We start from the raw sequence: 228457 nt of genomic DNA on the forward strand, positions 1-228457 counted from the left end.
ACTTGATGTCGAAGTGCAGCGTGTAGCGGTTGTTCGCGCCGCAGAAGTGACCGCTGTCGATCGAGCCGCTGATCTCCTTCTTGTTCACGACCTGGACGCGGGTGCCGTCCACCTGAGTGGCTCCACCGCTGAGCTTGAACAGCAGATTGGCCTGCTTGCCCGCAGGGAACGTGAAGGTGCCCAGACCGGCACGGGTGGTGTCGGTGAGCCGGGTCGTGACCCCGGCCGCGTCGGTGACCTTGTAGTACCCGATGCCGGTCTGCTCGTCGTCGTGGCTGAATCCCGCGGACGTGTTGCCGAGGTCGCCCGACAGCGTGCCGGTCACCGGCAGGACGGGCAGGTCGCCCGCGACGCCGCAGCCGGGTCCCGAGACGTGGGTGAGACTGAAGCCGGAGATCTTGTCGTCGTTGTACTCGTAGCCGCCGCCGGAGGGGCGGTCGGGCGTCGTGTCGGGACCCCACTGCACCATGCCGGCCGGCATGTCGGGGCCGGGGAAGGTGTCCACCTCTCCCGACGTGCCGATGAGCGGGTTCACGAGGGACGCGGGGTCTTTCACCAACGCCGGTGTTGCGGCACTCGCGCCATAGGCGTCCCCGATCGCCGGGAGCGGGAGCGCGGCGATTCCCAGGACGCAGATCACGGCCAAGCGTTGACGGAGTCTTTTTCGGTTACGTGGCGCGGCTGAACGTCGGGGTCGGACCATCGGTTGCCTCCGCAGCGGTTCGTGCTTCGCACAGGTGCTGACGTGCCGAGGGACGGGGACGTCAGTGCATGGCAACGTTGTCTGACCGCCGACGGGCGGCCTGACAACGTTGCCATGCACGAGTGTCGAGTGAAACGCGTGGGCTTACGGTGTGTCAACGAGGTCAACGCAGCTTTCTGACTGCGAAGTTCACCATCGGGCGCGCTTCACACCTCGCCGCCACGGTCCCCGGGCGTTCCCGGCCCCCGGTCCTTGACGGAGGGCGTCCCGAGAACTTCCTTGATTTCACCCGCGGTTACGCACGGCTCAGCACGAGAGGTGGCTTCCTCGCAGGTAACTGCCTTGCGTTGCAAAAGTGACAGGCAACTCGCAGGGTTGCGTTCCTCGTCCGGACTCATCGATGGTGCGGGCGTGTTTGGCGTGGGGGGAGCTGGGGGAGGTGTCGCTGACTTCGCAGGTCGGGGATCGGTCGCGGATCAAGCGCGGCCGAAAGGGCGGGGCACCGTAGCGGACGGCGTTGGCGACGAGTTCGGCGGTGAAGGCGGTTTCCTCGTCGACGGACCACGCCCGCAGCCGGCGGCGTACCGCTGCGCGCGCGAGCGGTCCGGCTTCGGGCCCGGCCGGCAAGGGCAGCGTGAGGACCTGGTCCGCGGGCAGTGCCTCGGTGCGCGCGAGCAGCATCAGTGCCTCGCCCGGCCGGTTGTCGTCGGTGAGTGCGTACGCGATCGTGTCGCACAGGTCGGCCGGCGGCCGGTTCGCGCCTTCGCTCAGGAGGGCATGCAGCGGCGCGGACGGCGCGAGGACCTTCTCGGCCAGCGGGGAGGTGACTTATCGCCAGGGTGCTGCCTGCGGGAAGGTCGACCGTGGTCGCGGGGAACGGGGCATTGCCGGTGCCGGCGAGCAGGGGTCCTGCGGGCACGGACAGCGTGGCCGAGCTGCCGTCGGCGGACACCACGACAGGTTCGCAGAGCACGGAGCCGGCGTCATCGACCCGCGCCCGACGCCACTGCTCATCGGCCGCGGCCTCCCTCGCAAGAGCAGCGACGCCCTGACTGACGCCTTCTTCCGCGGCCCACCCGAACATCTCCTGCGCAGGACGGCTCCACTCCGTCACCCGGCCGCCCTCGTCCACGCGCATGATCAGGTCACCACTGGCCATCGGCACCACACCTCCCGCCCATCCATGCCCGTCCGGACCGACCGTGGTGCCGTTCGGCCGTGAGTAGCCGCCGATCGGCGCAAGCGGTGCGGCGGGGTCGCTCGAGCCCGGTGGCTGCCGCCGGAGGAGGGGGACCTGGTCCAGCTGTCGCACGCGTGTCGTCCAGGCTGGGGTGAGGTCATCTCCCAACGGCCGCTGCCGCCTGCTCTCGAAGGGACTGGATCAGCGTCGGCACCGCGGGGTGGTCGCGACGGCGCAGCACGGCAACGCCGATGTGCCGGGTCGGGGCCGGCGGAGTGATGGGAACGGACCGCAGCCCCGGCAGCTGTGGGGCCAGCGCGATGGAGGGGATCAGTGAGACGCCCACGCCCGCGGCGACGAGGGAGCGGGCGAAGAAGTAGTCGGTCGTGGTGCCGCGTACCTCGGGGGCGAAACCGGCGTGCTCGGCATAACGGCGCAGGTACGCCTCGGTCTTGAGGCAGCCGAGCACCCAGGGCTCGTCCGCCAGCTCGGCGATGCCGAGTGCCTGGCGGTCGGCCAGGGGGTGCGCCTCGGGAAGGACGGCGTGCAGGGGGTCCTCCATCAGCGCGGTCCACTCCACGTCGGAGCTCCGGCCCGGCCGGACGGGCAGCGGCCCGTCGAAGTGGTAGGCGAGCGCGACATCCACGGCACCCTGCCGGACCAGGGGCAGGCTGTCCTCGGGCTCGGCCTCCCTGACGTGGGCCACGAGGTCGGGATGGGCGGCCGTCATGCGGGCGAGGGCGCCGGGCAGCAGGAGCCGGCCGCCGCTGGTGAACGTGGCGAGGGTCAACTGGGTACGGCCGGTGCCCAACCGCTCGACCTGCTGCTTGGCGTTCGCGAGCTCCGCGGCGACCGACTCCGCCGCGCCCACCATGATCCGGCCCGCCTGAGTGAGGGTCACCCCTCGGGTACTGCGTTCCACGACCCGTGCGCCGAGGCTGCGTTCCAGGGCCGCGACGTGCTGGGAGACGGCGGAGGGGGTGAGGCGCAGGGCGGCCGCCGCCCGGTTGAAACTGCCATGCTCCGCCACAGTCCGCAGGACGCGGAGCCGCTGCACATCGATCAACAGTTTTCCTTAATACGCATCCACCAACTCGGCACTTCTGCTGGTGACTTTAGGCATCAAGGATGAGTGCATGCAAAGCATCTGCGTCATCGGCGGAAACCGGTACTTCGGAAAGCTCCTGGTCCAGCGCCTTCAGGCAGCCGGACACCAGGTCACTGTCATCAACCGCGGCTCGACCGTGCCGCCCGACGGGGTCGAGCACCTCGTCGTCGACCGGGACGACGAGGCCTCCCTCACCGCCGCCCTCGCCTCCCGGACCTTCGATGTCGTCGTCGACCAGGTCTGCTACACACCGGTGCAGGCCGCCATCGCCGCCCGCGCCTTCCAGGGCCGCACCCGCCGGTACGTCATGACGTCCACCATCGAGGTCTACGACCCGTCAACCGCCGCGCTGCCCTTGATCCCGCTCGGCACACCGGTGCCGGAAGAGACCGTGGACCCCGCCACGTGGCGAGTGAGCACGGATCTGCCCTGGCACCACGACGCCTACCTGGAAACGCACTACGCCGAGGGCAAGCGACAGGCGGAGGCCGCCCTCACCCGGCACGGCGGGTTCGCGTTCGCCGCCGTACGCAGCGCGCACGTACTCGGTGGCGGTGCGCAGGAGTTCACCGGCCGGCTGGCGCACTACGTCGAGCGCATCAGCCAGGGCACGCCGCTCATCGTGCACCCCTCGGTGCTGCCCACCGTCTTCATCCACTACGAGGAGCTGGCCGACCTGCTGCACTGGGCGGCCACGGACACCGACTTCACCGGCCCGGTGAACGCCTGCTCGGACGGCCTGCTCGACGTACGCGATCTGAGTGACGTGATCGCCGACCGGACCGGCCGAGAGCCGGTGTACCGGGTCGCCGCCCCGGGCGAGGCGGCTTCCCCCTTCTCCTTCGACCGCCACTACGCCATGAGCAACGCCCGCGCGAAGGATCTCGGCTTCACCTTCTCCCGCACCGCCGACTGGCTGCCGGGCGCCGTGGCCGAAGCCCTCGCCGTGTCCGCCACCCCGGCACTCTGACCGCCACCGACACCGGAGAATTGACGCATATGAAGTACCGCCCCCTGGGGAGCACCACGGTCAGCGCGATCGGCCTGGGGGCCATGCCCCTGTCCATCGAGCACCGCCCGGACGAGGAACGAGCCGTCGCAACCATCCACGCCGCCCTCGACGCCGGTGTCACCCTCATCGACACCGCCGACAGCTACCACTGGCACGCCGACGAGCGCGGGCACAACGAACTGCTCATCGCCCGCGCCCTGGCCCGCTACGGCGGCGACACCTCCCACGTCCTCGTCGCCACCAAGGGGGGCCGGGGCCGTACCGGCGACGGCGGCTGGACCGTCACCGGTACCCCCGCCCATCTCAAGCGCGCCGCCGAGGCCTCCCTCCAGCGCCTGGGTGTGGACACCATCGGCCTGTACCAGCTGCACAAGCCCGACCCGGACGTGCCCTGGGCCGAATCGGTCGGCGCGCTGCGCGAACTCGTCGACGCCGGCACCATCCGGGCCGCAGGTATCTCGAATGTGACCACCGGTCAGATTCTTGAGGCCCATGCCATCCTCGGTGGCGCGCTGGTCTCCGTGCAGAACCAGTACTCCCCCGCCGTGCACGACACCGGGCCCGAGCTGGCGCTGTGCACCCGACTCGGCCTGGCCTTCCTGCCCTGGAGCCCGTTGGGCGGCATCTCCCGCAGTTCCCTGGACGGCCCGTCCGGCCCGACCTCCGCAGGCACCGCCTTTCACCGCATCGCTGCCCAACGCGGCGTCAGCCCGCAGCAGATCGCCCTGGTCTGGCTGCTGACCCGCTCCCCCAGGGTCATCCCGGTACCGGGAGCCAGCCGTCCGGCCTCGATCCAGGACTCCGCCAAGGCCACGGAGATCGAGCTCCAGCCGGCGGAGCTGGCGGAACTGGATGCCGCACTGCCCGGCCCGGCGTGACACGGTGTCAGTGCTGCGGGCACCATTCGAAGAGCAGGATGGTCACGTCGTCGCGCAACTGGTTGCGCTAGTAGCCGAGGATGGCGTGGATGAGCAGCCGCAGCGCCTCGGCCGGGCGCTGTCCGGCGGCGGAGGAGCGGATGATGAAGTCGGTGAACCGGTCGAGACCGAACTCCGCACCGTCCGCGTCGCGAGCCTCCACGACGCCGTCGGTGTAGAGAAGGACGCAGTCCCCCGGTTCCAGTGTCGTCTCGTGCACCTGCCTGGCTCCCGGGGTGAGCTGGACGGCCAGGCCGATCGGCGGCTGCGGAGGGCTGTCCAGCGCCCCCTCCAGCACGCGCTCGGCACGGATCAGCAGTGGCGCCGGATGACCGCAATTGACCCAGTGCAGCACCCCGGTTTCCGCGTCGAGCCGGCACAGCACACCTGTGCAGAAATGGTCGGGCAGCCACAGGGCGAGCGCCTGGTCGACGGCGCCGACGACGTCAGCGAGGCTGCCACCGCCGCGGCGTGCGTTGCGCGCGGCCGCCATGGCGACCGACGTGGTCAGACCTGAGGTCAGATCGTGCCCCATGGAGTCGAGGATCATGGTGTGCAGCACATTCTTGACCACCGAGTGGTCGAAGGCGTCGCCGGCGATGTCGTACGCCGGTTCCAGCACCGCGGTCGAGACGCACCTTCTGCTGCCGATGGTGCGGGGCGGGAGGAAGGCGCGCAGCATCTCGGCGGGCAGCCCCATGACCGCGGTGCGGGTGCGGGCGGCGAGCCAGTCGCTGTAGGCACGCTTGGAGGTGATCAGCATGGCCAGCATATGGGCCAGCATCCGACTGCGGCGCAGCCACACCTCGTCGAGGGAGCCGGTCCGCACCCCCAGCACGCCCAGCCGCTCCGCGCCGTCGATCAGAGGCACCCAGACGGTCGGGCCGTCGTCGGCCTCGGCCACCCGCGGGCAGACCGTGCGGTATGCCCAGCCGGCCTGCGAGCCCTCCACCGGCAGCGGCTCCAGGGCCTCGTCGAGCGGGATGAGCAGCCATTGCTGCAGGTCGACGAGGTAGATCAGCGCCGTCTCCAGGCCGAGGGCCGCGGCACACCGGTTCGCCAGGCCGGGCAGTTCGACGGGCAGGGCCGTCTGTGCCTCGACGATCAGCTCCGCCAGCCGATTCTCGTCGATGGCGGTGTCGGCACCGGCGGACGCGTGCGGTGGGTCCGGCACGGGATCACCCCTTCCGTGCCCAGTCTCACACCGATCCCGGCCTCTCTCACGTCAGGCATGATCGCGCGGGTGCGGTCGCGGCGAGGGCGGTGTCGCCCCGCGGGAGCGCTCGACATACCTGCCGGACCGGGCGCCACGGCCCATGTGCCCGGCGTGAACCTGGCCCTGAAACGCGGCGGATGAGCGGTCCCGGAGTGTTCCCGTCGCGCGCAAGTCCGTGGTGTGCGACAGCTTCGGTGGCCGTCCTGTCGGGCGGCTTCGGTGGCGGTCCCGTGCGGCGGCTACGATCGCGGTCCCGTGCGGCGGTCAGGAGAGGGACGACCTCCTGCGCCTGCCGACCAGCAGCACTGCGGCCACGGCGCCCAGAGCGATGGCTCCGATGCCCGAACCCAGCCACACGGTGGTGGGCAGCCCCTTGGGACGGTCATCGCGAGTGGGGCCCTGGCTGACGGTGAGGTAGCTGGTCTTCTTCACGCGTCCGCGGTGGCTGACGACGGTGACGGGGTACGCGCCGGGGGCCAGGCCGGGCTTGATCCGCGCCGGGCCCCAGAAGATCGGGTCATCGCCCTCGTGGCCCTTGACCAGGTCGAACTCCAGCTTGGCCGGGGAACGGAACGCCGGGGAGGTCGCGGTCATGTACCCCTCCTCCCCGGGGTCCGGATGCGCGTCCTGCCACCTGACATACACCGTCCGTCCCGCCGCGGTCCTGAAGCCCTTGTCCCGGGCACTGAGCACATACCCCTCCTTCCCGAAGAACGCCGGGCCCCTGGCCTGGCCCAGATAGTCGTCGTCGCCCGGGCGGGCCGAGCGGACGTTCAGCCGGGTCCGGGCCTTCCGCCTCCCGTCCGCGTCGGTCACCCACACGAGGTACGACCCGTCGCGGAGGTTCGGCCGCACCGGCACGCCAAGGGCCTTGAACGTACGGGTGTTGTTCCAGGAATGCTTGTCGTATGCGAGGCGCACGGGGGACGCGAACGCCGTGGAATGGGCCGTGAAGGACGTGCCGGTCTCTCCGGGGAACAGGTCGTCGAAGAACAGACTCACCTTGGTACCCGGGCGTCCCGCGCCGCCCTCCACTTCGATGGACGGACGCCTCGGCGGCATGACGACGATCGTGTCACGGGCGACGACCTTGCCTCCGGCCCTGACGACGAGCGGATACGATCCGGGCTTGGCCGACATGGGAATCTGCGCCTTCACGCCCTCCCCGACGGTGTCCTTCGCCGGGTCGTCCAACCGGACCGGGGCCGCGAGGACCGGGGATTCGGCCACCAGACGCACGCCCGGCTTCCGTTCGTAGTTGAGCAGATTGATCCCGATGGCCTCACCGGGACGCGGGCCCGCAAACGCCTGACTGATCCTCGGAGGGTCTTCGCCGGCCGCGGCCGACCCCGTCAGGCCCCCACAACTCAGCACCCCGCCACATACACCGACGGCCACCACCCGCTGCCAGCTCGCCCTCATGGCGCCCCCTCTCACTCGAAGAGGAAGAGGGAAAGACCGGCCCGACGGTTGGTCAAGCGGCCCAGGCTGGTGTCACGAGGTCTCATGAAGCGGTATCAGATCGGATCCCCGCGTGAAAGGCCCGGGCGGCCTGGCGCCATGCGGCACCGGAGGAGCGGTTCTCCCGCTCTTCCCTTGGGCGTGTGCCCGTTCCGTACCCTGGCGGCATGCGTATGCGCCCCACTCTGAGCTGGACACCTACCGAGGACCTGCCGCCGGGCACCACGGATCTGGCGCCGGTCGCCGATGCGCTGCGCACCGGCGGTGCGCTGGTACTCAGCGGGGCGGGCATCTCCACGGATTCGGGCATCCCCGACTACCGGGGCGTGGGCGGGAGCCTGAGCCGGCACACTCCGATGACCTACCAGGACTTCACCGCGAGCGCGCAGGCCCGGCGCCGGTACTGGGCGCGCAGTCACCTCGGCTGGCGCACCTTCCACCGCGCCGTCCCCAACGCCGGGCACCGCGCCGTGGCCGCGTTCGGGCGGCACGGCCTGCTGTCGGGTGTGATCACCCAGAACGTCGACGGCCTGCATCAAGCCGCGGGCAGCGAGGGCGTCGTGGAGCTCCACGGAAGCCTCGACCGGGTCGTCTGCCTCACCTGCGGTGCCTTCAGCCCGCGCCGCGCACTCGCCCGGCGGCTGGCGGAGGCCAATCCGGGCTTCGCCCCGGTGGCCGCAGGCATCAATCCGGACGGTGACGCCGACCTCACCGACGAACAGGTCGGGGACTTCCACGTGGTGTCCTGCGCGATCTGCGGCGGCATCCTCAAACCGGACGTGGTGTTCTTCGGCGAAGCCGTTCCGCCGCGGCGGGTGGAGCACTGCCGCCGGCTGGTCCGTGAGGCGGCCTCGCTGCTGGTCCTGGGCTCCTCGTTGACGGTGATGTCCGGTCTCCGGTTCGTCCGCCAGGCGGCTCAGGCCGGGAAGCCGGTGTTGATCGTCAATCGGGACCCGACCCGCGGCGACCGGCACGCCGTCACCCGGGTCGCGCTCCCTCTGGGACCAGCGCTCACGAGCGTGGCCGACCAGTTGGGCATCACTGTTGAGGGCGAGGCAGCGCCCAGGTGATGAGGCAGCGCCCAGGTGATGTGGTGAGGCATTGTTCCTGACCGCACTCCAGGGGCTTCTCGATCACCGGCGCTTTCCCTACCGTTCCGGGGAACACCGGCGAACGGGCGCCGGTGCTCGTGAGGGGGTGGGGAGTAGTGGCGGGGAAGAGAGCGTGGCGGCAGGGACCGATCCATGAGCGTCTGTGGCGGTTCAGGCGCAGCCCGCTTCGGCGGACCAGCGATCTCGTCGAGGCATGGCTGTTGCTCGTCGCATGGGTCGTGGGGGTGCTGGGTGGCGCGGTCGCGGGGGTGTTGGCGGCGATGGTGGCGGACCAGGATTTCGAGGAGGAGCGTTCCGGCCGCCGTCAGGTAGTGGCGGTTCTTCTGGACAACGCCAGGGACGCGGTGCCCGGGCACGCGGACGTGAGCAGGGCCAGTGCGACGGTCCGGTGGACGACACCCGATGGCCGCACGCGCACCGGCCGGACGACGGTGACCGCACATACCCGTGCGGGCACGCGGGTGCCGGTGTGGACGAGTGCGCGAGGCGACCTGGTCTCGCAGCCCCCCGCAGGGTCCGCTGCGGTGGTGAGGTCTGCCCTGGTCGGCGCGGGTGCCGTCATTGCCACGGGATGCGCGGTCTGGGCCTCCGCGCGAGCCGCGCGTGCCCTGCTGGACCGAAGTCGCATGAGGCAGTGGGCGCTGGACTGGGAGCGCGCCGACACCCGGCGGGGCGGCAGGACCGCTTGACCGGGCACCCTGGGGAAACGGCTCCTCGTTCGGGCGGCTTCCGCTGGGCCGGCCCTGGGGTCAGGACAGGTTGCTGATCTTGCTGCGTACCTGGTTCACGATGGCGGCCGGCAGCGTCGCGTAGCCCTGGAAGGTCAGGTCCTGTTGGCCCTGCGCGTCGGCGATGTAGGTCAGGAACGCCTTGGTGGCGGGCCAGGTGGCCGGCTTGTTGCCCTTGTCGCAGACGATCTCGTACGTGACCATGTCGATGGGGTAGGCCCCCGGGGTCTGGGTCGTGTTGTCGAGTTGCAGCACGAGGTCGGCACCGGTGCCGGCGACCTTGGCGTCGGCGATGGCCCTGGACGCCGCGAGAACACTGGGGGCGACCGGGGTGGAGGCGCCGGTGGCGATCGACACCGTGGGAATGGTGCGGGTGATCGCATGCGTCAGCTCGACATAGCCGATGGCACCCACCGTCTTTTTCACCTGTTCCGCGAGGCCCGAGGAGCCCTTGGCGGACAGGCCGCCCTTGGCCGCCCAGTCCTTGCCGTGCCCGTACGGCCAGGCGCCGGGGGCGGCGGTGCTCAGGTAGGAGGTGAAGTTGTCCGTCGTGCCGGAGGAATCCACGCGGTGCAGGGCATGGATCGGCGTCGACGGCAACGTGGTACCGGGGTTGAGCTTCGCGATCGCCGGATCGTTCCACTTCGTGATCCGCGAGTCGAAGATCCTGGCGAGGGTGGGGGCGTCCAGGACCAGCTTGCCGACCCCTGGCAGGTTGTAGGCGATGGCGATGGGTGCGCCGAGCATCGGAAGGTGGACGGCGTGCCCCCTGTGGGAGCAGACGCTCTCGGACTGGGCGATCTGGGCTGCGCTCAGTGCGGAGTCCGAACCGGCGAAGGCCGTTCTGCCGCTGAGGAAGTCCTTCTGGCCGGCGCCGGAGCCGTTGCCGTCGTAGCTGATCCGGGTGCCGGCGCAGACCCGCGTGTAGTTCTTGATCCAGAACCGCATCGCGAACTCCTGCGCGGTCGAGCCGGAGCCCGACACGGTGGACGCCTTGCCGCACTTGACACCGATGGCAGCGGTGGCGGCGGGTGAGGCAGCCGGCGGCGGACTCGTGGAGGGCCGGGAGCTGCCGCTCGATCCGCAGGCCGTCAGGAGCAGGACGCCGGAGACGAGCGTCGAGCCGACAGCCGTGGCGAACGACCGGCTCTTCCGCTGAAGCTTCACTCTCCGGGCTCCTTCCAGCAGACCGCCTGGGCGGCGCAGCAGAGGCATGAGCCAGACGGCCGCGGGCGGATGACGTCCCGGTCATCTTGACTATATGCATCCATCCAATCACTTTTCGTAACGACTCGTCCGTCGTGCGCCCCTGAATGAGCTGACGCGGCGGCCATCGGACGGCCCCCGCGCGAAGGCGCACAATGAGTGCATGACTGGTCGCTGGCAGTTCTGGATCGACCGTGGTGGCACGTTCACCGATGTCGTGGCCGTGACCCCCGATTCCGAGGTGATCAGCCGCAAGCTGCTGTCGGAGCAGCCGGAGGCATACCGGGATGCGGCGGTCGCCGGGATCCGTCGGATGCTGGGCCTGGAGGCGGACGAGCCGATTCCGGGCCACCGGATCGAGGTGGTGAAGATGGGCACCACCGTCGCCACCAACGCGCTGCTGACACACACCGGCGAGCCGACCGTCCTGGTCGTCACCCGGGGCTTCAGGGACGCCCTGCGCATCGCCTACCAGAACCGGCCGCGCATCTTCGACCGGCGCATCCTGCTTCCGGAGGCCCTGTACGACCGGGTGATCGAGGTGGACGAACGGGTGGGCGCACACGGCGAACTCGTCCGCCCGCTCGACCTGGACGCCGTGCGCGAGGCGCTGACGGCGGCGTACGCGGACGGCTTCCGCAGCGCCGCGGTGGTCTTCCTGCACGGCTACCGCCATGCGGCGCACGAGGCCGCCGTCGCCGAGGCGGCCCGGGTCATCGGCTTCTCGCAGGTCAGCTGCTCGCACGAGGTCAGTCCGCTGATCAAGCTGGTACCGCGGGGCGACACGACCGTGGTCGACGCCTACCTCTCCCCCATCCTGCGCCGCTACGTGGACCAGGTGGCCTCCGAGCTGAACGGTGTGCGACTGATGTTCATGCAGTCCGGGGGCGGCCTGCGCGAGGCGGGCCGCTTCCGGGGCAAGGACGCCGTGCTGTCCGGCCCGGCGGGCGGCGTCGTGGGCATGGTGCGCGCCGCGACCGGCGCGGGTCATGTCCGGGCGATCGGCTTCGACATGGGCGGCACCTCGACCGACGTGTCCCACTACGCGGGAGAGATCGAACGGGTCCTGGGCACCCAGGTGGCCGGGGTGCGGATGCGGGCGCCGATGACCGACATCCACACCGTCGCCGCGGGCGGTGGCTCGATCCTGCACTTCGACGGGATGCGCTACCGGGTGGGCCCGGACTCGGCCGGCGCCGACCCCGGCCCGGTCTGCTACCGGCGCTGCGGGCCGCTGACCGTCACCGACGCCAACGTCATGGTCGGCCGCATCCAACCCGCATACTTCCCCCGGGTGTTCGGCAAGGACGGCGACCAGCCGCTGGATGCGGCAGCGGTGCGTGCCCGCTTCACCGAGCTCGCCGAGCAGACCGCCGCCGCGACCGGAAAGCGCCGCAGTCCGGAGGAGGTCGCGGCGGGATTCCTCGACATCGCCGTGCTCAACATCGCCAACGCGGTGAAGAGGATCTCGGTCCAGCGCGGCCGCGACATCACCCGCTACGCGCTGGTCGCCTTCGGCGGCGCGGGCGGCCAGCACGCCTGCGCGGTCGCCGACCGGCTCGGCATCGACACCGTCCTGGTCCCGCCGCTCGCCGGGGTGCTGTCCGCGTACGGCATCGGGGTGGCGGACGCCGTCGCGCTGCGTGAACGCTCGGTCGAGGCCGCCCTCGACCGGCCGGAGACGGCGGCCCGGGTCGAGGCCGTCCGGGTGGAACTGGAGGAGCAGGCACGCACCCAGCTGCGCGAGGACGGGGTGCCGGACCCCACCGTCCGTACGGCCGCCCGCGCCCTGCTGCGCTACGAGGGCACCGACTTCTCGCTGCCCGTGCCGCTGGGCCCGGCGGAGGAGATGCGGGCCCACTTCGCCCACGACCACCACGACCGCTACGGCTTCACCATGGACAAGCCGCTGGTCGTCGAGGCCATCGCTGTCGAGGCAACCGGTTCCTCCGGTCCGCGCACCGCCCCGGTGACGGCCCTGCCGCCGCGGACCGGCGCACTGCAACCGGCTGACACCGTACGGACGTTCACCGAGGACCGCTGGCAGCCCACGCGGTTGTACCGGCGCCAGGACCTGCGCCTCGGTGACGGCGTCGAGGGTCCGGCGATCATCGCCGAGGCGGATGCGACCACGGTCGTCGACCCCGGCTGGCGGGCCGCGGCCGACGAGCACGGCGACCTCGTCCTCACCCGCTCCCGTCCCCGCCCGTCCCGTACGGCGGTCGGCACCACCGTCGACCCGGTGCTGCTGGAAGTCTTCAACAACCTGTTCATGTCCATCGCCGAACAGATGGGGGTGCGGCTGGAGAGCACCGCGCACTCGGTCAACATCAAGGAACGCCTCGACTTCTCCTGCGCGCTGTTCGACCCCGACGGCAACCTCATCGCCAACGCACCCCACATCCCCGTGCATCTGGGCTCGATGGGCGAGTCCATCAAGGAGGTCCTGCGCCGCAACCAGGGTTCGATCCGGCCCGGCGACGTCTACGCCATCAACGACCCGTACCACGGCGGCACCCACCTGCCCGACATCACCGTCGTCACCCCGGTCTTCGACGATGCGGGCGAGCGGCTTCTCTTCCTGGTCGCCTCGCGCGGCCACCACGCCGAGATCGGCGGCATCAGCCCCGGATCCATGCCCGCGTTCAGCACGACCATCGACGAGGAGGGCGTGCTCTTCGACAACTGGCTGCTGATGCGTGACGGACACTTCCGCGAGGACGAGACCCGCCATCTGCTCACCAGCGCCCGTCATCCCTCACGAGACCCGGGCACCAACCTCGCCGACCTGCGCGCGCAGATCGCCGCCAACGAGAAGGGCATCCACGAACTGCGCCGTGTCATCGACCAGTTCGGCCTCGACGTCGTCCACGCCTACATGCGCCACGTCCAGGACAACGCCGAGGAATGCGTACGCCGCATCGTCGCCACCCTGGACGACGGCGAGCACCGCTACGAGACCGACAACGGCGCCGTCATCCAGGTCGCCCTGCGCATCGACCGCGAAGCACGCAGCGCCGTACTGGACTTCACCGGCACCTCCCCCCAGCAGCCCGGCAACCTGAACGCACCCACCTCCGTCGTGATGGCAGCCGTGCTGTACGTCTTCCGTACCCTCGTCGCCGATGACATCCCGCTCAACAGCGGCTGTCTGAAGCCCCTCGACGTGCGCGTCCCCGCCGGCTCCATGCTCTCCCCCGCCTATCCGGCCGCCACCGTCGCCGGAAACGTCGAGACCTCCCAGGCCGTCACCGGCGCCCTGTACGCCGTCCTGGGCGCCCAGGCCGAGGGCTCCGGCACGATGAACAACGTCTCCTTCGGCAACGATCGCCTCCAGTACTACGAGACCGTCGCCTCCGGCGCCGGCGCGGGTGAGGGCTTCGACGGCGCGGACGCCGTGCAGACCCACATGACCAACTCCCGCCTGACGGATCCCGAGATCCTGGAGTGGCGCTACCCGGTGCGGGTGGAGGAGTTCCGCATCCGTGAGGGGAGCGGCGGCCACGGCCGCTGGCAGGGCGGGTGCGGAGTGGAGCGCCGGATCCGGTTCGCCGAGCCGATGACGGTCGCGGTCGTCTCCGGTCACCGCCGCGTCCCGCCGTACGGCATGGCCGGCGGCGAACCCGGCGCCCTCGGCGAGAACCTGATCGAACGCGCCGACGGCCGCATCGACGGGCTGAGGGGCTGCGACACCGCGACCGTGACGGACGGCGACGTCCTGGTCGTCCGCACCCCCGGCGGGGGCGGATACGGAGCCGCCGACGCCCCTCCGCCCGGAGGAGTTTCCGGTCGTCATAGCCGGTGACGGACCATGGAGGGGAGGGAGCTGGAGTCGAAAGGGCAGCCCGTCGGCGGTGATGGCGATGCGGGGTTCGATCTTGCTCGGTACTGTCCGTGGGATGGCGGTGCGGGCGCACTGGAGTGTTCCGCTGATCATGCTGCTCTTCGCGTACGGCCTGGCCACCCGCACGCTCCCCGGGTACGCGCCGGGCCAGGCACCGATGGTGTACGCGGTCGGCGGAGTCGTCGGCGCCGCGCTGCTGCTGATGAGCCTGGTGGTGCACGAGATGGCCCATGCGCTGGTGGCCCGCAGGGCCGGGCTCTCCGTGCGGGACGTGACGCTGTGGGCGCTCGGCGGACTGACCCGGATGGACCGGCCCACGACGGCACGGGCCGCGTTCACCGTCGCGGTCAGCGGACCGCTCGCCAGCCTCTTCCTCGGCGGTCTCGGACTGGGCGCGGCCTACGGGGTACGAGCCGCACTGGGCTGGCGGATCGCGGTTGCCGTGCTGGGCTGGCTGGGTGGCACGAATCTGCTGCTGGGCGTCTTCAATCTGCTGCCGGCCGCGCCTCTGGACGGCGGCCGGCTGCTGCTGGCCGTGCTGTGGTGGCGCACCGGGGACCGCGATCGAGCCCAGCGGGCGGCGGGGCGTGCGGGACAGGTCCTGGGCACGGCGCTGGGCGTGTTGGGCTGGCTGGCGTTTTTGAGGGGGACGACCGGCGGGCTGTGGCTGATGGTCGTCGGCATGTTCGTGGCGGCCGCCGCCGCGGCCGAGCGGCGGTGGGCCGAGCTGGTCACGGCCCTGCGCGGGGTTCGGGTGAGCCAGGCCATGACCACTCCGGTGGTCACCGGTCCCGACTGGCTGACCGTGGACCGCTTCCTGTCCGAGGTGGCCGCGCAGGCGCACCACTCGATGCTGCCGCTGGTGGACTTCGGCGGCCGTCCCAGTGGTGTCGTCCGGCTGAGCCTGCTGACCGCCCTGCCGGCCGACCGGCAGGAGTCACTGCGGGTACGGGATCTCGCGGCGCCTCTGTCCCGGTGCACGCTCGCCGCACCCGAGGAGCCGCTGAACTCCGTCCTGGAGCGCCTCGCCAGCGGGGGCGGACTGCCCATCCTCGTCATGGACGACGGCCGGCTCTGCGGGATCGTCACCGCCCACGACATCGACCGCTCCCGCCGGCGCCCCGGACATGCGCCACTCGCGCGTTCCCCTGGGACGCCGCTCCAGGCGCTCCGGGGTCTCCGCGGCCCCCGCGGCCCCCGCGCAGGCCCGCGCCAGTCCCGGCGCCCGCGCGACGCGGGTGAACCGGAGCACCTGGTGTGACCTGCGGGGATCCCGCTGCGGTGGTGGGGGAATCATGTTCACGCGCACAATGTTTCCCATGTAGGGCAAATGGGGGTTACCCGAAGAAGGTGAACGGCCACGGCTATTCCTTTCGGACCCCATCTGTCGGTGCCGGGGATGTCACCGGTACGCGGCGTGGGTATCGAGGCCAGCAGGGCCGCGGGGCGGCTGGTGCGGCTCCCGCTCGACATCGCCGCGGGAGGCGTGGGGCAGCTCGCCGGATACTTCGTTCATGCCGTGTCCGACCGGGGCACGAACGGAGCCGAACCGCCGACGCCCGAGGGGGACATCCCTGTGCTGCTGGTCCATGGGCTCGGCGACGGAGAATCGATCGTCGCTCCGCTGCGCCGCGGGCTGGACGGCCTCAGTGCGGGGCCTTTCGTCACGGTGAGCTACCACGCCTTCAGTCCGGACATCCGCGCCGCCGCCCGGGTCCTGGGCGAGCAGGTGGAGCTGGCGAGCGCCCGCAGCCCGGGGCGGAACGCCGTCGTGATCGGGTACAGCCTCGGCGGGCTGGTCGCCCGCTACTACGTGCAGGCGCTGGGCGGAGACGCGCATGTGCCGCTGGTGATCACGCTGGCGACACCGCACGGCGGAACGGCGGCGGCCCTGCTGGCACCGCCGCATCCGCTCCTGCGCCAGCTGCGCCCCGGCAGCAGGCTGCTGGCCGAGCTCGCCGAGCCGGCCGCGGGGTGCCGTACCCGGTTCGTGGCCTTCTACAGCGACTTCGACGAGGTCGTGATCCCGGCTTCCCGGGGCCGCATCGACCATCCCGACCTCGAGGCCCGCAATGTGCTCGTGCCCGGCGTCGGCCATCTGACGCTGCCGCTGCACCAGCCGGTCATCGACCAGGTGCGCTCACTGCTGACCGCGGCGGGGCAGGCCTCTACCGCCGCACGCCCCCCGCGCAGCCGCGCGCCGAGGAGAAACGGGCAGTCCCGGGGCACGGCGGACGTTCCCGTGACAGGCGGCCCGAAACGGAGGACGCTGAAAGGGCGCCGGTAGGAACGTCAGCACGCGCGCGGACGGACAGCATGACCTCCTCGCCCAGCCCCGAGAGCGGCACGACGGTACGCCCCTTTTGCCCCGAGGACGAACCGGGGGTGCGGGAACTCATCGACGCCGACCGGCTTCCCGGGCAGCCGCTCTGCACCTCCGAGAGGCTGGCCGCGCACTGGTGCGGGCCCGTTCCGCTGGTCGGCGGGGCGGTGGTACCGGCCAAGCCCCGGATCAGCGTGCTCACCGATGCGCGGGACCACCTCTGCGGGACCGTCGCGTACCTGTCCTGGTCGGATGTGCGGACCGGTCTCATCTGCTGGATCCACGCGCACGAGGACCGATCCGCCCTGCGCGCCCTGATCTGCCACGCTCTCGCCGCTCTGGCGCCCTGCCCGCGGATCGAGGCGTTCGTGTGTGCTCCGCCCGGTGCCCTGGAGCCGGGCGGCCTGCCCCGCACGCGTCGCGGCGCCACGCACGACGCCTTGGTGCAGACCGGTTTCACCGGCCGCTGCCAGGGCTGCTACATGCACCTCGTGCTTTCCGCCGAACCGCCGCCGGGCAAACTGTCCGCCGACGTCTTCCCGTGCGACTTTCCCCCGGGCCACCGAGTGGTCATCCGCGAGGGCACCGAACCCGTCGCCGAGGCAGTGGTCAGCACGGGGCCCGACCGGACCGCGACGCTCTACTGGCTCGAGACCATGCCCGGCCGCCGGCACCGCGGCCTGGGCCGCAGACTGCTCGGTCAGGCCCTGGCCCTGCTGGCCGAGCAGGGCGCCACCGAGGTGGCGCTCGTCCTGGACGACGCCCAGCGGCCCACCTCCGAGGTGCAGGCCGCCGCCCGGCTCTTCCGCTCCTTCGGCTTCGCCGTCGTCGACGAGCTGTGGACCTACCAGCACCGACGCTCCGGGCCACCGTGACCTGACGCGTGAGCCCGGGACCGGACGGGTCCCGGCCGGCACCGACCCGGTTCAGGCGTGTACTCGTTCGGCGGCCGCGAGGATCGTGGAACGGGCCTGGTGGCGACGCTCGTACTCCAGCACCCGGCGGGTGAGGCCCTCTCCGGCGTCGGCGAGGCGCTTGCGGATGTCGCCCGCGTTCATGCCGTCGTAGCCGGGCCAGGGCTCGGGCCCGAGCAGATCCGCGATCCTGCCCAGGACCGCGGGACGGGCGGCGTGGGAACGCTCGTACGCGCCGACCGTGGCGAGTTCCGTCTGCGACAGCTGCGGGAGCCGGTCGAGGATCATCCTGGCGCTGAGCCTGCGGTAGTCGGGGATCGGCAGCGCGTCCTCGGCGATGAGAGCCCCGTCCGGCACGCCCTGGAGCCGGTCCACGCCGGGCATGCGCACGGCGGTCTCCCGCAGCCAGGTGCTCCAGTCGCGGACCGTCTGGGTGGCGCCGCCGACGCCCACACCCTCGGAGGCCACCGCCGCTTCGGCGGCCATCACCGCCGCCTCGGCCTGCTGCTCCAGGCACCCGGCGAGTTCCTCCAGCGTCTCCTCGCCCTCACGGCGGATGGAGCTCAGCAATTCCTCGGTGGCGGGATCCTCCGCCTCCTGGGCGATACGCTCGGCGGCCCGGCAGATGGCCACCGCGAAGGCAGTGGCCGCATACTCCTCCTCGACGTTCTTCAGCAGCCGCTGCTCCGTCGCCTTGCCCTGCTGGCTCCGCAACAGGGCGCCGGGCGCGAACATCGCCGCGTCCAAGGGGAGCCGGACCGCCTGCCTGGTGATGTCCCAGGCATTGCCGAGAACGTTCTGCATCAACCGACGTGGCTTCAACGCCGCCAGACGTTCGTCGATCACGTACACGTGCCCCCGGGCGTCGCCGACACGGCGCTCCAGGATCTCCCGGTACTCCCCGGAGGGCGTCACTGCGAGGTCGGCTTTGAATCGGTCGGCCAGCGCGGCTTGGGACTCACGGACCTCGCGCAGCGCAGGAACGAGCATGTCTGTGGCTACGGCCATCACGTTTCCTTCGGCTAGGGGCGATGCTCGTACGACATCGGGCCAGAACGGCCCCGCCCCCCTCGTCCCCTACCGTGCCCCGAAACGGCCTCCCCCGCATCTTCCCGACGGCCACTCGGGCGGAGACGGACGGAAAGGGGTTTCCCCCGGCGGGTCGAGGGCAGGCGAGGTGCAGGACCTCGATTCAGGTTGGACACTGGAGTCGCAGTGGTGGTCGGCGGCGTAGGGAACCAGGGCGCGATGGCCATGAAGGACGGCATGACACATTCCTCCGACGCGACGGATGTCGTCTTCACCCATTCCGTGTTCGGCGCTCCGTGCTGGGTGAGTCTCACCAGCCGTGACCTCGACGCCACCCAGGACTTCTACGGTGCCGTGCTCGGCTGGCAGTGCCGCAAGGCCAGACTGGGCGAGCATTTCCGCACCGCCCTGGCGGACGGAGTGCCCGTCGCGGGGATCGCAGCGGTGGCCACCATGTGGCAGATGGCCGTGGCCTGGACGCCGTACTTCGCCGTGACGAACGCGGACGACACCGTGGCCCGCACCCAGGAGCGATGCGGCACCCTGGCGGTCGGGCCCATCTCGTTCCCTCCCGGAAGAGCGGCCCTGCTCGCCGACCGTGACGGCGCCACCTTCGGCATCTGGCAGGGGAAGCTCGTCACCGAGTGGGAGGCGTGGCGGCGGGTCGCCCCGACCTTCATCACCCTTCACACCCGCGACGCCTTCGACGCCGCCATCTTCTACGGCCAGATCCTCGACTGGGCCTCGGACCTCCCCGGCTGCTGCGAGGTCGAGTACGCGGGCGACGAAGTGCTGCTGCGCAGCCAGGGCGACATCGTGGCCCGCATCGAGTCGGGCTCGGTGGAGGCGCCACCGGACCCCTCGGTCCGACCGCACTGGCAGGTGCACTTCGCCGTGGCCGACGTGGGACCCTGCGCCAGGGCCGCGGAGAAGCACGGCGGCAGCGTCCTGCAGGAGAGCGAGCACGAGGCCGTGCTGCGGGACCCCGACGGTGCCAAGTTCACGGTGACCGCGCGTCGGCGGCGCTGACATCCGCGAACCGTCAGTGCACCGATCCGATCAGCAACCGGATGACGTCGTCGGGCGTCCGACGGTGGATCTCCTGGTGGTCGGGCACGCCCCAGGGGGTCGCGTGGTCAGTGCGCCAGGTCCGCCAGCTCGCGCCGGGCGGCGACGCGGAACTCCGCATCGTTGCGAATGATCTCGGTACGGCTGCCCGAGCGCACGATGCGGCCTTCCTCGTCGGCGAGCACCTGTACACGCCGGAGCTGCGCAGGTGTGAAGGCGGCGGAGCCGAGGGCGGCGAGGGTCGGGCCCCTGGGCGGGTTCGGGGGATCATGCGAGAGTAGGCCCATGGCGGCACCAGAAAGCGTGGTCGTGGTGGTCGAGGAGGTCGAGGAACTCGCGCTGGACGGGCTGCGGTGGCTGACCGCGGCCGCGCGGGAGACCGCCGGTGGAGGCCTGTCCTGGACGACGAGGCCCTCGGGCGACGAACTCAGCCCGATGCTCTACAGCGGCACGGCCGGGATCATCCCGGTGCTCCTGGAGGCGTGGCGGCACTTCGGCGACGACTCCTGCGCCGACACCGCCCTGCGCGCGACCCGCGCCCTGGCGGGCTCCGTCGACGGAATCGACGACGACTCCCTCTACTTCGGCCGCACCGGAACGGCCCTCGTTCTGCGCGCCGTTCACGACGAACTCGGTGACCCGGCCGCCGGTGCGGCCGCGGATCGTGCGCTGGAACTCGTGCGGTCACGCTTCGACGGAACGCGCTGGGGCGAGCTGTTCGAGCTGATGGGCGGCAACGCGGGCATCGGCCTCGGTGCGTTCCTGGCAGGTGACGCCGAGTTGGCGGTACTCGCCCTGGAGCCGTATCTGCGGACGGCGGAGCAGACCTCGGCGGGCGTGCAGTGGGCCCTGCGCACGGGCGTCGACTCCCGTCTGCACCACCTCTCGCACGGCACGCTCGGCATCGTCCTGGCGCTGGCCCGGGTCGGCCGGGGCACCGGCCGTGCGGACCTGGTCGAGCTGGCGCTGGCCGGTGCCGCGGACGTCGTGGCGCGTGACGAAGCGGGACCGGAGGGCTTCCTGGTGCGGCACTCCACCCCGCAGCACCGCCCCGACGTGACCGAGCCGATCAGCTACGGCTGGTGCCACGGCCCGGCCGGCGACGCCCAGGTCTTCCGGCTGCTGCGGGACATCACGGCCGACCCGGTCTGGCCCGTCCTCGCGGACCGCTGCTGGCACACGATTACCCACTCCGGTCTGCCCCGTCGGCTGCGCCCCGGCTTCTGGGACAACAACGGCCGCTGCTGCGGCACGGCGGGCGTTCTCGCCCTGGCCTGCGACCGGATCGCCGAGCAGCACGACGGGTACGATTTCGCGCACGTCCTCGTCGCGGATCTCGCCGCCCGCGCGATCCGGGACGGCGACGGCGCCCGCTGGTCCAACTTCGACTACCGGGCCACCCCCGGCGACCTCGAACCGTGCACCGGCTGGGCGATGGGCAACGCGGGCATCGTCCGCGAGCTGCTGCGCTTCGTACGGCTGAGCCGCGGTGGCGATCCCCGGTACGCGTTCGCCTGGCCGGACCAGCCTGCGGTCCCCGCTCCGGCCACGATCCGCGCCTCCGTCACCGGCGCCACACCGTGATGTCCGGGGCCGCGGCGGGGCCCCGTACGCCGTTAGCGGCCATGGCGTCACTTCGGCACCGGCCCATGGCCCACGGTGCCGTCACTGCTTGGCGCCGAAGTCCTGCGTCCACCACGGGCCGCCCGTGCCGTTGTGCACGCCCACGCCGATGTCCTTGAACGAGCAGTTGAGGATGTTCGCCCTGTGACCGGGGCTGTGCATCCAGGAGTCCATGACCGCTGCGGCGGTCTGCTGGCCCTGGGCGATGTTCTCGCCATACGTGGACCAGAGATAGCCGGCGGCCGTGATGCGCTGCCCGGGGTCGGCACCGTCCGGGTTGGTGTGGTCGAAGAAGTGGCGAGCGGCCATGTCGTCGGAGTGTCCCTGGGCCGCCTTCTGCAGCTGCGCGTCCTCGGTGAGGGGACCGCAACCGGCGCCTGCCCGCTCCTTGTTCACCAGTGCAACCACCTGACCGACGACGTCGGTCGGTGCCGGCCCGGACGACGCCGTGCTCGCCGGGGTCGCGGCCGGTCGGACGGGCGGCCGGCTGCTGGGTGCGCTCTGCCTGCCGCGGGTCACCGTCTTCGTCGGTCGTGGCCTCTTCGGCTTCGACGGTGCCGGCGAGGGCGAGGCCGACGCCGACACACCGCCGGCACCGGGTGTGGCGCGGTCCGGGACGGGCGCGGCCGCTGTTCGCTCCGCGCTCGCGGTGTCGCGGCCGGTTCCGGAGTCCGTACGGATGTACCACAGACCACCACCGACGACGCAGGCGGCGACGACGGCCCCGCCGACGGCCCGGCGCCGCATGCGCCGACGCCGACGGGACTGGCGGCGCGAGCCGGACCCGCCCCGTGTGCCGCGTCGTGCGGTGCCCGGGGCCGGTCCGGTGCCGCCCCCGATGACGCCGGGCGGTGTGGCAGCGCCTGCCGGTACGGCGCTCGCGGCAAAGGCAGACATCCTGTCCAGCAGCGCGGGCGACGCTGCCACCAGCGCCAGACCGGCCAGCAGTCCTTCCGCGGGCATCAGACCGCTCCACAGTCCGCTGCAGCGGGTACAGCCGCGCGCGTGCCGGGCTATTCGCTTACGCCACAGGGCCGAGGGCCTGCCGTCCCAGGAGGCCAGCACGATGCGGAGTTCCTCGCAGCGCGGCCGTGCGTCGAGCGCTCGTACGACCACGCGGGCCGCCTCCAGCTGCGCCTTCATCCGCTGCACTCGGACCGCTGTGTGCTGGGGCGAGAGATCCAGAGCCGCGGCCACCTCCGCCCGGTTCAGCTCGCCTGCGCACTCGAGCCACCACAGTGACAGCAGTCCCCGGTCATCGGGCTCCAGCCAGCGCGTCGCCCGCGCTGTCTCCTGGCGCTGGCCGGCGAGCTGGAGCTGGACCACCGTCAGGTCGACGAAGTCCGCGCCCGGGTCGGCCAGATCCTCGGCTTCCTCCATCGTGCCCAGGGCGGAGCGCCGGTTCTGCCAGTGGGCCCGGACCTGGTTCATCGCGATCGCGACGAGCCAGGAGCGAAAGCGCTCAGGGGTACGCAGTTCGCCCAGCCCGTCCAGGGCACGCAGCATCGTTTCCTGTACGACGTCGTCGACATCGACCGAGCCGTTCAGCGCCCGGCCCACAATGTTGTAGACCAGCGGGAGGTAGGCGTTGACCAGCGCGTCCTGAGCCTGCGTGTCGCCCTCTCGGGCGGCCGTGACCAGTATCGCCGTCTCCGCCGCGTCCTGCGTACTCATATGAATGCTTCCTGTCATCGAGGCCGAACGATTGTGTCCGATACCTGGGAGATCGCTCGACGCGCCCCGGATAACAGTTCTTGGGCAGTGAGATCCAGGTCTCTCCTGCGGCTACGCCACGCTCCTCCAGAAGTCGCGCATCAGCGGGGTCGGTGTCGGGTTCGTCATCGCCACCTGCGTCAGGAGGATCGCCACCGTGCCCATGGACGGGACGACGTGGGCCGTCGTACCCGTGCCGCCCACCCAGCCGTAGCGTCCGGGGACGTTCCAGGGGTCGGCCGGGGTGACGTCGACCTGGCCGCCGTAGCCCCAGCCCTGTCCCTCCAGGAACAGCGGGACGCGGGCGCGCTGTTCGGCCGTGAGGTGGTTGGTGGTCATGCGGCTGACGGAGGCGGGGGTGAGGAGGTGGTGGCCGTTGCCCTCTCCGCCGTTCAGCAGCATGCGGGCGAAGGCCAGCCAGTCGTCGGCCGTGGAGACGAGGCCCCCGCCGCCCGAGTGGAAGCGCGGCAGGCGGCTCCACTGGCCGTCGGGAGTGTCCGTCAGTGCCAGGGATCCGTCCGGGGCCGGGGTGTAGGAGGAGGTGAAGCGGTGCCGCTTCGCCTCGGGGACCTCGAAGCCCGTGTCCTTCATGCCCAGCGGCTCGAAGATCCGTTCCGCGAGGAAGTCGGGGAACGTGCGGCCCGACGCCCGGGCGACCAGGATGCCCTGGAGGTCGGAGGAGGTGCCGTACAGCCAGGCTTCTCCGGGCTGGTGCAGCATCGGCACCTGCGTGAGCAGGCCCAGCCAGGTGTCCGCGTCCGGCCAGTCCTGCAGGACCCGGCCGTCCTTCTGCACGGTGAACAGGGCCTGCACCGCCGGGAGGGAGAAGTCGGCGGGGAAACCCCAGCCGGTGCGGGAGCTGAGCAGGTCCTCCACCGTGATCGGGCGGGCCGCCGGGACGACGTCCGCGACCGGGGCGTCAGGGGTGCGCACCACGCTCGGCTTCGCCAGCTCCGGCAGCCACTCCTCGACCGGAGCGTCCAGGCGCAGTCGCCCTTCCTCCACCAGCATCAGGACGGCCGCCGCTGTGATGGGCTTGGTGATCGACGCGATACGGAAGATCGTGTCCCGTGCCATCGGGGCGGTGCCGTCGGTGTCCACCGAGCCGGTGGTCACCACCTCGACGGCGTCGCCGCGGGCGACGAGGCCGACGGCGCCCGGGACCCTCCCGTCGTCGACGTACCGGTGCAGGATGTCGTGCAGAGCGTTCATCGGTGGCCTTCCGGTCGGCGGGTCTGTCCAGCGAGTACGACTGCCGGGGCGGCGCGAAGTCATCGGCCCGCTGCTTCTCCTCGGATCATCCGGCCCGGACCTGGCCGGCGATCGCGGCGGCTTGCCCGGGTGTGCCGGCGGTGCGCCGGCAGGCCGGGAATGCGCTGCCTGCCGCGCGGGACGTTCGACCGGTCGTGCCGGGCACCGTCAGGTGCCGTCGTCCCGCGCCGCGGCGGACCCGTTGCCGGGCGCCGACGCGAGGCCGACGAACAACGGCATCCGGTGCAGCGGCGGGGGTTCGCCCGGCAGGCCGAGCCGCTGCCAGGCCAACCGGACCGACACCTTCAGCACCCGCCGGGCCCGCACTATGAGCAGGACGGCGAGGGGCAGCTCCACCAGTGCGGCCGAGGCGGCACTCACCCACACATCCGCTCGCCCCCAGTCCAAGGAGACGTCGAACCAGGCATCGCAGATCAGGAGGGTGGCCGCCACGTACGACAGCGGGACCATGGCCTGCCGTCTCAGCCACACCGCCAGTCCCGCAGCGACCAATGACACCAGCAGCATCACATCGAAGCCCACCCACACCATGGGCCAGTAGCGGGCCTCGAATCGATCCGGCAAGGACACCGCCAGGTAGACGGTCCAGGGCACGAGCAAGAGCACGCACATGCCGAGCTGCCGCAGGACCCGTCGGTGGCGGCGGCGCATCGCGGCACCGTCCGGTGAGAAGACGTTGGCCGCTATACCGGCGCGGGAATCGGGGTCCCTCTGCTCGCTCATCCTCGCCCGTTCCTTCCGGCAGCTGATGGCCCGGCGAACCGCCGTTGTCGGCGCACTGCTCCCATGGTCGCATCCGCGCGAAGATACATGTACACGCCAGGAACATTCTCCTGCTGTGGGTGCCGTCGATGCCGATGAATTCGACGGCGAGGCGGGGTCTACACCTGAGCACCGCAAGCCGCGCCCACGAAAGTGAGGAACCATGACCGCCCACGCACTACCGCGCGTCGTCGACGCCGAGACCTGGCAACGAGAGCTCGAGGCCCTGCGCGTCCGGGAGAAGGCCGCAACCCGAGAACTGGACGCGATCGCCGCCCAGCGGCGCCGGCTGCCCATGGTCCGGATGCCCGAGTACACCCTTGAGGGGGAGAAGGGACCGATCCGGCTGGCGGACATCTTCGAGGGCAGGAGGCAGCTGATCGTCTACAACCACATGTGGTTCCCCGGCAAGCAGTGGCAGTGCCCGGGCTGCACCGGCTTCACGTCGCAGTTCACCCGACTGGAGTTCCTGGACGCGTATGACGCCCGCTTCGTCATCGTCACCCAGGGGCCGATCGACGAAGCACTCGCCTACAAGCGGCGAGTCGGAAACCGAATGACCTGGTACTCCACGGCGAACAGCCCGTTCGGCGGCGACGTCGGCGCACCGCCCGGCGGGGGATTCGCCGTCAACGTCTTCCTGCGTGACGGCGACACCGTCTACAGGACCTGGCACACCAACGGTCGTGGCACCGAACAGCTCAGTCACACCTTCGCGCTGATCGACCTGTTGCCGTACGGGCGACAGGAGGAATGGCAGGACTCGCCCGAAGGCTGGCCGCAGGATCCGACCTACAGCCGGTGGAGCTCCTCCGAAGACATCGCGGCCCTCTACGGACCGGGACAGCACGCTTAGGAGCTGACGACTCGCTCCCCCTGCTGGGCGGCCCCGGTCCCGGTGGCATCAGGACGCGGGGCGGCGGATCGAGTCGAGTGTCCGGAGATCTTCCTCCGTCAGTCGGAGCGCGCCCGCTGCCACATTGTCGACGAGGTGCTCCGGATTGCCCGTCCCGGGGATGGCCAGCACATGAGGGCCTTGCTGCAGAATCCATGCCAGGCGGACCTGCGCGGCCGAGACGCCGTGCGCGCGGGCCACGGAGCGGACCTGTTCGTGCTCGGCCCGGGCGGTTCCCGCCTCACGTCCCGCCCCGGCGATGGAGAAGAAGGGCACGAACGCGATGCCCTGCGCCGCGCACACCCGGAGCATCTCGTCACCGCCGGGCGTATCGACGCTGTAGCGGTTCTGGACGCAGACCACCGGTGCGATCTCCTGAGCCTCGGCCAGGTGCTCCGGTCGCGCGCCGGAGATGCCGAGGTGCCGGACGAGTCCGGCATCGCGCAGCTCGGCAAGAGCCCCGAAGTGCTCACTGATGGAGTCCTGGCCCATGAGACGCAGGTTGACCAAGTCGAGGTGATCGCGGCCGAGTTGACGAAGGTTCTCCTCGACCTGGCCGCGCAGCTGGTCCGGTCGCGCCGGTGTGACCCACTCACCGCCGGCGTCCCTCGCCGGGCCGGCCTTGGCGACGATGACGAGATCGTCCGGGTACGGTGCCAGCGCCGAGTTGATGAGTTCGTTGGCGGAGCGCAGCCGGGAGAAGTAGAACGCCGCGGTGTCGATGTGGTTGACGCCGAGTTCGACTGCCCGGCGCAGCACGTCGATCGACTGGCTGCGCTCGCGGGAGGTGCCCTGGTCGAACGCGGCACTGCCGCACAAGCGCATGGCGCCGAAACCGATCCGGTTGACCTCGAGATCACCGAGTGTCCATGTGCCGGCGGCCGCGGCGGAGACCGTGTGCGACGTCATCGTTCCCACCAACTCCATTCGGTCGGTCATCGCGCGTCAACGGTTCAGGACGCGAAGGACCAGGAGTATGCGCAGGTGACGAGCATGACGTGAAGTCACGGAGAGGGAGGGGAATGTCACCGCGCGACCGGGAATCCTGACACCACATCGTGAGTTGTTATTGGTGACGTCATTCGCTGAATGAGCCTTCCTCCTCCAGGGGCCCCGGCCCGATTCCGGCGGGCCGGGGCTCCAGATCATGTTGCCGGCGCCGGACTAGTCCCAGTCGCCGCCCCCGTGGTGCCGGACCACGCGGAAGCTCGCCACCACCCCGTGCTTGACATGGATGCCATCGGTGGGGCACGGGCGCACGCCTTCCGAGGAGCTGTGGGGCCCCACGGTGGCGATGGGGGCGCCGTTGTCGCAGACCGCCCCGCGGAAGACCTCGACGGTCTTGCGGGTCTCGTTGCGAATGTTGAAGCTCTTGGCGCCCAGGCCGCTGACCACGGTGATGCAGTCGCCCGGGTGGGCGGAGTAGGACCGCTCGTTGATCAGGATCCGGCCCCAGTCACCCTCGCGGCCCTCGCGGCCCTCCCGGCCCTCGTTGCCCTTGCCCTGCCCGCTGTCGCCGCCGAGGGGGGCGGCGGCCACGGCGGCCGGGGCCGACTGGAGCGTCGGGGCCGGGGCTGCCGACGCATAGGTGATGCCGGTCGCGGCCAGGGCTGCGGCGGCCGCGAGACCAGCGGTGACCACGGTGGAACGGGGGACCTTCATGTCGTTTCTCCTGTCTGCTGTCTCAGAGATACCGGCCCGTCAGCCGGTCGTGATCAAAAGTACCTACAGCAGACATACCGGTCATATTGAATGACTACCGGAAGGCGCCAATCGGGGTATTTCCGGCGTGTCGCGCCGCCTCCTCGGAGGCGCCCAGGGACATCAAATACCGCGAAAGCAAGGCGGATTGATGCGACATTAGCCCTTTTGAATGATCTTCTGATGCCCGCTCACCTCGCGCACCGCGGCGTGTCGCCGCACCGGGCGAGGTTGAGACGTGTTAATGGGCGCCGGTCCGAGTGCGGCCAGACCTCACATCGACCCGGTTGACGCAACCATTCGGTTGCTATAGTGTCGCAACCAGATGGTTGCTATAGACCTGGAGGCAGTGATGGCGTTCCCTGATCGGATCGAGCGGACCATCGAGATCGCTCACCCGCCGGCCAAGGTGTGGGCGGCGCTCACGACGGCCGAGGGACTGAGCGCCTGGTTCGGCGACGAGGCCGCGATCGATCTACGCCCGGGCGGCTCGGCCTGGATGAAATGGGAGGGCGGCCACTCCGCCGACATGCGGGTGGAACGGGTGGAGGAACCGACGGTGTTCGGCTTCACCTGGCGCATGGCCGAACTGCCCGAGGACGATCCGCGCCGCACCTATGTGGAGTTCACGCTGGAACCGGTCGGCACCGGCACCCGGCTGACCGTGGTCGAGACCGGCTTCGCCCAGCTCCCGGACGAGGTCTACGGCAAGGAGTACGACGGCCACACCGAGGGCTGGACGCGCGAACTGGGCGAACTGGTCGACTACCTCGATGCCGCAGCCTGACATCGAGGCGATCGCCGAGCAGGTCTTCACCGCTCTGGCCGACCCGAGCCGGCGCGCCATCCTCGCCGCGCTGGCTTCAGGGGGGCCGGCCACCGCGACGGACCTGGCCGGCCGGCTGCCGATCACACGGCAGGCGATCGCCAAACACCTGGCCCTGCTGACCGACGCCGGCCTGGTGACGACCGAACCGGGCGAGCGACGCCGGGTGCGATACCGGCTGCGATCGGCGCCGATGCAGGTGGCGCAGCAGTTCCTGGCCGCGCTGGCACGCGACTGGGACAGCCCGCTCGGCGCACTGAAAGATCACCTCGATGAGCAGGCGCGCGGATCCGCGTGACGAGATCGCCGCCCGGCCGACTCCAGAGGGAGAACCGACGGTGAACGTGGCATTCCGGCGCCCGACCGCGCCGGCGACCGCACTGGGAGTGACCCTCGGGCTCGCCGCGGCGTGCTGGGTGGCCGCGATCCGGCTGATGCGGGGCATGGACATGGGGATCGCGACCAGACCCGGGCCGTTCGGGTTCTTCGCCGCGACGTGGATGACGATGATGGCGGCGATGATGCTGCCGGGCGCGGCCCCTGCGATCGCCAGGCACGTCCGCCTGGCCGGTGGGCCGCGGGACGCGCCGCGGTTCGCCGGGGCCTACCTCGCCGTCTGGGCACTCGCGGGCGTCGTGGCGTACGCGCTGGACCGGCCGCACGGGTCGCAGGTCGCCGCCGCAGTGGTGATCACCGCGGGTGTCTACGAGCTCACGCCGGTCAAGCGGTACTTCCGACGGCGCTGTAGCGAGGCTGCCGGGTCCGGGCTGAGGTTCGGACTGTACTGCGCCGGGTCGAGCATCTGGCTGATGGCGATGCTCGTGGCGCTGGGCGTGATGAGCGTGTGGTGGATGTCGCTGGTCGCCGTTCTCGCCTCCGCGCAGAAGCTGCTGCCCGCGCGGCGCGCGATCGATGTTCCGCCGGCGCTGGCGATCGTCGGGCTCGGACTCGTGATCGTCGTCGCGCCCTCACTGGTTCCGGGGCTCACGCCGCACACGATGTAGCGACGAGAGGCGGGACAAGGCAGGAAGAGGCAGGAAGAGGAGACAGGCGATGACCGGTCACAAGACGGGGACACGCGAGGAGTGGCTTGCCGCGAGGCTGGAGCTGCTCGAGGCGGAGAAGGAGCTCACGCGGCGCGGCGACGAACTGGCCCGGCGACGGCGGGAGCTGCCCTGGGTCCGGGTGGACAAGGACTACCGCTTCGAGACCGACGAGGGAACGGCGTCGCTCGCCGACCTGTTCAGGGGACGGTCCCAACTGCTCGTGTACCACTTCATGTTCGGGCCCGACTACACCGCCGGATGCCCGTCCTGTTCGGCGATCGCCGACGGTTTCAACGGGTCCGTCGTCCATCTCGCCCACCACGACGTCATGTTCTGGGCGGTGTCCCGAGCGCCACTGGCCAAGCTCCAGGCGTACCGGCAGCGGATGGGCTGGACGTTCCCGTGGGCGTCCTCCTACGGCAGTGACTTCAACTTCGACTTCGGGGTGGCGCACACCAGGGAGGAGTGGGAAGCGGGACTCGTCGCCTACAACTTCGGTGAGGAGGACCTGCGGCCGGCGACGGCCGACGAGAAGCGTTCCCACGACGCCTTCAGCCGGTCGATCGTCGGCACGGACTGGGAGACGTACCGGCGAGAGGGACCCGGTGTGAGCGCGTTCGCGCTGCAGGACGGCGCCGTCCACCACACCTACTCGGCCTACGCGCGCGGGCTGGACGCCCTCTGGGGCATGTACCAGTGGCTCGACCGCGCGCCTCTCGGCCGCAACGAGACCGGCTTCTGGTGGCGCCGCCACGACGAGTATGACCACCGGTGAGCGCGTCGAATCACCGTTGACCGCTCGACCGCAATACCGAGCGCCATCGGCGCAGCGGCGCCGGCGTCCCTCGACTCCGCCGCACCGCCCGCGGTCTCGGCAGGTACCGCCATGACCACCGAGTTCCCGTACACGCAACCGCTGCCGGCACCGACCTCGTCCACTCCCACACCGCCCCCGCGGGCGAACCCCGGCTCACTGCCCCGGCCCGGCACGTACGCGGCCACCGCCGGCCGTCGCATCGCCGAACTCACCCATTGCATCGGCCCGTTGGCCACGCTGCGCCGACGTGCCGATGTCCAGGAGGCCACACCGGCCGTCGCCGCGCGCCCCGAGGACTGCGTCCTCAGCCTCGTCCTGGGCGGGGACGCGCTCGGCGGCGAGCTGCCCACCTTCAGCGGTACCGCGATCGAACCGGTGGCGGGCGGCACCCGGCTGCGTGTCCCCGGGGGCCTCGGCACCGGCGACACCTCGCTGGAGCCCCGTCCCACCACGCGCCTGCTGCGCGTCGTCGAACACGGTGACGACCGGCCCCTCGTCGTCGGCACCGCCCGCGTCCCCTGCGGTCCGCTGCGCCGCACGACGGGCTTCGCCCTGTCCCGCACACGTCCCGCACGCCACCTCGGCCTGCTCCTCGCCGTCGACCCGCTGCTCCTCCTCGCCGGGGTCGTCGCCGGAATCGCCGTGCTCTGCCTGCCCCCGGTCGGATCCCGCTCAGCCGGCGCCGACACCCGCGACACCGGCACACCCTCGTCCGGCTGACCTCCACACCCGGGCCCGCACCGCGGGTCAGTGCGCGGCCCGGCCCCCCAACAGGCCGGTGACCTGGGCGCGTACGACGTCCCACGCGGCGGTCGGCAGATCGCCGAAGCCCGTCGCGCCCAGCGCGTGCAGGGTCTCCTCGGTGTCGGTGGCGCACGGGGCGCTGCCGCTGAGCACGTCGTAGCCGTCGCGTACGGCGACCCGCAGCCGCTCGCCGGCGTCGTCGGCGTGCACCGCCGAGGCGACGACGAGGGGTGGCGGTCCACCTGCCTCGCCGGCCAGTTTCCGGTACGCGCAGGCGATCGGTGCACGCCAGCGCAGGCTGAGCAGCACGGGGCGCTTGGCCACCAGCTCGGCCAGGTCCGTCTCCTGGACGCCATCGGATTCCAGCACCGTCGCCCGGGCGTCCAGGACGATCGCCGCGGGCAGCAGACAGCGCAGTGTGCTGCCGACGAGGTTGCCGCCGACCGTCGCCGTCCGCCGCACGGCCCCGGTGCCCACTTGCGCGGCGGCCAGGCGCAGCACGTCCGGCACCCGCTCGTCGATCCGGTGCAGGACCACAGCGCCTCCCACGGTGTCCCGCCCCAGCACGTTGGCCTCGGGCAAGTCCCGTAGCGACACGGCGATTTCGGGGAAGCCGTCCCGCTGCCATGTGGCCCACAGGAGCGTGGCCCCTCCGATCGGCACGGCGCCCTCGGCCAGATACTCCTGCGCTTCGGACACCGACGTGGGGAGACGCAACAACACAGCGACCGGCCTGCCTTCCTCGGGAGTCGACCGACGGCGGTGAGTCGTGCTGTGGCCAACCGCCCTCGCCGAGGCAGTCTTCACGCCGGGGCGGGGGCGCGTACAGGGCTCACACGAGCACGCCGTGCGGTCTGCCGTCGGGCAGCGCCCGGGCCCCGCCGGACCGGCGGCCGGGCGTGGACTTTTGGACCCCTCCACCGGTGGCGTTGTGGACCTGTCCCTGAGGTCCGGGGTGAGGGCAGCGTGGGCGGTATGGAGATACCTTCCGCTTCCTTGGCCCGGCTCGTCCCCGGCATGGTCGGGATGGCGCTGGTCGGCAGCAGCGTCAGCGTCTCGCGCACGCTCGTCGGCGCCCCGCTGTTCGGCACTCAGGCGGTCCGGTACGCGGCCGCGACCGTGATCCTCCTGGTCCTGGCGCGGCTCGCCGGTGTTCGCCCGGTGTGGCCGAGGGGCCGGGAGTGGCTGTGGCTGGCCGGGATCTCGGTCACCGGTCTGGTGCTGTTCAACGTGGCTGTGGTCCGGGGCGTCGGGCATGCAGAGCCCGCGGTGATCGCTGTGGCGGTCGCGTGCGTACCGGTGGTGCTCGGTGTGATCGGTCCGGTGCTGGAGCGGCGCAGGCCGAGCCGGCAGGTGCTGGGGGCGGCGCCTGTCGTCATGGCGGGCGCGGTGCTGGTGGAGGGTACGGGCCGCACCGATGCCGTAGGGGTGGCCTGGGCGGCACTGGCCCTGGGCTGCGAGGCCGCGTTCACGCTGCTCGCGGTGCCGGTACTGCGGCGGCACTCGCCGTGGGGAGTGTCCCTGCACGCGATGTGGATGGCGGCCGTGCTGCTGGCCGTGCTCGGCGGGGCGACCGAAGGGCCGTCGGCCGTACGGGAGTTGTCCGCGTCCCAGTGGGCGGCCGTCGGTTATCTGGCGCTGATGGTGACGGCGGTCGCCTTCGTGTTGTGGTACTCGACGGTTCGCGCTGCGGGAGCGGGGCGAGCGGGCCTGCTGACCGGTGTCGCGCCGCTTGCCGCGGCGGTCGTCGGCGCGGTCTCGGGCAGCGGCGCGCCGGGGCCGTCGGTGTGGCTGGGCATCACCGTGCTGATCCTCGGCCTGGTCGGTGGCCTGCGTCCAGGCGGCGTACGTGGCGGAGAGGCCGCGAGATCCACCCGTGCGGAATCCCCCCGTCAGCAAGTCCGGCATAAGTAGGGTGATATGCATGAAGGCACTTTTGTTGTCTGGTGGCTCAGGTACCCGTTTGCGCCCCATCACGCATACATCGGCGAAGCAACTTGTACCGGTCGCGAACAAACCGGTGCTGTTCTATGGCCTGGAAGCGATCGCCGAGGCGGGCATCACCCAGGTGGGGATCATCGTCGGGGACACCGCCGAGGAGATCCGGGAGGCGGTCGGCGACGGTTCCGCGTGGGAACTGGACGTCACGTACATCCCGCAGGCGGCGCCGCTGGGACTGGCGCACGCGGTGCTGATCGCCCATGAGTTCCTGGGCGACGACGACTTCGTGATGTACCTCGGTGACAACTTCGTCGTCGGGGGCATCACGGATCTGGTGGCCGCCTTCCGCCGCGAGCGCCCGGAGGCGCAGATCCTGTTGACGAAGGTGCCCGATCCGACCGCGTTCGGTGTGGCCGAGCTGGACGCGGCGGGCCAGGTGATCGGCCTGGAGGAGAAGCCCAGGCATCCCAAGAGCGAGCTCGCGCTGGTGGGCGTCTATCTGTTCTCCCCGGCGATCCACGAGGCCGTGCGCTCCATCCAGCCGTCCTGGCGCGGCGAGCTGGAGATCACGCATGCCATCCAGTGGCTGATCGACGCCGGCCGTGATGTGCGTTCCACGATCATCTCCGGGTACTGGAAGGACACCGGGAACGTCACCGACATGCTCGAGGTCAACCGCTCGGTCCTGGAGACCCTCGAACGCCGTATCGACGGCACGGTCGACGACGACAGCGAGATCATCGGCCGGGTGCGGATCGATGCCGGGGCGAAGGTCACCGGCAGCCGGATCGTGGGCCCGGTGGTCGTCGGCCCGAACACCGTGATCACCGACTCGTACGTCGGCCCCTTCACCTCGATCGCCGGGGACTGCCGGATCGACGACAGCGAGATCGAGTACTCGATCGTGCTGCGCGACTCCTCGATGAGCGGGGTGCGGCGGGTGGAGGCCTCCCTCATCGGGCGCAACGTCGAGGTGACGCCCGCACCCCGCAAGCCCGCCGCCCACCGTTTCGTCCTCGGAGACCACAGCAAGGTACAGATTTCGTCATGACGGCCCCTTCGTCGCCGGCTCGGCCGACCCGGATCCTGGTGACCGGCGGTGCCGGTTTCATCGGCTCGCACTACGTCCGTACGCTGCTCGGCCCGGCCGGCCCGGGTGAGGTGGCGGTCACGGTGCTGGACAAGCTCACCTACGCGGGCAATCCGGCCAATCTCGACGAGGTGCGGGATCACCCGGGATTCGCCTTCGTCCAGGGGGACATCTGTGACGCCGCGCTGGTCGACGAGCTGCTCGCCGGCCACGACCAGGTGGTCCACTTCGCCGCCGAGTCGCATGTGGACCGCTCGATTCTTGGCGCCGACGAGTTCGTCCGGACCAACGTCCTGGGCACCCAGACCCTGCTGGACGCGGCGCTGCGCCACGGAGGCGCGAAGACCTTCGTGCACATCTCCACCGACGAGGTGTACGGATCGATCGACTTCGGCTCCTGGCCGGAGACGGACCCGCTGCGCCCCAACTCCCCGTACGCCGCCTCCAAGGCATCGAGCGACCTGATCGCCCTCGCGCACCACCGTACCCATGGGCTCGACGTGCGGGTGACCCGCTGCTCCAACAACTACGGGCACCATCACTTCCCGGAGAAGGTCATCCCGCTGTTCATCACGAACCTGCTGGACGGCAAGAAGGTCCCGCTGTACGGCGACGGTGGCAACGTCCGGGACTGGCTGCACATCGACGACCATGTCCAGGGCATCGAGCTGGTGCGCACCAAGGGGCGAGCCGGTGAGGTCTACAACATCGGCGGCGGAACCGAGTTGACCAACAAGGAGCTGACCACTCTGCTGCTGGAGGCCTGCGGTGCGGACTGGGACGACAGCGTCGAGTACGTCGCCGATCGCAAGGGCCACGACCGCCGTTACTCCGTGGACTGCGCGAAGATCCGCGCCGAGCTCGGCTACGAGCCCCGCAAGGACTTCGCCACCGGCCTCGCGGAGACGGTCACTTGGTACCGGGAGAACCGTGCCTGGTGGGAGCCGCTGAAGGAGCGAGCGGCGCTCTGGTGCCGGATCCGCACTCCTTCGACCACGAGCAGGAAACCATGACCATCCCTTGGCTGATCACCGGCGCCGGCGGAGTGCTGGGACGGGATCTCCTCGCGCGGCTTCGGCAGGACGGCGAGCAGGCGGTCGGGCCGGCCCATGGCGTCAGTGACCTCACGGACGCCGACACGGTGGACGACATGATCGATGCGAACCGGTCCCGGAACGTGGCCGACCGCGCCGCCCGGTCGGCCGTCCACGACGCCGAGGCACGGGAGGCGGACGCCCTGCGGGTCGGCGGCGGACCCCGGCACCTCGCCGAGGCCCGCGCGGGCACCGGCGCCAGGCTGATCCAGGTCCCGACGGCACAGCGCAGCGCGTGCGGGCCCATCGAGCCGACCGGGGAACAGGCGCTACTGGCACGGCGCTCCCGGACGCGGGGTACGTCGTACGCACGGCCTGGCTGTGCCTCGCGGACCGGTTCGTACGGCTCAGGCAGCCCGTCCTCGCCGATGGGGCGCCCGCCGGGCTCCGGAACGACGCGAGCGGCGGGGAGACGACCTGGTTGGGCTGCGTTTCCGGCTCTCCTCAACGAGAAGAAAGGTTCCGCCTGGTGAACTTCAGGATCCAGCCGACCGCCCAGGTCGACGAGACGGCCACGATAGGTGACGGGACGACCGTATGGGACCTGGCCCAGATACGGGAGGATGCCCGGCTGGGCAGCGGGTGCATCGTGGGCCGGGGCGCGTACGTCGGCCCAGGGGTGCGGATCGGCGACAACGTGAAGCTCCAGAACTACGCGTTGGTCTACGAACCCGCCCAGCTCGGTGACGGGGTGTTCGTCGGTCCGGCGGCGGTGCTCACCAACGACTACTTCCCCCGTTCGGTGGACCCGCAGGGCCGCCTGAAGCGTGGCGGCGACTGGGAGGCCGTGGCGGTCGTGGTGGGCGAGGGAGCGTCCCTGGGGGCCCGTTCGGTGTGTGTGGCCCCGGTGCGCGTCGGTCGTTGGGCGCTGGTCGCGGCGGGTGCCGTGGTGACCCGGGACGTGCCGGACTTCGCGCTGGTGGCGGGAGTTCCGGCGCGCCGGATCGGCTGGGTCGGCCGGGCCGGCGTCCGGCTGGTCGAGCGGAAAGGGGAAACGGGCGTCTGGGAGTGCCCGGACACGGGGGCGCTGTACGACGAGAAGGACGGCGAACTCGCCGAGCGCGCATGACCGTTCGTCGTGCGCTCATGACTGCCGATTCTCCCAAAACGCCAATCCTCGAACACGTGCAGGCATAACATGTGTGCGAACTGTGCAGAGTGGGCACAGTGAGCGCACAAGCCAGTGCCCAGGGGGGGTTACCGGGTGAGCACAACCGTGTCCAAAACGGGGAGTGACGACGGCTTCGACGCCTGACGTCTGACGTTCCGACATCTGCCTTACGCCGCACGGCCATCCGCGACGCGGCGATCACGAGCCTGCGCAAAACGACCCACAGGGGGGTTGGTGTGCCCAAAAGATGACGACCACACGTCTGGCGGCGCTCGGTCGTGAGGAGCCGCCGCTGCTCGCGCTCGCCCGGCGACTGCTCACGGTCGCCGAGTCGGGGCTTCCGTCGATGCTGCTCCCCGGAGGTGAGGCCTTCGCCTTCACCATGGCCGGGCGGCAGACCCCCGATGGTTCCTGGACCCTGGAGCGGCGCGGGACCAGCACCCGCTACGCGGCCATCACGGCGCTGGGGGCCCAGTTCCTGCCCGAGGACCGCCAGCGCGCGGTGCTCGGCGGGCGCACCGCCGAGGAGTTCACGGGACTGCTGGTCGAGTCACTGCCCGGGGTCGCCAACCTCGGTGACGCGGCGCTCATCGCCTGGGCCGCCGCCGAGACGGGACATCCCAAGCTGTCCGACGCTCTCGCGCGGGTCGAAGCCCTGGACGAGCAGGACCGGCCGCAGTACACCGTCGAGGCCGCCTGGGTGCTGTCCGCCCTCGCTGCGGCCCGCGACACGGTCGACGTGGAGAGACGTTTCGCCGCGGCCCGCGACCGTCTGCTGCGGGCCCGGATCGGCGACAGCCCGCTGTTCCCGCACGCCACCGCACCCGGCCTGGTGCCCTGGTACCGGGCGCACGTGAGCTGCTTCGCCGACCAGACGTATCCGCTGCAGGCGCTGGCCCGCGCCCACGCGAGCAGCGAGGGGGACGGCGATCCCGAGGCGCTGGCCGCGGCCGAGGCGTGCGCGGCGCGCATCTGCCGGCTGCAGGGCGACGGCGGGCAGTGGTGGTGGCACTACGACGCGCGCACCGGCGGTGTCGTGGAGGGCTACCCCGTCTACAGCGTCCACCAGCACGCGATGGCGCCGACCGCACTGTTCGATCTCGCCGACGCCGGCGGCACCGACTTCGGCGCGTCGGTCCGCAAGGGCCTGCGCTGGATGACGGACGTACCCGAACTGGCCGAACACCCGGAACACCGCGAGTCGTTGATCCTGGACGAGCTCGGCACCACCTGGCGCAAGGTCTACCGGGGCGACCCGAAGAAGGCCGTACGCGCCGCCCGGGGACTCGGCACCCGAGTGGCGCCGAACCTGCGCCTGAAGTCCCTGGACCGGATGTACCGGCCCCTCGCCGTGGACCGCGAATGCCGGCCGTACGAGTTCGGCTGGATGCTCCACGCCTGGCAGGGGGGCGGCATATGAGCGGGCGTCGGTCCCTCTTCGGCGTCGAGCTGGACCCGCTGACGATGGACGAGACCGTGCGGCGCTGCCTCGAGGCGGTCCGGGACGGCAGGCAGCTCGAGATCGGGGTGGTCAACGCCGCGAAGCTGGTGAACATGCGGCGGGACCCCCGGCTCGCCCGGGCCGTGGCCGGCTGCGATCTCGTCCTCGCCGACGGACAGGCCGTGGTCTGGGCCGGCCGGATCTTGCGCGCACCGCTGCCCGAACGGGTGGCCGGCATCGACCTGTTCCTACGGCTGCTGGCCGAGGCGGAGTCGGCGGGCATGTCGGTGTACTTCCTCGGCGCCAGACAGGAAGTCCTTCAGGAGATGCTGCGCCGGGTGGCCGACCGCTTCCCCCGCCTGAAAGTGGCCGGCAGCCGGCACGGCTATTTCGACGACTCCCAGCAGGAGCCGATAGCGGACGGGATCGCCCGAAGCGGCGCCCACATGCTGTTCCTCGGCATGACCTCGCCCAAGAAGGAGATCTTCACCGCCGCCTACGGCGCGCGCACCGGCGCCCGGGTCGTCCACGGAGTCGGCGGCTCCTTCGACATCCTGGCCGGGGTCACCAGACGCGCCCCCGGGTCCTGGCAGCGGTGGGGACTGGAGTGGCTCTACCGCGCACTGCAGGAGCCGCGCCGTCTGGGCCGGCGCTATCTCACCACCAATGCTGCCTTCGTCCTCATGACGGCGCGAGAGTTCATCCGGCTCAACCCGTCGACCGCTCCCGCGAACAGGAGTCACTGATGCGCGTCGTCGTGGTTGGACAGGGATACGTCGGCCTGCCACTGGCCATCCGTGCCGCCGAGGTCGGCCACGAGGTGATCGGCTACGACGTCGACTCCCGCCGGGTGAAGAGCCTTTCCGCCGGTGAGTCCTTCGTCGAGGACGTCTCCTCCGAGCGGATCCGCGCGGCACTGGACAGCGGTGCCTACCGCGCGAGCGAGTCGGCGCGCGACTGCGGCGGTTTCGACGTCGCCGTCGTGACCGTACCGACGCCGCTGCACGAGGGCACCCCCGACCTGCGCTACATCAAGGAGTCGGCGGTCACCCTCGCCCGCTACCTGCGTCCCGGAGCCACCGTCGTCCTGGAGTCGACCACGTATCCCGGCACCACCCAGGAGCTGTTCGCCCCGATCCTGGAGGACGGCTCGGGCCTCACCGCCGGCAGCGACTTCCACCTCGGCTACAGCCCCGAACGGATCGACCCCGGCAACGATGTCTGGGGCTTCAAGGAGACCCCGAAAGTCGTGTCCGGCGTCGACGCTGCATCGCTCAAGGCCGTTCAGGACTTCTACGCAGGGCTCGTCGACACCACCGTGCCGGTGAGCTCGCCGAAGGAGGCCGAACTCGCCAAACTGCTGGAGAACACCTTCCGTCATGTGAACATCGCGCTGGTCAACGAGATCGCGATGTTCGCCCACCACCTGGACATCGACGTCTGGCAGGCCATCGACGCGGCCTCCACCAAGCCCTTCGGCTTCATGAGGTTCACCCCCGGACCGGGCGTCGGCGGCCACTGCCTGCCGATCGACCCCTCGTACCTGTCCTGGCGGGTGCAGCGCGAACTCGGCCAGAGCTTCCGCTTCGTGGAGCTGGCCAACGACATCAACAACCACATGCCCGAGTACGTGGCACGCCGTATCGGCGACCTGTTCAACGCAAGACGCCGCTCCGTGAACGGCTCGAGCATCCTGCTGCTCGGCCTGGCGTACAAGAAGAACACCGGCGACGCCCGCGAGTCGCCCGCCCTGCGCATATCGCAACTCCTGCTGGACATGGGGGCCCAGGTCAAGGCTGCGGACCCGCACGTCGTGGAGGGCCTGCCGGTGGACACCCGCCTGGTGCGGGTCGAACCGACGGCGCAGGAGCTGGCGGCCGCCGACGTGGTGGTGCTGCTCGCCGACCACGACAGCTTCGACTACGAACTCGTCGCCGCGCACGCCCCGTTCGTCCTCGACTGCCGTCGACGGCTGCCGGCCGGACCCACGATCGAGGTGCTCTGAGCCATGCCACGAGTCGTCTGCGTCGCCGGGGCGCGCCCCAACTACATGAAGATCAAACCGGTGATGGACGCCCTGGAACGCCGGGGTGCGGACGTGGTCCTCGTCCACACCGGTCAGCACTACGACCCGGCCATGAACGACGTGTTCTTCGCCGACCTCGGCATCCGGCCGCCCGACCGCTTCCTCGGGGTCGGGTCCGGCACCCACGCCGAGCAGACCGGACGCGTGATGACCGCGTTCGAGCCCCTGCTCGGCGAGGTCCGCCCGGACATCGTCGTGGTGGTCGGCGACATCAACTCGACCCTGGCCTGCGCCGTGGTCACCGCCAAGGCCGGACCGCTGCTGGCCCATGTCGAGGCGGGCCTGCGCAGCCGCGACTGGGGCATGCCGGAGGAGGTCAACCGCGTCGTCACCGACCGCGTCAGCGACTTCCTGCTGGCCCCTTCACCCGACGCCGCCGACAACCTGCGCGCGGAAGGGTACCGGGAGGACCAGATCCACCTCGTCGGCAATGTCATGATCGATACGCTGCTGGCCAACCTGGCACGGGCCAGGACCTCGGACGTCGTCAGCCGGTACGGCCTGACCGCGGGCGAGTACGGCCTGGTCACCCTGCACCGCCCCGCCAACGTGGACGACCCCGAGGTCCTCGGCGGGCTCCTGAAGGCCTTGGGCGAGATCGCCGGCCGCTGCCCGCTGCTGCTGCCCGTGCACCCGCGCGCAGCGCGGCGGCTGGCCGACATCGGCGTCCCCGGAGGCGTCCAACTCGTGCCGCCGGCCGGGTACCTGGACTTCATCGCCCTGCAGGACTCCGCCCGGCTCGTGCTGACCGACTCGGGCGGCGTGCAGGAGGAGACCACCGCGCTGGGCGTGCCGTGCGTGACGCTGCGGGACAACACCGAGCGGCCCGTCACCGTCGAGCAGGGCACCAATGTGCTGGCCGGCCGGGATCCGGCACGCATCGTGACCACTGTGCACCGGGTGCTGGACGATCCGCCCGCGCCGCGTCGGCCCGAGCTGTGGGACGGGCGCGCGAGCGACCGCATCGCCGACGTGCTGCTGGCAGGAGGCACCGCGAGCACGCGGCCCAGGCCCACCGGCCAAACGCTCCCCATATGATCCGCTTGCAACATATGCTCGTCGAACGTCGGTTCGCGAGGGGGAACCATGGACCTGGCTGAGATCTTCCGTGTCATGCGCAGGCGCTGGTACGTTCTGCTGCCCGGACTGCTGCTGACCGCCGGTCTGATCGTCGGCGTGGCCCTGATGGTTCCGGTCACCTACCAGTCGCAGAGCACGGTGGTGCTGCTGAACTCCCAGAAGGCCACCGTCGCCTACGACGGCAACCCCTTCCTGAGCTCCCAGACCTCGCTCACCGGGATGGCCGACAGCCTGGCCCGTAACCTCAACTCCGACGGCTCCGTCCGGGACCTCAAGTCCCGTGGCGCCTCGGGCACGTTCGCGGCCAAGCTCGCCGACAATGCGCAGGGACCGCTCCTCTGGCTCACCGTCACCGGCACCGACAAGGCCGCCGTCCTCGCCTCGGACAAGATCCTGACCGCGTACGCCAGGGAACGGCTGGACCTGTTCCAGAAGCAGCAGTCGGTCGCACCGAAGGCCATGATCCGCATGACGACCATCGTGCCCCCGCAGAACCCGGTGGCGCAGACGAAGACCCGGATCGAGTACCTGGTCATGGCCGGGTGCCTGGGGCTGGTGCTGAGCCTGGTCGCCGTCTTCTACGTGGAGGCGCGCAAGAGGCCGCACAAGCCCGGACCGGAGCAGGAGACGACCGCCCCGGCCCCCTCGGCCGGGGAACCCGTGGTGGACGAGACGCTCGCCATCCGGCGGCCGCCGAGTTGGTCACGGCCCGCCGAGGACCGGGCGGCCGCCGCAGAGCCCACAGCGCCACGGCCCGTCATGGCCGGGGCGTCCGCCGCAGAGCCGCTCGACGAGGAGCCGACTCATGGACACCGCCCGCGCTCCGGAGAGCGAGACCGGTGAGACGAGCGACACCCCCGCTCCTCCCCCATCCCCGGTCGCCAACTCCCTTGAACGAAAGGTCCGTTCGGCTGCCCGGTGGAGCCTGATCAACACCGTCTTCCTGCGCCTGGGCACCTTCGCGACCGGCATCGTGCTGGCCCGCTTCGCCCTGGGCCCCGCTCAGTGGGGCGTGTACGGCATCGCCCAGACCGTGCTGCTGGTCCTGCTCTCCGCGAACGAACTGGGTGTGGGCCTGGCCATCGTGCGCTGGGAGGGGGACGCACGGCGGTTCGCTCCGACCGTGCTCACCCTCAGCACCCTCTCCAGCGGCCTGCTGTACGTGGCGCTGTTCGCGGCGGCACCGACGGTGGCCGACCTGCTCGGCTCACCGGACGCCACCGCCGTACTGCGTGTGATGTGCCTGTGCGTGGTGATCGACGGGGTGGCCCAGGTGCCCGGCGGATTCCTCACCCGGGAGTTCGCCCAGGGCAGGCGGATGATCATCGACGGCCTCAACTTCGTGCTCGGCACCGCGGTGACGCTGCTGCTCGCCTTCGCGGGCTGGGGTGCGATGAGCTTCGCCTGGGGAGCCGTGGTGGGCAACGTCGTGACGCTGATCGGCTGCCGGCTGGCCGCACCGGGCACCCTGAGATACGGCTGGGACGCCGGGCAGGCCAGGGCGCTGCTGCGGTTCGGGCTTCCGCTGGCGGGGGCGAGCCTGCTGGCCCTGGCGGTGGTCAACGTCGACACCATGGTGGTGGGCGCGACGCTGGGCAATGTGTCCCTGGGCTTCTACGTCCTCGCCTTCAACATCTCCGGCTGGCCGGTGCGGATCATCTCCGAGGCCGCCCGCCGGGTCTCCTTCGCCGGGTTCTCCCGTCTGGCGGAGTCGCCGCAGGCGCTCGCCCAGGGCTTCAGCCGTGCCCTGGGCGTGGTGATCACCGGCACCGTCCCGCTGTGCGTCCTGCTGGCCGGCCTCGCGGAGCCGGTCATCCAGCTGGTCTACGGCAGCCGGTGGACCCCTGCCGCCGCGGCGCTGCCCTGGCTGATGGCCCTCGGCCTGATCCGCATCGGCAGTGAACTCGCCTACGACTGTCTGGTGGCGACCGGACAGCGCCGTTCGCTCTTCCTGGTGCAGGGACTGTGGCTGGTGGCCCTGATCCCGGTGCTGCTCGTCGCCGCCCGTCTGAACGGCATCGTCGGAGTCTCCCAGGGCCATGTCCTGGTCGCAGGCGGCCTGGTGGTGCCCGTGTTCCTGATCGCCCTCGGCCGTGGCGGCATCGGCGTCGGCCGGATCGCCAGGGCCTGCGCCTGGCCCTTCCTCGGCGGGGCCGTGATGGGCGCGATCGTCCTCGGCCTGGAGCGCCCGCTCGGCGACGGACGGCTCGCGCTCCTCGCCATCGGCACGGCGGCGCTGGCCGCCTACACGGTGTGCGTCCTGCCCAGCCGCGACTTCCTGCGCGGTGCCGACCGCGGCGCCCGGTCCCACCGCGCCCGGCACCGGGCGACCGTACCGGTTCCGTCCAACCAACAGGACATGGGGTGAGCCGGATGTCACGGCGTATCAGCCGGAGCTCGCTCGCGGGGCCGCTGCTCGCGGCCTTACTCGCGGTCGGGGGCGCGGGCTGCTCGGGCTCGGCCCGGTCCGCGTCGCCGGGCTGCCCCGACGACGCACCGACATGTCCGGCGAGGGTGTCGTCGACGTCGCCGAGCGCCACGCGGCAGTCCGCGGTCGGCGGGACGTCAGAAGAGCCCGCCGGCACACCGACCCCGACCGGCAAGGCCGACGTGAGCAGTTCCCCGGGCCGATCCCCGGCCACGACCGCGTGCGCCTCCCCCGGCGCCTGCGGCTTCCCCGACGCCCGCAGCACCGGCCCCCGCGTCTCCCTCGAGCCCCACAAGACCGGCTACCTGGCCGTCCGTACCAATGGGCTCGTCATCCGCGGCTGGGACATCACCGGCTCGCTCGACATCTACGCGAACGACGTCACCGTCATCGACACGAAGATCACCTCGGACAACTGGTGGGGCATCAACCTGCGCCCCGGTTACCACGGTCTGCGGGTCCTGCACTCCACCATCACGGCCGTGCCCGGAAAGGGGCCCGACAACGGCGGCGTGGACTACGCGGTGTCGAACATGGGCGGCAGTTCCATCGAGGTCGGCTGGTGCGACGTCTCCGTGTTCGGTGACGCCCTGTCGATGGGGCAGGGCGATCTGCACGACAACTACGTCCACGACATCGTCCCGTTCGTCAACCAGGGCGGCGAGTGGCAGCACACCGACGCGGTCATCAGCGGCGGCGGCAACACCGGGCAGCTGATCGTCCGCCACAACACGCTGCTGAACCCGACCGGCCTCCAGCAGGGGGCCTCGGGAAGCGTCGGCCTGTTCGCCGACACCGGAGTGGTCCGCAATGTCACCGTCGACCACAACTGGATCGCCGGCGGTGCGTACGCCCTGTACGGCGGCGACAAGGGCGCCACCGGGATCAAGGTCACCGACAACATCTTCTCGACCCAGTACCACCCCGCCTCCGGCGGCTACGGCACGGTCGCCCACTGGAACGCCGGCGGCACCGGCAACGTGTGGCGGAACAACCGGATGTCCGACGGCCGCCCGATCCAGCCCGAGCCGTCCCCGTGAGCCGGCCGCACCGCCAGGAGGGAACCACATGATGCGTCGTGTCGCGCGGGCGCCCTGGACGCTGCTCAAGGCCGCGTTCGGCTGGCTGGTGCTCTTCGAGGCCAGGAACAAGATCCTGCTGGCTCCCACCGCGGTGCGGCTGCGCCGGGTGGAGGACGCCGAGACCCGACGGCTGGCCGCCCGCCTGCCTTCCCCGCCCTCGGCACTGGTCGCGACCGTGATCGCCACCCACCGGCGCCCCGAGGCGCTGCGTGCCGCGGTGCGCTCGGCCCTGGAGCAGACCGTCCGCGACCAGGTCGTCATCGTGGTCGACGACGGCGCCGGGCTGCCCGAACTCCCCGAGGACCCACGGCTGTTCGCCGTATCGCTGGCACGCAACACCGGCGTGGCGGGCGTCGTGCGCAACGTGGGCATCCGCCTCACCCGCTCGCGGTACGTGGCGTTCCTGGACGACGACAACCTGTGGGAACCCGACCATCTGGAGCGGACCTTGGCGGTCCTGGAGTCCCCCGACGGGCCCGACGGCGTCTACACGGCGCTGCGGCGCGTCCTGCCGGACGGCAGTGAGAAGGACGTGCTGTCGGTGCCCTACGACCGGCGCCGGGCCGCTCGCGAGTCCTTCCTGGACACCAACGCCTTCGTCGCCCGCCGCACCCGCTCCCTGCGCTTCAGCCGCCTGCGCCGGACCCCGGAGGTGCTGCCCCGCGAGGACTGGGAGCTGATCCGCCGGTACGGCCGCAGGCACCGGGTGCGCCATGTGCCGCACCCCACCGTCCGGTACCTGGTGAACCCGGCCAGCTTCTACACCCAGTGGCAACGGCCCAGTTGAAGCGGCCGCCGACTCCGCAGGCCTCAGCTCCCCTTCCGCTCCGATGACAGGTGGTTGATCCCGTGCCCCGCTCCCGCGCCCTCAGAAACAGGTTCGTCGACGCGCCCGGCTCGCTGGGCGAACGACTCCGCGTCGCCCGCTGGGAACGGTTCCGGCGCTGCTTCCCCGGCATCGAGAACATGAGTGTGGTGGACCTGGGCGGGACGGCCGAGATGTGGCTGCGCGCACCGGTGCGCGCCAAGCACGTCCACCTGATCAACCTGGAGGAACACCCGGCCGAGCTGCCCGACTGGATCACCGCGGAGAACGCCGACGTCACCGACCCGGCGGTCGCCGCCGCACTGAGCGGCCACGGCGGCTACGACCTGGTCTTCTCCAACTCGACCATCGAGCATGTGGGCGGCCACAGCCAGCGCCGCAGGTTCGTTGCCGCCGTCGAGCAACTGGCGCCGCTGCACTGGATCCAGACGCCCTACCGCTACTTCCCCGTCGAACCGCACTTCGTTGCACCCGGTTTCCAGTTCCTGCCGCTGGCCGCCCGGGCACGCCTGGTACGGCACTGGCCGCTCGTCCACAGCCGCCCCGACAGCCCGGAGTCGGCGATGAACGCCGTGATCAACATCGAGCTGCTGACCCGCGCCGAGATGCGCTACCTGTTCCCCCGGTCGGCGCTGCTCAGCGAGCGGGTGCTCGGTGCCCCGAAGTCGCTCATCGCCGTACGGACGGAGCCCGCATGCTGAACAACCTCGTCAACAGACACGACGCGGACCGGCTGCTGCGCAAGGTGCGCAAGCTGGACCTGGAGCCGGTGCTGGCCAAGCTGCGGGTGCGCGGTGGCGCGCGGGTGGTCCAGCACTGGTCCCGGGTCGACCCGTCCCTGACCGAGTGGTGGGCGATACCGGCGGTCATCAAGCGGTGGAACCTGCTGATGACCGGCGACGCGGACACGTCCTTTCCCGAGTACGTGGCCGCCAAGCACTTCGCGCCGCGCACCGATCTGCGCGGCCTGTCCCTGGGGTGCGGCACCGGCGGGAACGAGCTGCTGTGGGCGAAGACGGGCGCGTTCTCGCTCCTGGCGGGCGTGGATGTGGCGCCGGAGCGGATCGGCTTCGCCACCCGCGCCGCCGCCGAGCACGGTCTCGCCGACGTCCTGCGCTTCCGAGTCACCGACGTCAATCAAATGACCAGCGACGGGGAACGCTTCGACGTACTGCTGGGCCTGCAGTCGCTGCACCACTTCGACAAGCTGGACGAGACCCTGCCTCGGCTGTCCCAGCTGATCGAACCCGACGGGATGTTCGTGATCGACGAGTTCGTCGGCCCCACCCGGTTCCAGTGGACCGACGCCCAACTGGATGCGGCGAACGCGCTGCTGGCACAGCTGCCCGAGGAACGCCGGCGCATGGCCGACGGCCGGATCAAGCGCCGTGTCGTGCGGCCCAGCAGGCTGTCGATGGTGCTGGACGACCCCTCGGAGGCGGTCGACGCGGCAGCGCTGCTGCCGGGACTGCGGCGCGAGTTCGACGTTGTCGAGGAGCGGCCGTACGGGGGCACGGTGCTGCACATCGCGTTCTCCGGGATCGCGCACAACTTCCGTGACGGCGAGCCGGAGACGCGGGAGTTGCTGGAGCGGTGTTTCGCGGCTGAGGACGCCGCGTTGCCGGAGGTGGGGCATGACTTCGTCGCCATGGTGTGCCGGCCGAGGAGCGTTGGCTGACGGCGGCGCGGGAAGTGCCACGGTTTCCCGTCGGCCGTCTGCGGCGCCGTCCGGGTTTGTCGCGCCCACGCGGCGGAGCCGCACATCGATACAGCCCCGCGCCCCTTCGGGGCGCGTCCGCATCGGGTTCGCAGTCACGCCCCCGGCGTCGTACGCAGGGCGCCCGGTCGAGAGAGCGCGGCCGCTGCCGCCCGGCTCGCCGGGCGGCCGAGCACTGCGCGTGAGGTCTCCCTGAGCAGGACGGCGGCGCGGAAGGCAGCTGTGGCGAGGGGGCCGTGCCTACGCCGGTACAGGCGGACTCGGTTGAGGGTCAGGAGCGTCCAGAGGCGGGGCGACACCTGGGAGTCGCCCCCCAGGTGAACGGCCTCGGCCGTCGGGTCCAGCTGTGTGGCGTAGCCCAGGTCCCGCGCCCGCAGGCAGTACTCGGTCTCCTCCGAGTAGAGGAAGAAGGACTCGTCCCACGGACCGCAAGCGGTCAGGCACTCCCCCGAGAGGGCCATGAGCGCGCCGGTCGCCCAGTCCGCGCGCGTGGGCCGCCGGTACACGGCGGGGTCGGTGACGAGCTCGCTCAGGCGCGGGAAGCGCCCGGCCCGGCGGTTGCCGATCACGGCCTCGCCGAGGGCGCGGAGCACGCTCGACTCGCGGCGCAGTGAGTAGTGGGGCGTGTCATGGCCGTCCTCGTACAGAAGGGGTACGGCGATGCCCACGCCGTCGCCGAGCGAGTCGACGAGCCGTTTGGCGCAGCCCTGCCGCATCCGGATGTCGGGGTTGCAGACGAGAGCGGCCCCGAAGTCACCGGCGGCACGCAGCGCCGCGTTGATGCCCGCGGCGTACCCGGCGTTGCGGCCGGTCTGGACGACGGTGGCATCGGGGGCCAGCGTGCGCAGGACCTCGACGGTGTCGTCGGCGGAGTCGTTGTCGGCCACGACCAGCCGCCAGTCGAGGCCGGCCATGCCGTCCGGGAGCGCGGCGAGGAACCCGGGGAGCACCGAGGCGCTGTTCCAGGTGACGACGATGACGGCGACGGTGCTCATCGGGACTCCACGAGTTGGGGGAGTTGGGCTTCGGATGCCTTGCGAGGGGACGGGACGGCGGGCACAGCCGCCTCGCGGCGGATGAAGCCGAGGTAGCTGCCGCCGGCACCCAGGCTCAGGAAGAACATCCCGGCGTACATGGGGAAGCTGAGTGCGTCGAAGGTGGCGCTGATGACCAGGGCGACCAGAGCCGAGGCGAGGAAGGCCTGACCGAGCTCGCGGTCCGATTCGGTGCGGGCGAGCCGGCGGATGGCACCGCCCTGGTGGATCCCGGTGACGAACAGCACGAGCAGCGCGGCCAGCCCCACGACGCCCATCTCGGCCAGGGTCAGCATGTACTGGTTGTCGGTGAAGAAGTACAGGTCGGGGGTGAAGGTGCCGAACCCGCGTCCGAACCAGGGGCGTTCGCCGAGATAGGGGACGATCGCGCCGTACTTCACGGTGCGTGCCTGGGTGCTGCTGTCGGAGTTGGACAGGAAAGTGGCGAACAGGTTGGTGATGGTGCCGATCAGCCCCGGGATGATCACCTTGAAGCCGGCCACCGAACCCAGGATCAGCCCGATCGCGGCCCAGCGCCGCCGCGGCTTCCAGCGGGGCACCATCACCAGGATCACGATGAAGGCGCCGATGATGGACGTCCTGGACACGGTCAGCGGCAGTGCGCCGGCCATGATCGCCACCGGGGCCCAGCGGCGCAGCGCGCCTGCGTGCCGGCGCACCGGATCGAAGGCCTGGTGGACGGCGAAGGGAACCAGGATGGCCAGCATGCCGCCGAATTCCAGCGGGTGGGCCGTGGTGGAGCGCGGACGGGTGAACGAGCCGCGGTCCATGGCGCTGATCCCGGCGGTGCTCGAGTGCAGGCCGGGGACGTGGATGGAGTCGGCGATGTTGGTCCCGGCGAAGAAGTCGTAGTAGCCGATCAGGGCGACCACCGTGCCCAGGACGACCAGCCGCCGCATCAGGGTCTCCAGCCGGCTGCGCTCCTGGATGCCGGCCGAGGCCAGCACCACCAGCGCCACCCACACCGCGAGCCCGATGAGTCCCCGGTCGGCCCCCAGGACCTCCTCGTGCGCGCTGTCGCGTGTCGCGTCCGCGAGATACGACAGCAGCACCGCGGCGGCGAGCACACACATCACCACGCGGGGCAGCCTGGTGCCCGGCGCCGGAAGGATGCGGCCGCCGAGCCAGGTGGCGAGGTACCACAGAAGTCCCAGCAGGGCGAAGACGTTGGCCGGGGTGCCGACGCCGCCGAGGGCGGGCAGGGTGAGGTTCGAGGGGACGAAGAAGGCCAGCACCAGATAGCCGGTGAGGATCGTCGTGGCGTCCAGCCTCCGCACCAGCAGCCCCCTGGGCGCCCGCTCGGGGGGACGGGCGCGATGGCGCCGGGGTACGTATCCGGCCCGGGCACGGCCCCGGCGGCGGACCACCGCGACGCCTTCGGCCAGGATGGACAGCAGGAACGCGCTGACGAACCCGACGATGACGACGGCCGCGACGTCCTGGTAGCGGCTCTTCGACTGCGAGACCGGTGTCTGCGGCAGGACGACCGGCGCGGTCTGCACCACGTACGTCGCCGGCACCTTGGACGCGGCCTGCAGGGCCTTCAGCTGTTCCCCCGCGAAACCGGTGAGGGTGGTGGTCTCCCGGAGCACCTTCGCCCGGTCGGTTCCGCTGACGCTCAGGGTGAGCAGCGGGCTGTCGGCGTCCGGTGCGAAACCGACCGTGTACCGGTCCGTGACGCCGCGGGAGTGCAGTTCCTTGGCCGAGTCGCCGGACTGGAGCGTCCTGATCAGCACGTCGGCCGTGACGACCAGCGAACCGCCCGCGTTCGACAGGGGGTTGCCGAAGGTCGGCGCCAGCTCGGCGACCGCCCTGGAGTCGAGCAGCGTGACGGAGCTCTGCGACTCGTAGGACACCGGGATGGTCCGGTACAGATACCCGCCCGCGAGCAGACTGAGCAGGGTGAGGGGCACCATGAAGTACCAGCGCCTGCGCATGATCGACAAAAGGTCGCCGAGGCTCATGAGCACCTCCCCGGCACACGTGATCCGGTGGCACCTTGCCCCGGTTCCTGCGAGTATCGGGGCCGACGGAAGGAATCCCCGTGTCGCCTCGTGATGTCGCCGAAGCGCTTCTCCGCCGCTGGTACGTGCTGGTGCTCGCGCTGCTGCTGACGGCCGCCGGAGCCTACAAGGTGCTGCACCCGGCCCCGCAGTACCTCAGTTCGGCGGTGGTGGTCCTCAAGCCGCCGGTGACAGGGAACCAGCCGAACCAGCTGACGAACCTTCAACCACCGCTCGCCACCCTCTCGTACGGGGTCATCCAGCAGCTCGAGTCTCCCGCCGGGCGCAAGGAGCTGAACGCCGCTGGCGTGCACGGGACGTACCAGCTGATCCCGCGCAACAGCGGCACCAGCGCGACGCCGCGCTATCTCATCCCCTCGGTGCAGGTGCAGGCACAGCGGAGCGAGGCCGTCGAGGCCGACACGGCGGTCCGACGGGTCATCGACGCCTACACCCGGCATGTGACGGGGCTGCAGGACGCGCAGGGAGTCGCGCCCGCGGCGCGGATCAGCGCATCCGTCCTGGTCGCCCCGAGCGCCGCCCCGGTGCAGGGCACCCGGACCCGTGCCCTGGCGGGTACGGCGCTGCTCGGCGCAATCACCGGGATCCTGGGCGCCCTGTGGTCCGACCAGTACGCGCTGCGCCGCAGGGGCAGGAAGGGGACCTCCCCGGACCCCCGCCGCCAGGCCGACAAGCTTCCAGTGGCGGGCTGAGTCTCGCCTGGACATCAGATACCGCGGCGCTTCCACGACTCCCACCACAGCCACTCCCGCCCGCGCTCGGCCACCGCCGACCACACCAGCGGCTGCAGATACGGCATGGCCTTCGGGCCGATGCGTCTGCGCAGCCGCAGTGCGCGGTACTCGGGCAGCGCCGCGTATCCCGGCAGGCACTCCTCGGCGAACGCCACGCATGCGTCGACCGGTACGACTCCGGTACGGCCCCGGTCGTAGGCCCGGTAGGCGCGGCGCAGGGCGTGGCGCGCGAGGCGGGTGCGGACCTGCTCGGCCAGGCGGTCGGCCTGGGGCAGCCGGTCGGCGCATTTGGCGAGCACCGAGTCGAAGGCCACCAGGCGCTGGCGCAGGTCGTCGAGCTGACCGCCGAAGTCGGTGGTGGACATGTTCTTGCCGTGCACGCGGTAGAAGGCCTGGTCGGCGCCGCGGATGTAGCCGACGTCGGCGTGTGCGGCGAGCCGCATCCACATCTCGATGTCGCCGGCGTGGGGAAGCTTCGGGTCATAGCCGCCGACCGTGCGCTGGAGGCCGGTACGGACGACGACCTCCGGCGAGGTGATGCACCCGGTGCCCTCGCGGAAGCGCCGCTCCAGCCACCACTGCCCGGGGTAGACGACCGATCCGGTGCTCCGCGTACGGGCCCGTGGCAGCGGTCCGCCGTGCTGGAAGCGCAGCGGGCGCCCGTAGGCGAACCCCGCCTCGGGGTGGGCGTCCAGGAGTGCGGCGGCCCGGACCAGCGCGCCGGGGACCAGCCGGTCGTCGGCGGAGAGCAGGGCGACGTAGTCGCCGTCGGCCCATTCCAGGAGGCCCTCGTTGTAGGTGGCGATGTGGCCCTTGTTGGTCTCGTGGACGCGGACCTCGATACGCGGGTCGGCGGCGGCCAGTTTGTGCGCGACCTCGGCCGAGTCGTCGGGTGAGGCGTCGTCGATGATGAGCACCCGGACGTCGACGCCGCTTTGCTCGTCCAGGACACTGCTGACGCAGTCGGCGAGGAAGTGGCCGTACTTGTAGCAGGGGATGACAACACTGACGGTGCTCATCGATGGGCAAGCCAATCCCCGGGGCGGCCTCCGAGTGGCAGGAGACCGCCCGCGGTGCGTTCGGGTCGGTCAGTTCTTCTTCTTGTGGACGGTCTTGCTGGTCAGGGTCCAGCTGCGGGACGTCACCGTGTGGCGGTGCTTGTCCCGGGCCGTGACCGCGATGGTGAATCGTGTGCCGTCGGGCAGCGGGGCGGACAGGTGGACGGACACCTCGTGGGTCTTCCGGTCGTAGGAGACGACGGCCGTGACGTGGAGCTTCCTCGCAGCCCCGGAACCGCGCAGGATCGTCACCGTCGCCTGGACGGAGGACACCGCGGCCTTGTCGGGCACGGTCATGACGAGGGCGCTCGCCGCGTCGGCGGTGTGCGTCACCGAGGACGTGGTCGCCTCCGAGGCGGTGGCGGTCGACAGGGACGCGCTCGGGTTGTCGGCGGTGAAGACGGGGCCCACCCAGTAGTTCGCGGATCCGTAGGAACCGGTGGGGAAGGCCGAGTCGGTGCCGTACTTGTAGAGCCCGTTGTGGTGCGTGGTGGAGTCGGCGGTCGCCGTGAGCGGATAGGACTGGTGGGCCGCCGCGAAGTAGCCGCCGTCCACCGCGTAGTTGCCCTTCGGCGCATGGTAGGAGACGACGTACGGGGTGCCGGCGGTGATCGCCACCGGAGTGGCGAAGGTCAGGGTCTGCCAGCCGGAGGCCGTCTCGCCCGTGAAGGTGCCGCTGGCGAGCAGCGTGCCGCCGTCGGACCACAGGCTGCCGGTGTGGGTGCCCGTGTTGCCGGTGCCCTTGTAGAAGGTGACGCCGGTGACCCAGCCGTCCGCCGAGGAGGTGAACCGGGTGCCCAGCTCCACGGAGTTGGGGTCGCCGGTCATGTCGGTGGTGGCCGGTACGGTGCCGGAGTTCCAGAGCGTGCAGGGGCAGGTCACCGCGGGCGGGGTGGAGCTGGTGGTGAAGGACCACGTCACCGGGTCCGCCATGGCGTTGCCCCACAGGTCGGAGGCCTGTACGGAGGCGGTGTACGTGGTGTTCAGCGCCAGCTGCGTCGACGGGGTGAAGGTGGCCTTGTTCGACGCGGGGAGTGTTGTGCTCCCCGGCACGGTGCTGCCGTCCGGGCCCTTCAGGGTGAACGTGAGGCTGTCGGCGTCGACGGCCGAGCTGAAGGTGGCCGACACCGGTGCCGTGATCGACACGCCGGTCGCACCGGACGTCGGGGAGGTCGAGCTGACGGTGGGCGGGGTGGTACTGGCCGTCGAGGTGTCCAGCACCACGTCGACCCAGTAGTTGCTGCCGGAGGACTGCGAGGACGGGAAGGCGCTCGTCGAGCCGTAGTGGTAGACGCCGTTGCCGCCGTCGGCGCCGGATTTCAGTGCCGTGAGCGGGGCGAGGCCGGCGTCGCTGTCGTTGAAGTAGCCGCCGTCGTAGGAGTATCCGCCGTTGGGGGCGAAGTACGAGGCGACGTAGGTGGTGTTGGCCTTGACGGGCACCGGGGTGGCGAAGTTCAGCTGCTGCCAGCCGGAGGCCGTCTCGCCCGTGAAGGTGCCGGTGGCCAGGCGGGTGCCGGAGGCGGTCCACAGGCTGCCAGTGTGGGTTCCGGTGTTGACGGGGGACTTGTAGAAACGGACGCCGGTGACCGAACCGGTCACCGTGGTACGGAACTTGACACCGAGTTCCACGGAGCCGCCGTCGCCCCCGTTGACGGTGCCGGGCACGGCCGAGGCCGGCCAGATGGTGCACGGGCAGCTCTGGGGGCCGACGGTCAGCGGAACGGTGGTGACGGCGCCGATGTTCACGCTGTCGTCGACCGCGCGCACCTTGACCGATGCCGGGCCCGGGGTCGTCGGGGTCCAGCTGTAGCTCCAGGACGCGAGGCCACTGGCGGCCTTCCAGGTCGTTCCGCCGTCCGTGGAGACCTCCACGCGGGCCACCACGCCGCCGGAGTCGGTGGCGGTGCCCTTGATGGTGACCGGTTTCAGCGCCGGGACGGTCACCCCGGAGGCCGGGTTCGTCACCGTGACGGCCGGTCCTGTGGTGTCGGTGGAGGCCGTCGCGGCGACGAGGTTGCTCTGCCGGGTCGCCGGCTGAACGCCCATGTCGGCGAGGATGTTCACCGTCGCCTGCTGCATCCGGGAGTCCTCGGTGACCACCGTGTCCGCCGGGTTGCTCGCCGGGACGTTGGTCAGGCCCCACGACCACTGCACGGTCCCCGCCCCGAACACCAGGGCCCCGGAGTCCTGGTCACGGAACTCGACGAGATTGTGCGTCGCCGTTCCGTTGCCGTAGATGTTGCCCCAGTCCATGCGGAGCTTGCCGTCGTTGACGTCCACCGTGGTGGACGACACGTCGATCGCCCCGGCGGGCCGGGTGCTGTTGTCGATGTCGCTGTCCCACTCGTAGCCGAGGGTGCCCGTCGGAAACGTCGCGGTCTGACCGGAGCCGAGGCCCGCGACGGAGGTGTTGCGCCAGATCCGGTTCCTGCCGTACGAGCCGGGGACGGTGATGGCGTCGCTGCGGTAACCGTTCACCTGGAACATCGAGCCGGTGAGGATGTTCGGCGGCTGGTAGGTCTGGCCGTACTGGGTGCTGGTCGGGTCCATCCAGGTGCCGGTCCAGACGCCGCTGGGGTCGGCGACGCCGTTGTTCTGCGCCATCTTGGTCATCTTGTAGCAGACCAGGGTCCGGTCCGCCGTGCTCGTACCGTCGATGCTCGGCGCCAGACGGGTCTTCCAGAAGACCTCGTTGCCGCTGAAGAAGGCCTCCCGGACGCCCGCCTTCCGGGCCGCCAGCACGTTGGAGTACTGGCTCTGCGTCCAGTACTCGTCATGGCCGGACGACATGTACACCTTGTGCTTCTTCAGCAGAGTGGCACCATTGGCGGAGGAAACGTCCACGCCGGACAGGTAGCTGACGTCGTAGCCGTTGCGCTCCAGCCAGGCCAGCATCATGTACTCGGAGCCGTAGATGCCGTTGTCGCCGCCGATGTCCAGGGGCCGGTTGTAACTGACCTCGTAGGCGCGGCCGTCCGGCGCAGGCCCCGCGCCGCCGTACAGATCCTGGCCGCCGTAGTCGTTGTAGGCCTGCCAGGTCTGGTCGCTGGTCTGCACGACCATGTCGGAGGTACTGGAGTCGTTGCGGACCACGAACGGGTACGGCATCAGGCCGTTGCCATCGGTCTGGTCCAGGTTCGCGACGTACAAGCCGGACACGGCGCCACTGGGCACCGTCCAGCTCGCGGTCACGGGCCAGTTGCCGCAGTCGACCAGCCCGGTGCTGTTCTTGGTGGTGCAACTGGCGGGCTTGGTGGCGTAGTTGGCCGGGTAGGTCACCGCCGCCTGGGCCGCGGTCGACATCTCGCGGGCGCCGTCGCCGCCGTACCAGCCCAGCCGGTAGATCTCGATGTGGTACGGGACCGGCGACTGGACCTTGAACTGGACGGTGTCCCCGGCCTGGACGCTCTCCTTGGTGGTGAAGCCCTTGATGCCGCCGTAGGCGTTGGGCGCGAACCAGTCGGACATCGGGGTGCCCGGCTTGGAGTTCTCGCAGACGATCGGGTTCGAGCCCGTGCCGCAGGGGTCGGAGGCCGCCTGCGCGGTCACGGCCTGCGGGAGCACCGCTCCTGTCAATGCCACCACGACGGCGAGGCGGACGCCCCGGATCCGTCTGCTCCATCTGTTCATGTGTACCTCTCAGCGGTGCTGTGCAGGACCGACCGGTGCGGTCGGGTGGAGCGCGTGAAGCCGGTGACCGGTCAGCCGCGGAGAGCGTGGGCGAGCGTGTCCACGACGCGCTGCTGCTGGTCGGGAGTGATCTGCGGGTAGAGCGGGAGCGACAGGATCCGGTCCGCCGCCTTCTCGGCGTGGGGGAAGTCGCCCCGTGTGTGACCGAGATGGCGGTACGCCGGCGTGAGGTGGACGGGGGCCGGATAGTGCACTCCCGCGCCGATGCCCTCGGCGTTCAGCTTGCCCACGACGTCGTCGCGGTCCGCACCGGCGACCTGGACGACGTAGAGGTGCCATACGTGGACGTTGCCGGCTGCCGTCGTGGGGAGCACGACGCGTCCGGCGTCCGCGAGGTCGCCGAGCAGCGCGTCGTAGCGGGCCGCTGCCGCGCGCCGGGCCGCGTTGCCGTCCGCCAGTCGCGCCAGCTTCGCGCGCAGGACGACGGCCTGCAGCCCGTCCAGGCGGCTGTTGAACCCCGGCACGTCGTGGCGGTACTTGGCGACGCCACCGTGGTTCGCGATCGCGCGCACCAGACCGGCCAGTTCCTCGTCGTCCGTCAGCACCGCGCCGGCGTCGCCGTACGCACCCAGGTTCTTGCCCGGGTAGAAGCTGGTGGCCGCGATGCCGGCGCTGCCGGGCGTCCGGCCGTCGCGGGTGGCGCCCTGGCACTGAGCGGCGTCCTCGACGACCCGTACCCGATCGGGCAGTTGGCCGGTCAGCGTCGTCACGTCCGCCATCTGCCCGTACAGGTGCACGGGTACGACCGCGCGGGTGGCCGGGCCGACCGCGTCCAGCGCGGCCTGGGGGTCGAGGAGGTGGCTGTCGGGCAGGCAGTCCGCGAGGACCGGCCGGGCGCCGATCCTGGCCACCGCGCCGACCGTGGCGATGAAGGTGTTGGCGGGCACCACGACCTCGTCGCCGGGGCGGACCCCGCTCGCGCGCAGGGCGAGTTCGACCGCGTCGGTGCCGTTGGCGACGCCCACGCAGTGCGGGATGCCGCCGAACTCGGCGTATGCACGCTCGAATCGACGGACCTCGTCGCCGCCGACGAACGCGGTGTTGGCCAGGACCCGGTCGAAACCGGCCCGTACCTCGTCGGCGACCTCCTCGTGGGCCGCCTTGAGGTCCACGAGCGGAATCTGGTTCATGTCAGCGGTCCCCCCACTGTCGTCGCTCTGCAAGTTCGTCGAGCGCGGGCGCCTCCGCCGCGCGAAGCCGCCGGGCGGGGCTGCCCACCCAGACCTCGCCGGGCGGAACGTCGCCGAGCACGGTGCTCCCCATCCCGATCAGCGACCAGGCGCCGACCGTCGTGCCCTCCTTCACCAGCGCCCCTGAGCCGACATAGGCGCCCCGTTCCAGCCGCACTCCCCCGCCCAGACGGACACCGGACGCGAGCGTGACGTGGTCCTCGACCCGGTCGTCGTGGGTGAGGACGACGTGCGGCATCACCGCGACATGCGCGCCCACCCGCACGGCGGCGGTCAGGACGCAGTGCGCGAGCAGAACGGAGCCCGGGCCCACCTCGGACGTCTCCGACACCGACGCCGTGGGGTGGATCACGGTGGCACAGCGGTCGGCGGCGAGATCGAGCCTGCGCACCAGGCGGGCGCGGGCCGCGTAGTCCCTGGGGTTGCCGACGCAGATCACCACCCGGGCGTCAGGCAGCTCGTGGACCAGGTCGCAGCCGCCGAGGACGGGCACGCCGTCCACCTCGGTGCCGTGCAGGGCGGGGTTGTCGTCCAGGTGCCCGAGCAGCTTGAACCCGGCCGCGTCCGTGACGGCCTGTGCGGTCTCCCGGGCGAAGCCGCCCGCGCCGATGATCAAAAGTTCGTTCATCTTCGGGCCTGTTCGCGCAGTACGGCCACGACCCGGTCCTGCTGGGCCTCGGTCATGGTGTGGAACAGCGGCAGGATCAGCGAGTCACGGGTGATGCGCTCGGTGACCGGCAGCGGCGGGCGCGGATGGTCCGCGTAGGCGGGTTCGAGGTGCGCGGCCATGATGCCGCGCCGGGCGGAGACACCGGCCTCGGCGAGCGCGGCGAGCAGGTCGTCCCGGCCGACGGGGAAGTCCTCTCCCAGCAGCACCCAGTACGACTGGAAGTTGCTCTGCCCGTGCGCGGGGTCGCGGACGGGGGTGAGCCCGGGAACGTCGTGCAGCAACGCGTCGTAGCGCGCGGCGAGTTCGCGGCGGCGGTGGATCATCGTGTCGAGCTTGCCGAGCTGAACCAGGCCGACGGCGGCCTGGATGTCGGTCATCCGGTAGTTGAAGCCGACCTCGAGGTAGCTCTCCAGGACGGGCCTGTCGCTCGCGTGACGCTGCGCCGCCGAGGCGTTCATCCCGTGCTCGCGCAGCCGGCGCAGGCGTGCCGCCCACTCGGCGTCATCGGTGGTGATCATGCCGCCCTCGCCCGTGGTGACGAGCTTGCGCGGATGGAAGGACCAGGCGGCCAGCAGCGCGCCGTGGCCGACGGGCTTGCCGCCGACGGTCGAGCCGATGGCGCAGGCCGCGTCCTCGACCAGGGCCAGGTCCCAGTCGCCGCAGGCGGCGCGCAGGGCGTGCACATCGGCCGGCACGCCGCCCTGGTGGACAGCCAGGACGGCCCTGGTGCGGGGGGTGCGGACCGCGTCCACGGTGGCCGGCGTCAGGTTGCCGGTGGTGAGGTCGACGTCGGCGAACACCGGCTCGGCGCCGACGTACCGCACGGCGTTGGCGGTGGCGATGAACGACAGCGAGGGCACCACGACCTCGTCGCCGGGGCCGAGGCCGAGCGCGACGAGTGAGAGGTGCAGGGCGGTCGTGCACGAGCTGACCGCGATGCCGTGCTCGGCGCCCACCCGCTCGGCGAAGGCCCGCTCGAACCCGGCGACGCGGGGGCCCTGGGCGACCCACCCGGACAGCACGGCGTCGGAGGCGGCCCGGGCCTCCTCCTCGCCGAGCCAGGGGATCATCACCGGGATGCGGTCGGTGGTCACCTGGCCGCCTCCCGCTCCGCGCGCCACCACTCCACCAGGTCCTTCAGCCCGGTGCGCAGGTCGATCCGCGCGGTGAAGCCGAGCCGCTCGGCGGCCTTCGAGGTGTCCGCGAGCCGCCGCCTCACGCCGTTCACCGCGCGGGCGGGCCCGTGCACCGGCTCCAGGCCCGTCGCGCCCATCGCCTCCAGCAGGCCCTCGGCGAGCTCCTTCAGTGAGGTCTCGGTCCCGCTGGCGATGTTGAACACCTCGTCGGTGAGGTCCGACTCCGCGGCCAGCACATTGGCCCGGGCGATGTCGCGGACGTCGACGAAGTCCATGGTCTGGGTGCCGTCGCCGAGGATCAGCGGCGGTTCGCCCGCCTCGATGCGTTCCATCCAGCGGATGAGCACCTCGGTGTAGAGGCCGTGGATGTCCATGCGGGGGCCGTAGACGTTGAAGTAGCGCAGCGCCACGTAGTCCAGGCCGTACATGGCGTGGAAGCTGCGCAGCATGCCCTCGTTGAAGGCCTTCGCGGCGCCGTAGAAGGTGTCGTTGTTGTACGGATGGTGGCGCTCGGTCGTCGGGAAGGTCTCGGCCATGCCGTAGACGGACGCCGAGGAGGAGGCGATCACCTTGGCGACCCCGGCCTCGGCCGCGGCCTCCAGGACGTTGAAGGTGCCGTCGACCAGGACCTCGTTGGCGAGCCGGGGCTCCTCCGCGCACTGGGTGATGCGAATGGCGGCGAGGTGGAAGACGAGGTCGGCGCCCTCGGTGACCTTCCGTACGGTGGCGGCGTCCCGGACGTCGCCCTCGACGATCTCCACGACGCCGCTGGGCAGGGCCTGCGCGAGGTTGGCCCGCCGTCCGCGCACGAAATTGTCGAGCACGACGATCTCGCGGGCGCCGCCCTCGGCCAGGAGGTCGACGAGGTTGGAGCCGATGGTGCCGGCTCCCCCGGTGACCAGGATCTTCTTGCCTCGTACGCTGCTCAACTGCACTTACCTCTCCGCCGATCGGATCTGTCAACGCCCGGCGCGCAGGCCGACGACCGCGCCCTTGAACTCGAGGCTCCGGGACGCCGCCTCGAGAATGTCCAGCACCCTGAGACCCGCCCGGCCGTCGGTCAGCGGTGCCCGCCGCTGCCGGATCGCGTCGCCGAACTCGTCGACCATGCTGCGCAGCGCCTCCTTCTCGCCGATGGCGGGCGCGATCATGTCTCCGGAGCGGTAGGAGACGAGCATGTCCCGGCGCTCGTCGGCACCGATCTCCTGGGGCGAGGACAGGTCCACGCCCCGGTCGTAAACAGCCACCCGCTGCAGAGGGTTGAGGTCGTCCCAGATCAAGGTGCGTTTGGCGCCGCCCACCATGGTGGTGCGCACCTTGGTCGGCGACAGCCAGTTGACGTGCACGTGGGCGATGGCCCCGGTGTTGAGCTGAAGCGTCAGATAGGCCACGCAGGCCTGCCCGGCGCCGATCGGGTCGGCTCCGTGGGCGGCGACCGCGACCGGCTCGACGGCGTCGGGGAGGATGAAGTCCAGGATCGAGAGGTCGTGCGGGGCGAGGTCCCACATCACGTCGATGTCCTTCTGGACGAGCCCGAGGTTGATCCGGACCGAGTCCACGAAGTGGATCTCACCGAGTTCGCCGGAGCGGACCAGGTCCCGGATGCGGCCCACGGCGGGCGTGTAGCAGTAGGTGTGGTCGCACATCAGGGTGAGTCCGCGCTGCTCCGCCTCGGTGACCAGGCGCAGCCCGTCGGCGTAGGTCGCCGCGAGCGGCTTCTCCACCAGGACGTGCTTGCCGGCGCGCAGGGCGGCCAGGGCGATGTCGAGGTGGGTTCCGGCGGGCGTGGCCACGGCGACGGCGTCCACTTCGGGGTCGGCGAGGACAGCCGCATAGTCCGCGGTGGCCTCGACCGTCGAGTAGCCGCCGAGGACCCGCCGGGCCCGCTCCACGTCGAGGTCGCACAGCAGGCGCAACCGGAACCGCTCGCTGGCCTGGAAGTTGCGGACGAGGTTGGGTCCCCAGTACCCGGCCCCGACGACCGCGACCCCCAACGGCTCGGTGGTCTGCGTCACTTGGTTCCTCTCCCCTTGGTCCTTCGGTAGGCGGTCGGTCTGCAGACGGACCATCAGTAGGCCCCCGTTCCCCGCACCACGGCGGACCCGGTGCGCAGCAGGATCGACACGTCGAGGCTCATCGACCAGTTGTCCACGTATCCGAGGTCGAGCCGGACCGCCTCCTCCCAGGGCAGGTCGGAGCGTCCGCTGACCTGCCAGAGTCCGGTGAGGCCGGGCTTGACGAGCAGCCGGCGTTTGATGTCCGGGGTGTACGCCTCCACCTCCTCGGGCAGCGGCGGACGGGGGCCGACGAGGGACATGTGGCCCTTGACGACGTTGAGCAGTTGCGGCAGTTCGTCGAGGGAGCTGCGGCGCAGGAACGAGCCGACCCGGGTGATCCGCGGGTCCTCCTTCACCTTGAACAGCAGGCCGTCGCTGTTCTCGTTGAGGTGCTCCAGTTCCGCCCGCAGGGCCTCCGAGTCCGGCCGCATCGTGCGGAACTTCAGCATGGTGAAGTGGTCGCCGTACCGGCCCACCCGCTGCTGCCGGAACAGGGCGGGCCCGGAGCTGTCCAGCCGGACGATCAGGGCGATCAGCAGCATGGGCAGGGCAAGGAGCAGCAGGAGTGCCGCCGCGAGCGTACGGTCCAGCAGTTCCTTGGGCAGCCGGGAGATCCGGGAGAGGTTCGGGGCCTGGATCCGCACGAGCGGCACCCCGCCCGCGTGCCGTACCGCCAGCCGGGATGCGGAGACGTCGGTCAGCACGGGGGCCAGGAGGAAGTCGACGCCCTGCGCGGCCGCCGTCCAGGACATCCGCCGCAGCACGGAGGCGTCGGCCCCGGGTACCGGCAGCGCCACGACGGTGCTCACGCCCAGGGCCCGGACGACGTCGTCCATGTCGCCGATGCCGCCGAGGACGGGCAGTCCCAACTTGCGTATGTCCGCGGCGTTCTGCGGGTCGCTCAGGCACGCTCCGGCGGCCTGCAGTTCCTGTACGCCGCCGCGCCGCAGCACGGCGACCAGCTCCACGATGCCGTGTGACGGTCCGACCAGCAGCGTCGCACTCCGGTCCCGGCCCCGGGACCACCGCCGGTGCAGCCGGCGGCGCAGCGTGTACCGGACCGGCAGGGCGATCACGGCGGCCGGCACCGCGGACATGATCATGTCATGAAGGAGGCCTGCATCGCGCGTGCCCAGCCAGTACGCGAGGGCGGCCAGCGCCGGCAGGGCGACGGCTCCGCGCAGCACCCGCCGGTACTCCTCGGTTCCCAGGCCGAGGGCACTGCGATCGTAGGAGCGATGGGCCAGCATCGCCACGATCCAGGTCGGGGGCAGTACCAGGGCCACCGTCCAGCGGCCGTACGCCCCGTGGATCAGTAAGGCCGCGGCAACGGCTGCGAAGCCGTCCGCGACCAGCAGGGCAGTGCGGTATTTGCGTTCCCAGCGTCTTCGGCGAGCTTCTGGACGTCTGTGTTCCACGACCAGTTGCTCATGCGTGACCTCAATGGTCATGTCCCCCCACCACATGCGCGGCTCCCCCTGGCCGGACGCAACCGGACCTACGGTCGCACGTGCGCAAGCCAGGGCTGGATCAGCACCGCATGTGTCTCCTCCACACCGCGGCACCGAAAAAGACGAGGAAGCCGTCAGCGGTTCCCCAACCGCCCCGTGCTTCCTGCATGTTGGTTACTGCCTGTTTCGCATCCGGTTCACCGCGCCGCACCTTGACGTGCCGTCAAGGCCAAGTAGCCCTCCCAAACCGGCTCGGCGGAGCTCAATCTAGACCACTGGACGCAGTCACGGGAACAGTTGGACGAAACACGCAGCGCAATGGCGACTTCGGCGCCATACTGCCGGACGTGACGAGCATCGTGATCCCGGCCCACAACGAGGCGCGCGTCATCGGCCGGCTCCTCGATTCACTGCTGGCCGAGTCCTCCGATCCTTCCGAGTCCTCCAAGTCCTCCAAGTCCTCCGAAGACGAGACCGACATCGTGGTCGTGTGCAACGGCTGCACGGACGACACCGCGCGGATCGCTGCCGCTCGCGGCCCGCGCGTGCGGGTGGTCGAGATCCCCGCGCCCTCCAAGCACGCCGCCCTTCGGACCGGGGACGACCACGCGCGCGGCTTCCCCCGTGTCTACGTGGACGCCGACGTCGTGATCACGCGTGCCGACGTACGGGCGCTGACCGAGCCCCTGAACGACGACACCTCGGGCATCCTCGCCACCGCCCCCGAACGGCGGATCCCGCTGGCCGCCCGCCCCTGGCGGGTGCGCGCCTACTACCAGGTGTGGCAGCGGCTGCCCGCCGTACGCGAGGGGCTGTTCGGCAGGGGTGTGATCGCGGTCTCCAAGGCCGGTCAGGCCCGGATCGCCGCGCTGCCGCCGCTGATGGCCGACGACCTGGCCGCGTCCCTGGCGTTCGCCCCTGAGGAGCGGCTCGTGGTCGACGCGGCCCATGTCGTGATCCAACCGCCGCGCACCTGGCCGGACTTGATGAGACGGCGGGTCCGTGCCGCGGTGTCCACCGCCCAGGTCGAACAGCATCGCCGGCCGGAAGAGGCCTCGGCGCGCACCAGCACGGCGGATCTGAAGGCACTGCTCCGCAGGGAGCCGAGGCTCTTCGCGGCTGTCGTGGTCTTCGTCGCGGCGGCGGTCGGCGCCCGGCGGGGGGCCAGAAGGGCCATCCGGGCACAGGACTTCGGCACCTGGCTACGGGACGACAGCAGCCGGCAGAACTGATCGCACCGCACCTGGAGCCCTGTCTTGTATCTCACCGACCGCTCCGCGCCCGTCGAGGCGGGCATCGACCGACGCCGAAGACGCGGCCCGGGACGGGGGGTCGCCCCGGTCGTGCTCGTGCTGGGCACGGTCAGCCTGATCACGGACATCTCCTCGGAGATGGTCACCGCCGTCCTGCCGCTCTACCTCGTCACCACGCTCGGCTTCAGCCCGCTGGGATTCGGCACCCTCGACGGTGTCTACAACGGCGTCAGCGCGCTGGTCCAGCTCACCGGCGGCCATCTCGCCGACCGGGTGCGGGGCCACAAGCTGCTGGCCGGGATCGGCTACGGCCTGTCCGCGCTGTGCAAGCCGCTGCTCCTGATCGCCGGCGGCCTCGGCACCCTCGGCACGGTCCTGGCGCTGGAACGGACCGGCAAGGGTCTGCGCACCGCCCCGCGCGACGCGATGATCTCCCTGTCCACCCCGGCCGGGAACCAGGGCCGGGCGTTCGGTGTCCACCGGGCGATGGACACCACCGGCGCGATGCTCGGCCCGCTGGCGGCGTTCCTCATCCTGCGTGCCGCGGCCGACGGTTACGACGCCGTGTTCGGCGTGAGCGCGTGCGTCGCCGCGCTGGGCGTGGTCGTACTGGTGCTGTTCGTGCCCGGAGGGCCGCACGGTCCGGGGAGACGGCAGGACGGGCGGACGCATGACGCGGAGAGGACCTACGACGCCGATGTGACGGACGGTGCCGATGTCGGGGGCGGCGAGCCGCCCGTCCGGGTTCGCGAGGCGCTGGGGCTGCTGCGGCTGCCGCGGCTGCGGGCACTCGCCGGCTGTGCCGCGCTGCTCGGCCTGACCACCGTCAGTGACGCCTTCGTGTATCTGCTCCTCCAGCGGCGGGTCGGGGTGGGCGAGGAGTGGTTCACGCTGCTGCCGCTGGGCACGGCCGTCGTGTTCCTGCTGCTGGCCGTGCCCGTCGGCGCGCTGGCCGACCGGGCCGGGCGACGCACCGTGTTCCTCGCCGGGCACACGGGTCTGCTGACCGCCTACGCCCTCCTGCTGTGGGCCCCGGACACACCGCTCCTCGCCCCCCTCGTCCTCGCCCTGCACGGCACGTTCTACGCGGCGACCGACGGGGTGCTCCCGGCCGCCCTCGCGAGCCTCGTGCCGGAGCATCTGCGCGCCAGCGGCCTGGCCATCGTCGGCACCAGCCAGGCGCTGGCCCGGTTCTGCTGCTCGCTGGCCTTCGGCGCGGCCTGGACGGCGTGGGGCGACGGCCCGGCGCTGACCGGCTCGGCGGTCGGCCTGCTGTGCTGCGCGGCCGTCGCGGGCGTGGTGCTGCGGCCGGCCGGCGGAACCCGATGACCACCACAGCCACAAGGATCCGGATGACATCGCTGCGCCGCCGTCTGCTCGTACTCGTCGGAGCGGTCCTGCTGCTCGCGGGCCTGGGCGCCGGCGTGGTCCTGCACGCCGCGGCACGAGCGGACCGGGCGAACCAGCCGCACTCGGGTGAACCGGCCGTCACCGCAGGCAGGTTGACCCTCAACGAGAAGGGCCGGCTGGCGTTCCTCAACGCGGCCGCCGGTCCGCACCGCACCGCGGTCGCCTCGGTACCGTCCACGGACCCGGGGGGCGGGCGGACCGCCTCGAACCTGCGCTGCGCACGCTTCTACGCGGCCGCCGGCACGGGCATCTGCCTCCAGTCCAACCCGGGCGTGCTCAGGCAGAGCAACCGGGCCCTGCTGCTGGACGCGGACCTCCGCACCCGGCGCACCTTCCCGCTCGCGGGCACGCCCAGCCGGGCCCGGGTCTCACCCAGCGGCCACTTCGCCGCCTGGACCGTCTTCGTGTCCGGTGAGTCCTATGCGTCCGCCTTCTTCTCCACCCGGACCTCGATCCTCGACACCCGGACCATGCGGCTGACACCCAGTCTGGAGACGTTCTCCATCATCAAGGACGGCAGGCCCTACCACGCCTCGGACATCAACTTCTGGGGCGTCACCTTCTCCGCCGACGACGACACGTTCTACGCCACCCTCAACACCGCCGGCAAGACGTACCTGGTCCGGGGTTCGCTCTCCCGGCGCACGGTCACCACCCTGGTCGAGAACGTGGAGTGCCCGTCCCTCTCCCCCGACGGGACCCGAGTCGCCTTCAAGAAGCGGGTGCTGTCCCGTACCGACCTGTGGCACGAGTACGTCCTCGACCTGCGCACCCTGCACGAGACGCCGCTGGCCGAGCGCCACAGCGTCGACGACCAGGCCACCTGGCTCGACAACCGCACCGTCGCCTATGCCCTGCCCGCGAACGGCAAGGTCGGCGGCAGCGATCTGTGGAGCGTGCCCGCGGACGGCACGGGGACCCCTCGCCTGCTGATCGCCGACGCCTCCTCCCCTGCCCCGCTGGAGGCGAAGATCACCGGAAGTGGATGAGGATGCGTCCGGTGTTGCCCGTGTCGACCTCGCGCCGGACGTAGAGCTTCCTGATGTGCTTCTGGTCCAGGAACGCGAGCACCCGAGTCCTGAGCCGCCCGGATCCCTTGCCCGGGATGATCTCCGCAACGGGCTCGCCCGAGTGGTTGGCCTTGAAGAGGAACTGACGCAGCGCGAGTTCGATGTCGCGGTTGTTGCGGAAGATCGGGTGGAGATCGAGCGACAGCATACGGAACCTCCCGGTGATGCGACGACTCGATCAGGTCGGTCACGTCGGTGTCAATCGCCGACTCGCTTCTGACCACCTTCGACGTACCACAATGTCGTAATGCGGAAATATAATGCCGCCAAGCGGAAAAGACGAGGGTGGGGTTGAGTATGCGGCGCCATGTCAGGACGAAGGTGCTCAGACGCGGTCCGCGGTTCGCGAGCCGCGTGCTGCGGGGGCCGGCGCAGGTCATGTTCCTCGACAGCGCATGGGCAGGCGCCGTCTTCGCCCTCGCGCTGTGGACGGCGGACTGGCGCTACGGCGTCTACGCCCTGGGCGGCGCAGCCCTCGGAACCGGCGCCGCACGCCTGCTGGGCGCTCCTCATGACCGGGTACGGGCGGGGCTGGAGGGCCTCAACTCCTGCCTGACCGCGCTCTGCGTCGCCGTGTTCCTCGGCGCGGGCCGGCCGGCCACGGTGGTGCTGGCGGCCGGGGCCTGCCTCGTGGTCACCGTCGTCACCGCGGCCGTGATCCGGCTGCTGCACGTGTGGGATCTGCCGGCCCTGACCCTGCCCTACTGCCTGCTGGTGGGCGCGGTCACCGTGGCCGCGCCCGCCTTCCGGCGGATCTGCCCCCACGGCCGGAGCATCGCCGCGCTGCCCGGCGCCGCCTCCGGATCCACCGTCCTGCACTGGAAGGACGTGGCGGGAGCGTTCTTCCGCAACGTCTCCCAGGTCTTCTTCCTGGAGCAGTGGCAAGCGGGGGTCCTGCTGCTGGCCGGCCTCTTCCTGGCCAGCCGGGCCGCGGGATGGATGGCCTGCGCCGGCAGCGCGACGGGCATCTTGACGGCGTGGGCGCTCGGCACGCCGGCCGCCCGGATCGCGGACGGCACGATGGGCTACAACGCGGTACTGGTCGCGCCGGCGCTCTGCGGGGTGTTCCTGGCCGCCACCCGGACGACGCTGCCGTACGCCCTGCTCGGCGCGGCGACCGCGACCGCCCTGACCCCGGCCGTCGCCGCACTCCTCGCCCCGTCCGGCGGCCACCCGTTCACCTGGCCGTTCGTGCTGACGACCCTCGGCTTCCTGGCGGCCGCCCGGTCCTTCCCGCGCGTCACCGACCCGACCGGGCGCCGCACCTCGAGCCGGTCCGCCCCGTCACTCCACCGCGACCAGGCCACCGCCGGCTGACGGGCCGGATCCGCCCGAAGCAGACCGCTGTCCCGGAGGAGCGCGCCGACAACGGCGCCTGCGGGACCGCTGAGACCAGTCCGCGCTCCGCAGGGCGGCGCTCGTCCGCGTCAGTCGCCGCGGCCGCTCTGCCAGTCGAGCAGCCTGGCCCTGCCCCCCCCAGTGTCGATGTCCGTGTGCCTGGCGCGCGCCGCCTCCCCGGCGCCGCCCGAGCAGTGTGCTGTGCCCGGCCACCGTGACCGCCGCGTGGAAGCGCTGGTCCTCGTCCACACCGAGCTGGTCACGCGGCCAGTGCCGCGTCGGTTTCGGCGAGATCTTGCCCGTGCGGCGCAGCGCGGCGAGGGCGGCGAGCTTGGTCTCCAGGGGGTCGCGGGCGTCCAGGACGTCTGGCAGCCGCCGGCGCCGGTCGATCATCGTCTCGGCCGGCCCATGGTCACGCCGGCCGGCAGCCGCGCAGCGCGGGCTTCGCGGTATCGGTAGCCCCGGCGCGGCCGGCGCGCCCCCTGTCGAACGCCGGTTGGTGCCATCCGGTGCGGGTACCCGGGCGCGCATGGAATGGCGGCGGGTGCAGGGCTCGCCGGGCGCGGTCCTCGTCACGTGCCGACCGCCCGACCGCACGGTCCGGCCCGCGCCGGAGGTCGTCGACCTGCCACAGGGAGCACCACCCGGGAGCGCATCATGACGTCCACCGAATTCCTCGCCACCGTGCGGGAGCACGGGGAGTACACCGATCGCGACGAGGCGGCCCGCGTCACCGAAGCCGTCCTCAGCACCCTCGGCGACCGGCTGCAGCCCACCGCGGCGGATCACCTCGCGGATCAACTGCCTCTGGAGATCGGCGCCTTCGTCTCCGGCGTGGGCAACACAGGACGGACCTGGGGCGTGCAGGAGTTCGTCCGCCAGGTGGCCCGGGCCGCCGCCGAGGACGAGACCGCCGCCCGCAGGGACGCGGAAGTGGTCCTCACCGCCGTGGGCAACACCGTGTCGGGCGGTGAGCTGCACAAGCTGCTCAGCGTGCTCCCGAGCGGATACGCCGCGCTGTTCGGCCACCCCGAACTGACCTGACACGGCATCGCCCGGCGGTCGTGATCGCGGCGGCGTCACACACCCGCGGGCCAGGTCTGCTCCTCCCGGCTCCCCTCGGACCAGGGGTGCAGCGGGGTGAGCGCGTGGGTGCGGTCGAGGTAGCAGAAGGCGTCGTAGCGCTGGGCCAGAACCGTGGGGACGTAGTTGCCGACGCGGTCGTACTGCGGCCGGTACACCACGCCGATCGCGCGGTGACCATGCTCTTCGTGGAACCATTCGCCCCGCCCGGAGGAGGGCGGATGCTGGAACTGCACATGCGGGAAGACGAACAGCGCCCGCTCGCCCGGCAGCGCCCGGTGCAGCAGATCCTCCACACTCCCCCGGCGGGCGGCCGGCACGCCCATGATCCTCGGTGCGTCGCCCCAGGCGTCCGCGGCGATCACGGTGCCGGAGTGCGAGCTGAACCCGACAAGCACCACACCCCTCCCCATGTGCCGCTCGCGCACCAGCTGGCCGACGTTTATCTCGCCGACGTCGGCCATGTCCGTGGCACGCGCGTCGCCGATGTGGGTGTTGTGCGCCCAGACCACGGCCTTGGCCTCGGGGCCGTAATGCTCCATCAACCGGTCCAGCGTGTCGGCCATGTGGCGGTCCCGGATGTTCCACGACTCGGGGCCGCTGTCGAGCATGACCCGGTAGTAGGCCTCGGCCCCGGCCAGCACCTCGGCGTTCTGCCGGGCGGCGAATTCCGCGAGCGAACCGTCCATGGCCGCCGCCTGCGCCGCCCGCCGCCGCAGCTCGGTGAGCAGGGACACCACCTGGGGCTCACAGCCCTCCGGCACATAGCGGGTGGCCACCGCGTAGGACTGCGGATCCCGGGCGTACGGCTCGAAGCAACGGCACGCCTCCAGGGCGTGCTCCACCTTGTCGGGATCGTGCTCGCGCAGGTGGGCCAGCACCACGTCCAGCGACTCCCACAGGCTGTAGACGTCCAGCCCGAAGAAGCCCACGCGCCGCTCGGGCGGCAGAGCCTCGTTGTGCCGGCGCAGCCACCGGGTGAAGGCGGCCACGTCGGTGTTGCCCCACATCCACGTCGGCCAGCGCCTGAAGCCCGCCAGCACCTCGCCGGGATCCTCGGGCGCGCCCGGCGCGGCGACCACGGCGCAGTGCACGGCCTGGCAGTCCGGCCAGTCGCCCTCCACCGCGACGAAGGAGAAACCCTTCTCCTCGATCAGCCGGCGCGTCAGCAGATCGCGCACCCGGTAGTAGTCCGCGGTGCCGTGGGACGCCTCGCCGAGCAGCACATGGCGGGCGTCGCCGATGCGTTCCATCAACGGGTCCAGCGACGCCGGATCGGTCAGCGGCAGGGCCTGCCTGCGGATGCGGTCCTGGTCGGTTTCGGGCACGGACGCTCCCCTTTCCGCGGACGCCGCACCGGGTTCCCGCACCGCCGCGGGCCGAAACGGCGGGCATCCTCGCGCCCGCACCGGGAGCGCCCGCACCGGGAGCCGTCCCCGCGCACGGAACGCACGTGTCCCAACGCCGCGGCCGGGTACCCGCCACCATGGTCGACCCCCTCCGGAGCCACCGGGTCGACCTCCCGGCAAGCACAGAGTCGAAGCGACAGGAGTCGGAGGCCGGAACGATGCCTGCCCCGGCACGATCCGCACTCGCGGATCCCCAAGAGCGCCGCCGTGCCGCCGCCCGAGCGGCCCGCCCGCGCAGCCGGGTCCCGGAGACCACCGGCGACGAGCCGGACCTGCTCGGACAGTACCTGGTCCAGATCGCCGCGACCCCCCTGCTCGACGCCGCGGACGAGGTGCGGCTGGCCCGGCACATCGAGGCCGGAGTGCACGCCACCGAGGAACTGGAGCGGGCCGGCACCGGCGAGCACGCTCTCTCCCCGTCGCGGCGCCATGAGCTGGAGGCGGCCGCGCGGGAGGGCATGCAGGCCAAGGACCACATGATCCGGGCCAACCTGCGGCTCGTGGTGTCGATCGCCAAACGGCACGCCCACCGGGGCGCGCCCCTGCTCGACCTGATCCAGGAAGGCAACCTCGGGCTGATGCGGGCGGTGGAGAAGTTCGACCACACCAAGGGCTTCAAATTCTCCACGTACGCCACCTGGTGGATCCGGCAAGCCATCGAGCGGGGCCTGGCCCAGCACGCCCGCACCGTACGGCTGCCGATGCACGTCGTGGAGCAACTGCAGAAGCTCGCGAAGGTCGAACGGCAACTCCAGTTGCGCCTCGACCGCGAGCCGACGGACGACGAGGTGGCCCGGGAGAGCGGGTTCGCCGAGGACCGGGTCGTCTGGCTGCGCCGGGTGGGCCGGCAGGCGCTGAGCCTGGACACGCCTGTGGACGAGACGGGCGAGACCGTGGTCGGGGACCTCATTCCCGCCACCGACGTACTCCAGGCCCCGCAGGTCGCCGAGTACCGGGCGCTCGCGGAGGACCTCAGGGACGCCCTGGGCGTGCTGGCACCCCGCGAAGCCATGATCCTCAGTCTGCGCTACGGGCTGCACGACGGGCATCCGCGCACGCTGCAACAGGTGGCCGACCAGGTCGGGCTGACCCGGGAACGCGTGCGCCAGCTGGAGAAGGAGTCCCTCACCCGGCTGCGGGCACCCGAGACGGGCGAGCGCCTGCTGGACTGGGCGGGCTGAGACGACACCGCTCGGCCGGCCCGGGCTGCCCTCTGTCCGCGCTGTCCGCGCTGTTCGCGCCCCGGAGCCTGGCGCCGGGGCCCGGCCGCGCTCAGGCCCGGGCACGGACCCCCGGGCATCGGGTTCAGGCCCGGGCGTCAGGACCCCGGCGTCCCACCGAGCGTCGTGTTCCGTGTCCGGCGCGACCGGGAGCCGCGGTGGCGGCCGTTGTGTGCCGCGCCGCTCACCATGATCACCAGGCCCACGCAGAAGATGAGCGCCAGCGCGAGTCCGGAGCTGAACAGGGCGAGCCCGCTCATGGTGGCGATGTCGTGATCGAGGACGGACACCGTGTACTCGGGCCCGCCGGACAGGTTGCCCGCGATCGCGAGGGCCGTGAAGGCGGCCGCGCCCGCGAAGAGGAGCAGTCCGATGAACCGCATCCCAGTCATCTCCTCGCACGGGGGTGTGTCAGTCGTGCGGGTACCCCGTGCCTCTCCGGTCATCCCGTGCGGTGGGGCCGTATGCCCCCGCCCGCGCCGGGTACTCCGGTCGCATGGCCGGTATCGAACTCAGAAGCGCAGCCTTCAGTGACCACAGCATGATCCCGCGCCACTACGCACATGACGCGGACAACGTGTCTCCCCCGCTCACCTGGTCCGGAGTACCGGATGACGCGGCGGAGCTGGCCCTGCTGTGCGAGGACCCGGACGCACCGTCCGGAACCTTCGTGCACTGGCTCGTCACCGGTATCGACCCCCACGCCGGGGGCCTGGACGCCGGCGAGACACCCCAGGGCAGCCAGACCCATCGCAACGGATTCGGGGAACGGGGCTGGGGCGGCCCACAGCCCCCGGTCGGCGACAACGCCCACCGGTACTTCTTCCGGCTCTACGCCCTCCCCGCCCCGGTCTCGCTCCCGGACCGGGTCAGCGCCGACGAGGCCCACGCCGTCCTGGACCGGCAGCAGCTGGCCAGCGGCACCATCGTCGGGCTGTACCAGCGCTGACCGCGGCGGCCCGCATGCGCGGGCATGGGACGGGGCTCCGGCATGGCGTGGCCTCGCGGCCCGCCGTGTCGGGAGCACGGATCTGGTGCACGGCATCGGCGACCGTACCCGCCTCGAGGGCTTCGGCCCCGGCCGGCCCGATCGGTCCGCGCCGGCCGAGCCGGTGGAGTGACCCGGCCGGATGGCGCCGCCCGGGGCGTGATGGGCCGTGACGCCGCAGGACGCGGCCGGCCCGCCCTTTCCCCAGGACACCGGCATCGCCTTCCACGACGGCGTGTGGGGCCGCATGCGCAGCCGTACGCAGCCGTGCCGTGGGTCGGCCGCGGCCGGCGATGCCCGAGGTCGTCCTCGTACAGGGCACGGGTGTGGCCGACCACCTGCTTCCCGGGCTGGCGACGCTCGGCATGTGGACCCGTGCGCACCTGCTGGAGCTGCCCGGCTTCGCGGGCAGCGGGGATCCGCCGCACGAACTCGACGTACCGGAGTTCGGCCGCTCGGTCGCGGACTGGCTGCGGTCACGGGGCCCCGCCCGCACGCTGCTGATGGGGCACTCCAGCGGCACCGGGTCACCGCACGCGCGGCGGTGGGCGCGCCGAACGTCGTCGCGCCGGCCCTGGCGAGTCCCACGGTCGATCCGGTCGCGCGCACCCTGCCCCGACTGCTGCTGCGCCGGCGGCTGGACTCCCGGCGCGAGCCCTCCGGTCTGTCGGAGTCGCACCGCCCGGAGTGGAAGCGGGCCGGGCTCAGGCGCATGGTGCACACCGCGCGGGTCCATGTCGCCGACGACCTGGAGGAAGCCGTCGCCCGGCTGCGGATGCCGCTGCTGGTGAATCCGCGGCCGGGACGACCGGATCAGCACCCCCGAGTGGGGCCGGTGGCTCGTCACCCTGGTGCCGGACAGCACGTATCGCCAGGTACCGGGGGCGCACACCCTCCCCTGGCCGGTCCCCGATGCCTGGTCGCAGCCGGTGCGGGAGCCGGCCGCAAGAGCCCCGTGAACCCCGCCCGTGCCTGGTACTCGGCCCGCGTCAGCAGCAGGTGAGCGTGGCCGGGGTCTGGGCGACGCGGGTGAACGGCTAGGAGAGCGGATCGGGTTCCGTGAACAGCGTGCCGAACTCGTCCGGCAGGGCGTCTCGCAGGTCGGCGGCCAGAGACGTGTCCTCCGCGGAGATCCGGCAGACCACCGTCCGGGCCAGGAACAGGGCCTGGTCCGGAGTCGCACCCACGGGCCGGGCCACATCGGCCAGCAGTTCGTCGAGCCGCATGCCGGAGCCCTCCGCCACGTCGGCGCCGTACTGCAGCGCGGGACGTTCGTGGGCCGGTACGGCCTGGCGCAGATGCTCCCGGTGCGGTGGGTCCAGGCGACTGCTCAGCGCCGCGAGGACCAGATGCACGGCGGCGTCCGCCGCCTCCGGGTCGTCGAGCCGAGCGCGCGACGCCACCTCTTCCACCAGATGCCGATGGCTGATCATGCTGCCTCCCGCTGGTGAGGACGGGGTCATGCCCGAGGGGTCCGAGCGGCGACCCTGGGGGCCGCGTTCCACGGGTGCCCGTGGGGCCGACGCGTACACGGGACGACGCCACGGGCGGACGTCGGCGTGGCCCTGGCGGCGTACCAGCGGGTCCGTCACGGCCGGCCGGAGACGGCCTTCGCCCAGCCCTGGGTGACCGTCTTCCTCGCCTTCTCCAGTTGCTCGTCCGTCGGGAACTGGGGTGTTCCCTCAACCGTCGGCAGTCGTGCGGCGGCGGCCTTGTCGAGGGTGCCGTCCTGCTTCATGACGTCCATGAGCACCGGGCGGGCGTAGCCGCGCAGCCGGAGGTTCTGGCCCTCTGTGCTGAAGAGGTACTCCTGCCACAGGCGGGCGGCCGCCGGGTGCGGGGCGTGCTTGTTGACCGCGAGGGCGAAGTACTGGGCGAAGCTGCCGTCGAAGGGGATCGCGACCTGCCAGTCGACGCCCTTGTCGCGGAGCTGGTCGGCGTAATGGAGGTTGACGTAGTCCCAGTTGATGCTGATGGGGGTCCGGCCGTCCTCGACGGTTGCCGTGGTGGAACTGACGGGATTGAAGTTGCCGATCTTCTCGAGCTGGGCGAAGAAGTCGAGGCCGGGCTGGATGTTGTCGAAGGACCCGTTGTTCGCCAGCGCGGCGGCGTAGACGCTGTCGAAGGCGGTGGCCGACCGGGTCGGGTCGCCTTCCAGCGCGACCTTGCCCTTGTAAGCGGGCTTCAGCAGATCGGCGAAGGTCTCGGGACAGGTCCTCACCCGGTGGGCGTCGCAGCCGATGGAGATGTAGCCCCCGTAGTTGTTGGACCAGCGGGCGTTCGCGTCCTTCTGGTTCATGGGGATCGAGTCGAAGGCGGCGACCTTGTACGGCGCGAGCAGGTTCTGCTGCGCAGCGGTCCGCGCGAACGTGTCGCCCACGTCGATCACGTCGGGGGCCGTCGGACTGTTCCCCCGCTTCCGCAGGGCGTCGATCTCGTCCTCGCTGTGGCCGTGCGGGTTGTCGACCCTGACCTTGATCCCGTACTTCTTCTCGAAGCCGTCGATCAGCCCGCCGTAGTCGGCCCAGTCACGCGGCAGCGCGATCGCAGTGAGCGCGCCCTCCCGTTTGGCTGCGGCGATCAGTGCGGGCATGCCGCCCGCGTTCTCGGCGGACGTGGCCACCGACGGCTTCTGGGGCCTGGCGGTCGGTGGTGGGTTGCCGCAGGCGCTCAGGCCCAGTGCCACGAGAGCGAAGCAGCCGGCGACGGCCGCTGCTCGGGCACGGGGTGTGGTCACGACGGCTCCTGGGTGGGGAATGCGGTTGTCGCCGAAGGATGCGGCTTGTCACAGGGTGTGTCGTACCACCGCCAGGATGCGCGGTTCCGCCGTGGCGCGCGCGGTCGTGGACGTCCGAAGGCTGTCGCGGGCCGGGCCCCGGCGTACTCCGGTCCGCCGGCACATGGCCCACAGCGTCGGCGAAGTCGTCATGGGTCAGCGTACCCGGCCGCCCCGTCGGCCCAATCCCGCCCGGAAAGCCTGCGATCAGCGTGTTCTCCCTGCGGAACGCGCTCTTCTCACACCGCCGTGTCGTCTCACAGCGCCGTGTCGTCCCACTGGTCAAGCAGGATGTCGCCGAGTCCCGCCGCCTCCGGAGCGGCGCCGCCGTGGAGGGACTGTTCGGCCCAGATGACCTTTCCGGTGGGCGTGTAGCGGGTCCCCCAGCGTTCGGCCAACCGGGCGACCAGGAAGAGGCCGCGGCCGCCCTCGTCGGTCTCCTTGGCGCGGCGCAGCCGCGGCGAGGTGCTGCTGCCGTCGGAGACCTCGAAGATCAGGCTGCCCGCGCCGGGACCGCTGAGTGGCACCGTACGCAGCAGCCGGACGGCGATGGGCTCGCCGCCGTAGCGGACGGCGTTGGTGATCAGCTCGCTGAGGACGAGTTCGGCGGTGAAGGCGACCTCCTCCAGGCCCCACTCCGTCAGCCGCCGGGCGCAGGCGGCGCGCACCGGGCCCACCGCCGCCGGGTCACGGGGCACGTCCCACTCGGCGACCTGATCCGGTCCGAGCCGGCAGGTGCGGGCCACCAGGAGGGCGATGTCGTCCCTCGGCCGGTCGGACAGCATGGCCTTCATCACCGCCGTGCACGTGGCCTCCGGCGTGCGCGGGGGCCCGGACAGGGCATGGCGCAGGGCTTCCAGACCGACGTCCAGGTCTCGGGTGCGGTCCTCGATCAGCCCGTCGGTGAAGAGCACCAGCCGGGAGCCCTCGGGAACGGTGAGTTCGGCGGTCTCGACCGGCAGGCCGGCGCCGAGCCCCAGGGGTGGGGAGACGGGCAGCTGGAGGAGGTCGACGGTGCCGTCGGGCCGGACCACCGCCGGGCCCGGATGGCCGGCGGTGCCGAGGGCCAGCCGCCCGGAGGTGGGGTCGTAGACGGCGTACTGACAGGTCGCCCCGGTGATCATCGCCTGCCCGTCCTCGGCGGCGGCGATCTCCTCGGCGTCGATCTGGGCCACCAGCTCGTCCAGCCGGACCAGCAGCTCCTCCACCGGCAGGTCGAGGCCGGCGAAGTTGTGCACGGCGGTGCGCAGCCGGCCCATGGTCGCCGCGGCATGGAGACCATGGCCGACGACGTCGCCCACGACGAGGGCCACCCGGGTGCCGGACAGCGGGATGACGTCGAACCAGTCACCGCCCACCCCGGCCTGGGCCGGCAGGTAGCGGTAGGCCACGTCGAGGGCGGACTGTTCGGGGAGCCCGCGGGGCAGCAGGCTGTGCTGCAGGGTGACGGCCATGGTGTGTTCGCGGGTGTAGCGGCGGGCGTTGTCGACGCACAGCGCCGCCCGGGCGGCGAGCTCCTCGCCGAAGGACACGTCCTCGTCCTCGAACGGCGGGGAGTCCTTCGCACGCCAGAAATCCACCGCTCCCAGCACCACGCCGCGCGCTCGCAAGGGAACCACGAGCAGGGAGTGGATGCCGTGGTCGAGGATCCGCCGGGCTCGTTCGGGGTCCTGGGCCAGCCAGCCGCCGGAGGCGTTCAGGGCTCCGACCAGGAACGGGCGGCCGTCGGCCAGCGCCATGGAGACGGGGTGCTCGGGGACGAACCGGATCAGCTCGCCGACGGGGTGGAGGAGACGGTCCGTGTCCAGGCCGGCGACCGCGCTGCGGCGCAGCTCGATGATCCCGTCGGCCGTACGGGAGCCCTCCTCGCCGCGCAGGACCGGGTCCAGCAGGTCGACGGTGACGATGTCGGCGAACCGGGGTACCGCCACCTCGGCCAGTTCCTCGGCCGTGCGCTTCACATCGAGGGTGGTGCCGATCCGCAGCCCGGCGTCGTAGAGCAGTCTCAGCCGCTCGCGCGCCAACTCCGCCCGTCCGGCGACGATCCGCAGCTCGGTGGTGTCGCGGAGCGTGACCACGCTGCCGGCCGGTCCGTGTGGTGCGGTGAGCCGCTTGTTGACCGCGAGCAGCCGGTCGCCCGCCAGGTACACCTCGTCCGTGGCGGGGCGGTCGGAGGCCAGCAGCGCGGTGAGCTCCTCGGCGAGCCCCAGATCGGTGACGTGGCGCTGCTCCGCGTCCGTCGGCAGGTCCAGCAGCCGCCGTGCCTCGTCGTTGGCCAGCAGCAGCCGGCGGCCGTCGCCGCCGACGATCAGCACGCCCTCCCGGACCGCGTGCAGCACCGCGTCGTGGTGCTCGTACATCCGGGTCATCTCGGTGGGCCCCAGGCCATGGGTCTGCCGCCGCAAACGGCGGCTCACCAGGGCCGACCCGCCCGCGGCGACGACGAGGGCGGTGGCGGCGCCACCGAAGAGGACCGGCAGCTGCCGGTTCACCCGGTGCTGCACGGCCTCCACGGTGACGGGCACGGAGACGATGGCGATGACCGAGCCGTCGGGGGCCCTGACGGGGACCGCCGAGACCACGGAAAGGCCCAGGGAGCCCTGGAAGGTGCTGGTGAACGGCTTGCCGGACGCCGCCCGTGCGTAGGGTCCGATGACGCGTTTCCCGATCTGGTGCGGGTCGCTGTGGGTGAGGGTGATCCCGTTCAAGCCGTACACGATGATGGCGTCGACGCCGGCGGCCTTGCGGGCCGCCTGGGCATGCGGCTGCAGCGCCGCGCTCGGGTGCGCGCTCTTCAGTGCCGACACGATCCCGGGGGAGTTCGCGAATGCCTGCGCCGTGGTGAGAGTCCGGTGGCGGGCGTCCGCCATGGTGTCGCGTCGCGCCTGCACCACGAGCGCCACCAGGGTGGCGGCGACGATCAGCACCACGACCGCCAGCTGCAGAAGGAAGACCTGGCCGGCGAGGCTGTGCACGCTCAGCAGCGACCGCCACGCCTCTCCCCTGCGACGGGGGCGATCCGGCTCGGGGGTGCTCATGGAGACATCAGGAGCACCACGCCCGGATTGACCCGAATCTTCGCTCACATCACCTTTCTATCGTTTCTGGGGCGCCACAACGAGGCGACCGGGACCGGCCACGTCAGGAATCCCCGAGCGGCGGGGCCGTCGTGCCCCTCACCTCCAGGAAGGGAGTGGCGAGATCGACCTCGCCCGGGCGGTCCGGTTCCTCGATCCGGTCGAGCAGCCGCTGCGCGGCGCGGCGGCCCACGTCATGGCCGGCGTTGTCCACGGTGGTCAGCCACAGATGGCGCAGGCGGGAGAGATAGGTGTTGTCGTAGCCCACCAGAGAGAGGTCGCGGGGCACCTGCAGACCGGTCTCCTCGGCGGCGGAGAGAGCGCCGACGCAGGTCATGTCGTTGACCGCGAAGACCGCGGTCGGGCGGTGCGGGCGGCTCAGGAGCCGGACGGCCGCACGGTATCCGCCCTCCTCGGTGAGGTCGCCCTGTTCCACCACCGCGGTGCCGGCGAGGCCGTGCTCGCGCATGATGGCCTCGAAGCTGCGCCGGCGCAGGTCACCGACCGCGCCATGACCGGCGATATGGGCGATGTGCCGGTGGCCGAGGCCGATGAGGTGCTCGGTGGCGAGGCGGGCTCCGTGCTCGTCGTCGCCTGCGACGAGGTCCACCCCGGGCAGCACCGGTTCCCGGGTGCCGGCGACGACCGTGGGCACCAGTCCGGCGGCCATGCGCAGGGCCTGGGGGTCCTGGAGCGTGCCGACGGCGATCAGGCCGTCCACGCGGAGTTCGGTGAAGGTCCGGGTGAGGTCCTCGCCGAGGCGCCGGTTGAGGTGGCCGTCGGCCAGCAGCATGTGCAGGCCGTTGTCGTACAGCCGCGCGTTCAGGCCGTCGAGCAGCTCCACGAACCAGGGATTGCGCAGGTCGTTGAGCAGCACACCCACCGTGCGGGTACGCCGCTCGCTCAGGCTGCGCGCCGCCGCGTTGGGCCGGTAACCGAGCGATTCGACCGCCGCGAGGACGGCCTCGCGCTTCTCCGGCCTGACCCCTTCCGAGCCGCGCAGCACGAGCGAGACCAGGGACTTGGAGACACCGGCCCGCTCGGCGACGTCACGGATGGTCGGGTTGCCCATGGCATGGACCGTTCCACAAGCCATCCGCCGCTGTAAAGACCCTTGACACCCGGGAGAGACGGGATCCACGCTGGGCGCCCAACCTCTGGAACGGTCCAAAGAAGGGCGCTCATGGTGAACACGCTCGGTGTCGCCGTCGTCGGATTCGGCTGGATGGGGCGGGTGCACACCCAGGCGTACGCCCGTGTGCCGCACCACTTCCCCCAGCTGTCCGTGCGGCCGCACCTGCTCACCGTCGCGGACGAGGTACCGGGCCGGGCCGAGGAGGCCGCCGGGCTGTACGGCTTCGCCGCCGCGACCCGGGACTGGCGGGAGGTGGCCGCCGATCCGCGCATCCAGGCGGTCAGCATCACCGCCCCGAACTTCCTGCACCGCGAGATCGGCGTGGCGATGGCCGAGGCCGGCAAACACATCTGGATCGAGAAGCCGGTCGGGCTCACCGCCGACGACGCCCGGGCGGTCGCCGACGCGGTCACCAAGGCCGGCGTGCAGGGCACCGTCGGCTTCAACTACCGCAACGCGCCCGCCGTCGAGGCCGCCCGCGAGCTGATCGCCGCCGGTGAGATCGGCACGGTCACCCATGCCCGCATCCGCCTCCTCAGCGACTACGCCGCCCACCCGGACGGCGCCCTGACCTGGCGCTACGAGCGCGCACGCGGCGGCAGCGGCGTCCTCGGCGACCTCGCCTCGCACGGCGTCGACCTGGCCCGCTTCCTGCTCGGCGACATCGCCTCGCTCATCGCCGACACCGCGATCTTCCTCCCCGAACGCGCCCGGCCGGCCGGCGCCACCGCCGGCCACACCCTCGCCACCGGCGGCGAGCCCGGTCCGGTCGAGAACGAGGACTACGTCAACTGCCTGCTGCGCTTCGCCTCCGGTGCCCGCGGCGTCCTGGAGGCCTGCCGCGTGTCGGTCGGCGAGCAGAACAACTACGGCTTCGAGGTGCACGGCACCAAGGGCGCCGTCTTCTGGGACTTCCGCCGCATGGGCGAACTCGCCGTCAGCCGCGGCACGACCTACCAGGACCAGCCGGTCAGCACGGTGTACGTCCGCCCCGGCCACGGCGAATACGCCGCGTTCCAGCCGGGCGCGGCGACCAGCATGGGCTACGACGACCTCAAGGTCATCGAGGCGTACCGGTTCCTGCGCTCCATCACCGAGGGAACCCCGGTCGGCGCCACGCTCAGTGATGCCGTGGCCGGGGCGGCGGCGCTGGATGCCATGGAGCGCTCGGCCGAGCGGGGGACGTGGGTGAGCCTGGCCTGAGCACCGTACGCATCGGGGTCATCGGCGTGGGCACCCTGGGCGCCGACCACGTGCACACACCGCACCCCTGGGTGACCGGTGCGGAGGTCGTGAGCGTCGCCGACGTCGACGCGGAGCGGGCCGCGCGCGTCGCCACGGCGGCCGGAGCCCGGGCCACCGGCGACGGCCACGCGCTGATCGCCGACCCTGATGTCGGCGCCGACGTCATCGCCTCGCACGACACGACCCACGCGGAGCTCGCCGTGGCCGCCCTACGGGCGGGGAAACCGGTGATGTGCGACAAGCCGCTCGCCCCGGCGACTCGGGAATGAGTCCGGGTCGTCCGCGAGGAACGGCAAGCGAGGGCCCGGCGCTCTCGCTGGGCGTCGTCCGCCCGGTCCTCGATTCCGGCGTGCTCGGCGACATCCACACCGTCCTGGCCGACCACGGCGGGCACTTCGCCGTCGGCCACCGCATCCTGCGCCCCGAGCTCGCCGGCGCCCCCCTCGACCTCGGCACCTACCCGCTGTCCCTGGCCACCTGGCTCCTGGGCGCCCGACCGGGATCCAGGCCGTCGGCCGGCCGGCCTCACCCCGCCGGTGTCGACGGCCTGCCGCCGGCACCCACGCTTCAAGACCCCCGAAACCGCCCGCTGCATCGTCTCGGGCCGGCTGCAGACCCCGTACCGGACGCTGTCCGACTCTTTCGCGCCACGCGGGGCGGGAAGCCGGGCAAGTACGTCAGCCGCCCGGCGCCACACTTCTCGGCGCGATCGTCACCGCCGTACTGAGCGCCCTGCTCCTCGGCCGGCGGATCACCCTGCGGTAAGCGTTGCCGACGGCTTCCGCCGCCGGAACCGGTCGATGGCCCGGGGCGTCCTCGTCCGCATGACCGGTACATCGATCACATCGAGCAGCATCCGCCCTGCTCGTACCGAGGAGGCCCGGACCCTGGCCGTGCTCCACACCCGCACGCGGACGGCGTACTACACGGCGGGCGGCCTGCCGGCGACGGAACTGGACGGCGCGGAGCGGATCCTCCCCTACTGGGAGCGTGGGGTCGCCGAAGGCCGCGCGCTGGTCGCCGCCACCCCCGGGGGCCGTGTGGTCGGCTTCCTGATGGACGGCCCGCCGAAGTTCGACGACGTCGATGCCGCGTCGGTACGGGAGCTGCAGCAGATCGGCGTCGAGCCGGGCGGCTGGGGACGCGGTGTCGGCACCCTGCTGCACGAGGCGTTCGTGCGGCGGCTGCACGCGGACGGGCTCACCGACGGAGTGCTGGAGTGCTGGGAGGCCAACGCGCGGGCGCAGGCGTTCTACGCCCGGCACAGCTGGCGTCCGGACGGCTCCCGCCGCCCCGGCCCGCTCGGGCGCGACTACATCCGGCTGCGGGTCACCGTTGCTCTCTGACCGACCTGGCGCCCCTGGCCCCACTCCATCGGGTGCCCGGCGAGAGGGTGGAAGCGGTGGATTCGCCATAGGATCCAAACCGTGGCAGATGTTCCCGATCGGTTGATCAAGCTGGAACGAACCGCCGAGGAGGAGCGCGCGAAACTCGCGGGCCTCACCGGTGACGAGTACGACGCTCAGCTGCGCCGCTGGCGCGAGGCGTCCGAGGCCGTGCAGGCCGCCATCGCCGCGCACGCCGCGGCGACCGGGTCCAGCCCGCAAGAGGTTGAGCAGGCGGTGAAGAAGGCTGTGCGGTGCAGCCAGGAGGACCCGGCTGTCGAGTAGGGCTGCGGGACCGCGTGGGGCGGGCAGGGGAACGTTCCCGACCGAGACCGAGCAGACAACGCGGGCTCGTTCAGCGATGCTGGACAAGGGTGGCACCCCTCCATGCGACAAGGAGCACGGCATGCCCACAGATCCGGTCGTACGATTCCTGGCAGCCCTGGACCCCGATCACCGGGACTCTGTCGGTGCCAAACCGCGCCAGGAGCAGGAACGGCTCGCAGCGGCCTGGGAACGGGAACTGGAATCCGACGACGAGCTCGACACCCTCGACGAGCTGTCCCCGCCCGCCGCGGAGGCCGAGGCCGCCCGCCGCGTCCTGGCCCGCGGAAGCGGCTAGAAACCGGTGCGTGGCCTTCGTTGTCTCACCGAGCCGGCAACGGCGCAGATGATGGCGGTCGTGGCGAAGCTGCCGATCATGACCAGGCCCACGCCGATGATGAAGAGTCCGCTGGAGTCGTCCGACCAGTCGTCATAGGCGGCAAGGGTGAGGCCGACCGTGGGGCCCAGCACGGTGCCGAGGACATGGCGCCGGGATGCCGCCCAGCACACCGGCACGAGCAGCGTGACCACCAGCCCGATCACCTGCCACGCCTCGTACGGGCCGGTCGTCGAGCCGTCGGGGTGCACGTCGCGGTGCTGGTCCCAGCCCAGCCATGCCGCCCACGCTGCCGTTGACACCCCCGCGAGCAGGAGGAACGGCAGCAGACGGGCAACGGGTCTCATCAGTCCTTGGCGCATGGCCCGAGCGTGACAGCCGACGCCGTCTGCCGGGCAGAGCGCAGGTACTCAGTTCCGGCTGAGTACCTGCGGACGGCGCATGGCGGTGGACAAGGGACGGCCGGGCGACGACTCCCGGTCAGGGACCGGTGCGCTGCCGGCCCCGGCCTCGGTTGCCCGCTACGAACGCGAGTATGAGCCGAACCGTTCGTCCCGGTCGGAGGCTGCCGCAGCAGGCGGACCGTGCGGGGCACGCCGATGCCGATCAAGGTGGCGCCGACGGGGGCCGCAACGTCGAAGGGTTCCTCGGCGACATGCCCTGCGGCGTCGCCGTGGACGGACCTGATCCGGATCCCGCCCGAGCCGCAGGCCAGGTCGAGCACGCGTGCCCCGGGCGGCGGCCCGAGCACCCGGCCGAGGAGGTCAGGCGTAGAACCGGGACAGACTCTGCAGAACCGCGGCGGGCTTGGTGCCGCCTTCCACCTCGATCGTGCCGTCGACGGTGATCTGGACGCCGCCGGGCACCTCTTCGACCGAGGTGAGCCGGGCGGCCAGCCGGATGCGGGATCCGACCTTCACCGGCGCGGGGAAACGCACCTTGTTCAGACCGTAGTTGACCTTGGTGGTCACGCCCTGCACATCCAGCAGTTCGGTGAAGAGCGGAATGAACAGGGACAGGGTGAGGCAGCCGTGCGCGATCGGCGCGCCGAAGGGGCCCTGGGCCGCGCGCTCGGGGTCGGTGTGGATCCACTGGTGGTCGCCGGTGGCGTCGGCGAAGGTGTCGATGCGTTCCTGGGTGACCTCGATCCACTCGCTGGTGCCGAGGTCGCTGCCGGCGAGCTTCTTCAGTTCGTCCAGGCCGTTGACGGTGATGCTCATAACTCGCCTTTCGTGTCAGGGCGTTGGGGTGCCGTAGCGGTTGCGCACCCGGGATTTGAGGAGCTTTCCGGAGGCGGTGCGCGGGAGTTCGTCCGTGACCACCACCGACTTGGGGATCTTGTACTTGGCGAGCCGTCCGGACAGTGCGGCCAGCACCTCGTCCGGGTCGAGTTCGGCTCCCGGGGCGGGGACGACGACCGCGCGGGGCACCTCACCCCACTTGTCGTCCGGGACACCGATCACCGCGCACTCGGCTATGCCGGGGTGGGCGAGGAGGATGTCCTCGATCTCGGCGGGGTAGATGTTCTCCCCACCGGAGATGATCATGTCCTTGATCCGGTCGACGACGTACACGTAACCGTCCTCGTCGACCCGGGCCGCGTCACCGCTGCGGAACCAGCCGTCCGCGAAGGCGGCCTCGGTCTCCTCGGGCAGTCCCCAGTAGCCGGGCATGACATGCGGTCCGCGCACCACGATCTCGCCGGTCTCGCCGACGCCGACCGGGGTGAGGTCGGGCCGTACGACCCGTACGTCGCTGAAGAAGTGCGGTACGCCCGCCGAGCCCGCCTTCCCGACCGCGTGCTCGGCGTCCAGGAAGAGCGTGCCGGGCGCGGCCTCCGTCATGCCGTATCCCTGGAGGAAGGTGAGCCCGCGCTGCTGGTAGGCGGCGATGAGCGGGGTCGGCACCGGTGATCCGCCGCAGGTCAGGATGCGCAGGGACGACAGGTCGGCGTCCGCCCAGCGGGGGTGCCGGGCGACCTGGTCGAACATCGTCGGCACCCCGAACATGAACGTGATCCGGTGCCGTTCGACCAGGTCGAGGGTGGTCCCCGGGTCGAAGGCCTCCTCCAGGACGCAGGTGCCGCCCTTGAGCAGCACCGGCAGGGCCAGCATGTTGAGGCCCGCGGTGTGGAACAGGGGTGCGGAGACCAGGGCGCGCTCGTCGGCGATCAGGTCGTGGTCGACCAGGACGTTGACGGCGTTCCAGGTGAGGTTGCCGTGGGTGAGCATCGCGCCCTTGGGGCGGCCGGTCGTCCCCGAGGTGTACATGATGATGCAGGTGTCGTCGGGGGTGACCGGTTCGTCGATCGGCTCCTGCGACGCCGACGCCAGGGCCTCTTCGTATGCGTCGCCGATCTCGAGGAAGGTCCGTACGTCCGTCTCGTCCGCCAGTCCCGCGACGAGCCCGGCGTGCGCGGGGCCGTGGATCAGGGCCTTGGCGCCGGAGTCGGCGAGCTGGAAGGCGATCTCGGGGCCGGCGAGGCGGGTGTTGAGGGGGACGAAGACGGCTCCCAGGGTGCCGGCGGCGAACAGGGTCTCCAGGTAGGCGGGGTGGTTGGGGCCGAGGTGGGCGATGCGGTCGCCGCGCCTGACGCCCCGGGCGCGCAGGGCGTGGGCGAGGCGGGTGACGCGTGCGTGCAGGGTGCGGTAGTCGGTCGACCGCTCGCCGTGGATCAGGGCCGTGCGGTGCGGGGTCTTGCGGGCCCGGCGTGCGGGCCACGACCCCAGTCCCTCGTTGCGCATCTGACACCCCTTACGGTTTCGTCAGCCCGAGCAACCGGACCGCGTTCTCCTTGAGGATCTTCGGCCTGACCTCGTCCTTGATGGACAGCTTCGCGAAGTCGGCCAGCCATCGGTCCGGGGTGAGCACCGGGAAGTCGGAACCGAACAGGACCTTGTCCTGCAGCAGCGTGTTGGCGTACTGCACCAGTTGCGGCGGGAAGTACTTCGGCGACCAGCCGGAGAGGTCGATGTGCACGCCGGGCTTGTGGGTCGCCACCGCCAGGGCCTCGTCCTGCCAGGGGAACGACGGGTGCGCCAGGATGATCTTCAGGTGCGGGAAGTCGGCGGCCACGTCGTCCACGTGCAGCGGGTTGGAGTACTTCAGGCGGATGCCGCCTCCTCCGGGAACCCCGGCGCCGATGCCGGTCTGGCCGGTGTGGAAGAGCGCGATGGTGCCGGTCTCCTCGATCACCTCGTACAGGCCGTACGCCACCGAGCGGTCGTCGGGGAAGAAGCCCTGGATGCTGGGGTGGAACTTGAAGCCCCGCACCCCGTACTCCTCGACCAGCCGCCGGGCCTGTCGCACGCCCGCCTTGCCGCGGAAGGGGTCGATGGAGGCGAACGGGATCAGCACGTCCGCGTTCGCGGCCGCGGCCTCGGCGACCTCCTCGTTGGGGACGGGCTCGGTGCCGGTCGCGGACTGGGCGTCCACCGTGAAGACGACGGCGGCCATCCGCCGCTCGCGGTAGTACGCGGCGGTCTCCTGAAGGGTGGGCCTGCGCTTGCCCTCGACCTTGAAGTAGGCGGAGGAGGCCTCATGCAGGTCGTCGTCCAGGGAGGAGTGGCCCTTGGAGGAGACCTCCGCGTGGGTGTGGACGTCGATCGCGACCAGGTCGTCGAGCCTCAGTGCGGGTGCCATCACGCCTCCGGGAACTTCGGCGCGGGGATGCCCACGGTCTGCGGCTCGGCGCCGACCGAGGTGGGCCAGGCGTCGGCCAGGGCGTCGGGGGTCCAGCCGCCGTCGGCGTACGCGGTCCTGATCTCCTGTGGATGCGACCACAGCGCCACCTTGTCGCCGCCGATGCCGATGCACTGGCCGGTGATGCCGCGGGCGGCCTCGGAGGCCAGGAAGGGGACGAGGGCCGCGCAGTCCTCGGGGGTGCCGAAGCCCTCCCCCTTGCGCAGGAACGCCGGCAGCGGTGCGCCGTTCCGCATGGCCTCGATGTACGGGGCGAAGGCGGGGATGGTCTCGGTCATCGCGGTCGCGGCGACCGGCACGATGGCGTTGACGGTGATGTGCGCGCGGGCCAGTTCCATGGACCAGGTGCGGGCCATGGCGGCGATGCCGGCCTTGGCGGCGGCGTAGTTGGTCTGGCCGAAGTTGCCGCGCTGCCCGGCCGGGGAGCCGACGAGCACGAGGGTGCCGCCCTCGCCCTGCTCCCGCATGCGTACGGCGGCGGCGCGGGCGCAGGTGAAGGTGCCCCTCAGATGGGTGGTGAGCACCGCGTCGAAGTCGTCGTCGGTCATCTTCCACAGCACCTTGTCGCGCAGGATGCCCGCGTTGGTGACCAGGACGTCCAGCCGGCCGAACTCCTCGACGGCACGGTTGACCAGCCGGTCGGCGGCCTCGGCCGTGCCGACCGGGACGACTTCGGCCACGGCGGTGCCACCGGCCTCGGTGAGGGACTTGACGGCCTGCTCGGCCACGGCTTCGTCGATGTCGTTGACGACCACGGACGCGCCGTGGGCGGCGAGGGCGTGCGCATAGGCGAGGCCGAGGCCCCGGCCGCTTCCGGTGACGACGGCGGCCTTGCCGGTCAGATCGATGGTGGACACGAGCGGTCCCTTCGCATGGGGTGGGGTCGTGGAGGCAGGAGGCCTGCGCGGATCGGGCGCAGAGGTGCGGCTGCGAGATCGAAGCTAAGAGCAATAATTGTTGTCGTCAATAGTTGTTGTCGACGTTCCGAGTGCGTCATGCTGGAGTCCCCACCACCGAGACCCAGGGAGCCCGCCATCGCCCGCCAGCACACCGAGAAGCCGGCCCCGATCGACGCGGACGAGCCGTGGATGCGAGCGCTGCACGCGGACACGGGCTACCTGCTGTACCGCCTGGGCCTGCGCTCCGGTCAGTTGTTCAACACATTCCTGCAGGAGTCGGGGCTGCGACTGCGGCACTATGCCGTGCTGCGCCTGCTCGCCACGTGCGAGGGCGCACTCCAGCGCGAACTCAGCGCCCGGCTCGGTTACGACCCCAGCGCGATCGTCGGGCTGGTGGACGATCTGGAGAAACTGGGGTTCGCCGAGCGCCGCCCCGCTCCCGACGACCGGCGCAGCCGAATCGTCGTCCTCACCGAGGAGGGCCAGGCGTTCCTGCGCGATACGGACCAGGCGGGCCGGCGGGTGACCGACGAGCTGCTCACCCCGCTCGCCCCCGCCGAGCGGGAGACACTGCACACCCTTCTGCTCCGCGCCGCCGGCAACGGGCTCACCTGAGGGGGACGCGGCCTCGTAATGTATCCACGTGACCGGTCCTGTCCCCCGCCCCCAGTCCCTCCTGCTCAGCTTCCTGGGTGACGAGGTGCTGGGCCGCGGGGTGTGCGTGTACACGGGGAGCGTCATCGAGGTGTTCCGGCGCGCCGGTGTCGGAGAGCAGGCCACCCGGTCCACCCTCACCCGCATGGTCGGCCGCGGTCTGCTGAGCCGTCGGCGCGAGGGCCGGCGGACCTATGTCGGTCTCACCGACCGCTCGGAGGCGATCCTGCGCGACGGCGAGCGGCGCATCTGGAAGGCGGGCGCGGTCAACCGGGACTGGGACGGCACCTGGACCCTGCTCGGCTTCTCGCTCCCGGAGTCGTGGCAGCGCCAGCGGCACGATCTGCGCTCCCAGTTGACCTGGGCGGGCTTCGGTGCGCTGTTCAGCGGGCTGTGGATCGCGCCGGGCGAGACCGACGTCTCCGGGATCGTCGCCGAGCTGGGACTGGCAGCGCATGTGAAGGTCTTCCGGGCGCACGCGGACGCCGGCATGGACATCGCCGAGATGATCGACGACACCTGGGATCTGGCTGAACTGGCCACTCGTCACCGGGATTTCGAGAATTCATGGCAGCCGTACGCGTCGGGTCGCGCGGACCTGGCCGCCGAGGACGCGCTCGCACTGCGGCTCCGGCTGACCGCCGAGTGGCTCCAGGTCATCCGCGCAGACCCCCGGTTGCCCGTACGGCACCTGCCCGCGGACTGGCCGGCGGCCGCGGCGGAGAAGACGTTCCGCACGGTCCACGCCCTGCTGGAAGCGCCCGCCCGGGATGCGGCGCGCCGGGTGATCGAGACGATTCCGGCGGCGTAGCGCCGTTCACGCGTGCCGCACCTCGACGCGCTCCTGCCCGAAGCGATGTTGTGCATTCTCTTGACCCCCGCAAGAAATCAGCCCTACATTCCTCCACACCTTCGCTCAGCGCCCCTCACCTTCGTTCAGTGCACTGAGCATCTTCCAGGTCTCCGCTCCGCAGCCGCCCACAAGGAGCCACCTCCATGCCTGCCAGCACCCGCCCCCGAACTCCCCGCACCCGCCTGCGCGTCGCCCTGGCCACCCTGGCCACGCTGGCGTCCGCGGCCCTCGCCACCGTCCCCGCGCCCGCCGCCCAGGCGGACACGCCGGCCACCGGCCACCTCACCGGCACCCTCTCCGACGGTGCCACCTGGATCGCGGACGTCCCCGCCCACTGGAACGGCACCCTGCTGCTGTTCAGCCACGGCTTCGGCCCCACCGTCGCCAAGGACGCCCCGTCCGACGCCGTGCGCACCGAGCTGCTCGCCGAGGGCTACGCGATGGCCGGGTCCTCGTACGACCCCCACGGCTCGATGTGGGCCCTGAACAGCGCCGAACGCGACCAGTTCGCGACCCTCGACGCCGTCACCGCGAAGATCGGTGCCCCGCGCCGCACCCTGGCCGTCGGCCAGTCCATGGGCGGGCTCGTCAACGCGCAGATCGCCCGCGACGGCGCCGGCCGCGTCGACGGCGCGCTCGGCCTGTGCGGCCTGGTCGCGGGCGGCACCGACCTGGACAACTACCAGCTCGACGCCGAGTACACCATCGCCCGGCTGCTCCTGCCCGGGCAGGACGTCGGCCTGGTGCGCTTCGGCTCCGCCGACGCCGCGGCCGCCACCGCCGGGAAGCTCACCGACGCCGTCACCGCCGCCCAGACCAACCCGCAGGGCCGCGCCCGGATCGCACTCGCCGCGGCCTTCCTCAACCTGCCCGCCTGGGCGCCCGGCCAGGACCGGCCCGCACCGACGGACTGGGCGGGCCAGCAGGAGCAGCAGTACGCCTGGTTCGCCCAGGGCATCCTGTCGTTCGTCGAGGGCGGCCGGTACGCCGTCGAGCAGTCGGCCGGCGGCAACAACTCCTGGAACCAGGGCGTGGACTACGCCCGTCTGCTCGCCGGATCCGTCCATGCCCCGCAGGTCCGCGCCCTGTACCGGACGGCCGGACTCGACCTGCGCGCCGACCTGGCGTCCCTGACCCGGGGCGCCTCGATCACCGCCGACCCCGCCGCAGTCGACGCCGCGCAGCGAACCTCCTCCGCCGGGCAGGGCCTCGGCGTACCGCTGCTGGACGTGCACACCATCGCCGACAACCTGGTCCCGGTCGAACAGGAGCGGGAGTTCGGCGACCGGGTGCGCGCCGCCGGGGACGGGGCGCTGCTGCGGCAGGCCTACGTCGAGCGGCAGGGCCACTGCACGTTCACCACCGCCGAGACCGTGGCCGCCCTGCACGCACTGGAACACCGCGTCTCGTCCGGCCACTGGGACGACGCCGCGACCCCGGCCGCGCTCCAGCGGTCCGCCACCGCGCTCGGGCTGGACGGGGCGGCGTACGTCCCCTACCGCCCGGCACGCCTGACGGTCGGCCGCGACCGCACGGCGCACCCCACCCACCACTGACACCGGGACCGTTCATGTCCGACGCATCCGCCACCCCGCGCAGTTCCCTCCCGCTCGGCACGCTCGTCGCCGGCTGTCTCGCCGTCTGCCTGGCGCAGATCGGCCTGGCCATACCCGCCACCCTCAACGGCCTGTTCCAGGAGCACCTGCACCCTGTCGGCTCCCAACTCACCTGGATCTCCGACGCGTTCCTGCTGCCCGTCGCCGTGCTCGAACTCTCCTTCGGCGTGCTCGGCGACCTCTTCGGCCGCAAACAACTCCTCGTCGGCGGCGCCGCGCTGCTGTGCGCGGGCGAGGTCGTCGCCGCGAGTTCCTCCGGCATCCATCAGCTGTGGGTGGGGCAGGCGCTGGCCGGGCTCGGCGCCGCCGCGCTGTTCCCCACCTCGCTCGCGATGATCGCGGCCGGTACGCACACCGGCCCGCAGCGGGCCCGCGCCATCGCCGTATGGGCCTCCAGCCTGTCCGCGGGCGGCTTCCTCGCCCCGCTGCTCGGCGGTATCACCGGCACCTACGGCTCATGGCGCTCGGCGTTCGTGGTGGTCGCCGTGCTGGCCGCGGTGAGCGCCCTGGTGAGCCTGTGGATGGCGACCAACTCCCGCTCCCCGGAGGGCCGTTCACTCGACGTCGGCGGCCAGATCACCATCGGTGTCGGTCTGTTCGCCCTGCTGTACGCCGTCATCCAGGGGCCGACGGACGGCTGGGCGTCGACTCCGGTGGTGGTGGCGTTCGTGATCGCCGCGGTGTTCGTGGGCCTGTTCGTGGCAGCCGAGAGCCGGGCCCGCTCCCCGCTCCTGCGCCTGGACCTGTTCCGCAACCGTTCCTTCGCGATCGCCTCGGTCGTCGCCGTCGTGGGCATGTTCAGCTTCCTGGGCACGGCGTACGCGGCGAGCATCCGGCTCGGCCCCATCCAGCACCAGAGCCCGATGCGCACCGCCTTCGCGTTCCTGCTTCTCAACGGCATCACCCCGGTCCTCACCCCGCTGACCTCCCGGCTGCTGCACCGGCTGCCCGCGCGGGCGCTGCTCACGACCGGTCTCGCGCTGATCGCCGCGGGCGACTTCCTGGCCGCCGGGCTCGACGTGGGCGACCGGAACCTGACCTCGCTGATCCTGCCGCTCGGGCTGGTCGGCATCGGCTTCGCCTTCACGGTGTCGTCCATCACCGCGACCGCCGTCAACACGGTGCCGCTGCCGCTGGCCGGCATGGCGAGCGCGGCGACCAACCTGCTGCGCGACTTCGGTTTCACCCTCGGCCCCGCGGTCATCGGCGCGGTCGCGCTGAGCCAGGCGGCCTCCCGGGTGACCTCCTCGCTGGCCGGCTCGTCGGCCCTGAACGCCGGGACGAAGGCCGCCGCGCACGCGGTGCTGAAGGAAGGCGGCCCGCTCGCCCTGAACTCCGTCCCCGCCAGCTCCCCGCCGGGCGCGGCCCGCGCCTACGCACTGGACGCCCTCGGCCACGGCTACGCGATCGGATTCGTGGTGTGCGGCTCGGCCGCCCTGTTCTCGGCCCTGCTGGTGGTCACCGCACTGCGCGGCCGTACGCCGGAGGAGAGCGCGTCGCCGGCGGAGGACGGCACGGAGCGGACCGCGCTGACCACGGGATGACACCTCAGCGCGCCCCGGGGCCACTCGGCGCCCCCGGGGCGCGCTGAGCCGATCCGGCATGCGCGACCGACCTTCCCCACCTGGCAGTGCGGCGGCGGTCCACCGGGCGGCGGGCCGGGCCCTGCACGCCGAGCGACTCATGCACGAACCGTGCCTTCGCACGGACCCCACGTCCGGCGTGCGCGCACCCAGCCGAAGAGCATCACCGAGGACAGCGCGGCGACAGCGCACCAGGTCGAGACGAACTCCAGCCGCCACAACGCCCAGCAGACCGCCGCGCCCGCGGCGACCAGCATGCCCAGCAGGAACAGCCGCCGGTCACCGGACAGCAGCAGAGAGCCGACCGTGGCCAGCAAGTAGCCCACGACGAGCAGGGGTACCGGGGAGACGTGCAGGACGTACCCGACGGTGTGACCGCGGATCTCGGCCGTCACGGGTCGGTCGGCAAGGCCGTCGGCGAGCCGGGCGGCAGTCACCGCTCCCGCGGCCAGCGGGAGGAGCAGCCGGTACCGGGCGTGGGGCGGGGCCACCGACATCGCTGCGGCCGGCACCCATACGGCCAGCAGCGGCAGGGCGATGACGGCCCAGAGGAAGGTCGCGGGTCCGCCGCCCCCGCCCGAGCGCCACACCACCGACTCCACGATCTGGTGGGCCCCCAGCAGCAACGGCACCGCAGCGAGCGGGAGATCCCGGCCGCTGCGCACGAGCGCCACACAGGCCGCCCCCACCGCCGCGACACCGCTGCCTGCCGCGAGGTCCGCCGTCGCACTCCAGCACATCGCGCCACCAAGGGCTCACCGTCGAGCGGTCCCCAGGGGCCCCGCTTCTGCCGCGGACCACGCTACGTCCTTCAGCTGCGAGGCCCGATGATGATTAGCTTGCCCAGGCTTTCGCGCCACCACCCGCCCCGGCAATCAGGAGGACCCCGCACCATGAGCAGTGGCTACGCGTACGAGTACAAGGTCGTCACCTTCCGGGAGTCGCTGATCGGCGACGCCCTGGACAGCGACAAGCTGGAGAAGGTCCTGAACAAGCACGCCGAGGACGGCTGGGGTCTGAAGGCCATCACCTCCGCCGACGTCAAGGGCCGCATCGGGCCCGGAGCCGTGGAGGGACTCCTGCTGACCTTCGAGCGCCCCCGGCAGTAACGCGCGGAGCCGGTCCGGCACGGCGCGGACGGGAGCGGGGCGGAAAGCCACCGCCGCTCCTGTCCGCATCGGCGCCGACGCGCTGCCGGCGGACCCATCGGCGCCCTCGCGCAGGACCGCTGAGCGGTACGGCGACCTGATCGCCTGTGCGCTTGCCCCGGCGGCCCGGTCCTGAGACACACCCGGGTCCATGTGAGACCGTGGTGTCAGTAACCCCGCCCGCGGATGCGGCCGACACGATGGATCTCAGGGATCTGGCCGACAAGCACGGGGGCGACCCGTTCGGCATCACCTCCGCCGCCGTCGCCCTCGTGGACGTGCACGGCCTGATCCGCTACTGGAGCCACCGGGCGGAAGACCTCCTCGGGTACCCGGCGCCCCGTGTGCTGGGGCGGCCGGCGACCTCCCTTCTCCTCAGTGACCGCTCACCGGCCTCGCTGCTCACCGAGGCACAGCGGGTCGGGGAGGGCTGGGAGGGGATGATCACCGCGCGGCACCGGGCGGGCCACCCGGTCGAACTGGCCCTGCGGGTCTGTCCGCTGCACGCGGAGCAGGGCTCCGTATGGCTCGCCGTCGCCTGTGCGGCGTCCGACGCGCGGCGATGGGACCTCGATCAGGCCGTGGTGCGCGGCCTCCTGGAGGAGTCACCGATCGGCATCGCCGTCCTCGACAGTCAGCTGCGCTTCCAGTGGGTGAACCAGGTGCTGGCCGCCATGGAGGGCCTGCCGGCCGACCTCTCCGCCCCGCGCACGGATGCGTCCGCCGGACTGGGACAGGTGCCCTCGGCCGTGGACTGGCAGGCGCGTCAGGCGTTGACATCGGGCCGCGTCACGCCCGCCGTGGAGCATGTGGCGCCCCCGCACGGCATTTCCCGCCGGAACCCCCAGGGCCAGCTCAGGCTCCGCTCGTCGTTCCCGCTGAGGGACGTCGACGGCAAGACGCTCGGGGTGTGTCACACCGCCGTCGACTTCACCGCCCAGGACCGGGCGCGCGAGCGGCTCGCCCTGGTCAACGAGGCGGCGCAGCGCATAGGCACCACCCTGGACCTCGACCGCACGGTGCAGGAACTGGCCGAGGTCCTCGTGCCGCAGCTCGCCGACTTCGCGGCGATCGACCTCTTCCAGGGCGTCCTCGCGGCCAGGAACCTCGCCCCCGGGCCGGTCACCGGCGGCACGCTCCAGCGGGCGGTGCACCTGTCGATCCACGAGGAGCTGCCGGAGGCGATCGTCGCCGTCGGGGAGCCCACCGGGTACCCGTCGAAGTCCCCGCAACGGCGGTGCCTGACCACAGGCCGGCCGATCCTCGATCCGGTGCTGGATCCGACGACGTGGTGGCTGGCCGGGGATGAGCGGCGCCTGTCCAAGCTGCTCAGTCTCGGGGTGCACACCCACCTGGTGGTGCCGCTCCGGGCGCGGGGCGCGACCATGGGAGTGGTCACGCTGCTGCGGTGGGAGAACCCCAGCCCGTTCGACGAGGACGACCTGCTGCTCGTGGAGGAACTGGTGGCGCGGGCCGCGGTGTGCGTGGACAACGCCCGGCGGTTCGTCCGCGAGCACAACGCGGCCCTCGCCCTCCAGACCAGTCTGCTGCCGCCGGATCTGCCCGATCACTGCGCCGTCGAGGTCGCCTACCGCTATCTCCCGACCGACGCCGAGGCCGGGGTGGGCGGTGACTGGTTCGACGTCATCCCGCTCTCCGGCGCCCGCATCGCCCTGGTCGTGGGCGACGTGGTGGGCCATGGCATCCACGCGGCCGCCAGCATGGGCCGGCTGCGTGCGGCGGTACAGACACTGGCCGACATGGACCTGCCCCCCGACGAGCTTCTCGCCCATGTCGACGACCTCGTCCTGCGCCTGGCCGAAGAGGCGGAAGCGGCCGAGAACGGGCCCGTGGTGGTCGGTGCGACCTGCGTCTACGCGGTCTACGACCCGATCTCCCGGAAGCTCAACGTGGCGCGCGCCGGACACCCCACGCCCGCCATCGCCCACCTCAGTGAGCCGGTCGAACTGCCCGACATCCCCGCCGGCCCTCCACTGGGACTGGGCGGTCTGCCCTTCGAGTCGGCCGAGATCGAGCTGGAGGAGGGCAGCGTCGTCGCCCTGTACACCGACGGGCTGATCGAGGCCTCGGACCGCGACGTCGACGTCGGCTTCGAGCGACTGTGCTTCGCCCTGGCCCACCCCGACCGGCCGCTGGAGGAGATCTGCGACACGATGGTCCGCATCCTTCTGCCGGACCATCCGCACGACGACGTCGCCTTCCTCATCGCCCGCACCCGCGCCCTCGCCCCCGACCGGGTGGCCTCCTGGGACGTGCCCGCCGATCCCCAGGCGGTGCACGAGGCGCGCGACCACGCCGTCCGCTGCCTGGCGGCGTGGGGTCTGGAGGACCTCGCCTTCACCACCGAGCTGATCGTGAGCGAACTGATCACCAACGCCATCAAGCACGCCTGCGGACCGATCAGCCTGCGCCTGATCCACGAGCGGACTCTCATCTGCGAAGTGTCGGACGCCAGCAACACCTCCCCGCACATGCGCCGTGCGCACACCACCGACGAGGGAGGGCGAGGCCTCTTCCTGGTCGCGCAGGTCGCCCAGCGCTGGGGCACGCGGTACACCGCCACGGGCAAGACCATCTGGGCGGAACAGCAGCTGCCGAGCGAGGTCCCTGCTGAGGTGCCCGGCTGAGGTGCCCGGCTGGAGGTTTCCGGCTGCGGGTTTACGAGATCGAACGGCGCGCTCCGCCCGCGCCGACCGGTGTCCCGCCGCTACCGTGTCCGTTGCGCCTGCGCGTAGCACAGCCATGGCCGCAGGTCGCCGCGTCCGAGCAGCTCGAAGCCGGCGCCGGTGACGAGGGTGTCCAGCAGATCGGCCCGGTGGTGCGCCATCGCGTGGCCGACCCCGCCGTGCACGAGGAGCCGGCCGATCCGGGTCTTCGGCGGCCGGAACTCCACGACGAGCAGCCGTCCGCCGGGCCGCAGGACGCGGTGCATCTCGCGCAGGACCGTGGGCCGCAGCTCGTCCGGCAGATGGTGCAGCATCAGACTCGTGACGCCGGTGTCGAAGGAGCCGTCCGGGAGGTCGAGGGCCTCGGCGACGCCCTCGCGGTAGTCGCAGGGAGCGCTGCCCGGGCGCCGGGTACGGGTGCGGGCGTGGTCGAGCACCGGCGAGGAGGGATCCACGCCGGTCACCGCGCCGTCGGGGCCGACCCGCGCGGCCATGTGCCGGGTGAGGCAGCCGGTGCCGCAGCCCACGTCCAGCACGCGATCGCCTGATGCGGCGCCGCTCACCTCCGCCAGGCGGGAGAAGACGCGGCCACGGCGCCCGGCGAAGCAGAGGGCGCCGAAGACCTCGTACGCCCGCGGAGTCGCGATGGTCACGCCGGGCGTGTCCGCGTGTGGCCTGCCCTGCATGAGACGTCCGAGAGGCAGGACCCTCCTCCATAACTTAGTCATGACTAAGCACCGCTTCCAACTTAGTTCCGACTAAGAAAAACGGCAAGGGCGCATACGATGATCGGTGTGCCCGAGCCTCGATCCCGCACACGCACCCGGCTGAGCGCCACAGAGCGCCGGGCCTCGATCCTCGCCGCGGCCACCCAGGTCTTCTCCGAGTGCGGCTACCAGCGCGGCAAGGTCTCCGACATCGCCCGGCGGGTCGGGGTCACCGAGCCCGTCGTCTTCCAGAACTTCGGCTCCAAGTCCGCGCTGTACCGGGCAGTCCTCGACCGTGCGACCGACGCGGTCTCCGCGCTCCTGCACCAGACGGCCGACGCGGGCAGGCCGGTGCCCGAGGTGCTGGCGGTGTTCCTGGACCCGGCCCCCATGGACCGCTTCCACCGGCCCGGGTCGCACGGTTTCCTCTTCGCCGACGCCACCGCCCTGGCCCACGACGCGGACCTCGGCGAGGCACTCCGCCAGGTGCACCAGCACCTCGCCGACACGCTCGCCGAACTGCTCCGCCGCGGCCAGGCGGCCGGCGACGTCCGCGACGACATCGAGCCGCACACGGCTGCCTGGTGGCTCGTCTCGCTCCTCGCAGGCCGGTCCTTCCGCGCCGCAGTCGTTCCTGACCGCGAGACCGTCGAGGCGGAACTGACCCGCATGGCGTTGAAATCACTGCTACCACAGCCACCCGAAGTCCCGGCCGGGCCCTGACGGACGGCAGGCGTGTGGGAGACCTCGCCAAGTGCCGGTCTCCACACGCCTGTTCAAGTGGTGCGCTGTCGCATCCCAGAGATCCCAGAGAGGGATCCTGCCTTATTCATTGACAGCGGAAAAGAACGTCTCTAAGTTTCCGGCCATGACGCCGGCCGCTTGCCAGGTCTTCACCACGCTGCTCTCCCACGGTCCGCTCACCCGGGCCGAGGTGGGACGACGGACCCAGCTCTCCCCGGCCGCGGTCACCAAGGCGGTCCGTCCGCTGATGGAACTCGGCTACCTGGTCGAGGGCGTGGACAAAGAGTCACGTCCCGCCGTGGGGCGGCCGGCCAGCCTGGTGTGGGTGGACGGGGGGAGGGCACTGTTCATCGGGATCAAGGTGACAGGCGACGAGATCATCGCCGTACTGGCCGACCTGTGCTGCCGTGTCCGGCTGTCCCGGCACGTACGGCTCACGGGCCGCGACCCGGAGGCGGTGCTCCCCGTCATCACCGCGCTGGTACAGGAGTTGCTGACGGAGGCCGACGGATTCGGTGTGCGGGTCCGGGGCCTGGGCATCGCGATCTCGGGGGACGTGGACCGCGCGGAGGGCGTGGTCCGTTACTCGCCCTTCCTGGAGTGGCGGGACGTGCCGCTGGCCGGGATCGCCGGGTCCGCGACCGGACTGCCGGTCACGGTGGACAACGATGTCCGGGCGCTCACGGTCGCCGAGCACTGGTTCGGGGCCGGAGTCGGACTCTCGGACTTCGCCCTGGTGACCGTGGGTGCCGGCATCGGTTGTGGCCTGGTGGTCCATGGGCGCGTGGTGGCGGGCGCGCACGGCGTGGCCGGCGAGATCGGGCACCTGTCACTCGACCCGCAGGGCCCGCTGTGCCACTGCGGCAACCGCGGGTGTGTCGAGGCGATCGCGGCTGATCCGGCGATAGTCCGGGCGGTGCGCGCGGCCACGGGCAAGCAGGTGAGCGACGCCGCCGGGGCGCTCGAACTGGCCCACGCCGGAGAGCCCGGTGTCAGAGAGGTCTACGCCCGGGCCGGCGAAGCCATCGGCAAGGCCATCGGCTTCCTGGTGAACATCCTCGGTCCCCAGCGGGTGGTCATCTCCGGCGAGGGCCTGGCCGCCTACGACCTGGTCGCCGAGGGCATCAGGGACGCGTTCGGCGTGTCCAGCTTCGGCACCGCTTCGCAGTGCGATGTGGTGACACGTCCCCTGCCCTTCACGCAGTGGGCGCGCGGGGCCGCGGCCACCGCCATCCAGTCCTTCATGGGATCGGGCATGTGAGAGGAGTAGCGATGACGTTGCGGAGCCGCAGCCCCCACGATCCGGCCTCGTCGCGGCAGGGCTTTTCCTGACCGCGATCCCCATGCCCCTGATGTGCTTCACGGCGCACCGCCGGTTCATCAGCGGGCTCCCCATCGGACCAGGCAGGCGCCGGGCCGCCGGACCGACGTGTCCCCGGGGCGGCCTGGCCTGTTCGGCCCTGCCTCGGGCATCGGACGAGCCCCCCACCCGGGAACGACGCCCGTCCCCCACCGGGTACCACCGCACGTTCCCCCTCACCTCACCTCAGGAGGCGACCCATGCGGTCATCGCCGTACAGAGCCCTGCGCGGAGCCCTCCCCGGCTTCCCGCGCCGTACCCTTCGAGCGATAGCGGTTCTGGCCGTCACGGCCGGAGTCGGCGCAGCGGTCCCTGCCGCCGCCGGCGCGGACCGCTCGTCCAACTCCACGAGGGCGGACGTCACTTCGGCCGTCGTCGCGCAGGACACCTCCTCCGGCCTCGCGGCCAAGCCGTACATGGGCTGGTCCAGCTGGAGCATGCAGTCCTCCCAGTACCCGGGCCTGAACCCGGACGGCAACTACAGCTACCTCACCGAGGCGAACGTCCTGAAGCAGACCGACGCCCTCGCCGCCACGCTGAAGAACTACGGCTACGACCATGTCAACATCGACGCCGGCTGGTGGATGGACAAGAACTGGACCTCGGAGTTCGACCAGTACGGCCGGCAGACACCGGACCCGGTCCGGTTTCCCCACGGGATGAAGTCGGTCGCCGACCACATCCACGCCAAGGGCCTGAAAGCCGGCATCTATCTGCCCGTCGGCCTGGAGAAAGGAGCGTACGGCGACGGCAAGGTGCCGATCTGGAACGCCCCCGGCTGCACCACGGCGGACGTCGTCTATCCCGATCTCCGCACGACCAACGGCTGGGACAGCGCCTACAAGCTGGACTTCGACAGCCCCTGCGCGCAGAAGTACATCGACTCGCAGGCGCAGATGCTCGCGGGATGGGGCTATGACTTCCTGAAGCTGGACGGAGTGGGTCCGGGCTCGTTCAAGTCCGGTGACAACTACGACAACGTCGCGGACGTGGCCGCCTGGCACCAGGCCATCGCCGGTACCGGGCGCCCGATCCATCTGGAGCTGTCCTGGTCCCTCGACATCGGTCACGCCGCCGACTGGAAGAAGTACTCCAACGGCTGGCGCATCGACACCGACGTCGAGTGCTACTGCAGCACCCTCGTCACCTGGGAGAACTCGGTCGACGACCGCTGGAACGACGCCCCCGCCTGGAGCCACGAGGCAGGCCCGGGCGGCTGGAACGACCTCGACGCGATCGACGTCGGCAACGGCGCGATGGACGGTCTCACCAACGCCGAGCGGCAGAGCTACATGACCCTGTGGGCCATCAACAAGTCGCCTCTGTTCACCGGTGACGACCTCACCCGGCTGGACGGCTACGGCCTCTCCCTGCTGACCAACCAGGAAGTCATCGCCGTCGACCAGAACACCTCGCCCGTCGCCCGTCCCGTCACGCCGATGGGCGACCAGCAGGTCTGGGGCACGAAGAACGCCAACGGGACATATACCGTCGCGCTGTTCAACCTCGGCGGCTCGCCGGCCTCCGTCACCGCCGACTGGGCGTCCTTCGGTTTCACGGGAGCCGCCTCCGTACGCGACCTGTGGAACCACCGGGACCTCGGCACGTACAAGAACAGGATCACCGCGACGCTGCCCGTGCACGGCTCACGGCTGTTCACCGTCAGGCCCGGCGGCGGCACCCCGCCGGCGAGCACCCGCTACGAGGCCGAGTCAGCGGACAACACGCTCACCGGCAACGCCTCCGTCGCCGCCTGCGGCTCCTGCTCCGGCGGCGAGAAGGTCGGCAACCTCTACCTCGACAGCAGGCTGCAGTTCAACGACATCACGGTGAAGAAGGCCGGTATCTACACCGTCAACGTCTCCTACATCAGCGGCGACCCCCGCTCGGTGACCGTCTACTCCAACAGCGGCAAGGGAACCAGCCTGAAGTTCCCCTCCACGGGTGACTGGAGCACGGTCGACACCGTCAGCGTGCAGCTGGCGCTGAAGGCGGGCGCCAACACCATCACGTTCGACAGCGGCTGGGACTACTCCCCCGACATCGACAGGATCGACGTACCCAGGTCGCCCTGACACCTCGGGCGCGGGGCCCCGGTTGGACAAGCTCCGGGCCCCGGCCGCCATCCGGTTCCGCAGCGCCCGGGCGTGCGCACGCCCGACGGCCGAACCTCCCGTATGCGCCGTTCCCCCCGACCTGGAGTGCACAAGGTGGACACCGAGCACACCGAACACGCCGAACTCACCGAATCGCGAGAGAACCAGCCGAGCCGCAGGAGCCTTCTCGCTCTCGCCGCCACCGCCGGCGCGGCCGCCGCCCTCGGCGGTCTGCCCGCCTTCACCGCATCGGCCGCCCCCCTCCGCCCCACCTCCTCGCCCCTGCTGTCCGCGACCGCCGCGGCGAAGAACCAGCTGTGGTGGCAGGCTCCGGGCTCCCCCGGCTCGATGATCCGACAGGGCCTGCCGGTAGGCAACGGGCGCCTCGGAGCGCTCGCGAGCAACGACCCCGCCGGCGAACTGCTGACGATCACCGACGCCACCCTGTGGACCGGCGGCCGCAACGACACCCTGCAGAGCGACGGCCAATTCCCCTACGGCCGCGACGACTTCGGGTCCCTGACCCTGCTCGCGAAGCTGACGGTCGACATCCCCGCGCACGACCTGGGCTCCATCGACAACTACCGCCGCTCCCTCGACCTGTCCCAGGGCCTCGTCGGTGCCTCCTACGACCTGTCCGGCGTCACCTACCGGCGGCAGATCTTCGCCAGCCGCCCCGACGACGTCATCGTCCTGTACTTCTCCCAGCAGGGCGGCGGCACCTACACCGGTACCGTCACCCTCGCGGGGACCCACGGCGAGCACACAACCGCCGACAGCCCGGGGCGCTGTGCCTCGTTCGGCGGCTCGTTCGCCAACGGGCTGAAGTACGGTGCTGCCGTCACCGCATACAGCAGCAGCGGCACGGTCTCCGTGACGGCCGCTTCGATCTCCTTCAAGGGGTGCAAGGACCTCACCGTCGTGGTCAGCGGCGGCACCAACTACGCACCCGACGCGGCCGCCGGGTTCCGCGACCCGTCCCTGGACCCGGAGCGCCTGGCGCGGACCAAGGTCCTGGGCGCGGCCGGCCACTCCGCGAGCACCCTGCTGCACACACATGTCGCCGACTTCCGGCCGGTGTTCGAGCAGCTGGACATCGACCTCGGCACGTCGTCCGCCGCACAGCGCAGGCTCGACACCTGGCAACGGGTGCAGGCCCGCTACCGGGACGACGTCCCGGACCCCGAACTCGAGGCCGCCTACCTGCAGTTCGGGCGCTACCTGATGATCTCCGGGTCACGGGGCGCCCTGCCGATGGGCCTGCAGGGTCCATGGCTGGACGGCAACGACCCGGACTGGATGGGCGACTACCACACCGACATCAACATCCAGATGAACTACTGGATGGCCGACCGCGCCGGCCTGGCCGACTGCTTCGACACCTTCGCGGACTACTGCCTCGCCCAGCTGCCCTCCTGGACGGACATCACCCAGCGGCTGTTCAACACACCGACCAACAGATACCGCAACTCCAGCGGAAAGATCGCCGGCTGGACCATCGCCATCTCCACCAACCCCTACGGCGGGGGCGGCTGGTGGTGGCACCCCGCCGGCAACGCCTGGCTCTGCCAGAGCCTGTTCGAGCACTACGAGTACACCCAGGACCGCGCCTACCTCCAGAAGATCTACCCCCTCCTCGAGGGCGCCGTTCAGTTCTGGGAGGCACGCCTCATCACCACGACCGTCAGCGACGCCTCCGGAGCCTCACGCGAAGTCCTCATCGCCGACAGCGACTGGTCCCCCGAACAGGGTCCGCTGGACGCCAAGGGCATCAGCTACGCCCAGGAACTGGTCTGGAACCTCTTCGGCAACTACCACACCGCGGCCCAGCTGCTCGGCAGGGACAGCTCCTACAGCGCGACCATCGACGGCCTGCGCCGGCGCCTGTATCTGCCCGTCGTCAGCCCCAAGACCGGCTGGCTGGAGGAGTGGATGTCGCCCGACAACCTCGGCGAGACCACACACCGGCACCTGTCCCCGCTCATCGGTCTCTTCCCCGGCGACCGTATCCGCCCGGACGACTCCACCCCGAAGGACATCCTCACCGGCGCCACGGCCCTCCTGACCGCCCGCGGCATGAACAGCTACGGCTGGTCCAACGCCTGGCGCAGCCTGTGCTGGTCCCGGCTGAAGAACGCGGAGAACGCCTACCAGCTCGTCGTCAACAACCTCAAGCCCTCGGTGAACGGCGGCAACGGCACCGCGCCGAACCTCTTCGACATCATGGACATGGGGCAAGGCCGCGGCATCTTCCAGATCGACGCCAACTTCGGCACACCCTCCGCGATCATCGAGATGCTCGTCTACTCACGTCCGGGGCACGTCGAACTGCTGCCCGCGCTGCCGGCCGCGTGGGCGGCATCCGGCTCGGTGTCCGGCATCGGGGTCCGCGGCGGCTTCGTCGCCGACCTGAAGTGGAAGAACGGCAAGGTCACCCAGGTGACGCTGAAGAGCGTCGGCGGCCGGGACACGACCGTCCTCTCGGGCGGTACCTCACGGAAGATCAGCCTCAAGCCCGGAGAGTCCGTCACGCTGCGCGATGTCGGCTGAGGATGCGGACCCTGAGAAGAGCGGAGAGACCGACGATGTCCCCGGAAGAGAGAACCACGGCGACGGGTCGCCGACCGCGCCGTACGACCCTGCTGTCCGTGTGCGGCGCCCTGACCGGCTTGGCCCTGACGGTCGTGCCGTTGAGCACCGCGCAGTCGGCAAGCGCCGCCACCACCTCGTCACAGGGCAAGGGCACCCGGGTCAGTGCCTGGTCACCCAGCATGACGACCGGTGGCCCGTCCTTCACCGACCGGACCATCCGGATGGTGGTGCACAGCAGCGTCGCGGGCTCGGTTGCCCGCATCACCCTGTCCAACCGGTACAGCACCACCCCGCTCGAGGTCGGCACCGCGGACGTGGCCGTCCGGGCGAGCGGTGGCGAGGCGACGCGCGGCACCACGCGGAACATCACCTTCGGCGGATTCCGCCACGTCACGATCGCCGCCGGCGAAGAGGCGGTCAGCGACGTCGTCCCGATCTCGGTCAGCGCCGGGGAGAACCTGCTCGTCAGCCTCTACGTGCCGGGCACGACGGGGATGTCGACCTGGCACTCCGACGCGTTCGACACCACCTACATCGCCTCCGGCAACCACACCGGTGACGACGGCGCGGCCGCCTTCGGCACCACCACGACCTCCTGGTACTACCTGGCCGGACTGGACGTGGTGTCACCGACCGCGCGGGGCGCCGTCGTCGCCTTCGGTGACTCCATCACGGACGGATACCACTCCTCGACCGGCACCTACAGCCGGTGGCCCGACTTCCTCGGCCGCCGGCTGGGTGCCGGGCCGGGGCCGCAGCGGCTGAGCGTCGTCGACGCCGGCATCGGCGGCAACCGGGTCCTCACCGACGTACCGAACCTGTGGCAGGGGGTCAGCGCCCTCAAGCGCTTCGGGTACGACGCCCTCGGTCAGCCCGGCGTGAGGGACGTGATCCTCTTCGAGGGCATCAACGACATCGGCAACGACGCCGGCCCCGACGGCCGGCCGCTGACCGCTCAGGATCTCATCGACGGCTACCGCACCCTGATCGACGAGGCTCATGCCGCGCACGTCCGCGTCATCGGCGCGACGCTGATGCCCGATCAGGGCAACGGGTACTACACGCCTGCCGCGGAGGACATCCGGCAGAGCGTCAACCAGTGGATCCGCACCAGCGGCGCCTTCGACGGCGTCATCGACTTCGACAAGACCATGCGTGACCCCGCCAACCCGGCCGCCCTCGACCCGGCCTACGACTCGGGCGACCACCTCCACCCCGACGACGAGGGCATGAAGGCCATGGCCGACGCGGTGGACCTGCGGCTCCTGCGCACCTGACCCACCGCCGGGTCCACGCTCCAGGGCGGTCACCGAAGCCGTGACACAACCAACTCGGTGAGGTAACGCTTGCTCACCCGGCCGCCGTACCGCCGGTCGATCAGTGCCGCGATGCACTCCAGCAGCGCGGTTCTGGACGCCACCGGAAGAGCTCGGTGACCGGAGTAGGTCCGCAGCAGCTCGAGGTAGTCCGCCGTGGCGTAGGTGAGATCCCGCTCGTAGCGGCGGAAGACGGTGGGCCCGAACCGGCCGCTGCGGGCCACCTCCTCCGCATGGTCCGAGCCGTTGACGTCCTCGGCCGCGGGAAGCCGAAGCCCGGGCGGCGTGGCGGGGTCGAAGCGCTCGTAGCAGCGCTGGACCTCCACGAAGAACTCCTCGGTTCCGCCCCGCACATGCTGGGTGCGCACCACGGCGAGCGCGCCGGACGGACGCAGCGCGTCGGCGGCCTTGGCCACCCGCACCACGGGGTCGATCCAGTGGAACGCCGTCGCCGAGACGACCGCGTCGAACGGCTCGTCAGGCAGCGGCCACTTCTCGAACTCCGCGGTCACCACCTCCGCCTGCCCGGCCCCGGCGAGGTTGCGGCGGGCGAGCGCGGCCATGTTCGGCCCCGCCTCGACGGCCGTGATCCGGCAGCCGCGCCGTGCCAGTGGCACCGTCGCCTGGCCGGTCCCGCAGCCCACCTCCAGTACGCGGCTGCCGGGGCGGACACCGGCGAGTTCCGCCAGGTCGTCGTACAGCTCCGGCGGATATCCCGGTCTGACCCGGTCGTAGAGCTCCGCCGCTTCGTCGAATGTCCGGCTCAGGTGCGCCCGCCGGGACTCCTCGGGCCTGTCGTCGCGTTGCGCGTTCGGGGCGTTGTGGGACACCCGGAGCAGACTAGCGAGGTCCGCCCTGTCGCGAGCGGAACCGTCGGTGGCCGTGCGGCCCGGCACAGGCCGAGCACCGGCAGACCGTCAACGGGAGCGTCCCTCGCGCAGTACGCGGACCTCGCCGCCGTCGAGAGCGCCGAGCACCTCGGCGCAGATGGCCAGCGCCGTCTCGGCCGGGGTGCGAGCGCCGAGGTCGAGGCCGACGGGGCCGTGGATGCGCCCGAGGAGTTCCTCGTCGAGACCGGCCTCGGTGAGATCCGCGGCACGGCGGGCCCGGGTATGGCCTGAGCCCAGGGCACCGACGTAGGGGACGCCGGTGGTCAGGGCGGCGGCCAGGACGGGGACGTCGACGTCCGGTTCATGGCTGAGGATGATCAGGCAGGCGGCGGCCCGGTGCCGGGCGAGCAGCCGGACGGCGCGTCCTCGGGGACGGTCGCCACCGTGGCGTGCCAGTCCAGCAGGCGGGCCCGCGCGGCGAGCAGCTCGCAGGTGGGGGGGGATGGCAGCCGGCATCGGCATCAGCCACGGCGTCCGGCCCCGGGGTGTCGGGCGCGTGTCGGTCTGAGCGTTGTGTCTGCCGCCGCGTCCTTCGACGGCGTGCGGGTTCGCTCTGCCATCGCTCCCCAGAATCGGGCGAGTTCCGAGGTGGGCATGCCCTGCCAGCCGGCCCGCTTGCGCCGGAAAGTGCGGCGTTCCACCAGTGCCTGCTGCTGTCTGCAGAAGGGCTCACGCAGTTCGCCGGCGGGCCGTTCTCCCTTCGGGGGGTAGGGACACAGCTCGAACTTGCAGCCGCGCAGACAGCAGGTGCCGGGTTCGGCCCTTCCCGGCATGCCGACCGTCCGCTCGGGATGCAGGACCGTCCGGTCCATCTTCAGGCAGGGCGGCAGTTCGGTCCGGTTGGTCCGCTCCAGCCGGGCATCGATCGCCGCTCCGTCCCGTTCCGTGAGGTTGAGCAGCAACAGGACGTCGGCAAGGAGTTGCTGCGCCCGCGGGTGCAGTGTGCTCCACCCCACCGAGGGTGGAATCCACAGGTTGTGCTTGCGATGGACCGTGGGATCGGCGGGGCTTGAGCCGATCTTGAGCGTGGCCCCCGTCTCGTCGATCCAGATGAACCGCTCTGGGTGCCGGGTCTGCAGCGCGAGCGCGGCGAGGTCCCCGGCCTCCGCGACGAAGGGGTGCAGGCGCTTCCCGTCGTCGGTCGTCAGTTCGTCTGCCGGCCGATCCCTTGGGGCCTGCGAGCCGCCGGCCATGCTCAGCCACCGTTCCACCGCTTGCAGCGGCTCGCTGCTGTCCCGGTCGGCGTCGTGCGCGTCAGCCGATGCGTCGCCACTGTCGGGCAGTTCCCACAGGCACAGGGCGTGGATGAGTGTGAGCTGCGAGTACCAGTGGCGTGCGTGCGTGAGCATGCGCTCCGCCTGTTCGATCAGGAACTCGCGGGTCTCCTTGGAGGTCGCCGGATGCCGCCGCCGCCGGTTGGCGGCACTCTTGAAGCCTTGGGCGAGGGCGATCTCCAGGGAGATGGGCAGGTCGGCCTTTCCCGTCACTGCGTTCGGGACCAGGTGCCGCAGCCAGAGATCCATGCGTTCCCGGGCCTGGCCCCTGCGGTCGGTGCCCACGGAGCCCACGACCATGGGAACCAGCCAGGCCCTGGTGACGAACTGGCGCCAAATCTCAGCGGTGGTCGTCGTCTTCTCCGCCTGTTGTTCGGGGTCGGCAGCGGAGAGGGCGCCGAGCTTCTCCTCACGTTGCAGGCTCTCCTCGTACTGCCGGTCGGCCATGGCCTTCTTGTACTGTTCCCACGGGTCGTATTTGTCGGTGTCGGGGTCCTCCCTCTTCTTCGGCCACGGGAAGAGCTTCCTCAGCGCGTCGAACGCGTTGTCTCCGCCCGCTCCTATCTCCTGGGCGATGGCCAGCCTGACGGGATAGCTGGGCTCTTTCCAGCTGATGCGCATCAACTGCCCGTACGCCGGCCTCACGTAGTTCTTGTCCTTGCTCGCGCGGTCCAATCTGCGTGCTGCCTCGCCGAAGCGGTGGACAAGCCTCAGCTTGGCTTCATCGAGGGTTCTCGCGTCTCCTTCGTTGAGGTTCGGCCACCGCTGCAGCAGCACCTTGGCGATGTCCGTGTGAGCAGAGTCCTCGATCGTGCCGGTGTCGATCTCGAGGGCCGCGGCGTACAGATCGAGGGCTTTGTCGTCCCGACGGCCGTCTGCCGCGTCCATCAGCAGCTTGATCGTGTCCTTCTGGGGTGCGTCCGGGGCTCGTCGCGAGCGCATGATCAAGGCGATGAGAAGTTCGCGACCAGGGTCGCTCAGAGCTGTCTCCAGGGTTCCGTCGGACGCCTGTTGAACGGCGTCGAGAAAAGAGGAGCCCAGATAGGCCTGGAGGATGCTGTGCGGGAACCGCACCTTGTGGTTGTACGCCTCGACCAGGCCCAGTTGTTCACCGTGTGCCGCGTAGCGCGACAGAATCGTCTGCCAACAGGCTTTCGATGCCTCCTGCGGCAACTCCGTCACACTTTTCCTCTGGCTCCATTCGATCAGTTCGCTGAAATTGACTTCCAGTCGGTCCTTCAGCAGTCCGATGCAGGCCAGCGCTGAGATCACGGAGATGGTTTTCCTGCGCTGCTCCTGCGGGATGTCGAACTGAGCCCGCAGGTGACCGTCGACGAGTGCCTTCACCCAGGTGCTCAGGAGGCTCGCCCGGATCCCTGAGCGGTCATGCGCCCGGGTGTCTATCTGGTTCTCCTCCTGGGCGCCTTCGTTGTGGTCGAGGAGCTGGCACTGCCGAAGCTGACGTGCTATCTGCAGATACAGCGGCGACTCCGCGACCGCGGCCGTCTCAACGATCCAGTCCAGTCGCCGGTCGTCCGCACCGGCGCCTTGCTGCGCCAGATACGTGAGCGCGGCCTCGTCACTGAGCGGCTCGAGATCGATCACGGCTGCCTGGGTGCCTTCCAGTGCGGTGTGCGGGCGCGAGGCGATCACCAGGGGAAGACCCTGCTGCGCGGCTCGTTCGATGGCCCGACGGATCACGCCGTCACGATCGGCCTGGTCGTCGTCGTCACAGAACGCCTCCTCGAGCCCATCCGCCAGGACCACGGCCTTGTCGTCGTAGCAGAGTTGTCGCCACACCCGTTCCGACTGGGACCTTGATATCACCCCCGGGTCCACCAGATCGGAAAATCGCTTCTTGGCCAACTCACTGAAATTCAGATTCCCGTTGGCGAGGTCGGCTCTGCGCAGATGGATCGGTACGGGAAGCGCTCCTTTGTCCGCCAGGAGTTGCGTCAGTTGCACGAGTACCGCCGTCTTTCCGCTGCCGACGCCACCCAAGATCACATACGGCCGGCGCCGGCGGCGGTTGCGCAGTGACTGTGCCAGTACCGCGCACAGTTCTTTACGGCCGACGACCTCGTCGAGGATCGTTCCGGCCGTGGGCACCAGATCCCGGGGGTTCTTCCTGGCGGTCCGACGCACCCGCCGTATGGTCATGAAGTGCTGCATGTCAGGAATGTGGCCGCACTCAATGCGAGCGCAAGGAAAGGTGTGGTGAAGCTGATGACCGCACCGCATGACTGGCCTTTGGCCTTGCAGGTGTTTTCCACAATTCGAGGTCCGCCGCCCGCGATGACGGAGAGGGCCAGCCCTACCCAGGCCAAGAAAACCGCCGCGCCTGCGAACGCTCCGAGCCGCAGGTAGGTCGCGGGTGTCCTGCGCAGCCACCACCGCCGGGCGAGCGGGACCCGGCGTCCCATCTTTCGTTGAATCCGGACCATCCGCCTCCGGCGCCCGTACATGACCGCGCGGGACAAAAGCCTTTTGCCGCGCAGAGAAAGTGAGCCTTTTCAGCGTGGCCACCGATCGGGTGATGACCTTGGTGCCCGCAACGGACAGGGCTCCCGTGCCGTTGGGTGAGGTGTTCGAAGTCTCAACCTGCCGGTCCAGGAGCCCTGTTGGTTCCCTATCCTGCCGCACTCGACCTGCCTCATGCGCTGGTCGAGTGGGTCACGATGCTTATCGTCACCCGCGAGGGTGACCGCCGCTGCAAGCTCCCGCCGCACCAGCGCGCCCTCGTCGCTCTCGCCTACCTGCGCAAGCACGAGACTCTCGCGCAGATCGCCGCCGGGTTCGGCATATCCGTCGGCACCGCCCACGCCTACACCACCGCCGTCGTGCGGCTCCTCGCCGACCGGGCGCCGGGCCTGCTCAAGACCCTGCGCGAGCACGACCCGGACTACGTACTCCTGGACGGCACCCTCAGCGAGTGCGACCGCCTGGGCGACGGACGCGCCGATTACTCCCACAAGCACCGGCGCCACGGCGTGAACGTGCAGGTCGTCACCGATCCCGTAGGCCAGCTTCTGTGGATCTCGCCGGCCTTGCCGGGCCGTGCTCACGATCTGACCGCCGCACGCACCCACCGCATCATCCGAATCTGCGAACGCCAGGGCGTCCCGATCGTCGCCGACCGCGCCTACATCGGCGCCGGCTCCTGGGCCACCACCGCCATCCGCCGCCCGCCCAACGGCGAACTGTCACCGACCGAGCGGACGCTGAACCGGGCACTCGCCCAGGCCCGCGCTCCCGTCGAACGAGGTGTCGCCCGCCTGAAGTCCTGGCGGATCTTCCGCCGCAGCCGCTGCAGCCCGAACCGCATGACGGACATCGCCGCCGCAGTCCTCACCCTGGAGAGGCAACGTTGAAAAGGCTCAGTGACTCGTTCGGCGCTCGGTATCTTCCCTCAGGATGGCGGATGACCTGACTCATCGCGGTCTTCCTCCGCTGGCCCGGTATACGTGATGCCATTAACCACGCTACACGCCCCATGGGCGGCATGCAGCCGGTGAGTTGACGCAGCCGGGGCCGATCGACGCTGTTCGCGGCCCTCGTCCCCGGTGATGCGGACCAGGCGCTTCGGGCCTGGTGGCACACGCTGTGCCGCCGGGCTTCGTACCAGATCGAGCCGTACGGCTACAGGGCGCTGCCGGACACGTCATAACGCAGTGACGTTGATCAACGAACGGGTGGGCAGCCTGACGACAGAGTGACGGGTGCGCGTGTCAGGGGCGCTCCCCCAGCGTCCCGACGGCCACGCCATGGACAAGCTGCCCTCACCCTCCCCGCCGAGTGACGCCGCAGGCCAACGCCGACGACGGGCGCTGATCGCGTGCGAGACGGGCGGCCGCCCCGCGCAGCCGAGACCGGCAGGGCGACCACAACCGGCCCTGAGCGCCAGGGCGGCCAACTGAGCACTCCGCCACACGGACGCCGCGCGACTCAGCCGGCTACGGCGTCTCTCTCCCCGCCGCACGCCTGCGGCGCACGGCCGAGCGCGGGATGACGACGACGCTCGCGCTCACCGACCGGGACACCATCGCGGGCACGGAGCGCTTCGTCACCGCCGTCGTGGCCGGCGGTATGCGCCTCCATCTTCGGCGTCGATGTCGCCGTCGCCCGCTCACCTGGCCCGACCAGGCCGCCGGGCGGCCGCGTACACCCGCGCTCGGCGGCGCCTGCGTGATCGAGCCGCCGCCGCGGATCACCCTGCTCGAGCAGAACGCCACCGGGTGGGCGACGCTGTGCCGCCAGGTCTCTGCCGCACATGCCGAGGCCGACGGCGCGGCGCCGGTCGTTTCAGGGCCTGCCTCGCCCCCATACGCCGAGCAGGAGCGGGGGATGCTGCTCAGCCCGGCCTCCGAACCGGTGCGAGCGACTGTCCGCCGGCTGCCCCGACGCCACCGAGCCGCCATGTTCCGCCTTGGGGACTCGTCGGGGCCGATCGGCGCCAAAGTAACGTTCCACAAACCGGTCGCACTCGCTGAGCGTTTTCAACGCCGCCGCTCCAGGGTGAGGACGGCCGCGGAGATCGACGACATTCGATTCGTCCAAGCGCGGTCGGACGAGGATGGGGGGTGGGAGGGAGCTTGCAGCCGCGGTCACCTGGCGGATGACTGCCGCAGGGTACGGAAGCAACGCGGCTCCTGTGCCTGGGGGCTGAGACTTGGACACCTCCCCCAACGACATGGACGCCTCGGCGGCTGAGACTCAACTGACTGACGAATCTCCCAGTTTCGTTGAGCGAGCAACGGAGTCCGGGCGCGGACAGCAAGCATGCCGCTTCCTTCGCCCAAAGGCCGAGGAGGGCCAGGACGCTCGAGCAGGTGCGGGACCGAGCTTGATGACGCATGCTGGATGTATCGAGTGTCCTGATATGGGAGTTCTCAAGTGTCAACCGGGCCGCGCCGGTACGACGCGGAGCCTTCACTTTCGGTGAACCGTGGCAGCAGTACGTCTCCGAACGATCAAGGGCAGTGCCATGAATCGTCCTCTGAGAAGGCACGCCGGCCCACCCCAGTGGCCAAGCTACCGAGGAACCTCCCACTTCGTGGGAGTGAGCCCGAGCGGGGCAGTAACCGTCTACGTTGATCCGAGCCTTGGAGCGCAGGGCCTGCAAAACGCCACCGACCTCGTCAGCGACGCCGACCGCGTCTTCAAGCTGAACAACACCATCTTCGACACCGCCGGCACCCCCGTCAGCGTCATCATCTTCGCTCTCGGCGGTGTCACCGACGGCTCCGGGGGTGCGGACCACATGGGCTGCACCTTCCAGAACGGGGGCGCCATCGAGGTGGATGCCTCGTTCGGCAACTCGGCCCGTGTGTCCGGCCTGTTCGAAGCCGAGCTGAGCGAGTGCGCGATGAACGGTCGGCTCTGCGGGCTCAGTACCGGCGAGGCCCTCTCACGCTGGTGCGCCGCCGTCGCGAGCGACAACGCCCTGGTGGACTTCGCCACAGCACCGTTCTGGGCCGAGAACGGCATGCGGAACTTCGTCGACAGAACTGACGACACCGACACCAACCCGATCAGCAACGGCTGCGGGGTGGCGTTCATCTCCTGGCTGGCCAGTCTGGGACACAAGCTGCCTCAGATCGCCCAGGCCATGGTTGCACTCGGCGATGCGGGTACGCTGGCCGCGCTCTACGCCGACCTGACCGGCCACCCCAAGGACCAGGCGTGGTCGGAGTTCAAACTGGCCATCAAGGGGCTGGTGGACGGGGTCACCAGCGACGACCCGTTCGGGGCGTTCCCAGCCATGTGAGGCCTTCTGAAGGCGCCTCTTCCGGGTCCGTCCTGCGGACGGACCCGGTCCGGCTCGTGGAGCGCGGCGTGGCGTTAGCCCGCCGCGCTCGGGCGGCGTGCAGCCACCAACCCGCAGATCGCGGCCACGACGAGCGAGGGCAATAGGCGCCCCGGTCCGGCACTGTTGTTGATGTGCGGAGGTCGGCACTCGGAGGTGTGGCGGGTGGCGGGCGTCCATCAGTAGGACACGGAACGCATGCGTGCAGGCAAGCGGTGGCATGACCGGCCGCCGACGCTGTGTCGGTCACGACTGGCCCGAACCGTCACCCGGGGCGCGCCGCGCCGGAAGTCTCAGGAGCGCGACCACTTCCGCCCCTGAGGCCGAACGTGTCATCCCCTGCCGGTGGGACAGCGGCCTTCTCGCTCGGGGCGGCGCTCCGCGGACGCGCCCCCCCCCGCCGCCGGCCTCGACCAGGGCCAGGGTGGCGGCCGTGTCCGTCACCTCGTGCAGCACCCGGGGTTCGCAATCGGCCCGGCGGCAGACGGTGAGCACAGCCCGGCCGTAGTCGCTGCCGGCCGAGGGCAGGATCCAGCCCAGGTCCCGGGTGCCGGCAAGGGAGACCTTGTGCCGGCCGGGCATGGCTCACCCCGCCGCGACGGATCGCGCGGGATCGGCGCGCCCGGGTAGGTCAGGCCCACGGCCCACCTGCCGCAGGGCCGGCGGCAGGATCTCGGCGGCGGCCGTGGCGAAGAGGCCGACCCGCAGCGTCCTCGATGTCTCGCTCCGGGTGCGCTCCAGTGCTTCCACGGCCTCGGCCTCCGTCATGAGGAGGCGCTCGGCGTGCAGGGCGAGGGTCGCTCCGGCGTCGCGATCTGCTGCGAAACCCCGCCCGGGATGGATCCCAGGGCTTCCGCGACCGCGGTGATGGTGCCGCGTCGGGTCAGTTCAGACTTCGGACGCAGGAACCGTTGATGGACGTCAACGGTTGGCTTGCTGCACGATGACGCGCAGACAGCTGATCCGCATCGCTCTGTCACTGACAGCTCCGCCGCCCCGGAAACGCATCCGTCCGACGGGGTGTCCCTGGAAGGGAGTGGCCCGTTGTCCTCCTCCGCCTTCCGCACCGTTCCGTCCTCCGCCGATGTGGTGATCATCGGTGGCGGCGTCATGGGTGTGAGCACCGCGTTCCACCTCGCCGAAGCCGGCGTGACGAACATCGTCGTCGTCGAGCGCGGCGAACTCGGCTGTGGCAGTTCGGGCAAGCCGATCGGCGGCGTACGTGCCCAGTTCTCCGATCCGCTCAACATCGAGCTGGGCAGCCGCAGCCTGCGTGCCTACCAGGACTTCGCCCGGCGTCCCGGCGCGGGCATCCGGCTCGACACCGTCGGCTATCTCTTCGTGCTCGACAGCGAACAGCAGGCCGTCGACTTCGAGGCCGGTGTCGAGCTGCAGAACGGCCTGGGGGTACCCAGCCGCATGATCGGCCCCGACGAGGCCCGGCGCCTGTGTCCCTACCTCAGCACCGACGGCCTCGTGGCCGCCGCGTACTCCCCCACCGACGGGCACGCCCGCCCGGGACTGGTCGTCCAGGGGTACGCGCAGGCCGCTGCCCGGCGCGGCGTCACGATCGCCACGCACACCGAGGTCGCCGGAATCGACACGGCCGGGAACCGCGTCGTCGGCGTCCACACCAGCCGAGGGCGCATCGCCTGCTCCACCGTCATCTGCACGGCGGGCGCCTGGTCGGCCCGGATCGGCGACATGGCGGGCGTCAACCTGCCGGTACGGCCCGTGAAACGGCAACTGGCGTTCACCGCACCGCTCACACCGCCCGCTCCTCGTATCCCGTTCACCATCGACTTCTCCTCCACCGCCTACTTCCACAACAGCGACGACGGTCTGCTGTTCGGGCTCGCCGACCCCGCCCAGGAGGACGGCTTCGACACCACCTGGTCCCCGCAGTGGCTGGAGCTGTTCCGCAGCGTCGCCCGGCACCGCGCCCCGGCCCTGGCCGGCATGGAGACCACCGGTGGATGGGCGGGCCTGTACGAGGTCACACCGGACCACAACGCGCTCATCGGCCGCTCCGATGAGCTGCCCAACTTCCTTTATGCCACCGGGTTCTCCGGTCACGGCTTCCTGCAGGCGCCCGCGGTCGGCGAGGTCATGCGCGACCTCTGCCTGGAGCGTGAGCCGTTCACCGACATCTCCCCGCTCGGCGCCGACCGGTTCCGCCAGGGCGCCGGCGTCCGCCCCGAAGCACACGTCGTGTGACTACCGATGCCTCAGGTGAGGTACGTACCGATGGCTCACTCGGTTGTGAACCCCGATCGAAAGGCCGAACCGTGTCGACGATCAGTCAGTGGCAGCTGCGGGCCGCGTTCGCGGAACGGCTGTCGCACATGTACGGGCAGGAGGTTCCCGCCTACACCACGCTCGTGGACGTCTCGCGCGAGGTCAACGAGGAGGTTCTGCGCGCCCAGGGAGCGGACGCCGAACGCCTCGGCTCCATCGGACGGGTGACCGCCGAGCGGCACGGCGCCATCCGGGTCGGCACACCGCGGGAACTGCGGCAGGTCGCTCGCGTCTTCGGCGCCCTCGGCATGCACCCGGTGGGGTTCTACGACCTGCGGGAGGCCGCGGCCAGTGCCGTACCCGTCGTCTCCACGGCGTTCCGGCCGGTCGAAGGCGAGGAGCTGGCGCGCAATCCCTTCCGGGTGTTCACCTCGATGCTCACCCCGGCCGACCCCCGCTTCTTCGACGCCGACCTGCGCACGCGCCTCGAGACCTTCCTCGCCGGCCGCGAACTCTTTCCCCCGGAGCTGCTCGCCCTGGCCGACCGTGCCGCCGCCGAGCGGGAGCTGCCCGAGGACGAGGCCGAACGCTTCCTCCAACTGGCCTCACGAACCTTCGAGTTGTCGCCCGAGCCGGTCGACAGGGCCTGGTACGAGACCCTGGAGCGGATCTCCGCCGTCGCCGCGGACATCGGCGGTGTGCGCAGTACGCACATCAACCACCTCACCCCGCGTGTCCTGGACATCGACGAGCTGTACCGGCGCATGACCGAGCGCGGCGTCGAGATGATCGACACCATCCAGGGACCGCCGCCCTGGAAGGGACCCGATGTGCTGCTGCGGCAGACCTCCTTCCGGGCCCTGGCCGAGCCCCGCGCGATGCGCACCCCGGACGGCAGGGTGGTCAGCGGCGCCCTGCGGGTCCGCTTCGGCGAGGTCGAGGCCCGCGGCATCGCCCTCACACGCGAGGGCCGCGCCCTGTACGACGAACTCCTCGGCCGCGTCGACGAGCAGGCGTCCCAGCACCCCCCGGAGACCCGTGGCGAGATCGCGCGCGCCGTCTGGGAGCGGCACATGCCCGCCGGCGAACAGGAACTCGCCGCCAAGGGACTGGCCTGCTTCACCTACCGGGTCGCCCCGGACCGGCCGCGCGACGGCAACCGGCCGCCGAACGCCCTCGGTGACCTGGTGCGGCAGGGCTGGGTACGCGCCGAGCCCATCGTCTACGAGGACTTCCTGCCCCGCTCCGCCGCCGGCATCTTCCAGTCCAACCTCAGCGGCGAGGGCAGCCGCGACAACGCCCAGCAGGGCACCGCCTACGACGCCGACTGGCTCTCCGGCGCCATCGGCCGCGACGTCCTGGACCCCTTCGACCTCTACGAGCGGCAGCAGAACCGCTCCCTCGCAGGCGTCGCCCGCGAACTCGGCCTCAACGGCATCCCCGGCTGACCTTCCACACCATGAAGGACCACCATGACCAGCACCGCACTGCCCACCACGGACGAGCTGCGCGTCCGCGCCCGTGCCGCCCTTCGGAACATCGGCGTCGACGCGGCCGAGGGCACCGGCCTCCACGCCCGCACGCCCCTGACCGGTGAACACCTCTTCGGCCTGGCGGCCGCCACCGACGCGGACGTCGAAGAGGCCCTCGCCGCCGCCCGCACGGCCTTCCTCACCTGGCGCATCACGCCCGCCCCGCGCCGGGGTGAACTCGTCCGCCGGCTGGGCGAGTTGCTGCGGGAGCACAAGGGCGACCTGGCCGACCTCGTCACCATCGAGGCGGGCAAGATCCGCTCCGAGGCGCTCGGCGAGATCCAGGAAATGATCGACATCTGCGACTTCGCCGTAGGCCTGTCCCGTCAGCTCTACGGCCGTACGATCGCCTCCGAACGGCCCGGACACCGGCTGGCCGAGACCTGGCATCCGCTCGGCGTGGTCGGTGTCATCTCCGCCTTCAACTTCCCCGCCGCCGTGTGGTCGTGGAACACCGCCGTCGCCCTCGTCTGCGGCGACACGGTGATCTGGAAGCCCTCGGAGCTCACCCCGCTGATCTCCCTGGCCTGCGACCACCTGCTCGCCCGCGCCGCTGCGGAGGTGGGCGCGCCCCGCGATGTCCACCACCTGCTCCTCGGCGACCGCGCGGTCGGCGAGAAGCTCGTCGACGACCCCCGCGTCGCCCTGGTGAGCGCCACCGGTTCCACCCGCATGGGCCGCGAGGTCGGCCCCCGCGTCGCCGCCCGCTTCGGCCGCAGCCTGTTGGAACTCGGCGGAAACAACGCCGCGATCGTCACTCCGTCCGCCGACCTCGACCTCGCCGTCCCGGCCATCGTCTTCGCCGCCGCCGGCACGGCGGGCCAGCGCTGTACGACGCTGCGCCGCCTCATCGTCCACCGTGACATCGCCGACACCCTCATCGAGCGGCTGACCGCCGCCTACACCAAGCTGCCCATCGGCAATCCCTTCGACGACACCACCCTGGTCGGCCCGCTCATCTCCGCCGCGGCGCTCGACGCCATGCGGAGCGCCCTGACCCGGGCCCAGGCCGAGGGCGGCAAGATCCTGGCCGGCGGCAACCGGCGCCTCGCCGAGGCGGCTCCTGCGGCGGCGTACACCGAGCCCGTCCTCGTCCGCGTCGGCGAACAGACCGACGTCGTACGGGAGGAGACCTTCGCGCCGATCCTCTACGTCCTCACCTACGACAGCCTCGCCGAGGCGATCGCCCTGCACAACGACGTCCCGCAGGGCCTGTCCTCCAGCATCTTCACCCGCGACCAGCAGGAGGCCGAGATCTTCCTGTCCGCCGCCGGCTCGGACTGCGGCATCGCCAACGTCAACATCGGCACCTCCGGAGCCGAGATCGGCGGTGCCTTCGGCGGCGAGAAGGACACCGGCGGCGGCCGGGAGTCCGGCTCCGACGCCTGGAAGTCCTACATGCGCTCGGCCACCAACACCATCAACTACTCCAGCGAACTGAACCTGGCTCAGGGCGTCAGCTTCCTGTGACGGCACAATGGCGGGGTGGATCAAGACAACCGCGTCATCGTCGCCCTGGACTGCGACAACCGTGCCGCTGCCGAGCACATCGTCGATCAGCTGGGCGACGAGTGCCGTTTCTACAAAGTCGGCCTGGAGTTGCTCACCGTGGCCGGTCCCGATCTCGTCCGGCGCCTCGTCGGGCAGGGCAAGGAGGTCTTCCTGGACCTCAAGCTGTTCGAGATCCCGCACTCGGTGGCCGGTGCGGTCCGCGCCGCGGGCGCGCTGGGCGTGTCCATGGTGACGGTGCACGGCATGGGCGGCTTCGGCATCATGACGGCCGCTGCGGACGCGGCCCGGGCCTTCCCCGGGCTGCGTGTGCTCGCCCTGACAGTGGTCACCTCCATGACCGACGACGACCTTGCCGACATCGGCATCGGCCACTCGACCGAGGAGCAGGTGCTGAGGCTGGCCCGGCTGGCGGGCAAGGCCGGCTGTCACGGCCTGATCGCCTCGCCCCAGGACGTCGCGGCACTCCGGAGCGCGCTCGGGGCCGATCCGCTGATCGTCACTCCCGGAGTCACTCTGCCCGGCGATTCCCCGGCCGAGCACGCCCGCCCCGGAACACCGCGCGCCGCCCTCGCCGCCGGCGCCTCGCACGTCGTCGTGGGGCGCACGGTCACGCGCGCCCCGGATCCGGCGGCCGCGTTCCGTCTCGTCCGCACCAGCCTCACCGGCTGAGGCTCGCGGGACCTCTCGGGGCAGTTCGTTCTGCTGTGGGACAAGATTGCCGCGCCCCGGACGGCGTGCGGGTCAGGATCGACGCATGCGACCGCTCTTCGTCCTGGTGCACAGTCCGTCCGTGGGCCCTTCGACCTGGCACCCCGTGGCCGAACACCTGAGGGCGCGGGGATACGAGGTACGGGTGCCTTCCCTGCTGCACATCGGCGCCGGCACCCCGCCCTTCTGGCCCCGGGTCGCCGACGCGGTCCGCGCCGACCTCCGGCAGGTCCCGTCCGACGGTCCCGTGACCTTGGTGGCCCACAGCAACGCGGGCCTGTTCCTCCCGACCATCCGCTCCGCACTCGACCGTCCGGTCACCGGCTCGGTCTTCGTCGACGCCGCACTGCCGGCCCGGGCGGGAGCAACGCCCGTCGCCACGCCGGAGTTGCTGGAGTTCCTCCGTCCGATGGCCGTGAACGGCAGACTGCCGCGCTGGACCGACTGGTGGGACGAAGCCGACGTCGCGCCCATGTTCTGCGATCCGACGATGCGGAAGACCGTCATCGACGAGCAGCCCAGCCTGCCGCTGTCCTACTACGAGCAGCACGTCCCGGTCCCCGACGGCTGGGACGACCACCCCTGTTCCTACGTGCTGTTCGGTCCGCCGTACGAGGCCCCGGCCGCCGAGGCGCGCGAACGTGGCTGGCGGGTGACACACCTGCCCGGCGCACACCTCCACCAGATCACCGATCCCGCCGGCACCGCCCGCTGCCTCCTCGACCTCGCCGGCACGGTCTGACGCGAGGGGTTCCGGGGGCAGGCCCCGCGGACGTGTGAACCGGCGATGCGGCGCACGTCGTGCCAGGCTGGGAGTCCGGGTCGGCGGGCTCGCACCGCCGTATCCCGTTGCCGGAGCGGTGCCCCGCTACCGGGGCCGTGTCGACGCGTGGGAACGGTGAGTACGGATGAGTCCGAACGCCACGGACGACCCGGATGCCGGGCCGGCCGGTGCCGGCCACGGGCCTGCCGTCTCGCGTCGGGAGTTCGACGCGCTCTTCGAGGCGGTCCGCACATGGGGCCGCTGGACCCCGGCCGACCGCGGCGCCTGGAATCGGGTGACCGCGGAGCATGTGCGGCGGGCCACGGGCGCGGTGCGCTCCGGGAAGGTCGTCCCGCTGGCGCTGCCCTGGAACACCCTGCCCGGCCCCGACAACCCCAGGCCCGCCGTGCACCACATGACCGATCTCGGTGACGTGCAGAGCCCCGAGCCCTCCACCCACAAGGACTTCATCGGCGCCGAGTACCACGGCAAGGCGGTCACCCATCTCGACGCCCTGTGCCATGTCGCCTACCGGGGGCGGCTCTACGACGGCCGGGCGGCGAAGGACCTCGTCGGCGCGGCAGGTGCCCGCTTCGGGGCGGTGTCGGCGCTCGGCGCCCTCGTGACCAGGGGAGTTCTCCTCGACCTCCCCGCCGTCCTGGGGGTCCCCTGGCTCGAGCCGGGGCAGGCGGTGCACGCGCAGGACGTCACCGCCGCGGAGAAGGCGCTCGATGTGACCATCGGCGAGGGCGACGCGGTGCTGCTGCGCTCCGGGCACGCCCGCCGCCGCGGGGAGCTCGGCCCCTGGGACCCCGACGCGGCGAGCGCGGGCTTCCACGTGGACGCCGTACCGCTGCTGGCCGAGCGCGGCATCGCGCTGCTCGGCGGTGACGGTGACAGCGACGTACGGCCCTCACCCGTCGAGGGCGTGCACTCGCCTGTCCATGCCCTGGTCGTGGCCGCCATGGGGGTGCCGCTGCTCGACAACCTCGATCTGGAGGCCCTGTCGGCCGCCGCGGCCGAGGCGGGACGGCATGAGTTCCTGCTCGTCGTGGCGCCGCTGAACGTGCCGGGCGGGACGGGCTCGCCCGTCAATCCCGTCGCCATCCTGTGACGATGCACACCCGATGTCCGTATTCTCGTCTTTGTCTTATTGTTTTGGAGAAGCTCACTCTTGCAGGCGCGAGCGAGGCGTAGCATGGGTCGGCCCGCCGGGAAAGCGAATCCGAGGGGACGTGCGACAGACGGCACGGGTCCCGCCCGTTCCCGTGAGCATTTCCTGGAGGGTGAGCCGGTCGACGCCGGTGTGCGCCCCTCCATCTCGAACTCGTGGCAGCGCTGCCGGGCCCTGGGGCTCTCGCCCGACCAGTCCAGCCCTCCCTTCCGGGCCGACTTCGATCCTGACGCCCGTATCGTCCGGGCGGCCGTGCCGGTGCTCGACCGGCTGCAGTCCTGGTTCACCGGCAGCAAGATGAACATCTGCGTCGCCGATGCGAGCGGGACGGTCCTGCTGCGCCGTTTCGGCGAGACGTCCTTGGCCAGAAGCCTCCCGGCGTTCCAGCGCGAGCCCGGATTCGTGTTCGCCGAGCAGCACGCCGGCACCAACGGAATCGGCCTCGCACTCGCGGAGCGGCAGCTCATCCAGGTCTACGGCGCCGAGCACTTCGCCGAGCGCTCCCAGGGCAACGCCTGCCGCGCGCTTCCCGTCCGCGACCCGATCAGCGGCCGCATCGAGGGCGTCCTGTGCCTGGGCTATCCCCGCAGCGCCGAGGACCCGGCGCTGGCCACCGTGATCCGCAGGGCGGCCCGCGCCATCGAGAGACGGCTGCTGGCACAGAGTTCCGAACGTGAGCGCGCCCTGCTGCGGGCGTATCTGGGCAGCACGGCCGAGACCGCCGCCGCCCCTCACAGCGTCGGGGTCGGCGATCTGGCCCTCGGGCTGCGCCCCCATGACCGGGCGATCCTCATGGAGAAGGCAGCCGAGCTGATCTCCTGCGCGCAGCTGGCCGCCGTCCGCGTTCCCCTGTCCGACGGCCGGTGCGTCACGCTGGTGAGCCGTCCGATGACGAGTGCCACCGGGGTGGAAGGTTTCGTCACCGAGGCCGTCCTGCCCGTCCCCGCACGGCACGCGTCCTTGGTCGTCCCGCGGTCGGCCGAGGAGCTGCTGCGCCGCCCCGCCGAACGGGCGGCCACCCTCGAACCGGCGGCCTCCGTCGTTCCCGCCGTCCCGCCGTCCACGGCCGTTGCGCCGCCCCGGGCGGTTCCCCCGGCCGCGGCAGCCGGCGTCATGCCCGGCCGAGCCGATACGCGCGGCACGGGCGCGCCGACGGGCGGACCCGGCGGCGCGGCGGGCGACCGCCCCGAGTCCCCGCCCCCGGCGAGAGGGCTCGTGCTGGTGGGCGAACCGCACGTGGGGCGGTACGCCCTCGCCGCGCGCCGCCGCCTGGAGCTGCTGTGCGACGCGAGCACGCGCATAGGCACCACCCTGGACGTGCGCCGCACCGCCCGGGAACTCGCCGAGACCGCGGTGCCGCGACTGGCCGACTACGTCACCATCGACCTGCCGGAGGCCGTACTGCGCGGTGAAGAGGCCGCCGACCCCCTCACCGACCTGTGCCGGACGGTGGTCCACGGCATCCGCGACGACTGTCCGTTCCACCCGGTCGGCAAACGCGTCGACTACGGCCCGACCACTCCGCAACTGCGCTGTCTGACGGGCGGGCAGGCGGTGCTGGAACCGGACCTGAGCACCGCCGCGGGCTGGCTCGCCCACGACCCCGAGCACACCGACGAGCTGCTGGCCCACGTCCACTCCCTCATCGCGGTCCCCCTGGTCGCCCGCGGCGTCGTCCTCGGCGTGGCCGCCTTCTACCGCGGGCGGGACCCCGCCCCCTTCGGCGACGACGACCGTTCGCTCGCCCAGGAACTCGCCGCCCGTGCCGCCCTGTCCATCGACAACGCCCGGCGTTACACGCGCGAGCGCACCATGGTGCTGGCCCTGCAGCGCAGCCTGCTGCCGCAGGGGCTGCCCGACCAGGACGCCGTCGAGGTGGCGCACCGCTACCTGCCCGCGGAGTCCGACGTGGGCGGGGACTGGTACGACGTCATCCCTCTCTCCGGCACCCGCGTCGGCCTCATGGTCGGCGACGTCGTCGGCCACGGCATGCTCTCCGCCGCCACCATGGGCCGGCTGCGCACGGCCGCCCGCAGCTTCGCCGAACTCGACTACCCGCCGGACGAGGTCCTCACCCACCTGGACAACCTGGTGGGGCGCCTCGACCGGGAGGAGGACGCCGCGGGAGAAGCGGGCATCATCGGCGCGACCTGCCTGTACGCCGTCTACGACCCGACCACCCAGCAGTGCTGCATGGCCCGCGCCGGGCACCCTCCCCCCGCGGTGGTCCGCCCCGAGGGCACCGTCTCCTTCCCCGACCTGCCCGCCGGGCCCCCGCTCGGCCTCGGCGGCCTGCCCTTCGAAGCCGCCGACATCGACCTGCCCGAGGGCAGTGGGCTGGTGCTCTACACCGACGGACTCATCGAGGACCGGAACCGGGACGTCGACCTGGTCCTCGACCGGCTGCGCGGCGCCCTGGCCCATCCGGAGCGCACACCCGAGGAGATCTGCGAGGCGGTCCTGGACACGGTGGCGCCGGCCCACCCCTGCGACGACATCGCCCTGCTCGTCGCCCGTACCCACGCCCTGGACCCGCAACGGATCGCCACCTGGGACCTGCCCGCCGATCCCTCCCTCGTCAGCGAGGTGCGCGCCTCGGCCCTGCGGCAGCTGGCCGACTGGGGATTCGAGGAGGCCGCCTTCGCCGCGGAGCTGATGCTGAGCGAGCTCGTCACGAACGCCATCCGCCATGGCTCCGGCCCCATCCGCGTACGCCTGCTGCGCGACCGCACCCTGATCTGCGAGGTCTCCGACACCAGCAACACCGCCCCGCACCTGCGCCGGGCCGCCACCACCGACGAGGGCGGCCGCGGACTGTTCCTGGTGGCCCAGCTGGCGCGGAGCTGGGGGACGCGCTACATCAGGCAGGGCAAGGTCATCTGGGCCGAATGCGGGCTCGACGGCGCCTGAGGCCGTCGGCACGGCTGATCCATTGGTGTCACAGCAGGAGGAAAATCCGGAAATACCACGATGTGCTCGACTACCATCTCAGGCGAAAGTCGGGAAGAAATCGCCATGCCGACCCCCGGAGATGTCCGTGCACGACCCTCCCGACACCTCTGCGCACGCGGTCGGCGCGTTCGGGACCGGCCCCCTGGTCCGCGTCCGCGGGCTCACCAAGCGGTTCGGCGGGACCCTCGCACTGGACGGGGTCGACCTCGACGTCCGGGCCGGCAGCGTCCTCGCCCTGCTCGGCCCCAACGGCGCCGGAAAGTCCACCCTCATCAAGGTGCTCGCGGGCGTCCACCATGCCGACGCGGGCCGGATCACGGTGGACGGACATCCGCTCGGCAGTCATGCCGCCGCGCACAGCATGTCGTTCATCCACCAGGACCTCGGGCTCGTGGAGTGGATGACGATCGCCGAGAACATCGCGCTGACCGTCGGATACCCGCGCCGCGCCGGTCTGATCTCCTGGCAGCGGACCCGGGAGCGCTGCGCCGACGCCCTGGGAACCGTCGCCGGCCACCTGGACCCCGACACGCCGGTCACCCGGCTCGGGCCCGCCGAACGTTCGCTGGTCGCCATCGGCCGGGCCCTGGCGGCCCGCGCGAAGCTCGTCGTCCTCGACGAGCCGACCGCCCGCCTTCCCGCCGCGGACTGCGCCCGTCTCTTCCGCGTGCTGCACACCCTGCGCGACCGGGGACACGGCATCCTCTACGTCACCCACCGCCTGGACGAGGTGTACGAGGTGGCCGACGCCTTCGCCGTCCTGCGCGACGGCCGGCTCGTCAGCCGCGGCCCGCTGGCCGGCCACAGCCCCGCCCGGCTGGTGCACGACATCGTCGGCGAGGAACCGATCCGCCATCGCCCCGCCGCGGGCCCCGCGGGCGGCCCCGCCGTCCTCACCCTCGACGGCGCACGGACCGCCGGCACGGGGGCGGTCACCCTGGAACTGCGGCCCGGGGAGGTGCTGGGCCTGGTCGGCCTCTCGGGCGCCGGGCACATGGGCCTGGGCCGCGCTCTCGCGGGCGACCGGCCCTTCCTCGGCGGCCGGGTACTAATCGGCGGCCGGCCCTACGGTCCCCGGTCGGTCGCCGACGCCGTCGCGCTCGGTGTCGGCCTCGTGCCCGGTGACCGACAGCGGGAGGGCTGCGCCACGGGGCTGACCGTACGGGAGAACCTCCTGGCCAATCCCCGTGCGGGGGGTGTGCCCACACCGCGCTGGATCCGTCCCCGCCGTGAACGCGCGCGGGCCGCGGAGCTGATCGAACGGTTCGCGGTGCGGCCCGGTGACAGCGAGGCCCCCCTCGCCACCCTGTCCGGCGGAAACCAGCAGAAGGTCCTGATCGGCCGGTGGCTCCGGCGGGACCTGCGCCTGCTGATCCTGGAGGAGCCGACCGCGAGCGTGGACATCGGAGCCAAGGCCGCGGTCCACCGCCTGCTCGACGAGGCGCTGGCCGCCGGCCTCGCGGTGCTGCTCGTCTCCACCGACTTCGAGGAGGTGGCGCACGTGTGCCACCGCGCCCTGGTGTTCGTCCGCGGACGCGTGACGGCCGAGCTGAGCGGTACGGGCCTCACGGTCGCGGGGCTCACCCGGGCGGCCTCGGCCCTGCCGGCCTCCGGAACCGCCACCGACTCATGACCGCCCCGCCCTTCTCGCCCCGCTCCCGGCCGCACCGACGAGGCCCGGCCTGGCACCTCGTGAGCGCCTACGGCCTTCTGGTCCTCACCGCCCTGCTCTTCCTGGCCTTCTCCCTCGCGCTGCCGCACACCTTCCCCACCCGGGACACCGTCGACTCGATCCTGTCCACCCAGTCCATCCCGGCCGTCCTCGCGCTCGCCGCCATGGTCCCCGTGGTGACCGGCGCGTTCGACCTCTCCCTCGGCTACGGCCTGGGCCTGGCGCACGTCATGGTGCTGCAACTCGTCGTCAACGACGGATGGCCCTGGCCGGCGGCCTGCCTGGTGGTGATCGCCGGAGGGGCGGTCGTGGGCGTCCTCAACGGTGTCGTCGTCGAGCTCGGCCGGATCGACTCGTTCATCGCCACCCTGGGAACCGGCAGCATGATGTACGCCGTGACCGGCTGGGTCACCGGCGGCGGCCGGATCGTCCCGGGCCCGCACGGTCTGCCGGCCGCCTTCACCGACCTGTACGACTCCAGGTTCCTCGGCCTGCCGCTGCCCGCCTTCTATGTGCTCGCCCTCGCCGTCGCCCTCTGGGTGGTGCTGGAGCGGCTGCCGCTGGGCCGGTGCCTGTACGTCATCGGTGCCAATCCGCGCGCCGCCGAGCTGGTCGGCATCCCGACCCGCAGGTACACCGTCTACGCGTTCACCGCGTCGGGACTGATCGTCGGCTGCGCCGGTGTCCTGCTGGCGGCTCAGCAGGAGATCGGCAATCCCAGCGTCGGCCTGGACTATCTCCTGCCCGCGTTCGTCGGCGCCCTCCTCGGCTCGACCGCGATCAAACCCGGCCGCCCCAACGCGCTGGGCACGGTCGTCGCCGTCGCCGTGCTCGCCGTCGGCCTCACCGGGATCGGGCAGTTGGGCGCCGACTTCTGGACGATCCCCCTGTTCTACGGCGGCACCCTGCTGCTCGCCGTCGGCCTGGCCGGCTACTCCGCCCGCCGGCTGCGCACCGGGGCCGACGCTCCAAGAGACGCACCGGCCGTGCCACAGCCGCCGCCCGCAGCCGGAGGTGGAGCCGCCGGCACCACTCCCTGACCCACACCAGGGCACCTCATGCCGGTTCGCCGGCCGCTCCCTGACGCCCGCCCCTTCGCGAGGAGCTCCCGTGCACCGAAACCACACGGCCACCTCCCGCGCCGTCACGGCCCGGTCCGTCTGCCTCGCGCTGCTGGCCGCGACGATCGCCCTCACCGGCTGCCAGCGCGGCTCGTCGCACGGCCCCTCGGTGTCCACCAGCGGCCCGGGCGGCTGCCCCACGGCCCAGGCCAGGGCCCGGACCGCCGTCGCACGGGCGCAGCAGACGGACACCGCCTGGAACGGGCCGACCAGCGGCCCCAGGGCGGTGTCCGGCAAGACGCTCGTGTACGTCGCGCAGACCATGACCAACCCAGGCGTCGCAGGCGTCGCGGACGGCGTGCGGGAGGCCGCGAGGGTCATCGGCTGGCACGTCCGGGTGATCGACGGCGGCGGCAGCCCGGCCGGCATCCAGGCGGCCCTGAGCGAGGCCGTGGCCCTCAGGCCCTCGGGCATCGTCATCGGTGGCTTCGACCCCGGTTCGACCTCGCAACAGGTCGATCGGGCCAACGCGGCCGGCATCCCTCTCATCGGCTGGCACGCGGTCGCCTCTCCCGGACCCAGCACGCGGCCCGCGCTCTTCACCAACGTCACCACCCGGGTGGAGGACGTCGCCGGCATCAGCGCGCAGTGGATCATTTCGCTCTCCCACGGCCGGGCCGGGGTCGTGCTGATCACCGACGCCTCGATCCCCTTCGCGCGGAAGAAGTCCGAGCTGATCAGGAAGGAGCTCGCCACCTGTTCCGGCGTGCGGCTGCTCGCGTACGAGAACATCCCGATCCCGGACGCGAGCAGCCGCACCCCGCCCGAGATCTCCTCCCTCCTCTCCCGCTTCCAGGACAGGTGGACGTACTCCGTCGCCATCAACGACCTGTACTTCGCCGACGCCGCCCCCGCCTTCCGCGCCGCCGGCAAGCAGGGCGCGGGCCCGCCCTTCAACATCGGTGCCGGCGACGGTGACCCGTCCGCCTTCCAGCGGATCAACAGCGGGCAGTATCAGGCCGCCACCGTTCCCGAGCCGCTGTCACAGCAGGGCTGGCAGATCGTCGACGAATTCAACCGCGCCTTCTCCGGCCGTCCCGCGAGCGGTTACGTCGCCGCCGTCCACGTGTCGACGGCCGCCAACAGCGCCGGAGCCACGACCTGGGACCCGCCGGGCTACCGGACGGCGTACCGGAGCATCTGGGGCAGGTGAGCCGCTTTCGGTTCCCGGTTCCCGCGCGTCCCGGAGACGGTCAGCCGTCCCACGACCAGTCGGCCACCTCGGGCAGGTCCGTGCCGTGTTCGCGGATCCAGACGTGGTGGCGCTGCCGGGCGTCGCCCATCCGCTGGCGTACGGCCGCCGACCGCACCGCCAGACCGGGGACACGGTCGATCACGTCCATGACGAGGCGGTAGCGGTCCAGGTCGTTGCGGACCACCATGTCGAACGGCGTCGTCGTGGTCCCGATCTCCTTGTAGCCACGCACGTGCAGGTGGTGGTGCCCGGTCCGGCTGTAGGCCAGCCGGTGGATCAGCCACGGGTAACCGTGGTAGGCGAAGATGACCGGCTTGTCGGCGGTGAAGAGGCCGTCGTACTCGAAGTCGGTCATCCCGTGCGGGTGTTCCTCGCTCGGCAGCAGACGCGCGATGTCGACGACGTTCACCACACGCACCGCCAGCCCGGGCAGCTCCCTGCGCAGCAACTGGGCCGCCGCCAGCACCTCCTGGGTGGGCACGTCGCCCGCGCAGCCCAGCACCACGTCGGGCTCGCGGGTACCGTCCTCGGTGCCGGCCCACTCCCAGATGCCGGCGCCGCGCGCGCAGTGCGCCTTCGCCTCCTCCATCGACAGCCAGTCGAAGCAGGGCTGCTTGCCTGCCACGACGACGTTGACGTAGTCGCGGCTGCGCAGCACATGGTCGGCGACCGACAGCAGCGTGTTGGCGTCCGGCGGCAGATAGACCCGTACCGCCTCCGGGCTCTTGTTGAGGATGTGGTCGACGAACCCGGGATCCTGGTGGGAGAAGCCGTTGTGGTCCTGCCGCCAGACGTGCGAGGTGAGCAGGTAGTTCAGGGAGGCGATGGGGGCCCGCCAGGACAGGCGGCGCGTGGTCCGCAGCCACTTGATGTGCTGGTTGACCATCGAGTCGACGATGTGCACGAACGCCTCGTAGCAGGAGAACAGCCCGTGCCGGCCGGTGAGGAGGTACCCCTCCAGCCAGCCCTGGCAGGTGTGTTCGGAGAGGATCTCCATGACCCGGCCGTGCCGGTCGAGGTGTTCGTCCACCGGCAGGATCGCGGCCTGCCAGGCCTTGCCGCTGGCGCCGTAGACGGCCTGCAGCCGGTTGGAGGCGGTCTCGTCGGGGCCGACCAGGCGGAAGTCACGGCGGTCGGCGGTGGCCGCCATGACGTCCTGGAGCAGCTCGCCGAGGACGCGGGTCGGTTCGTGCAGGGTGGCGCCGGGCTTGTCGACCTCCACGGCGTACCGCTCCAGTGGCGGCATCGGCAGCTCGCGCATCAGGAGCCCGCCGTTGGCGTGCGGGGTGGCCCCGAGCCTCCGGGCCCCCTCGGGGACGCAGGCGAGCACGTCCGGGCGCGGGGCGCCGCGCTCGTCGAACAGTTCCTCGGGGCGGTACGACCGAAGCCACTGCTCCAGCTGTCGCAGGTGCTCGGGGTTGTCCCGGACGGCGGCGAGCGGCACCTGGTGGGAGCGCCAGGTGCCCTCGACCGGCAGCCCGTCGACCTCGGCCGGTCCGGTCCAGCCCTTCGGGGTGCGCAGCACGATCACCGGCCAGCGGGGCCGGTCCGTGGCCCCGTCCTCGCGGGCGGCCCGCTGCAGGGCGGCGATGCGGTCGGCGGCGGTGTCCATGGCCTCGGCCATCGCGCGGTGTACGGCCGCCGGGTCGTGGCCGGTGACGTGGATCGGCTCGTGGCCGTAGCCCCTGAGCAGGTCGTCGAGTTCCGCCTCGGGGATCCGGGACAGCACGGTCGGGTTGGCGATCTTGTAGCCGTTGAGGTGCAGGATCGGCAGGACGGCGCCGTCCTCGACCGGGTCGAGGAACTTGTTGGAGTGCCAGGAGGCGGCCAGCGGTCCCGTCTCCGCCTCGCCGTCGCCGATCACACAGGCGACCAGCAGGCCGGGATTGTCCAGCGCGGCGCCGTAGGCGTGGGAGAGCGAGTAGCCGAGTTCGCCTCCCTCGTGGATCGAGCCCGGCGTCTCCGGGGCGACGTGGCTGGGCACCCCGCCGGGGAAGGAGAACTGCTTGAACAGCCGGGCCATGCCCGCCGCGTCCCGGGTGATGTCCGGGTAGGTCTCGGTGTACGAGCCCTCCAGCCAGGAGTTGGCCAGGACGGCGGGGCCGCCGTGCCCCGGTCCCCAGACGCACAGGGCGTTGAGGCCGCGGGCCTTGACGAGGCGGTTGAGGTGGGTGTGCACGAGGTTGAGGCCGGGTGAGGTGCCCCAGTGACCCAGGAGGCGCGGCTTGACGTGCTCGGGGCGCAGCGGTTCGGTCAGCAAGGGGTTGGCCATGAGGTAGATCTGGCCGACGGAGAGGTAGTTCGCGGCGCGCCAGTGCGCGTCCAGCGTGGCGAGCTCCTGGTCCGTGAGCCCGGCGGGCGCCTGCTGCGTGTCGACGGACATCGGGTTCCTTCCGGATCGGACGGCGGTCGGGGCGTGACACGTGCCCGGGCGGGCACAATGCCCACCCTCCGGCGGACCGCCGGGTACCCGACAGGGCCGTTCGGGCCACGGCCGCCGGCGAGGTGGCTCCTTCTGGCCGGCTCGGGGCTGAGGTCCACCCCGTACAGCGTCCGTCCACCGCTGGACACCGGCCCGGTGACCGGCTCCGACCGGGTGTACGAACACCTCCCGGAGGCACGGGGCCCGAGGCACGCTGGTAGGCGACAGCGCCACCGGGAAGCGGCCGTGCGGCGGCACTGCCGGGTGGCCGACGCCGGCAGCGAATCCACCGCCGGCCCACCGGCAGGTGAACCGGTCACCCGTCGGTCCGGCCGGGGTCGTCGGGGGCGCCTGCCGGTGGCGTTGCCGGCCGTGGCCTTCGCCGTAGTCGCGGCCGCCGCGGTGGTACGCGGCCGGGACGGGCGGCGGCGGCCGGGACGGGCGGCGGCGGCCGGGACGGGCGGCGGCGGCCTGTGCCGGGCTGGGCATTGTCACCGGCGTACTCGGCGCGGGCAGCGGCTTGCTCGCGGTCCCGGCGCCGGTCGACGTCCTCGGCCTGCGTATGCGGGCGGCCGTGGGCACCAGCCTGCTCGTCATCACCGTCAACTCACTGGCCGCCCTGCCGCTGCATGCCGGTACGGCCGACGGCCTGGACCGGTCCGTCGCCGGACCGTTCGCCGGGACGGCGATCCCGGGCGCCCGGAACGGCAGGCGCCTGCCGGCGACCACGCGACCGCGACGGCCTACGCGAAACCGGCCCGGTCGAGGGCAACGGGGTGGGCGGCCGGCTGTGTGACGACGTCTTCGCAGTCCCGCCCCGCCTCGATCATCCGGATCACGCCGGAGACCTGGCCCGGCGAGTACGCCTGCGGCCACCTCCCAGAGGCGCAGGCACCTCGATCCTGCGTCCGCAGCTCGTCACCGGAGAGGTCTTCTCAGCCGAAGAGACTGCGCACCCTGATCGTCTCGACGTGCCGCCACGAGCCGCCGGGCAGCAGCAGCCAGTCGTTCTTCGACGACGAGCCCCTGCGTACGACGGTGTTCCGCGCCGCCCTGCGCGTCGGCAGCCGCGACCCACAGCTCTCCGCCCGGACCCGCGGCCGGGTCGACGCGCCCTTGCTCATGGCTCCTCCCGCGACTTGAGGCGCGGTACGTCATCCGCGTTCGCCTGCATGAGCACTCACTACATCATCGTCCCTTTCGCAGAGGATCGCCCTCGGACGGCACGGTCCGGCGAGGCCGAACGGCACTCGAGCAGCGCCGCGCCGGTAGGGCCCGCGGTGCGTCGGACACGTTGCCCTGGCGAGATGGCGGGACCGCGTGCAGCGTGGAAGCGACGTGGCCGTAACCGACGGGGTGGGAGAGCCGAGAAGAGGTGGGACACATGGACAGGGATGCCTCCGAGCCCCGTGTGGTCGTCGGTGTCGACGGATCGCCGTCCTCGTACGAGGCGCTGCGCTGGGCCGTCCGGTACGCGGGCCTCCTCGGCGCAGCCGTGGACGCCGTCGCGGTGTGGGAGCTGCCGGGGCTGTACGGCTGGTCGGCGCCGGCTGTGGACCTGGACGTCGACGAGGAAGAGACCAGGCAGCGGATGCGGACGGAGCTGACCGATGTGCTCGGCGCGGACGCGGTCGGCTCGGTCCGCAGCCATGTGGTGCACGGCAACGCGGCCGACGTGCTGCTGCGGGCCGCAGAGGGAGCCGCGGCCCTGGTCGTCGGCGGCCGGGGCAGGGACGGGTTCGCCGCCGCCCTGCTCGGCTCGGTCAGCCAGCACGTCTCGCAGCACGCGAGCTGCCCGGTCGTGATCGTGCGCGCTCAGCGGGAGTGACGCACATCCGATGTCAGTCCGTGTGCTCCCCGGGGCTCTGTGGCTCCAGGTGGGACGCGAGGACCGCGGCCTGGACCCGGCGCTGGACTCCCAGCTTCGCCAGCATGCGTGAGATGTGGTTCTTGACGGTCTTCTCCGACAGGTACAGCCGCTGGGCGATCTCTCTGTTGGTGAGACCGTCGCCGATCAGGGCGAGGATGTCCCGTTCGCGGGGTGACAGGGTCGCCAGCTCGGGTGGCGCCGAGGGGCTCTGCGCCGGGTCGGTGCGCAGCGAGCGCATGAGGCGGGCCGTGGTCGCGGGGTCGAGCATGGACTGTCCCGAGGCGACGGTACGCACGGCGGAGACGAGGTCGGAGCCCTTGATCTGCTTGAGCACATAGCCGGAGGCGCCGGCCATGATGGCGTCCAGCAGGGCGTCCTCGTCGTCGAACGAGGTCAGCATCAGACATGCCAGCTCCGGCAGCCGGCTGCGCAGCTCCCGGCAGACCGAGATGCCGTCGCCGTCCGGGAGCCGCACGTCGAGCACGGCGACGTCCGGGCGCAGCGCGGGCCCGCGGGCGAGGGCGTGCTCGGCGGTGTCCGCGTCCCCGGCCACGGAGATGTCCGCTTCGGCGTCGAGCAGGTCGGCCAGGCCGCGTCGTACGACCTCGTGGTCGTCCACCAGGAACACCCGGATCGGGTTCTGCTCCGTGAAGGTGCGTGTCTCGGTCATGACGACCTCTCGTTCCCCGGGAAGGACAGACCGCGGGCTGTCCACGAGGCCGATCATCCATCCAGCGGTGCCGTACGGACTAGGGCCGACCGGCCCCAGTCACGCCGAGGTCGTCGCGTGCGAGGTCGGACCGCACGTCCACCACACCCTCCACGGCCCGCACCAGGCGTGCCGCCACCGGGACCAGTGCGGGGCCGCAGCTTCACGCGGCCGGTGTGGGGGGCGTCGTCCCGCAGTGGTCCCGGCGGCCGGTCCGTTCCCGTGCGGGAGGGCCGGCCAGGGCCGGTCGGTCCCCTGGCGGGACCTGCGGCCCTTCACCCCGCCGGCTCGGCGGGACCACGCTGGGACTGCATCCTCGTCCTGGGAGGCGGAGACGATGGCTCGAACGGTCACGGTGGGTCTCGACGCGTCGCCCGAGAGCCGGGCCGCCGCCGAATGGGCGGCGCGCGAAGCGGCGCTGCGCGATCTGCCGCTGAAGATCGTGCACGTCTGGGAGCCGGTGCCCGAACCCATGGCCCTGGCCCCGCCGCTCGGCGGCGAGAGCCGGCAGCAGTGGACCGAGGAGGTTCCCCGTCAGGCCGCCGAGGGTCTGCGGCTGCGCCATCCCGGTGTCGAGGTGATCACCGACCGGTTCACCGGGAATCCGGCCCAGGCCCTGACCGAGGCGGCGGACGGCGCCGAGCTGATGGTGCTGGGCTCGCGCGGCCTCGGCGGGATCGCCGGCTTCATGCTCGGCTCGGTCGGCCTGGCCGTCCTCGCCCACGCCGAGCGTCCCGTGGTGCTGGTCCGGGCCTGGGAGCAGGCCGCCGACGAGCACAAGCCGGACCCGGCGGGCATCCCCTCCGCCGCGACCCCCTTCCGGCCCGTCGTCCTCGGCCTCGACCTCGGCACCCCCGACGAGACGCTGCTCGGGTTCGCCTTCGACGCCGCCGCCCGGCGGGGCGCGTCCCTCCGGGTGGTGCACGGCTGGAGCCGGCCGCCCGCCTCCTTCCACCGCCCCTCCGGTGCCGCCGGGCTCTACGACGAGCTCGCCCACGCACAGGCCAGGGCGCTGTCCGAGTTGCTGCGCGCCTGGCGGCTGAAGTTCCCGGACGTGGAAGTGATCGAGGCGAGCCGGTGCGGCAGCGCCGCGCAGGTTCTCGTCGACGCCTCCCGCGAGGCCTGTCTGGTCGTCGTGGGCCGGCGTGTCCGCACCAGCCCGCTCGGCGCCCACATCGGCCACGTCACGCATGCCGTGCTGCACCACGTCGTGGCCCCGGTCGCCGTCGTTCCGCACGACTGAGCCGTCTGATCCTCCGAGGGAGCGCTGCACACCATGAATCTTCCGATCGTCGTCGGCGTCGACGGTTCCGAGCCGAGCCTGCGGGCCGTCGACTGGGCGGCCGACGAGGCCGTCCTGCGAGGGGCCTCGCTCCGGCTGGTGTACGCCTCCCTGTGGGACCGCTACGAAGGCGCCCTGCTCGCGCAGGAACTCGACAAGCCGCTGGAGGAGGTGATGGCCCGGGACGTCGTCGGTACCGCCCAGGAGCAGGCCCGGCGCCGCCGGCCGGAGGTGACGGTCACCACCGACGTGCTGCCCGAGGAGCCGGAGCAGGGGCTCGTACGGGAGAGCGGCTCCGCCCTCGCCGTCGTGCTGGGGTGTCGCGGCCGCAGCGGCATGGGCGAGGCGCTGCTGGGTTCCGTCAGCCTCGCGGTCGCCGGGCACGCGCACTGCCCGGTGATCGTGCTCCGCGGCAGCGACGACAACCGGTCCCGCACCGGGATCCGGGGACGGATCGCGGTGGGGGTGGGCGAGAAGCCGGCCGGCTCGGCCGCCGTACGGTTCGCCGTCGAGGAGGCCGCCCTGCGGGGGGTGCCTCTGGAAGCGGTACGGGCCTGGCGGCGCCCCGCGCCCACGACCGTCGGCCACCCCGCGGCGCGGCTCCAGAGGCAGCAGGCCGTCGAGTTGCTGGAGCAGGCCCTGCGCGACACACCGGCCGAGCCGAGGATCGACCGCCGCACGGTCGAGGGCCACGCCCGGGACGCCCTGATCGCCGCCTCCCGCGAGGCCGACCTGCTCGTCCTGGGCGCCCGGCGCAGGCACGGTCACTTCGGCCTCCCGCTCGGCCGTGTCGCCCATGGTGTGCTGCACCACGCGGCCTGTCCGGTGGCCGTCGTACCGGAACCCGCCTGACGTCCGGCGAGCTTTCCGCACCGCCCGGTGGTCGGCGTCGCTCACCGCGCCGAGCCGGGGACTCACGGCGTCGGGCCGCGTCAGCGACGTCGGTCCGCGTCAGCCCGTCCGGTGGCCCCAGTGGGGCTCCACCCGATCCCACTCCCGGTCCCAGCGGGCCATGCGGCGCCGGTCGAGCGATAGCCGTGCGAGTGCTCCTGCCCCGAACACCGGGGCGGCGACGGCCAGGGCGGCCGCCGTGCCGAACAGACCGGCCTCGATGGCGCCCTCGGTGGGGTCCGTCGGCTTCGCGGGAGCGAGGCCACCGTGGTCGTCCTGCCAGACCACCACCCGGGCACCGGCCTTCAGACCGCGGTCCACCAGCGTGTCAGCGGTACGGGGAGTGCCGTCCGGCGCGGTCCAGCGCACCGCCGCCCGGACCAGGCCGCCGGCCGGCCAGGCCTCGGTGGTGGCACGCGGTGCGTCGACGAGCACTACGGCACGGACGGGATGCCGGTGGGCGCGCTGCGCCGCGAACACATCACCGGCGGCCCGTGCCGTGAGCACCCCCGCGGCGGCCCCTGCGAGCACGACCACGATCCAGACCGCCAGGACCAGCCAGGCCTCCGCGACGTCCTCGGGTCGCCGCAGCGGATTGCCCCGCCAACGCCACGGCCCCGGCCGCGCGTTCATCACGCCGCTCCGCCCGCAGGCCCCGGCGGCGGCTGAGGGAGGCGCGTGTGCACCTCGAAGACGTCCCCCAGTCCCGTGACCCGCAGGATGCGCCGGAAGCCCGCGCTTTCGGTGATCAGCCGCAGCCGGCCCTGCCGGGCCAGCGTCCGGTTGCGCGCACGGCGCAGGGCCCCGAGTCCGGCACAGTCGATGAACGTGACCGGCCGCAGGTCGAGCACCAGGTCGGGCTGCGGGCAGGTGGTGAGCGCGTCGAGCCGTCGCGACAGCGCGGGGACGGTCAGCACATCTATCTCGCCGTGCAGGGACACGACGGTCGCTCCGCCGGCCCGGTGGGGCGCGAGCACTTCCGGTGCGGTGCGGTGCTCTGCCGGGCGTGCCGCGTCGTTCTCGGACATGACACGAGCGAACCGGGAGCACCGGTCGGGGCGGAAGGGCCGTCCGGCCCTGTCCGCCGGTCCGTACGGGCACCGCTCGGCCTGGTGACGGCCGGGGTCCCCGCTCGGAACCGCTCGGCCTCGTGACGGCCGGGGCCCCGATCGGCACCGTACGCCCGCGGGCCTGGGCCGGACGGCCCAAGCGGCACCGCTGTGCACCGGCGAAGCTGAGGGTGCGGGCGATCCCGGCGCCGTGGCTGCCGGAACCGCGACCCCGCGGCGGAGTCGAGGAAGAGCGACGAGGAGCTGCCATGAAGGGCTTCGTGTTCCACGGTCCGGGGCAGGCGTCCTGGCAGGACGTCCCGGACCCCGCTCTGAAGGAACCCACCGATGTCATCGTGAAGGTCGGCGCCGTGACCATCTGCGGGTCGGATCTGCACATCCTCAAGGGCGACGTTCCCGACGTGCGTTCCGGCACGGTGCTCGGGCACGAGGCGGTCGGCGAGATCGTCGAGGCAGGCAGCGACGTACGCACCGTACGGCCCGGGGACCGGGTGCTGATGTCCTGCATCACCTCGTGCGGCCGGTGCCGGTTCTGCCGGGACCGCTCGTACGGCCAGTGCCGGGGCGGCGGAGGCTGGGTCCTCGGCCACCTGATCGACGGCACGCAGGCCCAGTACGTCCGGGTCCCCTACGCCGACCTTTCCGTGCATCCGCTGCCCGCGACCGTGCCCAGCGAGGACGCCGTGCTGTTCGCGGACATCTTCCCGACCTCCTACGAGGTCGGTGTCCTGAACGGGCATGTGCGCCCCGGCGACACCGTCGCCATCGTCGGCGCCGGGCCCGTCGGACTCGCGGCCGTCACCACGGCGCGCCTGTTCGCCCCGGAACGGATCATCTCGGTCGACCTGGCCGCGGCCCGGCTGGAGGCCGCCCGGCGGCTCGGTGCCGACGCCGTCGCCGACGTCCGCGAGGAGCCCGCCCAGTTGGTCGCCGATCTGACCGAGGGGCTCGGCGCGGACGTGGTCATGGAGGCGGTCGGTGTCCCGGAGAGCTTCGAGTTGTGCACCCGCATGGTCCGGCCCGGCGGGCACGTGGCCAACATCGGCGTGCACGGCAAGCCCGCGACGCTGCACCTCGAAGACCTCTGGATCAAGAACGTGACCATCACGACCGGCCTTGTGGACACCTACTCCACGCCCACCCTGCTGCGGATGGCCGCCGCCGGCCGGCTGCCGACCGGGCAACTGGTCACCCACACCTTCCCGCTGGACCACATGGAGGAGGCCTACGACGTCTTCTCCGGGGCCGCCGAGACCGGCGCGCTCAAGATCGTGCTCGGCGGGGAGCGGCATGCGGAGGTGGCCGTTCCCGCGGCCTGACCGGGCCGCCGCCCGGCCGCCCGGCGTGCCCGGGGCCTCGGAGTGCAGCACGAACGCGGAGGTCGCACAACGGGCCGGAAGACCGGTTGCCGGATCACGTCCCAGCCCGGCCCCGTAGGGGATACGGTGTGGGAGGAACCCATCGGTTGGAGCGTTCCGCCGGTGGGGACTGGAGGACGTGGTGACCGGTGCGGAGGAACCCCGGGTACGACTGCCCCAGATGAAGCTCGACGAGCTGCTGGAGGAGCTGCAGGCCCGGATCAACGCGGCCCGTGGCACACAGGACCGTGTCCAGGGTCTGCTGGAGGCGGTCCTCTCCGTCGGCCGGGAGCTGAACCTGGAGCAGGTGCTGCACTCCATCGTGGAGGCGGCCGCCGTGCTCGTGGACGCCGAGTACGCGGCGCTCGGCGTCATCGGTCCGGACGGCACACGGCTGTCCGCCTTCCACACGATCGGCGTCACCGAGCAGCAGATCGCCGCGATCGGCCCCTATCCGGAGGGGCACGGCATCCTCGGCGAGCTGATCCGGCACCCGCAGCCACTCCGGCTCGGCAGAATCGCCGAACACGTGTCCTCCTACGGCTTCCCGCCGGGCCACCCGCCCATGAACAGCTTCCTGGGCGTCCCGATCCGGGTCCGCGACCAGGTCTTCGGCAATCTCTATCTGACCGAGAAGCGCGGCAGCGTGGAGTTCGACGAGGAGGACGAGTCGGTGCTGTCCACGCTGGCGGTGGCCGCCGGTGTCGCCATCGACAACGCGCGCCTGTACGAGGACGCCCGGCTGCGCGAGCGGTGGCAGCGCGCGAACGCGGAGATCGGCCACAGCCTGATGTCCGGCAGCGACCGGGCCGAGTCCCTGGGTCTGATCGCCGAGCGAGCCCGGGAGATCTCGGGCTCCGCCCTGGCGGCGGTCGCCATGCCCATGGAGGGCACGAAGTCACTCACCGTGGAGATCGCCGTCGGAGTGGACGCGGAGGCGCACCGCGGACTGGTGCTGCCCATGGACGCGAGCCTCATGGGGCTGTCGTACACCGCGACCGCCCCGGTGACCAGCGACGACGTCGGCCATGACCTGCGGATCAACCCCGAGCCGCCGCGGTTCGAGGGGCTCGGCCCCGCCGTGGCCGTCCCGATCGGCACGGGCGAGAACGGAGTGCGCGGCGTGGTCCTGGTGGCCCGCGAAGTCGGCCGGCCGGTCTATCTCCAGAAGGAGACGGAGCTGCTGCAGGGATTCGCCGCCCAGGCCGCGATCGCGATGGAGCTCGCCGACCGCAGGCGGGACGCCCAGCAGATCGCGCTGCTGGAGGACCGCGACCGGATCGCCCGGGACCTGCACGACCTTGCCATCCAACGGCTGTTCGCCACCGGCATGACCCTGCAGAGCGCGGGCCGTTTCATCGAACATGCCGAGGCCTCCGAGCGGGTGCTGCGGGCCGTGGACGACCTCGACGAGACCATCAAGATCATCAGGTCGACGATCTTCGGGCTGCGAGCCCGCACCGGCACCGCCTCCAGCGGCCTGCGGGCGAGGGTCGTCCGGGCGGTCGGCGAGGCCACCCCCGTGCTGGGCTTCGCCCCCAGCGTTCGGATGGAAGGCCTGGTCGACACCGATGTGCCGGCGGAGATCGCCGACCATGTCGTGGCCGTGCTGACCGAGTCCCTCACCAACATCGCCCGGCACGCCCACGCCGACCGGGCCCAGGTGGTCCTCACGACCGACGGCCGGGAGGTGCGCCTGAGGGTCTCGGACAACGGCGTGGGCATCCCTTCCGGGGGCCGGCGCAGCGGACTGCTCAACATGGCCGAACGGGCGGAGAACCTCGGCGGCCGGCTCGAGGTGACCGGCCCCGAGGAAGGCGGTTCGGCACTGGCCTGGCACGTCCCGCTGCCCACCGGGTAGGCGCCCGCGGTGACCATGACGTGGACCGGCTCGGCCGGAGCCGGGAACAGCGGGTCGACGACATCGCGCCGCATCACGTCACTCACCCGGTGCGGGCTTCGGTCCGCGGCGTCCTCCTCACCGGACCGCCGGTCACATCGGACCGCCGCTGCCGTAGGGGGCGTAGAGGTCGAGCAGCCGGACCCGGGAGGCATGCAGCCGTTGAGCGACCACGCGCCCGACCCAGACGGCGACCGCCCGGCCGAACTCGGGATCCGCGGCGCACAGCGACCGTACGGCACCGGAGTCGAACTCCCAGGCGCGCACCGGGCTCATGGCCGTGGCGCCCAGGTGCCAGAGGTACGGCTCGAAGTGCCAGGACCAGCCGACCAGTTCGCCCTGCCCGAGGGTCTCGATGACGGCGGACCGACGGCCCGGCACGTGCAGGTCGAGGGCGACGGTGCCGGTACGCACGATCCAGAACCGGTCGGCGCGCCGGCCCTCCTCGAACAGGCGGGACCCCGCCTCGAAGGAGACCTCGTGGGCCAGGCACATCAGCCGTTCGCGGTGCACGGGCTCAAGAGCCGCGGTCACGGTGGTGGTGGAAGTCATCGCACCGGCTCCCTTCGTGGCTTCTGCTCCCAGCGTGTGCGCGTACGGCCGAGACCGCCACGGGCCACTCGGTCCGGGCCCGGGGGTCCTTCGGCCCCGAACCGGACGACGCCGGGCGACCGGTTGGGCCGGTTGGGGGCTGGATCAGTCGCTGTGGTCCTTCGGCCCCGTCGCCGTCTTCGAGTAGGCGTCGTGCCACGCGGCCTTCGCTCCGGAGTCGCCGATCCGGTAGACGTCCACGACCGCTCCGACCGCGACGGCCAGCGAGAGCACTCCGACGACGATCCTCACCGGAAGGGCGGACCGACGCGTGCCGCTGCCCTGACCGGGCTCCGCCGGAGCGCGCCGCCCCGCCCACCAGACGACGGCCGCCAGCACGAAGAGGCCCAGCGCCCAGGGCAGCAGTCCGTCGCCCAGCTCGGTGTGCCGGCGCACCAGGGCGTCATCGGCCACATGCCGTTCGAGCCACTCACCGGCGTGTGTGGTCAGCGGCACGCTTGCCAGGGCGACGAAGGCGAGCACCGGGAGCAGGACGCCCAGCCGCCGGGCGGCGCGCGGCCAGAGCGCGGCCGTCACCAGGGCCAGCGCGGTGAGGGGTATCAACACGACGACCACATGGACGAACAGCACATGGGCGGGCAGACCGTTGATCAGAGTCATCCAGGGGCTCCTGAAGGGGGGTGTGGGCGCGCGCCAGACTGTCACAGCCACCTCTCAGTGAGCTCTGAGCCACAACTCCTGCTCGCGCGCGTGCGCCCTACCGCTCCCTCTGCCGCCCGCCCGACTGCTCAGCACTCGATGACGTTGACGGCGAGTCCGCCACGGGCGGTCTCCTTGTACTTGACCTTCATGTCGGCGCCGGTCTCGTTCATGGTCTTGATGACCTTGTCGAGGGAGACGTGGTGGCGGCCGTCGCCGCGCAGGGCCATCCGGGCGGCGGTCACGGCCTTGACCGCGGCCAGGCCGTTGCGCTCGGTGCACGGGGTCTGCACCAGGCCGCCGACCGGGGCGCAGGTCAGGCCGAGGTTGTGCTCCATGCCGATCTCGGCCGCGTGGTCGAAGACGCTGATTGCCACGCCATACTCCGTGGATGGGCGGGGCGTGTGCCGGGCGGTCCCGGGCACGCCTGTGCGGGAGGTTGTGGTTACGGGCGGGGGTGTCCCGCGGCGTAGGTGTCGGACCGGTGGAGCCGGGTCATCGGCGCTGTCCTCCGTTACGGTGCGGAGTTGACGACTCCGGGGTCGTCGGCCGGCGCGGGGGACTCATCAGCCGGCGGGGACGGCTGCGGGGGCGAGGGTGCGGCGGAGTCGGTTGAACAGCTTCGGCTGGTTCAGGGAGAGCACCGCGACCGGCACGTCCTCGCGCCGGTAGACGGCGGTGAAGGAACGGCTGTCGAGGTCGCCGTCGACGACCTGCGGCTCGGCGCCGGGAGCGACGTGCCCGGCGAGCTGCCACCCCGGCGGACTGCTGTCAAGGGGCAGGGGCGCGCTCTCGGCGTGCGCGCGCGATTGTTGCGCATGGCGCATCTTCTCGCGCCTCTCGGGACAAGCCTCTTGACCCGCCGCCGTCCGCATCAGACCATGTTGCGTATCACTCTCATAGTTGCGTATTACGCATTCGGAGGATGTCATGTCCCCTCGCCCGCAGCCCGGCCGCGAGTTCGTCCTCACCCTCTCGTGCCCCGACCGGTCCGGCATCGTCCACGCGGTCACCAGCTTTCTGGTGAACCACTCCGGCAACATCCTCGAGAGCCAGCAGTTCGACGACCGTCTGCAGGACCGCTTCTTCATGCGGATGCACTTCGAGGTCTCGCATCCGGCCACGTCACTGGAGGAGTTGCGCACCGACTTCGGCCCGGTCGCCGACGCCTACCGGATCAGCTGGCAGCTGCACGACGTGACAACCCCGACCCGCACCCTGATCATGGTGTCGAAGTTCGGCCACTGCCTGAACGACCTGCTCTTCCGCCAGTCCACGGGCTCGCTCAACATCGAGATCCCGGCGATCGTCTCCAACCACCGCGACTTCGAGCCGCTGGCCCGCACCTACGGCATCCCCTTCCACCATGTCCCGGTGACCCGGGAGACCAAGGCCGAGGCGGAGGCCCGGCTGCTGGAGCTCGTCGGCGAGCTCGACATCGACCTGGTGGTGCTCGCCCGCTACATGCAGATCCTCTCCGACGACCTGTGCAAGCGGCTCGACGGCCGGGCCATCAACATCCACCACTCCTTCCTGCCGAGCTTCAAGGGCGCCCGGCCGTACGTGCAGGCGCACCAGCGCGGCGTCAAGCTCGTCGGAGCCACCGCGCACTACGTCACGCCCGACCTCGACGAGGGCCCGATCATCGAGCAGGACGTCGTCCGCGTGGACCACTCCCACACCCCGGACGAGCTGGTCGCCATGGGCCGCGACGTCGAGGCCCGGGTCCTCGCGCGCGCCGTGCAGTGGCACAGCGAGAGCCGTGTGCTGACCAACGGCAACTGCACGGTCGTCTTCCGCTGACACCACCGGCCGCGCGGACCGCGAGAAGGACCTGACGACGGCTCCCCCGCGCGAGGAGCCGTCGTATACCCTCCCTCTGCGAACCACGGGACCCGGCGGCCCGCACTGCGTATAGTTGCGCCATGAGCAACCACACCGCAGAGGACGAAACAACGGCTCCGGCCGTGAGCGGGGTGCAGTCCGTCGACCGTGCCGTCAGCGTCCTGGAGATCCTGGCGCATCGCGGGGAGGCGGGGGTCAGTGAGGTCGCCGCCGAGATCGACGTCCACAAGTCGACCGCGTTCCGCCTGCTCGGCGCGCTGGAGGCGCGCGGTCTGGTCGAGCAGGCGGCCGAGCGCGGCAAGTACCGGCTCGGTTTCGGAATCGTGCGCCTGGCCGGCGCGGTCACGGGCCGCCTCGACATCACCCAGCAGGGGCGGGAGGTCTGCGAGCGGCTCAGCGAGGAGATCGGCGAAACCGTCAACATCGCCGTCCTGCAGGAGCACTACGCCGTCAACCTCCACCAGGTGCGCGGCCCCGGCGCCGTAGGCACCCACAACTGGGTCGGGCAGCTCACCCCGGTGCATGCCACGTCCAGCGGCAAGATCCTGCTCGCACACCTGCCGGCGACACAGCGCGCCCAGGTGCTCGCCGCCTCCGGACTGCAGAGGCTCACGCCGCACACCCTGACCTCGCGGACCGAGCTCGAGAAGAACCTCACCGAGGCGCGGGACCGCGGGTATGCGGTGACGCTGGAGGAACTCGAACTCGGACTGCACGCCATGGCGGCCCCGATCCGCTCGCACCAAGGCGAGGTCGTGGCCGCCCTCAGCGCCTCCGGCCCCGCGTACCGCTTCACCGCGGAGCGCATGCACGAGCTGGCACCCCTGCTGCTCAAGGGCGCGGAGGAGATCAGCCACCGGATGGGGTACGTGGGCTGAGTCCCGACAGCGGCGCCGGAGCCGCCTGTCCGGCGCAGCCGGGACAGCAACTCGCCGTTGCAGCCAGAGCCTTGGCCATCGGGGCGGTCGGCCGGAGCGCGGAATGGTGCGGCGGTGCCGGGCCGGGCGTTCGCACCGGTCCGGCACCGCCGGGTCATCTGTGCCGCCCTGCCGGTCCGCTCACCGGTATTCGACGGCCGCGTCCAGCAGCCAGTCCACCAGGTAGCCGGCGAAGGAGGAGCGCACCAGTATCCAGAAGCCGGCCCTGGGCTCGTCGCGGGCCACCAGGACGACCTGGGTGCGGGCCAGCGTGGTCTGGGCGCAGCGGCCGGGGCCGAAGGCGCGCGGGTGCAGGTCCAGTGCGCAGCCGTGGGCCAGCAGGTCGCGGGCGCGGGGGCCGCCGACCAGGAGCGTGGTGCGCTGGGCGGACACGTCGGTGACGGCGACCGGTTCGTCTCCCGCCGCCGAGCGGATCCGGCTCTCCAGGTCCCGCTCGGCGCCGGGCAGGCCCACCACGAGCCATTCGTCCGGGCCGAGCCACACCGCGGTCATGTCCCCCGCGTGCACGACGGTGTTGGGTTCCAGGGGCAGTTGGAGTCCCAGGGCGAGTCCGACGGCGTCCGCCGCCGGGCCCTTGGCGTCGAGGCGGACGTTCACCTGGGCCAGGCAGGGGAGTTCGGCCAGCCGGATCGCGCCCCGGGAGGCGCGGGTCGCGGCGGCCAGGCGGTGGGCGGCGTCGGCCAGGGGGCTGCGCTGCCGTGCGGTCGGGGCGGTGTCAGCCATCGCGGCGGGCTCCCTCGGGGTCGTAGAGGACGGGGCTTGCGACGGTCACCGGGACCAGCCGGTCGCCGACGGGTGCGAAGAGACGGTCACCGATGCGGTCCCGGCCGCCCTTGATCAGAGCGAGCGCGAAGGTCCGGCCGAGCGCCGCGCTGCGGTAACTGGAGGTGACGTGGCCGAGCATCGGCACGGGCGGCGCGGGCAGTTCGCCGTCGGCGACCAGATGCGTGCCCTCCGGGAGGAAGGCGGCCGGGTCCTCGGGGAGGAGCCCGACGAGGTGCTTGCGGTCGGGGCGGACGGTGTCGGCGCGGGCGAAGGAGCGCTTCCCGATGAAGTCGGGCTTCTTCTTCGACACCGCCCAGCCCATGCCGAGGTCCTGCGGGGTGACCGTGCCGTCGGTGTCCTGGCCGACGATCGGGTAGCCCTTCTCGGCGCGCAGGACGTGCATGGTCTCGGTGCCGTACGGAGTGATGCCGTACGGGGCGCCGGCCTCGTACAGCGCCTCCCACAGGGCGAGGGCTTCCCACGGTGACACGTTGATCTCGTAGGCGAGTTCGCCGGAGAAGCTGATCCGGCACACCCGTGCGTCGATGCCGGCGACGGTCGTCTCCCGCCACGCCATGAACGGGAAGTCGTCGTTGGACACGGCCAGTTGGGGCGCGACCGAGCCGAGGACCGCGCGGGACTTCGGGCCGACCAGGGCGACGGTGGCCCACTGCTCGGTGACCGAGGTGCAGTGGACCCGCAGTTCGGGCCACTCGGTCTGCAGCCACTCCTCCATCCAGTCCAGGACGGCGGCGGCGTTCCCGGTCGTCGTGGTGACCAGGAAGCGGTCCTGGGCGAGCCGGATGACCGTGCCGTCGTCGAAGACCATCCCGTCGGGGCGGCACATCACGCCGTAGCGGATCATGCCGATCTTCAGGGTGCTCACCATGTTGGTGTAGAGCCGGTCGAGGAAGAGTGCCGCGTCCGGGCCCTGTACGTCGATCTTGCCGAGCGTGGAGGCGTCCATGAAGGCCACGCCCTCACGGGCGGCGCGGCACTCGCGCAGCACGGCGGCCTCCATGTCCTCGCCGTCCTGCGGGTAGTACCAGGGCCGCTTCCACTGGCCGACGTTCTCGAACAGCGCGCCGTGCGCCACATGCCAGGTGTGCAGGGCCGTCGTGCGGACCGGGTCGCTCAGCGCGCCGCGGTCGCGCCCCGCGAGGGCGGCGAAGGAGACCGGGGTGTACGGCGGCCGGAAGGTGGGCAGGCCGAGCGCAGAGATGTCCACGCCGAGGAGTTCGGCGACGACCCCGCTGGCCAGGACGCCGGCCGTCCTGCCCTGGTCACCGCCGGTGCCGGCGGTGGTGTAGCGCTTGGTGTGCTCCACCGAGCGCAGGCCCGCGCCGGTCGCCCGCGCCAGGTCGTCGACCGTGACGTCACGCTGGAGGTCGACGAACCTGGGGGCGCCGGTGTCGGTGGGGATGGTGAAGACCTGCATGGGCGGGGTGTGCGGCTGGGCGGCCACGGCCGGTAGGGCCGGCGTCCCGGCGGTGTAGCCCTCCGATTCGACCGCGCGGGCACCGGCCGCCGCGCCCTGCGCGAGGACCGTGGCGAGGTCGAAGACGCCGTTCGCGCTGCCCGCGACCTCCACCGCCTGACGGCCGCTGTCGGGCACGAACGCGCCGAGCACGTCGTCGTGACGGAGCTTCCCACCCGCCTGGCTGAACAGGTGCGCGACCGGATTCCAGCCGCCGGAGACCAGGAGCAGGTCGACGGCGAACTCCCGCCGGCCGGCGGACTCGCCGTACGGGGCGACCGTCACGGCGGTCAGGCGGGCCCCGCCCTGCGTGCCGGTGACCGCGTGTCCGGCGAGCACCTCGATCCCGGCGGACCGGGCACGCTCGGCCCACTCCCCCGGCTCGGACCGGGTGTCGACGATGGCGGCGATGCCCATGCCCGCGGCCGCCAGGTCGAGCGCGGCGGCATAGGCGCTGTCGTTGGTGGTGAACACGACCGCGTGCCGGCCGGGCAGCACGGCGTACCGGTGGAGGTACGTCCGGGCGGAGGACGCCAGCATCACGCCGGGGCGGTCGTTGTCGCCGAACGCCAGCGACCGCTCGTGGGCGCCGGTGGCGAGGACGACGCGCCGGGCACGGATCCGCCAGACGCGCTCGCGGGAGACGTTCGCCGGGGCCTCGGCGCCGAGGTGGTTGGTGCGGCGCTCGACGGCGAGGAGGTGGTTGTCGTCGTAGTACCCGAAGACGGTGGTGCGGCGCAGAACGCGTACCTCGGGGGCCGCTTCCAGCTGTGCGCGGGTCGTCTCCACCCAGTCGAGGTGCTCGCCGGTGCCGAGCAGGCTGCCGCCGAGTTCCGGCTGGTCGTCGGCGAGGATGACACGGGCGCCGGTGCTCGCCGCCGCCGCTGCCGCCGCGAGGCCGGCTGGGCCCGCGCCGACGATCAGCAGGTCGCAGTGGGCGTGCACGGCGTCGTAGCGGGCCGGGTCGGGTTCGGTGGCGAGGCGGCCCTGACCGGGGAGGCTGCTCGCGACCAGGCCGTCGTAGAGCTCGACGGTCGTCGCGGGCAGCATCGGCTCGGGGAAGGGTGCCTCGATCTGGACGACCGCGTGGGGTTCTTCGACGCCGGCCGAGAAGATGCCTCGGGGGCGGCCCAGCTTGATGCTGGTGGCGGCCTGGATGACGCCGTTGGCGAGGAGGGCGGAGGCGAGGGTGTCGCCCTGGTAGCCCTGGTATGCGATGCCGTCAAAGGTGAAGATGAGGGGGGTGTCGCGGGCGATGCGGCCGCCGGTGGGGGTGCGGAAGGGATGGTCGCCCCCGCCGCCCCTACCCGTCCCATCCTCCAGGGGCTCTGCCCCTTCGACCCCGCCAGGGGGCTCCGCCCCCTGGACCCCCGTCGGCCCTGAACGGGCCTCGCCCTCAAACGCCGGACAGGCTGGTTGCTCCGGACGCGGCTCCGTCGTCTCCGGACGCGACTCCCCCACCTTGTACACGGCGAGGATCTCGTTGGTCGACGTGTCCCGCACGGCGTTGAACCACTTGCGGCAGCCCGCCGCGTGGCTCCAGCGCTCGGCGAACGGGCCCTTGGGGTTGTCGCGGAAGAACAGGTACCGCGCCCACTCCTCGTCGGTGAGGGCGGCCGGGTCCTCGGGGTAGGAGACGTGGGCCTGGCCACCGTAGTGGAACTCCGCCTCGTCACGGGGCCCGCACCACGGGCACGAAATGAGCAGCATGGTTCGGCTCCCTAGTGGGCCACCGCGGCCGCGCCGTGCTCGTCGACGAGCGCGCCGGTGGTGAAACGGTCGAGCGAGAAGGGGGCGTTCAGGACGTGGGGTGTGTCGTGGGCGATGGTGTGGGCGTAGACCCAGCCGACACCGGGGGTGGCCTTGAAACCGCCCGTCCCCCAGCCGCAGTTGAGGTAGAGGTTGTCGACCGGGGTGAGGCCGACGATGGGCGAGGCGTCCGGGCTGACGTCGACGATGCCTCCCCAGGTGCGCAGCACATGGGCCCGGGCGAAGACCGGGAAGAGTTCCAGGGCCGCCGACATCTGCTCCTCGATGATGTGGAACGCGCCGCGCTGGGTGTAGGAGTTGTACGCGTCGATGCCCGCACCCATCACCAGCTCGCCCTTGTGCGCCTGGCTGACGTACACGTGGACGGCGTTGGACATGACGACGGTCGGGTGAACCGGCTCCAGGAGCTCCGACACCAGCGCCTGCAAGGGGTGGCTCTGCAGCGGCAGTTCGATGCCCGCCATGGCTGCGAGGACCGAGGTGTGGCCGGCCGAGCACAGGGCCACCTTGCCCGCGGCGATCGGGCCCAGGGACGTCTGGACGCCGACCACCCGGCCGCCGACCACGTCCAGGCCGGTGACCTCGCAGTTCTGGATGATGTCGATCCCGGCGGCGTCCGCGGAGCGGGCGAAGCCCCAGGCGACGTAGTCGTGCTTGGCGATGCCGGCGCGCGGCTGGTAGGTGCCGCCGAGGACCGGGTAGCGCACGTCCGGTGAGACGTTGACGATCGGGCAGACCTCTTTGACCTGCTCGGCGTCGAGCCACTCGGCGTCGACACCGTTGAGCCGGTTGGCCTCGACGCGTCGGACGCTGTCGCGGACGTCCTGCAGGCTGTGGGCGAGGTTCAGCACGCCGCGCTGGGAGAAGAGGATCGGGTAGTCGAGCTCCTCCTCCAGGCCTTCCCACAGTTTGAGGGCGTGCTCGTAGATGCCCGCGCTCTCGTCCCACAGGTAGTTGGAGCGGATGATCGTGGTGTTGCGGGCCATGTTGCCGCCCGCGAGCCAGCCCTTCTCCAGCACGGCGACGTTGGTGATGCCGTGGTTCTTCGCCAGGTAGTGGGCGGTGGCCAGGCCGTGGCCGCCGCCGCCCACGATCACCACGTCGTACGACCGCTTGGGCGCGGGGGTGCGCCAGAGCCGGTCCGGGTGGTCGGGCAGGTCGGCGCCGGGGGTACGAGGAGTCATCGGGCGTCTCCTGAAGGGCCGGAAAGGTGCGGGTAGAGCGGGTGCTTGGCGGCCAGCGCCTCGGTGCGGGCGCGCAGGGCGGCCACGTCCGGCTCGGGCTGGAGGGCCAGCGCGATCACGTCGGCGACCTCGGCGAAGTCGTCCTCGGTGAAGCCCCGGGTGGCCAGCGCGGGGGTACCGATGCGCAGGCCGGAGGTGACCATGGGCGGGCGCGGGTCGAAGGGGACGGCGTTGCGGTTGACGGTGATGCCGATCCGGTGGAGGAGGTCTTCGGCCTGCCGGCCGTCCAGGGACGAGTCCCGCAGGTCGACGAGGACGAGGTGGACGTCCGTGCCGCCCGTCAGCACCTTCACTCCGGCCGCGGCCGCGTCGGTACGGGTGAGGCGCTCGGCGAGGATGCGTGCGCCCGCGAGGGTACGGGCCTGGCGCTCGGCGAACTCGGGGGACGCCGCGACCCTGAAGGAGACCGCCTTCGCGGCGATGACGTGCTCCAGCGGGCCGCCCTGCATGCCCGGGAACACCGCCGAGTTGATCTTCTTGGCGAGGTCGGCGTCGTTGGTGAGGATGACGCCGCCGCGGGGCCCGCCGAGGGTCTTGTGCGTGGTGGTGGTGACCACGTGGGCGTGCGGGACGGGGCTGGGATGCAGTCCGGCGGCTACCAGGCCCGCGAAATGTGCCATGTCGACCATGAGGAGGGCACCGACCTCGTCGGCGATCCGGCGGAAGGCCGCGAAGTCCAGCTGCCTCGGGTACGCCGACCAGCCCGCGATGATCATCTTGGGGCGGTGCTCCTTGGCGAGCCGCTCCACCTCGTCCATGTCCACGAGGTAGTCCTGCTCGGAGACGTGGTACGGGACGACGTCGAGCATCTTGCCGCTGTAGTTGAGGCGCATGCCGTGCGTGAGATGGCCGCCGTGCGCGAGGTCGAGGCCGAGGACGGTGTCGCCGGGCTGGAGGAGGGCGAAGAACACGGCGGTGTTCGCCTGGGCCCCCGAGTGCGGCTGGACATTGGCGTATCCGGCGCCGAACAGGGACTTGATCCGCTCGATCGCCAGCCGCTCCATGACGTCGACGTGCTCGCAGCCGCCGTAGTAGCGGCGGCCGGGGTATCCCTCGGCGTACTTGTTGGTCGCGACCGAGCCCTGCGCCTCCATCACGGCGGTGGGCGCGAAGTTCTCGGAGGCGATCATCTCCAGGGTGGTCTGCTGGCGGTGCAGCTCGGCGCGAAGGGCTTCGTGGACCTCGGGGTCCAGCTCCGCCAGGGGCGTGTTCAGGGCGTTCATACGGCGGTCGCGTTCCTCTCGGCGGCCTCGACGACGTTGGCGAGCAGCATCGCCCGGGTCATGGGTCCCACTCCCCCGGGCATCGGGGCGAGCCATCCGGCGACCCCGGCGGCCTCCGGGTGGACGTCGCCGACGAGCCCGTGCTCGGTGCGGGTGATGCCGACGTCCAGGACGGCCGCGCCGGGGCGCAGCATGTCCTTGGTGATCAGTCCCGGCGAGCCGGCCGCCGCGACGACGATGTCCGCCTCGCGCACGTGCCAGGCCAGGCCCTTGGTTCCGGTGTGGCACAGGGTGACGGTGGCGTTCTCGGACCTGCGGGTGAGCAGCAGCCCGATGGGCCGTCCGACCGTGATGCCCCGGCCGACCACGCACACCCGCGCTCCGGCGAGCGGGACGTCGTAGCGGCGCAGCAGTTCGACGATGCCGCGCGGGGTGCACGGCAGGGGCGCCTCGACGCCGAGGGTGAGCCGGCCGAGGTTGACCGGGTGCAGTCCGTCGGCGTCCTTGGCGGGGTCCATGCGCTCCAGGACGGCGCCTGCGTCCAGGTGGCGCGGCAGGGGGAGCTGGACGATGTAGCCGGTGCAGGCCGGGTCGGCGTTGAGCTCGTCGATGACGTCCTCGACCTGCCGCTGGGTTGCGTCGGCGGGCAGTTCGCGGCGCAGCGAGGCGATGCCGACCTGAGCGCAGTCGCGGTGCTTCCCGGCGACGTAGGCGTGGCTGCCGGGGTCGTCGCCGACGAGGACGGTACCGAGGCCCGGCGGGCGTCCGGTGGTGGCCGTCAACTTGGCCACGCGCTCGGCGAGTTCGCGACGGATGTCAGCGGCAGTCACCTTGCCGTCAAGCAGCTGTGCGGTCACAGCCGGTACTCCTTCCAAGAGCGTGAGCTGAGGCGCCCCGTAAGGGGCGCGGGGAACTGCGCGCCCAGCCACGGCGAAGCCGCAGCCGAAGAACAACCCATGGCGGCACCCCCTACGAACTCATCCACGGAGCCGAGACATCGCCGGGTCGAACAACGGCTCCTCGGCGACGACCGCCTCCACGCGCTGGTCGAAGTAGCCGATGCGCACAGCCGTACCGGGCTCGCTCAGCTCCGCCGGGAGCCAGGCGTAGGCGATGCCCTTGCCGATGGTGTAGCCGTACGCCGCGCTGGTGACGTAGCCGACGGCCCGGTGACCGTCGTACACCGGCTCCTTGCCCATCACCACCGACTGCGGGTCATCGATGGTGAGGCACGTCAGCCTGCGCCCCACGTTCTCCTTGCGGAGCAACAGCGCGGCCTTGCCGATGAAGTCGCCCTTGTCGAGCCTGACGGCGAAACCGACGCCGGCCTCGTACGGGTCGTGCTCGTAGGTCATGTCGGTGCCGAAGGAGCGGTAGCCCTTCTCCAGGCGGAGGCTGTTGAAGGCGCCGCGGCCGGCGATGACGCCGCCGAGCGGCTCGGCCGCGGCCCACAGGGTGTCCCACAGCTTCTGGCCCTGGTCGGCGGTCGTGTAGAGCTCCCAGCCGAGCTCGCCGACGTACGACAGTCGCATGGCGGTGACCGGCACCGAACCGATGTAGGCGTGCTTGGCCCGGAAGTACTTGAGACCCTCGTTGGAGAAGTCCTCGTCGGTGAGCGGCTGCAGCACCTCGCGGGCGAGCGGGCCCCACAGGCCGATGCAGCAGGTGCCGGCGGTGATGTCGCGGACCTGGACGCGGCCGTCGGCGGGCAGGTGGCGGGTGAACCAGTCGAGGTCCAGGTTGCCGTTGGCGCCGACCTGGAAGCGGTCGCGGGCGAGGCGGGCGACGGTGATGTCGCTGCGGATGCCGCCGTCGTGGTCCAGGAGCAGCGTGTACGTCACGGAGCCGACGGACTTGGCGACCTTGCCGGTGACCAGGCCCTCCAGGAAGTCGGCGGCTCCGGGGCCGCTGACCTCCAGGCGCTTGAGGGCCGTCATGTCGTACATCGCGACCTTCTCGCGGGTGACCTGGGCCTCGGCGCCGACGATGGGCGACCAGTAGCGGGCCGCCCAGTCGTTGGGGGTGGGGATGCCGCGGCCTTCGACCAGGGAGGCGTTGGCCTCGTACCACTGGGGGCGCTCCCAGCCGTTCGCCTCCAGGAAGAACGCGCCGTGTTCCTGCTGGCGGGCGTAGAAGGGGCTGGTGCGGATCGGGCGCGGCTTCCCGGACGGCTGGAGGGGGTGGAGGATGTCGTAGACCTCGACGAAGTTCTGGCAGTCGCGGGCCAGGACGTACTCCGGCGAGAGCTGGTGCGGCTCGAAGCGGTTGACGTCGCACTCGTGCAGGTCGAATGAGGAGCAGTGGCCGTCGACCAGCCATTCGGCGACGGCCCGGCCGACGCCCGCGGAGTGGGTGACCCAGACGGCCTCGGCGACCCAGAAGCCCTTGACGTCGCGGGACTCGCCGAGCAGCGGGTAGCCGTCGGTGGTGAAGGAGAACAGGCCGTTGATGCCCTCCTCGACCTTCGCCTCCTTGGTCGCCGGGAGCAGGGACTGGGTCTCGGTCCAGGCGGGCTCGAAGTCCTCCTCGGTGAACTTCAGGACCGAGGGCATCTCCTCGGCCTCGTCCACGGAGAGGATGTCGTCGGCGGAGACCGGCATCGGGCGGTGGCCGTAGTAGCCGATACCGAGGCCGTCGAAGCGGTCGCGGTAGTAGAGGTCGGCGTCCTGGTGGCGCAGGATCGGGCGGACCGCCTCCTCGGTCTGGCCGGCGAGGGCGGGGACCGGGCCGGTCCAGGCGAGCTGGTGGGCGAGCGGGGTGAGCGGCAGGTTCATGCCGACCATGCGGGCGATCTTCGGGCCCCAGATGCCGGCACAGCACACGACGATGTCGGCTTCGATCTCGCCCTGGTCGGTCACCACGCCGGTGACGCGGCCCTCGCTCTGCGGGACGTCGAGGACCTCGTGCCGGGCGAGGAAGCGCACGCCGCGCTCGGTGGCCCGGCGGATCTGCGCCTCCACGGCCAGGACGGCCTTGGCGAGGCCGTCGGTGGGGACGAGGAGGCCGCCGAGGACCTTGTCGCGGTCGACCAGCGGGTGCTTCTCCACGCACTCGTCCGGGGTCAGCAGGCGCGCCTCGATGCCCCAGGCGGTGATCCAGCCGTGACGGCGCCGGAGCTCGGCGAGGCGCTCGGGGCTGGTCGCCACCTCGAGGCCGCCGACCTGGAGGAAGCAGGGCCTGCCGTCCACCTCCAGGGAGCAGAACTTCTCGACGGTGTACCGGGCCAGCTCCGTCATGGTCTTCGAGGGGTTCGTCTGGAAGACCAGGCCCGGGGCGTGCGAGCTGGAGCCCCCGGTGGCCGGGAGGGGGCCCTGGTCGACCACGGTCACCTCGGTCCAGCCGCGTGCGGAGATCTCGTCCGCGAGGGCCGCTCCCACGACACCCGCTCCGATGATGACCACTCGGGGTCCCGCCATCGCCCAACCTCCGAACTTGAGACCGGTTCAGTTGCTTGTTGCGCAACTAGGTTCAGGTTGCGCAACTCAATGTGCCTGTCGCCCTGCAGGGTGTCAAGGGGTCGGTGACGTCGGAAAACGCCCCGGAACACGGCAATGCCCGGCGGGCGGTGCGCACGGGTGCGCACCGCCCGCCGGGCGTCCTCGGCCGGCCCTTTTCCGACCCTCCGCTACTTCAGCCAGGTGTCGACCTTGTCGCGGTTGGCGTCGACCCACTTCTTGGCCGCCGCGTCGTCCGACATCTTGTCCACGGCGATGTACTTGGCCACGGTGTTCTGGTCGTCGTTCGTCCAGTGGAAGTTCTTCACCAGCTTGTACGCCGGGCTGCCCGACTTGGCGAACCGCGCTGAGACGATCTTGTCCAGGTCGTACACGGGATAGTCACAGGCCACCTTCGCCGCGTCGGCGTCGCAGCCCTTCGTGTACGTGGGCAGGTTGACCTTCACCAACGGCACTTCCGACAGGAACCACTGCGGTTCGTAGAAGTAGCCGATCATCCACTGCTTGTTCTTCTCGGCGGTGCGGTAGGCCTGGATGAGCGCGGTCTCACTGCCCGCGTACACCACCTTGAAGTCCAGCTTCAGGTTCTTGACCAGGGCGGCGTCGTTGGTGACGTACGACGGGTCGCCGTCGAGCAGCTGGCCCTTGCCGCCCGACTCGGAGGTCTTGAATTTGTCGGCGTACTTGTTGAGGTTCTTCCAGTCGGTGATGTCCGGGTGAGCCTTGGCCAGCCACGGCGGCACGAACCAGCCGATGACCCCCTTGTTGCCCGTGGAGCCCGCCTCCACGGCGGTCTGCTGCCCGCTGATGTACTTCTTCTTCAGATCGTCGTGGCCCCAGTTCTCCAGGACGGCGTCGACCTCGCCGGTCCCGAAGCCCTGCCAGGCGATCTCCTCCTTCAGGTCCTTCTTGTTGACCGTACAGCCGAGGTCGTGCTGCGCCACGTACGCGACGACCGCCGCGTCCGCCTCGTAGCCGACCCACGGGTTGACGGCCAAATCGAAGGTGCCGCACTTGCCGCCCGAGGACTTCGCGCCCGCGGAGGTGCTGTCGCCGACCTTCGCGCCCGAGCAGGCGGTGAGGGTGAGGCCGAGGACGGCCAGGCCGGCCGCGCCGGCTCGCCAGTGTCTTGCCATGGTGTCGTGCTCCTTATGCCCTGGTGCGTCGCGCCGCAGCCTGAGTGATCCGGTCGAACATGACTCCCAGCAGTACGATGGCGATCCCTGCCGCCAGCCCCTTCCCGTACAGCTGTCCCTGCGAGAATCCGGCCACGACGTCGTAGCCGAGGGCGCCCGCCCCTACCAGGCCGCCCACCACAACCATCGACAGCACATAGATCAGACCCTGGTTGGTCGCGAGGGTCAGGGCACTGCGTGCCATCGGCAGTTGGACCTTGGTGATGATCTGCCAGGTGTTGCACCCGGCGGAGGTGGCCGCCTCCACGGTGGACTCGGACACGTTCCGCACACCGTCCGCGATGATCTTGATGGCGACGGGCGCCGCGTAGACGACGGCCGCGACGATCGCGGTGAACCGGGTGGCTCCGAAGAGGGCCAGGAACGGCACCAGATAGACGAACGGCGGCATGACCTGGGCGGCGTCCAGGGTGGGCCGCACCAGCCGGTCCACGAGGGCGCTGCGGCCCATCCAGACGCCGAAGACGGCGCCGAACAGCATCACCAGCACCGTGGCCACGGCCGTGGAGGCGAGGGTCGTCATGCTGTCCGACCACACGCCCGTACCGACCAGCAGCCCGACGCACACCGCGGCCGTCACCGCCGCCCAGCGGCCGCCGAGCACCGCGCCGAGCGCGACCAGGGTGACGCCGACGAGCCACCACGGGGAGTCCGTGAGCAGCGTCTGGAACGGGTTCAGCAGGCCGTTGGTGATGACGTCCCGGACGCCGTTGGTCACCCCCGAGAGGTGGTCCTGCAGCCAGGTGGTCGTCGTGTCGGCCGCGCTCGCGATGTGGCTGCCGGTGCTGCCGTTGCCGGGGAACTGGGCCGCCCAGACGTAGGTGTGGGACAGGTAGACGAGGACGGCGGTGCCGATCCCGCCCGCCACCAGCAGCGGGCGGCGCCACTTCGTCAGGCGGCCGCCGCTGCGCCGGGCGGCGTCGGCGCGTCCGGCGGCCGCCGTGGTGACCCGGTCGAGCACGATGGCCATGACGACGATGGCCAGGCCGGCGTTGAACGCCGTACCGACGTCGAGCGACTGCAGGGCCTGTACGACGGTCTTGCCGAGGCCGGGCGCATCGATCAGCGCGGCGATGGTCACCATGGCCAGGGCGGCCATGATGGTCTGGTTGACGCCCATGACGACCGTGCGCTTCGACATCGGCAGCAGTACCTTCAGCAGCTGCTGCGTCCGCGTGGTGCCGAGCGAGTCGGCCGCCTCGACGGTGGTCTCGGGCACGGAGCGGATGGCGTGCGCGGTGATGCGGATGGCGGGCGGTGCCGCGTAGATCACCGTGGTGATCACTGCGGAGGCCCCGCCGATCAGGAAGATCAGGGTCAGCGGGGCGAGGTAGACGAAGGTCGGCATCGTCTGCATGAAGTCCAGGAAGGGCGTCATGATCCGGTTGAACCGGTCGGAGAGACCGGCCCAGACGCCCAGCGGGATGCCGATGAGCAGCGCCACGAGGACCGCCGACAGGGTCAGCGCCAGGGTGTCCATGCTCTCCTGCCACAGGCCCTGCAGCCCGAAGAAGGTGAAGCCGGCGACCGCCAGCAGCGCGACCCGCCAGTTGCCCACGGCCCAGGAGACGTAGCCGGTGAGCCCGACGACGCCGAGCCAGCCGATCTGCGGGACCGGGCGGGTGCCGGTGGGCTGGGAGATCAGGGACTGGACGAAGGTCACCAGGTTGTCGATGGCCAGCCGGATCTCATTGAAGAAGTACAGGAAGAGCGGGTTGGAGTTGCGGTTGGCCCCGATGCTGTCGTTGAGGTCGTTCAGCCAGCGGTGCAGGCCGGTGAGGTCCGCCGCGGCGAGGGTGAGCGTCTGCCGGCCGCGCAGCGCGGCGAAGAGCACCAGCCAGGCGAGCAGTATCGCCGCCACCACCATGGGGCGGCCGACCTTCTTGCGTATCGTCGCGACCGGCGCGGTCGCGTCGGCGGCCACGGCCATCACGCACCGCCTTCCTGACCGGCTGCCTGTCCCGCGACGACGGAGAGGATCTCCTCGTCGCCGACGATGCCGAGCAGCTCGCCGTTCTCCACGACCTTGACGGGCCGGTGGGCGGCCAGCACGGTCCGGGTGGCTTCACGCACCACGACGTCGGGCCCCAACTCCGGTCCGTCCAAGGCGTCTTCGGGCTCCACCGGGCGCATGATCCAGCGCAGGGTGAGGACATCGCCGCGCGGCACGTCCTTCACGAAGTCGCGTACGTAGTCGTCCGCCGGGGCGCCGACCAGTTCGTCACCGGTGCCGCACTGCACGGTCTTGCCGTCGCGCATGATCAGGATGCGGTCGCCCAGCTTCAGGGCCTCGGAGAGGTCGTGGGTGATGAACACCATGGTCTTGCCGACCTCGCGGTGCAGGCGGATGACCTCGCTCTGCATGTCGCGGCGGATCAGCGGGTCGAGCGCGGAGAAGGGCTCGTCGAAGAAGAGGACGTCGGGGTCGCCGGCGAGGGCGCGGGCGAGGCCGACGCGCTGCTGCATACCGCCGGAGAGCTGGTCGGGGTAGGAGTTCTCGTACCCGGCCAGGCCCACCAGTTCGACGGTCTCCAGCGCGCGCCTGGTGCGCTCGGCCTTGCCCATGCCCCGGATCTCCAGGCCGAACGCCACGTTGTCGACGACCCTGCGGTGCGGCAGCAGACCGAAGTGCTGGAAGACCATGGAGAACTTGCTGCGCCGCAGCTCGCGCAGCCGCCCCGGGTCGGCGCCCCGGATGTCCTCGCCCTCGAAGACGACTTCTCCGGCGGTGGGTTCGATCAGCCGGGTCAGACATCGCACCAGGGTGGACTTGCCGGATCCGGACAGGCCCATGACGACGAAGACCTCGCCGGGCGACACGTCGAAGTCGACGTCCCGTACGGCGGCGGTGCAGCCGGTGCGGTCCATGAGCTCTCGGCGGGTCAGTCCGCACAGCTCCTTGGAACCCGGCACTTCGTCGGCCTTCGGCCCGAACACCTTCCACAGCCGGCGCACGGAGATGACCGGGGTGCGGTCCGTGGGGTCCTGGGACGTGTCGCGCCGCTGCGACACCTCGGTCTGTGCTGGGGTCATGATCGACCTCTCTTCGGCGTTCAGCCGCGGAACCAGTGCTGCGGCCGGGGTTGGATGTTCTGCCAGACGTGCTTGGGCTCTCGGTACTCGTCGAGGCCGGTCGGCCCCAGCTCGCGGCCCACGCCCGAGCGCCCGAACCCACCCCATTCCGCTTGCGGCACGTAGGGGTGGTAGTCGTTGATCCACACGGTGCCGTGGCGCAGCCTGCGGGCCACCCGCTGGGCCTTGCCCGCGTCCTGCGTCCAGACGGCTCCGGCGAGGCCGTACTCCGTGTCGTTGGCGATCCGGACGGCGTCGTCCTCGTCGTGGAAGCGCTCGACGGTGAGCACGGGTCCGAAGGACTCCTCGTGCACCACCCGCATGTCCTGGCGGCACTCGTCGAGGACGGTGGGCGGGTAGTAGAAGCCGTCCGCGAGCGCGGGGTCGTCGGGGCGTGTGCCGCCGCAGCGCAGCACGGCGCCCTCGGCGAGGCCTGCGGCGACGTACGCCTCGACCTTGTCGCGGTGTTGTGCGGAGATCAGCGCGCCGGTCTCGGCCTCGGTGTCGAACGGCCCGCCGAGCCGGATCCGCCGGGCGCGGCGCACGACCTCGTCGACGAAGGCGTCGTGGAGGGAGTCCTCGACGATCAGGCGGGCGCCGGCCGAGCAGACCTGACCGGAGTGCAGGAAGACGGCGGTGAGCGCGAAGTCGACGGCGGTCTCGAAGTCGGCGTCGGCGAAGACGACGTTCGGGTTCTTCCCGCCCAGCTCCAGCGCGACCTTCTTCACCGTCGCCGCCGCGGTGGCCATGATGTGCCGCCCGGTGTCCACGCCTCCGGTGAAGGACACCATGTCGACGGCCGGGTGCTCGGCGAGCGGTGCACCCGCCTCGGCTCCGGTGCCCAGCACCAGATTGGCGGCGCCGGCCGGGAGCCCCGCCTCCTGCAGGGCCTTCATCAGCAGGACGGAGGTGGAGGGGGTGAGCTCACTGGGCTTGAGGACCACGGTGTTGCCCGCGAGCAGGGCCGGGGCGACCTTCCAACTGGCCTGGAGCAGCGGGTAGTTCCAGGGGGTGATCAGTCCGCACACGCCGACGGGCTCGTAGGTGACCCGGCTGAGGGCGTCGTCGCGTCCGGTGTCGACCACCCGTCCGGCGCTGGTGCCGGCGATGCCGCCGTAGTAGCGGAAGCAGGAGACGACGTCGGCGATGTCGTACTCGCTCTCGACCAGGCGCTTGCCGGTGTCGAGGGATTCGGCGCGGGCGAACTCCTTGGCGTCGCGCTCGATGACGTCGGCGGTGCGCAGCAGCAGTGCGCCGCGCTCCCGCTCGGGGGTGCGGGGCCAGGGGCCCTCGTCGAAGGCGCGCCGGGCCGCGGCGATCGCCGCCTCGGTGTCGGGGCGGGTCGCCTCCGAGACCGTCGCGACCAGCGTGCCGTCCGCCGGACAGCGGATCTCCCGGTGGCCGCCGGCCACCGCAGCGCGCCATTCTCCGTCCACGTACAGATCTGCCACGGCCGCGCCCTTCAAAGGAGCTTCGTTGCGTATTGTGCACTGTATTGCTTGTGGTGGAACACCCTGTCCGACCGGGCCGACGCCCGTCAAGGGGTCGGCGGATGCCGATTTCAGGCGGCCAGCCGGTCCAGCAGGGCCCGGCGCCAGCGCTCCGTCTCGGCGATCTGGTTGAAGGTGAACAGGTGCAGGCCGGCCACCGCGGCCGCGGGCCCCGTGAGCGCCTCCGCACCGCGGCCGAGCAGCCGCTCGGGGGCGTATCCGCCGGGGGCCGAAAACCGCAGGAACCAGGACGGGTGCCGGGTGAGGAAGCGCGTCGACTCCCCCACCCCGATCTTCGTCGCCATGGCCAGCAGCTTCCCCCGCTGGACCGGCCCGGCGACGCCCACGTACACGGGCAGGGTGATGTCGCGGCGCCGGAGCCTGGTGATCCAGTCGCCGAGGACGCGCGGGTCGAAGCACAGGTTGCTGACGATGTACGTGGCGTGCGTCCGCTTGTCCCACATCGACTGGATGGTGATGTCGTCGTGGATGAGCGGATGGCTCTCCGGATAGCCGGTGATGCCCAGCTCGGTGAAGGGCCTGCCCATGTCACTCAGCCCCCGCAGCACCGGCAGCGCGCCGTCGTACGGCCCCGCCGGCGGGTCGGCGTCTCCCGCCGGCACGAACACGTCGTCCACCCGCGCCGCGCGCAGCCGCTCGGCCACGTCCTTCAGATGGGCGTCGTCCCGCAGCAGCCGTGCGGGCACGTGCGGGACGACACGGTAGCCGTGCGCCGCGAGGCGCTCGGTGAGGCCGAGCGTCGGCTCCAGCCCCTTGACCGGCGACGCGGTGACCGTGACCACGACGTCGCGGGGCACATGGGCGAGGACCTTCTCCTCCGTCGGCTCCGCCGGCAGCACCTCGTAGCGGACGCGGCCGAGCAGCGCCCGCAGCGCCTGGGCGCCCATGCTCTACCCGGCCTGCTTCTGGGCGTCGCGGTGCCGGTAGTAGGCGGCCTTCGACGGCTCCAGCGGCTCCCTGCCGAGGATGAGGTCGGCGGCCTTCTCCGCGATCATCATCACCGGTGCGTAGATGTTGCCGTTGGTGACGTACGGCATGACCGAGGCGTCCACCACGCGCAGCCCGGACAGGCCGTGCACCCTCATGCTCAGCGGGTCGACGACGGACATCCCGTCGGTGCCCATCTTGCAGGTGCACGAGGGGTGCAGGGCGGTCTCGCCCTCCTTCGCCACCCAGGCGAGGATCTCCTCGTCGGTCTCGACGGAGGGCCCGGGCGAGATCTCGCCGTCGTTGTAGGGGGCGAGGGCGGGCTGGTTGAGGATCCTGCGGGCGACGCGGATCGCCTCGACCCACTCCCGGCGGTCCTGCTCGGTGGAGAGGTAGTTGAAGCGCAGCGCGGGCTTCTCCCGGGGGTCCCTGCTCTTGATCTTCACCGAGCCGATGGCGTCCGAGTACATGGGCCCGACGTGCACCTGGTAGCCGTGGCCGCCGGCCGGCGAGGAGCCGTCGTAGCGGACGGCGATCGGCAGGAAGTGGAACATCAGGTTGGGATAGTCCACGTCCTCGTTGCTGCGGGCGAAGCCGCCCGCCTCGAAGTGGTTGGTGGCCGCCGGGCCGGTGCGGAACAGCCACTGCAGTCCGATGAAGGGGGCGCGCCACTTCGCCATGTACGGCTGCATGGACACGGGCTGCTTGCAGGCGTACTGGACGTACACCTCCAGGTGGTCCTGCATGTTCTCGCCGACGCCCGGCAGGTCGTGCACGACGTCGATGCCGAGGGCGCGCAGTTCCTCGGCGTTGCCGACGCCGGAGAGCTGCAGCAGTTGCGGGGAGTTGATCGCGCCTCCGCACAGGATGACCTCGCCGGCGCGGACCTGCTGGGGAGCGCCCTTGCCGCGCCGGTACTCCACACCGACGGCCCGCTTGCCCTCGAAGAGCACCCGGGTGACCAGGGCACGTGTCTTCACCGTGAGGTTCGGCCGCTTCATCGCGGGCTTGAGGTAGGCCTTCGAGGCCGACAGCCGCCGCCCGCGGTGGACATTGCGGTCGAACTTGGCGAAGCCCTCCTGACGGTAGCCGTTGACGTCGTCCGTCGGGGCGTAGCCCGCCTCCTGGGTGGCCTTGAGGAAGGCGGTGAAGAGCGGGTTGGTGGCGGGGCCGCGCTCCAGGACGAGGGGGCCGTCATGGCCGCGGAACTCGTCGTCCGGGTCGGCCGCCAGACAGTTCTCCATCCGGCGGAAGTACGGCAGGCAGTGGGCGTAGTCCCAGGTCTCCATGCCGGGGTCGGCCGCCCAGCGCTCGTAGTCCATGGGGTTGCCGCGCTGGAAGATCATGCCGTTGATGCTGCTGGAGCCGCCGAGCACCTTGCCCCGGGCGTGGTAGATGCGCCGGCCGCCCATGTGGGGCTCGGGCTCGGACTCGTACTTCCAGTCGTAGAAGCGGCTGCCGATGGGGTAGGTCAGCGCCGCGGGCATGTGGATGAAGACGTCCCACGGGTAGTCGGAGCGGCCGGCCTCCAGGACCAGCACCCGGTTGCCGGGGTCGGCCGAGAGCCGGTTCGCCAGGGCGCTGCCGGCCGACCCGCCGCCGACGATGACGAAGTCGTACTGCAAGGGAGCCATGGTGCCTCGTCTCGCTCGCGTCGTTGATGTGCCGCGCATGCTAGTACGGGTATCGCTATGCGCACTAGGTTGCGGACGGCGCAACTTGTAAGAAGTTTGTTCACAGCGCGTTACTTGCAAGAATGTTGTTTACTGCGCGTATAGTTTCGCTATGAGCAACTACAGTCCGGATACGGAAACGAACGGTTCACCGCCCGGCGGGGTGCAGTCCGTCGACCGCGCCATCAGCGTCCTGGAGATCCTGGCCCAGCGTGGCGAGGCCGGCGTCAGCGAGGTGGCCGGCGAGATCGAGGTGCACAAGTCGACCGCGTTCCGTCTGCTCGGCGCCCTGGAGGCGCGCGGTCTCGTGGAGCAGTCGGGCGAGCGCGGAAAGTACCGGCTCGGCTTCGGCATCGTACGCCTGGCGGGCGCCGTCACGGGACGCATCGACATCACCCAGCAGGGTCGTCCGGTGTGCGAGCGCCTTGCCGAGGAGATCGGCGAGACGGTCAACATCGCCGTGATGCAGGAGCACTATGCGATCAACCTCTACCAGGTGCGCGGCACGGCCGCCGTCACCGCGCACAACTGGGTCGGCCAGCTGACCCCGCTGCACGCCACCTCCAGCGGCAAGATCATGCTGGCCCACCTGCCCGCGAAGGAGCGCGCCGCGCTGCTGAGCGACGCCGGCCTGAAGAAGCTGACCCCTCACACGATCTCCGCGAAGGCGAAGCTGGAGAAGAACCTCGCCGAGGCCCGGGAGCGCGGTTACGCCTGGACGCTGGAGGAGCTGGAGATCGGGCTGCACGCCATGGCCGCCCCGATCCGTGACCGGGAGGGCCAGGTCATCGCGTCGATCAGCGCCTCCGGACCCTCCTACCGGTTCACCGAGGAGCGCATGCACGAGCTGGCCCCGGTGCTGGTCAAGGGCGCTGAGGAGATCAGCCACCGGATGGGATACCTCGGCTGAGCGCACGGAGCACGGCCGCCGCACGGCCCGCGTACGCCCCCCGCGCGGGCCACGGCCGCCCCGTCATTCCCGGTTGCGCGTGCCGAGCCGCTCGTTCACCCAGTCGTGGAAGGCGCCGATGTGGTGCTCGCTGGGCACGAGCACGCCGCCCTTGGCGTACAGCCGTGAGCTCATCCCCGGCTGGGTGCGTTCGCAGGCGTCGAAGTCCTGGCGGTTGACCCGGTCGAAGAGCTCCACGGACCGGCTGACGTCCTTGCCGCTCTCCACGACGTGCGGCAGGTAGAGCCAGTCGCACTCGACGATCGTGCGGTCGACGGCCACCGGGTACATGCGGTGGAAGATCACGTGGTCGGGCACGAGGTTGATGAACACCTGCGGCTTGACGGTGATCGCGTAGTACCGGCGGTCCTGATCCTCGGACACCCCCGGAATGCGGTCCAGGCCCTCGGAGCCGTCGACGGTGAAGCCCTGGATGTCCGCACCGAACTCGGCGCCGTGGCCGACGTAGTACTGCGCGGCGTAGCCGTCGGCGAACTCCGGGAGGACCTCCGTGAGTTCGGGGTGGATCGTGGCGCAGTGGTAGCACTCCATGAAGTTCTCGATGATGAGCTTCCAGTTCGCCTTGACGTCGTAGACGATCCGCCTGCCCACCGACAGGTTCTCGACGTCGTAGCGCTCGATCGACTCGGTGTCGCCGAGCCGCTCGACCACCGCCCCCATCACGTCCTCCTCGAAGGAGGGCGGGTTCTCCGCGAGGCACACCCAGACGTAGCCGAGCCATTCGCGGACGGCCACGCTCACCAGGCCGTACTCGGTGCGGCCGACGTCGGGCATCTTGGTGAGGTTGGGCGCCGCGACGAGCTTGCCGTTCAGGTCGTAGGTCCAGGCGTGGTACGGGCACTGGAAGGCACGCTTGACCTCGCCCGTCTCCTCGGTGCAGAGCTTGGCCCCGCGGTGCCGGCAGACGTTGAAGTAGGCGCGGACGGAGTTGTCGCGGGCCCGGGTGACGAGGATGCTCTCGCGTCCCACGTCCACGGTGCGGAAGGCGCCGGGCTTGGCCAGGTCGGAGGAGCGGGCGACGCAGAACCACATCGCCTCGAAGATGCGCTCCTGTTCCTGGGCGAAGATGCCGGGATCCGTGTAGGCGGAGCCGGGGAGAGTGGCGATCAGGCTGTCCGGCAGGCTGGTCGAGGTCACGGTGCACTCCTCGGGAAACGTCGTGGATCGATAGGTCACGCGCCGGGAAGAGCGACTTCGGGCGGCGTTGTGTAGGAAGCAACACTGCGTTTCATGTGCAACGCAGATTGAGTGGCCGCAGCGGTGGTGTCAAGATGCGGCGGAGGCGAACTGCTTGCGCCGCCGGGTGAACAGCCGCGGCTGGTTCATGCCGAGCACGGCGACCGGCCGGCCGGCCCTGCGGTAGACGGCGAGAAAGCTCCGCTCGTCGGTCGAGCCCTCCTCGACCGTCACGCTGTCGGCCCCGGCGGCGTGGCCCACGAACTGGATCTTCACGCCGTACTGATCGGACCAGAAGTACGGCGGCCGGGGCGCACCCGGCTCCGTCGCACCGTACGAGAGCAGGGCGGCGACGGCGGCGTCCGGCCGTTCCAGCGCGCCGGTCCAGTGCTCGACCCTGCGGTGGACCCCGGTGTGGGGGTCGTACCAGTTGGCGCAGTCGCCCACGGCGACCACCTGGGCGACGCTCGTGCGGCCGTCGGCGCCGCACTTCACGCCGTTGTCGAGGGCGACGCCGGAGCCCTCCAGCCACTCGACGCAGGGGCGCGCACCCACGCCGACGACGACGGTGTCGGCGGGGATGCTGCGACCGTCCTCCAGCAGCACGGCATCGACCCGGCGCTCCCCGCTCAGCCCCTTGACCCCGACCCCGCACAGCAACCGGACCCCGTGGTCGGCGTGGAGGGCGGAGACGACCGCGCCCATGGCCTCGCCGAGCGGTGCGGCCAGCGGTGTCGGCGCCGCCTCGACCACGGTCACGTCGAGACCGAGGGTGTACGCCGTGGAGGCGACCTCGGCGCCGACGAAGCCGCCGCCGATCACCACCAGCCCTCCGCCCCGGGCCAGGTCGTCCCTGAGGGCGCAGGCGTCGTCCAGCGTGCGCAGCACGTGGACGCCGGCGAGGCCTTCGGTGCCGGGCAGGGTGCGGGCGGCGGCGCCGGTCGCGACGACCACGCCGTCGGCGCGTATCTCCCGGCCGTCGGCGAGCCGGATCGTCCGCTCGGCGCGGTCGAGTCCGGTGGCGCGGGTGCCGAGCACCCATTCCACGTCGAGGTCCTCGTCGTCCGTCTCCAGCGCCAGGTCCGCCTCGCCGATGGCACCGGCGAGGAACTCCTTGGACAACGGCGGCCTGTCGTACGGGCGGTGGAGTTCGCCGCCGACGACGACCAGCCGGCCGTCGTACCCCCGTTTCCGCAGCGAGCGCACGGCCGACAGACCGGCCAGCGAGGCGCCCACCACGGCGACGGTCCTCACGCGGGGCCTCCGGCCAGGCGGGCGGCGACGCACGGCGGCAGGTTGGGCGCCTCGGTGGACACCCGCACGTAGACCATGCCGTCCTCGACGACCACCTCGTGGGTGCGGACCGGGAGCTTGGCCGGCGGGGCGTCCACGGCTCCGGTCCTCAGATCGAACTTGGAGGCATGCAGGGGACATTCCACCTCACAGCCCTCCAGCCAGCCGTCGGCGAGCGACGCGTCCTGGTGGGTGCAGGTGTCGTCGATGGCGAAGAGCTCGCCGTCGTCGGTGTGGAACACCGAGACCGGCGGGTCGATGTCGAGCCGGTGGGCCTCGCCTCGCGGCAGGTCCGCGAGTCGGCACGCGGGAATCATCATGACACCTCGGTGCGTATAGCGAAACGGATTGCGATTAGCGCAACGTCAGTCTGCTGGCCGCTCTGAAGGCTTGTCAAGGCATCCACCGGGCCGTTTGCACGGCGCCCGGCGACCGATTTCCGGGCATGCGGAAGCGACCTCGAAAGCGCAGGTCAGAAGGCCGATCAGGGAGGGGTGGCAGGGTGCGACGACGGCCCTGCCGCCGGTGCCGTCCACGTCGGTGCGTCACCGGGGCAGGGCCGCCGCTCGCCGTGCGGTCAGAAGCCGCGCTCGATCCACTCCTGCAGATGAGGCGCCTCGGCGCCGATGGTGGTGGTGTCGCCGTGGCCGGTGTGCACGACGGTGTCGTCCGGCAGGGCGAGCAGGCGTTCCCTGATCGAACGGATGATGGTCGGGAAGTCGCTGTACGACCGCCCGGTGGCCCCCGGCCCGCCGGCGAACAGCGTGTCGCCGCTGAACAGCGCGGACAGCTGCGGGGCGTACAGACACACGGCACCCGGGGCGTGTCCCGGGGTGTGCAGCACGGCCAGTTCCACTCCGGCGACGGTCAGGCGCTGCCCGTCGGTCAGCTCACCGTCGGGCGCCCGGTCGGGATGGGTCTGTTTCCACAGCGGCAGATCGTCGGCGTGCAGCAGGACCGGGGCGCCGGTCCGGGCGGCGAGGCCGGGTGCGGCGTCGATGTGGTCGTTGTGCGCGTGGGTGCACACGATCGCCCGCAGGGTGCGCCCGCCGAGGGCCCGGGCGATGGCGTCGGCGTCATGGGCGGCGTCGATCACGACCGCCTCGGTGTCGTCGCCCACGATCCAGACGTTGTTGTCGACGTCCCAGGTGCCGCCGTCCAGCGAGAACGTCCCCGACGTGACCAGACGCTCGATGCGGGCGCCCGGCGTCCCGCCCGCCGGCCCGCCCGCCGTCCCGCGCGTCATCAGAAGACCACCACCGAGCGCAGCACGTCCCCGCCGTGCATCCGCTCGAAGGCCTTCTCGACCTCGTCCAGCGCGATGGTCTCGGTGACGAAGGCGTCCAGGTCGAGACGGCCCTGCAGATAGAGGTCGATGAGCACCGGGAAGTCGCGGGAGGGCAGACAGTCGCCGTACCAGGACGACTTGAGGGCACCGCCACGGCCGAACACGTCCAGCAGGGGCAGTTCGAGCTTCATCTCGGGGGTGGGCACGCCGACGAGCACGACGGTACCGGCGAGGTCACGGGCGTAGAAGGCCTGCCGGTACGTCTCCGGGCGGCCGACGGCCTCGATGACGACATCGGCGCCGAAACCGCCGGTCAGCTCGCGCACCGCGTCGACCGCCTCGGTCTGCCGGGAGTTGACCGTGTGGGTCGCGCCCAGCTTCTTCGCGGTCTCCAGCTTGCGGTCGTCGATGTCCACGGCGATGATCCTCGCCGCTCCCGCCAGCTTCGATCCGGCGACCGCCGCGGCCCCCACACCGCCACACCCGATCACGGCGACGGTGTCCCCTCGGCCGACGTTCCCCGTGTTGAGGGCCGCGCCGATGCCGGCCATCACACCACAGCCGAGCAGCCCGGCCGCAGCGGGCGAGGCGGCCCGGTCGACCTTGGTGCACTGACCGGCCGCGACGAGCGTCTTCTCGGCGAACGCGCCGATGCCCAGCGCCGGCGAGAGCTCCGTGCCGTCGGCCAGCGTCATCCGCTGCTTGGCGTTGTGCGTGTTGAAGCAGTACCAGGGCCGCCCGCGCAGACAGGCCCGGCACTGACCGCACACGGCACGCCAGTTGAGGATCACGAAGTCACCGGGAGCCACATCGGTGACCCCGTCGCCGACGGCCTCGACCACACCGGCGGCCTCGTGCCCCAGCAGGAACGGGAAGTCGTCGCCGATACCGCCCTCGCGATAGTGCAGATCGGTGTGGCAGACCCCGCAGGCCTCGATCTTCACGAGCGCCTCGCCCGGACCGGGGTCGGGCACGACAATGGTCTCCAGACTGACAGGGGCGCCCTTGCTCCGCGCGACGACACCACGGACCTGCTGAGTCATGGCCACTCCTCGGCTCACAGCGGATCGAGATGTTGCCTATTACGGCACACCTCTCACGTTTCGCAACACAGCATCGCGGAGGCCGAGGCAGCGGTCAAGGATCCGTCAGTCGCCGAAGAGTTCGCCGGCGCCTCGGCGGGCCGAGTCGCCGGCGAACGGCGTGTCGAGTCTCTTCCGCGCTCAGGCGGGGGCGTACACCCGCTTGGCGAACTCCGCGAGCTTGTCGTCGGTGAGGTGCCGCGCGATGTCGGTCTCGCTGATCATTCCGATCATGCGCTTGTTCTCGACCACCGGCAGGCGCTTGATCTGGTGGCTCTCCATCTCCCGCAGGGCGTCCGAGATGTCGGCGGCGGCGTCGATCCACCGCGGTGTGCCCTCGCACAGTTCACCGCACGTCATCCGCGCGGGGTCGTGGCCCGAGGCGATGCACTTCACCACGATGTCGCGGTCGGTGACGATGCCGCACATACGGTCGCCGTTGCCGGGGTCGCTGACCGGGAGCGCGCCCACGTCGTGGTCCCGCATCATCTGCGCGGCCCGGTCCAGCGTCTCGTACCGGGGTATCGACTGGGCGCCCGGGTGCATGATGTCCTTCGCAGTCGTCATCGCTCGTCCCTTCGCGGCTGTGCCGGTGCGAGCGGTCGGCCCGCCCGCGAATCCTGGGTCGTCGGAGCGGATCGACGTGACCGCCGGCCGACGGAGGCCGCCCGTGTCCGCCCCTTCCGCTCCCTCAGGTACGTGACCAGGTCGGTGCGCAGATAGCGCCGGGCGGCGGCCACCGCCTCCCGCGGATTGCGCTCGTCCATCAGCACGCACAGCGTGTAGCCCGAGTCCTCGAAGGCCGCCCGCGACGCGAGATCGGCGGGGGCCGCGACCGTGGCGGCCTCGCACACGCGGTAGTGCCGCAGCAGTCGGCGCACTTCGGATTTGGCCGGTAGCAGCATGGTGCAGTTCACCACCCAGGGGACTCGGGGGAATTCCGGTGGTGGCGCCGATGCCGCGGCGCACGAACACATCCATCGCCCGAACAAGGCCTGCAGCCATGGTGCACGAGGCGCGAGGCGCTGTCTTGTTGGCCTTTCAATCGGCGCCCGACCAGCACCGCAGGGTGCTCGGCCCGCGATGAGGGTGGTCAAGCCCCCCGCCCCGGTCCTGCCGGCCCGGTCATCCCGCCGAGAGCGGCCCTGTCCTGCCACCTCGTCCCCAGGAAACGCGGTGGCGGCGGTGACGGCGGCGGCAGGTCGCGCCCGCGGACGGCATCGCCAGGCCCGGACAGAGGACGAGCGTCGGCACGAGGCCCGAGCTGCACAGGGCGAGGCCGTTCGTCGTGGCGATGCCGCGGCCAGGGACGGAGACGGTGTACGCGGGGCGGCCGAGCAGGTTGCCGGCGATCGTCAAAGCCGTGAAGGCACCTGTGGCCGGGAGCCGGAGCAGGAGCAGGAGCAGGAGCAGTCCGCGGAACGTCCGGCACCCCGTGCCATCACGGGCCCGCGACCGCGAACCCCGCCACGGCACCGAGCGCGCCGTCGGCCTCGGCGCCGATGTGCACGCCGTGGCTGATCCGGTCGAGGGTCGCGCACAGCCATGCGCGGTCCTGGTCCTCAGCGGGCTCCAGCCGCATCCGCCGCGCCTGCCAGGGAAACATCCGCATGCCGGTCGGGCGCCCGGTGTCCGCCTCCACGGACACGAGATAGCCCAGCCGGAGGTCGTCGCGGTACTCCTCGTAGCCCGAGATGCCCTCGTAGTCGTCGATGAAGTCGCCGCAGCCGTAGAGGATCAGCCGGCCCCGGTACACCTCGACGGGCCGGGCGTGGTGGGAGGAGTGCCCGTGGACGATGTCCACGCCCCCGTCGACCAGGGCGTGCGCGAAGCGCGTCTGCTCACGGGGGACGAGATAGCCCCAGTTGGAGCCCCAGTGCACCGACAGGACCACGATGTCGCCGGGCCGCCTCGCCCGCCGCACCCGCTGGACGGCCGCCTCGGCTGCCGCCGCCGACAGCTCGTGGACGTAGGCGACGCCGGAGCCGTCCGCGGTCGCGGCCCAGTCCGGCGGGATGCCGCTGGACAGTGCGCCGAGGGCGAAGACCAGGATCCGGCGGCCCGGTCCGACAGGCACTGCCGCGGGCGCGTAGGCCTCGTCGGCGGTGCGCCCCGCGCCCACGGCCCGCAGGCCCGCACCGGCGAGCGAGTCCAGCGTTTCCTCCAGCCCCGGCCGGCCGAAGTCCAGCACATGGTTGTTGGACAGGACACACACATCGGGCCGGGCCACCGTCAGGGCGGCGAGGTTGGCCGGGTGCATCCGGTAGTGGACCGCCTTGCCGGGCACGAACGCGTCGCTGCACGTGACAGCCGTCTCCAGATTCACGATCCGGGCATCCGGCGCTGTCTCCTCCAGCAACCGCAGCGCCTCGCCCCACGGCCAGGGGGGATCGACGGGTGCGGGGATCGGACCGCCGACCGCCTCGGCCAGCTCCACATACGTCCGGGCATCCGTGACGTAACCCTCGCGGAGCACCGGGCTTCCGGGGTGCGGGAGGATCTGGTCGACGCCGCGCCCGAGCATCACGTCACCGCACAGAAACAGCGTCACCACGCCGCCGCCCATACACCCACCCTAAGCGGCGCCCTCCCGGCACGGTCCAGCCCAGGTGTCCAGTGAACACGCGCGGCTCCCGCGTACGGCGCCGACCGGTCGGATCACCTCACCACGGGCCGAACTTGTCCAGACACCTTTTCTCCATGAGGCGATAGGACGAAGTTCCCCCGGCGGTACCGGAAAGCGCCCTAGAGTCGCACTGTCATGTACGCGACCGGACAACCGGTCGCGGTCCGGGAACTCCCCACTTCACCAGGAGAGCGCATGGTCTCGCGTCGTACGGCTACCGCCCTCACCTCCGCGGCGGCGGCTCTGCTGCTCGGCTTCAGCGGCTACGCGGCCCCCGCCGCGAGCGCGGGCACCGGCGCCGGCGCCGGCACCGGCCTTTCGGTGTTCGCCTGGAACGTCGACCTCGGCACCGCGATCGTCGACAGCACCCAGACCGAGAAGGCCGCGCAACGCACCCCGGCCATCGAGTCGATCATCCGCAAACACGGCGCGGACGTGGTGGTGCTGGACGAGGACTTCAACAACAGCTCAACCGCCGACATCACGGCCAAGCTCGCCGACCTCTACCCCTACCACACCCCCGTCGTCGGCCAGACCTGCTCCGGCGGCGGCTGGACGGGCATCAGCGGTGACTGCTCCAACTCGTGGTTCGTCATCAACGGCGGCACCATGATCCTCTCCAAGTACCCGATCACCGCCCAGTACGCCCACGTCTTCAGCAACTCCACCTACGGCACCTGGGACTACCACGCCAACAAGGGCGCGGCGCTGGTGCGGATCCAGAAGGACGGGGTGGGGAGCTGGGTGGTCGGCACCCATCTGCAGGCCGACGAGTCCGGCACGGCGACGGACACCACGCAGTCCACCCGGCTCGCCCAGCTCGGCGAGATCCGCGGCTGGGTGGACGGGATCGTCGGCTCGAGCGCTCCGGTGCTGATCGGCGGAGACCTGAACGTGGAGTACTACGGCGGCCGGTCGCGCGGTGACTACGCGGCCGCCCAGAGCGCGGTGAACGGTGTGCTGGGCACCCCGGCCACCGACTCCGGCCAGGCCTTGAGGACCATGGACTGCCCGGTCTCCGCCTGGTGCCAGTACATGTCCGGCATCGAGTCCTTCCCGAAGGACTACCGGGACGACCTCGACTACCTCGGCTACCTCAACGCGCCGGGCCGCCCGGCGCCGGCCGCGATGTCCACCGTGGGGGTGGACTTCGACCCCCAGGCCGGCTGGGCCCCGGGCCAGATCGACACCAACGCTCCCAGCGACCACTACCCGGTCGAGGCGACCTTCCAGCTGGGCTGACGCCGCGCAAGTCCGACGGCCGGACGGCGCAGCACCCCCGGGGCGCGACGCCTCGGGGGTCTCGATCCCTAACTCCCGGGCGGAGGACGGCCGTTGGGACGTAGGTTGGGCGGCGAGTGATCCATGCCAGGACCCACCACGCCTTCACCGAAAGACGGACAACCACCCCGTCGACGAGGAGGCCGGCGACGCGTACACCGCGGTCTTCCCCGGCATCGTCACCATCGCCCGCAGCAGTCGTGCCTTCCTGCGCCGCAGTATCACCCATCTGGTCCGTGAGGCGGGCATCCGGCAGTTCCTGGACGTCGGCACCGGCCTGCCGACCGCGGAGAACACCCATGAGGTCGCCCAACGGCTCGCGCCCGAGGCGCGGATCGTCTACGTCGACAACGATCCGATGGTCCTGGCGCACGCCCGCGCCCTGCTCTACTCCTCCCCCGAGGGCGCGACCGCCTACATCGATGCCGACGTGACCGCCCCGGACCGGATCCGCGAGGCCGCCGCCGAGACACTGGACCTCGGCCGCCCCGTCGCGCTGATCCTCAGCAACATCCTGGGGCATGTCGCCGACTACGACCAGGCCCGCGCGATCGCCGGCCGCCTGATGGACGCCCTGCCGCCGGGCAGTCACCTGTCCCTGGCCGCGACGGACCGGCGTCGGACCGGCCTCGGAGCTTCAGCGGGGCGAAATGCCGTGGACGTTGCACGCTTCGCGTGATCGCATGGCGTGATGACGTCATTCTGGACCGGGAAGCGGATACGCCTGCGCGGTGTCGAGCCCGACGACTGGACCGCCTTCATGCGGTTCACGGAGGACGAGGAGCGGCTGGGGGATCTGCTGAACCCCCCGCGCTCCGCCGAGGGTTTCCGGGCGTGGGCCAAGGAACAGGCCACCGCAACGCCCGAAGGCGACCGTTTCCAACTGGCCGTCGAGGCCTCCGACACGGGGCAACTGGTCGGCGCCGTCGGCTCGTACCACACCGACCCGCGAGCGGGCTGGTTCGAGTACGGCATCACGATCGGCGCCGGTCACCGGCGCAAGGGCTACGCCGCCGAGGCCGCGGTGCTGCTCCTGCGCTTCATGTTCGCCGAGCGGCGCTATCACAGGTGCGAGGCAAGGATCTTCGCGCACAACGAGGCGTCGCTCGCCCTGCACCGGCGGCTGGGTTTCGTCGAGGAGGGCCGGCTGCGCGATCGCGTGTTCCTCGGCGGCCGCCACCGTGATCTCGTCGTGATGGGCATCCTCGCCGAGGAGTTCGCCCACCTGCACGCCCTGGGCGACGCGGACTCGTCTGAGACGGCGTGGACATGAGCAGTGGAATGTACGGGTGAACGGCAGGGCGGGATGAGGCGACCGCAGCCGGTCACAGCAGTGGTGGGCCCGCCTCGGTGCGGCGGAGCACCGGGGCCAGACGGTCCAGGTCGGGGCCGGTCTGGATCTGCCGCTCGTCCCACCAGGTGGCTCCCGCGTCGTACAGCGGACCGATCACGTCCCTGGCCTTGGCCGGGTCCGGGGGCGTGGCACCGCCGAGCACGAACTCGAAGGGGCGCCCGGCTCCGGCCGTACGCTGCCCGCGGACATAGGTGACCAGCTCCCGTACCTCGGCCGCATCCGGCACATGGCCGTGCCGGGCCGTCTCGAAGAGCGGCACAGCGCCGTCCCATCGCGCCGCTCGGCGCATGGGCGGGCGGCGCGGCCAGAAACCGCCGATCCACACCGGCGGACCGGGCCGCTGCACGGTGGCGGGCACCAGCGTCACGTCCCGCGCCTCGTAGTGCCGGCCGTGGTGGTTCACCGGCTCGCCGGACCAGAACCGCCGCAACAGCTCCAGCCCCTCGTCCAGCCGCTCGGCGAGGAGGCGCGGGTCGGTGGCGTCGCCGAAGCTGCCGTACTCGTCCTCGACCGGGCCTCCCAGGCCCGCGGCGAAGACGACACGGCCGCCACTGAGGTGGTCCAACGTGGCCACTTGGCGAGCGAGTTGCTGCGGACGGTAGCGCGGGACCGGTGTCAGCAGGGTGCCGAGCCGGATCCGGGAGGTGGCCAGCGCGGCGGCGGTCAGCAGCATCCAGGGGTCACCGAACGGACGGCCCTGGTGGTGCCGGTGCAGCACATGATCCCAGACGAACAGCCCGTCCCAGCCCGCCGCTTCGGCGGCGGCCGCGACGGTCGCGACGTTGCGGGGATCGGCGAAGTCGCCGAAGTTGGGGATGTTGACGGAGAACCGCATCCCCACAGGATGGGCGCGCCGGTGGCGCTGGGCAACGGGATTTGCGCCCGGGCGACTTGGAGGCCGTGCGCCGACGCGGCGTACGGGCACGGCATCGGCACGCGCCGCACGTCGTGCGCGGTTCCTCAGAGTCGGGGAACGGTGGAACCGCCGCCCGCCTTGACCGCTTCCACGGCAGCCTGGTGCAGTTGCCGGCTGAGCACCTCGGAACGGCAGGGAACCGGGCTCCCGGTGAGGGTGAACCATTCGGAGGTGCCCGTGTACTGGACCGACACGTCGGCCTCGCTCCCGTCCCAGGTGGTGTGGACGGTGAGGTCGCCCACGACGACCCCCGCCTCCTCGGTGCGCGCGCCGCCCCGGCCGGTGAAGACCCCGGGGGTGGTCCATGATGCCCAGACCATGACGTCAGCCTTCCTTCATGAGTGAGCGGCTCCGTGCGCGGAACCGCTACGGAATGACGATTCCGCGTGGCTGTGCCGCGCGGCGGGGCGGCAGCCCGTCCAGGGTGGCCCGTGCGGGACTCCGGCCGGCGGACTCGGCGCGGGTGTGCAGGCCCGCGGCGGCGGCCACGTAGTCCCGGGCCGTGAGCAGTCCGAGCAGCCGCCCGTGTGGATCCGTGACCGGCAGGGCGTCGAGATCTTCCTCGGTCATCACGGCTGCCGCGCGCAGCACCGATTCCTCGGGGTGGACCGTGACGGTGCGGCGGGCGTGCACGAGCTCGCGCACCTTGCTGCGGGACAGCGTCGCGGCCGCGCCGGCGCAGGCCACCGCCAGCTCGGCGCGGTCCAGGACTCCGGCGCAGCAGCCGTCCGCGCGGACCACGGGGAGCTGACGCTGTTCCGACCTCTCCATGACCTCCCAGGCCATCAGCACGCTCTCGTCCTCACCGACCGAATACGGGGCGGCGTCCATCAGACTCCGCACCGCGAGTTGCTCGTTCACGGTCGCCTCCTCGTACCGCGCGACCGGCTCGGTCGCCCCTCTCGGGCAGCACCGGTGCGCGCCCCGTGCCCCTCCACGCTCACCCGGACGAGCGGCCCCTGTCATGGGGCCGGACGGCCCCTCGGCGGACCATTGGCCCCCACCGCGGGCACCGGGTACGGGGCCACCCGGCCCACCCTCCGCGGGTCCGTGCGCTCGACCACCGTCAGCGTGGCCAGTGGCGTGCGGGAAGGACGTAGGTACGGCCCTCGCGGCCCCACTCCCCGTACGCGGGGGCCAGACCGGCGTCCATCGCCCGGAGGCACGGACGGCCGATGTGCGCGTACACGAGCCGTCCGACCCGGTTCCTGACCGCCTCTGCGCCGACCTCCCGTACGGGGGCGTGGCCGCCCACTCCGCCGCGGAAGCGGATGGGACGGTCCCAGCAGGAGGCCTCGGCGAACATGAGGTCCGCCTCCGCCGCCCAGGCCGGGAAGGCCCGGAACTCCGGTGCCCACACCACCGCGCCCGGCTCTGCCTCGATGCGGTAACCGCAGGTGGGATGGGAGGTGTGCACGACCGGCAGCGCGCGGATGCGCAGCTCGCCCAGGTCCACATCCGTCATCCGTGGTACCAGCCCGCGCTCGGCGGCGAGACGCCGCAGGGCGGAACGCAGCTCGGCGTGCTCGTCGGTGACGAGCCAGGCGTCCAGCCGGCCCTCGGGCGGCTCCGCACCGGGCCCGCCGTCGAACGCGACGCGGTGGCGGCCGCAGGCGACCAGCAGGCCGGCCGGGGCGAACCGCGGGGACGCCATGGCGCCCACGCCCAGCAGCGTCAGCCGGAGCCGACGCGTCATACCCGTCACCTCCCCTCGCCTTCCGTCGCCTCCCGGGAACGTGACCCGTTCATCGTCTCGGCCGTGACCATGGGCTTCTGCCGTGACCATGGGCTTCGGCCCTGTGGCAGAAGGCCCGCCGACGGTCGATGGTGGAACGGAGAGGGGAAGGCGGGCTGCCGCGGCGCGCGGCAGGTCGGATACAGCACCACTCTGCGGAGAGGGGCGGCGAACATGCGAGCTCACCTCGGCGACCGGCTCGTCGTGGAAAGTCCGGCGACCGGTGCCACCAGGCGCGACGGCGAGATCGTGGGACTCCACCATGAGGACGGCACACCTCCCTACGACGTGCGCTGGTCGGACACGGAGCAAGTGACCCTCGTGTTCCCCGGGCCCGACGCACATGTGCGCCCTCTGCACCACGATCAGGCCGCGGCAGCGCACGACCCACGACAGAACACGGGTGAAGTGACCATCGTGTCCCCCGCTGCCCCACCGCAGGGGCCGGCCAACCCCGGTGACATCGGCCGGCGCGTGGCCCTCCAGCGCAGGAGGCAGGGCCTCAGCCGCGAGGAGACGGCCGGCCGTGCCCGGATGTCGCCCGACTACCTGGCGTACCTCGAGGAACGCCCGGCCGACCCGACGCTGGCGACGCTCGTCAGGCTGGCCGACGCACTGGGCACCACGGTCGCCGCCCTGCGCGGCGGAGGCATCGATCTCCCACCCGGTCAGGGCTACGCGCTGCGCCATCCCGACCTGCGCGACCTCACCCCGGAGGAATGCCGCACACTGCTGTCCACGCACGGCGTGGGCCGTGTCTCGGTGTCGACGTCCGACGGCCGCCCGGCGGTGATCCCGGTCAACTACGACGTCGTCGGCGACGTCATCGTCTTCCGGACCGCGCCCGATTCCGTGGCCGCAGCGGCCGCCGAACGGGAGGTCGCCTTCGAGGTCGATCACCTGGACGAGGCGTTGAGTCAGGGCTGGAGCGTTCTCGCCGTCGGCCCGGCGAGCGTCGTGACGGACCCGGACACCGTACGCACGCTCGCCCGGCACGCCCACACCACGCCGTGGGCGGGTGGTGAGCGCGAGATGTGGGTGTCGATCCGGCCCACGAGCCTCACGGGCCGCCGGATCACTCCTGCCGAGCGGTAGACGCCGCCGGCCCCGGCCGAGCCCTGCCGGCGACCGGTGACGCGCCCGTCAGTCCGGGGCCGGTGAGATGTTCTGGTTGGCGTGGAAGAGGTTGTCCGGGTCGTAGGCGCGCTTCACCGACGCCAGGCGGTCGTAGTGGCCGCGATAGGTGGCGCGAACCCGGTCCGGGCTCTCCCCGTGGCCGAGGAAGTTCACGTACGAACCGCCCATGGAGTGCGGGTGCAGGTCGCTCCAGTAGTCGACGCACCACTGGCGGATCGCCTCGGCGTTGGCGGGATCCGGGTCGATGCCGGCGATCACGCCCGACCAGAGGGCGTCGCGGTAGGCCCACGCGGTGCCGTCGGCGTCGATCTGGTGGGCCGCCCCGTCCACCGGGTACAGGTGCATGGTCGACAGGCCGGTCGGGATGTTCTGCCCGTACTTGTGGTGCACGTCGATCGCCGCGTCGGAGACGGCCTCGAAGAAGTCGCCGCGCCAGTACCACTGCAGTCCCGGGTGGAGCAGTTCGTCGAACATGGTCTGGAGGGCGGGGTAGGGCAGTGGGGCGGCGAAGTGGAAGGCCGGCCGCGCCGGCTCGTTCACCACGGCGAACACCTCCGCCAGGCGTTCGTCGGAGAGGTCCCCCGTGTAGCACCACACGACCCCGCACATCTTCTGGCCGTGGACCGGCTCGGGGAAGGGCGGGCCGGGCGGTACGACGAGCAGGGCGAAGAACCCGCTCAGCTCGTCCGGCGCGGCAGGCAGGAACTCCCGGTACCAGCGCAGCACTTCGGGGGTACGGTCGAGGGGCCAGAGCGTCAGGCCGACCCCGACGGTGCCGGCCGGGTGCAGCCGGAAGGTGAACGACGTCACCACGCCGAAGTTGCCGCCCCCGCCCCGCAGCGCCCAGAACAGCTCCGGGTGATTCGACGGCGACGCGGTGACATAGCTGCCGTCGGCGAGGACGACGTCGGCCGACAGCAGGCTGTCGATGGTCAGGCCGTGTCTGCGGGTGAGGTGGCCGTGGCCGCCGCCCAGGGTGAGACCGCCGACGCCGGTGGTCGACACGATCCCGGACGGTACGGCGCGCCCGAAGGCGTGTGTGGCGTGGTCGAGGTCTCCGATCAGGGTGCCGCCGCCCACCTGGACGGTGTCCGTCTCCGGATCTGCCCTGACCCAGCGCATCGGTGCCAGGTCGAGCACGAGTCCTTCGTCGACCAGACACAGACCCGGGCCGCTGTGGCCGCCGCCGCGCACCGCCAGCTGGACGCCGGTGTCCCGGGCGAAGGAGATCACCGCCTGCACGTCCGCCACGTCGGCGCACTGGGCGAAGGCGGCCGGCCGGCGGTCGATCATGGCGTTGTGGATGCTGCGAGCCGCGTCGTAGCCGGGGTCCTGCGGTGTGATCACGGATCCCCGCAGGGCCTCGCGCAGACCGCCGACAGCCGTTTCGTCGATGGTGTTCATGGCCGAGCCTTCTCCGAGGTACGCATTCTGTTTCCTGCCGGGCGGGATCCGGTGGCGCCTGCCGCTGCCGGGAAACCGACAGGTTTCCCCCTTGTCAGGCTATGCCCTGATGAGATCTCCGCACCTTGCGAACCGGGCACGATGGAGTGGTCACCGCTGAGCACCTGGTGCAGCAGAATCCTGGCGTTCACCAGGTCGACGCCGAGTTCCGCCCGCAGCACCCTCATGATCACGGCACTGCTCGCCGACGGCCCGATCACCCGCAGGGTCGCCGGCCCTGCTCGGCGAGCAGCTGATCCCGCCGCTCGACCGTCGATCAATTCCCTTAAATCCGGGCTAAGTTGATCGCATGAGGATCCTTCACCTGTCCGACACTCACCTCGACCGGGCCGGCGGCCCGGACGCCGACGGTGCCGACGGCACCGCGGCACTGCGCCGCATGCTGGCGGAGCTGGAGCATCTGCGGGACCTGGACGCCGTCGTGGTCACCGGGGACGTAGCGGACGACGGTTCCCGCGAGGCGTACGTACGGACTCGCGACCTCCTGGGCGGCTACGCGCGCGACCGTGGCGCACGCGTCTTCTACACGACGGGCAACCACGACGAGCGGGGTGCCTTCGCCAGTGTGCTCGGCAGCGGTCACGAGGACCCGGACGCCGTGTGCGAAGGGCCCGAAGGCGAGCGGGCCGCCGCGACCACGCTCGGCGGATGGCGGCTGGTCACCCTGGACACGCTGGTGCCGGGGAAGGGTTACGGCCGGCTCAGCCGGGCTCAACTGCACTGGCTGCGCGACATCTTGGCCACTCCGGCCGCAGACGGCACGGTCCTGGCCTTCCACCACCCGCCCATCGCCCTGGACGTCGAGGTGCAGCGGGCACTCGGCCTGGACAACGCCCAGGAGCTTGCGGACACGATCCGCGGAACCGACGTGGGTCTGGTCCTCTGCGGCCACTTCCACCTCCAGCTGCTCGGCCGGCTGGAGCAGGCAACCGTCTGGGTCACGCCCGGTGTCGTGAGCCGTGTCGACCTGACCGCCCGCCCCGGCACGGAGCGCGCCGTACACGGCCCCTCCGCGTCTCTCGTCCAGCTCGGCACCCCGCACGGCCCCCTGATCCACACCCTGCACGCACGCGACCCGCGCCTGGGCGAGACCGTCTACGAAGCGGACGCGGAGGAGATGCGCGAGGTCATCGAGCGGCTCGGGCCGGGCCGTGAGTCGGTGAAGGCCGTACGGATGCCCTGACCCGGACGCCGAGGACCCCTGGCGGCCGGCCAGGGGTCCTCGACGGGTCGATCCGTGTCAGCCGTCGGACTCCGACGACGGGATGTAGGCACCGGGTACGTCGTTCGGCGCGTAGATCTTCTTCTCACCGGGGTACGGCTGCTGCCAGTTGTGCGTCTGGTACCACGTGAGGTGGTTCATCTGCGCGGGGTTGGCGTAGTCGGGCACGGCGTTCGGCCCGGTCAGCCGCTGCTTCGACTTCCAGGCCTCCCACTCGGCCACGAGCGACTTCTTGTCCGCCGGGACCTTCGTGGCGGGGACGAGCGCCGCCTTGGGGTCCTGCTTCGCCGGGGTGTCCACGCCACAGGACGGCGGGGTGCTCAGACCGTCGGTCAGCGGGGTCCGGTTGGGCAGCGCCGTGAACGGTGTGTAGTCCGGGTGGCTGGTGAAGGCGCCGCGCATCGGGGTGGCCGCGGTGTCCTTCTGGTTCATCGGACGGATCCCGAGGATCTGCTCGATGGTGCGGATCATGGTGATCTGCGAGTAGTAGCGGCTGTCGACCGTGTCGTGCTGGGCCCAGGGGCTGATGATCTGGATCGGGGCACGGTGGCCGTCGACGTGGTCGAGGCCGGCCTGGGAGTCGTCCTCGACGACGAAGATCGCCGAGTCCTTCCAGTACTTGCTGTGCGAGATCTCGTCGACGATCCTGCCGGTCGCGAGGTCGTTGTCGGCGACCTGGGCGGCGGGGCTCGCCGGACCGCCGGTGTGGTCGCTGGAGAGCCAGAACATGTTGAGGTTCGCCGGACCGTTCTTCTCGAAGTCCTGCTTCCAGATCTGCTCCCGGTACACGTCCGGGACACTGGTGTCGAACTTCGGGAAGCCGGGCACGGACACGCTGTTGAGCGACGGGATCGGCGAGGAAGAGTTCAGCGGGTAGGCGGTGCCCTGTCCGGTCGCCGCCATGTTCTTGGCGTCGCAGTACAGGTTCTGCCAGCTCGCACCGGACGGCTTGGTCAGGAACTGCTGGAACTCGCCGAAGTCCCGGACGGACTTGCCCGCCGCCTGGGCGCCGGTCCACAGGAAGCCGGTCTTCTGGTGGCCGAGCGCGTCGTCCTCGGTGTCGTAGCTGCGCTGGTACTCACCGGCCGAGGACTCGGTGTACTCGGGGTTGTCGGCCTGCATCAGCCAGTTGTGGCCCTCGGCCGAGTTCGTGCCGATGTCATAGGTGTTGTCGTAGAGGCCGAACTGCTCGGCCAGTGCGTGCTGGTTGGGCGTCACGTTCTCACCGAACTGCGTCAGCGACGGGTCGCCGTTGCCCTTCGGGATGTCACCGTAGACCTGGTCGTAGGTCCGGTTCTCCTTGACGATCAGGAAGACGTGCTTGATCGTCGAGGGGTCGCCGAGCCGCGCGGGGACCGCCACCGGCTTGGCCTTGCTGTACTTGTCGGCCGGCTGGGCCGCGCCCCTCGTCCAGCCGTTCTGCTGGAAGACCTTGCGGGTCTCGGACCGGATGACACGGTCGCTGGGCAGCGCGAACTGCGTCAGGCTGGAGGTCGTGTCGTGGGTGCCGTGGCCGGCGCTGTCGGGGCGGCGGGCGTCGATGCCGCGGGTGTTGGTGACGACCACGGTCTTGCCGACCGTGGCGATCTCGGAGGGGAAGTAGTCCGTCGGGAGCAGGCCGACGTAGGAGACCGGCTCCTGCGGGGAGGTGTAGCGGTAGACGGCGACCGCGTTGGCGCGGCCGAGCGTCACCAGCAGATGACCGTCGTCGGTGAGCGTCACCGCGTTCGGCTCGTAGCCGACCGACGCCTCCGGCCACGGCTGGGTGGAGATGGTCTGTACGACCTTGTCCTTCTTGGTGTCGATGACCGACACGTTGTTGTCGGCGGTGTTGGTGACGAACACCGCCCCGTTCTTGGCGTACACGGCGGTCGGGTGCAGACCGACCTCGATGGTGCCGACGGCGGCGGAGGGGTTCGCCAGGTCGATGACGCTGACCGTGCCGGTGGTGGTGGCAGCGGTCTTCGGGTCGGCCGGGACCTGGGTGCCGTAGGAGTTGATGGTGGTGTCGCCGGGCTTCGCCGGGCGGCCGCCCTCGTTGCTGACGTAGAGCTTGTCGCCGACCTGGACCATGCCGCGCGGGGCGTTGCCCACGGACCAGCTCTGCTTGACGGCGCCGGTCGCCGCGTCGAGGGCGACGACCCGGTTCTGGCCGTTGACGGCGCAGTACACGGTGGAGCCGTCGGCGGAGAACACGGCCGCGCTCGCCAGGGCGTGCTTGCTGCCGTCGGCCGGGATGGAGATGGTGGTGGGGTTGGCGAGGGTGCCGTCGGCGTTCACCGTGAACCTGGTGTAGCCGTCGGTCTGGCCCAGCCACAGCTGCTTGCCGTCGGGCGAGTAGGCCGGGCCCTCCTGGCCGACGGAGCCGCTCTTGATGCGCAGGTCGTCCGCCGCGTTGGGGCCGACCTTCTGCTTCACCTGCCCGGTCTTGAGGTCCACGACGACCAGCGCGGCATCGCCGTCGGCGACCGCGGCCGCGAGGTGGCCGCCGTCCGGGCTGACCGTCGACGACATGATCTTGCCGTCGTTGATGACCAGGCGGCTGCCGTACGGGGAGATGTACTGGTCGCTGGAGACGACCTGGCCCTTGTCGGTGACCTGGCCGACCTGGTCGGTGCCGAACTGGCGGGTCGAGGCGACGGCGGTGCCGGTGGCGAGGGCGGCCGTGGTGATGCATGCCGTGAGCAGCGCTGCCCGGCGGCCGACACGTCTGCCGAGCAGGTCGAAGTACTCCTTCTCGACTTGCCGACGGCGGCGGGTTATCTGCATGGCGTCATCCCTTCGGGGAGGTGGAGAGAAGTTCGACGTCGCCGTCGAACTGCCAGAGGGGGTTCGGTGCGTCTCCGGTCGAAGTCCGCACCAGGAAGTAGCCGTTCACTTCCTTCGGTCCGTCGCCGTCGGCCACGAACCGCCCGTCCGCGGTGATGTCGAGCTGGTAAACGGCCTGTCCGGTGGCCGCGACACCGGGCAGGTGCCAGGAGACGACACAGCGCCAGTCGTTGCCGGCGCCCTCCGCGTCGTCCGCGACGCCGCCCTTGGTGCAGGCCGCCGCCGTCTTCAGCTGCGCCTCGGTCACCTGGGGGCGGTTCAGCTGCCTGGTCTGCATGCGGTAGAGGTGGGCGAACTCCGTGGCGAGCGAGCGCTGCACCTTTTCCTGCTCGATCCCGGAACCCGTCGTCGCCCCCGGCACGGCCGCGACGGCGGCGACCGAGGCGGCCACCAGCCCGACGAGCGGCAGGAATCCGGCGGAGACCGCGCGGCGCCCCGAGCCGTCGTCGGTGGGGTTGGTGAAGTCCCGCCGCAGGAAGAGCAGACAGGCCAGCGCCGTCGCGACGACCGCCCACACCAGGCTGACAACGATGCCCACCGCCAGCGGGCCGAGCTGGGACGGGCTGGTGAACAGACCCTTCCAGGCGATGAACGCCCAGCTCGGCAGGGCGAGTCGCACGGCGACGGGGAGCGGCAGCATCTGGGCGAGCTGCATCGCGAGCGCGACGACCGCGGGGAGCAGCAGCCCCATCGGGGACCGCCCCAGCACCACGGACCCCAGCAGGCCGATCCCGGCGAGGGCCAGCGTCGGGGCGAGCACACAGGCCCAGGCGAGCAGCACCTTGCCGGCGGCGTCTCCCGGGGCCAGCAGATGGCCGTCGAGGCCGACCAGCGGATGGTTGCCGACCGCCAGGAGACCGCCGACCGTACTGGAACCGGCCAGGCCGACCACGAGCAGCAGGATCACCGTGCCGCTGGCCAGTGCCTTCGCCGCGAAGATCCGGCGGGGTGAGCGAATCGCCACGAGCAGGTGACGCCAGGTGCCGAGCCGGTCCTCGGCGGCGAAGACGTCACCGGCGACGACGGACGTCAGCAGCGGCAGTGCCCAGGTGCCCGAGAAACCGAGGATCACCAGGGGCCCGGCCCATCCTGTGGCGAGCATCCAGCGGCCGAAGAGGGTGTCGGCGGGCAGCGTGCTCTGCTGACTCACCCCCGCGACGAAGAGCGCCGGAGCGATCCAGCAGGCGAGGACCAGCAGGCGGATGCGCCATTGCGCGACGAGCTTGACCAGTTCGAAGCGGTAGGCGCGGGCCACCGAGACGCGCTCGGTGCCGACGGCGGAGGTGGTGGCGGCGACGGTTGCGGTCGCGGTCATCGGCCGGCCTCCTGCGGCTGGGCGTCGGCCACCCGCGACCGGGTGCCGGCGTGCTGTTGCTGCTCGGTGAGGGCCAGGAACGCGGCCTCGAGCGGGGACAGCACGGGGGCGAGTTCGCGCAGGGCGATGCCCGACTGCACGAGCCGGGCCACCAGTTCGTCGAGGGCCGGCACCAGCGCGCGTACGACGAGGACGTCGGCGCCGTGACGTCCTGCGGCTTCGTCGGCAAGGTGGATGCCGGGCAGGCCGGCAGCCAGCCGGCGGGCGGCCTGCGGGTCGGAGGTGAGCAGCCGGTAGTCGAGTTCACGGTTCTCGGCGGCCAGCTTGCTCAGTGGGCCGGAGAAGACGACCCGTCCGGCGGCGAGGATGGTGACGTCGGAACACAGCGCCTCGAGGTCGTCCATGCGGTGGCTGGACAGCACGACGCCGGTCCCCTCCGCGGCGAGACCGGCGAGGACTCCGTGCACGTGTTTCTTGCCGGCCGGGTCGAGGCCGTTGGACGGTTCGTCGAGCACGAGCAGCCGGGGCCTGGTGAGCAGGGCGGCCGCGAGCCCGAGCCGTTGCCGCATGCCCAGGGAGAAGCCGCGGATCCGGTCGTCGGCGACCTCGGTGAGCCCGACCTGGTCGAGTGCGCCGTCGATGCCCGCCGTGCGCGCGTCCCGGCCGCGCAGTGCGGCGAGCGCGGCGAGATTCTGCCTGGCGGTGAGCGAGGGATAGAGCCCGGGCCCGTCCACGAACCCGGCGACACCGTCGGGAGCGGCGAACGTCCTGCCCACCGGCGTACCGAGGATCTCGAGGCGGCCGCTGTCGGCCACGGCCAGGCCGAGCAGGAGCCCCAGGAGCGTCGTCTTGCCGGCGCCGTTCGGTCCGGCCAGGCCGTGGATCTGTCCCTGCGCCACATCCAGGTCGATGCCGTCGAGTGCGACGACATCACCGAAACACTTGGTGATCCCGCGAGCCCGGATCGCGAGGAGTGAGTCCATGAGCCCCTTCTTTCGAAAGCCTCAAGGACCCTAAGGAGAGGACACCACACTCACAGGAATCGCCAGTTGAACGCTCAGGGAACGGAAGACAACAGGCATGCGCCGCGCCGACAACCGGGAGAATTTCTCAACTCGCCTACTCCATAGGCTATCTGACGGAACATCATTGAGCGAGCGGGGACAGTGAGCACGTCAGAACACCGCGCGCACCTCCCCCACCTCCCGCCCTCCGCCCAGCACCGGCGTACGGCCGATGCGGTCCACGACGGGTGCGGTGACCCCCATCAGGCGCAACGCACGGGCCACCACGGGGCCGAGAGCCCGGACTCCGCCGTCCTCCACCTTGAGCGCCAGGGACCGGCCGTCGGGCAGGGCCAGGGCCTGCACGGCTTCCGCGCCCACCTTCGACAGGACGCCCGGTATCTCCCGCATGAGCCGGGTGTCGTGGCGGCGGGTGCCGGCGACGTACTCGGGGTGGGCGCGCATGGCGTCGGCGACCCGTCGTTCGGCTGTGCCGGGTACGGCGAGAACGAAGGAGCGGAAGGCGCGGGCGAGACCGGTCAGGGTGATCGCCATCAGCGGCGCCCCGCAGCCGTCCACGCCGACGGCGGCCACCGGTTCACCGGCCGCCTCCTCCACGACCGTGCGGATGACGCGCTGGAGCGGATGGTCCGGGTCCAGGTAGGACTCCAGCGGCCAGTCCCGCAGCGCGGCGGCCGCCAGCATCGCCGTGTGCTTGCCGGAGCAGTTCATGGCCACCCGGTCGCGCCGGCCGCCGGCTGCCAGGCAGGCCTCCTGCTCCTCCGGGTCCAGCGGTAGGGAGGGCGGGCACTGGAGGTGCTGCGGGGTCAGCCCGTGCTCGTCGAGCATCGTGCGCACCAGGTCGCGGTGGAACGGCTCGCCGGAGTGGCTCGCGGCGGCCAGGGCCAGCCGTTCTCCCCCGAGGCCGAGTCCGGTCCGCAGCACGCCCGCAGCCTGCATGGGCTTGTTGGCGGACCGCGGAAAGACGGGAGACGTCACATCGCCGAGCGCCCACTCCACCGTGCCGTCCGCGGCGAGCAGCACCACGCTGCCCCGGTGCCGCCCCTCGACGAATCCGGAGCGGACGACCTCGGCGAGCACCGGGGCGCTCGACGTGCTCGCGCTGGGGCCGGCGTTGACGGGCTGGGACATCGGCGGTCACCTTCCGGTCGGGGATCGGGTACGACGTGTCCGGCCGCCCGGGGACAGCCGGACAGGTCGGCCGGAGAACGGTTCGCACCGCACCGTACTCGTGCCCGGGCCGTGCGAGGCGGGCAGGACCGGAGCGGGGACCAACCCCGGAATGTTCTGGGGCAATGGCGCAGGTCACGATCTTGCCCGTACGGGCGGGCCGTAAGTTGGGGGCCATGAGCGATGACTGGCGCACGGATCGGATCGGGGCCGCTCTGCGGGGCGAGAACCCGACAGTGCTACGGCGGCTTCAGGCCGGGTTCGCGGTGATCGGCGACGTGCAGTTCCTGCCCGGATACTCCGTCCTCCTGGTGGACGAGCCCGGTGTACAGCGGCTGTCCGACCTGCCGAGGGCCAAGCGGCTGGCGTTCCTGTCCGACATGGACCGGCTCGGCGAGGCCGTGGAGCGGGCCTGCCGGCGGCTGGACCCCGCCTTCCGCAGGGTGAACCTGGAGATCCTCGGCAACACGGACCCGTTCCTGCACGCCCACGTCTGGCCCCGGTTCGAGTGGGAGCCGCCCGAACTGGTGGGCAAGCCCGTGTGGCTGTATCCGCCGGACCGGTGGCGGGACGAACGGTACGGGCTCGGCCCGGAGCACGACGGGCTGCGGAATGCGATCGGGAGTGAGCTGGACTCGCCTGCGTCCATGCCCTGAGCGTGTGTGCCGATGCCGAGCGGGACGTACTCGGCATCGGCGCCCGGCTCGCCGACTCGATTCAGCGTGAGCGTCGCGGAGTTACGGCCGTTCGGATCGCAGGCGGGCGTGGATCAGCCGGTGTCTAGATGGGCGAGGTAGCCGAGCAGGACGTCGGTGGGGCCCTCGATCCGCAGGCGGCCCAGCGCGGCGGGCAGCAACAGGCTCTCCGCCCGGGCGAGTCGCTCCTGTCCCCCGGGCGTGGCCGCGGTGACCGGCGGGCCCGCGTCGCTGAGGTCCACCGCGGTGGAGAACTCGTGCATCAGGGCGCCGTCGTGTGGCGGCCCGCGCACGGCTTGGCCCCGGCACGGTGCCCGCCGCACCGGCGTTGACGGCGCCGAGGCGACGATCAGGCCCGGCCGCGGCCCCCACAGCGTCGCTGCGGTGACGGGCACCGCGCCGGACCCGCCGACGTATCCGAGCCCCGCTCACGGCAGCGCCCGCGACCAGTCACCCGGCTCCCACCGCGGTCGTCCACCGGCTCTGCGGGCCGCGTCCCCACCGGAGCGAGTGGCCACCGCCCGGGGCCGGGCGGCACAACGGCCCCGCGTCCGGTCCGCCGGCCCCGCGTCCGGTCCGCCGCCGCGCGCCCGGTTCACGGACGCGGGGCAGGACCGAGCAACCAGCGACGGCACCGAGTGCACGGCCTGGGCGGAGGAACCGGAGGTCCATCATGCGTACTCCGGCTGCCACATGGCGTCCCGCACCTGCTGGATGACGTCGTCCAGCGGGGCGCCGTCACTCCGTCCTGGGCGGCGCGGCGGGCGACCGCCACGGCCACCGTCGCCGACGAAGCGCGCATGTTCTCCACCTGCGGCAGCAGCGGGGCGCCAGGAATGATCGCCTCGCCCACCGTGGGGTCGTAGACGATGGGCAGCAGATCCTTCAGGTGCTCCGTGAGCAGTCGGTGGTACAGCACCTCGTTGCGGTCGTGCAGCTGCTCCAGGCAGACGTTCTTCGCCAGGTCGTCCGGCTGGGCCTGCACCTGCTCCCAGGCCCGGTGGGCCTGCTGGTCGAGCGAGAGCACACCCGGCGGCAGCGCCCCCACCAGGCCGTGCCGCCGGCGTTCCTCCGGGGTGAAGGCGACGCCCTTGTTCCGTCCGGCCGGACAGTAAACCGGAATGTGTGATTCAGCGACTGGCGCGGCACCTCTGACCGGCTCCCGGCGGGGTGGGTGCACGGGTCGGACGATGTGCCGTCCCCCGTCCACAGCACGTCACTGGTGGTGCACGCGGCGTTGGCGAGGCAGTGCACGGCCTCGGCCACGTCGGCGGGCGAGCCGACGCGGTACAGCGGGGTGTTTGCGAAGACGTTGACTTCGAAGATCTCCCGTCAGGCGGCGGCATCGGCCGCGTGCAGGTCGTCCAGCGGGATGAAGCGGGCGGTGCCCGCGTTGTTATCGACACACGGAACCAATACTCCACGATATGGAATCCATCGACCACCAATGGCGGCATGCAGCCCAGGGCGGATACCGGCCCCGACTTCGTGCGCGGCGCGGGTGAAGCGGGCCATGTCCTTGCATTGCAGGCCGTGGCGGCGCTGGAGGTGTGTGGCATGGGAGGACGTTGACGCGCCGCCGAGCAACGCTTTCTGGCTGGAAGCCGGAAGCCGTGGCGCCGGGCGAAGATCCTCTCGACCACCCGACGGCAGGCGCCCAACCCGGGGCCGTGCCGGGTAGCAAGCCGGGCGATCGCGGGCACGATGCCTCGGGCCCGTACCTGGCCGAGGCAACTCATTGTGTCGGCCGTCGTCAGCGCGCCACGCGGTAGCGGAGGTAGACGAATTTCGAGCTGAAGGTGCGCGTCTCGACGAGTTCGAGATCCACTCGATGCTCGCGCCTGGGAAAGAACGGGATGCCACCGCCGACCAGCACCGGGTAGACCACGGCGCGGTACTCATCGATCAGACCCGACGCGGCCGCCTCGGCGGCGAGAGTCGCGCCGCCGATCGCGATGTCGCCTTCCCCCGGCTCGGCTCGCAACCGCTCGATCTCCTCCGCCAGGCCGCCGGAGGCCAGGCGGGCATTGCCCTGCACCGTCGGCAGCGTGGTCGAGAACACCACTTTCGGGAGCGGTTTCCAGAGTGCGGCCCACTCGAGCATTGAGTCGTCAAGCGATGGATCCTGGTCGGCGGTCTCCCAGTACAGCATGGTCTCGTACAGCCGTCGTCCCAAAAGATGGACGCCGACGTCTCGAATCTCGTCGATCCAGAAGCGAAAGACCTCCTCGTCGGGCGCCGCCCAGTTGAAGTCGCCGTCCGGCCCGACGATGTAGCCGTCAAGTGAGACGCTCATCGAATAGGTCACGCTGCGCATCAGAGGTCCTCCTCGGGACGTCCTCGGGTTCATCGCCCATCTGAAGTACGGCCGGAATGAGGGCCGCCAAGGACAGCTTCCCAGAGGATGGATTCCGTGTGTCTGGGCGGGCGAACACGGCGCTGCTGGGTGAAGCTGAAGACGTGAGCATCGGTAGCGAGCGCCCGGTAGGTGCCGAGCAGATCTACGCGGCGTTGGCCGCTCTTGCGGCTGAGCCCGTAGCGGATCCGGAGAAGCGGCCCGAGGGACCGCGGGAAGAGGACCGCCTGCGCCTACTGGGCAGACTGCTGGCGAAAACGGAGCTCGAGATCACCGCCGCAACCCGTCTGAGCGAGGAAGGAGAGATCGAGGACGTCCTTGAGACATCGCTCGGCTGGGAGCAACAGCTGGGAGCGGATCCCGGTCTCGCGGTCAACGTCCTGACGAACCGGCTGCAGCGCACCGCGCTCCAGGTCTCCGAACCCGAGGCGGAAGAAGTGCCACCCGGCCGGGAGGCGGCCTTCGCCGCCGCCATGACAGCGGTGTACGCGCTCAGCGCCCAGTTGCACGCCGAGCGCGGCGATGCAGAGGGAACCCGACACGCTCTGAGCGGGGCGGAAGAGGCTCTCATCGACATCCTGCAAGGCATCCACGACCTGCGCGTCGCCATCGGCGACGCACCCGGGCCCGAGAACGAAGCCGACAGCTGACCCGTTCGGCACCTCCTGCAAGAGCCGACACAGTAGGTCGTCGGCTCGGCCCGCCGGACGGCGACCGCTCCGGAGCTGGAGACATCCTGCGGCCTCGAAAGGCCGCGCGCGGGACAGCGGGCGCCCCGCCCGGCTGCCCCCACGGGAAAAGTCACCCGCAGGCAGAGTGCACTCGCTTTTGTTCAAGAACGGTCGAATAGCAATAAAACGCCCGCCTCCTCGACCGCATCCCTAGGCTCGCCGAACAGTCCGCCGACATATGACTCACGGAGGTTCTGCGTGCTGCACCCACCACCAGAGGACGCGCAACAGCTCGTCCTGCCCAACGGGTTCGATGCCGTCGTCCGCGTGCTCGACCGGTACGTCGCCGACCGACGGGCCGGCCTGCCGTGGCGGGCACGCTCCCGTGGGCGCCGGCTACCGGCCGTACTCCTCGCCCGTGCCCCGGAGGGCGACCCGGCGGCAGGCGCCGCCGAACCGGACCCGGCACTCGCCGCGCTGGTCCTGGCGTACGGTCAGCGGCTGCTGTCCACGGGACATGCGCCGGTCCAGCACCTCGCCGGCCTGGCACCGCACGCGGTCGTCGACGACGCGCTGCTCGCCAGGGGCGGTCCGCGGGAGGAAGAAGCGGGCGGGCCACACGTACTCCTCCTGGACGAAGTGGCCCGGCAGCTGCGCACCTCCATGCCGGACGGGGCCGGGAGGTTGCGGCTGCGCGAGTTCGGCACGTTGCTGGCGGTGCTGCGTGCCGCGCTACCACCCGTGGACGATCCCGAGGACGGCCGGAAAGCTCTGCGGGACATGCTGGTCGACAGGGAGGCCCACAGGTTCCAGCCGGCCCCTGGAGCCGCACAGCTCGGTGAGGCCGCCGGTGGACCGTGGGCGACGGCGGTGCGGTGGGTCACCGCCGTACCGGCCGGATGGCTCTGGCGCCTGTGGTACGGCATACGCGTCGACCGGCAGCATCCTTGGCTGGGTTCCCGGCTGGACCAGCCCGGCCGCAGTTTCCTCGATGCGGCACTGGCCCTGCGCGCGGCGCACCAGTACTCAAGAGCCCATGACACGGCACAGACCCAGACCCCGGAGTCGGCGGCCATGGCGGCCCGCGACGAAGCGGTGGTCCGCCAGGTGCTGCTCATCGCGCTGATCCACGACCTGGCCAAGGCGGCACGGCCCCCGGCGTGGAGCCGGCGCCGGGCGCGGCGCCCTTGGTCATTCGTCCTGCTGCTGCCGACCGTGGGCGGCGAGGGGTCCGCCTGCCGCAAGTTCCTGGACACCTATGCCGCCACAGCCGGTGACGCCGGCCCCAGCCCCCTGCTGGTACTGGGCGCTGCCACGGATGACATCCCGTCGTACGCCGCCCCTCCCCCGCCCCAGGCCGTACCGGCCCAGAGCGGTGCCCGCGCACATCGAGCGGGCGCGGCGGTGGCCGGGCTGTTCTCGGCGACGGCCGGCCGGAGCACCGAGGCCGTGCATGTGCTGCCGCTGCCCCGGACCCCGGACGACGGCACCGCGGCGGAGTGGCTGGCCGGGCACCGTGTCGTCAGGACTCGTCGGGCCGGCGCCTGGGACTGGTGGCGGCCCGTGGCCGCCGCCCTCGCGGCCACCTTGTTGAGTGCCGGTGGCTTCGCCGGCTACCGGACCGTGCTGTCCCTCCTGCCCGGCGGACGCTCCGCCGCCTCCTGCCGGCAGGTGGCGACCGGGCAGGTCGTTGGCCTCACCGACGGTAACGACGGTTGCGACCTGGCTCATGGTCTGTACGCGCCGGAGCTGCGGAAGCTGGAGCGGACGCTCGGTGAGCAGAACGCGCTGGTCGACACGAACGGGCCCTCCCGCACGCTCGTCTTCTTCGCACCGCTCAGTGTGGGTTCGGAGTCGAAGCGCACCGTACCCACCGGCTTTCAGATGCTGCGTGGGGCCCTGCTGGCCCAGAAAGAGGTGAACGACCGGCACCTGAAGTCCCAGGTGCCCGTCCGGCTGCTGGTGGCCAACGCGGGCGAATACTTCCGCTACGGCTCGAGCGGCGGTCTCAACACCACCAATCACACCGAGGTGGACGTCGCACAGATGATCCTCGACCGGGCGGGCTCGGACCACATCGCGGCCGTCATGGGCCTGACCCAGAGCCGTCCGGAGTCCCAGCAGGCCGCGATCGAACTCGGTGCCAAAGGCATCGCCGTACTCGGCACCGGCGTCACGGGCCAACGGATGGTGGAGGGCGAATCGCCCGTGTCCTACTTCCAGCTCTCCCCACCCGATGCGCGCATCGCCTCGGTCATGGCCGCCTTCGCCCAGCACTCGCCCCGGCTGGGGGCCCTGGCCAAGCCCACCGCGGGCCACACCGCGCCGGCCGCCGTGGTCGTCTACGACCCCAGCGACAAGTACTTCAGCAACGACCTGGCCAACCGCTTCGACACGGACTACCACGCGGCCGGGCCGGTGTACCGCGTGCCGTACGGCGAGGTGGACGACCGGCGAACCTCCGACGTCGCCCAGACGGTCTGCGCACTCGTTCACCGGACCAACGGATTCGTCCTGTACGCGGGCCGCTCCGGCGTCATGGAGGACCTGTTCCACTACATGCAGGGCGATCCTGGGTGCCGCGCCCGCCAGAACCGGGTGGCGGTCATGGCCGAGAGCCCCGCCCCGGAGCTGACCCTGCATCCGGAACGGATGCAGCAGGAGTACGGCGCGCTGACGCTGTTCTACAACCAGTTCAGCCTGCCCGATCCCCAGGGACCGTTCGCAGGACTCTTCCAAGCGGCGTTCCACCTGTCCGCGGAGAACGACGCGGCCGTCGGCTACGACGCCGTCAATGTCCTCTCCGACGTCATGGACGCCATCTTCACCACTGATCCCGAGTTCACGCCCAGTTCCCTGGTCACCCAGCTCCAGGACCCCGGCGTGTCCCAGTATGTCGGCGAGTCCGGCGTCATCACGCTGAACAGCGACCACAACTACCCCCCGGACAAGGAGATCCACGTCCGCGAGATTCCGCCCAACGGCAAGCCCCTCACCGACCTCACCTGCGGTGTGCTCGCCACGGGCGCGCAACGCGTCACCCACTGGGGCCCCGATGGCCGCTTCGTCTGCCCGACGGACGACGCATCCTGATGCGGCACTGCGCCTGAGGCGCCTTGCGGTGGCGGATGCCGGCGGCGAATGTTGCCTTGACAACAATTGTCGCGGCATCCACACTGAGGGGGTGACATCTTCCACCAGCGGCCTGCGTGACCACCTCGGCTACTGGCTGCGCCGGCTCTCCGACGAAGTCCACGGCCGGTTCGAACGGGAACTCGCCGAGCACGACGTGACCGTCTCCCAGTGGGCGGTCCTGATCACCTTGTACCGGGGCGACGCCACCACCACCCGGGAGGTGGCCCGGTACATGGACATCGACGCCGGCGCGGTCTCCCGCCTGGTCGACCGTCTGGCCGCCAAGGGGCTGATGACCCGCGAACCGGACCCCGCTTCCCGCCGCACCTTGCGACTGGTGCTCACCGACGCCGGCCGCGACCTGGCCCCCAAGCTGGCGGAGATCGCCGACCGCAACGACGCGCACTTCTTCGCCGGCCTGGAACCGGTCCAGCGCCGCCAACTGGAGAACTGGATCCGCCACCTCGTGGGGGAAACCCACCCCCAGTCCCCCACGCCACCATCCCTCTGAAAGGCACCACCGTGAGCACCACCGTCACCACCGCACGCTCGGTCACCAAGACCGTCACCATCGAGCGCCCCGTCGCCGACGTCTTCGCCTTCCTCGCCGACGCGTCCAACTGGCCCGCCTGGGCGATCGTCAACATCCAGGCGATCGAACCCACCGACGAGCCGGGCTGGTGGCTGATGACCACCCCGCTGGGCCCCGCCCGGCTCCGTATCCGCGGCAACGCCGAACTCGGAACCCTCGACCACGACTATGTCGACAACCAGGCGTCCTGGCAGGTCCCCGCCCGCGTCGTGCCCAACGGCACCGGCTCTGAATTCATGATCACTTTCTTCCAGCCGCCGACCCTCACCGACACCGTCTTCGAGGAGCAGGTCACCCTGGTCGACACCGAGCTCGCCACCCTCAAACGCATTCTGGAAACCGGCGCGTGAGCTTGTCCCGGTACCGACTCGCCAACGCGACCACACTTCGGGCCGCGTCCCGCGCATACCGCCGCTGATGACGGTCATCCGGCGGCCGGTGCAGGGCCGTAAGAGCCTCCGCCAACGGCCGCACCAGCCTGCCGACCGGCCGCAGCGGGACCGCGCCCGGGGTAAGGCCGTCGTGCCGAAGGTGCTCGATTGCCGAGCCCCGTTCATCGTGCTCCAGACGATCGTCCCGGCAGGGTCGTGCCACAGACGACCTCCCCGACAAAAGCCGCACCCGGCACCCCAGGGTGGTCCAACCGCCGCACCGTACCGCTGGTGGCCGGGCGTCGGCGGGTCAGCCAACCCAACGACCGGGGAGGTCTGCGCGGATCATCTCGAGATCGGCGACTGCGTGACCGCGGGCGTGGATCCAGCAGTGGTCCTGGAGGCCGTCCCGGCGCAGCAATCGGCCGGGGGCCGCATACCAGCGCACGGGTGAGTCCTCCTCGCTCGCCCACATCGGACAATCAGGCAGGTCGATACGGGAGTAGCGAGCCTGGAGGCTCGGCACCAGCACGTCCGGCAGCTCGCAGGCGTCGTACAGGCTGTCGGCTCCCAAGAGCGACTCGCTCAGCACCAACTCGACCCACGCCAGGGACATCCGATCGAGGAAGGGAACCCAGCCCTGGTGGGTCACCACCACCACTGGAGGATCGTCCTGCTCGATCTGGGCGAGGGGGATCGCCCATGACGCGCAGTCCTGGTTCTCGCGGCGAAAGACCAGTACGCCACCCAGGGCGTCGTCGACATAGAGCCCGGACGGCGGGACCAAGGGGTCCTGCTGCCGGGTCAGGTCATCTCGGTGGCCCCAAAGCGCGTATCCCTCGCGCAAGGCGGCGGGGAGTGCGAAGCCGAGATCGCCTTCCGCGGCCCTCAACTCTTCCACGGCGCAACCGTCTTCGGGCCGCAGAGGGCGCCCGGTCCACTGACCAGCGAACCAGCGCACGAACTCCCAGGCCTGCGAGTGGTTGGTCACCCCGCCTCGCAGTGCCACCGACACGTCAGGACTCTCCAGCATGTCAGGGACGCTACCGCCTCCAGAGCGCCGTCGAGGATCAGCACGGTGGCCGCACTGAAGCGTGGAACAACCCGGTCGGTCAGTGCCCACGACTGACACTCGGGCAAGAGCAAAGCGTCACGCCGGCGGCCCGGTGAGTTTGGCTGCCACGGCGTCGAGGACCCAGTCCAGGCCGGTCGTGAAGGATGCCTCGGCGTCCACGTCCGTGCCGTCGTACACCGCCTTGGCCAGCGCGGGGAAGCGGCCCGTGGCCAACATTCTCGTCACATGCGGGCCGGAGACGCGCTGCCAGTCGCGCTCGGACAGACCCGTGGCGCGCTCGGCCCGCAGGTTCGCGATCTCGCGCCTGATCGCGCCGGCGACGTAGGCGCTGACGGTCTCCACGGCGCACATGACGGTGCCGAGGTCGGCGAGGCCGTCGAGGGCGGCCAGCTTGGCCTCGGTCACGGCAAGGCCGTTCGGGCCCAGGGTCGGGCGGCCGCCGAGCAGGTCGGCCAGCCATTCGTGACGGAGAGCGGCCTGCCTGGTGCGGTGGGCGAGGATGCGCAGCGCCTCCCGCCAGTCTCCGGGCTGCTCCTCGGGGAGAATCTCGGCCTGGACCTCGTCCACCATGAGGTCGAACAGCTCCTCCTTGGTGGAGATGTATCCGTACAGCCGCATCGGGCCGGCGTTCAGCCGGGCGGCGACCTTGCGCAACGACACCGCCTCCAGACCGCCCTCGTCGGCCAGTGCGATGGCGGCGGCGACGATCCGCTCCCGGTCGAGCGGCACGGGGCGAGTCGGCGGCTCCGGCCGGTCCCACACAGTCATGGTGACATCGTACGGTTGCGATACGCCGTAGCGTGACAATACAGTGTATCGACATGAGACAACGTATCGCTGTGGTCGGGAGCGGTCCCGGCGGCCTCACCTTCGCCCGGGTCCTGCACCGCCATGGCTACCCCGTCACCATCCTCGAACGTGATCCCGCCCCCGATGCCCGCCCCCTGGGAGGCACGCTGGACCTGCACGAAGGGCTGGGCCAGCTCGCGCTGGACAAGGCCGGGCTGCTGGCGGAGTTCCAGGCGCTGTCCCGTCCCGAGGGGCAGGCCATGCGCATCCTGGACACGGACGGGACCGTCCTGCGCGACTGGCGACCGCGTCAAGACGACCGGGCCAATCCCGAAATCGACCGCGGGGAACTCCGTGACCTGCTGCTCGGCCCCCTCGACGTCCAGTGGGGGCGGGGCGTGACCCAGGTGGTGCCGGGGACCCGGGACGGCGCACTGGTCCATTTCGCGGACGGGCGACAGGAGACGTTCGACCTCGTGGTCGGCGCGGACGGCGCCTGGTCCCGGGTGCGCCCCGCAGTCTCATCGGTGACGCCGCACTACACCGGCGTCACCGTGGTCGAGACCTCCCTCGACGACGTCGACACCCGCCACCGAGACCTCGCCCGGCTGGTCGGCGACGGTTCCGTCGCTGTGTACGGCGTGAACCGAAGTCTCGTCGCCCAGCGCAACAGCGGTGGCCACGTCAAGGTGTACGCCCGGTTCCGCGCGCCGCTGGACTGGCACACACACCTGGACCTGGCCGACGCCGAGGCCGTGCGATCGAGTCTGCTCGCCCTGTTCGACGGCTGGGCCGCTCCCGTCCTCGACCTCCTCCGCCACGGCAGCGCGTTCGTCCACCGCCCCCTCTACGTGCTGCCCGTGTCCCACACCTGGACCCACGTCTTCGGGGTGACGCTACTGGGCGACGCCGCACACTTGATGCCCCCACTGGGAGCGGGCGCGAACCTCGCGATGCTGGAAGGCGCCGAACTCGCCGAGGCCATCGCCACCAGCCCGGGAGACCTGGACAAGACCGTCCGCGCCTTCGAGGAACAGATGTGGGCACGGGCCGACAGGTGGGCGAAGATCACGACTGCAGGTCTGGAACGCCTCGTGAGCCCGGACCCCGCCGAAGCCCTCGCCCACTTCGACCAGGTCCAGCCATCCTGAGTGCCGAGCGCGAAAGCACCAGCACCAGCACCAGGAGCTCGCCACGACTTCACGGGACATACGGCACCGCCGCGGTCCCTTCCGGCAAGGCGAGCCATCGGCGGCTGCTCTCACGCGCCCTGACCCCCAACAGGTCGTGAACCTGCTGGGTGTGCCGTCCGCCTCGCACTTGGCGAAGTTGTCATACACGGTCTTGTACGGCGGGATCGCGTTTACGATCTCTCGCGGGCCTGTCCGGCGGATCATGTGACTTCTCGCGTTTCGGTCCGTTGGCATGGCCATGGGGCGGGGAGATCTCACGAACGAGGAGTGGGCCCGGCTGAAGCCGCATCTGCCCAAGGCTGGGCAGCGCCGCGGTCGTTGGGCCAGTCATCGCAGGATCATCAACGGGATCCTGTACCGGAACCGGACCGGGATGCCGTGGCGGGATCTGCCTGCGCAGTTCGGGAAGTGGAAGACCGTGTATGAGCGGCACAGACGTTGGTCAGCGGACGGCACGTGGGACAGGCTCTTCGCGGCCGTCCTGGCCGACGCGGATGCCCAGGGCAGCATCGACCGGTCGATGGTGTCGGTGGACTCCACCACCTGCCGAGCCCACCAGCACGCGGCCGGAGCACGCAAGAGGCCCCCGCAGACCGGGAAAAGGCGCGCGCCCCGGCAACACCGTCCCGACGAAGGGCTCGGACGCTCCCGGGGCGGCCTCACCTCCAAGATCCATCTGGCTGGGGAAGGCGGGCTCCGTCCCCTGGCCCTGCTGATCACTCCAGGCCAGTGGGGCGATGCCCCGCAGTTCATCCCCGTCATGGAACGCATCCGTGTCGGCCGCCTCGGCGGCGGACGCCCCCGCACCCGCCCGGACCACCTCGGCGGTGACAAGGCGTATTCCTCCCGCCGCAACCGCCGTTACCTGCGCAGACGGCAGATCAAGCACACCATCCCCGAGCCGAAGAACCAGCGAGCCAAGCGCAAACGCCGCGGCAGCAAGGGCGGACGGCCCGCCGGCTTCGAGAAGACGATCTACAAGCGCAGGAACGAAGTCGAACGGACCATCTTGGCACTCAAGAACTCCCGCGCCGTTGCCACCAGGTTCGACAAACGCGCCTATGTGTTCCACGGCACCGTCACCCTCGCCTCGATCCGGCTCTGGCTCCGCTCGTGACTCGCACGAGATCTCAGGCGCCGGTACGCCCGTCGACGAGCTCGCGCACGACGTCGAGGTGGCCGTTGTGGCGGGACGTCTCCTCAATGAGGTGGAGGATCACCCAGCGGAGATCGACGTGGCGGCCGTCGCTGATGGGACGCTTGGCCGTTGAGTTCAGCTCGTGGTCGGACACCAGGCGACGGTAGCGGGCACTCTGCTCCTCGTACTCGGCGAGAAGCTGGGGCAACGGGATGTCGACTGCTGTCCGCATCTCAGGATCGGGATCATCGTCGGTCGCCTCGGTGAGCGGCCCCGCAAGCTCCTCGCCCAGGAACATCACTTGGAACCAGTAGTACTCGACCCACCGCAGATGACTGATCAGCCCGCACAACGTCATCAGCGGTGAACTCGGGAGTGGGGCCTTGCGAGCATCTTCGGCGGACACGCCCTCACACTTGGCTCGCGCGGTATCACGGGCGTAGTCCAGGAAGGTGGCCAGCTGCGTACGCTCGTCCCACGTGGGAGGCGTGTCGGTTCGTTGAGTCATCGCGGGGAGTTTCCCGCAGCTCGGAACGGGTGTCGACTCAATTGATCGGAAGCACCGTCAAGTGCCACAGCACCGGCTGTGCTCAGGGAGAGCCCGGCAAGATCCGCCGGACAGACCCGCAGGTCGTGGACTCGGGCCGCCGCCGTACCAGGCCCGGTCCGTCTGGCTCACCAGGCCGTGAAGACCGGTTCGATCAAGTCCCAGCGGGCATCGGACACATCACCGCTACGGATGACGAGCACTCACATGTCTAGCGACGACCGTCAATGCCGTCAGTCACAAAATCAGCCCTGACTAGCAACCACTCAGATCGGATGCCCTCTAGCCGCCGACTCGCCCGCGAGTCCACTCCGGACTGGCGCGACACCTGACCACTCGCTGGCCGGTCAGACCTCGCAAGGCCAGACCGTGACGTGGTCCGAGGCCACACGGACCTCGACCCACGACCCATCGGCACCATCCGGCAGCGGCGGGTCGGCAACATCGAGCAGAATCACCGAGCCACCCATGTCCAGGACAGCCCCTTTGTCCTCGGTGAGGCTCGGCCGTCCACGAAGGACGATGCGGTCACCGTCTTCCCGCAGTTCAGGGGTTCCAACAGCGCTTGGCCGGACGTTTCCCGCCCAGGCGATGTCCTCATCCACGGTCCACTCGACATGGACGGTCGGATTCGTCGTGAACGCGCTGCCATGTGTTCCTTTTGTGCCTTACTGCCACTGAATGTCAGGACCGTGGGACGAGGATCTGAAGATTCTTTCGGCGAACATGGGACGCGGAAGGGCGTTCGCGACGTCGTTACAGTGAGCCGATGGAAAGGATCCTGGATGAGGCGCCGCGACGAAGAGAGTTTCCACGCGTTCGCGGCAGGGCGTTCGGGATCGCTGTTCCACGCGGTGTGTGTGCTGTGCAGCGGCGAGGTGCCGACGTCGGTTGTGGCGGAGCCGCCCGTACCCGCCGAGGCCGCCGCGCCGTTGAGGGTGACGCTCCTGAATGCGAGGCGGCATCTGTCGCCCCGGGGCCGGGGCCGTCGTGATGCTGCGGTACTGGGAGGCGGACCGCAGCACCGAAGAAGCCGAGGACATCCGGCAGATACGTCGAGGACGACTTCACCAACACGCTCCGGAGGAAGCCCAGTTCGCGTGAGCCGGATGTGCTTGTGATCCTCTCCGAAGGTGTCCGCCGCGGCCGGCGCCGACGCACGCGGCGGTCGGCCCTGTTCGCCTGCGTGGCCGTCCTGCTTCCCGGAGGATCACCAGTCTGCTGCAGCCGGAACTGGAGCACCCGACCGGCGCTGCCGACGAGCCCGAGACGGTCGCGGTGGCCCCAGCGACGCCACCACAGTGACCCCGGGGAGGCCTCCTGCCGCGGGCGCTGACAGCTTCGTGCGGTACGTGGAACTCGATGACGGGCGGGGCCTGTTGGCCGGCGATGTCGGCTCACCAACGGGTCGGAGACCAACCAGTGGTCGACGTGCTGCGGTCCGACGGGATCGACGTCTCGATGACCTTGTCGTCGGCCTCGTACCGAGCCGTCGCGACGAGCCCCGGGTGGGGGCCGGAAACCGTGACTCGGGCCCACGACGGCGCCAGCGGCCCGCAACGAAACCTGATCAAACCCATGCACGAGCGTCCGCAGGCGCGCCAGAACGACGAGGAAGCCGGACTTCCCCCGTACAAGGAGTACACCCTTCATGACAACGCCCGAGGACACCTTGATCCCGGCGGGCCGACCACCACGAGACAACGGCGCGGCCCCGGGCCGCAGGCGCAAGCGCAAGCCCAGGCAGCGGGCCAAACGAATAACCATGGGCGTCGGCGGCTTCGTGATACTCGTCGCCGCGGCAGGCTGCGCGTGGATCTACCAGCTCAATGGCAACATCAAGCACAGTGCCCTGGACACCGGCTCCAAGCCGCAGAGGGGCGCCGTCATCCCCGGCGCAATGAACATCATGCTGATCGGTTCCGACACCCGTAACAGCGCCCTGGACAGCAACCTCGGCGGCTCGAACCCGTCGCTGCCGCACGCTGACGTCGAGATGCTGCTGCACATCTCGGCGGACCACAAGAACGCCACGGTGATGAGCATCCCGCGCGACACCGACGTGCAGATCCCCGACTGCACGCAGAACGGGAAGACGTACCACTTCCCGCAGCACGACCAGATCACCAACAGCCTGAACCGCGGTCCTGGCTGCACCGTATCCGCGGTCAACGCCCTGACCGGGGTCCACATCGACCACTTCATGGTGGTGGACTTCGGCGGTGTGGTGAGCATGTCCGACGCTGTGGGCGGCGTCCAGGTCTGCACCACCGGCAACGTGTACGACCCGGGCTCCCACCTCAAGCTCTCCAAGGGCACCCACACCCTGGTGGGCAAGGGCGCCCTGGAGTTCCTGCGCACCCGGCACGCCTTCGGCACCGCGAGCGACACGGATCGCACCCAGACCCAGCACATCTTCCTCAGCGCCCTCATCCACAAGCTGAAGAGCGCCAGCACGCTGGCCGACCCCACGAACGTGTTCAGCCTGGCGGAGGCCGCCTCCAAGGCGTTCGCGGTGGACGACGGGCTCGCCGGCGTGACGAAACTGGTCACCCTGGCCAACACGCTGGGGTCCATACCGGCCGACCACATCACCTTCACGACCATGCAGGTCGCGCAGGACCCCTACAACCCGACCTCCTGGCTGGTGCCCGGGCCGAACGCGCATCAGCTCTTCAACGCGATCGCCAACGACCAGTCGCTGACGCCGACCACCTTGTCGTCGAAGCCGACGCCGGGCGCCACCGCCTCCGCCGGCCGGCCGGCGGGCCCGTCGACAATCGAGGTCCACGTGCTCAACGGCACCGGGATCACCGGCCGCGCGGCCGCAGTGCAGAGCGAGCTGGCCGGCAAGGGCTACTCCAACTCCGTCGTCAGCCGGGACCCTACGCCGACCCTGACCGCGAGCAAGGTGGAATACCCGACCTCCGACCCGATCTACAAGCGTGAGGCCCAGCAAGTGGCCAGCGCCCTCGGCCTGCCGCCCTCCTCCCTCACCACGGCCTCCGGCATCACCTCGATCCACGTCGTGGTCGGCCCCGACCTGAAACCCACCGGCGGCTCGTCGGCCCCCAAGCCCCCGGTGAACATCGGCGCGGCGACGACCGACGCCCACCCCGAGAACGCCGGCGCCACGGTCAAATGCGCCCCGGCCAGCCCGTGGCCCTTGGGCGGCCTCCCCGCCTCCGCCGCGGCCTACCAGGGCCTCACCGTCGCGCAGGCCTACGCGAAAGCCGCCGAGAACGGCATCCCAGACTCAGACACGACCAACTGATCGGGCCGCGAGGCAGCCGGCGCGGGAGCGCCTGGATGACGTCGCGCCTACGTCCAGCCCGGTGAGAACCCGTTGGGGTCTCCGTGGGGCACCGGTCGGCCGGTGAGGGCGTCCAGGAGGAGGCGGCAACCGAGCGGCTTCCGCAGCTCCACCCTCACGCTCTGTCCGACCATCTGGGCGGTGCAGGGGCCGCTTCCGGCCCGGGCGGTGGAGGCGTACAGCACTGCGCTCTCGTCCGTCTCCAGCGCCTTGAGACAGGGCCGTCGTCGCAGGAGCCGTGTGCGGCCTTCACGGTGGCGGATCGGCCGTCTGCCGCCGTCCCGGCCGGCCGGGCGACGCTCCTGAGACCGCCAGCAGAGCCCTGCCGAGCTTGTGCGATCGGCGGCCTGTGGAAGCTTTCACGGGGTGACGGCGACCCGCTTGAGCGGGGTGTCGTAGCTCTCCAGCGTGAACAGCCATGCGGGAACGGCCGCCTAGCCCCGAGTCGTCACGCTCTGGAACGATCCGCTTGGCCATCGGAATCCCCGCAGAGCTGGTCGGCACGGTTTTGCCGCCCGAGAGGACGCCCACCGCCGTCTCATCGCGGAAGAGGGACCCTCCAATGTACCCATGCACCGAGCAGTTACTCGCCTCGATCATGTGGTGAAGCATGGTGCCGTACGTATACGTAGGTGTGGGCGGTCGAGCGGGCAGCGGCGACCGCTGACCTCCGTCTCATGTCCGAGCCCTTCCTCACAGAACGGGCAGACGTACGGCCGCGGCGACAACCGGGTGCGGGCCCTCGATGGAGTGGATGTCGACGGAGCGCCGGTATGGGGATCGAGGCGCGCTGAACGTGATTCGGCACGGGCGGTGCCTGCAAGAACCGTATGCCGACGCCTGGTTCGGCGGCATCTGCGCGGCCCCCTGCCTGACCGTGAGCGGCGCCGTGGTGACAGCGGACTGCGAGCAGGCCGGCGACCTCGCCGAGCGCATCGCGGGCGATGGACTGGACGTACGGCTGGCCGCCGAGGAGAACAAGGGGTGAGGGTCGCAAGGATGACGTGGCCCAGTCGACTATCAGCCCTGGCCTACCCGTCAGCTGCCAAGGGATAGGCGCAGCCCAGAACCGCATCGCTAGACGCCCGTACGACCGAAAGCGTACAAAACGGCCATGGTATGCGTCGTGTTGCGGCAGGGCCTCTCAGCGGAAAGCGTTCGGCCGGCGGCAAGCAGTAGGTCCGCTGCGTCGCGCACCGCGCAGCAAGCCTCGAACTCGCCGGCGATCCCGAGCTGCTTGGCCAGGTGACGGACCTCTTCCTCTTGTGCGACGAGCTGCCCACGGAGGATTCCGACATCAAGTGGCCGAAAACTCGCTTCGTCCATCCAACCACGGTAGCGATCCGCTTCGGCCTGCAGGCCCCAATTCTGGATATATCTGTGTGGAGGTTTCAGGCACGCCAACCGTGCGGTCGCCCGGTGCTCCGTCAGGAGTTGCAGCGCCGCGACCCCGGCACCGCTGCCCCGCGTGCAGCCCCAGGTCAACAGGCCGCCGGGCTCGGGGGGAAGCACGGGCCGCTCGGACGTGAATCCAGTGGCCACTGGCGCACGAGCCCGGCCGGTTCGCTACTTGCCGAAAACGATGGTGTTGTTGCACCCCAGGCTTGAGCCGACGTTGGTGTTCTGCGTGCCAGGAGAGCCCTTGCCGTTGGGGTTGCCCTCGCGGCCGTTCTCGAACCCAGACTCGCCCTGTACGTCGACGTTCTCTTCGGCCGTCGTGCATGAGGTGCTCTGGCTGATGCGGACCGTCTGGGTCTCTCGACCGCGGTGCTCGCGCCCATGACCGTGTTTGTGTCCGTCCCCGTGGGCGTGAGCGGTGCCGGCGCCGAGGAAGCCGACGGCACCGAGGAGGACGGCCACGACAACGGTCTTGCGAGGATTGCGCATGTCTTCTCCGGGTGTTGAAACGGACGCGACGGACGCGAACGCGGTCCGCCACGTCATTAAGGTGACCAGAGGTTAATGAGCAAATGTCTTGCCTCTTCTCGTCGGCACGCCGGATCGTCTGATCAACGCGCACAGGCGTCGACCAGGCGGCTGCCCCAAGTTCCCTGTGCGGCAAAGGCATCGCGAGGCCGAGCGTCGGCCTAGGCGCTCCGCACAGAACCACCCGTGTGGCCGCGCCGCGAGCGCGCGCGGCATAGGCCATTCGGCGCCGAACCGCCCTGCCCGCTGACGCCCACCGTTCCCGCAGGAGGGCGTCAGCGGCCGGGAGTTCCCAGCCCACTCGGCGGCCAGCACGCCGGGCGTGGCGCTCAGGTCCATCGGCTCGTGTCCGTCACGGCGCACCACCATGGTCGGGCGGAGCTGCCAGGCTCAGCCGCACGGCCGCCGCCGTTCAGGCCGCGGGCGCCTGGCATCTTGTCGTACCGGTCGATGTGATCGAACGCGATCTGGCGGTCGTGAGCGGCACAGGTACGCCAGTTCAGGACCTGCTCGCGGACCTGAAGGTGAAGGAAGCCACCGGAGCAGCCCGCTGTGGGCACTTCGTTCGCGCAGATTCCGGACAACTCGGCGTTCCCGGCCCGCCGAAAGGCTCCGTGGTGGTTGCGTCCGACCTGGAAGACCAGAGCGCCGAGCGGCGCGGTTGCCGGGTGTTCGGGCACCGGATCAGGTGATGCGGTGCCCTCCGTCGACGTGCAGCACGGTTCCGGTGATGAATCCGTTGTGCATGACCGACGAGAATGCCTGGGCGATGTCGTCGGGGGTGCCGACACGGCGGGCTGGGAGGCGCTCGGCCAGTTCGGCGAAGGCCGCCTGTTTGTCCATGCCGAGTTGGTTCCAGATGGCGGTGTCCACCCAGCCAGGGGAGACCACGTTGACGCGCACTGGCGCCAGTTCGATTGCCAGCCCGCAGGCCAGTGAAGCGAGCGCGCCGTTGGCTGCGGCCATGATCGTGTTCGACCCGTTGGGCCGGTACGCGTTGATGCCCGAGGTGTATGTGATCGAGTCGGTGACTCGGCCGGCCGCGTACTTGCCGACCAGCCAGGCACCGAGCAGCTTGGTAGCGACGACGGACCGAGCGGTCGCGGTGGCGACGTCGGCGGTCCGGCCGTACACGCCGGTGGCATCCGCCGCGGTGACCGCCACGTGGTCCACTCGTTCCACCTGGGCGAACAGTGCGGCCACGTCCTCCTCCCGAGCTATGTCGGCCACGATGGTGCTGATCTTCCCTTGCCCGGAAGGCTCCAGTTGGGCCTGGGCCGTCGCGAGCCGGTCGGCGGATCGGCCGACGATCGTCACATCCATGCCCTCGGCGAGCAGGGTCCGGGCCAGGGCAAGGCCCATGCCGGAGCCGCCACCGATGATGATCGCTTGAGTCATGATTCGAGACTGCACCGCCGGATCGGTTCCGGGGCAGACCGCGTGGTTCCTAGGTGTGCCACGGCCACCCAGAAGCGGGGCGAGCGGTGGGAGACTCGAGGCTGTGAACGCGATGGCCAAGTTCCTTCGGATCCGCCGCGGGCAGATCGGCCCGGCCGATGTCGGGCTGCCCACCGGGCCGGGCGCCCGGCGCACACCTGGGCTGCGCCGCGAGGAACTGGCCGCGCTGGCCGGCGTGAGCGTGGACTACTACATCCGGATCGAGCAGGGTCGGGAGACCGCGCCCAGCGATGCCGTACTGAGCGCATTGGCCCGGGCCCTGCGCCTCACCGCCGACGAGCACGCCCACCTGCTGGGCCTTGCCGACCAGGTCGCCGGGCGGACACCACGCCACCGGCCCGCCGACCCGCGGCCGGCCAGCCCTGGCCTGCAACTGCTGCTGGAGTCGGCCCGGCCCAGCCCGGCGTACGTACTCGACGAGGTCAACGACGTGCTGGCCGCCAATCCTGAGGGTCTTGCACTGATGCCCGGGCTCAGCGACTGGCCACCGGCACAGCGCAACACCATCCGGTACACCTTTTTGCACGCGGCCGCGCGGACCCTGTTCGCCGACTGGGACCGGGTGGCCCGCAACAGCGTCGCGCACCTGCACACCGCCGAGCTGAGCGCGCCAGAGCGCACCGCCGCGCTGGTCGACGAACTGTCCTCGGCCGGCAGCGAGTTCGCCGCTCTGTGGCGCCGGCACGAAGTATGGGTCAAGCGCGCGGGTGAGACGGCGTTCCGGCACCCGACAATCGGCCTGATCACCCTCGCCAACGAGGTGCTCACACCCACGGGCGATGCCCAGCGCATGCTGATCTACCAGGCCCCGCCCGGAACGGCCGAGTATGATGCGCTGCTCCTGCTGGCCATGACCACCCAGGACGTGCGCGCCCCGTGACACGCGGACTGCGCATGTGAACTGACGGGCAGCAGACTGCACAGACCGCAGACACCGCCACTGACTGGCTGGGTGGTGTGGTGTCGCACATACGAGACGACCCGGTCCCACAGCCTTCGTTGCTCGACAGGTCCGCTCTCGCCGGTGTTCCACCTCATGTCCGGGGCCCGAAGAGCTTCGGACTCGCCTGGCGCGCCCACCAACGTGCGCCAGGCCCTTGGCCGGCGAGCAGGCGTCCAGCCGATCGCGAGTGAGGAGATCGGCGTCCAGCGGGAGTGGTGGCGTTCGCCATCGACAGCAGGTCCTTGCGGTCGTGCTTCAGCTCGACGTTCTCGTCCTCGAACTTCTCACCGTAGATGCTCCTGCCACCGGTGCCGTTGTGGTTGGTGAAATCACCGCCCTGCAGCATGAACTGGGGGATGATGCGGTGGAAGCCCGAGCCGGCGTAACCGTAGCCGTGCTGGCCGGTGGCCAGCTCACGGAAGTTGCGCGCGGTCTTCGGGACGACCTCGTCGAAGAGGTTGAAGACGATACGGCCGGCGGGGGCGCCGTTGATGCTGATGTCGAAGTAGACGTTGCATCCTGTCCGTAAGACGTCGGCCGGCGATGAGGGCTGCGGCTGTGCCGACAAAAGGGCGAGGAAGTGCCCGGCCACCATCTGAGCAGGTGGTCGTAGTCGTATCCCTTGCCGGCGTGCAGCTTGGCCGGACGTCGGCGGCGCGGACCGCGTCGGGAACGGATGGGCGGGATGCCGCGCACGAGAGGTTTCAGACCGAGGCTGTCGTGCATGTTGGCGCCGGAGATGCCCAGCGACAGGGGCTGCCCGTTCCGGTCGGTGATCAGGTGGAATTTCGATCCGCACCGTGGGCCAGCCGCGGCAGCCAGGCAGACGAGGCCGGTGAGCAGCGGGTGCGGCCGGACGGGGCGGCGGCGGGTCGGCAGGTGTGGCATGGGGTCCCGGCTCGGGGCGACGGTGCCGGAAACCGGCTTCCCGCCTGCGCTCTGGGTGCAGGTCTTGCCCAGCAGCGGCGTGGTGGTGCCGGACGTGATGCCCTGGAGCATGGCCGTCGACCAGTCGTAGGTCACCGTGTCCGGGCGGGTGACGTCGTACCAGACGGAGACCTTGCTGGTGCCGGACGAGCCGAGATCATTCTCGCGACCAGCTCTGTGGCCTGGTGGGCCGGCATCGGCTTCATCCGGTGGGCTACGTTTGCAGCCATGACTACCGGGACGGCATTGCGCCACACACGGATTGGTGACCCGGTGCCCTTCTGAGCGCCGTACGGGCCGGTGCGGGCCCGCTGTTGGATCGAGGATCTTGCGCTGCTGCGCGGGCTCCGCCTCCGTCGTGTTGATCACAGGCTCGACACATCAACCACGACAGGAGAATTCATGCCCACCAAGATGCTGCAGATTCCCACCCCGGACGGACGGGCCGACGCGTTCGCCGCCTTCCCCGACGGTGGCGGACGACACCCGGGGGTGCTGATGTACGCGGACGGCTTCGGGATCCGGCCCGTGCTGCGGGAGATGGCCCGCGAGCTGGCCGGACACGGGTACTACGTGGTCGTCCCGAACCTCTTCTACCGGCAGGGCCCGGCACCGGTGATCGAACTTCCTGAGCACATCGGAGAAGAGGTCCGACCCGCGCTCTTCGCCCGGCTGATGCCCTTGATCGAAGCGCACACCACAGAACGTGTCCTGAGCGACGCCGACGCCTATCTCGAGTTCCTCACCGCTCAGCCCGAGGTCTGCGCCGGACCGGTCGCGGTCACCGGCTACTGCATCGGCGGGCTTCTGGCGACGCGCACCGCCGTGGCCCACCGCGGCCAGGTGGCCGCCCTCGCCGCATTCCACGGCCCGGTGGGAGTCGACGGACCCGGCAGCCTCTCCAAGCTCACCGCCGAGGTCCACTTCGGCCACGCCGAAAGCGACTTGACGCCCGCGGCGCTCGGCGAGCTCAACCAGGCCCTGGACGCGGCGGGTGTCGGCTACACCTCCGAGATCTACCCCGGCACCCTCCACGGTTTCACCATGTCCGACACCGATGCCTTCAACCCCGCCGCACTGCGGCGTCACTGGGACCGCCTGCTGCCCCTTCTGGGCCGCAGCCTGACCAAGAGCTGAGGCTCCGGCCGGCGAATCAAGCCCGAAGTCCGCTTCTGCGGAGTCCTGGCGATGTTCCGGAGTCGGTGGAGGGCGGGCGAGGCCCGGCCTCCACCGAGGGGTTCTTGACGCGGCCGGCCCGTCTGGCGGACGAGCTGTGGCCCATCTGGCGGACGAGCTGTGGTAGGCAGGGCTGATGATCAGCAGACTCCCTCTCGACCAGCAACTTGAGTCCCTTCGCGTGGTGTTGTCCCGTAACGACATGCTGACGGAGATCCTTTCGCGGGCGGCGACCTTGGAGCTGCCTGGGTGGTATGTAACGGCCGGCTGCCTGTTCCAGACCGTGTGGAACGTCGTCACGGGCAGGCCGCCGACGCATGGCATCAAGGACTACGACCTCTTCTATTTCGACAGCGGTGACATGTCCTGGGAGGCCGAAGACGCGGTGATCAAGACCGGGCGCAAAGTCTTCGCCGGCCTGCCCGCGGAGATAGAGATCCGTAACGAAGCCCGAGTTCACCTCTGGTATCGGGACAAGTTCGGTGTCCCGTGTCCGCCGTATGACTCCACTGAGGCGGCGATCGACAGTTTCGCCGCGACGACCTGCTGCCTCGGAGTACGTGTGGAGGCGGACGGCCGGTGGCGCGTGTATGCGCCGCACGGCTTGTCGGACGTGTTCAACCTCGTCGTCCGGCCGAACCCGGTGCTCGCTCCGAGAGCGGTCTACGAGACCAAGGCAGCGCGGTGGCGAGAGCAGTGGCCTGAGTTGACTGTTCTGGACTGGCCCTCGACGAGTGTCATGTCGGCCTCGTCCGTCGACTGACGTCGGCGGCATAGGTGACCCAGTCCCCAGTAGATGCCGGCGCGACGGCCCACGGAACGCGGACGGGACATGTCTGCGCGGACCTCTTCGTTTTTCACACACCGGACAACTCGCCCGGTGTCTCCATGTCACCGCACTCACCCACCGAGATCAATCGCAGGTCGGCCCATTAGGGTCGGGGGCATGACGCAATCCCTCGCCGCCAGTGCCTTCGACTCGCTCCGCCTCGACGCCGTGACCGACCAGGAGGAACTGCGCCGGGCCTACGAACTCCCCAGCGACGCGGCCGTGCGCAAGCAGATGACCGAACTCACCGAACAGACCCGGCGGTTGATCGGATGCTCATCGCTGGTCCTGGTCGCCAGCGTGGACGCCGAGGGCCACTGTGACGTTTCCCCGCGCGGCGGCCCCGCCGGGTTCGTCGCCGTCCTGGACTCACGAACGGTGGCGATACCGGACGCGACCGGCAACAAGCGTCTGGACACCCTGCAGAACGTCATCGCCACCGGACGGGCCGGGCTTTTGTTCGTCATCCCGGGGCGCACCACGACGCTCAGGGTGAACGGTCGGGCCTGCGTCTCCACGCGCCCGGAGCTGCTGTCGCAGCTGACCGCCGTAGGTAAGCCGCCGGCCAGTGCGCTGGTGCTGGGGATCGAGGAGGTCTACCCGCACTGCCCCAAGTCGCTCCTGCGCAGCGGTGCCTGGAAGCCGGGGCAGTGGCTTCCAGCGGACGCCCAGCCGACCTCGGCCGAGGTGACACTGGCCCAGCTGCGGATGCCGGAGCTGACGATCGCTGACATCGAACAGGCGGAGGCGGATTCGCTGAAGTACCGGTACGAGTGACGGGCCGACCAGCGATTGCCGAACCACCAGCCCGCCGAACCCCCGGACCAGCATGGCCAAGATCAATCGCGGGACAGGTCTCCAGCCGAGCCCTCCCTAGTCGTCGACGGCTCCGGGTGCCAGAGCCGGGGCGGGGAAGGCGTGGCGGACTTCGCCGCCGGACCACCACACGCCGATGGCGAAGACCGCTGCAGCCTCCAGTAGCCCCGCCCGGTCCAGACCCCCGCACGGCAGCGGGATGCAGCCCATCGACGTGATCAACTCCCTCGTCACGGCGTCAGCGGGCGGGGCATCCGCGCAGAAGGGCACTGCCAGCGGGGCACCCTCGAAAGCCGGTTGCGGCAGGGTCCAGATGCTCTCGTGGCAGATGCCGAAGACCTTGACGACACGGGCGTGGGGCGCGGCCGCGGCGATGCGCAGGGCGGCCGAGTCCGTACCTCCGGCAGTGCACAGGACCGGGCCGCCGTCGCTGAAGGGCCGCATCGGCACTGTGCAGTCGAGGACGGTCCGTCCGGCGAGGTCCGCCGCCAGTTCCCTGGCCACCTGCGGTGCGACGTCGGCGGGGACGGCGAGCAGTACGGCCTCACCGTACCGCGCCGCCTCGGCGGGGCTGCCGTGCGCGGCGGCCCCGATGCGGGCGGCCGCAGCGGCGGCGGAAGCGGTGCTCCGGCCGCCCACCATGACCTCGTGCCCTGCCCGTACCCAGGCCCCGCCCAGTGCCTGTGCCATGGCGCCCGTGCCGAGAATGCCGATGCGCATCGTCCTGCTCCTGTTCGCGTCGTGGAAAGTCATGACCTGGACGCTAGGCGAGCCGATGCACACCGTCCGGTAGGCATCGGCGGGGGCAGGATGTGTGTATGAGAGAGATGGATGGGGACGGAGACGATCTGGGCGGGGCACCGTTCGCGGCGGACTGCCGGGCTCGGATCGCCATCGAGGTGCTGGCCAACCGCTGGGACAGCGTGGTCATCTACGTCCTCGGCGAATCGGGCCCGATGCGGCCGCGCGCGCTGCTGGACCGGATCGGCGGGATCAGCTCCAAGGTGCTCAACGAGGCGCTGCGGCGGCTGGAGTACAACGGCCTGGTGCGGCGGCGTCGTTACGCCGAAGCGCCGCCTCGCGTCGACTACGCCCTGACCGAGGCCGGCACCGCCCTGCTCGTCCCGATCCGCGCCCTGGGCGCCTGGGCAGCGGCCTACGGAGACGATGTGCTGGCGGCACAGGACTGCTTGCACCGGCGCCAACACGTCTCGGACGGTCCAGCCGGATGACGACCCGTAGGGCACGTCCTGGCCCAGATACGAGCCGCACGGTTCTACCCCGCTGAGTGCACGGTCTCTGCGGCCCGCCGCTCGTGGTTCGTCTCCGGGCCCGCCCCGACCGCGGCCCGCTCAGAAGTCGTAGCGGACATAGGTGCCTTCGGGCCGGCAGGCGATCCGGTCCGAGCCCCAGCAGTGGAGCATCGGCCCAACGCGGGGAATCCATCGAGACCTTCGGAACCGCGGAGCCAACCCGAGGGCATTTCGAACGAGCCCAGGAGCGCTACGACGCACGGCACTCGGGCTCGGCAGGGCTGTGTGGGACATGCCTCGCTGGTCAGTGTGGTGCAGGCCCCGTTGAAGGATACCGATGGGGCGAACACGGTGATCGCCTTTGGGGGCAGATCTGGCGACTAAAGGCCATGATGACCCTCTGCGTCACCTTGCCGTCGAGTTCCATCTCGGTAGGGATGCCGGTGGCGGACGCCGATCCGTCCGGATTCAAGGTCAACGTGGTGCCGCACTTCCAGGCGCGCCCCAGCCATGCACGTCCATGTTCGGCTGTTCGCTGTTCAACACCCGCCCCTACCGGGGGTGGTGCGGCGCAGGTCACGCCCGCCGGTGCCAAGATGGACGAGTCGTGGTGACAGGAGCGCACCGGCCCCCCAACCCAACAGGCCGACGGCACCACTTCCCCCTTCCCCCTATCCGGTAAGGAACCAAGGCATGACCACCTCGCACGCCTTCCCCTTGGAGCCCACCTCGATCCATGTGCCCGACCACGCCCTCGATGACCTGCACACTCGTCTCGCACTGACCCGTCCACCGCTGGACGAGGGAAATGCGGACTGGTCGTACGGCGTCCCGGACAGCTACCTCCGTGAGTTGGTCGCCTACTGGCGGGACGGCTACGACTGGCGCAAGGCCGAGGCCGCCATCAACGCATACGAGCACTACCAGGTGAGCGTCGCCGGTGTCCCGGTGCACTTCATGCGCAAGCCCGGCCTCGGCCCCCGCCCGATCCCGTTGATCCTCACCCACGGCTGGCCGTGGACGTTCTGGCACTGGTCGAAGGTGATCGACCCACTCGCCGACCCGGCCGCGTCCGGCGGTGATCCTTCCGACGCGTTCGACGTCATCGTGCCGTCCCTGCCCGGCTTCGGTTTCCCGGGCCCGCTCACCGGCTTTCCGGACGTCAACTTCTGGAAGGTCTCCGATCTCTGGCACACCCTGATGACCGAGACCCTGGGCTACGAGAAGTACGCCGCCGGTGGCTGCGACATCGGCGGGATCGTCTCCAGCCAGCTCGGCCACAAGTACGCCGACGAGCTGTACGGCATCCACATCGGCTCCGGGCTGCCGCTCGACTTCTTCACCGGCCCCCGCGCCTGGGACTTCGCACGGAACCGGCCCCTCTCCGACGACCAGCCCGCCGACGTCCGCGCCCGCATCGTCGAGCTGGACCGCCGCTCGGCGTCCCACCTCGCCGTGCACATGCTCGACGGCGCCACCCTGGCGCACGGGCTGAGCGACTCACCCGCCGGACTGCTCGCCTGGCTGCTGGAGCGCTGGAACGCCTGGAGCGACAACGGCGGCGACCTCGAATCCGTCTTCACCAAGGACGACCTGCTCACCCACGCCACGATCTACTGGGTGAACAACTCCATCGCCACGTCGATGCGTTACTACGCCAACGCCAACCGATACCCCTGGTCCCCGGCCCACGACCGCACCCCGGTCGTGCAGGCCCCGGTCGGCCTCACCTTCGTCACGTACGAGAACCCGCCCGGCGTCCACACCGCCGAGGAGCGCGTCCGGGCGTTCAAGACCGGCCCGCAGGCCGGTTGGTTCAACCACGTCAACGTCAACGCCCACGACCACGGTGGCCACTTCATCCCCTGGGAGAACCCCTACGCCTGGGTGAGCGACCTGCGCCGCACTTTCCACGGCCGCCGGCCCTGAGCGACCCGCGGGCTCGTCCGGCGACGGCCAGGCGAACACTGCCTGGCCGGGGGGTCGCATCTGCCGACCGACCTGCACCGCCCGCCACGCCGTCTGCCTGAAGCAGCCTCCCTGAGACGGTGCTGCGTGGCGACTACGTACTTCCGGTCAAACCCGACGTGGTCCGGCGACGGCCCGCGGCCCGGGCAGAGCCTGCTCACTCTCTGCTCGGGCGGAGTGTCCTGTTCGCGCTCCGGCTCGGCAAGGCCCTCGGGGCCCGTGTGATCGCCACCGCCAACAGCCCGGCGTAAGCGCGACGCCTGGCCGGAACTCGGCGCGGACGAGGCTCGGCGCCCTGGCACGGGCTCACTCGAGGAATCGCTCAAGGCGGTGAAGCCGGCGGGCGCCGCGTCGCCGATCGACCCCTGACGGACATGGTGACGGCTTCTGCACCCCACGTCACCCCACGCATCGAACGGCGGCAAGCCTGAGGGATGCGGGTCCGCACCATCGTCCAGGACTTCGCCCACGAAGCCGCTTTGTTGATGCCGCTGCCCGCGGAACACATTCCGGACGGGCTTCGTCTCCACTCCGCTGGTCGACCGCTATGGCATGGTCGCCGTCCAGGTCTGCCGCTGTTCGGTCCCGGCCCGTTTCATCGGCCGCACCGGGATCGCCCGTCACCCAAGGTCGACCGCCAAGGGCCCGAGCGGACGGTACTGGACCACTTCCTGGAAGTGCTGCCGGCCAAGCCCGGAGCGATGGCCGGCTCCGAGGCCCTGGACCAGGGCCGCCGCGAGGGCACCTTCAGTGGCCGGAGGTCCGCCCCGCCGACCACCGCCATGACCTCGCCGGCACGGAACGCGCGCACCTGTCCTACCAGGGCTTCCTCGCCGAACCGCTGATGGCCGACTGCGAGGACCGCGGCCAGAAATGGCTGTCCCACCACGAGAAACAGTTGACAGGTCAATCACAATGCATGCGAAATCACGGTCCCGCGATTCCCTGCCTCAAACGTCGATATTCAGCCATTGCGGTTCAGGGGTCATCCATAAGGCCGCCGAACGCACGATATATCCGACTCAACTCTACAAAAGTCACCTGTCCAAATTCCGGAATGACATTGCAAGTTCACTTGGACGTCATGCATGATCCACACCACCGGAGGGCGCGGAGACGCTGCCTGCCAGGCGTGATCGCGTCCACGCTTCACAAAAGATAGGTCATGCGTGCCGCCTGAATCTTCATTGGCGACAGAATCCGGGACCAAAGTCGCGGAAACCTTGCTCAACGCCTTCGTAAATCGCGGGCATTTACACTTCACCGGCGTACCGTGTTCCCTTCTGAAGGGGTTCTTCCGGTTGCTCGAGGACCCCGACTGTCCGGCCGCGTACATACCCGCGCCGCGTGAGGACAGTGGCTGGACGCCTCGCTGTGCGCCATGGCGCGGGGCGCCGGGAACCTCGCCACCGAGCAGGCCGCGGCCTTCCTCACCGCGTGGCCCAAGTACGACACCCACGCTGATCTGCCGCTGATCTGCGAGGCCGCCGAATACGTGGCCGAGCAGGTGCTGCCGCGCCCCATGACGGTGCGCCGGGCCGAGATCGCGGCCGGGATCAACGACCACCACTTCTACTTCCAGGACCGCATCGAGAAGATCAGCGCCCGGCACGGGCTCGACCCGTGGGAGGTCGGGCGGCGGATCGGTGCGGCACGGCCGCGCAAGGTCCTCGACGAGACGGTCGAGGACATCTGCCGGGAACTGACGGCACAGACCCGACCGACCGAACAGACTGACGGAGGGGATGCATGACCGGGAGCCGACCGCCCCAGCAGGAACAGAACGACCTGACGCCGAACGCGGCACACCGGCTGCGCGCGGCGCTCGCCGCGCCGCGACTGACACGTGCCATGGGCTCGCACAGCCCCCTCAGCGCACGGCTCGCCGAGGAGGCCGGCTTCGACGTCGTCTGGTCCAGCGGACTGGAGATCTCCGCCACGGCCGGCGTGCCCGACGCCCACATCCTCGCCATGGGCGAGTGCCTCGACGCGGCGGCCGACCTCGCGTCCGCGGTGGACATCCCCGTCCTCGCGGACTGCGACTCCGGGTTCGGCAACGTCAACAACGTCATCCACATGGTGCGTTCCTACGAGGCCCGCGGTGTGGCCGGCGTGTGCATCGAGGACAAGCAGTTCCCCAAGCTCAACAGCTTCATCGAGGGCAACCAGGACCTCGCCCCGGTCGACGACTTCGCGGGCAAGATCCGGGCCGCCTCCGAGACCCGCACCGACATGGTCGTGGTGGCCCGCCTGGAGGCGCTGATATCCGGGCAGGGCATGGCCGGGGCGCTGCGGCGGGCCGACATCTACGAGCGGGCCGGGGCGGACGCCCTGCTCATCCACTCCAAGCGCAAGGACCCGGGGGAGGTCTTCGCCGTCCGCGAGGCATACCGCGGCGACCTCCCGGTGATCGTCGTACCGACCACCTACAACCAGGTCACCGTCGAGGAGCTGGAACAGCGCGGCTTCGCCATGGCGATCTACGCCAACCAGGCGCTGCGCAGCTCGATCCGAGCCATGCGGGAGACCCTCACCCGGATCATGCGGGACGGCACCACCGTGAACGTGGAGCCGGAACTCGCCCCGCTCAAGGAGATCTTCGACCTGCAGCGCATGCCCCAGATGCTGGAGCAGCAGGAGCGCTACGAGTCCCTGGGACGGGAACTCGCGGAGGCCGCACAGTGACCACCCACCCCACCGCCCTGCGGCTGGACTTCCACGGCACCCGGCTCGATCTGGAGGTGGAGCCCGGTGCCGGGATCGAGGACGCGCTCGCGTTCCACGGCCAGTACCAGGGCTTCTTCTCCCTGGGGCACGGCGCCGCGACCGCGGTGGCACCGGCGCTGATAGCGGCGCTCTGCCTTGGCGACCGCCCACAGGAAGGGCGGCTCGTACTGGGCATCCTGTTCGCCGCGGCGGGGGCAGCGGCTCCGCCGGCGCTGCGGGTGCGGGGGGCGGTGCGCGAGCCGTACCCGTCGGGGGCCAGGGAATAGACGGCGCGCGGCCGCTCGATGACAAGAATACGGGCTTCGGCCGCCGCCCCCAGCGCCCAGCGCCGCACGCCTCGCGGGAGCAGGAGGCTGGAAGGAAGGCGCGGCTCCGGACACCGTCACGCGCGGGCCGGGCGCGGCAGACGAGGTCCCGCAGCGCGGGCAGCAGCCGCGGTGCAGCGTCGGCCAGGTCGAGTACCACGTCGGCTCACCTCCGGGGGCGGTCCAGGCCAACGCCTCCCTGCGCTGGTCATGGGCCTTCTTTTGCATTGAAGGTTGAGCCTTCTCACCGAACATTGAGCGGGTGCGCATGACTGTCCTGGCCGAGCGGTACTGGCGCGAGATCAGCTCAGACCTTGCCCAGCATGCCGTCGCCGTCCGGCACTTCGTCCTCCACGCCGACCAGGACACCCTCCGCGGGCGTATCGCGGGCGACACCGTCCTGCCGGCTCAAGCCTCGCGCCGGGAGAATCAGTGCGGGAACGCCCGCGGCGGCCGCTGGCGGGGCAGCTCCTCACGGAAGCCGGCAATGGCGGAGCTGATCTGGCGCATCAGGACGGTGTCCGACAACCGGTGGAGGTAGAGGTTGGCGCGGGCCAGAGCGGGCAGGTCCAGGCAGAAGTACAGGGCCATCAAGGGGTTCACGAACAACTCGCTGTTCCGGGTGCGTTCGGTGAACCGTACGTCACCGAAGTCACCGCGCACCGCGGCGGCAACGGACCCGTTGACGATGCTCGGATGGCCGGCGTGACAGCGCTGGGCGTGGGCGACCGCATCGAGGTACGCGTCTCCCTCGGGGCTGTCCCGGGTGAGGGAGAACGCGCCGAGGTAGCCGCCGTCGCGGGCCAGTGCGGCCAGGTTCTCCAGAACCAGCGAGTGGTTGACGCCGTGATAGGCGTCCACCCCGAACCCCAGGCAGGCCACCAGCCGGTGCTGAATGTCGTCGAGCCCCGCGACAGCGGCCAGGCTCGCCATGTCCTCCTCCGGAGTGCCGAGCCCGTGCTCGTCGCCCCGCATCAGGACATCTGTCCCACCGTCCACCAGCACCACTGCGTCAACACCGCCCAGATGTTCGATCAGTGCCCGGTACGCCGACCGCAGGGGTGCGACACCCGTGCGGGGAAAGGCGTACACCACGTCCGGAAGGCCTCGGGTGCGCAGCCACTGGGCGAGAGACCGCTCCGGGAAATAGTCGCCCCACAGAGGTGTGTCCGGACGGACGGCGGCAACGTCCTGCGCCACCCAGTGGTCCAGGCCCAGGCCGTAGAGGTCGCTGAAGGAGAGGTTGGCCAGGTGGACCTCGGTACCGGCCGACCGCAGCGCGAGCGCCAGGGGCAGCGCGGCGTAGACATCGAAGCCGCCGCCAGCACCGGCGAGGAGTACCCGTCGCGCCCCGTGCAGGCGGGTGAAGAAGAGGGGCTCACGCAGAGAAGACACCGCAGGACCCTAACAAGGCTGCCCCGGGCCCTCATCAGGGTTTCAACAGGGGGTCAAAGTCAGCGCAGAGATCCATGTCGAGGGCGCGGCCTGCCGACGTGACCCGGAGGACGACCTGCCCGACGACTCAGAGCGCCTTTCACCAGGTCGCCGCTCCTGCCGTTGGCGACGACCTTCGTGCAGCCGACCCGCCGGCACGGCTCGGCGACGTACGTCTCGAACTCCTGCCGCGACAACGCGTCGACCTCGGCCATCGACAACTCACGTGCTCCGGCCTCCTCCTGAGCTCGCCACGCGCGGTCCTGGCCGACAGCGAGACGGTGTGATCGCAGCAGCGCTTCAGCCTGCCCCGCCAACCACGGCCACAGCGAACGCGGCGGGCCATACCACCGCCCGATGCCCGGCTACCCACACAATCGCGATCACGGCCGCCACCGCAGCGCCAGCCCTGTGCCTGCCTGCGTGTCCGCTTCAAGCGCCCGCGCCGTCGACGTGCTGCCGTCATGCACGGTGACGTACAAGTCCCTGGGCGCGCCACCGTTGTTGCCCGGCCCGCCGAGTTCGCGGATACGGAGCTCCTCGCCGTCCCTATGACGGTCGTTGATCCGCAGCGGTGGTCGAAAGGTGTCGGCCAGCGCTTCGGGAGCACATGCATCTGCCGGCCACCGCCATCGAGGAGGGCCCGGGAGCGCCCTCCTCGATGAGCGGCATCCTGGCCGACAGCGGCTACCGTCAGCTGCCGGCCTGATGGCACGGCCTCACTTCAGGTGCCGGCCGAAGAACCGGTCCCCGTCCTCCACCTCGAACCACGGGGTCCCGGCGTGCCCGCCCAGATTGGCGTGCAGCGTCTTCTCCTTGGAACCGAAGGCGTCGAACAGGTCCAGGGCCGGCTGCCGGCCGTTCCCTTCGTCGTCCCACTGCAACAGGAACAGCAGCGGAATGGTGACCTGCCGGGCCTCCTCGCGCTGGGCGCGGGGCACGAAACCCCCGGCGAAGAAACCGGCGGCCGAGATGCGCGGCTCGACCACCGCCAGCCGAATGCCGATGGCGGTCATCCCCGAGTACCCGACCGGGCCGCCGATCTCGGGCAGCGAAAGGAGGGCGTCCAGGGTGGTCTGCCATTCCGGGACCGCCTTTTCGACCAGCGGGGCGACGAAGGACTCGAAGATCTCGTCGACAGGCTCGCCGGCCGCCATCGCCCGGCGGAGGTCGGCGCGAGCCTGCTCATCGACGGCGGAACGGGGCCGGTCACCGTGCCCGGGGTGGTCGATGGCGGCCACCGCGTAGCCGGAGGCCGCGGCGTGCCGGGCCCGTGCCACCAGCCGCGGTTCCCGCTTGTGCAGGCCGCCGTTGTGGCCGATCAGGATCAGCGGGGCCGGTGCGGATCCAGGCGTCCACAGGGTGCCGGGGATCTCGCCGAGCGTGAATTCGCGTTCGAGGGCGCCGTCGTCGAGGCGCTGTTCGGAAGTGAATTGCATGGTCGTGCCTTTCGGGAGTGCTGCTGAACGGCGCTCCCGGACGACCTATCGCCTGACCGTGACCCCAGAGGGGAGCACCCATGTCGATACTGCGTTCACGGGTACCACCTCCTCGTTCTCTCGCACGGCTTCCAGGAAAGTAGCAGTCGTCGCTGTGGTCCGCCAACGCGTTTTCGTGGAGGCTCGGTGGCCGGACGCCGGAAAGCTGTAGGCGGTTCAAGCTGATACCCGTTCCAGCCCTTGGTCAAGAGCGGAACGGCCCGGCGCTTCCGCGGCCACTGCGAAACTCGCAACGGCGGACCGGTCGTTGACCGTCACGGCGCGAGCTGGTCTCCCGTCCGGGATGATCTCCACACGGACGTCCATGCCGGGAGCCTGTCCGGCGCCCCGGGCTCCACAGGGCGGAGGCGTCTCGTCAGACGGGCTTGACGACGATGCCGGCGCCTACGAGCGCGATTACCTCGTCGGCGGGTGCTGTGGTGTCGGTGACGAGGGTGTGCAGGAGTGTGGAGGGGCCGACGTATGCGAAGGCGGTGCGGCCGAGCTTGCTGCCGTCCGCGGCGACGATGACGCGGCGCGCGGAGGCGATGCCGGCCTTCTTCACAGCCGCGTCATCGAGGTCGTAGGCGGTCAGGCCCTCGGCTGCGCTCAGACCACAGCAGCCCATGACGGCAGTGTCGAAGCGCAGTGCCGTCAGGGAGGCGAGGGTGAGGGGGCCGGTGAGGGCTCCCTCGGCGGCCCGAGGCCGGCCGCCGGGCACCAGCAGCGTTGCCGGGCCGGGACGCTCGCCGAGTACATGGATTCCCTGCAGTGACAGCGGCATCACCGTGACCGGCCGTCGGCGCAGCAGGTGGGCGATCTCCAGGCAGGTGGTTCCGCTGTCTAGGAGGACGGTCTCACCGTCGGCGATGAGCGAGGACACCTCGGTCGCGATGCGGCGCTTGGCGTCGAGGGCCTCGTGAGCGCGCAGGGCGAAGGGTGGCTCCTCGCCCCGGAGGAGCAGGGTGCGTGCCCCGCCACGGACGCGCTCGAGGACACCTTGTGCGGCCAGCGCGTCGAGGTCGCGCCGGATCGTCATCTCGGAGGCACCGGTGAGTTCGGCGAGTTCCTGGACCGTGACCTTTCCCGACTCTCTGACGGCCTGCGCGATCAACCCGTGCCGGTCTGCGTTGCTCATACCGAAGACTGAACCCCCCTCGAAACGAACAGTCAGTGTGTGCGAAGCACCAGTATTCAATCACACAGCATGTTCGTTACGGTGGCGATCATGAATCATTCGCTGCGAGCTGCCCGAGTGGCCACCTTTGTCTACTTCATCCTGTGCGGTACCACGATGGGCACCTGGGTGGTGCACATCCCCGCCATTGAGGAGCGCGTCGGCATCAGCCACTCCACGCTCGGGGGGCTTCTGGTGCTGCTGGGCGTGGGGGCCTTCATCGGTATGCAGGCGGCCGGGCGTCTGACCGACCGGCTCGGAGCGCGCATCGTCGTCCCCGCCACCGGGGTGCTGTGCAGCGCGGCCCTGGCACTGCCCGGACTTCCCCGGGACCCGTGGACGCTGGCGGGTGCCTTGCTGGTCTTCGGATTCTGCAACGGCTGCCTGGACGTGAGCATGAACGCCCATGCCGTACATGTGGAGAAGGCGTACGGCCGTCCCGTCATGTCGGCCTTCCACGCCACGTTCTCGGTCGGCGGTGTCCTCGCCTCGCTCGGCGGAGCGGCCACGGTGACCGCCGGCCTGAGCCCGGCCGCCGGCATGGCCGCCACAGGAGCCCTGGGCATCGCGATCGCCCTGGCGGCGGCAGGCGCCCTGCTGCCGGCCGCGTCCACTGCTGCCGACGCGGACGCGGCAGAGGAGGCGCCGGCCGCCGAGCGCCGCGAAACCAGCGGGCGCATCTGGCTCCTCGCCGCCCTGGCTCTGATGGTCATGCTGTGCGAGGGAGCCGCCAACGACTGGAGCGCGCTGCACCTGAAGGACATCCTCGGCGCACCCGCCAGCACTGCCGCCTTCGCCTACGGCACCTTCGCGGCGACCATGACCCTCGGCCGACTGCTCGCCGACCGCCTCGTCGCCCGGTTCGGGCCCACGGCGATCCTGCGCCACGGCGCGGCCACGGCCGCCGGCGGCATCACGATCGTGGCCCTCTCCCCGTGGACGGGGACCGCATTCGTCGGCTGGGCGCTGTTCGGTCTCGGGCTGTCCGGCTGTGTTCCGCAGTTGTTCAGTGCGGCCGGGCACGCCGACCCCTCCGCCGCAGGGGCCAACGTCTCTCGCGTCGCCGGGCTCGGCTACGTCGGCATGCTCGCCGGCCCCGCCGTCATCGGCTGGCTGACCCACCTCGTCGCCCTGAACCACGCCTTCCTCCTGCTGACCCTGCTGTGTGCGGTCACCACAATGGCGGCCGGAATCCTGCGCACCGGAGGCGTCCGCATGCGCGAGACGACAGCGAGCAGCCGCTGAACGCCCCCCGGGATGCGCAGGAACCCACTCCCATGTACGTCGAGGTCGTCTCCGACGGCCGTTGGAAGCTGCTCGACCCGGCGTCGTAAAGGTCGCCCCCTCCCTCCACAGGGCCGAACCGGACGCGTCGAAAGCGAAGCTGTGGGTCACAACCTCGGATGCGACCAATGAGAAAGCGGGACCTGCCCCACCGTCAGAACCGGAACCGAGGCCGAAATGACGCTGTTGCCGTCCGCCTCCAGGCGGATCAGGTCGATCGGATCCCCGGCCATGACTGCCCCTCCGGGACGGTTCACGACCCGCCGTCGCCGGGCGGACTCGACGAGCTTGGATCCCACATGTGCCGGTGATCGCGTTGGCTGGTCGGCGCTCATGGGCTTGCCGCGCGGATTCGGAATGGGCCCTGCGGTTGCCGCCGACGTTCGAGTCGATGGGGGCGGGCCCGGCCGTGGCGTTACCCCGGAGGAGACGGTCAGCGGGCGGCACCGAACCAACGGGCGAACCCGGTTTCGGCGCGTCGCGGCCGGTCCCCGGCAGTCGGGTCCGGATGCCTACGGGCAGCGCGACCAGGACCGCCTCGCGGGGAGTGCTTGCAGGCCGGAGGCAGGTGCCGGTCGGCAGAGTCTCGCGGGCGATCACCTCCCGTCTTCCCATGCGGTGTTGACGCGACGTCGTCGCTGCGGCGTTCGGTGGTGCGCTTCGGCGGCTGTACCTCGCACACGTCGTGCCCTGCCGCGGCCAGGGCGCGGGCGTAGTCAGGGCGGGCCGCTTCGAGCGCCGGCCGGGGAGCAACACCCCGGCGTAATGGCAGGCAGGCGACCGGGCAGGCACTACGCCCGTATCTGCCTCCGGTCAGCCTCACGCATGTCCGGAAGCCGCCTCCCGGTGTGCGGCCCACGAAGTGACGACCCAGCGGGTGGAACCCGACCGTAGGACGGCCGGCCGGGCAGCGGCATCGGAGGACCTGCGAGCTGGGAAGAGGTCAGGTCGGGTGCACGAGAATGGCGCTCGTCACCTGTCCCGGTACGAAGTCCTGGGCGTCGTGCGGGGAGGCGGCCAGGCGCTCCGAGTGAAAGGCGCTCGGCGTGCGGCCCGTCATCGACTTGAACGCGCGGTCGAAGTGCGGCTGATCGTGGTACCCGGCTTGCGTCGCGGCGTCGGCCCAGCAGGCACCGGCCTCTTTCAGGCGCAGAGCCGCCTGCAGCCGCATCACCTGCGCCGCCCCCTTCGGTGTCAGCCCTGTCTGGCAGCGGAAGCGCCGTTCGAGGTGGCGACGGCTCCAGCCGGTCTGTGCCGCGAGTTCCTCGACCCGTACCCTTCCACAGCTGCCCTGTATCCGGCGCCAGGACCACACCACCTCGGGGCTGACAGCAGGGCCTGCGTCGAGTGCCGCGCGCAGCACGCGGTCCAGTACGGCGAAGCGACTGTGCCAGTCCGGAAGCTGCGCCAGCCGGGCGGACAGGCCTGCCCAGGGCCGACGGCAGAGGTCCTCGGGAGGAACGGACAGCCCAGCCCATTCGGACATGGGCACCCCGAACAGCCGGTAGGCGGCGAGGGGGCTGAGCAGGACGGTCACCCCGTGGATGAGTCCGGTGTGCTCGCCGATGGCGCCCGTCGTCCGGATGCCGCCGGCCAACGAGGAACCGCGCCACGTGCGTGCCGGGTCGCAGGAGTCGAGGACACGCAGGGGGTCGCCGAAGCCCAGCATCACCTTCACCACGCCGTCCGGGATCAGGAGTCTGCGCCGTGCTCCGATCGCCTGGAAGCGAAAGCCGCGATAGCCCAGGACCTGATCGCGTAAGTCAGGGGCAGCGCGCCGTTCGAGCAGTTCGTGCCTGTACATGGTCGATCCCCCCTAGGTCGACGTGAACACGGCAAAGACCGTAGATGATGCTCGTGCACGGCGGCGCAGACCGGGGGAAGTTGGCCAAATCAGGCACCGAGGGCCGGTAGGTCGCATTCGTACAAGCGTGGCCGCACGATCCCGGCAACGCTTGGGCCGACGCGGACGGCCGGTGACGGCGGTCGCGTCAAGGCTCAGCGGAATCCGACCGGAAAGAGGAAGCAATGCGATCTTCTCTGACCAAGGTGCTCGTCACCGCCACCGCCGTCGTCGGGATTGCGGCCGGGAGTCTCGCGGGCGCGAGTGCGAGCGTGGCGGCACCGCAGGCGGCCGCCAGGCCCGCGGTCGGCAGCCGGTACGTCTCACCGCTCGCGGTGAACAACCTCGGCCTGGACACGGCCCGGGCAAAGAACTGGCAGAGCTGCCTGAACGCCTGGGGCTTCGACGCCGGCACCGTCGACGGGCAACTGGGCACCAACAGCTGGAAGGCGGCGCAGAGGATGCTCAACGCCTGGGGCTACAACGCCGGCACCGTGGACGGGATCGTCGGCACCAACACGATCAAGGCGCTGCAGCGCTTTCTGAACAAACTCGGCTACAACGCCGGTGCCGTTGACGGGATCGCCGGATCGCAGACCAGGACCGCGTTCTGGAACTACAACGCCACAGGCTGCTGAGTCAGCCGGCAGGCTGGATCCAGGACCTGAACGGGGGCATCGCGGCAGGACAGCTGTGTGCAGGACGGCCAAGTTCTGGAAGTCTGGGGGCACGTGAGGAGAGCGTGGAGGATTCCGACGTGCTCGCGCCGGCGGTCCAGGGCGCACTTGAGGGCATCGGGTCCCCGACGAGGAAGACGTCCTCCGCCGGGGCCTCGATGCGCCGGGACACCGCCACCACGGCCTCGCCTGTCGCACTCGTCATCCGCGCGCCCCGCCAACCGCAGAGCATGAGCGCGACTCCGGCCTGGACGCTGCACCGGAGGTACCACAACCCCTGGCCGAGCACGTACGAGGCTCCCCTGGGCGCACTCCCGCCGTTCACGACCTCTTCTCGAACAGTTTTACGAGGTCCCGGGTGCGGGCGGTGTCCGGGTGGTCGGCGCCGAGCACCCGGTCCTGATCGGCGAGCAGGCCGCGCAGGACCTGGTGGGCGACGGGCAGCTCGCGGGCCTTGACGAGCCAGTCGACGAGGTCGCCGCGTGCGGCCAGGACCTGCGGATGGTCGGGATGAAGGAACTTCTCGTAGTCGTCGATCAGCACGGTGAACTCGGTGATCGCACGCTGGACATGACCGGCTTTGCCGAGCAGCATCGCGATGTTGCGCCGGGTGCTCAGGGTGTGCGAATTGGCCACCCCCAGGACCCGGGTCTCGATGGGCAACAACTTGCTCAGCTGGACGAGACCAGCCCGGGGATTCACCTCGCCGACCCAACTGCCCAGATTGCCCCGCGCAGTGAGCGTGTCCTCGTCATCGGGCCCGCATTCCCGCTCGAACAGCGGGACCAGTTCGCGGAACGCCTGAATCGCACCCGGGATGTCGCCGTTCTCGCCGCGCCACCGTGCGAGGTTGCCCCGGGACACGAGAGTCTTGCGGTGATGAGGGCCGTGCACCTGGCCGCGGCGCTCCACCAGCCGCTCGAACTCCCGTAGGGCTGCGGCGGTGTCGCCGGCCTCACCCAGAAAGGCGGCGAAGTTGCCCCAGTCGTCCAGGGCCTCGTCCTCGTCCTCGCCGCACGTGCGGGTGCGCTCGGCGATCAGGGTTCTCAGTTGCTCCGCGGCAAGGGCCGGCCGGCCCGACACCGACAGCCAGACCGCATGTCGTCCGCGCGCGAGGAAGGTGTCCCGGTGCCGCGCGCCCAAGCGTTCGGCGGCGGTGGCGGCGAGTTCACGGAAATGATCGGCGGCAGCGTGGACATGGCCGCTCCGGCCGAGACTCTCCCCCAGGCCGTACAGCAGGGTGTGCCCGTCCGGCTGCCACAGCGCGTCGCCCCCGCATCTGATGACCGCGCGAGCGTTGTGACGCAGCGACTCCTCCAGTTCGGGCCTGAAGCTCTTGTTCGCCATGTCCACGACCGCGTCGGCGACCGCCCGCACCCGCCGATCCCAGGGCTGCGCCGCTGCCGGGTCGTGCTGCATCGCTTCCCGGCTCGCCCGCTGCACCAGGGCGTGCGCCTTCACCTCGCGCCATTGGTCGGCCTGGTCGTCGGTGACCAGGTTCAGCCGGTGCAGCACCCGCAGGGATCTGCGCACCTCCCGTGCCCGTACCGCGCGCCCGAGCCACTCCTCCAGGCAGGTCAGCGTCGCGGGCGCGGTGAACAGGTCCCGCGGCATCCCGGCCGGATCCAGGAGTGAGGCCAGGAGCATCACGGCCGGCACGACACCTCCGGGCATCAGGCGGGAGGCCAGGTCCAGCGAGATGGCCCAGGTGGTCTCCACCGGGTCCGGGTAGGGCTCCGGGAACTCGGCAGGCCGGGGAAACAGCTCCTCCAGGCGGGTTCGGTACTCGGCGAACTCCGCGCGGTAGGCCTCGACCGTCATGCCCTCCTGGAGCAGGTAGGCGGCCGCGTGCGACAGCGCCAGCGGCAGTCGCCCCAGATCCTCGGCCAGCTCGGACAGCCGGCTGTCGGGCGGGGTGCTCGGACCGCTTCTCCGGCGTCGGCCCGCGTGACCGGCGAGCTTGCCGCGCAGAAACGTCAGCGCCTGCTCCGGGGTGTACATGCCGACCTCGATGACGCGTCGCCCCGCCCGCCACAGCCCTTCGTCGCGGTAGCGGGTGGTCACGATCACCTGGCCCGCTTCCGTCGGCTCCGGCCACCACGGCAGCACCTCCGTCGGCAGCTGGACGTCGTCCAGCACGATCAGCCACGGCTGCGTGGTGACCGACAGCCACTCCATCAACTGCTCGGCCGCCCGTTCCGGCTCGCCGGCGTCGGCCCCCAGCAACCGGGCCGCGGCCTGTGCGTACGCCGTGACGACCTGGTGCACGTCGCGGGCGGACGCCCAGATGATCAACCTCAGTTCGGGCCGGCGCCAGACCTGCCACACATAGTGGGCGGCCAGCTGTGTCTTGCCGACTCCGCCCAGCCCGGACAGCACCCGCTCGCGTTGTGTGAGCACCACCGACTGACCGGCCTCGACGGCCTCGGACACGGGGGCCAGCTCGGTTCGCTGCACGAAGGTGTCCGCCGTGCCGGGGGGCCTGCCGATCCGCACCAACCCCGTCTCCGGGCCGGTCGCACGGCCGACCGCGTCGTAGAAGCGGGCCTTCCAGTACTGCGGCGTGGCCAGCGCGCCGGGCAGGTCGGGGTTGCCGTCCTGGCGGTGCAGGCAGGCGGTGACAAACGACTCCAGCGTCTTCCTGCGGACCGTGTGCCTGGCGGCCAGCAGGTTGCTCACGGTCTGGTCGGAGATCGCCTGCGTCTGGTCGCTGAACTGGGACCGGCGCGCCACCTCGGCCGGAGCGAGGTTCCCGGCCCGCGCCAGCAGATCGCGGAGCACCTTCGCCCCGCGTTCACGCGCCGCCTGCTGTGCGGCGTCGTCCTGTGCGCCCATGTCCCCCACTCGCCCTCGTCCTCGCAGTCCCGTGCCAAGTTCCGCCAAGTTCCGGGGCTTGGCCCATGTGCCGGGCCCAGGCCGTGTACTGACGCCTGCCACCCCCGCACACGCGATGACACCAGGAGGTTCGCCATGACCCGCATTCACCCTTGCCGCCGCCAGGCACACCGAGACATCCCCCGGCTCGCCCCCACCCTGGCCGGTGCCGCGCTCGCCGGCGTGGTCCGCGCGGTGATCGGCTGCCTGATCGAGCACTTGGGCCGCTTGTGGGCGTGACCCCCGCTGCCTCGCCTCCCGCCCACGGCAGCCGCGTGCGCCGCCCCCCCTTCTCCCCGAGAACCTTGCGCAGAGCAGTCGTATCCCAGCTCCTGCATGACTGCCACGGTTTGTCGGAAACCGGCCGGAACTGCGCACGGCCTGCTGCGAAATGAGCGTGGCATCCCCGCAGATCGCATGGCTGACTGCCGGGCCGCCTGCCCAGGCTGGAGAGTGTCTGAGAAGGCCGGTCACCGGGATGTGCGCCGGTACCGGGGTGATGGCGCACTCTCCGGGGGCTGGGATGGGCGCCCTGGCGGACGTCCCGCGAGCACACGGGGTGTGAGATCGTCCCGCACCTCGCGGCGGTCGTGCGGCTGACCGCCCTACGGGATCGTGACCCGAGAGGGGCACGTCGGCCAGGGACGGCCGTTAATCCAGCCACGTCCCGTCGCGCATGACGACTCTTCCGCGCAGCTCCGGCTCGCCGCGCCAAGCGCGCACAGCCCTCGGGACCACGCGTACATACAGAAAGGAACCTTCCTCCCCGCGTGGATCCCACCCGAACTTGTCGGCGAACGCCTCCGCTGCGTCTTTGGGCACCTCCTGGTCCGGGAAACACTCCGCCTCACCCTGGAGGAGCACCACGTCGAAGGTGTCCGGTAGCGCAAGGCGCACGCGCGGCTCCTTGCGGACGTTCCGCGCAGTCACGGAAGTGGCGCTGGTGCACATCCACACTGCTCGCCCATCCCACAGGAACCACAGCGGCACCTGGTGCGGCCCGTGATCAGGGTGAGCCGTCGACACCCATACATCCCGCTCGGCAGCGAGCCGCTGTCGAGCGTCGCGGACACGCTCCGCCGTCTCGCGACGAACGATTCCTGTGGTCTCCATGAGGACCGACCCTAGCCACGCAGGCGCGAAGCGCGCCTGAGGCGCAGGACCTGGTCCCAACGACCGTGGAACCTCTCGGCTTTTGGCTCGGAGCCACCGACTTCAATGCTGGGAGGTTGTGAGAGTGACCCAACGGGTCCAGGAGGGGCGGCGAAGGACGAGGCCGGCAGGTGGGCTGGATTCATGGTCGCCTTCGCACGTCCCACTGCCTGAGGAACCGCCCGTGTCTCAAATACCGCCCCATGGCGGCATGAACGCCTCGTACACCTCGGCGCAGATACGACGCAACCGCCTGATCTTCCTCGGTCTGGTCCTGGTCCTCGCGGGCATGGTGGCGTTCTGGGCCTTGGGGCCGTACGACACGAAGGACCAGTCCGCGACGCTCAAGGCCGGTGACTGCTTCCAGAACATCGGGACGGACAAGGAGGCCGAGACCAAGAAGCTCGACTGCACCGACCCGCACGCCGACTACAAGGTCCTCAAGGGTCAAGGACGCAGTCGTCGACACCTTGGCATGCTCCGACGTCCCGGGCACGACCGGCTCGCTCACCCAGGCGGACCCCGGAAAGTGGTTCGTCGTCTGCTTCAAGGACAACGACGAGAAGGGCCGCTGAACCACACCTCGGTGCGGCGGAAAAGCCGTTGAAGCAGCGACCGGCCGTCCGCAAGGCTGCCGCCATGGGTTCCCCGAACTTCACCGCACCTCCGCCCGATCCCGAACCCCCTGCCGTCGACGCCTTCCTCTCCGCCGTCGACCACGCGATGAACAGCAACACCTTGCTGCTCACGGCGGATTGCGACGTGCCCGTCGTAGCCGGGAACCGCCAGGAAGTCCTGCGCGCTTTCCTGCGCAGTGCCCTGTTCCAGCGGCTGATGCGTGCCGCCGACGTGCGCCGCAACTGGTACAACCTGACGGACGAGTACGACAGCCAGCCCTTCGAGCACCCGCTCCTGCGCGAGGGCTTCCGCGCCACGGTCAGCCCACTCGATCACGCAGGCTTCCTGGCACGGCTGCGCTGGATGCTCTGCGAGGCGTTCAGCCCCTACAACCACCACTACCCGGCGGCGGACGCCGAGCAGCTGGTGCGCGGCTTCGCCCGGGAACTGCTCGGCGCAGACGGCCCGGCATGGTCCTTCGCCGCTGTCAGCCCCGATTTCCTGCGCTCCACCGGCTACTACAGTGGCGAGGATCCGCAGCCGCCGGTGTATTTCGATGGCAGTGGCTCCGACACCGCCACGTTCGTCCACCGGGACCGCACCTTTCACCTGCTGCTGACGAACGGCTCGCCCTGAGAGAGGGCCTGTTCCAGGGCGTCGCTGCGCACATCGACCGCCCGGACCCACCGCTCGAAGAATACGATCGCAGCGTAAGGACGGCCCGCGTGAGGGGGCGTGCCGTGGTCCGCTGGGAGGGATCTATGCCTGACGGCGAACGGGACGCGCCGGCCGAGGCCCGGCAGGACGGATGTTCAGGGCTGTCCCTCGGCGACGCAGGCCGGCCGGGGCACGGGACACTCGTGCTGTCGCGGGCTCCGGGAGGTTGTCGCGACGCCGCTCGCGGCTATGCCGTGCTGCTCGACCACGCGCAGGTGGGCAGCATCCGTCGAGGGCAGACGC

The 228457-nt window shown here is 71.1% G+C and carries 204 protein-coding genes and 9 pseudogenes (2 of these 213 running past the window's edge); 109 read left to right on the forward strand and 104 right to left on the reverse strand.

The features are described 5' to 3' along the window. From FB563_RS32420 to FB563_RS32430, 4 genes and pseudogenes are all read right to left on the reverse strand, one after another. A protein-coding gene (locus FB563_RS32420) for a GH92 family glycosyl hydrolase (protein ID WP_234357554.1) crosses the window boundary here: on the reverse strand, nt 1-640 show its start. 2726 nt of this gene lie to the left of the window's left edge; 640 of the gene's 3366 nt are visible here — the first part of the coding sequence; its start codon is at nt 638-640; its stop codon lies beyond the left edge, outside the window. A gap of 369 nt (nt 641-1009) precedes the next feature. Continuing rightward, a complete protein-coding gene (locus tag FB563_RS44455; protein WP_234357553.1) occupies nt 1010-1384 on the reverse strand; it encodes an ATP-binding protein in 375 nt (124 codons plus the stop codon). Between the two features lie 214 nt (nt 1385-1598). Further along, nucleotides 1599-1862 (reverse strand): annotated as a pseudogene (locus FB563_RS45610) (PAS domain-containing protein); the annotation flags it as partial. Nucleotides 1863-2040: 178 nt separating this feature from the next. Continuing rightward, nucleotides 2041-2949, reverse strand: coding sequence for a LysR family transcriptional regulator (locus tag FB563_RS32430; RefSeq protein WP_055703737.1), 909 nt, complete (start codon nt 2947-2949; stop codon nt 2041-2043). 70 nt (nt 2950-3019) lie between these two features. Here FB563_RS32430 and FB563_RS32435 point away from each other — a divergent pair, with 70 nt between their 5' ends. Together FB563_RS32435 and FB563_RS32440 are read left to right on the forward strand one after the other, a co-directional pair. Beyond that, entirely contained in the window at nt 3020-3961 is a 942-nt protein-coding gene (locus tag FB563_RS32435) for an NAD-dependent epimerase/dehydratase family protein (protein WP_055703738.1), read from the forward strand. A 29-nt stretch (nt 3962-3990) separates the two neighbouring features. Next, nucleotides 3991-4881, forward strand: coding sequence for an aldo/keto reductase (locus FB563_RS32440; RefSeq protein ID WP_055703739.1), 891 nt, complete (start codon nt 3991-3993; stop codon nt 4879-4881). 67 nt (nt 4882-4948) lie between these two features. Here the strand turns inward: FB563_RS32440 and FB563_RS32445 are convergent, their stop codons facing one another. Beyond that, nucleotides 4949-6094, reverse strand: coding sequence for a PP2C family protein-serine/threonine phosphatase (locus FB563_RS32445; protein WP_079048494.1), 1146 nt, complete (start codon nt 6092-6094; stop codon nt 4949-4951). A 306-nt stretch (nt 6095-6400) separates the two neighbouring features. After that, entirely contained in the window at nt 6401-7375 is a 975-nt protein-coding gene (locus tag FB563_RS32450) for a hypothetical protein (protein ID WP_079048495.1), read from the reverse strand. Between the two features lie 389 nt (nt 7376-7764). Here FB563_RS32450 and FB563_RS32455 point away from each other — a divergent pair, with 389 nt between their 5' ends. Together FB563_RS32455 and FB563_RS45615 are read left to right on the forward strand one after the other, a co-directional pair. Continuing rightward, complete coding sequence (locus tag FB563_RS32455) at nt 7765-8667, forward strand: NAD-dependent protein deacetylase (protein ID WP_055703741.1); 903 nt, start codon at nt 7765-7767, stop codon at nt 8665-8667. A gap of 137 nt (nt 8668-8804) precedes the next feature. Further along, complete coding sequence (locus FB563_RS45615; protein ID WP_055703742.1) at nt 8805-9398, forward strand: Rv1733c family protein; 594 nt, start codon at nt 8805-8807, stop codon at nt 9396-9398. 60 nt (nt 9399-9458) lie between these two features. Here the strand turns inward: FB563_RS45615 and pstS are convergent, their stop codons facing one another. Continuing rightward, nucleotides 9459-10604 (reverse strand): phosphate ABC transporter substrate-binding protein PstS, encoded by a 1146-nt coding sequence (gene pstS / locus FB563_RS32465; RefSeq protein WP_055703743.1) that lies wholly within the window; start codon nt 10602-10604, stop codon nt 9459-9461. 202 nt (nt 10605-10806) lie between these two features. Between pstS and FB563_RS32470 the strand changes: the two genes are divergently transcribed. The 4 genes from FB563_RS32470 to FB563_RS32485 all read left to right on the forward strand — a co-directional run bounded on the left by FB563_RS32470 (nt 10807) and on the right by FB563_RS32485 (nt 17685). Then, nucleotides 10807-14448, forward strand: coding sequence for a hydantoinase B/oxoprolinase family protein (locus FB563_RS32470; protein ID WP_055703744.1), 3642 nt, complete (start codon nt 10807-10809; stop codon nt 14446-14448). A gap of 58 nt (nt 14449-14506) precedes the next feature. Continuing rightward, complete coding sequence (locus FB563_RS32475; protein ID WP_079048499.1) at nt 14507-15748, forward strand: site-2 protease family protein; 1242 nt, start codon at nt 14507-14509, stop codon at nt 15746-15748. 138 nt (nt 15749-15886) lie between these two features. Then, nucleotides 15887-16774 (forward strand): alpha/beta hydrolase, encoded by an 888-nt coding sequence (locus FB563_RS32480; protein WP_159045429.1) that lies wholly within the window; start codon nt 15887-15889, stop codon nt 16772-16774. A 29-nt stretch (nt 16775-16803) separates the two neighbouring features. After that, entirely contained in the window at nt 16804-17685 is an 882-nt protein-coding gene (locus FB563_RS32485) for a GNAT family N-acetyltransferase (RefSeq protein WP_079048496.1), read from the forward strand. A gap of 51 nt (nt 17686-17736) precedes the next feature. Here the strand turns inward: FB563_RS32485 and FB563_RS32490 are convergent, their stop codons facing one another. Then, nucleotides 17737-18732 carry a hypothetical protein gene (locus tag FB563_RS32490; protein ID WP_142219128.1) on the reverse strand — a complete coding sequence of 332 codons (996 nt, stop codon included), beginning with the start codon at nt 18730-18732 and terminating at the stop codon, nt 17737-17739. A gap of 258 nt (nt 18733-18990) precedes the next feature. On the opposite strand from FB563_RS32490, the gene FB563_RS32495 reads away from it, so the two are divergent. Then, the gene (locus tag FB563_RS32495) at nt 18991-19782 is read left to right on the forward strand and encodes a VOC family protein (RefSeq protein WP_244329062.1); all 792 of its coding nucleotides are present in this window, start codon (nt 18991-18993) and stop codon (nt 19780-19782) included. A gap of 324 nt (nt 19783-20106) precedes the next feature. Next, nucleotides 20107-21405: a lanthionine synthetase LanC family protein gene (locus FB563_RS32500; RefSeq protein WP_055703813.1), complete on the forward strand. Its 1299-nt coding sequence runs from the start codon at nt 20107-20109 to the stop codon at nt 21403-21405. Between the two features lie 81 nt (nt 21406-21486). On the opposite strand, the gene FB563_RS32505 is transcribed toward FB563_RS32500, so the two are convergent. The 3 genes from FB563_RS32505 to FB563_RS32515 form a co-directional block, all read right to left on the reverse strand. Beyond that, a complete protein-coding gene (locus FB563_RS32505; protein WP_055703814.1) occupies nt 21487-23118 on the reverse strand; it encodes a sigma-70 family RNA polymerase sigma factor in 1632 nt (543 codons plus the stop codon). Nucleotides 23119-23229: 111 nt separating this feature from the next. After that, on the reverse strand, nt 23230-24369 hold the full coding sequence (locus FB563_RS32510) for a serine hydrolase domain-containing protein (protein ID WP_055703815.1): 1140 nt from the start codon (nt 24367-24369) through the stop codon (nt 23230-23232). A 207-nt stretch (nt 24370-24576) separates the two neighbouring features. Continuing rightward, nucleotides 24577-25152, reverse strand: a complete 576-nt coding sequence (locus FB563_RS32515) for a hypothetical protein (RefSeq protein ID WP_055703816.1) — start codon at nt 25150-25152, stop codon at nt 24577-24579. Nucleotides 25153-25354: 202 nt separating this feature from the next. Here FB563_RS32515 and FB563_RS32520 point away from each other — a divergent pair, with 202 nt between their 5' ends. Continuing rightward, nucleotides 25355-26047, forward strand: a complete 693-nt coding sequence (locus FB563_RS32520) for a DUF899 domain-containing protein (RefSeq protein ID WP_055703817.1) — start codon at nt 25355-25357, stop codon at nt 26045-26047. 48 nt (nt 26048-26095) lie between these two features. On the opposite strand, the gene FB563_RS32525 is transcribed toward FB563_RS32520, so the two are convergent. Then, entirely contained in the window at nt 26096-26995 is a 900-nt protein-coding gene (locus FB563_RS32525; RefSeq protein ID WP_055703818.1) for an oxidoreductase, read from the reverse strand. A gap of 255 nt (nt 26996-27250) precedes the next feature. Next, nucleotides 27251-27748, reverse strand: a complete 498-nt coding sequence (locus FB563_RS32530) for a hypothetical protein (protein ID WP_055703819.1) — start codon at nt 27746-27748, stop codon at nt 27251-27253. Between the two features lie 391 nt (nt 27749-28139). Here FB563_RS32530 and FB563_RS32535 point away from each other — a divergent pair, with 391 nt between their 5' ends. The 5 genes from FB563_RS32535 to FB563_RS32555 all read left to right on the forward strand — a co-directional run bounded on the left by FB563_RS32535 (nt 28140) and on the right by FB563_RS32555 (nt 31196). Beyond that, entirely contained in the window at nt 28140-28574 is a 435-nt protein-coding gene (locus tag FB563_RS32535; RefSeq protein ID WP_055703820.1) for an SRPBCC domain-containing protein, read from the forward strand. Next, the gene (locus tag FB563_RS32540; protein ID WP_055703821.1) at nt 28561-28911 is read left to right on the forward strand and encodes an ArsR/SmtB family transcription factor; all 351 of its coding nucleotides are present in this window, start codon (nt 28561-28563) and stop codon (nt 28909-28911) included. The genes FB563_RS32535 and FB563_RS32540 overlap by 14 nt, the downstream gene beginning before the upstream one ends. A 40-nt stretch (nt 28912-28951) precedes the next feature. Then, complete coding sequence (locus tag FB563_RS32545; RefSeq protein ID WP_159045433.1) at nt 28952-29617, forward strand: copper chaperone; 666 nt, start codon at nt 28952-28954, stop codon at nt 29615-29617. Between the two features lie 49 nt (nt 29618-29666). Beyond that, nucleotides 29667-30434 (forward strand): DUF899 domain-containing protein, encoded by a 768-nt coding sequence (locus FB563_RS32550; RefSeq protein ID WP_055703823.1) that lies wholly within the window; start codon nt 29667-29669, stop codon nt 30432-30434. A 111-nt stretch (nt 30435-30545) separates the two neighbouring features. Further along, nucleotides 30546-31196: a hypothetical protein gene (locus FB563_RS32555; protein ID WP_055703824.1), complete on the forward strand. Its 651-nt coding sequence runs from the start codon at nt 30546-30548 to the stop codon at nt 31194-31196. A gap of 27 nt (nt 31197-31223) precedes the next feature. Here the strand turns inward: FB563_RS32555 and FB563_RS32560 are convergent, their stop codons facing one another. After that, a complete protein-coding gene (locus tag FB563_RS32560) occupies nt 31224-31943 on the reverse strand; it encodes an FAD binding domain-containing protein (protein WP_055703825.1) in 720 nt (239 codons plus the stop codon). A gap of 252 nt (nt 31944-32195) precedes the next feature. On the opposite strand from FB563_RS32560, the gene FB563_RS32565 reads away from it, so the two are divergent. From FB563_RS32565 to FB563_RS32635, 15 genes are all read left to right on the forward strand, one after another. Beyond that, entirely contained in the window at nt 32196-33134 is a 939-nt protein-coding gene (locus tag FB563_RS32565; RefSeq protein ID WP_079048502.1) for a DMT family transporter, read from the forward strand. Nucleotides 33135-33144: 10 nt separating this feature from the next. After that, nucleotides 33145-34212 (forward strand): glucose-1-phosphate thymidylyltransferase, encoded by a 1068-nt coding sequence (locus FB563_RS32570; protein ID WP_055703826.1) that lies wholly within the window; start codon nt 33145-33147, stop codon nt 34210-34212. Further along, nucleotides 34209-35264: a dTDP-glucose 4,6-dehydratase gene (rfbB, locus tag FB563_RS32575; protein WP_055703827.1), complete on the forward strand. Its 1056-nt coding sequence runs from the start codon at nt 34209-34211 to the stop codon at nt 35262-35264. Before FB563_RS32570 ends, rfbB begins: the two co-directional genes overlap by 4 nt. Next, the gene (locus FB563_RS32580) at nt 35261-35818 is read left to right on the forward strand and encodes a sugar nucleotide-binding protein (protein ID WP_142219129.1); all 558 of its coding nucleotides are present in this window, start codon (nt 35261-35263) and stop codon (nt 35816-35818) included. The genes rfbB and FB563_RS32580 overlap by 4 nt, the downstream gene beginning before the upstream one ends. Beyond that, the gene (locus FB563_RS32585) at nt 35815-36414 is read left to right on the forward strand and encodes an acyltransferase (RefSeq protein WP_055703829.1); all 600 of its coding nucleotides are present in this window, start codon (nt 35815-35817) and stop codon (nt 36412-36414) included. The genes FB563_RS32580 and FB563_RS32585 overlap by 4 nt, the downstream gene beginning before the upstream one ends. A 289-nt stretch (nt 36415-36703) precedes the next feature. Beyond that, complete coding sequence (locus FB563_RS32590; protein WP_055703830.1) at nt 36704-37876, forward strand: hypothetical protein; 1173 nt, start codon at nt 36704-36706, stop codon at nt 37874-37876. Beyond that, nucleotides 37873-38643 carry a WecB/TagA/CpsF family glycosyltransferase gene (locus tag FB563_RS32595; protein WP_055703831.1) on the forward strand — a complete coding sequence of 257 codons (771 nt, stop codon included), beginning with the start codon at nt 37873-37875 and terminating at the stop codon, nt 38641-38643. The genes FB563_RS32590 and FB563_RS32595 overlap by 4 nt, the downstream gene beginning before the upstream one ends. Then, the gene (locus FB563_RS32600; RefSeq protein ID WP_055703832.1) at nt 38643-39902 is read left to right on the forward strand and encodes a nucleotide sugar dehydrogenase; all 1260 of its coding nucleotides are present in this window, start codon (nt 38643-38645) and stop codon (nt 39900-39902) included. Before FB563_RS32595 ends, FB563_RS32600 begins: the two co-directional genes overlap by 1 nt. A 3-nt stretch (nt 39903-39905) precedes the next feature. Continuing rightward, entirely contained in the window at nt 39906-41021 is a 1116-nt protein-coding gene (gene wecB, locus FB563_RS32605; protein WP_055703833.1) for a non-hydrolyzing UDP-N-acetylglucosamine 2-epimerase, read from the forward strand. 48 nt (nt 41022-41069) lie between these two features. Beyond that, nucleotides 41070-41906 (forward strand): YveK family protein, encoded by an 837-nt coding sequence (locus tag FB563_RS32610; protein WP_055703834.1) that lies wholly within the window; start codon nt 41070-41072, stop codon nt 41904-41906. Then, on the forward strand, nt 41869-43431 hold the full coding sequence (locus FB563_RS32615) for an oligosaccharide flippase family protein (protein ID WP_055703835.1): 1563 nt from the start codon (nt 41869-41871) through the stop codon (nt 43429-43431). Before FB563_RS32610 ends, FB563_RS32615 begins: the two co-directional genes overlap by 38 nt. A 242-nt stretch (nt 43432-43673) precedes the next feature. Then, nucleotides 43674-44531 carry a hypothetical protein gene (locus FB563_RS32620; RefSeq protein ID WP_234357557.1) on the forward strand — a complete coding sequence of 286 codons (858 nt, stop codon included), beginning with the start codon at nt 43674-43676 and terminating at the stop codon, nt 44529-44531. Between the two features lie 28 nt (nt 44532-44559). Continuing rightward, nucleotides 44560-45360 carry a glycosyltransferase family 2 protein gene (locus tag FB563_RS32625; protein ID WP_234357558.1) on the forward strand — a complete coding sequence of 267 codons (801 nt, stop codon included), beginning with the start codon at nt 44560-44562 and terminating at the stop codon, nt 45358-45360. 62 nt (nt 45361-45422) lie between these two features. After that, nucleotides 45423-46100, forward strand: a complete 678-nt coding sequence (locus tag FB563_RS32630; protein WP_079048503.1) for a class I SAM-dependent methyltransferase — start codon at nt 45423-45425, stop codon at nt 46098-46100. Then, the gene (locus FB563_RS32635) at nt 46094-47077 is read left to right on the forward strand and encodes an SAM-dependent methyltransferase (protein WP_055703837.1); all 984 of its coding nucleotides are present in this window, start codon (nt 46094-46096) and stop codon (nt 47075-47077) included. The genes FB563_RS32630 and FB563_RS32635 overlap by 7 nt, the downstream gene beginning before the upstream one ends. A gap of 134 nt (nt 47078-47211) precedes the next feature. On the opposite strand, the gene FB563_RS32640 is transcribed toward FB563_RS32635, so the two are convergent. Both FB563_RS32640 and FB563_RS32645 read right to left on the reverse strand, forming a co-directional pair. Next, a complete protein-coding gene (locus FB563_RS32640; RefSeq protein WP_055703838.1) occupies nt 47212-48111 on the reverse strand; it encodes a glycosyltransferase family 2 protein in 900 nt (299 codons plus the stop codon). After that, the gene (locus tag FB563_RS32645; RefSeq protein ID WP_055703839.1) at nt 48108-50135 is read right to left on the reverse strand and encodes an O-antigen ligase family protein; all 2028 of its coding nucleotides are present in this window, start codon (nt 50133-50135) and stop codon (nt 48108-48110) included. Before FB563_RS32645 ends, FB563_RS32640 begins: the two co-directional genes overlap by 4 nt. 80 nt (nt 50136-50215) lie before the next feature. Here FB563_RS32645 and FB563_RS32650 point away from each other — a divergent pair, with 80 nt between their 5' ends. After that, on the forward strand, nt 50216-50887 hold the full coding sequence (locus FB563_RS32650) for a hypothetical protein (protein ID WP_055703840.1): 672 nt from the start codon (nt 50216-50218) through the stop codon (nt 50885-50887). Nucleotides 50888-50901: 14 nt separating this feature from the next. Here the strand turns inward: FB563_RS32650 and FB563_RS32655 are convergent, their stop codons facing one another. From FB563_RS32655 to FB563_RS32690, 8 genes are all read right to left on the reverse strand, one after another. Beyond that, complete coding sequence (locus tag FB563_RS32655; RefSeq protein WP_055703841.1) at nt 50902-51948, reverse strand: glycosyltransferase family 2 protein; 1047 nt, start codon at nt 51946-51948, stop codon at nt 50902-50904. A 69-nt stretch (nt 51949-52017) separates the two neighbouring features. Then, nucleotides 52018-55617, reverse strand: coding sequence for a DUF4082 domain-containing protein (locus FB563_RS32660; protein ID WP_055703842.1), 3600 nt, complete (start codon nt 55615-55617; stop codon nt 52018-52020). 71 nt (nt 55618-55688) lie between these two features. After that, nucleotides 55689-56807, reverse strand: coding sequence for a DegT/DnrJ/EryC1/StrS family aminotransferase (locus tag FB563_RS32665; RefSeq protein ID WP_055703843.1), 1119 nt, complete (start codon nt 56805-56807; stop codon nt 55689-55691). A gap of 1 nt (nt 56808) precedes the next feature. Further along, the gene (locus FB563_RS32670) at nt 56809-57495 is read right to left on the reverse strand and encodes an acetyltransferase (protein ID WP_055703844.1); all 687 of its coding nucleotides are present in this window, start codon (nt 57493-57495) and stop codon (nt 56809-56811) included. Further along, nucleotides 57492-58631 carry a DegT/DnrJ/EryC1/StrS family aminotransferase gene (locus tag FB563_RS32675; protein ID WP_079048506.1) on the reverse strand — a complete coding sequence of 380 codons (1140 nt, stop codon included), beginning with the start codon at nt 58629-58631 and terminating at the stop codon, nt 57492-57494. The genes FB563_RS32670 and FB563_RS32675 overlap by 4 nt, the downstream gene beginning before the upstream one ends. Further along, nucleotides 58628-59608, reverse strand: coding sequence for an SDR family NAD(P)-dependent oxidoreductase (locus tag FB563_RS32680; RefSeq protein WP_234357559.1), 981 nt, complete (start codon nt 59606-59608; stop codon nt 58628-58630). The genes FB563_RS32675 and FB563_RS32680 overlap by 4 nt, the downstream gene beginning before the upstream one ends. Nucleotides 59609-59632: 24 nt before the next feature. Then, nucleotides 59633-60688 carry a Gfo/Idh/MocA family protein gene (locus FB563_RS32685; protein ID WP_055703845.1) on the reverse strand — a complete coding sequence of 352 codons (1056 nt, stop codon included), beginning with the start codon at nt 60686-60688 and terminating at the stop codon, nt 59633-59635. A gap of 53 nt (nt 60689-60741) precedes the next feature. After that, on the reverse strand, nt 60742-62181 hold the full coding sequence (locus tag FB563_RS32690; RefSeq protein ID WP_055703883.1) for an exopolysaccharide biosynthesis polyprenyl glycosylphosphotransferase: 1440 nt from the start codon (nt 62179-62181) through the stop codon (nt 60742-60744). A gap of 347 nt (nt 62182-62528) precedes the next feature. Here FB563_RS32690 and FB563_RS32695 point away from each other — a divergent pair, with 347 nt between their 5' ends. The 3 genes from FB563_RS32695 to FB563_RS32705 are packed head-to-tail and all read left to right on the forward strand — an operon-like array spanning nt 62529 to nt 65833. Beyond that, nucleotides 62529-63413 carry a glycosyltransferase family 2 protein gene (locus FB563_RS32695; protein ID WP_055703846.1) on the forward strand — a complete coding sequence of 295 codons (885 nt, stop codon included), beginning with the start codon at nt 62529-62531 and terminating at the stop codon, nt 63411-63413. Nucleotides 63414-63437: 24 nt separating this feature from the next. After that, nucleotides 63438-64763, forward strand: a complete 1326-nt coding sequence (locus tag FB563_RS32700; protein ID WP_199832699.1) for an MFS transporter — start codon at nt 63438-63440, stop codon at nt 64761-64763. Between the two features lie 23 nt (nt 64764-64786). Next, a complete protein-coding gene (locus tag FB563_RS32705; RefSeq protein ID WP_055703847.1) occupies nt 64787-65833 on the forward strand; it encodes a TolB-like translocation protein in 1047 nt (348 codons plus the stop codon). On the opposite strand, the gene FB563_RS32710 is transcribed toward FB563_RS32705, so the two are convergent. Then, entirely contained in the window at nt 65817-66062 is a 246-nt protein-coding gene (locus tag FB563_RS32710; RefSeq protein ID WP_055703848.1) for a Smr/MutS family protein, read from the reverse strand. The two genes, FB563_RS32705 and FB563_RS32710, sit on opposite strands and share 17 nt — an antisense overlap. A 149-nt stretch (nt 66063-66211) precedes the next feature. Here FB563_RS32710 and FB563_RS32715 point away from each other — a divergent pair, with 149 nt between their 5' ends. Further along, the gene (locus FB563_RS32715; RefSeq protein ID WP_199832700.1) at nt 66212-67231 is read left to right on the forward strand and encodes an urea transporter; all 1020 of its coding nucleotides are present in this window, start codon (nt 66212-66214) and stop codon (nt 67229-67231) included. Between the two features lie 678 nt (nt 67232-67909). Beyond that, nucleotides 67910-68296 carry a DUF2267 domain-containing protein gene (locus tag FB563_RS32720; RefSeq protein WP_055703849.1) on the forward strand — a complete coding sequence of 129 codons (387 nt, stop codon included), beginning with the start codon at nt 67910-67912 and terminating at the stop codon, nt 68294-68296. Nucleotides 68297-68331: 35 nt separating this feature from the next. On the opposite strand, the gene FB563_RS32725 is transcribed toward FB563_RS32720, so the two are convergent. Beyond that, a complete protein-coding gene (locus tag FB563_RS32725) occupies nt 68332-69663 on the reverse strand; it encodes an erythromycin esterase family protein (RefSeq protein WP_234357560.1) in 1332 nt (443 codons plus the stop codon). 239 nt (nt 69664-69902) lie between these two features. Here FB563_RS32725 and FB563_RS32730 point away from each other — a divergent pair, with 239 nt between their 5' ends. Further along, entirely contained in the window at nt 69903-70925 is a 1023-nt protein-coding gene (locus FB563_RS32730; RefSeq protein WP_055703886.1) for a sigma-70 family RNA polymerase sigma factor, read from the forward strand. A 137-nt stretch (nt 70926-71062) separates the two neighbouring features. Here the strand turns inward: FB563_RS32730 and FB563_RS32735 are convergent, their stop codons facing one another. Continuing rightward, complete coding sequence (locus FB563_RS32735) at nt 71063-71347, reverse strand: hypothetical protein (protein WP_055703850.1); 285 nt, start codon at nt 71345-71347, stop codon at nt 71063-71065. A 113-nt stretch (nt 71348-71460) separates the two neighbouring features. On the opposite strand from FB563_RS32735, the gene FB563_RS32740 reads away from it, so the two are divergent. Next, nucleotides 71461-71913 carry a YbhB/YbcL family Raf kinase inhibitor-like protein gene (locus tag FB563_RS32740; protein ID WP_055703851.1) on the forward strand — a complete coding sequence of 151 codons (453 nt, stop codon included), beginning with the start codon at nt 71461-71463 and terminating at the stop codon, nt 71911-71913. A 583-nt stretch (nt 71914-72496) separates the two neighbouring features. Then, the gene (locus FB563_RS32745) at nt 72497-72955 is read left to right on the forward strand and encodes a hypothetical protein (RefSeq protein WP_055703852.1); all 459 of its coding nucleotides are present in this window, start codon (nt 72497-72499) and stop codon (nt 72953-72955) included. 34 nt (nt 72956-72989) lie between these two features. On the opposite strand, the gene FB563_RS32750 is transcribed toward FB563_RS32745, so the two are convergent. The 4 genes from FB563_RS32750 to FB563_RS32765 all read right to left on the reverse strand — a co-directional run bounded on the left by FB563_RS32750 (nt 72990) and on the right by FB563_RS32765 (nt 78877). Further along, a complete protein-coding gene (locus FB563_RS32750) occupies nt 72990-73385 on the reverse strand; it encodes a DUF2267 domain-containing protein (RefSeq protein WP_055703853.1) in 396 nt (131 codons plus the stop codon). Nucleotides 73386-73540: 155 nt separating this feature from the next. Continuing rightward, entirely contained in the window at nt 73541-74689 is a 1149-nt protein-coding gene (locus FB563_RS32755) for an ABC transporter substrate-binding protein (protein WP_055703854.1), read from the reverse strand. Between the two features lie 296 nt (nt 74690-74985). After that, nucleotides 74986-77766 (reverse strand): SpoIIE family protein phosphatase, encoded by a 2781-nt coding sequence (locus FB563_RS32760; protein WP_079048504.1) that lies wholly within the window; start codon nt 77764-77766, stop codon nt 74986-74988. A gap of 103 nt (nt 77767-77869) precedes the next feature. Next, on the reverse strand, nt 77870-78877 hold the full coding sequence (locus FB563_RS32765) for a LacI family DNA-binding transcriptional regulator (protein WP_055703855.1): 1008 nt from the start codon (nt 78875-78877) through the stop codon (nt 77870-77872). A 111-nt stretch (nt 78878-78988) separates the two neighbouring features. Between FB563_RS32765 and FB563_RS32770 the strand changes: the two genes are divergently transcribed. The 6 genes from FB563_RS32770 (at nt 78989) to FB563_RS32795 (ending at nt 82192) form a co-directional block, all read left to right on the forward strand. Next, nucleotides 78989-80143 (forward strand): Gfo/Idh/MocA family protein, encoded by a 1155-nt coding sequence (locus FB563_RS32770; protein ID WP_055703856.1) that lies wholly within the window; start codon nt 78989-78991, stop codon nt 80141-80143. Then, nucleotides 80125-80454 (forward strand): Gfo/Idh/MocA family protein, encoded by a 330-nt coding sequence (locus FB563_RS32775; RefSeq protein ID WP_234357561.1) that lies wholly within the window; start codon nt 80125-80127, stop codon nt 80452-80454. The genes FB563_RS32770 and FB563_RS32775 overlap by 19 nt, the downstream gene beginning before the upstream one ends. A gap of 80 nt (nt 80455-80534) precedes the next feature. After that, entirely contained in the window at nt 80535-80912 is a 378-nt protein-coding gene (locus FB563_RS32780; RefSeq protein ID WP_055703858.1) for a Gfo/Idh/MocA family oxidoreductase, read from the forward strand. A 97-nt stretch (nt 80913-81009) separates the two neighbouring features. After that, entirely contained in the window at nt 81010-81531 is a 522-nt protein-coding gene (locus tag FB563_RS32785) for a GNAT family N-acetyltransferase (RefSeq protein WP_107100499.1), read from the forward strand. A gap of 81 nt (nt 81532-81612) precedes the next feature. Continuing rightward, nucleotides 81613-81855: a hypothetical protein gene (locus FB563_RS32790; RefSeq protein ID WP_234357562.1), complete on the forward strand. Its 243-nt coding sequence runs from the start codon at nt 81613-81615 to the stop codon at nt 81853-81855. Nucleotides 81856-81976: 121 nt separating this feature from the next. Then, the gene (locus tag FB563_RS32795; RefSeq protein WP_055703861.1) at nt 81977-82192 is read left to right on the forward strand and encodes a hypothetical protein; all 216 of its coding nucleotides are present in this window, start codon (nt 81977-81979) and stop codon (nt 82190-82192) included. On the opposite strand, the gene FB563_RS32800 is transcribed toward FB563_RS32795, so the two are convergent. From FB563_RS32800 to FB563_RS32825, 5 genes are all read right to left on the reverse strand, one after another. Then, nucleotides 82189-82593: a hypothetical protein gene (locus FB563_RS32800; protein ID WP_055703862.1), complete on the reverse strand. Its 405-nt coding sequence runs from the start codon at nt 82591-82593 to the stop codon at nt 82189-82191. The genes FB563_RS32795 and FB563_RS32800 overlap by 4 nt on opposite strands. 402 nt (nt 82594-82995) lie before the next feature. Next, complete coding sequence (locus FB563_RS32810; protein ID WP_055703863.1) at nt 82996-83451, reverse strand: MaoC family dehydratase; 456 nt, start codon at nt 83449-83451, stop codon at nt 82996-82998. A gap of 15 nt (nt 83452-83466) precedes the next feature. Then, a complete protein-coding gene (gene menE, locus FB563_RS32815) occupies nt 83467-84975 on the reverse strand; it encodes an o-succinylbenzoate--CoA ligase (RefSeq protein ID WP_055703864.1) in 1509 nt (502 codons plus the stop codon). A 10-nt stretch (nt 84976-84985) separates the two neighbouring features. Further along, nucleotides 84986-85873 (reverse strand): amidohydrolase family protein, encoded by an 888-nt coding sequence (locus tag FB563_RS32820; RefSeq protein WP_199832701.1) that lies wholly within the window; start codon nt 85871-85873, stop codon nt 84986-84988. After that, entirely contained in the window at nt 85873-86790 is a 918-nt protein-coding gene (locus tag FB563_RS32825; protein WP_055703865.1) for an SDR family NAD(P)-dependent oxidoreductase, read from the reverse strand. Before FB563_RS32825 ends, FB563_RS32820 begins: the two co-directional genes overlap by 1 nt. A 138-nt stretch (nt 86791-86928) precedes the next feature. Between FB563_RS32825 and FB563_RS32830 the strand changes: the two genes are divergently transcribed. The 4 genes from FB563_RS32830 (at nt 86929) to FB563_RS32845 (ending at nt 91499) form a co-directional block, all read left to right on the forward strand. Further along, complete coding sequence (locus FB563_RS32830) at nt 86929-87447, forward strand: MarR family winged helix-turn-helix transcriptional regulator (RefSeq protein WP_234357563.1); 519 nt, start codon at nt 86929-86931, stop codon at nt 87445-87447. Between the two features lie 22 nt (nt 87448-87469). Beyond that, on the forward strand, nt 87470-88297 hold the full coding sequence (locus FB563_RS32835) for a PaaX family transcriptional regulator (protein WP_107100496.1): 828 nt from the start codon (nt 87470-87472) through the stop codon (nt 88295-88297). 185 nt (nt 88298-88482) lie between these two features. Next, complete coding sequence (locus tag FB563_RS32840) at nt 88483-89895, forward strand: hypothetical protein (RefSeq protein WP_055703867.1); 1413 nt, start codon at nt 88483-88485, stop codon at nt 89893-89895. Nucleotides 89896-89909: 14 nt separating this feature from the next. Then, nucleotides 89910-91499 (forward strand): MFS transporter, encoded by a 1590-nt coding sequence (locus FB563_RS32845; protein WP_055703868.1) that lies wholly within the window; start codon nt 89910-89912, stop codon nt 91497-91499. A gap of 137 nt (nt 91500-91636) precedes the next feature. Here FB563_RS32845 and FB563_RS32850 read toward each other — a convergent pair whose 3' ends face one another. Beyond that, nucleotides 91637-92278 (reverse strand): DUF6629 family protein, encoded by a 642-nt coding sequence (locus FB563_RS32850; RefSeq protein WP_055703869.1) that lies wholly within the window; start codon nt 92276-92278, stop codon nt 91637-91639. A 153-nt stretch (nt 92279-92431) separates the two neighbouring features. Here FB563_RS32850 and FB563_RS32855 point away from each other — a divergent pair, with 153 nt between their 5' ends. Both FB563_RS32855 and FB563_RS32860 read left to right on the forward strand, forming a co-directional pair. Then, entirely contained in the window at nt 92432-92647 is a 216-nt protein-coding gene (locus FB563_RS32855; protein ID WP_055703870.1) for a DUF4177 domain-containing protein, read from the forward strand. Between the two features lie 239 nt (nt 92648-92886). Then, nucleotides 92887-95334, forward strand: a complete 2448-nt coding sequence (locus FB563_RS32860; protein WP_079048505.1) for a SpoIIE family protein phosphatase — start codon at nt 92887-92889, stop codon at nt 95332-95334. An 80-nt stretch (nt 95335-95414) separates the two neighbouring features. On the opposite strand, the gene FB563_RS32865 is transcribed toward FB563_RS32860, so the two are convergent. Then, a complete protein-coding gene (locus FB563_RS32865) occupies nt 95415-96026 on the reverse strand; it encodes a class I SAM-dependent methyltransferase (protein ID WP_199832702.1) in 612 nt (203 codons plus the stop codon). Between the two features lie 141 nt (nt 96027-96167). Here FB563_RS32865 and FB563_RS32870 point away from each other — a divergent pair, with 141 nt between their 5' ends. The 5 genes from FB563_RS32870 to FB563_RS32890 all read left to right on the forward strand — a co-directional run bounded on the left by FB563_RS32870 (nt 96168) and on the right by FB563_RS32890 (nt 104149). Then, on the forward strand, nt 96168-96803 hold the full coding sequence (locus tag FB563_RS32870; RefSeq protein WP_159045434.1) for a TetR/AcrR family transcriptional regulator: 636 nt from the start codon (nt 96168-96170) through the stop codon (nt 96801-96803). A 145-nt stretch (nt 96804-96948) separates the two neighbouring features. Next, nucleotides 96949-98085 (forward strand): ROK family transcriptional regulator, encoded by a 1137-nt coding sequence (locus FB563_RS32875; protein ID WP_055703872.1) that lies wholly within the window; start codon nt 96949-96951, stop codon nt 98083-98085. 299 nt (nt 98086-98384) lie between these two features. Beyond that, on the forward strand, nt 98385-100259 hold the full coding sequence (locus FB563_RS32880) for an alpha-galactosidase D (RefSeq protein ID WP_055703873.1): 1875 nt from the start codon (nt 98385-98387) through the stop codon (nt 100257-100259). 135 nt (nt 100260-100394) lie between these two features. Further along, entirely contained in the window at nt 100395-102830 is a 2436-nt protein-coding gene (locus FB563_RS32885; protein ID WP_055703892.1) for a glycosyl hydrolase family 95 catalytic domain-containing protein, read from the forward strand. A gap of 35 nt (nt 102831-102865) precedes the next feature. After that, nucleotides 102866-104149: an SGNH/GDSL hydrolase family protein gene (locus FB563_RS32890; RefSeq protein ID WP_055703874.1), complete on the forward strand. Its 1284-nt coding sequence runs from the start codon at nt 102866-102868 to the stop codon at nt 104147-104149. Between the two features lie 29 nt (nt 104150-104178). Here the strand turns inward: FB563_RS32890 and FB563_RS32895 are convergent, their stop codons facing one another. The 3 genes from FB563_RS32895 to FB563_RS32905 all read right to left on the reverse strand — a co-directional run bounded on the left by FB563_RS32895 (nt 104179) and on the right by FB563_RS32905 (nt 108524). Beyond that, on the reverse strand, nt 104179-105018 hold the full coding sequence (locus FB563_RS32895) for a class I SAM-dependent methyltransferase (RefSeq protein ID WP_055703875.1): 840 nt from the start codon (nt 105016-105018) through the stop codon (nt 104179-104181). 87 nt (nt 105019-105105) lie between these two features. Next, a complete protein-coding gene (locus FB563_RS32900) occupies nt 105106-105534 on the reverse strand; it encodes an XdhC family protein (protein ID WP_234357564.1) in 429 nt (142 codons plus the stop codon). Between the two features lie 5 nt (nt 105535-105539). After that, nucleotides 105540-108524 carry an NACHT domain-containing protein gene (locus FB563_RS32905; protein WP_055703877.1) on the reverse strand — a complete coding sequence of 995 codons (2985 nt, stop codon included), beginning with the start codon at nt 108522-108524 and terminating at the stop codon, nt 105540-105542. Between the two features lie 449 nt (nt 108525-108973). Between FB563_RS32905 and FB563_RS32910 the strand changes: the two genes are divergently transcribed. Both FB563_RS32910 and FB563_RS32915 read left to right on the forward strand, forming a co-directional pair. Beyond that, nucleotides 108974-109723: a transposase family protein gene (locus tag FB563_RS32910; RefSeq protein ID WP_142218408.1), complete on the forward strand. Its 750-nt coding sequence runs from the start codon at nt 108974-108976 to the stop codon at nt 109721-109723. Nucleotides 109724-111411: 1688 nt separating this feature from the next. Then, nucleotides 111412-112119, forward strand: a complete 708-nt coding sequence (locus FB563_RS32915) for a hypothetical protein (RefSeq protein WP_055703992.1) — start codon at nt 111412-111414, stop codon at nt 112117-112119. Nucleotides 112120-112404: 285 nt separating this feature from the next. On the opposite strand, the gene FB563_RS44465 is transcribed toward FB563_RS32915, so the two are convergent. Next, a complete protein-coding gene (locus tag FB563_RS44465; protein WP_055703991.1) occupies nt 112405-112740 on the reverse strand; it encodes a LysR substrate-binding domain-containing protein in 336 nt (111 codons plus the stop codon). A 3-nt stretch (nt 112741-112743) separates the two neighbouring features. Further along, nucleotides 112744-112926, reverse strand: a complete 183-nt coding sequence (locus tag FB563_RS44470) for a hypothetical protein (protein WP_055703990.1) — start codon at nt 112924-112926, stop codon at nt 112744-112746. Between the two features lie 276 nt (nt 112927-113202). On the opposite strand from FB563_RS44470, the gene FB563_RS32925 reads away from it, so the two are divergent. The 10 genes from FB563_RS32925 (at nt 113203) to FB563_RS32970 (ending at nt 126983) form a co-directional block, all read left to right on the forward strand. Further along, complete coding sequence (locus FB563_RS32925; RefSeq protein WP_055703989.1) at nt 113203-114375, forward strand: NAD(P)/FAD-dependent oxidoreductase; 1173 nt, start codon at nt 113203-113205, stop codon at nt 114373-114375. Between the two features lie 128 nt (nt 114376-114503). Further along, nucleotides 114504-115844 carry a 2-oxoadipate dioxygenase/decarboxylase gene (gene hglS / locus FB563_RS32930; RefSeq protein ID WP_055704000.1) on the forward strand — a complete coding sequence of 447 codons (1341 nt, stop codon included), beginning with the start codon at nt 114504-114506 and terminating at the stop codon, nt 115842-115844. Nucleotides 115845-115868: 24 nt separating this feature from the next. Further along, nucleotides 115869-117398 (forward strand): L-piperidine-6-carboxylate dehydrogenase, encoded by a 1530-nt coding sequence (gene amaB, locus FB563_RS32935; protein WP_055703988.1) that lies wholly within the window; start codon nt 115869-115871, stop codon nt 117396-117398. Nucleotides 117399-117413: 15 nt separating this feature from the next. Then, the gene (pyrF, locus tag FB563_RS32940) at nt 117414-118109 is read left to right on the forward strand and encodes an orotidine-5'-phosphate decarboxylase (RefSeq protein ID WP_055703987.1); all 696 of its coding nucleotides are present in this window, start codon (nt 117414-117416) and stop codon (nt 118107-118109) included. Between the two features lie 85 nt (nt 118110-118194). Continuing rightward, nucleotides 118195-118890 (forward strand): alpha/beta fold hydrolase, encoded by a 696-nt coding sequence (locus FB563_RS32945; RefSeq protein WP_055703986.1) that lies wholly within the window; start codon nt 118195-118197, stop codon nt 118888-118890. Nucleotides 118891-119056: 166 nt separating this feature from the next. Then, a complete protein-coding gene (locus tag FB563_RS32950) occupies nt 119057-120025 on the forward strand; it encodes a cyclase family protein (RefSeq protein ID WP_055703985.1) in 969 nt (322 codons plus the stop codon). Between the two features lie 84 nt (nt 120026-120109). Beyond that, entirely contained in the window at nt 120110-122995 is a 2886-nt protein-coding gene (locus FB563_RS32955; RefSeq protein ID WP_055703984.1) for a SpoIIE family protein phosphatase, read from the forward strand. A gap of 127 nt (nt 122996-123122) precedes the next feature. Continuing rightward, entirely contained in the window at nt 123123-124670 is a 1548-nt protein-coding gene (locus FB563_RS32960) for a sugar ABC transporter ATP-binding protein (protein ID WP_055703999.1), read from the forward strand. After that, nucleotides 124667-125749 (forward strand): ABC transporter permease, encoded by a 1083-nt coding sequence (locus FB563_RS32965; RefSeq protein WP_055703983.1) that lies wholly within the window; start codon nt 124667-124669, stop codon nt 125747-125749. Before FB563_RS32960 ends, FB563_RS32965 begins: the two co-directional genes overlap by 4 nt. A 70-nt stretch (nt 125750-125819) precedes the next feature. After that, entirely contained in the window at nt 125820-126983 is a 1164-nt protein-coding gene (locus FB563_RS32970; RefSeq protein ID WP_055703982.1) for a substrate-binding domain-containing protein, read from the forward strand. Nucleotides 126984-127023: 40 nt separating this feature from the next. Here FB563_RS32970 and FB563_RS32975 read toward each other — a convergent pair whose 3' ends face one another. Beyond that, a complete protein-coding gene (locus FB563_RS32975) occupies nt 127024-129408 on the reverse strand; it encodes a phosphoketolase family protein (protein ID WP_055703981.1) in 2385 nt (794 codons plus the stop codon). Between the two features lie 390 nt (nt 129409-129798). On the opposite strand from FB563_RS32975, the pseudogene FB563_RS44475 reads away from it, so the two are divergent. Further along, a pseudogene (locus FB563_RS44475) lies at nt 129799-130171 on the forward strand (TSUP family transporter); the annotation flags it as partial. Between the two features lie 22 nt (nt 130172-130193). On the opposite strand, the pseudogene FB563_RS44480 reads toward FB563_RS44475, so the two are convergent. After that, nucleotides 130194-130361 (reverse strand): annotated as a pseudogene (locus FB563_RS44480) (metal-sensing transcriptional repressor); the annotation flags it as partial. A 21-nt stretch (nt 130362-130382) separates the two neighbouring features. Beyond that, nucleotides 130383-130571, reverse strand: coding sequence for a hypothetical protein (locus tag FB563_RS32990; protein ID WP_055703980.1), 189 nt, complete (start codon nt 130569-130571; stop codon nt 130383-130385). Nucleotides 130572-130831: 260 nt separating this feature from the next. On the opposite strand from FB563_RS32990, the gene FB563_RS32995 reads away from it, so the two are divergent. Continuing rightward, on the forward strand, nt 130832-131275 hold the full coding sequence (locus FB563_RS32995; RefSeq protein WP_055703979.1) for a universal stress protein: 444 nt from the start codon (nt 130832-130834) through the stop codon (nt 131273-131275). 13 nt (nt 131276-131288) lie between these two features. Here the strand turns inward: FB563_RS32995 and FB563_RS33000 are convergent, their stop codons facing one another. Beyond that, on the reverse strand, nt 131289-131987 hold the full coding sequence (locus FB563_RS33000; RefSeq protein ID WP_055703978.1) for a response regulator: 699 nt from the start codon (nt 131985-131987) through the stop codon (nt 131289-131291). Between the two features lie 79 nt (nt 131988-132066). Then, nucleotides 132067-132177: pseudogene (locus FB563_RS45620) on the reverse strand (CBS domain-containing protein); the annotation flags it as partial. Nucleotides 132178-132363: 186 nt separating this feature from the next. On the opposite strand from FB563_RS45620, the gene FB563_RS33005 reads away from it, so the two are divergent. Together FB563_RS33005 and FB563_RS33010 are read left to right on the forward strand one after the other, a co-directional pair. Beyond that, nucleotides 132364-133269 carry a universal stress protein gene (locus FB563_RS33005; protein ID WP_055703977.1) on the forward strand — a complete coding sequence of 302 codons (906 nt, stop codon included), beginning with the start codon at nt 132364-132366 and terminating at the stop codon, nt 133267-133269. A 33-nt stretch (nt 133270-133302) separates the two neighbouring features. Then, nucleotides 133303-134160, forward strand: coding sequence for a universal stress protein (locus tag FB563_RS33010; RefSeq protein ID WP_055703976.1), 858 nt, complete (start codon nt 133303-133305; stop codon nt 134158-134160). A gap of 99 nt (nt 134161-134259) precedes the next feature. Here the strand turns inward: FB563_RS33010 and FB563_RS33015 are convergent, their stop codons facing one another. Further along, the gene (locus FB563_RS33015; RefSeq protein WP_055703975.1) at nt 134260-134832 is read right to left on the reverse strand and encodes an Rv1733c family protein; all 573 of its coding nucleotides are present in this window, start codon (nt 134830-134832) and stop codon (nt 134260-134262) included. After that, nucleotides 134832-135227: an STAS domain-containing protein gene (locus FB563_RS33020; protein WP_055703974.1), complete on the reverse strand. Its 396-nt coding sequence runs from the start codon at nt 135225-135227 to the stop codon at nt 134832-134834. Before FB563_RS33020 ends, FB563_RS33015 begins: the two co-directional genes overlap by 1 nt. Before the next feature lie 290 nt (nt 135228-135517). Between FB563_RS33020 and FB563_RS33025 the strand changes: the two genes are divergently transcribed. Next, nucleotides 135518-136588 (forward strand): alcohol dehydrogenase catalytic domain-containing protein, encoded by a 1071-nt coding sequence (locus FB563_RS33025; RefSeq protein WP_055703973.1) that lies wholly within the window; start codon nt 135518-135520, stop codon nt 136586-136588. Nucleotides 136589-136808: 220 nt separating this feature from the next. After that, nucleotides 136809-138488: a sensor histidine kinase gene (locus tag FB563_RS33030; RefSeq protein ID WP_055703998.1), complete on the forward strand. Its 1680-nt coding sequence runs from the start codon at nt 136809-136811 to the stop codon at nt 138486-138488. 132 nt (nt 138489-138620) lie between these two features. On the opposite strand, the gene FB563_RS33035 is transcribed toward FB563_RS33030, so the two are convergent. From FB563_RS33035 to FB563_RS33050, 4 genes and pseudogenes are all read right to left on the reverse strand, one after another. Beyond that, on the reverse strand, nt 138621-139079 hold the full coding sequence (locus FB563_RS33035; RefSeq protein WP_055703972.1) for a Crp/Fnr family transcriptional regulator: 459 nt from the start codon (nt 139077-139079) through the stop codon (nt 138621-138623). Between the two features lie 144 nt (nt 139080-139223). Next, nucleotides 139224-139739, reverse strand: a complete 516-nt coding sequence (locus FB563_RS33040) for a DUF2231 domain-containing protein (protein WP_055703971.1) — start codon at nt 139737-139739, stop codon at nt 139224-139226. Nucleotides 139740-139867: 128 nt separating this feature from the next. After that, nucleotides 139868-140137: pseudogene (locus FB563_RS33045) on the reverse strand (L-serine ammonia-lyase, iron-sulfur-dependent, subunit alpha); the annotation flags it as partial. 207 nt (nt 140138-140344) lie between these two features. Next, a complete protein-coding gene (locus FB563_RS33050) occupies nt 140345-140605 on the reverse strand; it encodes an oxidoreductase C-terminal domain-containing protein (RefSeq protein ID WP_055703969.1) in 261 nt (86 codons plus the stop codon). A 103-nt stretch (nt 140606-140708) separates the two neighbouring features. Between FB563_RS33050 and purU the strand changes: the two genes are divergently transcribed. Together purU and FB563_RS33060 are read left to right on the forward strand one after the other, a co-directional pair. Next, the gene (purU, locus tag FB563_RS33055; protein WP_055703968.1) at nt 140709-141581 is read left to right on the forward strand and encodes a formyltetrahydrofolate deformylase; all 873 of its coding nucleotides are present in this window, start codon (nt 140709-140711) and stop codon (nt 141579-141581) included. 122 nt (nt 141582-141703) lie between these two features. Continuing rightward, nucleotides 141704-142501, forward strand: a complete 798-nt coding sequence (locus tag FB563_RS33060; RefSeq protein ID WP_055703967.1) for an IclR family transcriptional regulator — start codon at nt 141704-141706, stop codon at nt 142499-142501. 180 nt (nt 142502-142681) lie between these two features. Here the strand turns inward: FB563_RS33060 and FB563_RS33065 are convergent, their stop codons facing one another. From FB563_RS33065 to betA, 12 genes are all read right to left on the reverse strand, one after another. Further along, entirely contained in the window at nt 142682-143284 is a 603-nt protein-coding gene (locus tag FB563_RS33065) for a sarcosine oxidase subunit gamma (protein WP_055703966.1), read from the reverse strand. Then, nucleotides 143277-146513 carry a sarcosine oxidase subunit alpha family protein gene (locus FB563_RS33070; RefSeq protein ID WP_055703965.1) on the reverse strand — a complete coding sequence of 1079 codons (3237 nt, stop codon included), beginning with the start codon at nt 146511-146513 and terminating at the stop codon, nt 143277-143279. The genes FB563_RS33065 and FB563_RS33070 overlap by 8 nt, the downstream gene beginning before the upstream one ends. Nucleotides 146514-146524: 11 nt before the next feature. After that, nucleotides 146525-147757 (reverse strand): sarcosine oxidase subunit beta family protein, encoded by a 1233-nt coding sequence (locus FB563_RS33075; RefSeq protein ID WP_055703964.1) that lies wholly within the window; start codon nt 147755-147757, stop codon nt 146525-146527. Then, complete coding sequence (gene glyA, locus FB563_RS33080; protein ID WP_055703963.1) at nt 147754-149040, reverse strand: serine hydroxymethyltransferase; 1287 nt, start codon at nt 149038-149040, stop codon at nt 147754-147756. The genes FB563_RS33075 and glyA overlap by 4 nt, the downstream gene beginning before the upstream one ends. Beyond that, a complete protein-coding gene (locus FB563_RS33085) occupies nt 149037-149897 on the reverse strand; it encodes a bifunctional methylenetetrahydrofolate dehydrogenase/methenyltetrahydrofolate cyclohydrolase (protein ID WP_055703962.1) in 861 nt (286 codons plus the stop codon). Before FB563_RS33085 ends, glyA begins: the two co-directional genes overlap by 4 nt. A 120-nt stretch (nt 149898-150017) precedes the next feature. Then, nucleotides 150018-152456, reverse strand: coding sequence for a GcvT family protein (locus FB563_RS33090; protein ID WP_055703961.1), 2439 nt, complete (start codon nt 152454-152456; stop codon nt 150018-150020). A gap of 209 nt (nt 152457-152665) precedes the next feature. Next, entirely contained in the window at nt 152666-153631 is a 966-nt protein-coding gene (locus FB563_RS33095; protein ID WP_055703960.1) for an ABC transporter substrate-binding protein, read from the reverse strand. A 13-nt stretch (nt 153632-153644) separates the two neighbouring features. Next, entirely contained in the window at nt 153645-155621 is a 1977-nt protein-coding gene (locus tag FB563_RS33100) for an ABC transporter permease (protein ID WP_055703959.1), read from the reverse strand. Next, on the reverse strand, nt 155621-156724 hold the full coding sequence (locus tag FB563_RS33105) for a quaternary amine ABC transporter ATP-binding protein (protein ID WP_055703958.1): 1104 nt from the start codon (nt 156722-156724) through the stop codon (nt 155621-155623). Before FB563_RS33105 ends, FB563_RS33100 begins: the two co-directional genes overlap by 1 nt. A 20-nt stretch (nt 156725-156744) precedes the next feature. Beyond that, nucleotides 156745-158214 carry an aldehyde dehydrogenase family protein gene (locus tag FB563_RS33110; RefSeq protein ID WP_055703997.1) on the reverse strand — a complete coding sequence of 490 codons (1470 nt, stop codon included), beginning with the start codon at nt 158212-158214 and terminating at the stop codon, nt 156745-156747. Between the two features lie 110 nt (nt 158215-158324). Then, complete coding sequence (locus FB563_RS33115) at nt 158325-159161, reverse strand: methylenetetrahydrofolate reductase (RefSeq protein WP_055703957.1); 837 nt, start codon at nt 159159-159161, stop codon at nt 158325-158327. 3 nt (nt 159162-159164) lie between these two features. Further along, entirely contained in the window at nt 159165-160835 is a 1671-nt protein-coding gene (gene betA, locus FB563_RS33120) for a choline dehydrogenase (protein WP_055703956.1), read from the reverse strand. 151 nt (nt 160836-160986) lie between these two features. On the opposite strand from betA, the gene FB563_RS33125 reads away from it, so the two are divergent. Further along, on the forward strand, nt 160987-161784 hold the full coding sequence (locus tag FB563_RS33125; RefSeq protein WP_055703955.1) for an IclR family transcriptional regulator: 798 nt from the start codon (nt 160987-160989) through the stop codon (nt 161782-161784). 63 nt (nt 161785-161847) lie between these two features. On the opposite strand, the gene FB563_RS33130 is transcribed toward FB563_RS33125, so the two are convergent. The 8 genes from FB563_RS33130 to FB563_RS33170 form a co-directional block, all read right to left on the reverse strand. Further along, nucleotides 161848-162981: an aromatic ring-hydroxylating oxygenase subunit alpha gene (locus FB563_RS33130; RefSeq protein WP_055703954.1), complete on the reverse strand. Its 1134-nt coding sequence runs from the start codon at nt 162979-162981 to the stop codon at nt 161848-161850. 129 nt (nt 162982-163110) lie between these two features. Then, the gene (locus FB563_RS33135) at nt 163111-164274 is read right to left on the reverse strand and encodes an NAD(P)/FAD-dependent oxidoreductase (RefSeq protein ID WP_055703953.1); all 1164 of its coding nucleotides are present in this window, start codon (nt 164272-164274) and stop codon (nt 163111-163113) included. Further along, nucleotides 164271-164633, reverse strand: a complete 363-nt coding sequence (locus FB563_RS33140; RefSeq protein ID WP_055703952.1) for a bifunctional 3-phenylpropionate/cinnamic acid dioxygenase ferredoxin subunit — start codon at nt 164631-164633, stop codon at nt 164271-164273. Before FB563_RS33140 ends, FB563_RS33135 begins: the two co-directional genes overlap by 4 nt. Nucleotides 164634-164890: 257 nt before the next feature. After that, on the reverse strand, nt 164891-165559 hold the full coding sequence (locus FB563_RS33145; protein WP_055703951.1) for an MBL fold metallo-hydrolase: 669 nt from the start codon (nt 165557-165559) through the stop codon (nt 164891-164893). After that, complete coding sequence (locus tag FB563_RS33150; RefSeq protein WP_055703950.1) at nt 165559-166644, reverse strand: S-(hydroxymethyl)mycothiol dehydrogenase; 1086 nt, start codon at nt 166642-166644, stop codon at nt 165559-165561. The genes FB563_RS33145 and FB563_RS33150 overlap by 1 nt, the downstream gene beginning before the upstream one ends. Before the next feature lie 180 nt (nt 166645-166824). Beyond that, nucleotides 166825-167250, reverse strand: coding sequence for a CBS domain-containing protein (locus tag FB563_RS33155; protein WP_055703949.1), 426 nt, complete (start codon nt 167248-167250; stop codon nt 166825-166827). Beyond that, nucleotides 167247-167588 carry a DUF5133 domain-containing protein gene (locus FB563_RS33160; RefSeq protein ID WP_055703996.1) on the reverse strand — a complete coding sequence of 114 codons (342 nt, stop codon included), beginning with the start codon at nt 167586-167588 and terminating at the stop codon, nt 167247-167249. The genes FB563_RS33155 and FB563_RS33160 overlap by 4 nt, the downstream gene beginning before the upstream one ends. Before the next feature lie 536 nt (nt 167589-168124). After that, nucleotides 168125-169249, reverse strand: a complete 1125-nt coding sequence (locus FB563_RS33170; protein WP_055703948.1) for a CapA family protein — start codon at nt 169247-169249, stop codon at nt 168125-168127. 255 nt (nt 169250-169504) lie between these two features. Here FB563_RS33170 and FB563_RS33175 point away from each other — a divergent pair, with 255 nt between their 5' ends. From FB563_RS33175 to FB563_RS33185, 3 genes and pseudogenes are all read left to right on the forward strand, one after another. After that, on the forward strand, nt 169505-170551 hold the full coding sequence (locus FB563_RS33175; RefSeq protein ID WP_055703947.1) for a sphingomyelin phosphodiesterase: 1047 nt from the start codon (nt 169505-169507) through the stop codon (nt 170549-170551). A 157-nt stretch (nt 170552-170708) separates the two neighbouring features. Beyond that, nucleotides 170709-171191: pseudogene (locus FB563_RS33180) on the forward strand (SAM-dependent methyltransferase); the annotation flags it as partial. Between the two features lie 90 nt (nt 171192-171281). Beyond that, entirely contained in the window at nt 171282-171863 is a 582-nt protein-coding gene (locus FB563_RS33185) for a GNAT family N-acetyltransferase (RefSeq protein WP_055703946.1), read from the forward strand. 52 nt (nt 171864-171915) lie between these two features. On the opposite strand, the gene FB563_RS33190 is transcribed toward FB563_RS33185, so the two are convergent. The 4 genes from FB563_RS33190 to FB563_RS33205 all read right to left on the reverse strand — a co-directional run bounded on the left by FB563_RS33190 (nt 171916) and on the right by FB563_RS33205 (nt 174556). Next, nucleotides 171916-172779, reverse strand: coding sequence for an LLM class flavin-dependent oxidoreductase (locus FB563_RS33190; protein WP_055703945.1), 864 nt, complete (start codon nt 172777-172779; stop codon nt 171916-171918). Nucleotides 172780-172904: 125 nt separating this feature from the next. Next, nucleotides 172905-173180 (reverse strand): hypothetical protein, encoded by a 276-nt coding sequence (locus FB563_RS33195; protein ID WP_055703944.1) that lies wholly within the window; start codon nt 173178-173180, stop codon nt 172905-172907. A gap of 46 nt (nt 173181-173226) precedes the next feature. Further along, entirely contained in the window at nt 173227-173721 is a 495-nt protein-coding gene (locus FB563_RS33200) for a CBS domain-containing protein (protein ID WP_055703943.1), read from the reverse strand. A gap of 205 nt (nt 173722-173926) precedes the next feature. Next, nucleotides 173927-174556, reverse strand: a complete 630-nt coding sequence (locus FB563_RS33205) for an MBL fold metallo-hydrolase (RefSeq protein ID WP_055703942.1) — start codon at nt 174554-174556, stop codon at nt 173927-173929. A gap of 213 nt (nt 174557-174769) precedes the next feature. Between FB563_RS33205 and FB563_RS33210 the strand changes: the two genes are divergently transcribed. Beyond that, nucleotides 174770-175690, forward strand: coding sequence for a pyridoxamine 5'-phosphate oxidase family protein (locus FB563_RS33210; RefSeq protein WP_055703941.1), 921 nt, complete (start codon nt 174770-174772; stop codon nt 175688-175690). Between the two features lie 48 nt (nt 175691-175738). Here the strand turns inward: FB563_RS33210 and FB563_RS33215 are convergent, their stop codons facing one another. Beyond that, nucleotides 175739-177136, reverse strand: coding sequence for an FAD-binding oxidoreductase (locus FB563_RS33215; RefSeq protein ID WP_055703940.1), 1398 nt, complete (start codon nt 177134-177136; stop codon nt 175739-175741). Between the two features lie 349 nt (nt 177137-177485). On the opposite strand from FB563_RS33215, the gene FB563_RS33220 reads away from it, so the two are divergent. Then, the gene (locus FB563_RS33220; RefSeq protein WP_055703939.1) at nt 177486-178379 is read left to right on the forward strand and encodes a metallophosphoesterase family protein; all 894 of its coding nucleotides are present in this window, start codon (nt 177486-177488) and stop codon (nt 178377-178379) included. A 57-nt stretch (nt 178380-178436) separates the two neighbouring features. Here the strand turns inward: FB563_RS33220 and FB563_RS33225 are convergent, their stop codons facing one another. From FB563_RS33225 to FB563_RS33240, 4 genes are all read right to left on the reverse strand, one after another. Further along, entirely contained in the window at nt 178437-181187 is a 2751-nt protein-coding gene (locus tag FB563_RS33225) for an alkaline phosphatase family protein (RefSeq protein ID WP_055703938.1), read from the reverse strand. Nucleotides 181188-181191: 4 nt separating this feature from the next. Then, nucleotides 181192-182562 carry an ABC transporter permease gene (locus tag FB563_RS33230; protein ID WP_055703937.1) on the reverse strand — a complete coding sequence of 457 codons (1371 nt, stop codon included), beginning with the start codon at nt 182560-182562 and terminating at the stop codon, nt 181192-181194. Further along, nucleotides 182559-183545: an ABC transporter ATP-binding protein gene (locus FB563_RS33235; RefSeq protein ID WP_055703936.1), complete on the reverse strand. Its 987-nt coding sequence runs from the start codon at nt 183543-183545 to the stop codon at nt 182559-182561. The genes FB563_RS33230 and FB563_RS33235 overlap by 4 nt, the downstream gene beginning before the upstream one ends. Nucleotides 183546-183737: 192 nt before the next feature. Further along, nucleotides 183738-184718 carry an asparaginase gene (locus tag FB563_RS33240; protein WP_055703935.1) on the reverse strand — a complete coding sequence of 327 codons (981 nt, stop codon included), beginning with the start codon at nt 184716-184718 and terminating at the stop codon, nt 183738-183740. Between the two features lie 215 nt (nt 184719-184933). On the opposite strand from FB563_RS33240, the gene FB563_RS33245 reads away from it, so the two are divergent. Then, the gene (locus tag FB563_RS33245; protein WP_055703934.1) at nt 184934-185413 is read left to right on the forward strand and encodes an HIT family protein; all 480 of its coding nucleotides are present in this window, start codon (nt 184934-184936) and stop codon (nt 185411-185413) included. 113 nt (nt 185414-185526) lie between these two features. On the opposite strand, the gene FB563_RS33250 is transcribed toward FB563_RS33245, so the two are convergent. The 5 genes and pseudogenes from FB563_RS33250 to FB563_RS33265 form a co-directional block, all read right to left on the reverse strand. Then, on the reverse strand, nt 185527-185745 hold the full coding sequence (locus tag FB563_RS33250) for a hypothetical protein (RefSeq protein WP_142219131.1): 219 nt from the start codon (nt 185743-185745) through the stop codon (nt 185527-185529). Nucleotides 185746-186047: 302 nt separating this feature from the next. Next, entirely contained in the window at nt 186048-186632 is a 585-nt protein-coding gene (locus FB563_RS45295; RefSeq protein WP_324615824.1) for a hypothetical protein, read from the reverse strand. Nucleotides 186633-186784: 152 nt separating this feature from the next. Beyond that, on the reverse strand, nt 186785-186967 hold the full coding sequence (locus FB563_RS43255) for a hypothetical protein (RefSeq protein ID WP_159045436.1): 183 nt from the start codon (nt 186965-186967) through the stop codon (nt 186785-186787). 89 nt (nt 186968-187056) lie between these two features. After that, a pseudogene (locus FB563_RS44490) lies at nt 187057-187176 on the reverse strand (IS5/IS1182 family transposase); the annotation flags it as partial. Nucleotides 187177-187205: 29 nt separating this feature from the next. Further along, nucleotides 187206-187769 (reverse strand): dihydrofolate reductase family protein, encoded by a 564-nt coding sequence (locus FB563_RS33265; protein WP_055703931.1) that lies wholly within the window; start codon nt 187767-187769, stop codon nt 187206-187208. A gap of 143 nt (nt 187770-187912) precedes the next feature. On the opposite strand from FB563_RS33265, the gene FB563_RS33270 reads away from it, so the two are divergent. From FB563_RS33270 to FB563_RS33285, 4 genes are all read left to right on the forward strand, one after another. Continuing rightward, on the forward strand, nt 187913-188458 hold the full coding sequence (locus FB563_RS33270; RefSeq protein WP_142219132.1) for a hypothetical protein: 546 nt from the start codon (nt 187913-187915) through the stop codon (nt 188456-188458). Between the two features lie 279 nt (nt 188459-188737). Next, nucleotides 188738-191572, forward strand: coding sequence for an ABC transporter substrate-binding protein (locus FB563_RS33275; RefSeq protein WP_055703929.1), 2835 nt, complete (start codon nt 188738-188740; stop codon nt 191570-191572). A 91-nt stretch (nt 191573-191663) separates the two neighbouring features. Further along, a complete protein-coding gene (locus FB563_RS33280; RefSeq protein ID WP_055703928.1) occupies nt 191664-192125 on the forward strand; it encodes a MarR family winged helix-turn-helix transcriptional regulator in 462 nt (153 codons plus the stop codon). 11 nt (nt 192126-192136) lie between these two features. Then, entirely contained in the window at nt 192137-192556 is a 420-nt protein-coding gene (locus FB563_RS33285) for an SRPBCC family protein (RefSeq protein ID WP_055703927.1), read from the forward strand. Between the two features lie 331 nt (nt 192557-192887). On the opposite strand, the gene FB563_RS33290 is transcribed toward FB563_RS33285, so the two are convergent. Both FB563_RS33290 and FB563_RS33295 read right to left on the reverse strand, forming a co-directional pair. Beyond that, entirely contained in the window at nt 192888-193610 is a 723-nt protein-coding gene (locus tag FB563_RS33290) for a hypothetical protein (protein WP_055703926.1), read from the reverse strand. Between the two features lie 117 nt (nt 193611-193727). Further along, on the reverse strand, nt 193728-194420 hold the full coding sequence (locus FB563_RS33295) for a TetR/AcrR family transcriptional regulator (protein WP_055703925.1): 693 nt from the start codon (nt 194418-194420) through the stop codon (nt 193728-193730). Between the two features lie 53 nt (nt 194421-194473). On the opposite strand from FB563_RS33295, the gene FB563_RS33300 reads away from it, so the two are divergent. Together FB563_RS33300 and FB563_RS33305 are read left to right on the forward strand one after the other, a co-directional pair. Continuing rightward, nucleotides 194474-195592 (forward strand): FAD-dependent oxidoreductase, encoded by a 1119-nt coding sequence (locus tag FB563_RS33300; RefSeq protein ID WP_055703924.1) that lies wholly within the window; start codon nt 194474-194476, stop codon nt 195590-195592. Between the two features lie 280 nt (nt 195593-195872). Then, nucleotides 195873-196751 (forward strand): IS5 family transposase, encoded by an 879-nt coding sequence (locus FB563_RS33305; RefSeq protein ID WP_055703995.1) that lies wholly within the window; start codon nt 195873-195875, stop codon nt 196749-196751. A gap of 13 nt (nt 196752-196764) precedes the next feature. Here FB563_RS33305 and FB563_RS33310 read toward each other — a convergent pair whose 3' ends face one another. After that, nucleotides 196765-197280, reverse strand: a complete 516-nt coding sequence (locus FB563_RS33310; protein ID WP_055703923.1) for a DinB family protein — start codon at nt 197278-197280, stop codon at nt 196765-196767. Nucleotides 197281-197666: 386 nt separating this feature from the next. Next, on the reverse strand, nt 197667-197924 hold the full coding sequence (locus FB563_RS33315; protein WP_142219133.1) for a hypothetical protein: 258 nt from the start codon (nt 197922-197924) through the stop codon (nt 197667-197669). A 1046-nt stretch (nt 197925-198970) separates the two neighbouring features. On the opposite strand from FB563_RS33315, the gene FB563_RS33320 reads away from it, so the two are divergent. Together FB563_RS33320 and FB563_RS33325 are read left to right on the forward strand one after the other, a co-directional pair. Next, on the forward strand, nt 198971-200593 hold the full coding sequence (locus tag FB563_RS33320) for an LCP family protein (RefSeq protein WP_107100500.1): 1623 nt from the start codon (nt 198971-198973) through the stop codon (nt 200591-200593). An 835-nt stretch (nt 200594-201428) separates the two neighbouring features. Further along, a complete protein-coding gene (locus tag FB563_RS33325) occupies nt 201429-201620 on the forward strand; it encodes a hypothetical protein (RefSeq protein WP_055703921.1) in 192 nt (63 codons plus the stop codon). Between the two features lie 89 nt (nt 201621-201709). Here FB563_RS33325 and FB563_RS33330 read toward each other — a convergent pair whose 3' ends face one another. Continuing rightward, nucleotides 201710-201958: a hypothetical protein gene (locus FB563_RS33330; RefSeq protein ID WP_142219134.1), complete on the reverse strand. Its 249-nt coding sequence runs from the start codon at nt 201956-201958 to the stop codon at nt 201710-201712. A gap of 240 nt (nt 201959-202198) precedes the next feature. Continuing rightward, complete coding sequence (locus FB563_RS33335) at nt 202199-202519, reverse strand: hypothetical protein (RefSeq protein WP_055703919.1); 321 nt, start codon at nt 202517-202519, stop codon at nt 202199-202201. A gap of 491 nt (nt 202520-203010) precedes the next feature. On the opposite strand from FB563_RS33335, the gene FB563_RS33340 reads away from it, so the two are divergent. Next, a complete protein-coding gene (locus FB563_RS33340; RefSeq protein ID WP_142219135.1) occupies nt 203011-203250 on the forward strand; it encodes a hypothetical protein in 240 nt (79 codons plus the stop codon). On the opposite strand, the gene FB563_RS33345 is transcribed toward FB563_RS33340, so the two are convergent. Next, on the reverse strand, nt 203243-203956 hold the full coding sequence (locus tag FB563_RS33345) for an SDR family oxidoreductase (protein WP_055703917.1): 714 nt from the start codon (nt 203954-203956) through the stop codon (nt 203243-203245). The two genes, FB563_RS33340 and FB563_RS33345, sit on opposite strands and share 8 nt — an antisense overlap. A 112-nt stretch (nt 203957-204068) precedes the next feature. Here FB563_RS33345 and FB563_RS33350 point away from each other — a divergent pair, with 112 nt between their 5' ends. Further along, nucleotides 204069-204896: a helix-turn-helix domain-containing protein gene (locus FB563_RS33350; RefSeq protein WP_055703994.1), complete on the forward strand. Its 828-nt coding sequence runs from the start codon at nt 204069-204071 to the stop codon at nt 204894-204896. A gap of 154 nt (nt 204897-205050) precedes the next feature. Here FB563_RS33350 and FB563_RS33355 read toward each other — a convergent pair whose 3' ends face one another. Further along, a complete protein-coding gene (locus tag FB563_RS33355; protein ID WP_079048511.1) occupies nt 205051-205554 on the reverse strand; it encodes a peptidylprolyl isomerase in 504 nt (167 codons plus the stop codon). Beyond that, a pseudogene (locus FB563_RS33360) lies at nt 205551-205754 on the reverse strand (IS5/IS1182 family transposase); the annotation flags it as partial. The gene FB563_RS33355 and the pseudogene FB563_RS33360, both read right to left, overlap by 4 nt. Nucleotides 205755-206288: 534 nt before the next feature. Here FB563_RS33360 and FB563_RS33365 point away from each other — a divergent pair. The 3 genes from FB563_RS33365 to FB563_RS33375 all read left to right on the forward strand — a co-directional run bounded on the left by FB563_RS33365 (nt 206289) and on the right by FB563_RS33375 (nt 208668). Beyond that, nucleotides 206289-207023 (forward strand): dienelactone hydrolase family protein, encoded by a 735-nt coding sequence (locus tag FB563_RS33365; RefSeq protein ID WP_055703915.1) that lies wholly within the window; start codon nt 206289-206291, stop codon nt 207021-207023. 175 nt (nt 207024-207198) lie between these two features. Continuing rightward, nucleotides 207199-207825: a nucleotidyltransferase family protein gene (locus tag FB563_RS33370; protein ID WP_055703914.1), complete on the forward strand. Its 627-nt coding sequence runs from the start codon at nt 207199-207201 to the stop codon at nt 207823-207825. 183 nt (nt 207826-208008) lie between these two features. Then, nucleotides 208009-208668, forward strand: a complete 660-nt coding sequence (locus FB563_RS33375) for an MSMEG_1061 family FMN-dependent PPOX-type flavoprotein (protein ID WP_055703913.1) — start codon at nt 208009-208011, stop codon at nt 208666-208668. A 96-nt stretch (nt 208669-208764) separates the two neighbouring features. On the opposite strand, the gene FB563_RS33380 is transcribed toward FB563_RS33375, so the two are convergent. Further along, nucleotides 208765-209460, reverse strand: a complete 696-nt coding sequence (locus tag FB563_RS33380; RefSeq protein WP_234357567.1) for an NADPH-dependent F420 reductase — start codon at nt 209458-209460, stop codon at nt 208765-208767. 65 nt (nt 209461-209525) lie between these two features. Here FB563_RS33380 and FB563_RS33385 point away from each other — a divergent pair, with 65 nt between their 5' ends. The 6 genes and pseudogenes from FB563_RS33385 to FB563_RS44495 all read left to right on the forward strand — a co-directional run. Then, on the forward strand, nt 209526-209939 hold the full coding sequence (locus FB563_RS33385) for a winged helix-turn-helix transcriptional regulator (protein WP_079048510.1): 414 nt from the start codon (nt 209526-209528) through the stop codon (nt 209937-209939). A 714-nt stretch (nt 209940-210653) separates the two neighbouring features. Then, a complete protein-coding gene (locus FB563_RS33390; RefSeq protein WP_055703910.1) occupies nt 210654-211889 on the forward strand; it encodes an epoxide hydrolase family protein in 1236 nt (411 codons plus the stop codon). A gap of 1420 nt (nt 211890-213309) precedes the next feature. Further along, the gene (locus tag FB563_RS33400; RefSeq protein WP_055703909.1) at nt 213310-213681 is read left to right on the forward strand and encodes a hypothetical protein; all 372 of its coding nucleotides are present in this window, start codon (nt 213310-213312) and stop codon (nt 213679-213681) included. Continuing rightward, nucleotides 213678-214613 (forward strand): isocitrate lyase/phosphoenolpyruvate mutase family protein, encoded by a 936-nt coding sequence (locus tag FB563_RS33405; protein WP_055703908.1) that lies wholly within the window; start codon nt 213678-213680, stop codon nt 214611-214613. Before FB563_RS33400 ends, FB563_RS33405 begins: the two co-directional genes overlap by 4 nt. Further along, entirely contained in the window at nt 214610-214921 is a 312-nt protein-coding gene (locus FB563_RS43260) for a hypothetical protein (RefSeq protein ID WP_055703907.1), read from the forward strand. Before FB563_RS33405 ends, FB563_RS43260 begins: the two co-directional genes overlap by 4 nt. Nucleotides 214922-215228: 307 nt before the next feature. Then, nucleotides 215229-215363: pseudogene (locus FB563_RS44495) on the forward strand (ATP-binding protein); the annotation flags it as partial. A gap of 26 nt (nt 215364-215389) precedes the next feature. Here FB563_RS44495 and FB563_RS33420 read toward each other — a convergent pair. From FB563_RS33420 to FB563_RS33435, 3 genes are all read right to left on the reverse strand, one after another. After that, complete coding sequence (locus FB563_RS33420) at nt 215390-216355, reverse strand: DUF1152 domain-containing protein (RefSeq protein WP_055703906.1); 966 nt, start codon at nt 216353-216355, stop codon at nt 215390-215392. Nucleotides 216356-217113: 758 nt separating this feature from the next. Continuing rightward, on the reverse strand, nt 217114-217833 hold the full coding sequence (locus FB563_RS33430; RefSeq protein WP_055703905.1) for a dienelactone hydrolase family protein: 720 nt from the start codon (nt 217831-217833) through the stop codon (nt 217114-217116). A 415-nt stretch (nt 217834-218248) separates the two neighbouring features. Continuing rightward, nucleotides 218249-219010: a DeoR/GlpR family DNA-binding transcription regulator gene (locus FB563_RS33435; RefSeq protein ID WP_055703904.1), complete on the reverse strand. Its 762-nt coding sequence runs from the start codon at nt 219008-219010 to the stop codon at nt 218249-218251. Between the two features lie 90 nt (nt 219011-219100). Between FB563_RS33435 and FB563_RS33440 the strand changes: the two genes are divergently transcribed. Beyond that, nucleotides 219101-220294: an MFS transporter gene (locus tag FB563_RS33440; protein ID WP_234357566.1), complete on the forward strand. Its 1194-nt coding sequence runs from the start codon at nt 219101-219103 to the stop codon at nt 220292-220294. A 982-nt stretch (nt 220295-221276) separates the two neighbouring features. On the opposite strand, the gene FB563_RS33445 is transcribed toward FB563_RS33440, so the two are convergent. Further along, complete coding sequence (locus FB563_RS33445) at nt 221277-222137, reverse strand: helix-turn-helix domain-containing protein (protein WP_055703902.1); 861 nt, start codon at nt 222135-222137, stop codon at nt 221277-221279. A gap of 224 nt (nt 222138-222361) precedes the next feature. Between FB563_RS33445 and FB563_RS33450 the strand changes: the two genes are divergently transcribed. Next, entirely contained in the window at nt 222362-222814 is a 453-nt protein-coding gene (locus FB563_RS33450; protein ID WP_055703901.1) for a peptidoglycan-binding domain-containing protein, read from the forward strand. A 360-nt stretch (nt 222815-223174) separates the two neighbouring features. Here the strand turns inward: FB563_RS33450 and FB563_RS33455 are convergent, their stop codons facing one another. Beyond that, nucleotides 223175-225688 (reverse strand): tetratricopeptide repeat protein, encoded by a 2514-nt coding sequence (locus FB563_RS33455; protein WP_055703899.1) that lies wholly within the window; start codon nt 225686-225688, stop codon nt 223175-223177. A 135-nt stretch (nt 225689-225823) separates the two neighbouring features. On the opposite strand from FB563_RS33455, the gene FB563_RS43265 reads away from it, so the two are divergent. Further along, nucleotides 225824-225967, forward strand: coding sequence for a hypothetical protein (locus tag FB563_RS43265; protein WP_159045435.1), 144 nt, complete (start codon nt 225824-225826; stop codon nt 225965-225967). A 411-nt stretch (nt 225968-226378) separates the two neighbouring features. On the opposite strand, the gene FB563_RS33460 is transcribed toward FB563_RS43265, so the two are convergent. Beyond that, nucleotides 226379-226840, reverse strand: a complete 462-nt coding sequence (locus FB563_RS33460; RefSeq protein WP_055703898.1) for a pyridoxamine 5'-phosphate oxidase family protein — start codon at nt 226838-226840, stop codon at nt 226379-226381. Between the two features lie 223 nt (nt 226841-227063). On the opposite strand from FB563_RS33460, the gene FB563_RS33465 reads away from it, so the two are divergent. The 3 genes from FB563_RS33465 to FB563_RS33475 form a co-directional block, all read left to right on the forward strand. Further along, entirely contained in the window at nt 227064-227486 is a 423-nt protein-coding gene (locus tag FB563_RS33465) for an LppU/SCO3897 family protein (protein WP_142219136.1), read from the forward strand. A gap of 32 nt (nt 227487-227518) precedes the next feature. Then, nucleotides 227519-228133 carry a hypothetical protein gene (locus FB563_RS33470; RefSeq protein ID WP_142219137.1) on the forward strand — a complete coding sequence of 205 codons (615 nt, stop codon included), beginning with the start codon at nt 227519-227521 and terminating at the stop codon, nt 228131-228133. 275 nt (nt 228134-228408) lie between these two features. Further along, on the forward strand, nt 228409-228457 hold the beginning of the coding sequence (locus FB563_RS33475) for a hypothetical protein (RefSeq protein ID WP_055703895.1). The gene runs 413 nt beyond the window's last position; the window shows 49 of its 462 coding nt (coding positions 1-49); the start codon lies at nt 228409-228411; its stop codon lies beyond the right edge, outside the window.

Origin of the sequence: Streptomyces puniciscabiei (assembly GCF_006715785.1) — a bacterium.
GTDB lineage: Bacteria > Actinomycetota > Actinomycetes > Streptomycetales > Streptomycetaceae > Streptomyces > Streptomyces puniciscabiei.

Coding starts and splice junctions, on each gene's coding strand:
- FB563_RS32715 (WP_199832700.1), top strand. CDS start 66,212: ATGCGGCGCCATGTCAGGACGAAGGTGCTCAGACGCGGTCCGCGGTTC.
- FB563_RS32800 (WP_055703862.1), bottom strand. CDS start 82,593: ATGCGCCAAGGACTGATGAGACCCGTTGCCCGTCTGCTGCCGTTCCTC.
- FB563_RS32690 (WP_055703883.1), bottom strand. CDS start 62,181: ATGACCATTGAGGTCACGCATGAGCAACTGGTCGTGGAACACAGACGT.
- FB563_RS32905 (WP_055703877.1), bottom strand. CDS start 108,524: ATGCAGCACTTCATGACCATACGGCGGGTGCGTCGGACCGCCAGGAAG.
- FB563_RS32595 (WP_055703831.1), top strand. CDS start 37,873: ATGAGCGGGCGTCGGTCCCTCTTCGGCGTCGAGCTGGACCCGCTGACG.
- FB563_RS32500 (WP_055703813.1), top strand. CDS start 20,107: ATGGCGGCACCAGAAAGCGTGGTCGTGGTGGTCGAGGAGGTCGAGGAA.
- FB563_RS33265 (WP_055703931.1), bottom strand. CDS start 187,769: ATGCGCAGCGTGACCTATTCGATGAGCGTCTCACTTGACGGCTACATC.
- FB563_RS32480 (WP_159045429.1), top strand. CDS start 15,887: ATGTCACCGGTACGCGGCGTGGGTATCGAGGCCAGCAGGGCCGCGGGG.
- FB563_RS32645 (WP_055703839.1), bottom strand. CDS start 50,135: ATGAGCCTCGGCGACCTTTTGTCGATCATGCGCAGGCGCTGGTACTTC.
- FB563_RS32860 (WP_079048505.1), top strand. CDS start 92,887: ATGGATCTCAGGGATCTGGCCGACAAGCACGGGGGCGACCCGTTCGGC.
- FB563_RS33025 (WP_055703973.1), top strand. CDS start 135,518: ATGAAGGGCTTCGTGTTCCACGGTCCGGGGCAGGCGTCCTGGCAGGAC.
- FB563_RS33000 (WP_055703978.1), bottom strand. CDS start 131,987: ATGACCGAGACACGCACCTTCACGGAGCAGAACCCGATCCGGGTGTTC.
- FB563_RS32530 (WP_055703819.1), bottom strand. CDS start 27,748: ATGAAGGTCCCCCGTTCCACCGTGGTCACCGCTGGTCTCGCGGCCGCC.
- FB563_RS33450 (WP_055703901.1), top strand. CDS start 222,362: ATGCGATCTTCTCTGACCAAGGTGCTCGTCACCGCCACCGCCGTCGTC.
- FB563_RS32795 (WP_055703861.1), top strand. CDS start 81,977: ATGCCCACAGATCCGGTCGTACGATTCCTGGCAGCCCTGGACCCCGAT.
- FB563_RS32510 (WP_055703815.1), bottom strand. CDS start 24,369: ATGAACGCTCTGCACGACATCCTGCACCGGTACGTCGACGACGGGAGG.
- FB563_RS32495 (WP_244329062.1), top strand. CDS start 18,991: ATGACACATTCCTCCGACGCGACGGATGTCGTCTTCACCCATTCCGTG.
- FB563_RS33190 (WP_055703945.1), bottom strand. CDS start 172,779: ATGCGGTTCTCCGTCAACATCCCCAACTTCGGCGACTTCGCCGATCCC.
- FB563_RS32660 (WP_055703842.1), bottom strand. CDS start 55,617: ATGAACAGATGGAGCAGACGGATCCGGGGCGTCCGCCTCGCCGTCGTG.
- FB563_RS32720 (WP_055703849.1), top strand. CDS start 67,910: ATGACGTCCACCGAATTCCTCGCCACCGTGCGGGAGCACGGGGAGTAC.
- FB563_RS33060 (WP_055703967.1), top strand. CDS start 141,704: ATGAGCAACCACACCGCAGAGGACGAAACAACGGCTCCGGCCGTGAGC.
- FB563_RS32850 (WP_055703869.1), bottom strand. CDS start 92,278: ATGTGCTGGAGTGCGACGGCGGACCTCGCGGCAGGCAGCGGTGTCGCG.
- FB563_RS33095 (WP_055703960.1), bottom strand. CDS start 153,631: ATGGCAAGACACTGGCGAGCCGGCGCGGCCGGCCTGGCCGTCCTCGGC.
- FB563_RS32705 (WP_055703847.1), top strand. CDS start 64,787: ATGACATCGCTGCGCCGCCGTCTGCTCGTACTCGTCGGAGCGGTCCTG.
- FB563_RS33400 (WP_055703909.1), top strand. CDS start 213,310: ATGGCGCGGGGCGCCGGGAACCTCGCCACCGAGCAGGCCGCGGCCTTC.
- FB563_RS33385 (WP_079048510.1), top strand. CDS start 209,526: ATGAGAGAGATGGATGGGGACGGAGACGATCTGGGCGGGGCACCGTTC.
- FB563_RS33070 (WP_055703965.1), bottom strand. CDS start 146,513: ATGCTGCTCATTTCGTGCCCGTGGTGCGGGCCCCGTGACGAGGCGGAG.
- FB563_RS33220 (WP_055703939.1), top strand. CDS start 177,486: ATGAGGATCCTTCACCTGTCCGACACTCACCTCGACCGGGCCGGCGGC.
- FB563_RS32770 (WP_055703856.1), top strand. CDS start 78,989: ATGGTGAACACGCTCGGTGTCGCCGTCGTCGGATTCGGCTGGATGGGG.
- FB563_RS33310 (WP_055703923.1), bottom strand. CDS start 197,280: ATGACTCAACGAACCGACACGCCTCCCACGTGGGACGAGCGTACGCAG.
- FB563_RS33005 (WP_055703977.1), top strand. CDS start 132,364: ATGGCTCGAACGGTCACGGTGGGTCTCGACGCGTCGCCCGAGAGCCGG.
- FB563_RS44455 (WP_234357553.1), bottom strand. CDS start 1,384: ATGCTGCTCGCGCGCACCGAGGCACTGCCCGCGGACCAGGTCCTCACG.
- FB563_RS32590 (WP_055703830.1), top strand. CDS start 36,704: ATGACGACCACACGTCTGGCGGCGCTCGGTCGTGAGGAGCCGCCGCTG.
- FB563_RS32900 (WP_234357564.1), bottom strand. CDS start 105,534: ATGCCGGCTGCCATCCCCCCCCACCTGCGAGCTGCTCGCCGCGCGGGC.
- FB563_RS32785 (WP_107100499.1), top strand. CDS start 81,010: ATGACCGGTACATCGATCACATCGAGCAGCATCCGCCCTGCTCGTACC.
- FB563_RS32505 (WP_055703814.1), bottom strand. CDS start 23,118: ATGAGTACGCAGGACGCGGCGGAGACGGCGATACTGGTCACGGCCGCC.
- FB563_RS32515 (WP_055703816.1), bottom strand. CDS start 25,152: ATGAGCGAGCAGAGGGACCCCGATTCCCGCGCCGGTATAGCGGCCAAC.
- FB563_RS33195 (WP_055703944.1), bottom strand. CDS start 173,180: ATGGTCTGGGCATCATGGACCACCCCCGGGGTCTTCACCGGCCGGGGC.
- FB563_RS33445 (WP_055703902.1), bottom strand. CDS start 222,137: ATGTACAGGCACGAACTGCTCGAACGGCGCGCTGCCCCTGACTTACGC.
- FB563_RS33375 (WP_055703913.1), top strand. CDS start 208,009: ATGACGCAATCCCTCGCCGCCAGTGCCTTCGACTCGCTCCGCCTCGAC.
- FB563_RS32610 (WP_055703834.1), top strand. CDS start 41,070: ATGGACCTGGCTGAGATCTTCCGTGTCATGCGCAGGCGCTGGTACGTT.
- FB563_RS33370 (WP_055703914.1), top strand. CDS start 207,199: ATGATCAGCAGACTCCCTCTCGACCAGCAACTTGAGTCCCTTCGCGTG.
- FB563_RS32550 (WP_055703823.1), top strand. CDS start 29,667: ATGACCGGTCACAAGACGGGGACACGCGAGGAGTGGCTTGCCGCGAGG.
- FB563_RS33290 (WP_055703926.1), bottom strand. CDS start 193,610: ATGCTGGAGAGTCCTGACGTGTCGGTGGCACTGCGAGGCGGGGTGACC.
- FB563_RS32990 (WP_055703980.1), bottom strand. CDS start 130,571: ATGAGCAAGGGCGCGTCGACCCGGCCGCGGGTCCGGGCGGAGAGCTGT.
- FB563_RS33140 (WP_055703952.1), bottom strand. CDS start 164,633: ATGATGATTCCCGCGTGCCGACTCGCGGACCTGCCGCGAGGCGAGGCC.
- FB563_RS32455 (WP_055703741.1), top strand. CDS start 7,765: ATGCGTATGCGCCCCACTCTGAGCTGGACACCTACCGAGGACCTGCCG.
- FB563_RS33295 (WP_055703925.1), bottom strand. CDS start 194,420: ATGACTGTGTGGGACCGGCCGGAGCCGCCGACTCGCCCCGTGCCGCTC.
- FB563_RS32485 (WP_079048496.1), top strand. CDS start 16,804: ATGACCTCCTCGCCCAGCCCCGAGAGCGGCACGACGGTACGCCCCTTT.
- FB563_RS44470 (WP_055703990.1), bottom strand. CDS start 112,926: ATGACGGAGGCCGAGGCCGTGGAAGCACTGGAGCGCACCCGGAGCGAG.
- FB563_RS32540 (WP_055703821.1), top strand. CDS start 28,561: ATGCCGCAGCCTGACATCGAGGCGATCGCCGAGCAGGTCTTCACCGCT.
- FB563_RS32440 (WP_055703739.1), top strand. CDS start 3,991: ATGAAGTACCGCCCCCTGGGGAGCACCACGGTCAGCGCGATCGGCCTG.
- FB563_RS33010 (WP_055703976.1), top strand. CDS start 133,303: ATGAATCTTCCGATCGTCGTCGGCGTCGACGGTTCCGAGCCGAGCCTG.
- FB563_RS33455 (WP_055703899.1), bottom strand. CDS start 225,688: ATGGGCGCACAGGACGACGCCGCACAGCAGGCGGCGCGTGAACGCGGG.
- menE (WP_055703864.1), bottom strand. CDS start 84,975: ATGCGCAACGAGGGACTGGGGTCGTGGCCCGCACGCCGGGCCCGCAAG.
- betA (WP_055703956.1), bottom strand. CDS start 160,835: ATGGCTCCCTTGCAGTACGACTTCGTCATCGTCGGCGGCGGGTCGGCC.
- FB563_RS33305 (WP_055703995.1), top strand. CDS start 195,873: ATGGGGCGGGGAGATCTCACGAACGAGGAGTGGGCCCGGCTGAAGCCG.
- FB563_RS33380 (WP_234357567.1), bottom strand. CDS start 209,460: ATGACTTTCCACGACGCGAACAGGAGCAGGACGATGCGCATCGGCATT.
- FB563_RS43265 (WP_159045435.1), top strand. CDS start 225,824: ATGACCCGCATTCACCCTTGCCGCCGCCAGGCACACCGAGACATCCCC.
- FB563_RS33440 (WP_234357566.1), top strand. CDS start 219,101: ATGAATCATTCGCTGCGAGCTGCCCGAGTGGCCACCTTTGTCTACTTC.
- FB563_RS33145 (WP_055703951.1), bottom strand. CDS start 165,559: ATGACGCGCGGGACGGCGGGCGGGCCGGCGGGCGGGACGCCGGGCGCC.
- FB563_RS33030 (WP_055703998.1), top strand. CDS start 136,809: ATGAAGCTCGACGAGCTGCTGGAGGAGCTGCAGGCCCGGATCAACGCG.
- FB563_RS32830 (WP_234357563.1), top strand. CDS start 86,929: ATGCTGGAGTCCCCACCACCGAGACCCAGGGAGCCCGCCATCGCCCGC.
- FB563_RS33460 (WP_055703898.1), bottom strand. CDS start 226,840: ATGGAGACCACAGGAATCGTTCGTCGCGAGACGGCGGAGCGTGTCCGC.
- FB563_RS32875 (WP_055703872.1), top strand. CDS start 96,949: ATGACGCCGGCCGCTTGCCAGGTCTTCACCACGCTGCTCTCCCACGGT.
- FB563_RS33435 (WP_055703904.1), bottom strand. CDS start 219,010: ATGAGCAACGCAGACCGGCACGGGTTGATCGCGCAGGCCGTCAGAGAG.
- FB563_RS33390 (WP_055703910.1), top strand. CDS start 210,654: ATGACCACCTCGCACGCCTTCCCCTTGGAGCCCACCTCGATCCATGTG.
- FB563_RS32535 (WP_055703820.1), top strand. CDS start 28,140: ATGGCGTTCCCTGATCGGATCGAGCGGACCATCGAGATCGCTCACCCG.
- FB563_RS33090 (WP_055703961.1), bottom strand. CDS start 152,456: ATGGCGGGACCCCGAGTGGTCATCATCGGAGCGGGTGTCGTGGGAGCG.
- FB563_RS33015 (WP_055703975.1), bottom strand. CDS start 134,832: ATGAACGCGCGGCCGGGGCCGTGGCGTTGGCGGGGCAATCCGCTGCGG.
- FB563_RS32635 (WP_055703837.1), top strand. CDS start 46,094: ATGCTGAACAACCTCGTCAACAGACACGACGCGGACCGGCTGCTGCGC.
- FB563_RS32655 (WP_055703841.1), bottom strand. CDS start 51,948: ATGAGCACCGTCAGTGTTGTCATCCCCTGCTACAAGTACGGCCACTTC.
- FB563_RS44465 (WP_055703991.1), bottom strand. CDS start 112,740: ATGCCCGGCCGGCACAAGGTCTCCCTTGCCGGCACCCGGGACCTGGGC.
- FB563_RS32740 (WP_055703851.1), top strand. CDS start 71,461: ATGGCCGGTATCGAACTCAGAAGCGCAGCCTTCAGTGACCACAGCATG.
- FB563_RS32565 (WP_079048502.1), top strand. CDS start 32,196: ATGGAGATACCTTCCGCTTCCTTGGCCCGGCTCGTCCCCGGCATGGTC.
- FB563_RS33040 (WP_055703971.1), bottom strand. CDS start 139,739: ATGACTCTGATCAACGGTCTGCCCGCCCATGTGCTGTTCGTCCATGTG.
- FB563_RS32945 (WP_055703986.1), top strand. CDS start 118,195: ATGCGACCGCTCTTCGTCCTGGTGCACAGTCCGTCCGTGGGCCCTTCG.
- FB563_RS32525 (WP_055703818.1), bottom strand. CDS start 26,995: ATGACGTCGCACACGGTCTCCGCCGCGGCCGCCGGCACATGGACACTC.
- FB563_RS33210 (WP_055703941.1), top strand. CDS start 174,770: ATGCGAGCTCACCTCGGCGACCGGCTCGTCGTGGAAAGTCCGGCGACC.
- FB563_RS32640 (WP_055703838.1), bottom strand. CDS start 48,111: ATGAGCACCGTCGCCGTCATCGTCGTCACCTGGAACAGCGCCTCGGTG.
- FB563_RS33320 (WP_107100500.1), top strand. CDS start 198,971: ATGACAACGCCCGAGGACACCTTGATCCCGGCGGGCCGACCACCACGA.
- FB563_RS32435 (WP_055703738.1), top strand. CDS start 3,020: ATGCAAAGCATCTGCGTCATCGGCGGAAACCGGTACTTCGGAAAGCTC.
- FB563_RS32730 (WP_055703886.1), top strand. CDS start 69,903: ATGCCTGCCCCGGCACGATCCGCACTCGCGGATCCCCAAGAGCGCCGC.
- FB563_RS32615 (WP_055703835.1), top strand. CDS start 41,869: ATGGACACCGCCCGCGCTCCGGAGAGCGAGACCGGTGAGACGAGCGAC.
- FB563_RS32475 (WP_079048499.1), top strand. CDS start 14,507: ATGCGGGGTTCGATCTTGCTCGGTACTGTCCGTGGGATGGCGGTGCGG.
- FB563_RS32570 (WP_055703826.1), top strand. CDS start 33,145: ATGAAGGCACTTTTGTTGTCTGGTGGCTCAGGTACCCGTTTGCGCCCC.
- purU (WP_055703968.1), top strand. CDS start 140,709: ATGTCCCCTCGCCCGCAGCCCGGCCGCGAGTTCGTCCTCACCCTCTCG.
- FB563_RS33430 (WP_055703905.1), bottom strand. CDS start 217,833: ATGCAATTCACTTCCGAACAGCGCCTCGACGACGGCGCCCTCGAACGC.
- FB563_RS33350 (WP_055703994.1), top strand. CDS start 204,069: ATGGCCAAGTTCCTTCGGATCCGCCGCGGGCAGATCGGCCCGGCCGAT.
- FB563_RS33115 (WP_055703957.1), bottom strand. CDS start 159,161: ATGGGCGCCCAGGCGCTGCGGGCGCTGCTCGGCCGCGTCCGCTACGAG.
- wecB (WP_055703833.1), top strand. CDS start 39,906: ATGCCACGAGTCGTCTGCGTCGCCGGGGCGCGCCCCAACTACATGAAG.
- FB563_RS33155 (WP_055703949.1), bottom strand. CDS start 167,250: ATGACGACTGCGAAGGACATCATGCACCCGGGCGCCCAGTCGATACCC.
- FB563_RS33300 (WP_055703924.1), top strand. CDS start 194,474: ATGAGACAACGTATCGCTGTGGTCGGGAGCGGTCCCGGCGGCCTCACC.
- FB563_RS32765 (WP_055703855.1), bottom strand. CDS start 78,877: ATGGGCAACCCGACCATCCGTGACGTCGCCGAGCGGGCCGGTGTCTCC.
- hglS (WP_055704000.1), top strand. CDS start 114,504: ATGTACGGGCAGGAGGTTCCCGCCTACACCACGCTCGTGGACGTCTCG.
- FB563_RS32975 (WP_055703981.1), bottom strand. CDS start 129,408: ATGTCCGTCGACACGCAGCAGGCGCCCGCCGGGCTCACGGACCAGGAG.
- FB563_RS32950 (WP_055703985.1), top strand. CDS start 119,057: ATGAGTCCGAACGCCACGGACGACCCGGATGCCGGGCCGGCCGGTGCC.
- FB563_RS33245 (WP_055703934.1), top strand. CDS start 184,934: ATGAGCGATGACTGGCGCACGGATCGGATCGGGGCCGCTCTGCGGGGC.
- FB563_RS43255 (WP_159045436.1), bottom strand. CDS start 186,967: ATGGCCCGCTTCACCCGCGCCGCGCACGAAGTCGGGGCCGGTATCCGC.
- FB563_RS32490 (WP_142219128.1), bottom strand. CDS start 18,732: ATGGCCGTAGCCACAGACATGCTCGTTCCTGCGCTGCGCGAGGTCCGT.
- FB563_RS33050 (WP_055703969.1), bottom strand. CDS start 140,605: ATGCGCCATGCGCAACAATCGCGCGCGCACGCCGAGAGCGCGCCCCTG.
- FB563_RS32955 (WP_055703984.1), top strand. CDS start 120,110: ATGGGTCGGCCCGCCGGGAAAGCGAATCCGAGGGGACGTGCGACAGAC.
- FB563_RS33150 (WP_055703950.1), bottom strand. CDS start 166,644: ATGACTCAGCAGGTCCGTGGTGTCGTCGCGCGGAGCAAGGGCGCCCCT.
- FB563_RS32555 (WP_055703824.1), top strand. CDS start 30,546: ATGACCACCGAGTTCCCGTACACGCAACCGCTGCCGGCACCGACCTCG.
- FB563_RS33405 (WP_055703908.1), top strand. CDS start 213,678: ATGACCGGGAGCCGACCGCCCCAGCAGGAACAGAACGACCTGACGCCG.
- glyA (WP_055703963.1), bottom strand. CDS start 149,040: ATGAACGCCCTGAACACGCCCCTGGCGGAGCTGGACCCCGAGGTCCAC.
- FB563_RS32670 (WP_055703844.1), bottom strand. CDS start 57,495: ATGAACGAACTTTTGATCATCGGCGCGGGCGGCTTCGCCCGGGAGACC.
- FB563_RS33365 (WP_055703915.1), top strand. CDS start 206,289: ATGCCCACCAAGATGCTGCAGATTCCCACCCCGGACGGACGGGCCGAC.
- FB563_RS33215 (WP_055703940.1), bottom strand. CDS start 177,136: ATGAACACCATCGACGAAACGGCTGTCGGCGGTCTGCGCGAGGCCCTG.
- FB563_RS33355 (WP_079048511.1), bottom strand. CDS start 205,554: ATGGTGGCCGGGCACTTCCTCGCCCTTTTGTCGGCACAGCCGCAGCCC.
- FB563_RS33225 (WP_055703938.1), bottom strand. CDS start 181,187: ATGCAGATAACCCGCCGCCGTCGGCAAGTCGAGAAGGAGTACTTCGAC.
- FB563_RS32665 (WP_055703843.1), bottom strand. CDS start 56,807: ATGAACCAGATTCCGCTCGTGGACCTCAAGGCGGCCCACGAGGAGGTC.
- FB563_RS33075 (WP_055703964.1), bottom strand. CDS start 147,757: ATGACTCCTCGTACCCCCGGCGCCGACCTGCCCGACCACCCGGACCGG.
- FB563_RS32735 (WP_055703850.1), bottom strand. CDS start 71,347: ATGCGGTTCATCGGACTGCTCCTCTTCGCGGGCGCGGCCGCCTTCACG.
- FB563_RS32840 (WP_055703867.1), top strand. CDS start 88,483: ATGCCTGCCAGCACCCGCCCCCGAACTCCCCGCACCCGCCTGCGCGTC.
- FB563_RS32855 (WP_055703870.1), top strand. CDS start 92,432: ATGAGCAGTGGCTACGCGTACGAGTACAAGGTCGTCACCTTCCGGGAG.
- FB563_RS33345 (WP_055703917.1), bottom strand. CDS start 203,956: ATGACTCAAGCGATCATCATCGGTGGCGGCTCCGGCATGGGCCTTGCC.
- FB563_RS33470 (WP_142219137.1), top strand. CDS start 227,519: ATGGGTTCCCCGAACTTCACCGCACCTCCGCCCGATCCCGAACCCCCT.
- FB563_RS33100 (WP_055703959.1), bottom strand. CDS start 155,621: ATGGCCGTGGCCGCCGACGCGACCGCGCCGGTCGCGACGATACGCAAG.
- rfbB (WP_055703827.1), top strand. CDS start 34,209: ATGACGGCCCCTTCGTCGCCGGCTCGGCCGACCCGGATCCTGGTGACC.
- FB563_RS33065 (WP_055703966.1), bottom strand. CDS start 143,284: ATGGCTGACACCGCCCCGACCGCACGGCAGCGCAGCCCCCTGGCCGAC.
- amaB (WP_055703988.1), top strand. CDS start 115,869: ATGACCAGCACCGCACTGCCCACCACGGACGAGCTGCGCGTCCGCGCC.
- FB563_RS33020 (WP_055703974.1), bottom strand. CDS start 135,227: ATGTCCGAGAACGACGCGGCACGCCCGGCAGAGCACCGCACCGCACCG.
- FB563_RS32520 (WP_055703817.1), top strand. CDS start 25,355: ATGACCGCCCACGCACTACCGCGCGTCGTCGACGCCGAGACCTGGCAA.
- FB563_RS32965 (WP_055703983.1), top strand. CDS start 124,667: ATGACCGCCCCGCCCTTCTCGCCCCGCTCCCGGCCGCACCGACGAGGC.
- FB563_RS32625 (WP_234357558.1), top strand. CDS start 44,560: ATGATGCGTCGTGTCGCGCGGGCGCCCTGGACGCTGCTCAAGGCCGCG.
- FB563_RS33175 (WP_055703947.1), top strand. CDS start 169,505: ATGGTCTCGCGTCGTACGGCTACCGCCCTCACCTCCGCGGCGGCGGCT.
- FB563_RS33330 (WP_142219134.1), bottom strand. CDS start 201,958: ATGGACGAAGCGAGTTTTCGGCCACTTGATGTCGGAATCCTCCGTGGG.
- FB563_RS32470 (WP_055703744.1), top strand. CDS start 10,807: ATGACTGGTCGCTGGCAGTTCTGGATCGACCGTGGTGGCACGTTCACC.
- FB563_RS33105 (WP_055703958.1), bottom strand. CDS start 156,724: ATGACCCCAGCACAGACCGAGGTGTCGCAGCGGCGCGACACGTCCCAG.
- FB563_RS32880 (WP_055703873.1), top strand. CDS start 98,385: ATGCGGTCATCGCCGTACAGAGCCCTGCGCGGAGCCCTCCCCGGCTTC.
- FB563_RS32600 (WP_055703832.1), top strand. CDS start 38,643: ATGCGCGTCGTCGTGGTTGGACAGGGATACGTCGGCCTGCCACTGGCC.
- FB563_RS32890 (WP_055703874.1), top strand. CDS start 102,866: ATGTCCCCGGAAGAGAGAACCACGGCGACGGGTCGCCGACCGCGCCGT.
- FB563_RS33230 (WP_055703937.1), bottom strand. CDS start 182,562: ATGACCGCGACCGCAACCGTCGCCGCCACCACCTCCGCCGTCGGCACC.
- FB563_RS33185 (WP_055703946.1), top strand. CDS start 171,282: ATGACGTCATTCTGGACCGGGAAGCGGATACGCCTGCGCGGTGTCGAG.
- FB563_RS32995 (WP_055703979.1), top strand. CDS start 130,832: ATGGACAGGGATGCCTCCGAGCCCCGTGTGGTCGTCGGTGTCGACGGA.
- FB563_RS32750 (WP_055703853.1), bottom strand. CDS start 73,385: ATGATCAGCCATCGGCATCTGGTGGAAGAGGTGGCGTCGCGCGCTCGG.
- FB563_RS32845 (WP_055703868.1), top strand. CDS start 89,910: ATGTCCGACGCATCCGCCACCCCGCGCAGTTCCCTCCCGCTCGGCACG.
- FB563_RS32760 (WP_079048504.1), bottom strand. CDS start 77,766: ATGAGCACCCCCGAGCCGGATCGCCCCCGTCGCAGGGGAGAGGCGTGG.
- FB563_RS33035 (WP_055703972.1), bottom strand. CDS start 139,079: ATGACTTCCACCACCACCGTGACCGCGGCTCTTGAGCCCGTGCACCGC.
- FB563_RS33235 (WP_055703936.1), bottom strand. CDS start 183,545: ATGGACTCACTCCTCGCGATCCGGGCTCGCGGGATCACCAAGTGTTTC.
- FB563_RS33160 (WP_055703996.1), bottom strand. CDS start 167,588: ATGCTGCTACCGGCCAAATCCGAAGTGCGCCGACTGCTGCGGCACTAC.
- FB563_RS33240 (WP_055703935.1), bottom strand. CDS start 184,718: ATGTCCCAGCCCGTCAACGCCGGCCCCAGCGCGAGCACGTCGAGCGCC.
- FB563_RS33335 (WP_055703919.1), bottom strand. CDS start 202,519: ATGCGCAATCCTCGCAAGACCGTTGTCGTGGCCGTCCTCCTCGGTGCC.
- FB563_RS33170 (WP_055703948.1), bottom strand. CDS start 169,249: ATGGGCGGCGGCGTGGTGACGCTGTTTCTGTGCGGTGACGTGATGCTC.
- FB563_RS32820 (WP_199832701.1), bottom strand. CDS start 85,873: ATGGCACCCGCACTGAGGCTCGACGACCTGGTCGCGATCGACGTCCAC.
- FB563_RS32810 (WP_055703863.1), bottom strand. CDS start 83,451: ATGAGCATCACCGTCAACGGCCTGGACGAACTGAAGAAGCTCGCCGGC.
- FB563_RS32580 (WP_142219129.1), top strand. CDS start 35,261: ATGACCATCCCTTGGCTGATCACCGGCGCCGGCGGAGTGCTGGGACGG.
- FB563_RS32710 (WP_055703848.1), bottom strand. CDS start 66,062: ATGCTGTCGCTCGATCTCCACCCGATCTTCCGCAACAACCGCGACATC.
- FB563_RS33125 (WP_055703955.1), top strand. CDS start 160,987: ATGAGCAACTACAGTCCGGATACGGAAACGAACGGTTCACCGCCCGGC.
- FB563_RS33205 (WP_055703942.1), bottom strand. CDS start 174,556: ATGACGCGTCGGCTCCGGCTGACGCTGCTGGGCGTGGGCGCCATGGCG.